We start from the raw sequence: 226,248 nt of genomic DNA on the forward strand, positions 1-226,248 counted from the left end.
GCGTGCCGTCCGGCGCCGCGGACCCGGCCGGGCCGGGCCGACGACGGACGGCTGGACTCCGTGCTTGGCCGGCCGATCCTCAGCATCGACGGCACCGGTTGGTACAGATACCGCAGCGGCGTCGGCGCTGCGGCGCGATGGAGCGCGAGCGCCAGGAGGACCGCGACGGCGGCGAGCACCGGAGGCACGATCCCGGCCACCGTCGCGATGGCCGGGAACAGCAGGGGTGTGGAAAGTAGGAACGAGATCATGATGATGATCGGGGTGTGCGCCAGGTAGATGGGCAGAGTGGTGCGGCCGATGAAGGCCAGCCGTGGGAGTCCTGCCAATGCCCGGCTGACGCCGACGCCGGCCGCGACTCCGACGAGGCAGTTGACGAAGTACACCCCGGGCACCACGCGCAGGTCGAAGACGGCGACACTGGCCGAGAGAACGGCCCAGCCGACGACGGTGCCGGCGGCCAGGGGTGTGGCGACGGTGCCCAGCCGGAGGATCACCGGACGCAGGTAGAGGCCGGCGAGGAAGAAGAAGTAATAGCGGGCCGAACCGCTCCAGCCGACGTTGGCGGTCTCCCAGCCGCTCAGGGCCAAGAGCGAGACCACACCGGCCACAGCCAGCTGGGCCCCGACCGGTATTCTCCTGGTGAGTTTCGCGAACACGAAGAAGAGCGTCAACGCCCAGATGAACCAGAGCTCGAACCGAGGCGCGACCGGCGAGACGAGCAGGGCGAGCAGGCTCTGCCGGGGGCTGAAGCCCTGGCCCTGCATACCCGTGCCGAGCACGAAGACCACGGAACCGATCACTTCCCAAATCACGAAAACCCAGACGTACAGGCGTAACTTCGAGTTCCACAGGGCCGACCACGGCACCGTCAGCCACTTGGGCGCGAAGAGCCCGGCGAGCGCGAAGAACAGCGGCATGCGCATCGAGGACAGCGCCTCGTTGATCTCGCGCCAGTACGGGATATCGAACCCGGCGCCGAGCAGCCAACTCGCCGAATGGTACAGCGCCACCAACAGGATGGCCACGCCCCGGCCGGTGTCGATCCAGCCGATGCGCACCGGCGCTTCGGTCCCGGTCACGGCCGTACGATCCCGGCCGCCATCGGCGCCAGCTCCGCCCGGGGTTCGCGCCGCAGCATCACCAGCCCCACGGTGATGATGATCAGCGTCGCCGAGCTGTAGAGCGGTCCGAACAGGAGCGCCCAGAGCAGTTTGATCCCGAGGTAGACGATGACCGCCGCGGCCGTGCCGGACGCCACCGACCGGGCGAGCCCGGCCAGGACGAGCACCACGATGAGTGCGGCCAGCGCGAGACCCGGAATTCCGAACCACGCCCACAGGTCGCCGACGACGGAGTGCAGTTCGATGTGGCCGCCGAACATGTAGACGTCGACATAGTTGTTGTTCGGGTCGTAGTTGATGGCGGCCATGCCCGACTTCGCCGCGAAGATGTCCGCGGAGTTCGCCACGGTGCCCGCACCGAAACCCAGCGGCTGATGCAGCATCAGCCCGGCCGTGGCCGCGAGCTCCGGCCGGCCGCCGAGAATCAGCGAGCCGGAGGTCTGCAACTGCGCGCTGCTGCGCAACTGGGTGTCCTCGCCGAGTGCCCCGTCGAGGATGAGGGCCTGGCCGAGGTTGTAGACCACAAGTGCCAGAATGCCCAGCGCCACCACGACCCGCACCGCTGAGCCCGAGCGGGTGCGCCGCCCCGGCCGGAGCTGCCAGAGCACCAGGAGCGCGGTGAAGAGCAGGATGGCGAAGGAAGACCGGGCGTCCGTCACCGCGGCGATGGCGGTGAACCCGGCGACGGCCAGGAACTCGAGCCAGCGGCGCCCGGTCTGCCTGGCGATCGCCAGCACGATGATGGTGAGCGCCACCGAGTAGCCGAAGCGCCAGGGATTGGCCTGGTACAGCTCGCTGGTCGGGGTGACGCCGAGCAGCAGGCCGACGCCGAACCAGAGCGCGACCTGAGCATCCGGCAGTACGGTACGGCACCAGAGCACGAAGCCGACCCCGCAGAGGATGCCCACCAGGCCCACAGACACCGTCACGGCCTGCCCGGGGCTGGTGGGGTGGGACGACGCCGAGAACAGGGTGAGCCAGATCCCGCTGACCAGCGCCACCGCAACCGTGCCGAGCAGCACAGTGGACCCGTGGAACCGCCGCAGCACGGGCAGCCAGAGCGGGACAAGGACGGCGGCGGCGAGGTAGCCGACGGTGAGTCCCTGCGACAGTTCGATCCGCATGGCCAGGACCACGAGCACGACGATGGCCAGGACGCGAACGACGACGAGCGACCGGAAGGCATCGCCGGACAGGGCAAGGCGGCGGGGTGACCGGGCCGGTGCCGTCAGCTCCTGTGCCGTCATGCGTCCCGCCGCCCCTGGCCGGCGCCCGCGAGTCCGGTGCTCGCCGTGCCCTGGCCATGTCGAGCACACCCTAGAGCGCGTTCGGGGTGTCAACAAGGGCAGGAGGGGCGCGAACGGCCCTGTGTCCCCCGAAGGTGGGAGGTATCCCCGGCACAGGCGCCCGAGTACTGTGTGCTGCCTCAGGGCCCGTCGATGGTCGACGCCCGGTCGCCGTGACGCGCATCCGGTGGTCAGACGGGAGGTGCATCGCCGTGAACGGCCGACTCCCCCAGGCGCTCCTCGCACTGCTGAGGGACCCCACCGCACTCTCGGCCCGGCTGCGCCTCGAACTGCGGTTACGCGGGCTGCGTGTGCGGTCGCGCTTCGGCACACGCCGGGTCACTGGCGACGCAGCCGCCGTGGTGAACCTCACGAGCTACGGCCACCGCACCGGGACGGTCTTCTACACGATCGAATCGATCGCCGCCGGCACCGTGCGCCCCCGGCGCCTGATCCTCTGGCTGGACGACGCCGAGGTCCTGGCCGACCCGCCGCCCGAACTGCGACGGCTACGCGCGCGCGGCCTCGAGCTTCTGCCCTGCCCGGACTACGGACCCCACAAGAAACAGTTCGCGTATGCGAACACCGTGCGCTCCCCCGACCTCCCTCTGGTGGCGGCCGACGACGATGTGCTCTATCCCCGAGCCTGGCTGGCCGACCTGCTCGCCGGGTACTCCCGGCATCCGGGCGACGTGCACGCCCACCGCACGCACCGGGTCGAGTTCGCCGGCACCGGCCTGGCCCCGTATGCGCGGTGGAGCGCGGGCACCGGCACCGCGGCCAGCTTCCGCACCTTCTGCACCGGGGTGTCCGGCATCCTCTACCCGCCGGCCCTGCTTCGAGCGCTCGCGGCGGAGGGTGACGCCTTCAGGCGCCTTGCGCCCTGGGCAGACGACGTTTGGGTGCATTCGGTCATGGTGCGGCACGGGTTCCGCGCGCGCCAGGTGGCGGCGCGGCAGGCCGAGTACCCGGCCGTGCCAGGCACCCAGCGCGGCACGCTGTACGGACGCAATGTGCGGGACGGCGGCAACGACGCCCAGATCCTCGCCTGCTTCGGCGAGGCCGAGCTGCGCCGGATGCTGGAGGATGCCGGCGGGCCCGGCGAGCGGACGCCCGCCGAGTCCGAGTCCGGGGCCCAGAGCCCCGACGCTCCCGGCAGCCATGTCCGATAGGCGCCGGCGGCAGCGCCCGGAGCCGCCCGGCCCGGCGGTCACCTCCGTATCGAGCGGCCCGGGCCGGCGCTCAGGCGCGCTGTCGCGCAATATGTCGATCGCGCTCGTCGGCAACGCCTTCCCGCCCCTCGTCGCGTTGTTCTCCGGCCCGATCCTCGCCCAGGCCCTCGGCGTCGCCGGGCGAGGCGAGGTCGCCGCCGCCACGGCACCGCTGGCCCTGGTGGTGACCCTGGCCACCTTCGGGGTGCCCGAGGCCGTGACCTGGGCGGTCGCCCGGTCGCCACAGCTGGCCAGGAACGCGGCGCGCCGGGGGCTGTTGCTGCTCACGGCCGCCGGCATCGTGGCGATGACCGCGGTCTTCGTGAGCGCGCCCTGGTTGAGCGGCGGCTCTCCGGCCGTGGCCCAGCTGATCCTCGTGGCCTCCCTCGCCATCGTGCCCAACCTGCTCGTAGGGGTGCTGCGCGGTGTGGCCGCCGCCACCCAGAGTTGGCGGCTGGTGGCGACCGAACGCATCCTCACCTCGTCACTGCGGCTGGTCGTGCTCATCCCGTTCTGGCTGACCGGCACGCTGACCCCGCTGGTGGCCACCCTCACGGTGGCCGTGATGCCCGTGGCCGGTGCCTTCGTCTACCTGGGCCGGATGCGCAGCCTGCCGCCGGCACTGGCCGAGGTGCCGCGGATGGCGCGCACGAGCGGACTGCTGGGCTACGGCGTGCGGGTGTGGGTGGGGTCGCTCTCCGGCATGCTGCTCTCCCGAATCGACCAGGTGCTGATGACCCCGCTGGCCGGCACCTATCAACTGGGGCTCTACGTGGTGGCGGTGAGCGTGAGCGAACTGCCTCTGATCATCAACCAGGCCGTGCGCGACGTGACCTTCGTCAGCGACGCCGCCGAATCGGTGGATGAGAGGCTGAGCTCCTCAGCCCGCATCTCCACATTCCTCTGCGGCGTGGCCGCCCTCGTGCTCGGCGTGAGCATGCTCTGGTGGCTGCCGTTCCTGTTCGGCGATGGCTTCAGGGACTCTCTGCCCGTTGCGGCGGTGCTGCTGGTCGCCGTCGTGCTCGGCACACCGGGCTCGATCGGCGGCTCCGGGCTCAGCGCGCGGGGCAGGCCGGGCCTCCGCAGCCTCAGCCTCACCATCGCCTGCCTGGTCAACATCGGGCTACTTGTGCTGTGGGCGCCGATCTGGGGAGCCATGGGGGCGGCCCTGGCGACCCTGGTGGGCAACCTGCTCTCCAGCAACCTCAACCTGGTGTTCCTGGCGCGGGCGTTCGGGATCAACCCGCTCAGCTTCTACGGCCTGCGCCGGCGCGACCTGGCCACCCTCGCGAGGTACGCCCGCCGTTCGGCCGACAGGCTGGCCCGCCGACAGCGTTGAGCGCCGCCGGCGGGGCCGGTCACCCGGCGAAGCGGTCGGTGGCGTCCAACAGGGCCGCGCGGATGCCGGGCTCCTCGAACGAGTGGCCGGCATCGGGGATCATCTGGAAGTCGGCCTCTGGCCAGGCCTTGTGCAGGGCCCAGGCGGTGAACGCCGGGGTGCACATGTCGTAGCGGCCCTGCACGATGGCCCCGGGGATGTCCCGCAGCTTGTGCGCGTCGCGGATCAGCTGCTCCGGCTCGAACCAGCCCTTGTTCATGAAGTAGTGGTTCTCGATGCGGGCGAACGCCACGGCGAAGGCCGGTTCGGTGAACCGTTCGATGGTCTCCGGGTGCTGGAGCAGGGTGATGGTGGAGGACTCCCAGGTGGACCAGGCGACGCCGGCCCGTTCCCGCACTGACTGGTCTGGATCGTGCAGCAGCCGGCTGTACGCCTCGATGAGGCGGCCGCGTTCGTCGACGGGAACCGGGGCGATGAAGCCCTCCCACAGGTCCGGGTAGATCGCCGCGGCGCCGCCCTCGTAGAACCAGTCCAGCTCGATGGGACGCAGGGTGAAGATGCCGCGCAGCACAAGCTCGGTGACCTTGTCCGGGTGGGTCTCGGCGTAGGCCAGGCCCAGCGAGCTGCCCCAGGATCCGCCGCAGACCAGCCAGCGCTCGATGCCGAGGTGTTCGCGGAGGCGCTCGATGTCGGCGACCAGGTGCCAGGTGGTGTTCGCGGTCAGGTCGGCATCCGGCGCGCTGGCGTGCGGGGTGCTCCGGCCGCAGCCGCGCTGGTCGAAGAGCACGATGCGGTACTTCTCCGGGTCGAACACCCGCCGCTGGGTGGGGCTGGACGCACCGCCCGGCCCGCCGTGCAGGTACACGGCGGGCTTGCCGTTCGGGTTGCCTGACACCTCGTAGTAGAGGGTGTGGCCGTCACCGACGTCGAGCATGCCGGTGTCGTACGGTTCGATCTCTGGGTAGAACTCTCTCATGCTTCGAGCCTACGGCCCGGCCCCGCTGCGGCGCCCGCGGCTCGCCATCAGCCGACTGCCGGCGCCCGCTACGCGTCGCGGCGCTTGAGCAGCACGGCCGCGCCGGCCAGGGACACGGCCACCCAGCCCAGCACGATGAGAACGTTCTGCCACACCTCGAACCCGGCCGAGCCGAGATCGAGGCCGAAGCTGGCCAGGCCGGCGTTGGAAAGCAGGTACGGCGACAGGTCGGTGGCCCACTGGGCCGGGATCATCGACAGCACGATCGGGAGCAGCAGGATGACGCCGAGGGCCGCGGCGATGCCGCCGGCGCTGCCGCGCAGGATGGCGCCGACACCGAGAGCGAAGACCGACACCAGGGCGAGGTAGAGGGCTCCGCCGAGCAGGGGCAGCAGCAGGTCCGGGTCGGTGAGTGCGGCACTGATGCCCTTGCCCGCCAGGATCGGCGCGGCCACGAAGAAGGACCCGACGGTGCTGATCAGGCCGACGACGAAGGTGCAGACGAAGATCACCACGGCCTTGGCGGCCAGCACCGGCAGCCGCTGCGGAGTGGCGGTGATGCTCGACCGGATCATGCCGGTGCTGTACTCGCCGCTGATGGCGAGCACACCGAGTACCGCGACGACGAGCTGGCCGAAGAAGACGCCGAAGGTGGCCGCCTGGGCGAGGAAGGTGGCCTGGGCGGCGGCGGGGACCTCGGTGCCGGCGAGGTCGAGGGAAGCCGACATGAGCGCGGCCATGCCGAACGAGATCACGATGACCGTGGCATACGACCAGATCGTGGAACGAACCGAGCGCAGCTTGATCCACTCGGAGCGCAGGATCCCGCCGAAACTCAGGCCGGATCCGGCCGGGACGAACTCGTGGACGGGGGCGGATACCGGGGCGATCGTGGTCATCGGACACTCTCCTGCAGGTCGGCGGCCGTGTGCGCGGCGGCGGGGTCTTCTGGGGCGCCGCCGGTGCGGTACTCCACGTCGTTCTGGGTGAGGGCCATGTAGGCCTCCTCGAGGGACGCGCTGATCGGCGTCAGTTCGTGCAGGGCGATGCCCGCCCTGGCAGCCTGGTTGCCGATCTCAGCGGCTGAGACCCCCACGATCTCGAGCAGGTCGGTCTCGGTGCGGGTGACGGTGACGTCGGGGCGCGCGAACAGCTCCGCGAGTTCGGGAGCGTACGGGGTGCGCACCCGCACGGTCTTGCGGGTGGCGGCGCCGATCAGTTCGGCCACAGGGGCATCCGCGATCACCCGGCCGCGGCCGAGCACGATGAGGTGGTCGGCAGTGACGGCCATCTCGCTCATCAGGTGCGAGGAGAGCATGATGGTGCGGCCCTCCCCGGCGAGCTGGCGGACGAGCTGGCGCACCCACTGCACGCCCTCGGGGTCGAGCCCGTTGACGGGTTCGTCGAGGATCAGAGTGGCGGGATCGCCGAGCAGGGCCGCGGCGATGCCGAGCCGTTGCCCCATGCCAAGCGAGAAGCCGCCGACGCGTTTGCGGGCCACCGATTCGAGGCCGGTCAGTTCGATGACCTCCTTGACCCGGCTGGCCGGGATGGCATGGGTCGCGGCCATGGCGAGCAAGTGGTTGTAGGCGCTGCGCCCGGTGTGGATGGCCTTGGCGTCGAGTAGCACGCCCACCTCCCGGAGGGGCGCCTTGTGCTCGCGGTACTGCTTGCCGTTGACGGTGACCGATCCGTGGCTGGGCCTGTCCAGGCCCACGATCATGCGCATGGTGGTGGACTTGCCCGCGCCGTTCGGGCCGAGGAACCCCGTCACCCGGCCGGGCTGCACCGTGAAGTCGATGCCGTCGACCGCGGTCTTGGTTCCGTAGCGTTTGGTCAGGGATTGTGCCTGGATCATCCGGTTCCTCTTCCCATCGGGTGGGGAGCGGACGCACGCCGCGTCGACCCCACAGACGAGACTAGGGCGGCCGGCCGGGCGCTCGCATCCGTCGAGCGGATGGTTACCGGCCGCTCCGTCTCATCCTCCGGTCCCCCCTCCCCCCAGTCCGGGTGCCGTGAGCACGCGGGCGAGGGCTCGGGTGCGAGGTGGGCGCCGGGGTCAGGGCCGGCCGGCGGGTTTTTCGGGGACGGGGGCGGTGCCGGCGGCGCGCTGGGCCCGGTAGTAGTCACGGGCTTCGATCTGGCGGTCGCGCTCGGCTCCGCTGGCGATGGGCGCCCGCAGGTGCTCGGGGGCGTAGCCGAACGCGTCGACGAGGTCGAGCGCGTGCGGGCGCAGCCGGGCGATGATGCGGTCGATGTACGCCGTGACGGCGAGCGCCCGCTTGGCGGAGAGCCGGCCGTTGATGAGGTACCAGGCGGCATGTTCCTCGATCAGGCGGAGCCCGAAGAGGTCGCGCAGCCAGGTGAGCACCTGGCGGGTGCCCACGTGCGTTGTGCTCTCCACAGCCCGGGTGAACGCCTCCCACTGCAGCAACTCGGCGTGCGCTCGGGCGGCCTCGATCAGCTCGTTCTGATGCGAGTTGAAGAGGTCGGCCGCCTGCTTCTTGGGCAACTTGCTGGCATGCCGCAGCGCCTGGGCGATGCCCGCGATCATGGTCTCGACCCTGTCGGTGAGGAGCGCCCGCTGGGTGCCGGTCTCGCGCAGCTGGCCGACACTGCGGGCCGTGGAACCGAAGTCGGCGACGGATTGGCCGAGGGTGCGCAGACCCGTGCCGTGGTACGCGCGCCCGGCGGTCTGCTGCACAACGTAGCGGGCGAGTGCCCCGGCGTCAGCGCCGGCGAACTTGCGGTTGTAGTCGGTGAGCAGGCGCTTGGCCACGAGCTGGAGCAGCACGTTGTTGTCGCCCTCGAAGGTGGCGTACACGTCGAGGTCGGCGCGCAACCCCACGAGCCGGTTCTCGGCGAGGAACCCGGCACCGCCGCAGGCCTCCCTGGCCTCCTGGAGGGTGTCAAGGGCGTTCCAGGTGGAGAGTGGTTTGAGGGCCGCGGCGAGGGTTTCCAGGTCTTGCCTGTCGATATCCGTGGCCGCGGCGCCGCTGAAGACCTGGTCGAACTTGACCAGGAACTCGTCGTGCGCGAAGGTCTGCGCGTAGGCGGTGGCCAGGCGCGGGATGAGCCGGCGCTGGTGCCGTTGGTAGTCGAGGATGACCTCTTCGTCGGTGGGGCTGCCGGCTGTGAACTGGCGGCGTTCGCTGCCGTAGCGGATGGCGATGGTGAGGGCGAGGGCGGACGCCTGGGTGGCGGCGCCGTCGAGGGAGACCCGGCCCTGCACGAGGGTACCGAGCATGGTGAAGAAGCGCCGGCCCGGGCTGCCGATCGGGCTGGTGTAGCTGCCGTCGACGGCGACGTCGCCGTACCGGTTGAGCAGGTTCTCGCGGGGAACGCGTACCGCATCGAAGTGGAGCCGGCCGTTGTCGATGCCGTTCAGGCCGCCCTTGAGGCCGTCGTCTTCGCCGCCGACGCCGGGCAGGAAAGCCCCGGTCTCATCGCGGAGCGGCACGTAGAAGGCGTGCACGCCGTGGTTGACGCCCAGGGTGATCAGCTGGGCGAACACGACGGCGGCGGTGCCGTCGATGGCCGCGTTGCCGAGATAGTCCTTCCAGGCGGCCCGGAACGGGGTGTGCAGCACGAAGTCGCCGGCCTCCACGTCGAAGGTGGCCGTGGTGCCGATGGCGGAGACGTCGGAGCCGTGCCCGGTCTCGGTCATCGCGAAGACGCCGGGGACCTCGAGGCTCATGATGCCGGGCAGCCACTTCTCGTGGTGCGCTGTGGTGCCCAGGTGCAGCACGGCCGCGCCGAAGAGGCCCCACTGTACGCCGGCCTTGATCTGCAGGCTCGGGTCGGCTGTGACGAGCTCTTCGAACCCGGCGATGTTGCCGCCATGATCGTCGGCGCCGCCGAGGGCCGTGGGGAACGCGCGGTGCACGTGGCCGTTGCCGGCGAGGATCTTGAGCTGCTCGAGCACGCGCAGGCGGTGGTCCACCATCGACTGCCCTTCGATGCGCTGCAGGTCGGGCCGGGCGGTGAGTTCGCGGGCCTTCAGGCGAACGTCGGCCCAGGTGCCGAGCAGCGTGTGGCTGAGCGCGGGCAGGTCGATGCGCGGGGCATCCGGGTCACCTGCGACCCGCACGGGGCCGGTGTTCGTGTCGACCGCGTCTGGGCGGGCGGGAGTGGGGCGCTGGGCAGTGTCAACCATCATTGGTCCTTACGTCTACGCGCGGCTGGGGAGTGTTCGACCACGTTAGGTCGAGCGGCTCCCGCGCGGAAATAGTGCGTGACGGGGCTACAAAGGTGGGTGCGACGCCGCGCCCTCGGACTGTAGCTCTTCTACAAGGACGCGGTGCCTGCACCTACCATGGGCGACAAAGACGATCCCCGCAGCATCGACGGGCGGCCCGGCCGGTCAGGCGTTTGCCGCGACGACCTCGAGCAGCGCCTCGCCGTAGGACTCGAGCTTCTTGGCGCCCACCCCGGTGATTCCGTCGAGGTCGGCCACGGTGCGCGGCTTGGCGGCCGCGACGGCGATCAGGGTGGCGTCGCCGAAGACGACGTAGGCGGGAACGCCCTGCTCCCTGGCGGTGGTGCTGCGCCAGGCACGGAGAGCCTGGAAGAGGGTCTCCTGCTCGGCGCTGAGCTCGGCGAGCCCGGCCTTGGCGGTGGCGGCGCGGGCGGCGGGGGTGCGCTTGACGGGCCGGTCGGGTTCGCTGCGCAGCTGAACGGTGCGGTTGCCGGCGAGCACCTCTGCGGCGGCCTCGGTGAGGATCAGGGTGCCGTACTCGCCGGAGGTGGCGATGAAACCCTGGGCGAGCAGCTGCCGCACCACGCCGCGCCACTGCTGGTCGGTGAGGTCGGCGCCGATGCCCCACGTGGCCAGCTGGTCATGGCTGTGCTGGGTGGTGCGCGGCGTGGTCTTGCCGCGCAGGATGTCGATGAGCTGGCCGGCACCGAAGCGCTGGTTGCGCTCCCGCAACAGCCGCACGATCGTGGAGAGCAGCTTCTGGGCGGGTACGGTGCCGTCCCAGGCCTCTGGCGGCGTGAGGCAGGTGTCGCAGTTGCCGCACGGCTCGCTGGCCTGGCCGAAGTAGCGCAGCAGGTTGACCCGCCGGCAGTGCACGGTCTCGCAGAGCGCGAGCATGGCGTCCAGGTGCGCGCTCATCTTGCGGCGGTGGGCGAGGTCACCGGGCGACTCGTCGATCATGCGGCGCTGCTGCACGACGTCTTGCAGCCCGTAGGCGAGCCAGCCGGTGGAGGGCAGGCCGTCGCGGCCGGCCCGGCCGGTCTCCTGGTAGTAGCCCTCGACGGACTTGGGCAGGTCGATGTGCGCGACGAAGCGCACATCCGGCTTGTCGATGCCCATGCCGAACGCGATCGTGGCGACGATGATGACGCCCTCTTCACGGAGGAACCGCGACTGGGTGCGGGCGCGCAGACCCTGGTCGAGGCCCGCGTGGTAGGGGTAGGCGTTGAGGCCGTTGGCGCGCAGGAAATCGGCGGTCTGCTCGACGGTCTTGCGGCTGAGCGCGTAGACGATGCCGGCGTCGGTGGGGTGCTCGGTCTTGATGAAGCTGAGCAGCTGCTTGCGGGGTTCGTTCTTGCCCACGATGCGGTACTGGATGTTGGGCCGGTCGAAGCTGGCGACGAAGTGCTGCGCCTCGCCCATCTGCAGGCGCTCGGTGAGCTCCTTGTGGGTGGCGTCGGTGGCCGTGGCGGTGAGCGCGATGCGCGGCACGTCGGGCCAGCGGTCGGCGAGCTCGGACAGTGCCAGGTAATCGGGGCGGAAGTCGTGCCCCCATTGGGAGACACAGTGTGCCTCGTCGATGGCGAACAGGGCGATGGTGCCGCGGTCGAGGAAACGTTTGGTGGCCTCGTTGCTCAACCGCTCGGGGGCGACGTAAAGCAGGTCGAGGTTGCCGGCGAGGTAGTCCCGTTCCACCTGGCTGCGGGCGGCGGAGTCCTGGCTGGAGTTGAGGAACGCGGCGCGCACGCCGACGAGGGTGAGCGCATCCACCTGGTCTTGCATGAGCGCGATCAGCGGGGAGATGACGATGCCGGTGCCCTCGCGCACGAGCGACGGGATCTGGTAGCAGAGGCTCTTACCGCCACCGGTGGGCATCAGCACGACGGCGTCGCCACCATTGATGAGCTGGTCGATGATCTGCGCCTGCTCGCCACGGAACGAGTCGTAGCCGAACACCGTGTGCAGAGCCTCGGCCGCGGTGGCGAATTTGGCTGTGGCGCGCTTGGGCGGCGGCGGGGCGAGGAGGGTGGCGCCGCCGGCGGGCGGGCCATAGTCGCCGAAGTCGACCGGTCCGGAACCGGCAGGGCCGGAGGCACCGGGCCTGGCGGCAGGCTGGCTGGAGCCGCCCTGACCGTAGGGGTCTGGGGGCGGTGGGGCATCGAAGTCGTCCGGTGGCTCGAACTCGTCAGGATCCCACGGTATCTCGGCGTTCCAACTCACCCGCCAACTCTACCCGCGCCCGCCGACGCCGCCGGGCTCGGAGGGAACTGTGGAACGAGCCCGCGGTCGGTCCGTCCCACGAAAGCGGTGGAGTGGTCACCTCGTTTCGGTGGGGCACCCATTGCACCGCTTTCGCGGACCGCACCTCTCGCGAAAGCGGTGAAGTGGTTGCTTCAGCGCGCTGAGGTAACCGTTGCACCGCTTTCGCGAGGTGGGTGCGAGGTGGTGAGGGGTGCCGGAGTCAGTGCGGGGCGCTCCGTGGAGGGCGAAGGGTGAGGAGGGCGTCGATCACGATGAAGACCAGCAGGCTGATGCCCACCAGCGGGAAGAGCAGACCGACCGCCAGTACTCCGACGATGACGGCCAGCACTCCCCACCAGGGTGCGCGGGCGAGCGCGCCGGCCGGGGCGGGCGTGCCCATCCGGGCGGTGCCGAGAGTGGGGCGGCGTTTCCACCACATCAGGTAGCCCCAGCTGACCATCGCTGCCAGGCCCAGGGCGGTCGCGATGAGGACCAGCTGGTTGGCCAGCCCGAACATGGTGCCCATGTGGGTGTCGATGCCCCAACGGCTGAGCTTGGCGGCCAGGTTGAAGTCGGCGAAATCGACCCGGTCGGTGACCTGGAGGGTGGTGCCGTCGACGGCGACGGAGTCGACCTCGGTGGGGAAGCTGCGCTGGATCTCCTGCACCACCCAGGCCTGGTCGGCGGCGGCTGGCGGGCGGATCTCGACGAGGCCGGTGTTCACGTTCACGGTCTGCGCCACGGCGAGGACAGCGTCGAAGGTGGCGGGGTCGATCGCGGCAGTGGACGCGGACGCAGTGCCGTGGCCGGCGTGCTCGTCGGCGGGTGCTGTCGCCGTCTCGGCGAGGTCGGTGGAGATCGACGGGGTACCGAGATTGAAGGCAGCGCGCAGGTCGGAGACGTTCTGGCCGGCGTACTGCGACCAGGTGATACCCGTCGCGGACAGGAACAGGGCACCCACCAGTAGCCATATTCCCGTGGAGGCATGCCAGCTGAACAGGCGCCGGTATCCCCTGGCCTTGGTGTTGGGACGCAGCAGATCCCTCTTGGCGCGAACTCGGCGGATGCGGATGACCCACATGGCAGCGCCGGCCAGGACCACGACGCCGAGCCAGCTCGCGGCGAGCTCGCTGTAGAGGCGGCCGATCTCACCCAGGTGCAGGTTGCGGTGGAATTGGTCGATCCAGGTGCGAAGCGGCAGGGTGCCGCTGGTGCCGTAGGTGGTGAGGTCACCGCGCACCTCGGCCGTGGCGCGGTCGATGAAGATGGCCCTGGTCTCGCTTTCGCCGAGGCCGTCGCCGGTGAACATGACCCGGGTGGTGTCGCCGTTGGTCGGTGCCGGACGCACGGCCGCGAGCGACCCCTCGTCGCCGACGACGGCCTGGGCGGCCTCGATCTGGTCGACCAGGGGCAGGGCGGTGGCGGATTCCGGGGCGTGCAGTTCGTGCGCGTAGATGACCTGTTCGAGTTGCGGGGTGGCCGCGTAGAGCGCTCCGCTGAGGGCGGCGACGAGGATGAACGGGCCGACCAGGATGCCGGCGTAGAAGTGCAGGCGCAGCAGGAACGCGCCGAACCAGGGTTGGCGGGTTGATGCCGGCGAGGTCGGCGGTGGGGTGTCTTCGGTGGTGAGGATGGTGGTCATGGAGAGGTCCTTAGAGGTGGGTGGCGCGGCGGCAGGTCGGGTCACGGGGTCTCGACGAGCTCGACCAGCGAGGTGGTTCGACGGCGGCGGCGGGCCCGGTCGCAGCTCTCCCGGTCTGTCGCTCTCGCGAGAGCGGTGCTGCGGTTGCTTCGGAGCGCCCGAGGTGACCGCCACACCGCTTTCGCGGGATGCAACTCTCGCGAAAGCGGTGCTGTGGTTGCTTCAGCGCACTGAGGTGACCGTTACACCGCTTTCGCGAGATTGTGGGCTCGGGAGAGAGCGGGGTGAGGCGCGGCGCGGGGGTGAGGTGGGTGGCGCTACTTGGGGGTGGCCCGGCGCGGGGGTGAGGTGAGTGGCGCCACGTGGGGGTGGCCCGGCGCGGGGGTGAGGTGAGTGGCGCCACGTGGGGGTGGGGCGGCGCGGGGGTGAGGCGCGGCGCGGGGGTGAGGCGGGTGGCGCTACTTGGGGGTGGGGCGGCGCAGGAGGAGGAGCGTGACACCGATCGCGGCCAGGATCGCCACGAGGGCTCCGCCGATCCAGAGCAGGTCGGTGCCGCTCACCGCTGCGCCGCCGGTGTTGCCGTCGGCCGCATCGGTGGCCGCGGCATCCGTATCGGCGGCATCCGTGCCGGACCCTGAACCCGCGCAGACGGGCGCCGTCGCGGACCCCTCATCAAGCACCTGGTTGGCGTCCGGCTGCCAGGTGAACGTGAAGGTATCCGAGATCGAATGCCCGTCGGTCGACACCGTCTGCCACACCACCGTATATTCCCCCGGTTGGCCGAGCTGCACGGTCGCCTCGAGCGTGGCACCGAAGACGGTGGCGCAGCCGTCGCCGTAGAAGCGCGGCGCATCCGTGGGCCCGCTCACCTGCATGGCGCTGCCCGCCCCCTCTCCCGAGAGGTCGAGCAGATTGTCGTTGGTGGTGACGCTGATGACGCCGGGCTGTTCGGTCACGACGGCCCCGGCCTCCGGTGTCGTGCTGACCACATAGTTGTGCGCGAACGCCGGGGCGGCCGACCAGCCCAGGGTGGCGACGACCAGCACGAGTGCGGCCACCACCGATCGCCGCAGCACCTGCGGGTGCCGGCGGCTATCGCGGATGCCTCCCATCGGTTCTACGCCGCGTTCTTGCGGCGGCTGGCGACGGCCACAACCAGGCCGACCGCACCGACGACGAGGCCGCCGATGCCGAGGACCCGGGCGAGGACGTCATCCGACGCCGCGGTCGTGGTGGCAGTGGCCTCGGCCTCCTCGGTGGTGCCGTGGCCGTGGCCGGCCTCGCCGGTGGCCTCCGTGACGGTGAGCGACGGTGCCGGGTGCGCCGGTTCGGCCTCACCCTCCACGGTGGCCTCCGACCAGCTGGTCTCGCCGACCTCGCAGGACTGCAGCACCGGGAAGGACAGCGTCTCGCCGACGGCGTCTTCGGGGATCTGCAGGCTCAGTACGAACGTCGTGCGCAGGCCGTCGACCAGCGGCGTCTGGGCCGTGTAGCTGACCTGGCCGACGCGGGTGGTGATCGTGTCGCCCTCGCCGTCCTCCAGCGGGGTGGCCAGGTCGACGGCCACCTTGGCGACGTCCCAACCGGGATTGACGGTGGGCGTGACACTCGTGATGGTCTCGGGAATGTCGACGGTGATGCCGGTGGTGGCGGAGCCGTCGCAGCCGTGGCTGACCGCGAAGGTGAGCAGGCTGTAAGAGCCGGCGGCGGTCGAGGACGGTTCGACCTCGACGTGCGCGCTGGCGGCCAGCGGCGCGGACAGGGCGAGCAGGCCGGCACCGAGGAGGGTGGTGGCGGCGAAAATTGGCGTGGAAAGCTTCATGGTGGGTCCTTGGGATCGTGGTCGGCCGAACCGGGGGCGGCCCGCGGCGCGGGCAGGCGGAAACCGGTTCGACACTGAGGTCGACAACTAGTGGGTGCGAAACGAGCGAGGCCGGAGGGTAAGCCTCAGGCGAAGACGCGCACCGGCGGCCCACGATGCCGCATGGGACTGAGCAGGACCAGGAGATCACGAGGCGGGCGGGCCGCCGAGAGGGCGGGGATGGAGCGGGGGATGCTGGGGATCGGCGTGAGCACGAGGGCCCGCACGAGGGCCGTCAGGGCCACCGACGCGGTGGCGAACAGACCCCAGAACGCCCGCTCGCCGTGCCGGAGCGCCACCACGGTGACCACGGCGGCGAGCACGTGGGCGAGGGTCATCATGAGGCCGTGGTCGCCGGCGGCCATGGTGTCTGCGGTGCCGGTGGCGGGCATCAGCATCACGGACTGGCCGGTGCCGTGCAGGTGACCCGCGGTGGCCTCGGAGGCGGCCAGGCGGCCGTTCGCGCCGCCGAAGGAGAACAGGCCGTGGAAGATCAGCTGGCTGAGCAGCACGGCGACGGTGAGCCGCCAGGTGGAGAGGGTGCGCCCGGAGAGGGCGATCGACACGATCCCGGCGAAGGCCAGGGAGACCACCACGGCGAGCGGACCGGGTACCGCGCCGCCGCCGAGGGTGTGGGACAGTGCGGCCACGAAGGTGGAAAAGCCCGCCACGATCCACCCACGGGCAAAGCGCGCCCAGCGTGTGGTCATGGTTCTCCCTCTTATACAGTGCATCGAATCTATCAGGAGGTGGCATTCGGGTGGTTCGCCGGAGAACTCCCCAGCGCCGGTCGGGCACAATGGGAAGCGTGATGGCAACAACTAGGCACCCGGCACTGTTCCTCGGCACGGGGGTCGCGCTCGCCGCCCTGCTCCTGTCCGGCTGCGCGGCCAACGAGTCCGGAGACGACACCAGCACACTCACCGGCACTCTCGACGGCGCCGGCTCTAGCGCCCAGGCCTCGGCCGAAGAGGTCTGGGTGTCGCAGTTCCAGCGCGCCAACGCGAGCGTGACCATCAACTACGACCCGACCGGGTCCGGCGCCGGTCGCGAGCAGTTCATCGGCGGCGGCGTCGACTTCGCCGGCTCCGACTCCGCACTCAGCGACGAGGAACTGGCCGGCGAGTTCGCCGCCTGCGCGCCGGGTTCGAAGGCCATCGACCTGCCCGTCTACGTCTCCCCGCTGGTCCTGGTTTACAACGTCGACGGGGTGGACTCCCTGCGCCTGGATCCGGAGACCATCGCGAACATCTTCTCCGGTGCCATCACGCGGTGGAACGACCCCGCGCTCGTGGCGCTCAACCCGGACGCCACGCTTCCCGACGAGCAGATCTCCGCTGTGCACCGCTCGGACGATTCCGGCACCACGAAGAACTTCGCCGACTACCTCTACCAGAACGTGCCGGAGATCTGGACGAACGAACCCGCGGATGCCTTCCCGTACCCGGGTGAGGGTGCCCAGGGCAATTCCGGCGTGGTGAGCGCCGTGGCCAACGGCAACAACACCATCGGCTATGCGGATGCGTCGCGGGTTGGCGACCTGTCGGTCGCCGCACTCCAGGTCGGCGCCGAGTTCGTCGACTACTCCACCGAGGCCGCGGCCGCGATCATCGACGAGTCGCCCCTCGTGACCCGGGACAACCCTGCCGACCTCGTCGTGGACGTCGACCGCACGTCGACGTCCGCCGGGGTGTACCCGCTCGTGCTGGTGAGTTACCTGATCGCCTGCGAGGAGTATCCGGACGCCGACCAGGGTGAGCTCGTCGCGGCCTACCTGGGCTACGTCGCCAGCGCGGAGGGTCAGGCCGCAGCCGCAGAGAGCGCCGGCTCTGCGCCGTTGTCTGCGGAGTTCTCGGCCCGGGTGCTCGAGGCGATCAGCAGTATCCGCTGATCTGACGCGGCCTCATTCGGCGGATATCTGTGGGGCACCGCGCGGATGCCCCACAGACGTCCCGTCGCTCGCCGGCGCTCTCACAAACCCGAATTGCAAGGTGCCCGCGAACGTGGAAACCGGGCCGCAGTGCGGCCGGTGACAGCGAAAGAATAGGGTCCCCGACCGTGCTGGGTAAAAACGACACGCCGTGCCGCACCCGCGATGTCCCCCGTTTTGGCGGTCTCTGACGCTTAAACGACAGCAGGGCACCCGCCGATCGGCGGGTGCCCTGCTGGTTCAGGCGAGTGTTACAGGTTCGCGAGAGCGGTGATCGACGCGTCACCCGGCGTGGCCGTGGTGAAGCTGGACTCGATCTCGGCCCGGTCGAGCAGGTCTTCCATGCGGCGGCGACGCTGCTTGGGGATCAGCGTGACGACGGTACCGGACTTGCCGGCGCGGCCGGTGCGGCCGGCGCGGTGCAGGTAGGTCTTGTACTCGTCGGGCATGTCGGCCTGGATGACCAGGTCGATGTCGTCCACGTGGATGCCGCGGGCGGCGACATCCGTGGCGACGAGGACGTTGACCCGACCGCTGGTGAGCATCTGCAGGTTGCGGGTACGACGGGCCTGGTTGAGGTCGCCGTGCAGGCTGGTGGCCTTGACGCCGGCGTCTTCGAGCTGCTCGGCGAGCTGCTCGGCGTAGGCGCGGGTGCGGCTGAAGATGAGCGTCTTGCCCTGGCGGTCGACGAGCTGGCCGATGATGGAGGCCTTGTCGCGGTGCTCGATGAGGAGAACCTTGTGGTCGATCGTGCTGGAGGCCTGGTCTTCACCGGCGACCTCGTGCACGGCCGGGTTGGTCAGGAATTCCTTGACCAGCGAGGCAACGCCCTTGTCGAGGGTGGCCGAGAACAGCAGACGCTGGCCGCCCTTCTTGGTGAGACGCAGAATGCGCTGAACCGGCTCGAGGAAGCCCAGGTCGCACATGTAGTCGGCCTCGTCGAGAACCGTGATGACAACCTCGGACAGGTCGAGACGACCCTGCTCGACGAGGTCCTCGATGCGGCCGGCGGTGCCGATGATGATGTCCACGCCGCGCTGGAGGGCGCTGACCTGGCGGTACTGCGGAACGCCGCCGTAGATCTGGGTGGTGAAGAGGCCGACGCTGCGGGCGATGGGCTGCACGGTGCGGTCGATCTGCAGGGCCAGCTCGCGGGTGGGAGCCAGGATGAGCGCGCGGGGCTTGCGGGCCATCTTGCGGTCCTTGGCGCCGTTGTTCTCCATGAGCTTCTCGATCATGGGAGCGGCGAAGGCGATGGTCTTGCCGGAACCGGTCTTGCCACGGCCGAGCACGTCGCGGCCGGCGAGCACATCGGGGATGGTCGCGGCCTGGATCGGGAACGGGGACGGAGCGCCCAGCAGGGCGAGCTCGCGCACGATGTTGCCACCGAGGCCGAGGTCGCCGAACGTCACGCCGACAACATCCGCTGCGGTCGTGGCGATGGCCTCGAGGCGCTCGAGCACCACGTCGTCGCCGGCGGCGAACTTGGGCTTGGAGTCTCGGTCGGGGTAGAAGTTGCTGGAGTGGCCGCCGTCGTGTGAACGGTCGTTGCGGGCCGCGCGGTCGTTGCTGTACGCGGGACGCTCGCCACGGGCCGGACGGTCGTTGCCGCGGTCGTTGTTGTAGGCCGGACGGTCGGTGCGGGCCGGGCGGTCGCCGTAGGACGGACGCTCTGTGCGGGCCGGACGGTCGTTGTTGTAGGCCGGGCGGTCGGTGCGCGGGGCACGGTCGCCGTAGGACGGGCGGTCGTTGTTGTAGGCCGGGCGGTCGGTGCGCGGGGCACGGTCACCGTAGGACGGGCGGTCGTTGTTGTACGCCGGACGGTCGGTGCGCGGGGCACGGTCACCGTAGGAGGGACGGTCGCCGCCACGGGCGGGACGGTCGTTGTTGTACGCCGGACGATCGGTGCGCGGGGCACGGTCGCCATAGGCGGGACGGTCGCCGCCACGGGCGGGACGGTCGTTGTTGTAGGAGGGACGGTCGTTGTTGTACGACGGGCGCTCGGTGCGCTGGCCGCGGTCACCGTAGGAGGGACGGTCGCCGCCACGGGCGGGACGGTCGTTGTTGTAGGCCGGACGGTCCGTGCGCGGGGCGCGGTCGCCGTAGGCAGGACGCTCGGAGCGCTGCCCGGTGGCCGGACGCTCGGTGCGGTTGCCGTACGCGGGACGGTCACCGTAGGCGGGACGGTCGGAGGAGGAGCGCTCACCGGAACGCGCGGCGCGCTCGTCGGCGTTCCAGCGCTGCTTCTTGGGGGCGCCCTCGTCTGCGCGGTATCCGCGGTGTCCGGGGCTCTTGCTGCCACCCTTGGGTGCGCCCTTGGGGCCGCCCTTGGAGTAGCTCGGGTCGTAGTTCTTGGCTGCGCGGCCGACGGCCGGCTTCTTGCTAGTAGGCATAGAAGTATTCCTGGGTTGTGTTGAGTACATGGCAGAACAACGCCGCACAGCGACGCAACCTGAGAACCCGGGCAGTCTATGGCCGGGGCCGTTCACATACAGTGATTTTTCACCAGCGGATTACTGGGAAACCGGCCCATCCTGACTTACAAACCCATCCGCGCACACAATAAAACACGCGGTGTCAAGAGCCGACTTGTCTACGTTACCTGATCGAGCCCCAAAAGTCACGGATGACTTTGTCCCCCAATCGACAGCGCCAGGTGGTGCCGGACCCCCTCCTGGGCCTCTGCGTTGAGCAGAACGGCCGTGCTCGTCACTGCATCACTGTTCCGGTGTCCTCTATATAGGCGCTGGTGGGCGCATCCATCGCCGAGTGCCGAGGTGGGATCGTGTCGCGATTCTCTTCCGCGGGCAGCCGACCGTATCGGCGGGACATTGATGAGGCGGGGCGCGTGGATTGGGCGGAGCGGCTTTGATCGTGCACAATCGGTCAATGCCTTCAGCCGACCTCTCCCTGCGCAAAACCGGCGGCCAGCTGAAGACGTTCGTCTGGCAGCCGCGTCTGCTGCAGGCCGTGAAGACCGCCGTCGCGGTGGCGATCGCCTGGAAGCTCGCCCCGCTGATGCCGGGTGTCGCAGACGCGTACCCCTATTACGCGCCGCTCGGGGTGATCGTCGCGAGCTTCCCGACCCTGATGGGGTCGATCACGAACGCCGTGCAGACCCTGGCCGGGCTCGTCATCGGTATATGCCTGGCGGCCGCGGTGATCATCTTCAGCGAACCGAGCCTGCTCACGGTCTCCCTCGTGGTGGGAATCGGCATACTGTTCGGCGGCATCCGCCAGCTCGGCGCCGGCCGGGAATACGTGCCGATCGCCGGACTCTTCGTGCTGATCGTCGGCGGTCCGAATGCGGACGGCTACTCGATCGGGTACGTCTCGCAGATGACCCTCGGCATCGTGGTGGGCCTCGCCGTCAATCTGCTGGTCGCGCCGCCGTTGCGAGTGACCGCCGCGGTGAAGGAGTTGTCCGGGCTGCGCGGTGCGCTCGGGCTGCATCTGGGCTCGCTGGCGGATGCGCTCGACGCGAGCTGGCCACCCGCGGAAGGTGAGTGGTCCACGCAGGGTCAGACCCTGGCGGGCACTACGGCGGCGGTGCGCCGCACGTTGGCCGACGCCGACGAGAGCCGTCGGATCAACCCGCGGGCACGCATCCGGCCACACGACCTGAGGACCGACTACGACGACCTGGCGGCGCTGGAAAACGTGACCTTCTATGTGCGCGACCTCACCGACGTGCTCGCCGGGGCAGCCTGGGGCACGCCGGTGCCCGTTGAGCTGCCTGACCTGCTGCGCCCGCCGCTGTGCGCCGCCGCGCGGGCGACGGCCGCCGTGGTGACCGAATGGGACACGGGCTCGACGAGCCTCGCCACACTGCAGACGGCCGAGGATGCCGTCGCCGCCGTGACCCAGGCGATCCACGACCACCGGGAGCTGGGCGCGGAAGCCATCGTTGCGGCCAGCGCGGCCACCCTGGACCTGACCCGGATGCTCGCAGCGCTGCGCCCGGGGATCGTGCGCGACGCCCCCGCGCCTGCCTGAGTCCTTCGCGCGACCTGGCCGGCGGCCTCAGGCGCTGGTCAGGGATTTTCCACGACGCGCCCGGGCTCACTCGGGAGCCCGCCGATTAGCGGGCCCGGCCCCGGCGATCTATTCTCGGGAGTACCCGCACCCAGCGCATTCAGGAGCATCAGTGAGCACCGGTCGCCGCACCATCGGACTAGGCTCCCGACGCTTTCGCCTATTCTTCGTCGCCTATGCCGTCGGCCTTGCCGTCGTGGCAACCACACTGCTGTCCGGATTCCACTGGAATCTGCGCCCCGTGGCCCCCGCGCAGGCCGGCGGCACCGCGAGCGAGGTCGATACAACGGCCGTGGTCGGCATCCGCACCTTCGTGGCGCCCGGTGATGCTGTCATCGACGAGGACGTGGTCTATGCCACCGAGCCGGACGGCACCCAGCTGACCCTGGACGTGTGCTCCCCCGCGGGCACCGTCACACCGGCCGCCGACGATGCGGCCACTGCGGACGGGGCTGTGGACGACGATCCCGCGGCGACGCCGTCGGCGGATGCGAGCGCGGACGGCTCCGGCGCGGACGCCAGCGCAAACCTGGAGGCGGGCACGGGCACGGCTGCCGATGCCGGCGCTCTCACCGAGACACCCGTCGAGCCCACGTTGCGTCCCGCTGTGATCTCTGTGCACGGCGGAAGCTGGGCGCGCGGGGACAAGGCCAACAGCGACTGGCGCAATGTCTGCGAGTGGCTGGCGTCCGAGGGATTCGTGGCCTACTCGGTGAACTATCGCCTGGTGCCGCAGGTCAGCTTCCCCGCCGCGATCGACGACGTCGGCCGCGCCGTGGAGTGGATGCGCGCCAACGCCGGGACCTACGGCATCGACCCTGACCGCATCGGCGCGTTCGGCGGCTCGGCCGGCGGCAACCTCGTGACGCTCCTCGGCACCCGCGGTCGCGGATCGCTCACGGAAGGCAGCAGGGTCGCGGCCGTCGCCGAACTCTCCGGGCCGGTCGACCTCAGCTATGAGGGCATCGTCGTCTCAGGCGGGTCGTCGGGCCTGGAGCAGATCGCGCTCGACTATCTCGATTGCTCCTCGCTGCTGGACTGTCCGGCCGTCGACGACGCGTCGGCCGTCGACTCGCTTGACCGCACCGACCCGCCGGTCTTCATCGGCACCTCGACCGAGGAGTTCATCCCCCTCAGCCAGTCGACAGGCTTCGCGGAGGATCTCAACCGACTGGGGATCAACAACCAGCTCGTGACCGTGCCCGGCAACCTGCACTCAATCGGAATCCTGGATGCCGCCATGCGCGGCGAGGTCGCGGCCTTCCTGCACGAGCATCTGGGAAGCTGACCGCACGAGTGGGCTCACCACCCGCACCGTCACCGAGCCGGCAAAACAGGTCAGAAATCTTCTCCACAACCTTGTTTCTGCCCAGACAAACGTTCGGTGTTGAGTTATTCTCAATGCATGTCCACCATCGCAGATCCCTTCACCTCCGGCCCGGTGCTTTCCAGCACCGGGCCCGGTGTGGTCGCGGCTGCGGATTCCCTGATGGCGGCGGTTTCCGCGGTCGACAAATTGGGCTCGTGCAGTGCAGACTACGACGCGCTGAGCGATGCGGAACTACTGGCCGGGCAACGGGATCTGGCGCGGTTGCGGGGCCTGGTGGAGACCCGGTCGGTGTGGCTGGCGAAGACCCTCGCGCACCGGTCGAGGCGGGAGCTGGGCCAGGAGGGCTTGGCAGCCCGGCAGGGTTTCCTCTCGCCGGATGAGTTGATTCAGGAGATGACCGGGTCGACCCGGCAGGATGCCCGCAAGCTCGTGGACGTGGGCCGGATGCTCGGCGATGCCGAGGCCGCGCAGGAAGCGCAGGCCGCGCGCGCGGCCCAGGCGGAGGACGAATCGGCCATCGCACCGGGTCTGTTCGATGAATTCACGCCGCTCGAGGAGCCGGTGGCCCTGCCGTGGCACGCACCGATCTCCGACGCCGTGAGCACCGGGGCCCTCTCGGTCGCGGCCGCGCACGCGATCCGAACCGGCCTGGGCGACATCGATTCCGTCGTCACCGGCCAGACCCTCGCCGACGCAGTGCGCACACTCCTGGAGGAGTCCCGGCGGATGAACGTGGACGCGCTGCTCAAGCGCTCCCGGCGGATGCGGGACTCACTCGACGAGGCCGGCATCGCCATCCGGGAGCAGAAGGCCTGGGACGACCGCTACCTGCGGGTCTGGAAGACCCCGGCCGGGCAGGTGCACATCCACGGCTTGTTCCCACCGGAGCAGGGCGAGTTCATCGTGTCGGTGTACGACAGCCTCACCGGCCCCCGCCGCGGCGGCGTGAGATTCGTCGACCCGGACCGGGCCGCGTGGGCCAAGGCCGTGCAGGACGACCCGCGCAGCACCGAACAGATCGCCGCCGACACCTTCATCGACCTCCTCAAGGCCGGCGCCGAGGTCAACCCCAACCGGATGCTCGGCGGCCGCACCCCCGCCGTGCGGGTGCTGACCACTGAACCCGACCAGCGCCCCGTCAGGCGCCCCGCGCCCGCACCCGTAGCAGCGAGTGCGCCGGAACCAGACGACATCCTCGTGGCGATCCCCGACGGCACCGGCCACGGCTACATCGAAGGCAACCCGGCGCCGGTGTCAAAGGAGAGCATCGACCGATTGATCTGCACCTCAGGCACGGTCGAGGTCGTCTTCGACACCGACGGCCAGCCGCTGAACCTGGGCCGGGAGGAGCGAATCTTCAGCCAGGCGCAACGGCTGGCCCTGGCCGCGCGCGACGGCGGCTGCAGGTGGGGCACCTGCGACCGGCCGCCCTCCCAAACCGAAGCCCATCACCTCGAACACTGGGCCCGCGACCACGGTCATACCGACATCCGCCTGGGCATCCTGCTCTGTCCACCACACCACCGCCTCCTGCACGCCCAGGGCTGGCAGATCTTCGAACATCACGGCCGATACTGGTCGCGGCCACCGGCATCCGTCGACCCCGGCCAGGTACTCATCGAACTACGCAGCAACAGCCCCACCGCACCCAGATAACGGGCAGGGGCGCGACACATGCAGGGCGGGTCGCCAGGGCGGGACAGCAGGTCGTAGCGGGCTCCGGCGGCTGGTGCGATACTGCCTCCACCTGCCGGATACCGGCTATCACTCATACCGAACCCGGGGTGCGAAACGGCATGAATCTGACGTCGAACGGTCGCACCGGACACCATGGTGGGTACGCACGCCGACTTCGTCAGCTCGGGATCGGGAGCCTGCTCGTCGCCGGCTCGGTCGTGCTCACGGCGGGTGCACCCGCAGGCACTCCCGGCCTGGCTCCGACAAGTGCGACCTCTCTAGTTGCCGGGCCCGCAGCCGCGCCCACACCAACGCCCACTCCCACTCCCACTCCCACTCCCACTCCCACTCCCACTCCCACTCCCACTGCAACGCCTCCGACCGCGGCTCCTGGGACACCGACACCGACGTCCTCGGCACCGGGGGCCTCCCCCACGCCCACGAGCCAACTCCCGTCCACGCCGACACCGCCGGCCTCCACTCCCTCACCCTCAGCCACGTCACTGCCGACAGCCCCCTCCTCGCCCACATCAACACCGACACCGACACCGACGCCGAAACCGACGCCGAATAGTCCGCCGACCCCGACCCCGACCCCGAAGCCGACGTCGCCATCGCCGTCGCCATCGCCGTCGCCGTCGCCGTCCACGGGGACACCGACGCCCACCGGCACGCCGACGCCCACTGCGACACCGACGCCATCACCCGCCGAAGGTTCTCCCACACCGTCACCGACCGAGGTTCCCGGCACCGTTGCGGGCGGGGAGGCGGTCACGCCGAGCGTGCCGACCGTGCCGGATCAGCGGCCCGCACCGGTTGGCCCGGTAGTGCCCGTGACGCCGGAGGACGAGGCCCCGTCGCTGGCCGCGTCGAGGGCGGCATCCGCCCTCGCGGCGGCGGAGACCACTCACGCCGACGCCCAAGCTGCCTACGACGCCGCCAGACTCGACCTGTCGGCGACCCTGGCCGACCATGACGCCGCCCTCACCCGGGTCGACGAGGTACGTGCCCTCGCCGACGCCGCCGTGGTCACGGCAGACGCGTCGACCAAGACCCTGGCCGCCCTGGTGCGGGCGATGGTGCAACAGAGCTCGGACACGACCGCCTTCGACGCGCTCCTCGGGGCTCAGGGCGAGGGCGACCTGCTGGCCCGGCTAGGCAGCGTGGATCGGCTGGCCTCCCTCACCGGCAACATCAGTGAGATCCGTGACCGGGTCGAGCTGGACACCGCACGCTCGAATGCCCTGCAAGCCGACTTCGCCGCCGCCCAGGAAGCCGCGGCCGCCTTTCCCGTGGCCGCCAAACAGGAGGCGCTCGCAGCCGCCGAGCTCACACTGAGCCAGGCCACCGCAGCCCTCGCCGCCGCGGCCGAGAACGCCCGGATCGCACTGGCGGAGTCGGCGGAGGCATCCGCTGACCGCTCAGCGGAGGCGACCAGCCAACTGGCCGGGGTGCTAGGCGCACGGCTGAGCAATCAGGGTTGGGCCACGCCGGCGGTCGGCATCATCAACGACGGCTTCGGTCCCCGCCCCGACCTTCCTCTGCCCGGCGTCGAACCGTTCCATTCGGGCACCGACCTCGGCGCGGCCTGCGGCACGCCGATCTACGCCGCCAGCGCCGGAACCGTGATCCAGACCGGACAGCTGGGCACCTACGGCAACTGGATCCTGATCGACCACGGCGACGGTGTCAACACCGGCTACGCCCACATCCGCGACGGTGCCACGCTGGTACAGGCCGGTGACACGGTGACGGCCGGCCAAGTGATCGCCGGGGTGGGCAGCACCGGAGCGTCAACCGGCTGCCACCTGCACATCGAGGTGCGGGTGGACGGCACCGCGATCGACCCGCAACCGTTCTTCGCCGCACACGGGATCGACCTCGGCGCCGGCTGAATCAGCGAGCGGCGCGGCGCAAGCGGCGGCGGTCCCGGCCGCCCTCCACCACCAGATACAACACGGGAAGCACCACCAGGGTGAGCACCGTCGACGAGACGAGGCCGCCGATGACCACCAGGGCCAGCGGCTGGGAGATGAACCCACCGTGCCCGGTGAGACCGACAGCCATGGGCAGCAACGCGAAGATCGTGGCCAGCGCGGTCATCAGGATCGGGCGCAACCGGCGAGACGCGCCGTGCATCAGGGCGTCGAAGACGGACTGTCCCCGGCGCCGGTACTGGTTGACCAGGTCGACGAGCACGATGGCGTTGGTCACGACGATGCCGATGAGCATCAACACCCCGATGAGCGATGCCACACCGAGCGGGATGCCGGTGATCACCTGCAGCGCGATGGCACCGGTGGCCGCGAACGGCACCGAGACGAGAAGCAGCAGCGGCTGCAACAGCGACCTGAACGTGGCGACCATGACGATGTAGACGATCAGGATGGCGACGAGCATCGCGATGCCGAGCTGCTGGAAGGCCTCGGTCTGGTCGGCCGAGACCCCGCCGAGAGACGCCGTGGCGCCCGTGGGCAGCTCGGTGTCGGCCAGCGCCGCCGTCACCTGGGCCGTCGCGGTGCCGAGGTCGTCGCTGTTCGGCGTGGCCGCGACCGTCGCCGTGCGGAGGCCCTTGGTGGTGGTGAGTGTCGACGGTCCGTCGACCTGCTCCACCGTGGCCAGGGTGTCCAGCGCGACCGTGCCGGAGAGGGTGGGAATCGGCAGGGCCGCGAGCTCGGCCGTGCTGGCCGGGGACGAGGCTGACTGCAGGTACACCGACAGGCTGGCTTCGTCGATCGTGATGGAGCCGATGCTGCTCGGCTGCATCGCCTGCGACACCAGGGTGCCCAGGGCGAGCTCGCTGAGCCCGGCCGCGGCGGCCGCGGTGCGATCGATGGTCACGGCGATATAGGGGCGCGATGCGGCCAGGTTGCTGCTCACCTGGGTGACGGAGTCGAGGTCGCCGACGGCGGCGAGGATGTCGTCTGACGCCGTCTGGAGGTCGGCTCCGGAGGCGGCCGTGATCTCGATCTCGATGTCGGAGGAACCGCCGAAGCCGCCGCCCGCCGAGACCGTGATCGCGCCCGCGTCGGTGATTCCGTCGAGCTGGTCACGGACCTCGGCCTGCACCGCGTCCGCGTCGGCGGAGTCGGCGGTGGTGACCGAGTAGGTGACGGTGCTCGACGACGAGCCACCACCGGCGAAAGCGGCGAAAGCGCTGCCGCCGCCGATGGACACCTGCACGATGCTGACGCCGTCGGTCGCGCGAATTGAATCCTCAACGGCGGTGGACGCCGCATCCTGGGCGTCCAGGCTGGTGCCTACCGGAAGCTCCTGGGTGACCTGGAAGGTGGACTGGCCGGTGGAGCCGAGGAAGTTGACCTTCATGAACGGCAGCAGCGCGAGCGTGCCGACAAGCACCAGAGCCGCGAGCGTGAGCGTGGCCACGTAGTGCTTGAGGGTCCAGCGGATGATGGGCAGGTAGCCCTTTTGCAGCCGGCTGGGCTGCTCGCGCGCGTCGCGCTCGTCGAACCCATCGGCATCCGGCGCGGCATGCCGGTTGCGGGTCAGCGGCGCGGTCCCGGTGGGCGCTGCGGCGGCGGATCCCGCGGGCAGTGCCTCGGCGGCGCCAGCCGTTTCCTCGACCGCGGGCACCTCGGCAGGAGCCATGTCGGCGGCGGTCACCTCGGCGGCGGGCTTGGGCGCGCGCAGGAACCAGTAGGCCAGCACGGGAACGATGGTGAGGGCCACGAGCAGGGACGCGAGCAGCGCGATGGTGACGGTGAGCGCGAACGGGCGGAAGAGCTCGCCGGTGGAGCCGCCGACGAACGAGATCGGCAGGAACACCGTGACGGTGGTGATGGTGGAGGCCGTGATCGCTCCGGCCACCTCGCGCACGGCGCGCACGATGGTCTCGGCGCGGTCGGCGCCCCAGACCAGGTGGCGCTTGATGTTCTCGATCACCACGATGGAGTCGTCGACGACCCGGCCGATGGCGATCGTGAGGGCGCCGAGGGTGAGGATGTTGAGCGAGTAGCCCACCGACTGCAGACCGATGAAGGTGATGAGCACCGAGGTGGGAATGGAGATGGCGGTCACCAGGGTGGCCCGCACCGACAGCAGGAAGACCAGGATCACCAGGACCGCGAAGACCAGTCCGAGGATGCCTTCCTGGGTGAGCGCGTCGATGGACTCCTGGATGAACGGGGCCTGGTCGAAGACCACGGTCATGGTGGTGCCCGGCACGGCGTCCTCGAGCTGCGGCAGGATGGCGCGCACCGCTGTGGAGACATCGACGGTGTTGGCGGCGGGCACCTTGGTGACCGAGATAGTGAGGGCGGGCTCGCCGTCCACCCGGGAGATGCTCGTGACGGGGTTGTCGACGACGGCCACCGAGGCGACGTCGCCGATCGTGACCGGCGTGGCTGCCGCGCGCGGCAGAGCGGCGGCCGTGCTGTTGCCGATCAGGGGCAGGGCGGCGATGTCTTCGGCGGAGCCGAGCTTGGTGCCGGCCTGCACCGAGAGGGTCTGGTCGTTCTCGGTGATCGAGCCGGCCGGGATGAGCGACCCGTTCTGCTGCAGGGCATCGCGGATGGAGGCCGCGCTGAGCCCGCGCGCGGCGAGTTTCGCGGCATCCGGCGTAATGGTGACGCGCTGGCCGATGTCGCCGACCAGGGCCGCGTCGCGCACGCCGTCGACGTCTCGGATGTCGCCGAGCACGCTGCGGGTGAGCTGATCGGCGACGGTGTCGGCGTCACCACCGGACACGGCCAGGGACAGCACGGGGAAGTCGTCGATGCTGCCGCTGATCACCTGGGGGTCGAGGTCGGCCGGCAGGGTGGTCTTGATGCGGTTGATCGCCTGGCTGATCTTGGACTCGGCTTTGACCAGGTCGGTGCCGTAGGTGAACGTGGCATTGACCAGTGAGGAGTTGGTGCTGCTCGTGGTCGAGGTGGTTTCCAGACCCTCGATGCCCTGGATGGCGGTCTCGATGGGGGTGGAGACATCGTCGTTGACGACCTCGGGTGACGCGCCGGGGTAGCTCGTGGAGATCAGCAGCGTGGGCAGCTGCAGCGACGGGATCAGCTCCTGCTTGAGGCTGGTCAGCGCCAGGCTGCCGAAAATCGCCGCGACGATGGTGATGAGCGCGATGAGCGCCCGGTTCTTCATGCTCAGGACAGAGAGGAAATACACCCGATCAGTATCTCAGTGCACGGTCTGCAGGTTTCAGAACTGGGCAGCGCAAATAGTGACGGTCTCGTTACGGTTACACGACGTCGGCGAGATAGCCGGTGTCGGGCAACGGATGCCGCAGCAGCGACTCCCAGGCCAGGGCGAGGGCATCGAGGGCGCGGGGCATCTCGTCCGGTCCGTAACAGAAGGGGATGCGCAGGAATCTCTCGAAGGCCCCGTCGATGCCGAACCGCGGGCCGGCTGGCAGCAACAGACCCTGGGCGCGGGCGGCCAGGGCGAGCTGGGAGCTGACCGGGCGGCCGAGGTTGACCCAGAGGGTGATGCCGCCGTCCACGTGCGGCACCTGCCACTCGGGGAATCGCTCGGCGAGGCCGGCGACGAGGCGGTCACGGCCGGCGCGGAGCAGCGTCCGGCGGGACTCGAGGATGCCGGGCAGTTCCTGCAGCAGGCGGGTGACTATGAGCTGCTCGAGCACCGGGGTGCCCAGGTCGTTGGCCAGCCGGGCGGCCGCGAGCTTGCGGATGAGGCCGGGGTCGGCGCGGATCCAGCCCACCCGCAGGCCGCCCCAGACCGTCTTGCCGACGGATCCGACCGTGACGGCGAGGTCGGGTCTAGCCGGGTCGGCCGACGCCGCGAACGGCGGGAACTCCCCGACCCGGTCGATGTCGAGCTCGCCGATGGTCTCGTCGTTGATCAGAACCGTGCCCTGCCGGGCCGCTGCGGCCAGTACCCGTTCGCGCTGCGCCAGCGGCATGGTCTGCCCGGTGGGGTTCTGGAAGTCCGGCATCAGGTAGCCGAGCACCGGATTGCTGCGCTCCAGGGTCTGCAGCAGCGCGGACTCGTCCCAGCCGGCGTCGGCGCCGGGCAGCGCGGCGGTCACCGACACGGGCATCAGCCGGCCGCCCGCCGCCCGCAATGCCTCGTAGGCGTGCGGGTAGGTGGGCGTCTCGATGAGCACCCTGTCGCCGCGATTGATCAGCACCCGGGCCAGCAGGGCGATCGCGTGCTGGGCGCCGACGGTCACCATGATCTGCTCGGGCTCGGTGGGCAGGCCCCTGGCCCGGTAGCGGTCGGCGATCGCCCGGCGCAGCTCGGGGATGCCCAGCGGGTCGAACCCCGAACCGGTGAGGTGCCTGGGCAGGTCGGCCGCGGCGAGCACAGCCACCTCGGCCAGCCCGGGCCAGGCCGGCAACACGGCCTGGCCGAGGTCGAGCACGGCGGTCGCGCCAGGCGCATCCGTGCCGGCCGGCGCGCCCGGCAGACGGGTCATACTGCCGGAGCCCTGCACGCTGTGCAGGAAGCCCGCTTCGCGCAGCTCGCGGTACGCGGCCGTGACCGTGGTGCGGCTGAGCCCGAGCCGGGCGCCGAGGTCACGTTCGGCGGGCAGCCGGCTGTCGGTGGGGATGCGGCCGTCGAGGGTGAGTAGGCGGATGCGGTCGGCCAGCGCCCCGTAGGCGGTGCCGCGGGTGCGCCACTCCCCCAGGAGCGTCTCGAGGGCGCGGGCGGTCAGCTGGTTCGGCGACATGAAGCCACTCTAGACAGATTGGCTACTTGAGAACAGCCTTTGGATGCAATTGGATTGGCTCTTATGACCCGTCGTCTCCTCCAACTCCTCATTGGCCTCTTCCTGTACGGAATCGGCATCGCCTTGATCCTGCGCGGGGCCATCGGCGTGGCCCCTTGGGACGTGCTGACGCAGGGCATCGACAGCCACGCCCATCTGGGCTTCGGACTGGTCACCACGATCATCAGCGGCTTCGTGCTGCTGCTTTGGATCCCCTTGCGCCAAAGGCTGGGCATCGGCACCGTCGCGAACGCCCTGTTGGTGGGGCCGTCGGCGGACGTGGGCCTCTGGCTCATTCCCGCCGATCTGGACCTCTGGGTGCGGGTGCTGCTGTTCGCCTCCGGGCTGCTGCTGTTGGCGGTGGCCTCCGGCATCTATATCGGGGCGAACCTGGGACCTGGACCGCGCGACGGCCTGATGACCGGCCTGCACGCTCGCACCGGTTGGCCGATCTGGGCGGTGCGCACCGGCATCGAGGGCTCGGTGTTGGCCATCGGTTGGGTGCTCGGCGGCAACGTGGGCGTGGGCACCGTGCTTTTCGCGCTGCTGGTGGGGCCGCTCTGCCAGTGGACGCTGCCGCTGTTCAATCCGCGGGTTCGCGAGAGCGGCCGGGTGGTCGCCTCACCCGTGTGAGGCAACCACGAGGCCGCTTTCGTGGGATGGGGCGGCGCGATCGAGGGCGCGTTTAGAGGTGGCGGGCGGCGTAGACCGCCAGGACGTCGCGCACAAAGGTGGCGCCGGCCGGGCCGCCGTAGTGGGCCGAGAACCTGTCGTCGGCCACGTACAATTCGCCGAGGCCGCGCACATAGTCGGCGGCCGGGCGCCCGCCGGCGCGCGGGATGCCGGGGATCGCGTCGAGCCACTCCACCTGCCGGCTGGCCAGCTTTTGCGCGTCGTCGCCGGCCGGATCGAGGTGCCGGACGGCGGCATCCGCCCACTCGGCCTGCAGCGCAGCCGATGCCGCCTGCCACTCGGTTCGCTCGGCGGCGGTCTTGCCGCGCCACCAGCTGTCGCCGGTCGCGTAGGCGCCGGCGCCCCAGCGCCGGGCGACTTCCTCTTTATAGTGCGTGTGGTCGAAGCCGTCGAACATTGTGTCTGCCATGAGCTCTCCCTCTCCTTCTAACGTGCTGATGGTGGTGCGCACCGACCCAATCTGGCGCTGCAATCGCAGCTGTTCCTGTTCGAGCCAGCCCAGGTGGGCCCGCAGGGCCGTGGTCTCGTCGACCTCGCGGTCGAGCACCTCGCGAATCACGGGGAGGCCGAGGCCGAGCTCGCGCAGCAACAGAATTCGTTGCAGCCGTACGAGCGCCCGGTCGTCGTAGTAGCGGTAGCCGTTCGGTGCGACCCGGCTGGGTGCGAGCAGTCCCTCGGCGTCGTAGTGGCGCAGGGTGCGGCTGGTCGTTCCGGCCAGCCGGGCGACGTCCTGGATGGAGCGGTCCATGGTCTCCCCTTCGAGGCGACTGGGGGGTGCGTGCCGGGCGGGGTGCCCGACCAGATCCACCATATTTCTTGACGTTACGTCAAGGTCAAGGGCGCGGGGCGGTCAGCCGCAGACAGCGACGATGGTGTCCTCGAGAATGTCGGCGACCTGGTGGATCGACGCCTCCGTCGCCCATTCGACCGGGGCGTGGGCGCCTCCGCCGTCTACACCGAAGAGCAGGCAGGGGATGCCCGCATCGAGCACCAGGCCGGCGTCGGTCCAGAAGGGCTCGCCGCGCCGCACGACGGGGCGGCCGAGCACGCGCTCGGCCTGTTCGGCCAGGAGCAGCACGACGGGCCAGTCCGGGTCGGCCTCGAACGCGCCACGGGCGACGAGCCGGGTGAGGTCGTAGTCAAAGCCGGCATTGTCTCGGACCAGGTCGTCGAGCAGGCGGCGCAGGTCGGCCTCGACGGCGTCGGGGGTCTCGCCGGGCAGCGTGCGCCGCTCGATGGTGAGGCTGCAGCTCGGCGCGACCGTGGCCGCATCCGTGCCGCCGGAGATGAGGGACACCCGCACCGACCCGTGGCCGAGCAACGGATGCGCTGGCTTCTGCTCGAGGCCCGTGCGGAGGTCGTCGAGGGCGCGCAGGACCAGGCCGGCGTGCCGGATGGCGTCGACACCCTGGTGTGGCATCGAGCCGTGCGCGGCCCGGCCGTGCAGAGTGAGCTCGAACCAGGCGAACCCCCGGTGGCAGACGGTGAGGCTGAGCTCACTGGGCTCGACGACGATCGCCGCGTCCGCGGTGAATCGCCGCAGCACCTCCTCGGTGCCCAGGCTGCCGAACTCCTCGTCGGCGACGAGCGTCACCAGCAGGTCACCGGCCAGCGGGGTGAGGGTTGCGCGGTGCGCGGCCACGAGCAGGGCGGCGAGACCGCCCTTGGTGTCGAAGGCGCCGCGCCCGTGCACCCGGCCGGAATGCAGTTCTCCCGAGAACGGGTCGCCCTCGTAGCCGTCGACGCCGACGGTGTCGAGGTGCGCGTTGAGCATGAGGGAGCGGCCACCGCCGGTGCCGCGTTTCACGCCGACGATGGAGGGCCGGCCGGCACGTTCCTCGAGCCGGTGCACCTCGAAGCCGCGCCCGACGAGCCACGCTGCGCACCAGTCGGCCATCTCGGTCTCGCCGGCGCCGCCGGGTGCGAGGTCGGGGTTGACCGAGTCGATCGTGACGAGGCGGGCGGCCAGTGCGACCGGGTCGAGGTGGCCGTCGCCGGCGGGCTCGAGGGAAGCGTGCCCGGCGGCGGAGGCGGCAGCTCGGTGTGTGTGGTTCGCCATTCCCCGAACCTACTGCCGGTTCGCCAGGCCCGGCAGGGCCCCTTGGCACTCCCGTGCGTAGAACTCCGGTAATTTTCGTCATCTTCGGCCAGACTTGGGCGATGGGAGAGGACGCGACCAGGGCGGCCCGGGCGGATCCGGAGCGAACTTCCGCCTCTGCGCCGCTGCGCCTACTGGCGGCGGTTCTGGTGGCGGCGTCTGCAGTGTTGCTCTTCGCCCTGCGGATGCCGCTACCCGGCTATGCGACGCTCGCGGCGGCGCTCGTGGTGGCCGCGCTGGTGGACCGGGCGCTGCTCAGGGACCTGTCCCTCATCGCCGTCGGGCTGCTCATCATCAGCAGCATCTCGGTCGAGGCCAACATCAGCTACCCCAATATGGCGCTGATGGGGGTGGTGCTCACCGCGGCCGTGGCCGTGCCGTACCTGCTCTCCCGGCGGGTGTTCAATGATCGCCAGGTGTGGTTTCCGATCAGGACCGGGCAGCTCTGGACAACACTCGAGCGCTGGTACCTGGTGGGTGTGCTGCTGCTGGGTTACCTGATTCTGCCGAGCTATTTCATCCGCTCCGGCGCCTATCTCAACTGGCCGAGCATCAGCGCTCCCGACGAGCTCGGCCGGCTGTTCGTGGGTGTGGGATTCGTGGGCATCTGGGATGAGCTCTTCTTCATCTGCACAGTCTTCGCCCTGTTCAGGAGGCATTTCTCGTTCTGGACCGCGAACATCCTGCAGATGGTGGTGTTCGTGTCGTTCCTCTGGGAACTGGGCTACCGCAGCTGGGGCCCGCTGCTGACGATCCCCTTCGCCCTGCTGCAGGGATACACCTTCTCGCTCACCAAATCACTCACCTATGTGGTCTGCGTGCACCTGCTTTTCGACCTGGTGGTGTTCCTCGTGCTCGTGCACGCCCACAACCGCGACTGGCTCGCGATCTTCCTCTACTGACGCCGTTGCGCTGACGCCGCGGCGGGGCTCTCCGCGCACCTTCGGGTTTGCCGTGAGGGCCTTGCGGGGCGTCCAAACGCGATATATCTTGAGATGCACAGGACGCGATATATCGCGAAGGAGAAGACTATGACGCAGGAAAAATGGCTGATCGCCCCCGGACAGACCAAGATCATCGACGTCGAGCTGGTTCGCTCGCTCAAAGTGAGCCTGATCGGCGGAAAAGTCGACGTGATCGGAAGTGATGAACCGGGCGCGCGCATCGAGGTGCACAGCGTCTCCGGCAAGGATCTCAAGGTGTCCGTGGTCGACGATGCCCTCGAGATCGACCACCCCCAGCTGCGCTGGGACAACTTCATCGACGTGTTCGCGTCGTTCCGCGGCAGCGCCAAGGCCGAGGTCAGCATCACCGTGCCCCGCGACGTCGCGATGAAGTTCGGTGTGGTCACGGCGGATGCGCTCGTCACCGGGCTCCGCCACGACGCCAAGCTCAGCACGGTCTCGGGCGACCTCGTCATCGACGACATCACCGGCGACCTCGAGCTCAACGGCGTGAACGGCGAGATGTCGGTGCGCAACCACACCGGGAACATCCTCGCCCATACGGTGTCCGGCGACATCACCGCGAGCGGGACCATCCGCCGCTTCACCGTGGACGGGGTCACGAGCGCGATCTTCCTCGACATCGAGGGCACCCCGGATGAGATCAGCACCAACCTCGTGAGCGGGAGCCTCACCGTGCGCCTCGGCGCCGACGTGCCGACCCGCTACAAGATCAACACGGTCTCCGGCACCCTGCAGCTCGACAACCAGACCATCCGCGGCACCCTCGGCAAGGGCTACGACGGCAGCACCGGCGCGCTCAACGGGGCCTGGCTGGACCTGCGGGCGAATTCGGTGTCCGGCAACATCTCGGTGGTGCGCCGGCACACCGCCGACGTGGGCGACACGGGCAGCAGCGCGGGTGCGGCGGGCGACACCGCGGGCGACGGAGCGTCGTCATGACCCCGATCTTCGCCCACGGCAGTCTGCGCCTGTACCTGCTGAGCCTGCTGGCCGAGCGGCCCCGGCACGGCTACGAGCTGATCCAGGCGCTGAGCGACCGGTTCGGCGGCACCTACAGCCCCAGCGCCGGCACCATCTACCCCCGTCTCGCCAAACTCGAGGAGGAGGGGTTGGTGACCAAGACGGCGGGTGACCGCAAGACCGTCTACGAGATCACCGACGCCGGCCGCGCCGAACTCGCCGCCCGCGCCGACGACCTACGCAACATCGAGGACGAGGTCACCGATTCGGTTCGTCGGCTCGCCGACGAGGTGCGAACGGGTGTCACCGAGGCCATGAAGAGCCTGCGGGCCGACCTGGCCTCGGCGGCGCGTCAGCCGACGCCGGACCCGGCACAGTCCGCACCGGATGCGCGCCCCGCCGGCGACTCCAACCGGGCGCTCAAGGAGGCCGATATGGTCCTCAACGAGTTCCGGCAGCAGGTGCGCGCCGACCTGCGCACGCAGGCCTACCGGTCGGCGATGCCCGACAACACGGTGTCCGAATTGCGTCGTCAGCTCGAGGGCGTGCGCGCCAGCATCCTCGCGTCACTGCAGCGCTAACCTGCGCGGCAGCTGGGAGTGGCCGGGGCAGGCCACCGGCCCCGGCCACTCCCCCGCGGATGCCGCCGAAGTGCGCGCCCATCAGGGCGAACAGGGTGATCGGCTTACCGCTCCCCCGCTGCGGAAACGCCGGGGCGATCCTGTCAATTCGCCGACAACTTGACAGTGAGGTGCAACGGAGTAGTGTCGTCCCTCGTGACACCAGAGGGGAACCCCCAGCACCTGAAGCCCGATCACCGAAACGGTGGATAATCGGCGAACCGCTCCCCAGCGAACACCTGGACGGGCAGCTGCTTCCAAAGCACCTGGCGCTCCCGATTTTCGCCAGCGACCCGCTCTCCAGTGTGGCCTACGCCCCGCAGGAATTGCTGATGATCCTGACCCTGGGCGGGCTCGCGTTCCTGAGCTTCGCCCCCTGGATCGCGGCCATGGTCGTACTACTCCTGGTGGTCGTCGTGGCCTCCTACCGCCAGCTCATCAAGGCCTACCCGAACGGCGGCGGCGACTACGAGGTCGCCTCCAAGAACCTCGGCGAGAAGGCCGGCCTCGTCGTAGCATCCGCGCTCCTCGTGGACTACGTGATGACCGTCGTCGTCTCCGTGGCCAGCGGGGTGGACAATATCATCTCCGCCCTGCCCGGTTTGGCGCCGTTCCGGGTGGAACTGGCCGTCATCTTCGTGATCCTGCTCGCCGCGGTCAACCTGCGCGGTGTGGCCGAGTCGAGCAAGGCCTTCGCGCTGCCCACCTATCTCTTCATCGGCAGCGTGCTGCTGATGATCATCGTCGGTCTCGGCCGCGTGGCCCTGGGCGACGCTCCGGTGGCCGAATCGGCCGGCTTCGACGTGCAGGCCCACAACCTGGCCCAGACGGCGTTCATCCTGCTGCTGCTGCGATCGTTCGCCAGCGGCTGTAGCGCCCTGACCGGCGTGGAGGCCATCGCCAACGGCGTGCCCGCCTTCAAGCGCCCGAAGATCAAGAACGCGCAGGTCACCCTGACCCTCATGGGCGGCATCGCGATCACCCTGTTCGTGGGTCTGACCGCCCTCGCGCTGTTCTCCAAGGTGCATTACGCGGAGAATCCCTGCGACCTGATCGGCTGGGCCGAGTGCGCCACCCAGCCCCAGCGCAGCCTGATCGCCCAGATCGCCGCAGCCACCTTCGGCAACAACTCGCTGATGTTCTTCGTGCTGCAGGCCGCCACGGCCATGGTGCTGCTGCTGGCAGCCAACACCGCGTTCAACGGGTTCCCGCTGCTCGGCAGCGTGCTCGCCCGCGACTCCTACGCCCCCAAGTCGCTGAGCACCCGCGGCGACCGCCTGATCTACTCGAACGGTGTGGTGCTGCTCGCGCTGGCCGCGATCCTGATCATCGTGGTCTACCAGGCCAACCTCACCGTGCTGATCCAGCTGTACATCATCGGCGTGTTCGTGTCGTTCACCATCGGCCAGACCGGCATGGTGAAGCACTGGCTCACCCTGCTGAAGACCAATCCGCCCAACCGGGGATCGATCATCCGGAGCCTCTCGATCAACGGTTTCGGCGCCCTGCTCACCGGTGTGGTGCTGATCGTCGTGACGATCACGAAGTTCACCCACGGCGCCTGGCTGGTCTTCCTGATGATGCCGATCCTGTTCATGCTGATGCTCGGCGTGAACCGGTACTACCGCGATGTGGCCAAGGAGGTCGAGGTCGACCCGATCACGACCTTCGGCTCACAGGGCGACCACGCCATCGTGCTCGTGGGCAAGATGCAGAAGCCCGTACTCAAGGCTCTCGACTATGCCATCGCCGCCCGGCATGTGAGCCTCGAGGCCGTGCACGTGTCGATCGACGAGGAGGAGACCGAGAACCTCATCATCGACTGGGCCAAGCAGAACATCCAGGTCCCGCTGAACATCGTGGCGTCGCCGTACCGCGACATCAGCTGGCCGTTGATCTGCTACATCAAGGACCGCCGCGAGGAATACGGCTCAGAGGTCGTCACCGTGTACACGCCGATCTACATCGTCGGGCACTGGTGGGAGTCGTTGCTGCACAACCACAAGGCCCGGCGCCTGCGCCAGAAGCTGATGCTCGTGCACGGCGTGACCATCGCGCTCGTGCCCTGGCTGCTGGACTCGTCGGAGCTCATCTACGGACGTCGGTCCCGGCCGATCCCCGGCCAGGAACGTCGCGGCGAGCCCGTGCGTTCGCACCCGATTCCGCGGAAGCCCCTCGAACCTGTGGCCGTTGACACGACCACGATCACGCTGCCCGCAGCGGATGCCGGCCCGAAGTCGAGCCCGGCCAGCCCGCCGCCGAAGCCGCGCACCCGCCCGGTGAACCCGAACCGGCGCAAGCGCAAGTAAGCAACAGTGCCCCGAGCCGTGACCTGAGCCCCGAAAAGTCCCACTTTTCGGGGCTCTTCTCACGGTTCGCGGGCTAGAGCAGCGCCATTAACTGGCGGGCGATTACCCGGCCGGCTCGGCGGGCTCCAATGGTGCTGGCTTGCGGGCCGTAGCCGGCCAGGAAGATGCGTGGGTCTGTCCAGGACGCCCCGGCTCCGACGACGAGGCCGCCGGCCTTGTCGCGCAGCTTGAGCGGCGCCAGGTGGCGCAATTCGGGGCGGAACCCGGTGGCCCAGATAATCGCGTCGGCCTCGGTGAACGATCCGTCCGACCAGCGAACGCCGGTCGGCTCCAGGGCCACGAACATCGGGCGCGCCACGAGGGTGCCGCGGTCGATGCCGGCCTGGATGCGGCGGCTGACCGGAACACCCGTGCCGCTGACGATGCTCGGCAGTGCACGACCATTGCGGGCCGCTTCGTCCTGCATGGCCACCGCCGCCGACGCCCCCTCCAGGTCGAGGTGTTCGGTGTGCACCCACTCGATCGGGCGGCGCGACGCCCAGGTCAGGCTCGCGGCGACGCCCTCCAGCTCGAGCATAAAGCCGATGGCGGAGGTTCCGCCGCCGACCACCACGACCCGTTGACCGGCGAACTCCGCCGCATCCCGGTACCCGCTGGTATGCACCTGGCGGCCGGTGAAGAGCGCGGCACCGGGATAGTGCGGCAGGAACGGGGCGCCCCAGGTGCCTGTCGCGTTGACGAGCAATCGTGCCACGGTCTCCCGTTCACCGAGGGTGGGCGAGCTGGTGCGCACGACCAGGTCGGCCCGCCGGTTGAACACCGACTGCACGGTCACCGGCCGCTCCACGTTGAGTTCGAAGTGCTCCTCGAAGCGGCGGTAGTACTCGGTGACGACATCCCGGGCGGAGCGGGAGCGGTCGGCGGTCTCGAAGCTCAGGCCGAGCTCACCGAGACCCGGAAGGTCGTTGACCCGGTGCGCGGCGCCGAGGCGCAGCGCCTCCCAGCGGTACTGCCAGGCCCCACCGGCCTCTGCGCCCCGATCGAAGATCACAAAGTCGCGGCCGGCAGAGAGCCCGAACCGGCGCAGATAGTAGGCCACCGACAGTCCGGCCTGCCCGGAACCGATGATCACCACCGGAACGGCCGTGGTGTTCACCATGACTCCTCATCCCTCGGGTTGCAGCTGCGAACCGCGTCATCGGGGCGACAGGCCCACCATGCTAAACTAGCGGCTAGATTTCACTATTCCGTTCGGCAACTCCCGGGTGACTCATGACTCATCCGGCCTGGCATCGTTAGGGGGTCACGCATGGGGCGCGGCCGTCAAAAAGCAAAGCACACCAAGGTCGCCCGTGAGCTGAAGTATTTCAGCCCGGACACCAACTACAACGCGCTCGAACGCGAGCTCACCGGGCATCCGGCGACCGACCCGCAACTCGACGAGGACCTGGCCAAGTGGCCGGAGTACGAAGCGAACAAGGCCACGTCTGACGAGCCCGACGAGTACATCGATCACTACGCCACCGAAGACGAGAAGAAGCGCGCGTAGCCTGACTTCTTTCCTGAGCCGTGCACGTTCGCGTGCGCGGCTCTCTTCGTGGCGCGCCCGTCCGCGGCTTCTCGGGCAACTCTCAGCGTGAGCATGCGCACTCCCCGCCGAGCCAGAGTGGCCCACTTTTGCTAGTGCAGCGGCCCGCTGACTAGCGAAACTGGGCCAGTCACAAGGGTGGGCGGCATCCGGTGCTGCGCTCCGACGATGAGTGGCCCGAATTCGCTAGTCGCACGGGGGTGCGCACTAGCGAAAGTGGGCCAGTCATCGGGAGGGCGTCAACGGGAGGGTCAGGACGCGTAGGCGCCGACCAGGCGCACGGCGCCGCCATTGACACCCTTGGCGCCCTGCTCGAATCCGGTGAGGTCGTGCGTGGCCATCGAAACTCGGCCGGCGACCCAGGAGGGGATGCCTTCAGACTTCAGGCGGGCGATGACGGATGACGCGGCGTTCGCCGCGACGACGGCGAACATGCCCACGCCGAGGTTCCAGGTACCCTCAGCGCTCTCCAGCGTGGTGCCCGCCATGTCACCGAGCACCCGGAAGACAGGGGCCGGCGACCAGGTGGACCTGTCGACCTCGACCCAGCTGCCGACGGGCAGCACGCGAGCCAGGTTGGCGGCGATGCCGCCCCCGGTGACGTGGCTGAGCGAGTGCACGACGCCGGCCAGTTCGGGGTCGGCGAGAACGCTGAGCAGCGGACCGGTGTACAGCCGGGTCGGTTCGAGGAGCGCCTCGCCGACGACGCCGCCGAGCTCGGCGGAAGTGTCGGTGTAACCGATGCCCTTCTGGGCGAGGATGTGCCGCACAAGCGAGAAGCCATTGGAGTGCAGGCCGGAGGAGGCCATCGCAATGACGACGTCGCCTGACACCACCCGTTCGGCGCCGAGGACCTGGTCGGCCTCGACCACACCGGTCGCCGCACCCGCCACGTCATAGTCATCCGGGCCGAGCAGGCCGGGGTGTTCGGCGGTCTCGCCGCCGACGAGGGCGGTGCCGGTGGCCGCACAGGCCTTGGCGATGCCCTCGACGATCGACGCGATGCGCTCGGGAACGACCTTGCCGCAGGCGATGTAATCGGTCATGAACAGCGGGCGCGCACCGACGACGATGATGTCGTCGACGACCATGCCCACCAGGTCTTGGCCGATGGTGTCGTGCTTGTCGATGGCCTGCGCGATAGCGACCTTGGTGCCCACGCCATCCGTGGAGGTGGCCAGCAGTGGGCGCTTGTAGTTCGTGAGGAACGACACGTCGTACAGCCCGGCGAAGCCGCCGAAGCCGCCGAGCACCTCCGGACCGTGGGTGGCCGAGACGGCCGACTTCATCAGGGACACCGCGAGGTCACCCGCGTGGGTGTCGACTCCGGCTGCGGCGTACGTTGCGTTGCTCATTCTGGTCTTCCGGGATCGCCGAACGGGACCTGACTGTGTTCGACGAGCACGGTGGCCCGCTCCGAGTCAGGGGTGAGCACACTCTCGAACTCGGCGTCTGGACCGGGGTCGCAGCCGTTCGAGGAGACGTCGCGCTCGAGGAGATTCTTACCCAGGTGCTGGGACTCGGGCAATTTGATCGGGTACACGCCGGTGAAGCAGGCTGTGCACAGGCTCTCGCGCGGCTGCTCGGTAGACGCGATCATGCCGTCCTCCGAGAGGTAGCCGAGCGAGTCGGCGCCGATGGCCTGGCGTACCTCGTCGACGCCGAGGCCGGTGGCGATCAGTTCGGCGCGGGAGGCGAAGTCGATGCCGTAGAAACACGGCCAGGTGATCGGCGGGCTGGAGATGCGCACGTGCACCTCGGCCGCGCCGGCCTCGCGCAGCATACTGACCAGGGCGCGCTGGGTGTTGCCGCGCACGATGGAGTCGTCGACGACGATCAGCCGCTTGCCCTTGATGACCTCTTTGAGCGGGTTGAGCTTGAGCTTGATACCGCGCTGGCGGATGGTCTCTGAGGGCTGGATGAAGGTGCGGCCGACATAGGTGTTCTTGACCAGACCCTGGCCGAACGGGATGCCGGATGCCTGGGCGTAGCCGATCGCCGCCGGCGTGCCGGACTCGGGGGTGGGGATGACGAGGTCGGCTTCGACGGGGTACTCGGCGGCGAGCTGACGGCCCATTTCGACCCGGGCCTCGTGCACGCCACGGCCGGCGATGGTGGTGTCGGGCCGGGCCAGGTAGACGTACTCGAACACGCATCCGGCGCGCTTGACCTCGGCGAAGCGCTGGGTGCGCAGGCCGTCTTCGTCGATGGTGATGAGCTCGCCGGGTTCGACCTCGCGCACGAAGCTGGCGCCGACGATGTCGAGGGCGGCGGTCTCGGAGGCGACGACCCAGCCGCGCTCGAGGCGGCCGAGCACCAGCGGGCGCACGCCCTGCGGGTCGCGGGCGGCGTAGAGGGTGGTCTCGTCCATAAAGACCAGGCAGAAGGCGCCGCGCAGACGCGGGAGCACCTCCATGGCGGTGGCTTCGAGGGTGTGGTCGAGGTCGCCGGTGAGCAGGGCGGTGATCACGGCGGTGTCGGTGGTGTTGCCGCGGGCGAGTTCTCCGTCGACCTTGGGGTAGCGCTCGCGCACCAGCTCGAGCAGCTCGGCGGTGTTGGTGAGGTTGCCGTTGTGGCCGAGGGCCACGGTGCCGCCGGCGGTACGGCCGAGGGTGGGCTGGGCGTTCTGCCAGCTCGATGACCCGGTGGTTGAGTAGCGGGTGTGCCCCACCGCGAGGTGGCCGAGCAGCGTGCTCAGCGAGGCCTCGTTGAAGACCTGGGAAACCAGGCCCATGTCTTTGTAGATGAGGATCTTCGAGCCGTCGCTCGTGGCGATACCCGCCGATTCCTGGCCGCGGTGCTGCAGGGCGTACAGCCCGAAGTAGCTGAGCTTGGCTACCTCTTCGCCCGGAGCCCAGACTCCGAAGACTCCGCAGGCATCCTGTGGACCCTTCTCGCCAGGAAGAAGATCATGATTCAGACGTCCGTCGCCACCGGCCAAGGCGCAGCCCCTTTACTAAGAATTCTCGTTGGAAGGTTGGGGGTCGGATCCAGGATCCGGAGCCTCGAAGGCGCGTGTGATGTTCGCGTCAAGTCTATCGACGACGACGGTGCTCACCGAGCGCCCCACGAATCGATCGAGCACGATGGCCACGAGACAGCTGAGGGCGATGCCGACCGTGACCCCGCCCAGCAGCAGGAAACCGAAGACCTGTGCCGGGTCGAACTCGGCATTGCGGGGGAAGAGCACGGTGAGCAGCAACGCCAGGATCGCACCAACGACGCCGCCGACGATCATGAAGTTGATGTACTTGGGCGAGCGGCGCACGACCAAGGTCTCCTCCGAGACGACGGTCTCGGTGGGTTCGACGGGCACCGGGGTTCCGGCGGCGACACCGACCTGGCCGGCCGGATCCGCGGCTGGCGGGACACTGCCGGACGCTCGCGTCTCGGCGTCACCGTGCTGTTCTGCAGAGCTCACGGTTCTATTGTCGCACGGCCCAACCGGATGCCGCCCTGCGCGTGAGCGAGGGCGGCATCCGGATTCTTGTCGCTGGGTTGCGATACGCGGGGTAGGCGCCGGTGCGCGGGTGGCACGCCACCCGCGGAGCGGCGCGGTGCCCGCGAATCGGCGTCCGTAGTGCTGGCCGGCGGTCACATTTTCGGGTGCGCAGCCGCGGCATCCGCCAGACTGGGCCGGTGAACGATTTCAGCAGCAGCAACCGGATCGCCGTGCTCGGCAGCGCCAATATGGACCTCGTGGTGCGGCAGCCCCGGCTGCCGAAGCCGGGCGAAACGATGTTCGGCACCGACTTCAGCACCGTGCCTGGCGGCAAGGGGCTCAACCAGGCGGTGGCTGCGGCCCGGCAGGGCGGCTCCGTGGAGTTCATCGGAGCGATCGGCGACGACACGTACGGCCGCGAGCTGCGGCACCTCGTGGCCGGCGAAGGGATCGGCGCGGCCGGCCTGGCCGAGGTGGCGGCGCCGACCGGCACCGCGCACATCTCCGTCGTGGACTCCGGCGAGAACTCGATCGTCGTGGTGTCCGGTGCGAACGCGACAGTGACCCAGCTCACCTCGGCGCAGGAAGCGACCATCCGCCAGGCGTCCTTCCTGGTGATGCAGTGCGAGCTGCCGGTGCCGGCCCTCGCCGCGGGCATCACCATCGCCCGGGCGAGCGGTGTCTTCACGGTACTCACCCCCGCCCCGGTGGTGCCGTTGCCCGATGGCTTCCTGGCCTCGGTCGACCTCGTCGTGCCCAACCAGATCGAGGCCGCCGAGCTCACCGGCGAGAGCGATCCGGCGCGCGCCGCCGAGGTGCTCAGCTCCGGCCGCACCTGGGCGATCGTGACGCTCGGCGCCGAGGGTTGCATCGTCGCCTATGACGGCACGGTGTTGGGCCTGGCGCCCGCCCGGCCGGTGACCGCGGTGGACACCACCGCGGCCGGCGACACCTTCGTGGGCGCCCTGGTGGCCCGGCTGGCTGCCGGAGACCTACCGGGTACGGCGTCTGCCGCCGGGATTGCGGCTGGGATCACCGACGAACGGATGATCGACGCCGTGCGGTGGGCCACCGTGGCGTCGTCGATCTCGGTGACGCGGGCCGGTGCCACGAGCTCGATGCCGTCGTTGGCCGACGTCGCCGCCGTCCTGGCCTGAGCAGCCGCGGCCGCTGCCGCGTCGCAACTGTTGCCACTTCGGACAACTGCACCCGGTGCGCCGGGACCATTTGTCCGCACGGGGCACAGTTGCGGCGGGTGCGACTAGGGGAAGAGGGGAAGCTCTGCGCTGAGGTCGGCGCGCTGACCGGAGGCGTGGATGCGCCCGGAGTTGATGCCGTCGGCCCAGGCGAGGGCGCCGGTGGCCAGGCCCAGCCAGGTCGCGACATCCGTCTCGACCACGTTGGGCGGGGTGCCGCGGGTGTGCCGGGGTCCGGCGATGCACTGGGTGGCGCCGAACGGCGGCACGCGCACCTCGACGGTGTTGCCCTCGGCCTGCTCGGCCAGCAGCTGCAGGGTGTACCGCACGGCGAGCGCCTGGGTGTCGCGGCTCGCACCCGCCTCGTCGGCCTGGTAGGCCCTCACCGCGGTGCGGCCCAATCCGTCGTCGATTCTCGCTCGTGCCATGCCTCCAGTCTGCCCTCCCGCGAGCGCGCGCGTCGCTCTGGCTGCCCTCTCGCGGGCGTGGGCGTGACGTGCGGTGTCGGTGGTGGATGCGCGTGACCGCGTTCGGCGGGTAGCCTGTTCCGGTGAGAATACTGGTCCTCGGTTCCGGCGCCCGCGAGCACGCCATCGTCACTGCCCTCCTGCGAGAGGAGCCGCGGCCCTATGTGATCGCCGCCCCCGGCAACGCCGGCATCGCCGCGGATGTGCCCGTCGTGGACCTGGATCCCACCGACTCCGACGTCGTGACGAACTTCGCCCAGGAGCACAACATCGACCTCGTCGTGGTGGGCCCAGAGGCCCCGCTGGTGGCCGGCGTCGCCGACGCCCTGCGCTCCCGCGGCATCCCGGTGTTCGGCCCGGGCCAGGCCGCCGCCGCCCTCGAGGGCAGCAAGACCTTCGCCAAGCGCATCATGGACGACGCCGGTGTGCCCACCGGCCGGGCCGTGCGGGCCGGCAACCTCGCCGAGGCGCAGGGCGCGCTCGACGAGTACGGCGCCCCCTACGTGGTCAAGGCCGACGGTCTGGCCGCCGGCAAGGGCGTGCTCGTGACCACCGACCGCGACGACGCCCTCGCGCACGCCGTGCGCTGGCTGCAGCACGGCGCCGTGCTCATCGAGGAGTTCCTCGACGGCCAGGAGGTTTCCCTCTTCCTGCTCAGTGACGGCCACAACGTGCTGCCGCTCTCCCCCGCCCAGGACTACAAGCGCCTCGCCGACAACGACGAGGGCCCCAACACCGGCGGCATGGGCGCCTACTCGCCGCTGCCCTGGCTCGACGCCGGCTTCGGCAGCGAGACCGCGTTCGTGGACGAGGTCATCGAGACCATCGCCCTGCCCACCGTGCGGCAGCTCGCCGACGAGGACACCCCGTTCATCGGGCTGCTCTACTGCGGGCTGATTCTCACGGATGCCGGCATCCGCGTGATCGAATTCAACGCGCGCTTCGGCGACCCCGAGACCCAGGTGGTGCTGCCGCGGCTCGTGACCCCGCTGTCCGGCCTGCTGCTGGCAGCCTCCACCGGCGAACTGGCCGGGCTGGCCCGCCCGGAGTTCTCGACCGACGCCGCGGTGACCGTGGTGATCGCCAGCGAGAACTACCCGGAGACGCCGGTGACGGGCCGCCCGATCACCGGGCTGGCCGAGGCCGCCCAGGTGACCGGAGTGACCATCGCGCACGCCGCGACCGCCCTCGAGGGCTCCGCGCTCGTGGCCACCGGCGGACGGGTTCTCAGCGTCGTGGCCGTGGGCGCCGACTTCACCGAGGCCCGCACGCGTGCCTATGAGGCCGTGGCCCTGATCGGCCTGGAGGGCTCCCAGCACCGAGGCGACATCGCCGCCAAGGTCGCGAGCTAGCGCGCGAACGAGCGCGCGAACCGTGAGAAGAGCCCCTTCCGGGGCGATTTTTCGGGGCTTAGCTCACGGCTCGCGGGAATGGGAGAATGAGCGGGTGACTTTCGACGACAAGAACCTCGCTCCCTCGTTCAACCCGACGACGCTGCAGCTGGACGGCTGGCGGCACGAGTACTCCGGCAAGGTGCGCGACCTCTACGTTCCGGTCGGCGCCACCAGCCTGGCCGATGCCGAGCGCGTGCTCGTGGTGGCCAGCGACCGGGTGAGCGCGTTCGACCACGTGCTCGAACCGGGCATCCCCGGCAAGGGCGAACTGCTCACCACCCTGAGCCTGTGGTGGTTCGACCAGCTCACCGACATCCCCAATCACCTCGTGCCGGACCACGGTGTCGACGCGGCCAGCGTGATCCCCGCTGCCGTCGCCGGCCGGGCGATGCTCTGCAAGACCCTGGACATGTACCCGATCGAGTGCGTCGTGCGCGGCTACCTCACCGGCTCCGGCTGGCTCGAATACGTCGCCAGCCAGACCGTCTGCGGCATCCCGCTGCCCGACGGCCTGCAGAACGGCGACAGGCTGCCCGAACCGATCTACACGCCGGCGTGGAAAGCGCCGATGGGCGAGCACGACGAGAACATCTCGTTCGAGCGCACCGTGGAGCTGGTGGGCCCGGATGTCGCCGCGGCGCTCCGCGACGCCTCGCTCGAGATCTTCCGGCGCGCATCGGTCATCGCCGAGACGCACGGCGTGATCCTGGCCGACACCAAGTTCGAGTTCGGCGCCGACCGCGCCACGGGTCTGCTCACCCTCGGCGACGAGGTGCTCACGAGCGACTCCAGCCGCTACTGGGATGCCGCCCGCTGGCTGGCCGGCAGCACCCCGGCCGAGCGCATGGCGAGCTTCGACAAGCAGATCGTGCGCGACTGGCTCTCCGCTCACTGGGACCAGACCGGCACCCCGCCGGAACTACCGGCCGAGATCGTGGAGCAGACCGCGGCCCGCTACCGCGAGCTGCTCGGCCGGCTCACCGCCGCCTAGCCGAGTCGGCGTTCGCCGAGTTGCCCCGCTGCGGACGAGTTGCCCCGCTACACCGGGGCAACTCGTCCGTGAGAGGGCATCTCGGCGAACGACCCCTAGTCTGGCGGGATGACCCGAGAGACCGCCTCAGGCCCGATCGACGCCACCGTCGACGGACCGCACGGCCCCGTACCCGTGCGCCGGTATGCGCCGACCGGGACCACCGCGCGGCCGCCGATCGTCTGGGTGCACGGCGGTGGGTTCTTCAAGGGCGACCTCGACCTGCCCGAAACCCACGAGGTGGCCCGCGCCCTGGCCGCGGCCGGCTTCCCGGTCGTCACGGTGGACTACCGGCTGGCCACCGTCGGGCCCGGACTGGGGCGACGCGGGATCCGCTACCCGGTGCCGGTCGACGACGTGGTGGCGGTGCTGCGAGCCGTTCAGCTGGAGTACCCGGACGGGGTGATCCTCGGCGGTGCCAGCGCGGGCGCCTGCCTGGCGGCCGGGGCTGTGCTGCGGCTGGCCGCCGACGGAGCTCCGCCGATCTGCGGGGTGTTCCTCGCGTACGGTTTCTTCCACGCCAGCCTGCCGCCGCGCTCCCTCGAGGTGCTCGGGCGCCTGCGCGGCCGACGCAAGTACACCCATCTCCCCACGCTGCTGAACCTGACGAACCGCAACTATGCCGGCACCGCGGCCGCTCTGGCCGAACCGTTCGCGTTCCCGGGCGGGCATCCGCTGCACGCGTTTCCGCCGGCGCTCCTGCTGGATGCCGAGAGTGACTCCATGCGCGCCTCCGGCGAGCAGTTCGCCCGCGAACTGACGGCTGCCGCCGTTCCGGTGGAGTACCACGTGCTGCCCGGCACCGTTCACGCGTTCCTCAACCGGCCGCATGACCCCGGCTTCGGGCGGGCGATCGACCTGATCGGGGTGTGGGCCGCGGGAATAGCCGCCTCGGCGCATCCGTTGACCCAGGCGTGACTCGATCAACTTCTGAACTGCTCGCCGCCGACACCGGAATGGGCGCGGTGACTCTGCGCGTGGGCGACCTCGACGGCATGATCGCCTACTACCGCGACGCGGTGACCCTGACGCTGCTCAGCCACGACGGTCCGGTGGCCGTGCTCGGCCGGGGCACCACGCCGATCGTGATCCTGCAGCACGCCCCCGAACTGGCCGCCGCCGAACCGCGCGCCGCCGGGCTGTTCCACACCGCGATCCTCTTCGACACCCAGGCACAGCTCGCCGCGGCGGTGTACTCGGTGGCCACCAAGCACCCGGGCACCTTCACCGGCAGCGCTGACCACCTGGTGAGCCAGGCGTTCTACTTCACCGACCCCGAGGGCAACGGCATCGAGCTGTACTGGGACCGCGACCGCTCCCAGTGGAGCTGGAAGCACGGCCAGATCGAGATGGCCACCCTGTACGTGGACCCCAACGCCTTCATCACCGAGCACCTCACCGACCAGGGCCTGAGCAACCCGTCGGCGGGCAACGCCGTGGTCGGCCATGTGCACCTGTCAGTGGGCGACGTCGCCACCGCGCGGGAGTTCTACGTGAACCGGCTCGGCTTCGAATCCACCGCCGAATTGGGCGACTCGGCCCTGTTCGTGTCGGCCGGCGGCTACCACCACCACATGGCCATGAACACCTGGAACAGCGCAGGCTCTGGCCGGCGTCGCCTGGCCCTGGGTCTCGGCCAGGTGGAGATCGTGCTGCCCGGCGCCGACGACCTCGGCCAGCTCGGCGAGCGGATGGCCCACTGCGGCGTGCAGACGCGCCACGACGGCCAGACGCTGGGCTTCGACGACCCCTGGGCGAACCAGATCCGGGTACGCACGGCGTAAGCGCGAGGCTGCCGGCCGGTCAGCCGGCGGAACGGGAGCCGCGTGCGGCGCGCTTGGCACGCCGGGTGAGGCCGTGCACCGTGGCCTGGAACTCCTTGACACTGAGGGGACGCCCCGGCAGTTTGGGCCGGGTCTTCTCCGGCATCCGCAGCCCGTCGAGTACAAGGGAGAGCTGCCGGCGCCACTGGCCGGTGTACCCGCCGCCGAGGGTGCCCAGCGACCCGATCATGGTGACGAGCACGGCCAGGTCCATCGAGTCGACGTCTGGACGCAGATCGCCGTCTTTCTTGGCCTGCAGCACGAGGGATGCGATGAAGCTCTCGAACTCCACCGACGGGCGTGCCGTGGGATCGATGGTCGCCATCCGTTTGAGAATGGGCGGCAGCGACGGATCGGCGACCAGCCATTCGGCGAGGCGTTCGGTGTAGAGCACCACACCAGCCCAGGCGGTCGGCGCCGCTTCGATCTCGCCGCGCACGGCGAACAGCTCGGCCAGGGCGATGTCGTACAGGGCGCGCACCAGGTCGTCGCGGGTGGGGAAGTTGCGGTAGAGGGTGGCCACCCCCACGTCGGCACGGCGGGCGATCTCCTCGAGGGACGCGTCGACACCGTGCTCGGCGATCAGGCTGCGGGCCTCGTCGATGAGTCGTTCGCGATTCTGCCGAGCATCTCGGCGGCGCGGTTGGGACGCGTCCTGCGGAGGCCGTGCAGAGGTAGTCATGGGGTTGATTCTAGATCCCCTTTCTCCGAGCCCGCGGAGGGAGGCCTCCTCGGCTGCTCAGGCCGGGCGAGACTGTCGGAGGCCCTGGCGTGTCGGGCCGCCGCGGGCGGGCGGTGTTGCGCGCCCGCCCCGCCAGCCCGCACAATTCAGGAACGGTTCGAGGCGCGACGAGCGCCCCGCCGGAAAGGAATCCCGCCGATGGAGAACAACACCCGCGATCTCGAAGCATCGATCGTCACCGACTTTCGGGAGCGGATGAGCTACGGCGGCTACCTGGACCTGAGCACCCTGCTCTCGGCGCAGAACCCCGTGAGCGCCCCGGAGCACCATGACGAATTGCTCTTCATCATCCAGCACCAGACCACGGAGCTCTGGCTCAAGCTCGTGCTGCACGAGCTGCGCTCCGCCGCGGAGCACCTGCGGGCGGATCGCCTGCCGCCTGCCCTCAAGGGCATCGCCAGGGTCAAGCACATCCAGCGCACCCTCACCGAGCAGTGGTCGGTGCTCGCCACCCTCACCCCCACCGAATACGCCCAGTTCCGGGATTTCCTCGGTAGCTCCTCCGGGTTCCAGTCCTACCAGTACCGGGCCGTGGAGTTCGTGCTCGGAAACAAGCATCCGCGCATGCTCCAGGTCTTCGCCGACGACCCCGCGGCGCTCGCCCTGCTCACCGAGGTCTACCAGGCGCCGAGCATCTACGACGAGTTCCTGCGCTACCTGCACCGGCAGGGCTTCGCCATCCCGGCTGAGGTGCTCGAGCGGGACGTGACCGAGGCCTGGGTGCTGCACCCCGAGCTCGTGCATACCTTCCGTGGCATATACGAGAACGAGACCGAGAACTGGAACGTCTACGAGGCCTGCGAGGAACTCGTCGACCTCGAGGACAACTTCCAGCTCTGGCGGTTCCGGCACCTCAAGACCGTGCAGCGCATCATCGGCATGAAGCCGGGCACCGGCGGGTCCAGCGGTGCCGGATTCCTGCAGAAGGCGCTCGACCTCACCTTCTTCCCCGAACTGTTCGCCGTGCGCACCGAGGTGGGCCGATGACGGTGCTGCCCGCGTTCCTCGACGCGCATGTGCACCTCGCGCTGATCGACCCGGCCGCCCTCGCGGCCGGCGGCATCGGCCGGGTGCTGGACCTCGGCGGTTGGACGCCGACCGGAGCCTCCGTTTCTGCGGCCGGTTCCTCGGCGAGCTTCCCGGAGGCGCACTTTGCCGGCCAGTTCCTCGGCGCACCAGGCGGGTACCCCAGCCGGCAGGCCTGGGCGCCGGACGGCAGCGCCTGTGCGGTCGGGTCGCCGGCGGAGGCGGCCGACGCCGTGGACCGGCAGGCCGCGGCCGGCGCATCCGTGATCAAGGTGACGCTCAACTCCGCGGCCGGTCCCGTGCTCGCCGCCGACACCCTCGCCGCCATCGTGGCGGCGGCGCACGAGCGGATGCTGCCCGTCGCCGCCCACACCGAGGGCGCCGGCCAGGCCGCGGCCGCGTTCACCGCTGGGGTGGACCTGCTCGCGCACACCCCGTTCAGCGAGGCCCTGCCGGCCGAGTTGTTGGGCGCCATGGCCGGCCGACTGACCTGGATCAGCACCCTGGACATCCACGGCTGGGGGCGCTCCACCGCGGCCTTCCACGTCGCGAGCGACAACCTGGCGCGGTTCCACGCCGTGGGCGGCCGCGTGCTCTACGGCACCGACCTGGGCAACGGTCCGCTGCCGGTGGGGCTCAACCGGCGCGAGATCGAGGCCCTGCTAGCCTGCGGGCTCTCCCCCGACGACGTGCTCGCCGCGCTCACGGCCGACGTGCCCGGCTATCCGGCCGGGCCGGCGCCCGCGACGCCCGCGACGGGCATCCGCCCCACCGGGCCGCACGGGGTTACCGTTATATCCGGTGACAGGCCCACCGACCCGCACGACCTGGCCGGCTTCACCGACTGGCTGCTCTCCGCCCAAATATTGCCCGCCACAGCACTGCCCGCGCACGTACTGCCCGCCCACTCACTCACCCGGCCCGACCCCGAGGACCTCAGATCATGACCCAGCACGACAGCAGCGTTGCCGACGGCCTCGACGCCCACCTCGCCTTCGCGCGGCGGATGGACCGCATCGACGGCCTCGGCCACTACCGGCGCCGGTTCGTCGGCCTCGACGAGACCTCAGCGGAGGCCGGCCCTGAGGCGCCGTCGATCGTCTACCTCGACGGCAATTCCCTCGGCCGACCCACCATCGCCAGCGTGGAGCGCATCACCGGATTCCTCGGCACCGCCTGGGGCACCCGGCTGATCCGCGGCTGGGACGACGAGTGGATGCAGCTGCCGCTGACCATCGGCGACGCCCTCGGCCGGGCCGCGCTCGGCGCCGCTCCCGGGCAGGTGTACATCGGCGATTCCACCACCGTCACCCTCTACAAGCTCGCCCGCGCCGCCGTGGACTCCCTGCCGGCTCGCAGTGAGATCGTGCTCGACACCGACAACTTCCCCACCGACCGCTACGTGCTCGCCGGCATCGCCGCCGAACGCGGCCTCACCCTGCGCTGGATCGAATCGAGCACCACCGGCGGCGTCACCGTCGACCAGGTGCGCGCCGTCGTGGGCCCGCAGACCGCGCTCGTGGTGCTCAGCCACGTGGCCTACCGTTCCGGCTTCCTCGCCGACGTGCCCGCGATCACCGCCGCGGTGCACGAGGCCGGCGCGCTGGCGCTCTGGGACCTCTGCCACTCGGCCGGATCGGTTCCGGTGAACCTCGACCTCGACGGCGTCGACCTCGCCGTCGGCTGCAGTTACAAGTACCTCAACGGCGGCCCGGGCGCCCCCGCGTTCGGCTACGTGCGCGCGGAGCTGCAGCCCGACCTCTCCCAGCCGATCCAGGGCTGGATGGGCGCCGCGGACGTGTTCGCGATGGGGCCGGAGTACGTGCCGGCCGCGGGCATCCGCAGGTTTTTGAGCGGAACCCCAGCGATCGTGGGCATGCTCGCCATGCAGGACACCATCGCCATGATCGACGAAGTGGGCATCGACCAGGTGCGTGCCAAGTCGGTGGCGCTCACCGAGTTCGCGCTCGAGCTGGTGGATGCTTGGCTGGTTCCGCTCGGCGTCACCGTGGCCTCCCCGCGCGAGCACACCCACCGCGGCGGCCACCTCACCGTGAACCACCCGGCCATGCGGCAGGTCACCCGGATCCTCTGGGAGCACGACGTGATCCCCGACTTCCGCGCGCCGGAGGGCCTGCGGATCGGGCTGTCACCGCTGAGCACGAGCTTCGTGGAGACCTACGAGGGTGTCGCGGCCGTACGCGACGTGCTGCGCGGCATCCTGCTCGGCCAGGCCGGACTCGCCCCGGCTGCGGGCCTGTAGAATCGTCAGCATCCGCCCCCGACGTCTTACGGAGTGAGCCATGCCAACCATCGTCGTAGAAGTTATGCCCAAGGCAGAACTGCTCGATCCCCAGGGCAAGGCCGTCGCCGGCGCCCTCCGCCGCCTCGGTAAGACCGAGATCACCGGCGTGCGCGTCGGCAAGCGGTTCGAACTCACCGTCGAGGGCCCCGCGGACGCCGCGCTGCTCGCCGAGGTGCAGGAACTCGCCGACACCGTTCTCTCCAACTCCGTGATCGAAGATGTCACTGGCATCTTCGTGCTCGAGGCCGCCGGGGAAACCCGCTGATGCGCATCGGCGTCGTCACCTTCCCGGGCTCGCTCGACGACCGCGACGCCCAGCGCGCCATCCGCCTGGCCGGCGCCACCCCGGTGGCCCTCTGGCACGGCGAGCACGACCTGCACGGCGTCGACGCGATCGTGCTGCCCGGCGGGTTCAGCTACGGCGACTACCTGCGCTGCGGCGCCATCGCCAGCCTCTCGCCGATCATGGCCGAGGTCATCGACGCCGCCAACAAGGGGATGCCCGTGCTCGGCATCTGCAACGGCTTCCAGATGCTCACCGAGGCGCACCTGCTCGAGGGCGGGCTCATCCGCAACGAGGCCGGTGCGTTCATCTGCCGCGACCAGCGCCTGCGCATCGAGAACAGCTCGACCGACTGGACGAACGGTTTCACCGCCAACCAGGAGATCACCATCCCGCTGAAGAACGGCGAGGGCGGCTTCATCGCCTCGACCGAGACCCTGGCCCGCCTCGAGGGTGAAGGCCGCGTCATCGCCCGCTACCTCGACGTGAACCCGAACGGCTCGCTCAACGACATCGCCGGCGTCACCAACGAGCGTGGCAACGTCGTGGGCCTGATGCCGCACCCCGAGCACGCCGTTGAGCCCGGCTTCGGCCCCGACACCGCTGCCGCCATGCGCAGCGGCATCGACGGGCTTGCGTTCTTCACCTCGGTGATCGAGCGTTCGCTGGTCAACGCGTAGGTTTTCCCCGGGCCGAGTTGCCCGGTTTCGGACGAGTTGCCCCGGTATGCCGGGGCAATTCGTCCGTCAAGGGGCACGTCGGCGTTCGGGGCTGCTCGGCCCAGCCTCAGCCCGCGAACGTACACTGCAGCATGACAACATCCCGGCCCGCCGAGCGCCCCACACCGCGCACGTGGCACCAGACCCACACCGACTCGCTCAGCACCGGCGAGCGGGCCGCCGACGGCATGCGCAACTTCATGGGCAGCTGGCGTTTTGTCGGCGGATTCGTGCTCGTCATGGTGCTCTGGGCGATCGCCAACTCGGTCACAACCGGGTGGGACCCGTACCCCTTCATCCTGCTCAACCTGTTCCTCAGCATGCTGGCCGGGTTGCAGGGCGCGATCCTGCTCATCGCCGCGAAACGCCAGGATGCGATCGCCGCCGCCCTCGCCCAGCACGACTTCGACACCGACACGTCGTCGAAGGCCGACCTCGAGGCGCTGCTGGAGATCAACCGGCACCAGGTGGTGATGATCGAGGAACTGCGGGAGATCATGGCCCGGCTCACCCCGGGGGTGCCGGACGCACCCGACGCCCTGCAGCCGGCTCCGCACCGGTAGCGCGCGCCGGGTTCCATCCTTCGACGGATGCTCCGCCCAGGAGGGCCTGACAGGCTGGAAGCTGACCTGCCCGCCGACCACGTCCAGGAGTTGTTCCCCGTGCCACCCCGTTTGCTCTACCGCACCCTCGCCATCGCCGAGTCCGTCACCTGGACCATCCTGATCGTGGGGATGCTGCTCAAGTACGTGTTCGCGCCCGGCGAGTTCGGTCACGGCGCCGTGCGGGTGGGCGGCTTCGTGCACGGGCTGGTGTTCCTGGCCTATGGGATCACCGCGGTGCTCGTGGGCGTGAACCAGCACTGGCGGCCCCGGCTGATGCTCGTTGCCGTGGCCACCGCCGTGGTGCCCTATGCCACGATCCCGTTCGACCGCTGGCTCGAGCGCCGCGACCTGCTCGACGGCGGCTGGCGCCGTGTGGCCACGGACGACCCCCGCGATCACACGCTGGTGAGCCGGCTGCTGCGGTTCGGGCTCGCGCGGCCGGTGCTGCTCGCATCCGTGCTGGTGGTGGGCCTGGTCGCCGTCTTCACGACCCTGCTCGTGATGGGCCCGCCCGGCGGCGGCGCCTGAGCGCTCCGCCCCGTCTCGTGACTGGCCCGTTTCTGCTAGTGCGGGACCCCCGTCCGCTAGCGAAAATGGGCCAGCCATATCGTTCGCCCCGAGGAGCACGCCGAGACTGGCCCACTTTTGCTAGTGCGGCAGCTGGTTCAACTAGCGAAAGTGGGCCAGTCAGGTTCTTCGGGGGCCCAGTGGCGGCAGCGGGATCGCCGCCGGAGTGCGGGGCCGCCGGGTAGACTTGCCCGGTCAAGCATCCGCTATCTCTGGGAGAACGCCACTCGTGACCGCTGTTTCCAACACATCCTCCCGCGGCGTCGCTGACACCGTGACCAATGCCATCGCCACTCCCGAGAAGGAGCAGCCGTACGGCGCCCTCGGGCTGACGGATGGCGAGTACGCCGAGATCCGCACCATCCTGGGCCGCCGGCCCACGAGCGGTGAACTCGCGATGTACTCCGTCATGTGGAGCGAGCACTGCTCCTACAAGAGCTCGAAGAAGTACCTGCGCCAGTTCGGCGACAAGGTCTCCCCCGCCATGAAGAAGAACCTGATGGTGGGCATGGGCGAGAACGCCGGCGTGCTCGACGTGGGCGAGGGCTGGGCCGTCACCTTCAAGATCGAGTCGCACAACCACCCCTCCTACATCGAACCGTTCCAGGGTGCCGCGACCGGCGTGGGCGGCATCGTGCGCGACATCATCTCGATGGGCGCCCGCCCCGTCGCCGTGATGGACGCCCTCCGCTTCGGCGACATCAACGACCCCGACACCGCCCGGGTCGTGCACGGCGTGGTCTCCGGCATCAGCTTCTACGGCAACTGCCTGGGCCTGCCCAACATCGGCGGCGAGACCTGGTTCGACTCCGTCTACCAGGGCAACCCGCTGGTCAACGCGCTGTCCGTCGGCGTGCTGCGCCACGAGGACCTGCACCTGGCCAACGCCTCCGGTGCCGGCAACAAGGTAGTGCTCTTCGGCGCCCGCACCGGCGGCGACGGCATCGGCGGCGCATCCATTCTGGCCTCCGACACCTTCAGCGAGGGCGGCCCGACCAAACGCCCCGCCGTGCAGGTGGGCGACCCGTTCGCCGAGAAGGTGCTCATCGAGTGCTGCCTCGAGCTGTACCGCGAGAAGCTCGTCGAGGGCATCCAGGACCTGGGCGCCGCGGGTATCTCCTGCGCCACCAGCGAGCTGGCCTCCAACGGCGACGGCGGCATGTACATCCAGCTGGAGAAGGTGCTGCTGCGCGACCCGTCGCTCACCGCCGAAGAGATCCTGATGAGCGAGAGCCAGGAACGCATGATGGCCGTCGTCACGCCGGAGAAGCTCGCCGGCTTCCTCGCCGTGGTGGAGAAGTGGGACGTGGAGACCAGCGTGCTCGGCGAGGTCACCGACTCCGGACGCCTGATCATCGACTTCCACGGTGAAGAGATCGTCAACGTCGACCCGCGCACCGTCGCCGTCGACGGCCCGGTCTACGACCGCCCGGTGGCCTACCCCACCTGGATCGACGCGCTGCAGGCCGACACCGCCTCCGCCCTGCCCCGGGCGACGGATGCCGCGACGCTGCAGGAGCAGTTCCTCGCGCTGCTCGGCTCGCCCAACCTGGCCGACCCGAGTTGGATCACCGACCAGTACGACCGCTACGTGATGGGCAACACCGCCCTCTCCTTCCCCGACGACGCCGGCATGATCCGCATCGACGAGGAGTCCGGCCTCGGCTTCGTCATCGCCACCGACGCGAACGGCCGCTACTGCCAGCTCGACCCGTACCGCGGCGCCCAGCTGGCCCTGGCCGAGGCGTACCGCAACGTGGCCGTCACCGGCGCCGTGCCGGTGGGCATCAGCGACTGCCTCAACTTCGGCTCCCCGGAGAACCCCGAGGTCATGTGGCAGTTCTCCCAGGCCGTTGAGGGCCTCGCGGATGGCTGCCTCGAGCTGGAGATCCCGGTCACGGGCGGCAACGTGTCGTTCTACAACCAGACCGGCGACCAGCCGATCCACCCGACCCCGGTCGTGGCCGTGCTCGGCGTGATCGACGACGTGGCCCGCCGCGTGCCCAGTGGGTGGCAGGACGACGGACACAACATCTACCTGCTCGGCATCACCCGCGAAGAGCTCGACGGCTCCGCGTGGAGCGCCGTGGTGCACGACCACCTCGGCGGCGTGCCGCCCGTGGTCGACCTCGGCCGTGAAGCCGACCTGGCCGGCCTGCTGCACGCCGCGTCGATCGAGGCGCTCATCGACAGCGCGCACGACCTCTCCACGGGCGGGCTCGCGCAGGCCCTCGCCGAGGCCGTGCTCCGGTTCGGTGTGGGCGCCCGGGTCTGGCTCGGCGACATCCTCGAGCGCGACGGCGTCGACGCATCCGTGGCCCTGTTCTCGGAGTCGACCGGCCGCGTGCTGGTCTCGGTGCCGCGCGAGGACGACGTCAAGTTCTTGGGCCTCTGCGAAGGCCGCGACTACCCGGTGCTGCGCATCGGCGTGACGGATGCGACCGCCCCGGTTCTGGAGATCCAGGACTACTTCACGGTGCCGCTGACCGAACTGCAGTCGCGTCACCGCAGCACGCTGCCGGCCGCGTTCGCGTAACCCCGCGCCGTTCGCTCGCGCGCTCGCGAGCGGCATCATCCGCGAAAGCGGCCAAGTGGCTGCCTCGGCGTAGCTGAAGCAACCACACGGCCGCTCTCGCGAGTGGTCGTATCCGCGAAAGCGGGGGAACGGTTGCTTCGGTGCTGCCGAAGCGACCACACGCCCGCTTTCGCAGGACAGCAGCGTGTGCGGAGGGTGGGCCCTTCACGAAGTGGTTCTGCTCGGCGGCGCTCGCTACCCGGCCCTCAGCGCGCGGCAAGCCCCGGGCGACGACGCAGCGGAGTGCGCGGCGGGTGCGCCGCTAGGGCGGCGTTGTAGCGCATCCGTGGTGGTTCAGCCGCGAGGGCGTCGAGCGACACCGGGGATGGGTTGGCCAGTGGAAAGACCGTGACCACGCGCATCCGGCCTCCGTCGTGCACACCGTAAACCAGAGCCGCCCCGGATCGGCCGGGTGTGCTCACCACCGTGGTGCGGAAGAACGTGGTCTCACCGGAAACCTCGTCGTCGAATACCAGAACGTCGCCGTGGGCACCCGCTGGATTCGCCAGGTGTGGCAGCGCCGCAGCCGTGACCCGCTGCAGCACAGTTTCGCCGGCCGCATCCGCCGCGTCGAGCAGGAACTCCGTGGGCGCCAGACCCAACTGGCCGGCCAGCTCGCCATTTCGCCACCGATCGCCCTTGAGACCGAAGGGCGTGACCACCCTCGAGAGCAGATACCCGTAGACGTGCAGCAGACCGGCGTTGCCGATCGGCCAAGTCACCGCGATGCCCGCCGCCGCATGCAACCTGAAGAACTCGGACTTGGAGATCACCGGCGACTGGACATTCTCGTCGATCACTGTGGACAACGCCCAGTCGTCGAAGCGGCCGGCGGCGGCGTCACGGGCGATCTGCTCGAACATCATCTGCCCATGTTAAGCACCTCCGCCAAACGGTCACGACGGAAGGTTTACATGCTGTTCACCTGACGCGGTCATTCCGTCCACGAAGCACTCCTAACATGAACCATGCGTCCATGAGGGGCGTCGGAACAGGAATGAGTGAGCGTGCCTTCTCGCGAACGGGTGTTGGTCTTTGACTTCGATGGGACCGTCTCCCTCGGACACGGGCCGATTCGCTCCTACGCGCGTTTCATCGCCGGTGCTCTGCCCACCGCCGCTGCCATCGAGTTCCTCGGCCGCTTCGAAACCGGCATCTCCGCGACATCCTCGGTGACCGGATGGGACGAGCGGCCGATCGACGGGTACGACCTGGTGCGCCTGCTGGCGGAGCAGTACGACGTGACCGCGAGCGCCCGCAGCGCGGCCTACCTGGCCAGCCGGCAGGAGCTTGCGACCAACGCCGCCCCGGTGACCTCGCCCGCCGGCCTCGCTGACTTCCTGGCCGAGGCTCGCCCGGTCGCTCACCTGGTGCTGGCCACCAATGCTCCCGCCATCCGCCTCGGGGAAGCCCTCGCAGCGCTCGGCCTGGCCGGGGCTTTCGACGCCGTGCACACCTCCGTGGGCAAGCCGGACGGCTTCGGCCCGCTGTTGGACAGCCTCCTCGCCCTGCTGCCCATCGGAGCGACCTCGGCCAACCTCGCCAGCATCGGCGATGTCTGGCAGAACGACCTCGTTCCCGCCCACCGTCTCGGTGCCACTACCGCCCTCGTCGGCGTCCTGTCCCCTCCCACCGCCACCCCGACTTACCGGGCCGACCACCTGCACGAGCTGTATCCGGCTCTGCGGGACTGGCTCGATTCCGCCACACCTCCCGCTCCAGGCACCACCTCGCTTGTTCCCACTTTCACCACCGCTCTCACCACAGAAAAGGCTGACCAGTGATCACCAAGAAAGCACTCTCCTTCGTTGCCGCGGCGTCCTTCGCCGCCCTCGCCCTCACCGGCTGCGCCACCAGCTCCGCAGCGGACGGCACGCCCACGCCGGCGGCCGACCCGGAGTCGTTGACCCTGGCCCTGGTGCCCTCGCAGGACCAGGCCGGCCTCGTCGACACCGCCAAGCCGCTCACCGACATGCTGACCGAGGCCCTGGGCATCCCCGTCACGGGCGTCGTCTCCAAGGACTACCAGGCGGCCGTCGAGGCCATGGGCGCCGACCAGGCTCAGATCGGTTTCCTGCCGTCGCTGCAGCTCTGGCAGGCCAGCGATATGTACGGCGCATCCGTCGTGCTGCAGACCGAACGCAACGGCAACATCACCTATCCGGCGCAGTTCATGACCAACAACCCGGACAAGTACTGCGACGACACCCCGGTGGAGCGGGACGGCAAGCTGTTCTGCAACGGCGCGGACGCCCTCGCCGGCCCGGCCGGTCTGGACTCGATCGAGAAGGTGAAGGGTGCCAAGGTGGCCGTGCTCGGCCCGGGTTCCCCCGCCGGCTACATCTACCCGATCCTCGCGCTGAAGAACGCGGGCCTGGACACCGACTCCGACATCGAGCAGATCCCGGTCACCGCCAACGACGCATCCGTGCTCGCCGTCTACAACGGCGACGCCGAGGTCGGCTTCAGCTTCTGGGATGCCCGCGACATCGTGGCCAAGGACAAGCCCGACGTGGGCCAGAAGGTCGTGGTTTTCGCGCTGACCGACGAGATCCCCAACGACGGCGTGGCGCTCACCAAGAGCCTCTCGCCCGAATTGCAGGACAAGATCACCACCGCCCTGGCCGACTACTCCAGCACCGAAGAGGGCTCGGCCGTGCTCACGTCGATCTACTCCATCACCAAGCTCGCGCCCGCCGACCCGTCGACGCTCTCCGTCGTCGCCGACGCGGCCACGAAGCTGGGCCTGCAGTAACCGATGACTGACCTTCACGACATCGCGGCGGCCGGGGTACAGACCCCGGCCGCCGCGCCGTGGTCGATCCGGATGCGTGACGTCACCGTGCGCTACCCCAACGGGGTCGTCGCGCTGAAGGGCGTGTCCCTCAACATCGATGCCGGCGAAATGGTCTCGGTCGTCGGGCTCTCCGGTTCGGGCAAAAGCAGCCTGATCCGCACGATCAACGGTCTCGTGCCGATCAGCTCAGGCACCCTCGAAGTGGGCGGGCGCCACCTCGAGACCGCCCGCGGCCGCGAGCTGCGCCAGCTGCGCGGCGAGATCGGCATGATCTTCCAGGGCTTCAACCTGGCCCGCCGGGCCAGCGTGCTGAACAATGTTCTGGTGGGCCGACTCGCCCACACACCCACCTGGCGCACCCTGCTCGGCCTGTGCCGGGCCGGGGACAAACAGATCGCATACGAGGCACTGCACAGCGTCGGCATTCTCGACAAGGCATATGACAGGGCCTCCACTCTCTCCGGCGGGCAACAGCAGCGCGTGGCCATCGCCCGCGCCCTGGCGCAACAGCCCAAGCTGGTGCTCGCCGACGAGCCCGTGGCCAGCCTCGACCCACCCACCGCGCACGGGGTGATGCGGGACCTGCGCCGGATCAACCAGGAGCTGGGCATCACCGTGCTCACCAACCTGCACCTGCTCGACCTGGCCCGCACCTACGGCACCCGGCTGATCGGGCTGCGCGCCGGCGAGGTCGTCTACGACGGCCCGGCGGCCACCGCGAGTGACGCCGTGTTCGAGACCATCTATGGCCGGTCCATCCAACACGAGGATGTGCTCGGCTGATGAGCACGCTGGCACCGTTCGTTCTGCCGCCGAAGCCGCGCGGACGCTGGAAACCCTGGCTGGGCCTGGCGGTGGTACTGGTGATCACAGCGGTCACGCTGAGTCCGCAGTGGGGCATCTCTTTCAGTTTCAACGCGATCGTGAAGAACTGGCAGAACGGTGCCGACAAGGTGCTCGCACTACTCCAGCCGGACTGGTCGTTCCTTCCCCGCACCATCCCACCGCTGGTGGAGACTCTGCAGATGGCGGTGATCGCCACCTTCGTGGGGGCTCTCGTGTCGCTGCCGCTCAGCCTCTGGGCGGCCCGGCTGACCAATCCGAACCGGTACACCCGCGGCGTGCTCAAGACGGTGCTGAACGCGGTGCGGTCCATTCCCGACCTGCTCTACGCATCCGTGCTGGTGGCGATGGTGGGGGTGGGCGCGCTGCCCGGCATCATCGCGCTGGTGCTGTTCAACGTGGGCATCATCGTGAAGATGGTGTCGGAGTCGATCGAGGTGAACGACGCAGGCCCGCTCGAGGCCGGGCGTGCCGCCGGCGGTACCCAGCTGCAGATCAACCGCGCGATCGCACTGACGGATGCCTGGCCGGCGTTCGTGAACCAGACCCTGTATGTGCTCGAACTCAACGTGCGCGCCTCCACAGTGCTCGGCCTCGTGGGCGCGGGCGGGCTCGGCCTGCTCATCGACGCCGTGCGCACCTTCTACCGCTACGACCAGTTGTCCCTGATCATCCTCGAGATCCTCGTGGTCGTCGTCGTCATCGACTCGGTCAGCGCCGCTATTCGACGGAGGCTGGTATGACCACCATCACCCCCATCCCGCCCGCCACCCGGGGCCGGCCCGCGCTGGTGCTTCCAGCCAAACCGAGCTCGTGGCGCCGGCTGACGGCCACCATCGTGGTCACGGTGATCGTGATCATCGCCTTCTGGTCGGTCGACATCAACTGGGCCAGGCTCGGCAGCCTGCCGGGCGAGATCGTTCGCTACCTCTGGCTGATGTTCGCCACTCCCAACTGGGACAAGATCGGCGAGGCCCTGTTGCAGACCTGGCGGTCGGTGGAGATGGCCTGGGTGGGAACTGTGATCGGCCTGGTGATCTCGCTGCCGCTCAGCTTTCTTGCCGCGCGAGGCTTCGCCCCGGCACCGGCCCGCGGTGCGCTGCGGTTGCTGTTCTCGGTCATCCGGGCGGTGCCGGAGATCATCATCGCCATCGCCATTCTCTCGGTGACCGGCCTCACCCCGCTCACCGGGGCGCTCGCCCTGGCGGTCAACAGCGTCGGCACGCTGGGCAAGTGGGGCTATGAGGCCATCGAGGGTGTCGACCCCGGCCCGATCGAAGCAGTGCGGGCGGCGGGCGGGTCGACACCCGAGGTCATCCGCTGGGGGGTCTGGCCGCAGGCGATGCCCGACTTCGTCTCGTTCTGGCTGTACAGGTTCGAGATCAACGTGCGGGCATCCGCGATTCTGGGCCTGATCGGTGTCGGCGGCATCGGCGACATGCTCACCTCGTACACTCAGTATCGTGAGTGGTCGACGGTGGGGATGCTGCTGCTCGTGGTGGTCGTCGTGACGATGAGCATCGACGCCGTGTCAGGGGCCCTGCGCCGCCGCATTACCGAGGGAGCATCCGTACGTGAACTGGACCGGTAACGACGACGCAACCGTGACGACTCGCATCGCCACGGTGCGGAACTCCCTGCAGCCGAGCGAGGTCAGCGTGGTCGCGTTGATCCTCGACGACGCGGAGGGAGTGGTCGAGATGACCGCCCAGGATCTCTCCGACCGAGCCGGCGTGGCCCGGTCGAGCGTCATTCGCACCTGCCAGAAGCTGGGCTACCGCGGGTTTGCCCAGTTGCGGGTGGCCCTCACCCGGGAGCTCGCTCAGACGCTGGTGAGCGAACGCGACTACGGCGAGTCCGCGCTGGGTGCCATCCGTGCTGATATCGACGCGCTGGCCGCGACGCTACCGCGCATCGCCAGCGTGCTCAGCGAGGATGCCGTCGAGCAGGCCGTGGGCGCCATCGTGGGCGCCGGCAGGTTACTGGCGTTGGCCAGCGGGCTGTCGTCGCCGCTCGCTCTAGACGTGGGCATGCGGCTGACCGCGATCGGTCGGCCCACCGAGTTCGTGGCAGATCCGATCGGGCAGCAGATCGCCGCCCGACAGCTGACGGCAGCGGATGCGGTACTGATCATCAGCGGCAGCGGAGCGAGCGAGGCCAGCCTCAAGGCCGCCCGAGCCGCCCGGCAGACCGGCGCCGCAGTGGTGGTCATCACCTCTTTCGCGACATCGCCGCTGGTGAGCTTGGCCGACATCAGCCTGGTCGTGGCTCCGGCGGGCGGCACCTTCCGGCACGAACTGGAGCACACCTCGCGGGTGCCGCACGTGATCCTGATCGAAGCTCTGGTCGATGTCGTCGCCGCCCGGCTCGGTGAGCATGCCCGCACCACCCGCTCGGCCGTGCTCGAGATACTCAGCGACAACCTCAGCGAGTAGGAGGGTCGCCACCGGGGCGGACCTGCGCCGGTTTCATCGCTCCCGCCCGGCTACTCGGTGGCGCGGGCGAACACGTAGTTCTCTATCACGTGCTCGGCGATCGCCATCGACGACGTGGCGGCCGGGGACGGCGCGTTGCGCAGCAGCGTGACCCGGCCGACCTGGTCGACCGCGAAGTCGTCGAGCAGGGTTCCATCGCGTCCCCAAGCCTGGGCGCGGACGCCGGCGGCGGTCTTCTCGGTGAGGTCGCTCATCCGCAGCTCGGGGATGAACCGGCGGGCCTTGCGGTAGTACAGCGGCTTCACCAGCGAGCCGCCGATCTCGTCGAGTCCCATCCGCCAGTGCTGCCTGGCCAGTGCGCCGGCGCCGGGCCAGCGCAGGATCTCCCAGGTGTCCCTGGGCGAGACGGCGCGCCAGGTGTACCCCTCACGGGCCAGCGCCGGCACCGCGTTCGGCCCCACGTGCACGTCGCCGTGCACGTCGCGGGTGAAGTGCACGCCGAGGAATGGGAACCGCGGGTCTGGAACCGGGTAGATCATGCCGCGCACCAGGTCGGTGCGGGCCGGGTCCAGCGCCCAGTACTCGCCGCGGAACGGCAGGATCTTGGGCGAGGGGTCCGCGCCGACCAGGCGCGCCACGACGTCGGACTGCAGTCCAGCGCAGGCGATGACCCGGTCGAAGACCTCCTCGGTCTCGTGCGTGCGCACCCGCACCGCGCTCCCGTCGATCTGCATGGCCACCACCTCCTGGCCGGTGTGGATGGTGCCGCCGTTGCTGCGGACATCCGCGGCCATCGCCTCGGTGATCGCGGTGTATTCCACGGCCGCGGTGTGCGGCGAGTGCACGGCGGCAATGCCCGCCACGTGCGGTTCGATCGCGCGGATGCGGTCGGTGCCGTTGAGCCGGACGAGGCCGGGGACCCCGTTGGCGATCGCCCGTCGTTCGATCTCGGCCAGGGCCGGCAGCTCGGATTCATCGACCGCGACGACCAGTTTGCCCATCTCCCGGTACGGGAGGCCCTTTTCGGCGCAATAGTCACGGATGCTGCGGCGGCCCTCGGCGCACAACCGCGCCTTGAGCGTGCCCGGCTGGTAGTACAGGCCGGCGTGCACGACCCCGGAGTTGCGCCCGGTCTGGTGCGCGGCGAGGCGGTTCTCCTTCTCGAACACGGTGACCTCGCCGAGTCCGCGCAGCAGCAGGGCGCGCGCACTGGCCACCCCCACGATGCCGCCACCGATGACCGCAATCCGCTCGCCCATGTCCGCCCGTCTCTCGATGTTCGCCGTGGCGGACCACCGGTTCGACGAACCCCGCACGGTGGCATCCTGCCCCCGGAGGGATGCGCGGGCAATGCCCGGCGCCCACCTTCCGCGAGAGCGGCGAAACGGCTGCCTCGGCCAGATGAAGCAGCACCACGACCGCTCTCGCGAGAACTTCCCACAGCTATGTTCCGCGAGAGCGGCGAAACGGCTGCCTCGGCCAGATGAAGCAGCACCACGACCGCTCTCGCGGGATGCCGGGACGCGGCCTGGGGATAAGTTCAGCACGACCCGGGAACCAAGGCGCATCCTCTGGGGATGAAACGGCGCACCGAGATACCGTCAGCTCTGCGAGGCCGCGCGTTCAGCCTCCACGAGGGACTGGCCGAGGGCGTCACCCGCGCCCGAATGCGTGGAGACGACCTGGCCAGACCCTACCGGGGCATCCGTTCTCAGCGCCTGGACCCGAGCGATCCGCTCGCTCGCATCCATGCCTATCTGCCGCATCTCAGCGGGGAGCACTTCTTCAGCCACACCAGCGCGGCCCTGCTGCACGGTTTGCCGCTGCCGTTGCGGCTCGCCCAGGACCCACGTGTGCACGTGTCGACGCATAGTGCCGGGTTGCGGCACGGTGGCCGCGGAGTGGTGGGGCATCACCTGCAACGAGACCGAGTTCGGGTCGTCGCCGTGGGCGGAGTGCCGGTGACAGCTCCGGTCGATACCTGGTGCCAGCTGTCCACCCTGGTGGCGTTGGACGCCCTGATCGAGGTGGGCGACGCGCTCGTGCGGCGAAAGCAACCGCTGGCGACGATGGAGGAGTTGCGTGCCGGCGTGTTACGTCACACTGGACAGCGGGGAGCGAAGAAGCTGCGGGAAGCGCTCGAGTCCGTGCGGCCGCGCACGGACTCAGCCAAGGAGACCGCGACCAGGCTGGTGATAGTGCGGGCCGGACTGCCCGAACCGGAGGTCAACGGGGAGATTGTCGATCGGATGGGCGGCAAGATCGCGACCGGAGATCTGGTCTTTCGCGGGTACCGGGTCTTGGTGGAGTATGACGGCGAGCAGCACCGAACCGATGAGGAGCAGTATCACTGGGACGTTGACCGTCTTGACGCGATCATGGAGGCGGGCTGGCGCGTCATCCGCATCAACAAATCGCACCTGCGGATGTCGCCCTCGCCGGCCCTGCGGAAAATCACCACGGCTCTCGCGGCGGCGGGGTGGCGCCCCTGACCCGCCGCGGCGGCCGCGGGAGCGGGAGCGGGGAAACGTCTACCTCACGCCGCCGAAGCAGCCACACGACCTCTTTCGCGGACACGGTGAGCTGCGAGAGCTGGAAGCGACGCCCTCGGGCAGCTGAAACAGCCGTGTGGCAGCTCCCGCGAGACCGCCCGGCGGCCGGTCGCGAAAGCGGGGAAGCGGCGACCTCACCGCGATGAGGCAGCCATAGGACCGCTCTCGCGAGAGCTAACGGAGCGAGAGCGGCGAAAGGGCGACCTCACCGCGATGAGGCAGCCACACAACCGCTTTCGTGAGATGTGGTGGTGGGAGCGGATGCCGGGGCGGCTCAGGCGGGGAGGGCGAAGGGGGCGCCGACGAGGGCCTCGGTGCGGGCGAAGAGCCGGGCGGCGACGCCGAGGTCGAGGGAGGTGCGGGTGGGCTTCTGCAGGGTCGGGGCGCCGCGGGTGAGCAAACGCGGGCCGTAGTACTGGCCGCCGTGCGCATCCGGGTCGGTCGCGGCCCGCACCGTGGACCAGGCGCCGGCGTTTTTGCCCTGGGCGCCGATGACGCCCTGCAGGGTGTCGACGAAGCGTTTGGCCCGGCTCACCTCGTTGACGCCGCGGATGCCGGGGGTGAGCCCCGAGATCGAGTAGCCGGGGTGCGACACCAGGCTCTGCACGCCGGCCGGGCCGCCGAGGCCGGCCGAGCGCAGCCGCCGGTCCAGCTCGAAGCCGAACACCTGCATGGCGATCTTGGACTGCGCGTACGCCTTCCAGCCGTTGTAGGTGATCTCCAGTTGCAGGTCGTCGAGCGAGGAATCCATCAGCCGGGAGATCATCGACCCGAGCGACACCACCCGGCTGCCGGGCGTGCGGAGGAGCAGGGGCAGCACCAGGCTGCTGAGCAGGAAGTGGCCGGTGTAGTTGGTGGCGAGCACCAGCTCGGTGCCGTCCAGGCTCACCGCACGGTCGACCGGCGGATGCACGATGCCGGCGTTGAGGACGAGGCCGTCCAACTGCGGGAGCTTGAGCATCCGCTCGGCGGCCCGGCGCACCGACGCGAGGTCGGCCACGTCGAGTTCGAGGGTCGAGACGGATGCGCCCGGCACCCGCCCGCGGATCGCGGCGACGGCCGCGGCCGCCTTGACCGGATTGCGGCAGGCCAGCACCACGTGGGCGCCGGCACCGGCAAGCTGTTCACTCGTGAAATAGCCCAGGCCCGCGTTGGCGCCCGTGACCACGACGGTGCGGCCGGACTGGTCAGGCAGCGCCCGCGGGTTCCAGCTCACGCGGTGGCGTCGGGGGCGGTCGGGTCGGCGGAGGTCGGCCCGGTGGCCGCGGCGCCGGTGCCGCCCGCCGCCGTGCCCGTCACGCGGCCGAGGTCGCCGCCGGCGATCTTCTCGTGGTGGTGGATGACCTCGGCGATGATGAAGTTGAGGAACTTCTCGGCGAATGCCGGGTCGAGCCTGGCGTCCTCGGCCAGGCCGCGCAGACGCTGTATCTGCAGGTACTCCCGGGCCGGGTCGGCCGGCGGCAAACCGTGCTTGGCCTTGAGCCGGCCCACGCTCTGGGTGAACTTGAAGCGCTCGGCGAGCAGGTGGATGAGTGCGGCGTCGATGTTGTCGATGCTCTGGCGGATGCCCTGCAACTCGTTGATCGCGTCCTGCCCCGCGTCTGCGGGCAATTCCTCGTGTACAGCCATGGCTCTTACGATATTGCACCCACCCGGATGCCCGCGCCGAGTTGCCCGGTTCCGGACGAGCTGCCCCGGTGCAGCGGGGCAACTCGTCCGCAGGTGGGCAACTCGCAGGTGGGTGATCCGGCCCTCGGGCTTAGGCCGGGCGGGGCACGGCGATGGGCAGACGGAGGCGTTTCTGGGTGAGCAGGATGCCCAGCAGCACCAGCAGTGCTCCGACCGGTTCGTGCCAGGAGAACGTCTCGGCCAACACCAGCACGCCGAGCACCACGCCCACCACTGGCGTGACGTAGGTGACCGTGGACGCCGTCGTCGGCCCCCAGGCGCGCAGCACGTTGATGTTCCAGATGTAGGCGAAACCGGTGCCCAACGCCCCGAGCGTGAGCAGGCTGAGCACGATCGGCAGCGACAGGGTCACCGGCTGCCAGGCGATCACCGGGGTGAGCAGCAGCATCAGGGCGCCGGCCAGGCCGATGTTGAGGAACGCGAACGTGGTTCCGGCGATCGGCCGGCCGCTGAGGTGCTTGCGGGTGTAACCGAATGTGAAGCCGTAGCAGAGGGCGGCGCCCAGGCAGGCGAGCTGGCCCCAGAGGTCGCCGGTGAGCTCGGAGTACTGCCAGGGCGCGATGATCACGATCACGCCGCCGATGCCGATCAGCACGCCGATCACCTGGTCGCGGGCGAGCTTCTCCACCCGGAAGACGGCGGTCACCATGAGCGCGGTCATGATGGGCGTGACCGCGTTGTAGATGCTGGCCAGGCTCGACGACACGTACTGCTCGGCCCAGGCGAACAGCAGGTGCGGCACGAAGCATCCGCTGATCGCGATGACCAGGAAGTGCAACCAGACGATGCCCTCGCGCGGCAGCACCGGCCCGTTGTTCACGCGCGGCCGGGTGGCCAGCACGATGAGACCGAGGGTGAGCCCGCCGAGCACGAGACGGGACCAGGCCACCTGGCCGAAGCTCACGCCGTCCAAGGCGATCTTCATGAACAGGAAACTGGCGCCCCAGACCACGCCCATGCCGAGGAATTGCAGGGCGACCAGGGGGCTCTTGGGGGTGGAAACGTCACTCACCTGCCGACCCTAGCCCACCGGGTGGACCGTCGGTGGCGGCCGGAGGCGGTGCCGACGGTGATGTCCGAAAATCGCGGGCGGATGGCCGGAATCAGTCGGGCGTGACCCGGCGGCGGGGTGCCCGCGGGTCGCGGTATTCCACGGGCTTGCCGGCGTGGCCGTCGAGGCGTTTGTGCAGGCCGGCCTGCACGACGGGCCACTCGTCGGCGAGGACCGAATAGACGGCGGTGTCGCGCCACGAGCCGTCCGCCCGGCGTTGCACCCGCCGGTTGATGCCCTCGAACTGGGCGCCGATGCCCAGGATCGCCGCGCGGGAGCGGGAGTTGAGCACGTCGGCCTGGATCTTCACCCGGCCGAAGCCGTGCTCGAAGGCGGCGCCGAGCATCAGGAGCTTGGTCTCGGGGTTCACCGCGGAGCCCCAGACCTGCGGGGCGTATGCGGTCCAGCCCAGGTGCAGGGACTCGTTGGGCAGGTCGATGTCGCCGAGGGTGGAGGTGCCGACCAGGTCGCCGGCGTGCGGGCCGGAGACGACGCGCACGGCGTACGGCATCGCATCCCACTGGTAGTACTTCGATGCGAAGACCACGAAGTCGTCGAGGTCGGCCGGCAGCCCGTGCGGGCCGCCGCCGTAGCCGCCGGCGAAGACGGCCGGATGCGCGATGGCGCGATGCAGCTCCGGCAGGTGGGCGCGGCTGAGCGGTTCCAGGCAGACGAAGCGACCGGTGAGAAGTCTCTCGTCAGGAAGGTGCGCGCTCACGTAGGTTCTCCATTCGCCGAGCCGTGAGTTGGGCCCCGAAAACTCCAGGTTTTCGGGGCTCAGGTCACGGTTCGCGGGCTGTGCGGGTTAGTCGATCAGGTCGTGGCGGGTGAGGATCGCCTCGCGGTCGGGGCCCACGCCGATGGCGGAGATGCGGGCGCCGCTCATGGCCTCGAGGGCGAGCACGTAGTCCTGCGCGTTCTTCGGCAGGTCTTCGAAGGTGCGCACGTGCGTGATGTCCTCGGTCCAGCCGGGGAACTCCTCGTAGACGGGCTTGGCGTGGTGGAAGTCGGACTGCGAGACCGGCACCTCGTCGTAGCGTACGCCGTCGACCTCGTAGGCGACGCAGACCGGGATGGTCTCCAGGCCCGTGAGCACGTCGAGCTTGGTGAGCACGAAGTCGGTGACACCGTTGATGCGGGCCGTGTAACGCGCGATCGGGGCGTCGTACCAGCCGCAGCGGCGCGGGCGCCCAGTGGTGGTGCCGAACTCGAAGCCCTTGGCGCGCAGGAACTCGCCGGACTCGTCGAACAGTTCGGTGGGGAACGGACCGGCGCCGACACGGGTGGTGTACGCCTTGACGACGGCGATGATGCGGTCGATGCGGTTCGGGCCGATGCCGGAGCCGGTCACCGCGCCACCCGAGGTGGCGTTCGACGACGTGACGAACGGGTAGGTGCCGTGGTCGACATCCAACATCGTGGCCTGGCCGCCCTCGAACAAAACGGTCTTGCCGTCGTTCAGGGCCTGGTGCAGCAGCAGCGCGGTGTCGGCGACCATGGGGCGCAGGCGTTCGGCGTAGCCGAGCAGGTCGTCGACGATCTCGTCGACCGTGATGGCGCGGCGGTTGTAGACCTTGACCAGCATGTGGTTCTTCTGGCCGAGCGCGCCTTCCACCTTCTGGCGCAGGATGTTCTCGTCGAACAGGTCCTGGATGCGGATGCCGACGCGGTTGATCTTGTCGGCGTAGGTGGGGCCGATGCCGCGCCCGGTGGTGCCGATCTGGCGCTTGCCCAGGAACCGCTCGGTGACCTTGTCCATGGTGCGGTGGTACTGGGTGATGACGTGGGCGTTGGCGCTGACGCGCAGCTTCGACACGTCGACACCGCGGGAGATCAGCGCGTCGAGCTCTTCGAAGAGCACCTCGATATCGACGACGACGCCGTTGGCGATGATCGGGGTGACGCCGGGGGTGAGGATGCCGGAGGGCAGCAGGTGCAACGCGTACTTCTCATTGCCGACGACCACGGTGTGGCCGGCGTTGTTGCCGCCGTTGAACTTGACGACGTAGTCGACACGGCTGCCGAGGAGGTCGGTGGCCTTGCCCTTACCCTCGTCGCCCCACTGGGCGCCGATCAGAACGATGGCTGGCATGGCTTAGTTTTCTCCTTGGATAAAGAAAGCGGCGGTCGGCGGGGCCGGGTCGACGCCGGGTGAGACGGCGGGCGGGATGGCCGGGAACATCTGGGTCTCGGTGTGCGCCGAGCGCAACCGGGTGATCACGGAGGGGTCTGCGCCGTCGAGGAACGCGGTGAGGCGTTCGAACTCGTCGGTCTCGCCGATCTCGGCCGCGGCGCGGCGGAGGGCGAAGAGCGCGCGCAGCACGCCCCGGTTGGGTTCGTGCGCCCACGGGATGGGACCCTGGCCACGCCAGCCGGCCTTGCGCAGGGCGTCGAGGCCGCGGTGGTAGCCCACCCGGGCATACGCGTACGCCTCGAGCAGACGACCCTGGGAGTGGGTGAAGTCGGCGAGCGTCGCCCAGGCCAGGGACGATGTCGGATGCGCCGCGACAACTGTCGCGATATCGGGCGTCGCGGTTCGGTTCAGCGCCTGGATCACCTCCGGTTCCGCGGGTAGGAGGGTCTCGGGCTGGTCGAGCAGATTTGCGCCGGTCACACTAGATCTTACCGCGACGCATAGAGATGGGCCGCCGAGCCGTGAGTTGAGCACGCATCCGGGGGCGTTTTCGGGGCTCAGGTCACGACTCGCGAGAGGGAGGTCAGGCGCGGGCGATGACTCCGCGGGCGAAGTTGGCCCGGTTCTGCAGTTCGTAGAGCTGGTTGGTGCGGTTGCCGCGGGAGAGTTCGGCGGACTGGTAGCTGAATGCGCCGTTGGTCACCGAGATCTGCATGAACCCGCTGGTGCGGGTCTCCTTGACGAGCAGGAAGAGCAGCCCGAGGAAAAAGAAGAAGAAGCCGATGATGGCGAACACGATGGCCCAGACCGGAATGAACCGTTCCTCGCGCGTCATATCGGTGACGAAGATCTGGGTGCCGCGGAGCGGCGCGCTGCCGGCCGGGGTGACCAGCCAGTGCTCGGTGATGGTGATGTCGCCGAACTGCACGAGAGGGGCTTCCTGGCTGGCGGGTGCCCAGCCGGCGGGCAGGGAGGCGTCGATCGGTCCGGACGGTTCGAGTGCGCTCATGACTCGGAGCCTAGTGGGTGGCGGGCGCCAGGCGTCCGGAAAAGGTGAGCAGCACGGCGGTGACCACGTCGCGCTGTGGGCGCTGTTCGTCGAAGATCAACCATTCGAGCCCGGCCATCAGCGTGGCGCCGAAGACACTGCTGGCCATCAGCGCGGTGGCTCCGGCGGTGGAGGCCTCCGGCAGGGCCTCGTCGATGGCGGTCGCGAACTCGGCGAGGGCCTCGTGCCGGAAGGCGAACGAGGTCTCCTTCCACGCCCGGTCGGTGCGGAAGATGTCGCCGGCGATTACCTTGGCCAGGGCGGTGTTGGCCGCGATCCGGCCGAGCAGGGTGGTGACGAGCGCTTCGATGGCGGTCCAGCCCGTGACCCCGGCACGCGCCTCACGCAGCGCCTCGGTGAGCGCGGACATGCCCTCGCAGAGCAGGCCCTCGAAGAGCTTGTCCTTCGACGCGAAGTTGTAATAGAGGCTGCCTTTGGCCACGCCGGCACGTTCGGCGACGTCGTCCATGGTCGTGCCGGTAATGCCGCGCTCGCCCGCGAGCTCGAGAGCAGCATCCAGAATCGCCCGCTTCGTGCCACCTACCCGTGCCATCTGCCTACCCCTTGTTATTTGTACTGACTAGTCAGTATAGTTGGAATCGGCCCCGCGCTGCAATGGAGCATGCCGCCCGGATGAGTCGTCCGGCTGCCGGGCGCCGTCCCACCGTCACAGAAGGCTTCAGCATGCGCATAGCTCTGACCAACGTCACCAAGGGGCCGAAGGATTCGGCCCTCCCCCTCACCTCCCTCGAATTCGAGTCCGGCGCCGTCACCCTTGCCCAGGCAGAGACCGAACGACGCCCCACCGTGCTCGGCCTCATCGCCTCCGGGCGGATGCGGCCGGACGCGGGCACGGTCACCCTCGACGGCCGCACCGACTACGCCGGCCTCCGCCGGCACGTGGCCCTCATCGACGCACTCGGCGTCTCCGAACCTGCCGCAGACGTCACCGTGGCCGAGGTCGTCTCCGAGGAGCTCATGTTCGCCGGCCGCGTCGGCCACCGCCGCGCCGTCGGAGTGCTGCTGGACGAGCTCGGTCTCGCCGACCAGGCCCGTGCCAATATGGCCGACCTCGCCCCCGACTCGCGCATCCACCTGCTCACCGAACTGGCCGTGCTCCGCGACGACGTGCGGGGCCTCGTGCTCACCTCGCCGGACCGGCACGGCGGCGACCCGCTGGGCTGGTGGAAACTCACCGGCGACCTCGCCGTACGCGGCTATGCCGTGCTCGTCATCGCCGGCGACGCGTCGGCCCACGCCATCAACATCCTCGACCGCTCCGGAGCCGCACTGTGAAGATCTTCGCCATGATCCGCGCCGAGCTGGCGCGGCTGACCGCCACCACCATGTCCCGCGTGGCCCTCGTCGCCCTGATGCTGGTGCCCGTGCTCTACGGCGGCCTCTACCTCTGGGCCAACCAGGACCCGTACGCCGGACTCGACAGGGTGCCCGTGGCCCTCGTCGTGGCCGATACCGGCTCGGAGCTGGACGGCACCGCCACCAATTACGGCGCCGACGTCGCCGAGCAACTCACCGATGACGGCACCTTCGACTGGCACACCGTGACGGCCGCCACCGCGAAGGCCGGCGTCGCCGACGCCACCTACGACTTCAGCGTCACCATTCCCGCCGACTTCTCCAGCTCGATCGCCTCCTCGTCGACCGACACGCCGCACCAGGCAACCATCACCCTCACCACCAACGACACCAACAGCTACCTCGCCTCCACGATCGGCAGCCAGGCCGCGCAGAGCATCAGGGACGCCATCGTCGCCCGGGTCAACGAGCAGGCCGCCGACACCCTCCTCATCGGCCTGTCCGACATCCGCTCGAGCCTGGTCGACGCCGCCGACGGCGCCAGCCAGCTCACGGATGGCGCCACGACGGCCGCCGACGGAAGCTCGACCCTCGCCGATGGCGCCAGCCAGCTCGCCGACGGTACCGGCCAACTGGCCGACGGCGCCGGCACCCTCGCGGACGGCACCGGTCAGCTCGCCGACGGCGCCAGCCAGGTCGCCGACGGCACCGGGCAGGTCGCGGCGGGCGCATCCGCCCTCGCCGACGGCACCGGGAAACTCGCCGACGGCGCCACCGCCCTCTCCGACGGCACCGGAACCCTCGCCACCGGCGCCGGAGCGGTGGCCGACGGCACCAGCCAGGTCTCCGCCGGAGCCACCGCGGTCGCGGACGGCACCGGTCAGCTCGCCGACGGAGCCGCCGCCCTGGCCGCGGGCGCCGACCACGTGTCCACCGGGGCTACCGCTCTGGCCGATGGCACGGCCCAGCTCGCCACCGGCACCGCCGCGGTCTCCACTGGCGCCGCGGACCTCTCCGCCGGCAGCACCAAGCTGTCGGCCGCCGCCGACCAGGTGGCCGCTGCCGCCCAGCAGGTAGCCGATGGCAACGCCGGCCTCGCCACCGCCGCCGAGGGCGCCGGCAGTGTGCTCACCGGGGCGTCCGCCGCGCTGGACACCGCCCGCACCAACCTGACCACCCAGCTCCGCACTGCAGGCCTCACCGGCGACCAGATCACGGCGGTCCTGGCTGCCCTCGACCCGCTGGACACGGCCGTACAAGACGCCACCACAGCATTCACCACCGCCAGCAGCGGCATCGGCGTACTTGCCGAAGTCAGCGCAGAACTCGCCACCGGTGCCACCGGAGTCGCCGACGGCGCACGGTCGGCAGTCACGGGCGCAGCCACCCTCGCCGCTGGAGCCGCGTCCGCCGCCGATGGAGCGGCCACCGCGTCCACCGGCGCGGCCACCCTCGCCGACGGCGCCAGCCAGACCGCCGCCGGCGCCAACACGCTCGCGGAGTCGCTGGCCACGGCCGCCGAGGGCACCCAGACCCTGGCCGCGGGCGCCAGCAGCGCCGCCGATGGGGCCGCCGCGGTCGCCGACGGAGCCAGTAAGACCGCCACAGGGGCATCCGCCCTCGCCGCCGGAGCCAGCGACGCCAACACCGGCGCCGGCACCCTGGCCGACGGGGCCGGACAGACCGCCGCCGGAGCCACCGCCCTGAGCACGGGCGCCGCCTCCGCCGCCGATGGCGCCGCGGCCCTGAGCACGGGTGCGGCCTCCGCCAAGACGGGCGCCGAGACCCTCGCCACGGGCGCATCCTCGCTCAGCGACGGCCTCGTCGGCCTCCAGGACGGCGCAGGCACCTTGCGCGACGGCCTGACCGACGGCGTCGACAGCATCCCGGACACGGATGCCGCGACCCGCGACCTGCAGGGCTCCACGATCGCCGACCCGGTCGATCTGCAGACCGCCGCGGTGACCTCCGCCGGTACCTACGGCGCCGGCCTCGCCCCGTTCTTCGCGAGCCTCGCCGGCTGGATCGGCATCTACGCGCTGTTCCTGATCGTGAAGCCGGTCTCCCGCCGCGCCATCACCGCGCTGCACTCCCCCTTGAAGATCACCCTGGCCGGCTGGCTCACACCCGGCATCCTGGGCCTGCTGCAGATGGCCGCACTGTTCGGGATCCTCACTGGCGTGCTGCACTTCGAGGTGCACAACCCGCTCGGCACCTACGGAATGATGGGGCTGGCCGCGATGACCTTCGCCGCGATCATCCTGACGCTGAACGTCTGGCTCGGCAGTGTGGGCCAGTTCGTCGGTCTCGTGCTGATGGTCATCCAGCTGGTCACCGCCGGCGGCACCTTCCCCTGGCAGACCCTGCCGGCACCGCTCGCGTTCCTGCACCACGTGATGCCGATGAGCTACGCCGTCGACGGCATCCGCCAGCTGATGTACGGCGGCAACCCCGCCACCGCGCTGAACGACGCCGGCGTGCTGCTGCTCTGGCTCACCGGAGCGCTCGTGCTCGCGGCGATCGGGGTGGTGCGGATGACGCACTTCCGCACCCTGCGCGACCTCAAGCCCAGCCTGATCGGCTAGTCCGGCAGCTTGCCGTTTCGGCAAGGTGGTTTGCGTGGTCGTGCGTTCGTTCGGCACTATCTACGGGAGACGCAGACGCGTGCAACCGAGGGGCCGCCATGACGCACAACTTTGACAAGGACTATTGGGAAGAGCACTGGGAGCAGGTGGGTCACTCCACCGCGGCGGCCGGGGAGGCCGGCGCGGCGAACCCGCACCTGATTCGCGAGGTCGCCGCGCTGGCGCCGGGCACCGCACTGGATGCCGGCTGCGGAACCGGCGCTGAGGCGATCTGGCTGGCCGGGCACGGCTGGCAGGTCACTGCGGCCGACATCTCCGCCACCGTGCTCGCCCGGGCCGCCGCGCTGGCCGACCGGGCGTCGGTGACCGACGCGGTGACCTGGGTGGAGGCCGACCTCACCGCCTGGGAGCCGGGCGGCCAGTTCGACCTGGTGGTGACCAACTACGCCCACCCGGCCATCCCGCAGCTGGCCTTCTACGACCGCATCGCCCGGTGGGTGGCCCCCGGCGGCACACTGCTGATCGTGGGGCACCTGCAGCATGGCGCCGGCCCGGCCCATGGGCACGAGGACGGGCACGCGCCCGGCGACCAGCACCAGCACCAGCACCAGCACCAGCACGGCGAGCACAGCCAGCAGCACGCCAGCACGCCGGATGTCGGCGACGAGCCGCCCGCGGAGGCCACGGTGACCCTCGCGGACATCACCGGGCGCCTCGACCCGCAGGTGTGGCGCATCCACACGGCTGAGGAACAGAGCCGTGAGCGTCCCGGTGGGCAGGGCCTCCCGCTGCACGACGTGATCGTGCGCGCCAGCCGGCTCCGCTGACCGCGGGACGCGACACGAACGCACCTCACGAGGTCTCGACAAGCTCGAGCAACGAGGTGGGGGTGTTAGACGGCGGCCATCACCGCGGCGGCGACCGCCGGAGCCACTCGCTCGTCGAAGGCACTGGGCACGATGAAGTCGGTGGCCAGGTCGTCGCCGACCAGACCCGCGATGGCCATCGCCGCGGCGATCTTCATGGCGGTGGTGATGCGGCGGGCGCCGGCATCCAGCGCGCCACGGAAGATGCCTGGGAACGCCAGCACGTTGTTGATCTGGTTGGGGTAGTCGCTGCGCCCGGTGGCCACGATCCTGGCGTAGCGGGCGGCCACGTCGGGGGCCACCTCCGGGTCGGGATTCGAGAGGGCGAAGATCATCGCGTCCTCCGACATTGTGGCGAGCAGGCTCTCCTCCACCGTGCTGGAGGAGACGCCGACGAACACATCGGCGCCGGCGAGCGCCTGGGCTGGGCCGCCGTCGATCTGGCGGGGGTTGGACGTCACGGCGAATCGAGCCTTGACGCCGGTCAGGTCGATGCGGTGGTGGCTGAGGATGCCGCGGGAGTCCAGCAGCACGACGTCCTCGATGCCCACCTCGAGCAGCAGCGCGGCGATAGCGATCCCCGCGGCGCCGGCGCCGGAGACGACCACCCGCAGGCCGGTCAGGTCGCGGCCGAGGACCTTGGCCGCGTTGGTGAGCGCGGCCAGCACCACGACGGCGGTGCCGTGCTGGTCATCGTGCATCACCGGCATGTCGAGCGCCTCGATGAGCTTGGCCTCGAGTTCGAAGCAGCGCGGCGCCGAGACGTCTTCGAGGTTCACGGCGCCGAAGCTGTGCTGCAGCCGCACCAGGGTCTCGACGATCTCGTCGACATCCGTCGTATCGAGCACCAGGGGGATGGAGTTCAGGCCGCCGAAGCGCTGGAAGAGCGCCGACTTGCCCTCCATCACGGGCAGCGCGGCGGCCGGGCCGATGTCGCCCAGGCCCAAGACGGCGGTGCCGTCGCTGACCACCGCGACCAGACGGCTCGCCCAGGTGTACGGGGCGGAGACGGCGGCATCGGTGTGGATCGCCCGGCTGACCTCGGCCACACCCGGCGTGTAGACGACGGCCAGGTCCCGCGGGGTGTCGATCGGCCGGGCCAGTTCGATGCGCAGCTTGCCGCCCTCGTGGGCGGCGAAGATCTCGTCTGTCGTGACGGCGGCGGACGGGGCGGGAACGGTGAGCGACATGGGCGGGCCTTCGCGGTCGAGACAACGGGAGCCGCGCACGCACTGAAGTATCTCGAGACCGGCCTCGCATCAGGCTACGGCCACCGAGAGGCCGGGCACCCGGGACCATAGGCCTATTTCCGCCGGATCGGGTGCGTTCCCCGCATGACGGCTCTGACTCGAGTTGCCGCAAACGCCCCCTTGGCGGGCATCGAAGGGGGCATATGGCCGATGTCGGCGAGGGACTCTCCGCCGACTTACGCCAAAATGCCCCTTCACGCGCAGTGAAGGGGCATTCTGACGTAACTCGGCGAACCCGCGGGCGCCCGCCGGACGAAGCCGCCGGGCGAACCCGCGCGCCGCCGCCGGGCGACCGGCGTCTAGCGCGGTTCGGGTTCCTTGAGCGCGTCGTCGGCACGATCGCCGGCGCCGGCGGGAGCGCCGACCTTGGTGCTCGTTGCGCCGTGATGCGCGGCCTCGAGCGCTTCGGCCTCCGTGCCGCCGATGGCTTCACCGCGGGCGACCATGCCGGCCACGTCGGACAGCGGGATCTGCTTGAGGAACAGGGAGAGCAGGAAGGCGATGCCGATGAACGGCAGCAGGAACCAGAACACGGGCGCCAACGCATCCGCGTAGGCGACGACAATGCCGTCGCGCACGGCGTCGGGCAGCGCGTCCAACGTCTGCGGGTCGATGCTCGCGGTGGCGTTGGCCGCATCCGTTGCGCTCGCCCCGGCGCCGGCGAAGACGGCGGTGAGGTTCTCGGTGAGGCGGGTCGTGAAGATCGTGCCGAACACGGCCACGCCGAGCGATGCGCCGACCTCGCGGAAGTAGTTGTTCGTGCTCGTCGCGGTGCCGATCATGGACGGGTTGACCGAGTTCTGGGCGACCAGGACGACAACCTGCATGATGAGGCCGAGGCCGGCACCGAAGACGAACAGGAACACGCAGATCAGCCAGATCGGGGTCTCGGCGCTCAGCGTCGTCATCGCGACCATGGCCAGCGCGGTGAGAATGGTGCCGAGGATCGGGAATATCTTGTACTTGCCGGTCTTGGTGATGGCGATACCCGACACGATCGAGGTACCGATGAGGCCGACCATCATCGGCAGCATGAGCAGACCGGATGCGGCGGCGGAGGTGCCGGAGGACATCTGCAGGAAGGTGGGCACGAAGCCGATCGCCGAGAACATGCCCAGGCCCAGGGTGAGCCCGATCAGGGTGGCGTTGACGAAGGTCGGGTTCTTGAACAGTGCCAGCGGGATGATCGGGTCCTTGGCGCGGGCCTCGACGATCACGAAGAGGATCGCGGCGAGCAGCATGCCGGCGCCGAAGAGCCAGGTCTCCAGCGAATCCCAGCCGTGCGCGGAGTCGCCACCGAAGTCGGTGAAGAAGATCAGGCAAGTCGTGAAGGCGGAGAGGAACACCACACCGAGGATGTCGATCGGCTGGGTGGCCTTCTTGCTGGGCAGCTTGAGGGTGAACCAGGCGATGGCGAAGGCGATGATGCCGACGGGGATGTTGATGTAGAACGCCCACTGCCAGGTGAGGTGGTCGACGAAGTAGCCACCGAGGAGGGGGCCGCCGACGGCGGAGAGGCCGAACACGGCACCGAGCGGGCCGAGGTACTTGCCGCGCTCCGAGGCCGGCACGATGTCGGCGATGATCGCCTGGGAGAGGATCATCAGTCCGCCGCCACCGAGACCCTGCACGGCGCGCCAGACGATGAGCTGGGTGAAGTCGCCGGCGAAGGCACAGCCGACCGAGGCGATGGTGAAGAGCGCGATCGCGATCAGGAACAGGTTGCGCCGGCCGAGCACGTCACCGAACTTGCCGTAGACGGGCATGACGATGGTGGTCGCGAGCAGGTAGGCGGTGGTGAGCCAGACCTGGTGCTCGACGCCGCCGAGCTGGCCGACGATGGTGGGCATCGCCGTGGACACGATGGTCTGGTCGAGACTCGACAGCAGCATGCCCGCGATCAGGGCGCCGAAGATGATCCAGATTCGCCGTTTGGTGAGGAGGAGCGGCGCCTCGGTGGTGATGGTCACTGTGGTGTTGCCTTTCAGGGGGTGGGGGCGGCCAGCACTGTGCGGAATGCCGCGAGCGAGGCCAACAGAATTGTGGAGAAATTTTGGGTGTTCGCCGGGTCGACGAAACGCTGCACGGATGACTGCATGAGCGTCGCCAGGACACTGACGACGGCGGCGGCGCGGGGGTCGTCCTCGCTCGCACCCTCGCGTTGAGCGATGAGGGCGCGGAGCTGGCGTTCACGCTCCCTGGTCACTCCGATGAAGCGTGTCATCAATCGGGGTTCCCGCTCCAGGGCCGCCATAAAGTCGGTGTGCGCGGTGGGGTCCATATCGCCGGACTCGATGTGGGTGATGGCGAACTCGATCAGGTCCTGCAGCACACGGGACCAGTCGCCGGGCGTTCCCGCCAGGAAGGCTTCAGCGAGGATCTCGAACTCGTTGTCGGAGTTTTCCCCGATGACGGCGTCTTCCTTGCAGGCGAAGTAGTTGAAGAAGGTGCGGCGGGACACGTCGACCTCGTCGCAGACCTCCTCGATGGTGAACCCGGCGAGGCCGCGTTCGGCGGTGAGCCGGCGCGAGACCGCGGTGAGGCTCGACGCCGTCTTGCGCATCCGCCGCTCAACGCGGGTGGTGGTTGCACTGTCGGTCATAAAGTGCAGTTTTGCACCATTTGTTAGAAAGTGCAAGCAATTCCCGCGCGGATACATCGCTCTCGCTCTGGTCTCAGGTCAGTCCGGGCTGTATGGTCAGTGTGTGCTGACCATTGCCTCTTCCCTCGACGTCGTCAACCGCCTCGGCCGCGCCATGGCCGACCCGAACCGGTCCCGCATTCTGCTGAGCCTGCTCGAGCAGCCCGGCTACCCCGCCCAGCTCGCCCTTTCGCTGGACCTCACCCGGTCGAACGTGTCGAACCACCTGAGCTGCCTGCGCGGTTGCGGCCTCGTGGCCGCGGTGCCGGAAGGCCGGCAGACCCGCTACGAGATCGCCGACCCGCATCTGACCCGGGCGCTCGCGTCGCTCGTCGAGGTGGTGCTGGCTGTCGACGACGGCGAGCCGTGCACCGACCCGGGCTGCGACGTTCCGCTCTGCTGCGGCACCGGAGCGTGACGGTCATGACGACCACCACGCTCGAGCCGGCCCGTCGCCTGGTGCTGCAGCGCCGCATCCGCCTGATCGTTGCCGGCACGATCGGCTACAACGTGGTCGAGGCGGTCATCGCCCTGGCGGCAGGCAGTATCGCGTCCTCCGCCGCCCTGGTGGGGTTCGGCCTCGATTCCATCGTGGAGGTGCTGTCGGCGGCGGCGATCGCCTGGCAGTTCGCGGCGCCGGACCCCGAGGCGCGCGAGCGGGCGGCGCTGCGGGTGATCGCGGTGTCGTTCTTCGCGCTGGCAGCGTACGTGAGTGTGGATGCAGCGCTCTCGCTGACCGGCGTGCGCTCGGCCGAGCACAGCCCGGTGGGCATCGTTCTCGCGGCGGTGAGTCTGGCCATCATGCCCGTGCTGAGCTGGGCCGAGCGGCGCACCGGCCGAGAACTGGGTTCGGCATCCGCTGTGGCCGATTCGAAGCAGACGCTGCTCTGCAGCTACCTGTCCGCTGCACTGCTCGCGGGACTGCTGCTGAACTCGCTGCTCGGCTGGGCCTGGGCAGACTCGATCGCGGCTCTCGTGATCGCAGGTTTTGCCGTGAAAGAAGGCCTCGAAGCGTGGAAGGGCGAGACCTGCACCGTGCCCGTCTCGGCGCTCACCGGTGAGCGGGAGGCCGAGACCGGCGTGCACGGTTAGACCGGGGACTCCTGGTGGGCGGCGATGGACCAGCCGCCGTTGTTCTCGTCGAAGAGATAGGTGGTGGACGTCTGCAGCTCGGTGACCACGTCGCCCCGCCAGGCGAGCGACCGGTAGACCAATACGCCGGCGTGCTCGCCGACCCGGATCACGGCCGGATCGTGCAGTTCGTAGCGGTCGAGCGGACCGGCGGCGGCCAGGGCGGCTCGCACGTGATCCCGGTCCACCACCTGGCCAGGGAGGATGAGCAGGGCGTCACAGGTCATGGTGCGTTGGAAGTAGTCGCCGCCCTTACCCGCGAGGATGGCGCGCCACCCGTCGTGGGCTTCGTGCAGGAGTCTGGCAGGGAGATCGTCGGTGATCGCAGTCATGACCCCACGCTAGACCCGGCGGGGTGCGGATGGTCAGAATCTGTGCTGGAGAATCCAGGAGTGCATGGTCACGGCCGCCGCCGCGGAGGCGTTGAGCGAGCGGGTCGAGCCGAACTGGCTGATCTCCACCATGGCGTCGCCGGCGGCGACGGCCTCCGGCGACAGGCCGGGGCCCTCCTGACCGAAGAGCAGCACGCAGCGCTCGGGGAAGCTGAAGGTCTCGATGATCACACTGCCGGGCAGGTTGTCGATGGCGATGATCGGCAGCTCCTCCCCGCGGGCCCACTCCACGAAGGTGGCGACATCCGGGTGGTGTAAAACGTGCTGGTAGCGGTCGGTCACCATCGCGCCGCGCTTGTTCCAGCGCTTGCGGCCGATGATGTGCACGGTGTCGGCGCCGAACGCGTTGGCGCTGCGCACGATGGAGCCGATGTTCATGTCGTGCTGCCAGTTCTCGATGGCCACATGGAACGGGTTGCGCTTCTCGTCGAGGTCGGCCACGATCGCTGCCATCGTCCAGTAGCGGTACCGGTCGATCACGTTGCGGGTGTCACCGCGCTCGAGCAGTTCGGGGTCGTAGTACGGCTCGTCCGGCCACTCCCCCACCCACGGGCCGACCCCGTTGGTGGACAGCTCTGGCGTGGGGTTCAACGGTTCTGGCACTGCACCACCGTATCCCGCCGGGCACCCAGCTTCCGTTCATATCGGGTTCGCTACCCTTGTGCCCAGGGTGCGCTTCAGCCGGCGCCCGGAGCGATGTCAACCTCGTCCACCTGCCGGCACCATCCGATCGAGACCGTAATCATGACCCCGACCGGAAGGTACCTCCATGCAACCCACACTCTTCGGAATCGACTTCCTCGACTCCGAGTGGCTGATCGGCTGGTTCGGATCCTTCGTGCTGCTCGGCGTCGCCGCCGTCGTGTTCGTCGAGACCGGCTTCATTGTGCTGTCGTTCCTGCCGGGCGACTCGCTGCTGTTCACGGTGGGCCTGCTCACCGCCACCGGGGACGTGCCGTTCCCGATCTTCGTGACCTGCCTGATCATCTTCGTCGCCGCCTTCGCTGGCGACCAGCTCGCCTACGGCATCGGCCGCAAGGCGGGCCCGGCCGTCTTCGCCCGCGAACAGAACCGGTTCTTCAACCCGAAGAACGTGGAGCGCACCAACGCGTTCTTCGCCAAGCACGGCGGCAAGGCCGTGATCATCGCCAGGTTCCTGCCCGTCTTCCGCGCGTTCGTGCCGCTCGCCGCCGGCGTCGGCAAGATGAGCTACCGCACCTTCGTGACCTTCAACCTCATCGGCGCGTTCGCCTGGGGCGTCGGCCTCACCATGGTCGGCTTCCTGCTCGGCCAGATCGACTTCGTCGCGCGCTACTCGGAGTACTTCATCATCGGAATCGTGCTGCTCTCCGGCGTCCCGATCCTCTCCGAGCTCTACAAGGCCGGACGTGAGACGCTGCGCACTCGCGGCCACGGGACAGTGCCCACCGTCGAATTGCCGGAGGACGTGCGCGAGTAACTCGTGGCCCGCGGATGCCCCGGATGGGGGCTGACCGGGTCAGAACGCCCTCGATAGATTGAGGATCCGATGCTCGGGGGGACCGCGCGGGCAGCAGACTGACACGACCCGGGGGGCGTCGCGATGCACGAGCAGATGTCGTACCGGTGCGCGTGGACACGCCACCCGGGTTCGAGGACCTGACCGGTGGGACGGTTCATCTATGACTCGACGTTGATCGTGATCCTGGACGATGAGGTCCTCGGGTACCTGCAGGCCGTGATCGGGGCCAAGTTTCGCCTGCAGCAGTCGTTCTACTTCAGCTGGGGCTACCCGGCCAACACCGGCGAGAGCCGAACCACCGTCTGGTTGACACCGGGCGTCGCGATGCAGTTCGTCTACCGCGGCGCACGCCCTCCGGCCCTCGACCGGGACCGGGTCAACACGCTGTTCGCGCAGGCGAATAGCCCAACGGGCCTCGTGCTCATCGTGGGCGCCTGAGCGCGGTGACGGCACATCGCGTGACTGAGGGTTTCGGGATGCCTAAATAATCTGTAGGATTTAGGCATGCCTCAAATTGATGCCCCGGGCGCCGCCGTTCAGCAGCCCGACCTGCCCACCGCGCGTGGCGTGGCATCCACCCGCCTGCTCTGGCTGCTGGGACCGGCCCTTGTGGCGGGGGTGGCGTACCTCGACCCCGGCAACGTGGCCAGCAATATGACCGCCGGCGCGCGGTACGGCTACCTGCTGGTGTGGGTGGTCGTGGCCGGCAACCTGATGGCCTGGCTGATCCAGTACCTCTCGGCCAAACTCGGCATCGTCACCGGCACCAGCCTGCCCGAGGTGCTCGGCGTGCGCCTGCGCCGGCCTACCTCCCGGCGGCTCTACTGGATTCAGGCCGAGCTGGTGGCGATGGCCACCGACCTGGCCGAGATCATCGGCGGCGCCGTGGCGCTGAACCTGCTCTTCGGCCTGCCGCTGCTGGCCGGCGGTGTGATCACCGGAGTCATCTCGATGATCGTGCTCACCGTGCAGACCCGCCGCGGCCCGCGGGTCTTCGAACGGGTCATCGTGGCGCTGCTGCTGATCATCACGGTGGGGTTCGCCGCCGGGGTGTTCTTTGCACCGCCGGATGCCGGAGGCGTCATCGACGGTCTCGTGCCGCGTTTCCAGGGTGCGGACTCCGTGCTGCTGGCGGCGTCCATCCTCGGTGCCACGATCATGCCGCACGCCATCTACGCGCACTCGGCGCTCACCAGGGACCGCTTCCCGATGCAGGAAGGACCGGCCGCCACCCGCCGCCTGCTCTGGGCCACCAAGTGGGATGTGACCATCGCGATGGCCATCGCCGGCACCGTCAATCTGGCCATCCTGCTGCTCGCGGCCTCTGCACTGCAGGGCGTGCCCGGCACCGACTCCCTCGAGGGCGCCTACGCGGCACTCGCGAGCACGCTCGGACCGGTGGTGGCCACAGTGTTCGCGATCGGCCTGCTGGCCTCCGGCCTCGCCTCCACCTCGGTGGGCGCCTACGCCGGCGCCGAGATCATGCACGGCTTGCTCAAGGTGCGTGTACCGCTGCTGCTGCGCCGGGTGGTCACACTCATTCCGGCCCTGCTGATCCTCGGCATCGGCTTCGACCCCACCCAGGCCCTCGTGCTGAGCCAGGTCGTGTTGTCCTTCGGCATCCCGTTCGCCCTCATCCCGCTGGTCTGGCTCACCGCGCAGAAGGGCCTGCTGGGCGACTTCGCCAACCGCTGGTTCACCACGGCGACCGGCGCACTCGCGGCGGTGCTCCTGGTGACCCTCAACGCCGTGCTGCTCGTGCTGGTCTTCACCGCACCGTGACCCGCCCGGTTACCCTGAGTAGGCCATGAAACCCACCACACCCGCCGCCGAGGACTACCTCAAGACGATCTACGCGCACACCGAGTGGCAGTCGGAGCCGATCACGCCCAAGGCCCTCGCCACCCGGCTGGGCATCGCGCCGTCGTCGGTGACGGAGATGGTGAAGAAATTGGCCGCCGGCGGCTTCATCGCCCACGTGCCGTACGGCCCGCTCACTCTCACCCCCGCAGGCCGGCTGCGTGCCACCGCCGTGGTGCGCCGGCATCGTCTGATCGAAACCTGGCTCGTCCGCGAGCTCGGCTACGCCTGGGACGAGGTGCACGACGAGGCCGAGGTGCTTGAGCACTCCATCTCCGACCGGCTGCTCGAGGCGATCGACACCCACCTGGGCCACCCGAAGGCCGATCCGCACGGCGATCTCATTCCCGCCGCCGACGGGTCCACCGACCAGGTGCCGTCGATCCTGCTCGCGGATGCGCCGCCCGGCCACGCCGGAACCGTGCTGAGGGTCAGCGACCGCGACCCGGCCGTGCTGCGCTCCCTTGCCGACGCTGGCATCGGCCCGGGCAGCCACCTCACGGTGCTCGACGCGGCTACCGTGCTGCTGCCCGCGGGGGCGCCGCATCCGTTCTCGCCCGACGTGGCGGTGGCGGTCTGGCTCACCAGCTGAGTGCTGCCCGAGCAGCGCAGATGAGTGCACCTCCCGGGTGCCGGTGGGAAACCTCGCCCCGATAGTCTGGGGGCGGCAGCGTGTTCCCTTAGCTGCCCACAACGGCGTCCCCCAAGAAGGAGCGTGTCATGAGAACCCGTGACGAGATCGAATGCTGGCTCACCGACATGGACGGCGTCCTGGTGCATGAGAACCAGGCACTGCCCGGAGCCGCCGAACTTCTGCAGCAGTGGACCGACGCGGGCACGCCGTTCCTGGTGCTGACCAACAACTCGATCTTCACGCCGCGCGACCTGTCGGCCCGCCTGCGCTCGTCGGGCCTCAACGTGCCCGAGGAGCGCATCTGGACCTCGGCGCTGGCCACGGCCGACTTCCTCAAGCAGCAAAGCCCCGGCGGCACGGCGTTCGTGATCGGCGAGGTGGGCCTCACGACCGCGCTGCACGAGGCCGGCTTCATCATGACCGAGACCAACCCGGACTACGTGGTGGTGGGCGAGACCCGCAACTACTCCTTCGAGGCCATCACCAAGGCCATCCGTCTGCTGCTCAAGGGCGCACGCTTCATCGTCACCAACCCGGATGCGACCGGCCCGAGCGCCGAGGGACCGATGCCGGCCACCGGCGCGATCGCCGCGCTCATCACCAAGGCCACCGGCATGGAGCCGTACGTGGTGGGCAAGCCCAACCCGATGATGTTCCGCTCGGCGATGAACCGCATCGGCGCGCACTCGGAGAACACCGGCATGATCGGCGACCGGATGGACACCGACATCGTGGCCGGCATCGAGGCCGGGTTGCACACCGTGCTCGTGCTCACGGGCATCAGCGACCCCGCAGAGGTCGCCCGCTACCCGTTCCGCCCCGACGAGATCCTGGACGGCGTGCACCAGCTGCTCCACGTCGGGCCCATCGAGTCCGACGAGATCTAGGCCCAACATCCTCGCGACCCGTGAGAAAAGCCCCGAAAACCGGAGTTTTTCGGGGCCCAACTCACGGCTCGCGGGTGGTGGTGGCTGATTAGGCGACTGGGGCGAGGCTCGCGGTGAGCGGCTCACCGGAGGAGCGGCTCGCGAAGCAGTAGAAGTACCGGTCGCCGGCGTCCCACTGCTCGGCCGTGACCGGGTAGCTACCCTGCAGCTGCACATCGTCGTAGGCTCCGGCGGCCGCGAAGTCGATCACTCCTGGGGCGCTGCAGAGCACGTTGATCTGGTCGGCGAAGGCCTGCTCGCCGGGGAACTCCGAGCCGCTCTCCCCCTCGAGAATGCCGCGGTAGACCAGCTGCGCGGTGTGCGGAGTGGCGCAGTCGACGACCGTGAACTCCTCGTCCCACGGTGACGTGTACGGCTCCAGGCATTCGGTGCCGAACATGGTGTCCCAGGCGTGCACACCAACGGGCTGCGGAGCGGTGGGAGCTGGCGTCGGCGTGGGCGTGGGAGTCGGTGTGGCGCTCTCGGCCGCCGACTCGGTGGCAGTCGGTGCGGCCACCGGCGTGCCGCCGAGGCCCTGGCCGAGGAAGAACAGTCCGATGATCACGAGCACGGCGAGGACGGCTCCGCCGGCCCAGGCGAGAGTGCGCCTCGACGGACGGCGGGGCGGGCCGCCGGCCGTGAAGGAGCTGCGCTTGGGTGCAGCGGCGTCAGCGTCGGCGGCGTCCTCCGGGATGAGCCCGGATGCGTGTGCGTCGGCTGCCGAGGTGGCACCGGCGGCAGCTGCGGGGCCGGCCACGGGAGGCAGAGCGGCAGGCACGGCCGAAGCGGGCGGGCGGGCGCCCTCGTCACCGGTCGATGGCGCGACATGCGCCGCGCGCGGCGCCACCACCGGTGCCGGTGCGCCAGCGGCTGCAGCGGCAGCGGCAGCGGCAGCGGCAGCGGAGCCGGCGGCGGAGCGGGGCGGGGTGCCCAGCGGGCTGGGCGCGGTGCGGCGCCGGACGGCGTCCGCCTCTTCTTCGTCTGTGGGCACGAGCCGGGACTGCGCCGGCGTCGTCCACCACGGGGCAGGCTCAGGGTCGGCCGCCAAACGGCGGGGTGCGGCCGGTGCCTTGGTGAGCGGCTCGACCGGTTCTGCGCCGGGGACCGACGCCGCGGCGACGGGCGACGGCACGGCCGGCTCGGGTGCCGTGGTCGGCTCCGCTGCCGCAGCCGGGACGGCGGTGGGCGGTGCCACGGCGGGCGGTACGGCGGCGGTTGGTGCGGGTGCCGACGGCACGACGGCGGCTTCATCGCTGGCCGGGGTGGTGTCTGCGGAGGCAGGTACGGCTGCGGCGGTTTCGGCAGCCTGCGCCCGACGGGCCTCAACAACCGGGTCGGGCTCGATCGTGGGCGTCAGGCCCCAACGGAAGCCGGTGGACGCAGGTTCGGGCGTGCTCGACTCGGCTTCCGGCTCGTCGGCGATCGGCACGGCAGCACGCTCTGCTTCGGCGCGGTCGGCGTCGGCACGGTCTGCGTCGGCACGTTCCGCCGCACTGCGGTCGGCTTCCGCACGCGCGAGTTCAGCCTGCTCGGCTGCACGACGGTCGGCTTCCCGCCGCTCGGTCTCGGCACGCTCGGCATCCGCACGCTCAGCATCCGCACGCTCAGCGGCAACACGGGCGGCCTCGGCACGCTCGGTCTCCGCGCGCTCGGCGGCAACCCGGGCGATCTCGGCCCGCTCGGCTTCGGCCCTGGCAGTCTCGGCTCGTTCAGCCTCAGCACGCACAGTCTCGGCGCGCTCGGCCTCGACACGTTCGGTCTCGACGCGCTCGGCCTCGGCACGCTCTGCGGCTACCCGGGCGGTCTCGGCGCGCTCGACTTCGGCCCGCTCGGCGGCGGCGCGGATGGCGATGGTGCGTTCCGCATCGGCCCGCTCGGCTTCGACGCGGTCGGCCTCGGCCCGCTCGGCTTCAACACGCTCGGCACGGGTGGGGTAGCTGTCGGCCGGTGCCGGCGGCGCCGGTTCGTCCTGGGGTGCAGCGGGGGGAACCACGGGCATCACGACGGTCGGGGCCGGCTCGACGCCGGCATCCGGTTCGACCGCGGTCGCGGGAGCGGCCGCCTCAGCGGGCTGCTCCGGCTCGTCGGTCTCGCCGTCGGTCTCATCGTCGTCGCTCAGCTGCGAAGCGAGCCAGTCGATGCCGAGGTCGTCCTCGTCGTGTCCGCCCTGCTGATCCGGCATCAGCTCAGTCCCAGGTCCTCGAGTCCGATGGCCGCGTAGTACGGGTAGCCCGCGCCTTCGATGACCTCGCGGGCGCCGGTGTTGCGGTCGACGACCACGGCCACGCCGGCGATGATCGCTCCGACCTTGAGCAGCGCCTCGATGGCCGCGAGCGGCGAGCCGCCGGTGGTCGAGGTGTCTTCGAGCACGATGACCCGCTTACCGACGAGGTCCGGGCCCTCGACCTGACGGCCGCGGCCGTGGTCCTTGGGCTCCTTGCGCACGACGAAAGCGTCGTAGGCCAGGCCGCGTGCGGCACCCTGGTGCAGGATCGCGGTGGCGACGGGGTCTGCGCCCATGGTCATGCCGCCGACGGCCACGACGTCCGGAATGTCTTTGATGAGGTCGAGCATGACCTGACCGATCAGCGGGGCGACCCGGTGGTCCAGGCTGACCTTGCGGAGATCCACATAATACGTGGCCTTCTTGCCGCTGGTGAGAGTGAAGTCACCGTGGAAGACGGCCTCGGCCGAGATGTGGTCGATGAGCTGCTTGCGTGTATCCGTCACAGAGCTACTTTAGGCCAATTGCCCGCCAGGAGTCCCGCGCGCGATACGGTCAGGCGCGGGACGGAGGGGATTAGAAGCTGCGAACGAACTTCTTCTCGGCGATGCGGCCGTAGCCGTCCTTGTTCACGGCGACGACGGTTCCGGCGATGGAGCCAGCAGCGACAAGGGAGATGAGGATCATGAAAACGAACACGGTCGTGCCTTTCGAAGGAAGTGGATGGCCGTGTCACAGCGGGCGTGTGCCCCGTAACCGACTCTCTTATCAGACCACCAACAACTTTTCAGCACAATCACATAGTTCTGCAGTGACTATGTAGTCTGGCTACATGGATGTGCAACGTCTCGAACTGCTCCGCGAACTGGCCGAACGCGGCAGCGTGACCGCCGTGGCGCTGGCCACGCACCGCACTCCTTCTGCGGTCTCGCAGCAGCTCAAAGTGCTCGAACGCGAGGCCGGTTTGCCCCTCACCGAACGCAGCGGGCGGGGTCTCGTCCTCACGGATGCAGGCCGCGCGTTGGCCGCGAGCGCCACCGATATCGCGGTTGCCCTGGAGCGCGCCACGGCGGTCTGGGACACCTTCCGCAACCGGGCCACCGGTGATGTGAGCCTGGTCACCTTCCCCACCGCCGGGCAGATGCTGCTGCCCGGCGCGCTGCAGGATCTCGCCGGCCACGACGGCCTCGCGGTGCACTGCACCGACATGGACCCGGAGCTCAGCGACTTCCCCGCGCTCACCTCCGAATACGACATCGTGCTCGCGCACAGTATGCGCGGCCAGCACACCTGGGGCGGGCGCGGGCTCACCTCGGTGCCGCTGATGACGGAACCGCTCGACGTAGGCCTCCCGGCCGACCACCGGCTGGCCGGCCGGGTTTCGCTCGGGGCGAGCGACGTGGTGGGCGAGACCTGGGTGGGTGTGCCGGTGGGCTATGCCTTCGAACGCGTCCTGCACGACATCGAACTGCAGACCGGCGGCCGGGCGCGAGTGACGCAGCGATTCGCCGACATCCGGCTGATCGAGTCGTTCATCATGGCCGGGCTCGGCATCGCACTCGTGCCCCGGTACACCTCCAGCGGCAACAAGCCCGGCCGCATGGTGCTCAAGCCGCTGCGCGGACTCGACGCCGAGCGGCAGATCGTGGCGCTGATGCGCCCCGACCGGGCCGAGCGCCTGGCGGTGCGCACCGTCGTTGAGGCTCTCCGCGCCCGGGCCACCCAGGTGCAGGCCGAGCACGCGGCCGCTGCGGGCTAGTTGGTCTGGTCGGCGTGCAGCAGGGGCAGGGCGCCCACCCGGGTCACCACGAGGTCGGTGAGCTCGGCGATGCGCAGCGAATCCCTCCGCAGCTCGTCGATGGCGTACTCGAGTTCGGCGAACTCGGCCACCCTGGCCTCGAGCCGCTCAGCCCTGGCAACGAGACCCGGCAGGCTCTCGCCCTGCCGGCGCAGGGTGGCCAGGTCTTCCAGGGAGCGCATCGTCTCCGGCGCGAGCCGACGGACGAGGGAGGCAACGAGTGTCTTCACGGTCACAACAGTGGTCCTCTTCTTACAACGATGGCGGTGGCCGGATTCCGGTCTGCCAGGGGGTCGACCCGGATCGATACGATCCGCAGGTCGGATTCGGTGGCCGCCAGAGCGCGGAACTGCTCCACGGTGAGGTGCCAGGTGGTGGGGTCGTCGACGCTGAACCCGTCGGCCATCACGGTGGGAAAGCTCACATGCCATTCGCCTGAGCGCCCGAGCAGGTGCCGCACCATGGTCACGAGGCCCGGACGGGCTTCGATCGTGAGCACATGCAACAGGTTGGCGGACAGGATCCGCACGGGCGATTTCGACTGAGCCTCTCGCAGGGCGAGGGCGAGGGTCTGGCGCCGGTCGCCCAGGTCGAGCCGGCAGAGTTCCACCCGCGGATGCGTGGAGCCCAACCGGGTGCCGGCGGCGACGGCGGCCGAGCGGGAGAAGTCGATGCCGACCACCCGATGTCCGCGGCTGGCCAGATGGGCCAGGTCGTCGCCCCGGCCGTGCCCGAGTTCGAAGATGGTGGCATCCGCCGGGGCGCCCGCCAGGAGCCCCTCGGCGAGCGCGGACGGCGCCGCAACGCGGTCGCCGCGGTCGGAGTAGTACTCGTCCCAGAAGTCCAGGTGCTGATTGAGGTTGCCGAACCAGTTGATGTACCGGCGTGCGGCGGAGGCCGGGGTGACGAACCGGTGCCCGGTGTCCGGCACCCGCCAGCCGGGGCCGTAGTTGGCCTCGAGCCAGGGCTCCGGCGGGTTGGGCGCGGGGAACTCCCACCCGGCCAGGCGAACAGGCCGCAGGTCGTCGAAGATCTCGGGCGGCAGGGCCGCGCGCACGTGGAACGGCTGCATGAACATGCCGTCGCGGTAGAAACCGCCGAACACGTCAACGTGGAACCCCGCTCCCTCCCCGCTGAGGAACAGGATCTGCAGTTGGGTGGCGCTGTACCTGATGACAGTGTGGCCGGCGGACTCGAGGAAGCGCTGCAGCGCGAAACTCTCCAGCGCCGCATCCACCGGGTTGGTGTGCGCGCTGACGTAGCCGAGGTCGGCGTCGTCGTCGTGCGGCATGAGCGCCCCCGAACGCACTGCGCCCAGCAGCGTGCCGCCCATCAGCCACGGCTTGAGGCCGAACTCGGTGATCTGCGCGATCACCTGGCGGGTGTGCCTGAGCAGGCTGGTGATCATCGCCTCCGAGGCGTCGCCGAAGGTGATCGACCGGTGGCCCCACTTGTTCAGCACCACCGGATGACCGGTGTCGTCCACAAAACGTAAGGCGCCGGAGTCCGGTTCCAGCTCCGCCGCCACGTGCGCGCGGGCGATCTCGGCGCCGGTGTCCGAATAGTGCAGCGACAGCTCGCCGGACCCGGCCAGGGTGGAGCCGAAGGCCGGCGGCAGCCGATAGCGCACGGGGACGGCGCGGGGCGAACGGTGCGACAGCGCGGCCGGGTCTGTGCTCGTGTCTGGGCTGAGGGTCGCGACCCGCCGATCGGACACCCGGATCTCGACGGCACGGGAGACGTCGACGTCTGTGTGGACATCGAGAAGTGCCTGAGCGAGATGGAGCTTCATCGTTGGTGCTCTCTGGCGTGTTGGAGCCGGGTGAAATGTTCACCCAATGTTGCCGCGCCAGCTTTCAACCAGTTACCTTAGCGTTTTCTGAGTGTGTTCACAGGCTTTTCTGGCCCGCCGCGAAGCAGGATTTACACGGCCGACTCACGGGCCGCCGGTTAGGCTGACCGGATGCCTGACATCGAGTGGACACTCTGCTGGGAGGCAGATCTGTCCGCGGAGCACCACACCGCGCTGGCCGCGCTGTTCGCACGGTATTACCCGAACGACCACGCCACCTTCACCGGCGCCCGCAGCTGGATGGGCGCTCGCCCTGAGGCCCGCGTGATCGGCTTCGACGACGGCCGCCCGGTCGCGCACCTCGGCTTCGTGCGGCGGATGCTGCGCCTCGAGTCCGGCGGTTCGCAGCTGGTCGGCGACGTGGGCCTGGTCGGTGTCGACCCCGACTACCAGGGCACCGGGCTCGGCCGCCGGCTCCTGGCCGAGGCGGCGGCGGCCCTGGGGTCTCAGGGCCTGCCGTTCGGTTTCCTCACCTGCGCGCCGGCCGTTGTGGGGTTTTACGCCACGGGTGGCTGGCAGCAGGCGCTGGGCCAGGTGACCCGCATGATCGATACCGAGCTGCGCCCGGAGACGTACACGGGCCCCGCCCTTGTACTGCCGGTGACGGCGCCCTTCAGCGCGTGGCCGACCGGGCAGACGATCATCCGTGACGGCCTCGAGGTCTAGCGAGTCTCGCGCCGGCGGGCGGCGGGCGGGAGGGCCGAGACGGCCGTGCGGTAGCGGTCGATGACGATGTCGACGAGTGCGGCGGGCGGCTCCTCGCCCTCCACCAGCAGGGCAGCGCTGACCACATCCGCGCCGGCCTCGCGGGCCAGACCGGCGAAGGTCCCTGGCGCCAGGAGGTAACTGGCCACGACCACCCGGGCCGCCGGGGATTCCCGGCGAACGGCGGCAACGGCATCCGCCAGTCTCGGCTGCGCGGCCGCGATGAACGCCACGGTCACCAGTCGCGCCAGGATCGCCGCGAGCTGTTCGCCCGCGGTGACGCAGTCGGCCACGGCATTCGCGTCGCTGGATCCCGCCGCGGCCAGCACCACGCGGTCGTCCGCGCCCAGGCCGCTCTGCACAAGCCGGTCGGCGAGGATGCGCGCCAGGCGCTCATCGGGGCCGAGGGCGTCGGTGACGACCACAGGTCGCGGTCGGGCGCCGGTCACCGCATCGGCCAGGTCGACCCGCACGTGATACCCGGCGGAGATCAGCAGCGGAACGATGACGGCGGCCCGGCCGGGCTCCGCGGCCGCCAGGCAGTGCGGCACGTCGGGCTGCTGCACGTCGACGAACGCGCCCACGACGGGCACGACCGACGTGGTTGCAGCCAGCCGCCGACTCACCGCGTCGACCAGAGCGAGCACGGCGTGTTGGGCAGGGGCGCTCCGGGAACCGTGAGAGGCGGCCAGCAGTACCGGTGCGGCCTCCGTCGCCGGCCCGGCGATCATCATGCTGCGGCGGTCGCGGCGGCCCGATCGTCGGCGCTGAGCCTCACCTGCACGACACCGGCCTCTACCCGCACGGCGAAGGTGGCGAGCGTGAAGTCGGGGGTACTGAAACACTCGCCGGTGCCGAGGTCGTAGACCTGCTTGTGCAGCGGTGACGTGAGCGTGTCCCTGTCGCCGTGCGAGCCGACGATTCCGCGGCACATCACGAACGATCCGGTGGCCGGATCCTGGTTGGACACGGCGTAGACGGTGCCGCTGGGCATCCGCACCAGGGCGAGCTGCTCACCGTCGACCAGCGCGGCTTCGGCCCAGAGCGGTTCCAGTTGGGTGAGCTCGCACACGCTCGCCCAGCCGGTGGCCGCGTCGACCCGGCGTGTGGCGGTGGTGCCTTCGGTGTTCAGCATGGTGCCCCTCGAGTTTTCGGCACCGGACCCGGGGGTCGGCGCCATCCAAGGGTACCCAGACCACCTCACCTTTCGATGGGACCAAGGACTCTCCTCAGCGGCGCCTGTACCTGACTGAATAGACAGACGCTACAAAGGTCGGCGCGATGCCGAATGCGGCGTCATGCGGCCGAACCCGATCTCGAGAGGTGCCGCGATGACACTGAACACCCCCCAGCAGCCCCGCCGCGTGCTCGTGATCGGCGGCGGCCCAGCTGCGCACCGGTTCGCCGAGGCGATGGATGCCCGCGCCCGCGCCGCCGGCGACGCCGCGCGCCCCGTTGACGTCACCGTCATCGGCGAAGAGGTGCACCTCCCGTACGACAGGGTCTCCCTCTCGCACCGCCTCGGCGGCCCCGAAGATCTCACCCTCGGCGACCCGGCCTTCTGGCAGTCCGAGACCATGCACTACCGCGGCGGCAGCCGCGTCACCGCCTTGGACGCCGCGGCCCAGACCGTCACCCTCGAGACCGGCGATGTTCTCGGCTACGACGACCTGGTCTTCGCCACCGGTTCGAGCGCCTTCGTGCCGCCGGTTCCCGGCGCCGGGAGCGGTGTGGTCTATCGCACGATCGAAGACGTTGACTACCTCGTCAGCGAGACCGCCCGACTGAAGGCCAAGTTCGGTCGCCCCGCGAATGTCACCGTGATCGGCGGCGGGCTGCTCGGCCTCGAGGCCGCCGGCGGTGTGCAGCGCCTCGGCGCGAACACCACAATCGTGGATGGCGCCACCTGGTTGATGCCCACCCAGCTGGACCAGGGCGCCGGCATGGCCCTCGGCCGACTCATCGACGCGCAGGGCATCCGGCTTGAGCTGGGCCACCGACCCACCGAAATCCTCGTAGCGGAGACCGGGCAGGTTCTCGGCCTCACCCTCGATGACGATCGTCAGATCAACGCCGACCTGATCGTCTGGTCCATCGGCATCCGAGCGCGCGACGAACTCGCCCGCGCTGCGGGTCTGGAGATCGGCCCGCGCGGCGGCATCGTGATCGGCGACGACTGTGCCAGCTCGGTGCCCGGCATCTGGGCGATCGGCGAGGTCGCCAGCGTCGACGGCCGTTGCATCGGTCTCGTCGCCCCGGCGAACGCCATGGCCGAGGTCGTCGCCGACAGGCTGAACGGCGGCCAGGCCGTGTTCCCCGGCATCGACGACGCCACCAAGCTCAAGCTCTCCGGTGTGGAGGTGGCCAGCTTCGGCGACGCCTTCGGCACCGGTGACCGGGCCCTCGAGGTGGTCTACGCCGACCCCGCCCGCGGGCTGTACCAGAAGGTCGTCGTCTCCAGCGATGCCAAGACCCTGCTCGGCGGCATCTTCGTCGGCGACGCGTCACCGTACCTGTCGCTGCGCCCGCTGCTCGGCCGCGAGCTGCCCACCGAACCCGGCGCCTACCTCTCCGCCTCCGGCGCCGAGCTTCCCTCCAGCTCGGACATGCCCGATGACGCCCAGTTGTGTTCCTGCAACGACGTGTCCTTCGGCACAGTGCGTGCGGCCATCCGCGGCGACCACGGCGACCCGGTCACCGAGCTGGGTGCGTTGAAGGCGTGCACGCGGGCCGGCACCCAGTGCGGCTCCTGCGTTCCGCTGCTCAAGAAGGTTCTCGAAACCGAACTCACCAATGCCGGCCTCGAGGTGTCGAAAGCGCTCTGCGAGCACATCTCGATCAGCCGCAGCGAACTCTTCGAGTCGGTGCGGGTGCTGCAGCTGAGCTCGTTCGACCAGATCATGGACCGCTTCGGCACCGGCCTCGGCTGCGACGTCTGCAAGCCCACCATCGCCTCCATCCTCGCCTCGCAGTCCTCGGCGTACATCCTGGATGCCGGCCGCGGCGGCCTGCAGGACACCAACGACCGGGCGCTCGCGAACATGCAGAAGGACGGCAGCTATTCGGTGGTCCCCCGCATCCCCGGCGGTGAGATCACCCCGGAGAAGCTCATCGCCATCGGCCAGGTGGCCGCCGAATTCAACCTGTACACCAAGATCACCGGCGGGCAGCGGATCGCCCTTTTCGGTGCCCGTCTCGACCAGCTGCCCGACATCTGGCGCACCCTGGTGGATGCCGGATTCGAATCCGGCCAGGCCTACGGCAAGAGCCTGCGCACCGCGAAGTCCTGCGTCGGCTCGGCTTGGTGCCGGTTCGGGGTGCAGGATTCCGTGGCGCTGGCGATCATGCTGGAGAACCGCTATCGCGGGCTGCGAGCGCCGCACAAGTTCAAGTTCGGGGTCTCCGGATGCGCCCGCGAGTGCGCGGAGGCCCGCGCCAAGGACATCGGCGTCATCGCCACCGAGCTCGGCTGGAACCTCTATGTCGGCGGCAACGGCGGTTTCCAGCCTGTGCACGCCGTGCTCCTCGCCAAGGACCTCGACGAGGACACCCTGGTGAAGTACATCGACCGCTACCTGATGTATTACATCCGCACCGCCGACCGGGTGCAGCGCACCGCGCGCTGGCAGGAAGACCTCGAGGGTGGCATCGACCACGTGTACGACGTGGTCGTGAACGACTCCCTGGGTATCGCCGCCGACCTCGAGGCCGCCATGGCCGCGCACATCGACGTCTTTGAAGACGAGTGGGCGGCCACCCTGGCCGATCCGGAGCGACTTCGTCGGTTCCGGCCGTTCGTGAACGCCGACACCCCCGACCCTTCGCTCCTCCAGGTGATCGACCGTGGACAGCCGCGACCCGCTCGGCCGGAGGAGCGCGACGGCTCCAGCGCCGCCGGACCGGTGCACCTGGCCGGACTCACGATCCCGGTGCGCCGGGATGGCGCCGAGGTTCCGGTGGCCGCGGCGACCGGCGCGGAGTAGCCCGTGGCGTTGGGCCTCGAGTACGCGGGAAAGCGAGTTCTCGTGGTGGGCGGTGCCCGGGCGGCCCGGCGCATTCTCGCGCGCTATCTGGCCGTCGGCGCAACCGTGCACCACGTGCCCGAGCCCAGCCCCGTTACCGGCGCCGTCGCTCCGGTCGCTCCGATCGCTACGGCGATGCCCGGGGTGCTCAGCCCGGTCTTTCCCCGGTCGATCGGCTCCTGGGGTGCGCTCATCGCCGCCGTGGACCTGGTCGTGGTCGTCGAGGCCAGCCCGCAGCTCGATGCCGTCATCGCCGCGGCCTGCGCCCGGCACCGCACCTGGTTGACCAGGGAGAGTGCGGCATCGACCTCCCCGATCGGGTCGGTCACGCTCGTCGGCGGCGGTCCCGGCCTGGAGAAGTTGCTCACGGTCGGCGCCCTGGCGGCGCTGAACGCCGCCGACATCGTCTACTACGACAGGCTCGGCCCCACCGACAGGCTCGATGTCTGGGCGCCGGGCGCCGAGCACGTCGATGTCGGCAAGGCTCCGGGGCACCACGCCATTCCCCAACGCGCCACCGAGCGGATGCTGGTGGCGTCGGCTCTGGCCGGCCTCACCGTTGTACGGCTCAAGGGCGGAGACCCGTTCGTGTTCGGCCGAGGCGGCGAAGAAGTGCTCGCCTGCCGTGCTGCCGGTGTACCGGTCTCCGTGATCTCGGGAGTGACGAGCGCGATCGCCGTGCCGGCCGCGGCGGGCATCCCGGTCACCCATCGCGACATCAGTCGTCTGTTCACCGTGATCTCCGGTCACGCCCCGATCAGCGACTCCGAGCTGACCCACCTGATCGGCCTCGACGGCACGATCGTGGTGCTGATGGGCATCGGTACCCTGCAGCAGTTGGTTGCGGGACTGGCCCGTCTCGGGATGCGGACGGACATGCCCGTGGCGATCGTGGAACGCGGCTTCGCGCACGACCAGCGCACCACGGTCGGCCGGCTGGACACGATCGGCGCCCTCGCCTCCACGGCCGGGGTGCGCTCCCCCGCAGTCGTGGTGATCGGCGAGGTGGTGGCCCTGGCCGGTCACGGCGACGACGCCGCCGCCGACATCATGCGTGAGGCCGCGACCCTGGCTTCCTAGGCCAGCACACCCAGCGGCCGAGCCGTCGACTTACCGCAAAACACCCCATCCCGGGCGCTGAAGCGGCACTTTGCGGCAAGTCAGCGCAGGGGTCAGCCGCCGTAGCTAGAGGTGATCGCCAGGCCGGAGCCGTTGTTGCTGCAGACGTCCGACACGATTGTGCCCGCCGCATCCAGCTCGGTCGGCGAGCGCTGCTCGAGGAAGTAGCCGGGCACCACGACCGGCGAGGAGATCCCCTCCACCAGGGCGGGCACCTGTAGGGCGATCAGCCCGGTGGCGGTGTCCTGCAACTGGGTGACAATGTCCGTGGCCTCGTCGATCTGCACGCGCCAATCCTCGGCGCTCACCTCACCGCGCTGGTACCCCTGATCGGCGTTCAGGTACAGGCTCATGAACTCCGACAGCTGCGCGCAGGCGTCGGTGATGAGCGGATCGGGGGTGAAAACATCGGTGCTGAACTCACCCGTCAGCGCGTAGTGCGCGTCGGCGGGCAGCAGGATCGACAGTTGCATCAGACTGCCGTCCTGCACCGGCAGCAAGTAGGTTCGCACTCCCTGACAGCCGCCGGACCGGTCATTCTCCATCGCCGAACTGGTGGTGAGGGTGAAGTTGCCGCCCAGGCAGGTGAACTGCACCCGAAGGGATGCGGCGCCGTCTGGCACCTCGATCCTCTTGTCGATGGGCCCGATGCCGGCAAACTCGATGGTCGTCCAGTCCGCGGTTTTCACAGTCTCGGCGCTCTCGGTGGGGGCGGCCGTCGGCGATGCAGTGGTGCACGCCGTCAGCGCGAGGGTCACACCGAGCAGGCCGGCCGCCACCGTGCCCCAGCCTGATTTCGAACGACGCATGTTTCCCCCATCCGGCGCCCGCACGGCGCCCGCACGACCCCCGTGCACGCCCGACTCTACCGAGTGCGCCGGGCGCGGGCACGCCCCACTGCGGGGAGCAGCAGTGTGGGGAGCCACATGCCAAAGACGGTGATTCCGCCACCGTCCGGCTGCGTGGCCGGGGTGAGCGAGAACCACGGTCTTCTCTGCCGCCTCCGCCCGGCCCCGGGCGGGAGGCGGTCAGGCTCTACCGTGCGATACCCGGGTGCGACGCGACAGGGAGTCGACGATGACCGCGAGCAGCAGCACCGCACCGGTGATCATGTACCGGATCGACGAGTCCAGGTTGAGCAGGGTGAGGCCGCTGGAGATCGACTGGATCACCAGGATGCCGAGTAGGGCGGAGAACGCGCTTCCGCGGCCGCCGAAGAGGCTGGCGCCGCCGATCACCGCTGCGGCGATGGCGTTGAGGTTGGTGTCGCCGCCGCCCGAGCCCTGGTTGGCCGCCGCCAGCCGGCCCGCGGCGAGGATGCCGCCGAGGGCCGCGAAGGTGGAGCAGAGCACGAACACGGTGAGATACACCCGGGTGACGTTGATGCCGGAGCGGCGGGCAGCCTCGACGTTGCCGCCGACCGCGTAGACCGACCGGCCCCAGCGGGTGCGGGTGAGGAAGAAGTTCATCACCACGACGAGCACCAGGAACAGCAGGAACATCGCGCCGACCCCACGGGTCTGGTTGAGGTACCAGGTGGGCACCCCAAGCACCAGGAGCAGGAACACGCTGCGCACGATGATCGACGAGGTCGGCACGGCCGACAGCTCGGCCGCGGCCCGGCGGTTGGCGGTGAGGAACAGTTGCGCGGCGTAGGCCAGCACGGTGAGCACCACGAGCAGGTACGACGCCCAGTCGGGCAGGAACCACTGCTGGCAGAACTGCACGATCCAGGAGTCGAACGGGATGTTGATCGACCCTGTCGAGCCGAGCACCCACAACTGCAGGCCCAGGAATCCCAGCAGGCCGGCCAGGGTGATCACGAAGCTCGGCACCCCGAACCGGGTGTAGAGGAAACCGTAAAGCAGTCCGACGGCCACACCCGCCAGCAGGGAGGCCAGCAGGGACACCGGCAGGGGCCAGCCCATGTTGACGAAGCTCACGGCGAGGATGGCGGCCGACAGACCGCTGACCGACCCGACCGACAGGTCGATCTCGCCGAGCAGCAGCACGAGCACGATGCCGATGGAGATGGTGCCGACGGCCGCGCACTGCAGGGTGAGGTTGACCAGGTTGGTGCTGGAGAGGAAGTTGGGGTTGAGCAGCGAGAAGGCCACCCAGATCACGATCAGGCCGATCACGACGGGCAGCGAACCGATGTCGCCGGAGCGCACGCGCTTGCCGAACGCGCGCACAGTACCGCCGATGCCGTGCGGCTGGATCAGGCGTTCGTCCTGCAGGTCGGCCGCCACGGCAGCCAACCGCACGGTCTCCGTGGGTGGGGCCGCGCCCTCGGGGCTGGCGGGCGGCGGGGTCGACGTCGGTGTGGTCATGGCCGTTCCTCCTTGCGCAGTGCGGTGTCGGGGGCGGCGCCTGCCGCGGTCACTGCGGCGGCGTCGGCGGTGTCCACCCGCGCCTGGGCCCGTCGGGTCACGGCGTTGTCGGTGGCGCCGGTGATGGCCGCGATGATGTCTTCGTAGGTGACGTCGGCCACGCGGAACTCGCCGTTGTTGCGACCCAGGCGCAGCACCACGATTCGGTCGGCGACGGCCTGCACATCCGCCATGTTGTGGCTGATGAGCACCACGGCCAGGCCGCGTTCACGCAACCGTTCGATCAGGTTGAGCACCTCGGCCGTCTGGGCGACGCCCAGGGCGGCGGTGGGTTCGTCGAGGATGACGATGCGCGGTTCGCCGATCAGCGACCGGGCGATCGCCACGGTCTGCCGTTGCCCGCCGGAGAGGGAAGCGACGGGGATGCGCACCGAGGGGATGCGAGCGGAGAGCTGACGGAGCAGGCCCCAGGAGCGTTTCTCCATCTCCACCTCGTTGATGGTGGCCCGCCCGAGCTCGTGACCCAGGAACAGGTTGGCTACAACGTCGAGGTTGTCGCAGAGCGCCAGATCCTGGTACACGGTCGCGATCCCCAGATTGTTGGAGTCGGCCGGATTGTTGATAGAGACGGCCTTCCCATCGTGGCTGATCGTGCCGCCGTCCTGCGGGTGCACACCCGCCAGGATCTTGATGAGGGTGGACTTGCCGGCACCGTTGTCGCCGACGAGGGCCACAACCTCTCCGCTGTAGATGTCGAGGTCGATGTCGGTGAGCGCCTGCACGGCGCCGAAGTTCTTGTCGATTCCGCGCAGCGACAGCACCAGGTCACTGGTGGGCGCATCCGGGGTGGAAAGCACAGCCATTGTGATTCCTCTGCTCGAGATGAGAGCCGGCCGGGTACCGAATCGTGGGTAGGGTGCCCCGGCCGGCCGTTTCGTAGCTATTCAGTTGTCGGCGCCTGCGGAGCCGTCCACCGTTTGCGATTACTGCAATCCGGCCGCAGCGCACGCGTCGGCGTACTGGGCGGTGCAGATCTCGTCGACGGTGTAGAAACCGTCGTCGATCACGGTTTCCTGGATGTTGTCGACGGTCACCACCACCGGCGTCAGCAGCGTGGACGGGATGTCCTGGAACGTGGTGTCAGGCTCCGGGGTGTTGCCCTGGGCCAGCTGGTCGGCGATTTCCGCCGCCTTCTCGGCCTCGAGCTTGATCGCCTTGTAGACGGTCATGAACTGGTCGCCGGCGACGATGCGCTGGATGGCGGCGAGTTCGGCGTCCTGACCGGTGACAGGAGGCCACGGTGACACTCCGGCGGCCTTCGCAGCGGCAATCGCACCGCCGGCCGTTCCGTCGTTCGCCGCGTACATGCCGGAGATCTCCGTGCCGAACTGAGTGATCTGACCGGCTGCCCACTCCTGGGCCTTGTCCGGACTCCAGTCCGGAGTGTCGTATTCGGCAAGGATCGGGATGCCGCTCGGATCGATCACCGAGTGTGCGCCCTTCTTGAATTCGGCCGCGTTGGCGTCGGTGGGCGAACCGTTGATCATGATCAGGCCCGTGGTGGTGTTGTCCTGCTTGAGTTTGTCGACCAGCGCCGTGCCCTGCAGCACACCCACCTGCTCATTGTCGAAGGAGATGTAGTAGCTGACCTTGTCGCTCTTGATCAGGCGGTCATAAGAGATCACCGGCACATCCTGCGCTGCCGCGGATTCGGCGATGCTGGCCGCTGCCGCGCCGTCGACCGGGTCGAGTACGAGAACCTCGACACCCTCGGTGAGGGCCGATTCCGCCTGTTGCTGCTGCTTGGCGGCATCCTGGTCGGCGTTGGCGTAGATCACCTCGTAGTTGCCCAGGGAGGTGAGCTTGTCTTCGAAGAGCGGCCGGTCGAAGCTTTCGTAGCGGGTGGTCTTGGATTCGGGAAGGAGCAGGCCGATCTTGATGGTGTCGCCGGAACTTCCTCCATCTGAGCTGGAGGAGTCGGAGCCGGACGATGTGCACGCGGTCAGAGCGCCTGTGGTTGCGATCAGTGCGATCGCCAGGAGCGCGAACCTCTTCCTGGGTTTTCTCATGATGTGCCTCCTACTGTGACCACCCTCGTTGGCGGTGTAACGAGCATGGCCCCGGTGCCAAATGCCGTCAAGGCTTGAACTCAAGAGGCCAAACCGCCCCTTTCGGGCGATATTTCGTCGCTCGGCGCGGGCGGCACGGTGCTGATTCCGGGCAGGATGTCGGGGGCAGGGCCGCCGGCCACCGAGCGGCCGATGTCGTCGGGGCGGCCCGCCACGATCTGCGCCCGATCGATGGCGAAGAGCACCGCGCCGAGCACCTCGGCCCGTTCGCCCAGCTCGCCCTTGACCACGTCGGGAACCCCGGAGGCGGTGGCCAGGGTGGAGCGTTCGAGCGCGTGCCGCAGCGGGCTGAGCAGCATCTCGCCGGCCTCGGCGAGCTCGCCGCCGACCACGATCCGGTGCGGGTCGACGAGGTTGCTCAGGCCAGCCAGCGCGATGCCCAGGTGTCGGCCGGCGTCGGCGATCACCCGGCGGGCCCTGGCCTCTCCCGCGTCGGCACGCAGCACGATGTCGCGCAGCTTCACGTCACCGTGACTGCCCGGGAATTTCGCGGCCAGCGCGGACGCCCCCACCAGGGTCTCCAGGCAGCCCCGGTTGCCGCACCGGCAGACCAGGCCCTGCTCGTCGAGGGTGAGGTGGCCGATCTCGCCGGCCTTGCCGCTGCCGCCCCGGTAGACCCGCCCGTCCACGATCAGCCCGGCGCCCACGCCGTGCGACACCCGCAGGTACGCGGCCTGGCGAATGCCCTGGGCGGCGCCCATGCGGTACTCGCCGAGGGCGCCGAGGTTGGCCTCGTTGTCGACGAACACCGGCCGGTGCAGCCGCGCCTCGAGTTCCTCGGCCACGGGCACCCCGTCCCAGCCGCGCAGCAGGCCGGGAGTGGCGATGATGCCGGTGCGCGGGTCGACCGGCGCGGCCAGCCCCACCCCCACCGCGAGCACCTCGTCGAGGCCGGCGCCCACCGATTCGGCCATGTCCTGGATGAGCAGCATCACCCTGTCGAGTTCACTGTCGGCGCGGTGGTCACGGGCCAGCGGCAGCATCCGCTCGGCCAGCACCTGATGGCCGGCGTCGGCAAGGGCCAGCCGCAGCTGCCGGTTGGATACGTGCAGGCCCACCACCAGGCCCATCTCCCTGGCCAGGGTCACCCGCACCGCCCGGCGGCCGCTGCGCGAGGTGGGGGTGGTGGCCAGCACGCCGGCGGCGGCCTGTTCCTTGACGATGTTGGAGACCGTGGCCGGCGACAACCCGGTGACCCCGGCCAGTTCCACCTGGGTGAGGGCGCCGTGGTGGGTGATCGCGTCGACGATGCGCGCGCGATTGGCCTCTCGCAGGGACGACTGCGACCCGGGATTGCGGCGACTGCTCACACCCCACACGATAGTGCCGTGCACGGCCGGGAAGTCAAACGGAAAACAGGTCAGCGGTGGAGCGCCCGCACCTGGCTGGTTTCATCGGCCACCCGCGCTCTCAGCGAGGGGCGACCTGACCGAGCCAGCCGGTCATGCGTTTCTGGGCGGCGCTGGTGCTGAGCTCGCCGCGGATCTCAGGGTGCTTCCAGTAGTAGGTGAGCGCAATCAGGATCAGGACCGGGGAGGCGCCAAGGATCTGGGCGTTCAGGTCGACGTGCGTCTCGGCATACCTCACCCGCACAACCGGGATCTGCGCCCTCCTGGGGTTCTCGGGGTTCGTGAACACGGCCCCGATCGACGTCACGGCCTCCCACGGAACGTCTGCGTCACCCCCGGTGAAGCGAAGCGCGATGCCGGAGGCCCCGATGCCCAACCCGTGCAGGTGCGGCCAGCCGGTGCGTGTGCCGTACGAGACGAGGGACATGAGGGCGGCCCAACCGAAGAACAGTGCGCCGACGCCCAGAACAATGAGCGGGAAGAGGACGTAGCCGACGTCGGCCCCGGCCACGCCGATCATCCCGAACAATCCCCAGAGGCAGATCGCGGTGATCACGACGTACGTGGCCACCAGCCGCCACGGCACCGGCCGGAGCTTGGCGAAATACAACCACTGATCCGGCGGTGGGGTGGACGACTTCGCGAACGCGAACGCGTTGACAAGCACCAACGGCTTCCGGGACGCGGTGCGGGGAAGCCAATCCCCGGGCAGGTCGTAGGTCTGGGTCACCCCTGTGACGCTAGCGAGTTATTCGTTCGCGCGTGCGGCGGCACCGCTTCCGGCGGCTCAGCGGCGGCCGCCCTTGGCGTCCCGCGCGTCCAGGCGCTCGTTCAACGTGATGGCCGCGTCGATGAGCGCGAGGTGGGTGAACGCTTGCGGGAAGTTGCCGATCTGGTCACCGGTCGGTGCGATCTCCTCCGCGTACAGCCCGAGGTGGTTGGCGTAGGTCAGCATCTTCTCGAACGTGAACCGCGCGTCGGCGAGCCGGTCGGCTCGGGCGAGCGCGTCGACGTAGAGGAAGCTGCAGAGGGAGAAGGTGCCCTCCGACCCCCGCAGCCCGTCGGGAGACGCCGCCGGGTCGTACCGATAGACCAGGCTGTCAGACACGAGTTCCCTCTCGATCGCCCGCATGGTGTCCAGCCACATCGGATCTTGCGGCGCGATGAAGCCAACCTGCGGCATCTTGAGCAGGGAGGTGTCGAGAACCGGCTCCCCGTACTGCTGAACAAACGCGCGACGCTCCTCGCTCCAGCCCTTCGCCATGATCTGGTTGTAGATCGCGTCGCGCTCCGCGATCCACCGGGTCAGCGGCGCGGGTCGGCCGTACGCGGTGGCGAGCCGGATGGCGCGGTCGAACGCGACCCAGCACATCAGGCGCCCGTAGGTGAAGTCCTTCCGCCCGCCGCGGGTCTCCCAGATGCCCTCCTCCGGTTGGTCCCAGTGGTCGGCGAGCCAGTCGAGCAACCGGCCGATGCCCAACCAGCCGGCCTGGCCGATCTGGATGCCGGCCCGGTCGGCGTTGTAGACGGCCTCCATCGCTTCCCCGTAGATATCGAGCTGGAGTTGTTCGGCGGCGCCGTTGCCGACCCGCACCGGATAAGAGCCGCGGTATCCCTCCCAGTCCGCGAGGATCTCCTCGGACAGGTTCGGGTCGCCGTCGATCCGGTACATGATGTTCAGCGGGCCGGAGTCGCTGCCCCGCGGTTCGGCCACCCGGTCGCGAAGCCATCGGCCGAACGCGGCGGCCTCGGTGGAGAAGCCCATCCGCACCAGCGTGTTCACGGAGAAGGACGCATCCCGCACCCAGGTGAAGCGGTAGTCCCAGTTGCGTTCCCCGCCGATCTGTTCCGGAAGGCCCGCGGTCGGCGCGGCGACGAGGCCACCGGTCGGTGCGTAGGTCAACAGTTTGAGGGTGATGGCCGACCGCTGCAGTTCCTCGCGCCAGCGACCCACGTAGGTCGACTGCCCAACCCAGTTCTGCCAGTAGCTGGCGGTGTCGTCGAACAGTCGCTGGGCCTCGGCCACGGGGACGGCCCGGGGAGTGGGGTCGCCGCCGGTTTCGAGGATGACGCCGCGCATCTCCCCCTCCGTCAGGCTCAGCGTGAACCGCAGGTCGCCCTCCTCCGACGGCTGCACCCGTCCGCGCCGCTCCTCGCCCTGGTCGCGGATGAGGCTGATCGTCAGCGTGGTGTCGCCGGCCACAAACGCGGCGCCGTCGTCGGTGACGGTCGTCTGGTGGGTCTGCCGGCCGTAGTCGAACCGGGGAGCGATCTCGACGTCGAACGTGATCGCACCCCGCACGCAGCGCATCCCCCGGAGGAGGCGATGATGGCCGCTGGGTGTTTCGGAGGTCACCGGCATGAAGTCGATCACCTCGCCCACTCCGTTCTCGGTGAGGAAGCGGGTGATCAGGATCGCCGTGTCGGGGAAGTAGAGCTGTTTCGTCTCGAACGCGTCGACCTGCGGATGCGCGCTGAAATGCCCACCCTTCGCGTGATCCAGCAGCGAGGCGAAGATGCTCGGGGAGTCGAACCGCGGGCTGCAGAACCAGTCGATGGTGCCGTCCGTCGACACCAACGCCGTGGTCTGCAAGTCTCCGATCAGGCCGTGGTCGGCGATCGAGGGGTAGCTCTTCATGGGGTCGTCCTCTCTTCTTCCACGGCTGCTCCCGCAGGCGTGATGATCATGGCTCAGGTCTCGGCGGCAGCCGGCGTGATGGTGGGCTTGGCGCGTCCGGGCAGGAGGATCGCGATGACGATTCCGACGGCCGCGATGGCGAGCAGGGGCACTATTGCCGCCAGGTATCCGCCTGCATTTGCGTCCGCGTTCAGCACGAGAAGGGTGCTCACGATCGCTGTCCCGAAGCTCGACCCGAGATTCGAGACACTGCGGGAGAGTCCGCTGATCTCCCCCTGTTGCTTTTCGGGGAAGGCTGACTGCACGATGTTGACGCTCGGGGTGAGCATCAGCCCAATCCCCAGCCCGATCGTGAGCAGGCCCGGCGCGAACGCCCATGCGCCCGGAACGGTCGCCACGATCAGCAGGAGGAGCAGGCCGATGCCGGTGACCAGGAAGCCGACCACGATCAGCGACCTTTGCGCGAACCGCCGCACCAGTGCCCCCGCGGACAGAGACGACACCAGGATGCCGGCGGTGGCGGCGCTGAAAATGATCCCGGTGTCTATCGCGTTGTAATTGCGGACGACCTGGAGGTAGCTCGCCACGAGCATCGAAATGCCCATCAGCAGCAGCCACTGGAAGTTCTGCGTGATCAGGCCCAGGTTGGAGACCCGGATCTTGAACAACGCGGTCGACAGCAGCGGATCACGCCCCTTCCGCTCCAGTCGCCGCACCCACCAGAAGAACAGCGCGATCACGCCGATGCCCACTGCCATCAGCGCGAGCGCCACGGGCAGGTTGTTGTCGGTGGCGAGGATGCCGATCACGAAGACGATCAACCCGAGTGCCGACAGCACCGCCCCGATGACGTCGAACGGCTTGTCTGGTTCGCGGGCGCGCGGATCCTTGAGCCGCACAGCGAGGATCAGGATGACCACGATGACGAGCGCCTGGAAGATGAACGCCGCCCGCCAGCTGATGGTCGCGGCGATCCACCCGCCGATCAGAGGCCCCGTAGCCGCGCCGACCCCGCCGGCAGCGCTGACCAGGCCGAACGCGCGGGCCCGCTCGGCCACGCCCGTCCAGTACATGGTGACCAGGATGTAGACCGGCGGGATGAGCAGAGCGGTGCCGGCCCCTTCCAGGATCGAGTTGCCCAGGATAAGCACGCCGAGGCCGGGCGACGCGGCACTGATGACGGCACCGACACCGTAGACGGCCAAACCGAGGACCAAGCAGGTCTTCCGCCCCAGCTGCTCCGTCAGCTTGCCGAACGGGATCATCAGGGCCGCCATCACGAGCAAGAACAGCGTGATCGACAACTGGATGCCCTGGATCGAGGTGTCGAGATCCTGGCTCATGTCAGTGAGCATGACGTTCATGTTCGAACCGGCGAAGGAACAAATGAACTGCGCCAGCGCGAGGGGCAGCAACGACCATAGCGTGGTGGTCCCGCTCCGCACCTCGGCTTGCGATGACATGATGCCCTCCAGGTGACTTCAGTAGACGCGTACTGAAGGTTGCCTTTGGTTGCCGGGCTCCGCCATCACCCGGTTCGGATGAGAGGCGCAGGGGTCAGCGGCCGATAGTGTCCAATTCAGCGACGTCGGCGGCGGAGAGCGAGAGTCCTGCGCCGAGCAGGTTCTCGCGCAGGTGCGCAACCGACGATGTCCCGGGGATCAGCAGGATGTTGGGCGAGCGCTGCAACAGCCAAGCCAGGGCCACCGCCATCGGTGTCGCGTTCAACCGGAAAGCTACAGCCACGAGCGCCTCGGACTGCAGCGGGCTGAAACCGCCCAGTGGGAAGAATGGCACGTAGGCCACGTCATTTCCCAGCAGCATGTCGATCAGGTCGTCGTCCTGGCGGAAGGCGAGGTTGTACATATTCTGCACGCACACGATCGGGGCGATCGCCATGGCCTCAACGACCTGATCCACCGTCGCGTTGCTGACGCCAAGGTGCCGGATCAGACCCTCGGCCTGCATCGCGACAAGCGCTTGGAACGACTCGGCGATCGAGCCGGCCACGGGTCCCTCGGCGTTCCCGATTCGCAGGTTGACGAGATCGAGTGTGTCCAGGCCGAGCACTGCAAGGTTCTCCTCGACCTGCGCTCGCAGCTGGTCTGGCTGCCGGGCCGTGGGCCAGCCGCCCTGGGCGTCACGGGCCGCTCCGACCTTGGTCACGATGTGCAGCGATTCCGGATACGGGTGCAGGGCTTCACGGATCAGCTCGTTGGTGAAGCGCGGGCCGTAGGCATCACTCGTGTCGATGTGGGTGATTCCGAGCTCCACGGCCTCGCGGAGCACGACGAGGGCCCCGTCGCGATCGGCGGGCGGACCCACCACCCACGGGCCGGCGAGCTGCATTGCGCCAAAACCGAAACGGGAGACGGAGAGGTCGCCGAGCGACCAGGTTCCGCCGGGAAGGGTCGCAGTGTGCATCATCATGGTGTTGCCTCTCAGATTGGGGGGTGGCGCGGAGTCGCGTCAGGGGTCCAGTCTGGGGAAGTAGCTTCCCGTTGGGAAGTAGGCACTTTCGAGTGCCTTAGTCACCCGCAGGGAAGAGGAGCAATCAATGGCGACCATGACGGCGGCCCAGTCGAAAGCGGCAAGCAAGGCGAACTACAACGCGTTCCTGGCAGTCTGTCCCAGCCAGAAACTGCTCGACCGGATCTCCGACAAGTGGGTGACACTGGTGCTCACCGCCCTGGGTAGCGGCCCCGACTGCGTCGACGAGCCCGGCTCGATGCGTTACTCGGAGCTGGCCCGCACCCTGGCCGGCGTCAGCCCGAAGATGCTCACCCAGACGCTGCGCGCCCTGGAGCGTGACGGCCTCGTGACCCGCACGGCCCTGGCAACGGTGCCCGTCACGGTCACGTACGAGCTCACCGACCTTGGACTCTCTCTGCAGCAGATGATCCGCGGCCTCAAATCCTGGGCCGAAACGCACATGGACGACGTTCTCGCCAATCGCGTCGCCCACGACGGCGGAGCTGAGGCGGGCTGATCAGGGGCGCGTGCGGGTGTCGTCACCGCGCCCCGTATTGCCGACCGCCCGCTGTAGCGCGATCGATCCGCCGTTCCGGGCGCGCTGAGCTGGTCGCAGCGGTGTGGTCTACATCCGCGTCAGGAGACGGCCTTCTTCAGCAGCTCGACCAGCTGCTTCTGGTCCGCGTCGGTGAGCGTGGTCACCGCGAACGAGGTGGGCCAGAAATTACCGTCGTCCAGGTTCGCGTCCGGCTGGAAGCCGATGGTGGCATAGCGCACCTTGAACTTGGCGGCGCTCTGGAAGAACACCACCACCTTGCCGTCTGCGTTGGCGTACGCCGGCATGCCGTACCAGGTCTTCGCGCCCAGGTCGGTGTGGTCCTTGACCAGTCGGTGCAGAATCTCGGCCAGCTCCTTGTCTGTGCCGCGCATCTCGTCGATGGCGGCCAGGCACGCTGCCTCCAGGTCGGCTCCCAGTTTCGCGGCCTTGGCTTCGGCTGCCGCCGCTCGCATGGCGGCCTTCTCCTCCTTGCTGAAGGTTGTGCTCATGGTCCGTTCCTCTCGCTGAATGCTTCGCTGCGCTGATTGCTTGTTGGCACTCACTCTAGGAGGAACCCGGGGAGCGTGCTTCTTGGATCCTGCTCAGCCGACCGTGGCGGGCACCTGCACCAGAGCGGTCCTAACCGGTAGCCGCCTGCACGACGGTGTAGCCGGCGAGCACGATTACCGCGGCTCCCACGATGAGGTCGGTCCAGGTGGCGAGTGTCTCTCTGGCGTTCTTGTTCGCCTTCGGCAGGTGCAGGAGGCCGGCAATCAGGAGGAAGGTTCCGCCGGCGACTCCGGCGGGAAGCGCCCACCCGGGCAGCAGCGCGAGAAGCCCAGCAAGCCCCATGCCGACATTCGCCATGCCCAGTTCGCGGGTGAGCTGCTGTGCCTGCGGGCTCGGGGCGGGCCCGCCGAGAATCGCGGCGGTCGGCCCCCGGCCAGAGACCTGAGCGATGCCGGCAACGAGCAGGCGGGTGCCGACTCCCCAGAACACCCACCATCTGCCGAAGACCAGCACCGGTTCGCCACCGACCACGGCAAGCTCGATGCCGCCGGCGATGAGTGGCAGCACGATCGTCTGCGCTATGACGAGGATGACGTAACCCATTGGTCCCTTCGACGTTCGACAGCGATCCACTACCGAGAAATTTGCTCCTCACCGGGCGCGCGTAACGATCGACGATGCGGCCATCGAGGAGATCAGCGGGACACTCCTTCGTTCTGGAGGCCAATCTGCCACGGCCGGGGCCCGATCGCGAGGGCTGTCGACGCGGCACGCCCGCCGTTCAGGGGCCGCCGAGCCAGCTGTCGATCCGGTGGTGGTCGGGTCTGAATCCGTGCCCGACACCCCAGAGAACCGCTTGGGTTCGGCTGGCGACACCGATCTTGCCGTACACACTGCGGATGTAGGACTTCACGGTATTGGGACTGAGGTAGGTGAGCGACGCCACTTCGGCGTTGCTCTTGCCTTGGGTGATCAGCGCGAGGATCTCGGACTCGCGATCAGTGATCCCCTCGCGGCGCCCCGGCCAGTCGAGTCCTGGAGCGCTTCCCGACCGCTGCGGTGGATCGCTCACCACGATGTCGCCGGCGTGGACCGATTCCAGAGCCGCGACCAGGTCGCGGGCCGGCAACGTCTTGGACAGGTAGCCGCTGACGCCCTGGTCGAGCGCCGCGGCGATCAGGTCGGGCTGGAAGTTCCAGGTGTACATGACGACGCGACCGGCCCGTGGGTTCCGGACGAGGGCGGAGAGCTCCGACAGATCGGATTCGGGCTGGGCGAAGGAGTCGTACAGCACGATGTCGGTGCTGTCGGAGAGACCCGTGTTCGCATCGATCTCCGCAACGAGCACCCGATCCCGGTAGTGATCGAACATGTGCGCCAGGCCTTTGAGCACAATGTCGTAGTCATCGACCAGGGCAACGGTGACGGGTTGCGACGGGGACATAGTAGGACGTTACTGCCAGAGCAGTTCGACCGGCTACACCCCTAGGGGTGTACCGCCGCCTCCCTCAGGGTGTTTGGCTGTTCACCGCCCAGCAACCGCTGGTCACATCGAAACCTCAGCCCCACCCAAACAGGAAGGAGACCACAATGCTTGGTCTCATCATCAGCCTCATCGTCGTCGGCATCATCGCCGGCGCCATCGCTCGCCTCGTCGTGCCCGGACGGCAGAACATCAGCATCCCGATGACCATCGTGCTCGGCATCGTCGGGTCCTTCGTCGGCGGATTCCTCGGCTTCCTGATCTTCCAGCACGACCCGATGGATGGCTTCTTCCAGCCGGCCGGAATCATCGGCTCCATCATCGGCGCGATCATCGTGCTCCTGGTCTACATCCGCTTCAGCGGCCGTCGCAGCGTTCAGCACTAGCCGGTCTCCCGGTGGCCGTGGTCCACGCGGTTACCGGGACCGCTCGCGGGGTCAGCATCCTGCCAGATCTTTCCACTCGCGACCAAGAGAGAGCAGACCATGATCCTTCTTTTTGGCACACGCGCCTCCGAGGCCGTGATCAATCTCGTCTTGTTCGTGTGCGGGTACTGCGGAGTACTGGCCCAGCAGCAGGTCATCAAGCGGGCGACACGATTCACGCTCTTCTTCCTCCCCCTGTTCCCGGTCTCGACGCGCTACGTCAACGTGTGCAGCCGCTGTCAGGGCAGCACCGAAGTGACCGCCGCCCAGGCCAGGCACTCGCTGGACTGGGCGAAAGCGCAAAGCGCACCCTGATTGGTGCGCCCGCACGCCTCGCGGCTCGTGAAAATGCTCGCAGCGTGCGATTTCTAGCGCATTTCCGCGCGCCGCGAGCATTTTCCCCCGCGGCGAGCACTAACGGACGCCGTTGGCACCCACGCACGCTGCGAGCCGCGTCAGGTGTTCTGGGAAGCCTGGGTTGATGCCGCCGTGGCTGAGGTCGAGCCAGCGAGCGGTTACGGCCTTCTCCCGGATGTAGAAGCTGATGCCAGCGGGGCCGTACGCGTTGGCGTCGCCGAACAGGCAGTCCTCTCAGCCGCCGAGCAACGGGTAAGCCACGGGCACCGGGATCGGCACGCTGATGCCATCCATGCCCACCTGCACCTCGTGCTGGAACCACCTGGCCCCGCCGCCGTCGTTGGTGAAGATGACCGTGCCGTTACCGGCCTCAAGTAATGACGCCTTGCATGAAGATGTCGCATGCGGATGGTTGCAGCAGTTCGCAGGGGATTCTGCGCTGGCTCAGTCGACACCATCTATCCCTCTGCGCGTTGCCGCGCGAAAGCGTCGCAGGCGTCACTGGCTCCTGACAAACTCCAGTAATGGACACGCCAGACGATCAACGACTTCTCTCCGGACTTATGCAGACCGGTTGGCTCAGCCAATTGGGCGACAGCAGCAGATCCGTGCACGACCTCATGAGCGTTTGGGATTCCATGGCCGAGGAAGTCGGCGCCGACAACCAAGACGGCCGAGCGGCACTTGAGCTACTCAGCCGAGTGTGCTCCATGTGGCCGCGGGATGGGAATTTCGAGGAACCATATGGGCCGATGGTTCAAATCGAGGGGAGGCGCAGTGCTGTCCCCGCTGATCTGACTGAGTACGAACTCGGCCTCCTCGCCGGAGCACTCAAACACTCACCGCACGCGCGTTTGAACGCCCGGCTGGCGGACATTCTCTGGATGCACTGGCCTGATACGAAACAGCGATATTCCTTCGCTCGCATCGCAGTCGAAAACTGGTTGTCGCAAGGCATTCAGGAAGATCAATGGTCCAGGGGCCTCGAGTCCGAGTTTGAGCGCTCGATCGAGCTTGCAAAACGACTTCGATTTTCCGACCTGCTCGATTCGATTCAAGAGGAGCTTTGCAAAGCCACGCTGATCTCGAAGTCGCCAGTATTTGTCTATGGGTGGGCCCGCGTCCTGACGAAACACCGTCTCTTGGGCACGTGGTTTGACGCAATGCGACGCCACTTGAACGAGCTTGCCTACCGGGACGATGTCAGTCCTGCGCTGGCGCGAGAGATTATGGAGTTACTCGCCACGTGGGCAATATCCGCGGGCGATCCTTCCGAAGCGAGCGCGCATTTTCTCGCTATAGCCGAATCATGGCTTGGTGACGCCGAGTTGCGCACCCAGGGCGCCGGTGCCTCCTACTTGGTCGCGTCGTCCTTTACAGAGAAAGCACTCCAACACCTCAAGAGGATCCCGCGCAAGCATCGACATGAGCGCGCGGAAAGCTTGCTCGCGTCGCTTCCAATGCGGATCCGCGATTATGGACTCCGGTCTCTCGAAGAAATGCACCGCTTCGAATCTGATCCGGTCGACCTCACGCAACCTGTCGAGTACACCCGCCAGTCCACATCTGGGCGGAGTACCAGCGACGCATTGGCATATCTCTGCGGTGCGATGCCCCTGGCATCCTTCGACGAGATGAAACGCCAGGGTGAGGAATCGCTTCTTGGCTCGATAAGCGCACTCTTCGGTCACGTCACCCTAACGGGCGACGGTCGAGTGACTAACGTGAGCGATGCAGACGGAATGAACCGTTACGGACAGAAGGAATCACTTTGGCGGGCAATGATTCAGGCGTACGAAATTCGGCTGCAACTTGTTTGCATGGCCCATATTCGGCCTGCACTTGACGTGGTCACTTCTGAGCACAAACTGAAGCGCGCAGACTTCGAGGTCATCGTTCGGGGTGCATCAGTGATTCCTCCGAAGTCGGTCGGCCTCGTCGCTCACGCGTTGTACGACGGGTACACCGGGAACTTCGCGAGCGCGCTGCACATCCTCACGCCACAAATCGAAGACATGGTTCGCTATCAATTCAGAGAAGGCGGGCTGCCGACTAGCAAGTTCTCATCTGAGGGAGCGGAGTCGGAGGTGGGGCTTTCAGCGCTAATGGAACTCGATGAGGCCGAAGAATTGTTTGGTGAGGACCTGACGTTCGAAATGCGCGCACTCTTCTGCGGGCCGACAGGTCCGAACTTGCGCAACAACGTTGCGCATGGCCTGATTTCTAGCGATGAAGCAAATGGCCACCATGCGCTCTATGTCTGGTGGCTATGCCTTCGGCTGGTCTATGTACCTTTTTTCAACGGTATGCGATCCGCCGAGAAAGAGAGTGGCGCCTAGTTCGCTCAGTTCCGGCAATGCAATTAACTATCGTCCTGGCTAGCGATGCTCCTATTCGACTTTTTCAATGCACCGGCTGCACACCCTCCGGCGGGCCAGCGCGGAGTCGCCGCAACGACCGTCAAGCTCAATGTTCTGCGATTGAAGGCGAAGCCAGCCGGACCGCGTGCCCTGGCATGTCCGGACATAGAGTCCTTCCGCGCACCGGACGGCACTCCGAGGGCACCACAATCGGCACGTTCATGCCGCTCATGCCCACCTGCACCTCGTGCTGGATCGATCCCGCGCTACCGGCTTCGGTGAAGATGGACTTGGTGGAATTGATGACGGCCATGCCGTCGCTGACGCCGGCCACCCCGCTCGACGAATAGCGAGGTCCCTGATGTCAAACGCGCGATTGTGTCCGCATTGACTCCACGGCGCGCTTCAAGTCTTCGGCATTGACGGGTCGAGTGGACCATTCGGTCCAGAAGTCCAAGGTTGCGCTCGCGGGTCTGATCTTGGGCTTGTCTAGTTTGATACGGGTGGGGAGAATGATGGCGTCGCCTAGGAGCAATGCCTCCCCCACGTCGAGCAGGGGCAGGCTAGCGGTGAGACTTTCCAAGCTATCCGGCATGAGTCTCCGGATGACCATCTGGTCTCTATCGTTCGTTAGTCGCAATACCAGAAAGTTATTGCACTGAGAAAGCACAGTGCGGCTCACGTCAGCTGGCCGCTGGCTAACAACCAGAAGTGAAACCCCGTATTTACGCCCTTCCTTTGCGATGCGCTCGAAAACGTCAAGTGCTCTGGCCTCAGCGGTGTCACGCGGGTCGGCTGGCATATACAGATGGGCCTCGTCGCAAACGAGCGTGACTGGGGTCCGAGATTCTACGTCGGTCCAAAAGTGGATCTCGTACAGGAGACGGGCCAGTACTCCGACAATTACTGGGAGCACATCGCTGGGGACTTCGCTGAAGTCAATAATCTTGATGCCGGGTTTAGTGCCGAGCAACTTGGCAGCAAAGCCTTCAAGCCATTCGTATTCATCGTGATCTTCCGGTGGCGCGAACATGAAGGAGTACCGACGATCCTCCAGGCGTGACTCTAACCGAGCTATGAAGCGCGTCAGCTTCCCGTGGAACGGGCCCTGTTTATCTGCCCGTGTTCCGGCGACCATCTCGGAGTCGTCTAGCCGGAGCCGCTCCGTCAATTGCGACAAGTCAAATGGGACTGGACTGTCAGCGGTGAAGCGCGCTAGTACTGCCTCATGCCCCTGACCCTCAAGCGCTTCGCGTTTCAGATCACGAACATGTTTTCCGAGACGGGCAGCCTGATTCGGTGCGTTCTCTTCGGATCGGTCGAGCAAGAGGGCCTGCATCTCTTCCTGGTTGAGTAGCCACGCAGGGAGAAACAATGCATCGTCTCCAGGAGTGTCAACGTCTCCGGGGCCGGCAATCCTTAGCCGCGTAGCGTAGGAGTCGGGGTCGTCAGCCAAAGGTGCATACTCGCCGTGCATGTCCAGAACCACCAAGTTGGGGTGCGCCAGACCACTAGCCTTTTCAAGAATCAGTGCCACCGCCCAGCTCTTGCCCGAGCCGGTGCTGCCTAGAAGCGCAGCATGTCGCTGGAATAATCGATTACCATCGGCGACAGCCTCCGCCGTCTTGTCTGCTACGAAGTGACCAAGCTTGAGCCGCTCCTCCGCGGGGACTTGTTTCGCTAGGATCCCCATGAGCTTTTGAAGGTTGGAGGACTCCAGCACCCAACACGGTGCGTCTATCCGCGGGTAGCAATCTGCGCCACGTTTGAATGTATCCGTCTTCGTTCCGTCCACCCGCCTGTAGGTGCCGAGCAGGACAACTCGGATCAGATCCCTCTGCCGGCTTTCGACCGGGACTTGACCGTCATCATCTATGTCGTCGAGCATCGCTTCATCGTGGAGATCGCGAGTGACACGGTCAAGTAGGCCGATTAGGAACTCAGAAGCACTGTCACCCTGAAGAGCGATCAAGCTGCCGACACCGATGCGTGTGAGGCGCTCATGGTCGTCAATCTCGACCCAGACGCTAGCTGTGTCCACGCGGAAGGTGCGTCCCAACGCTTTGTTTGGGTCTAGATCGAGTGACGAATCTGTCATGCGCGGAGCACTTCCTTCAATAAGACGTCGATTTCCCAGATGGCTACATCTAGATGGATGGTGGAGGTGCCGATGGTGACTCTAGATCCGGATCCGTCCGCCCCGCACTCAATTCCCACAGCAGCACTGTTCGCTGCCAAGTAATTCAAGGCGCTCGGTGTCAGAGTCCTAGCAAGAACAACGGCAGGAACACCCGAGAACTGACGCTGCAAGTGTGTCTGCAAATGGACGTCGTTGAAGCCATAACCGATGGTCAAGAAAGCGGTGGCGCCGTCGATGGCATCGTTCGCGCGCGCGCGTTGAGCGTCAAACGGAACGTCATACCCTTTTCTGTACTTCGAACCTCCCGGGGCAATGATCAGTTCCGCAGTGCTGAGGAGGTGCTCAGATCGAATTGTTCCCTCACCCGTGGAGTACCAATCAAGGCTTCCATGCGGCTTCGCGAGCCGTATGTGGGGGTGGTGCTGCAACTTGACGGTACCTTTCCCGACAGTTCCCGGAACCGCTCTGAGAAGTTCTTCTTTACTTGCTCGGGCATCGAGTCGACCGATAGTGTGCCCGCAAAACATGGTGTCAACGCGAATTCCTTCTTTCGCCGCGCACACTTCAACGAGTCGGTCGTAGTTCGTGGTGATCACATCTGCAACGGTGTTGTTGGTCAGGACGTGTCGGAACAGGCGGCCCAGGGCAGTTCGATCCTGGGACACCAGGATGCCATCGATCGCCGAGCTCTCCGCTGAGCGGACGTAGCTGGCGACCTTGTTCGTGACAATTGCATCCAGAGTCGCAGACAAATCGACAGACTTGAAGGCTTCTTCTATTTCGCCGGTCTCGACAAGGACACTTCGAACGATTCCCCATGCTTCAGCATCGTCTCCGACCAGACTGTCCGAATCGACCGGGATTTCGGCGATTAGGTGGTCACAAAGCGCTCGCATCGTCGGTAAACCGAATGGAACCGAAGCGCCCGAACCGATAATGGTGACCAGCCCGCGACGGAAAGTCTCCTGCACGGCTCGATAGATCGAGTCAAGATCAATTGCCGTTGAGGTGTCGATGATTTGAACAGTACTGCACCCAGGGCGTGCGAAGGCGCAAGGACAGCATGGTGGCCCACACTCTGGGGGCACCTTGCGTCGCCCGGCCAACGTTGACGATCGAGACGACCAGAAACCTCGTCAGGTGTTCTGCGGGAAGCCCAGGTTGATGCCGCCGTGGCTGGGGTCGAGCCAGCGGGCGGTGACGGCCTTCTCGCGGGTGTAGAAGCTGATGCCGGCGGGGCCGTAGGCCTTGGCGTCGCCGAAGAGGGAGTCCTTCCAGCCGCCGAACGAGTGGTACGCCACCGGCACCGGGATCGGCACGTTGATGCCGACCATGCCCACCTGTACCTCGTGCTGGAATCGCCGCGCCGCGCCGCCGTCGTTGGTGAAGATCGCGGTGCCGTTGCCGTACCTGCTGGCGTTGATGACCGCGACGCCGTCGGTGTAGCTGGCCACCCGCACCACGCTGAGCACCGGGCCGAAGATCTCGTCCGTGTAGACGGCGGAGTCGAGGCTGACCTTGTCGAACAGGGTGGGGCCGAGCCAGAAGCCGGATGCCTCGCCGTCGACCTCGATACCGCGACCGTCGATCACGACCTCCGCGCCATCCGCCTGGGCGATGTCGATGTAGCCGGCGACCTTGTCGCGGTGCGCCTCGGTGATGAGCGGGCCCATGTCGCAGCCGCGCATGCCGTCGCCGACCTTGAGTCCCTTCACCCGCTCGGCGATCTTGGCGATCAGCTCGTCGGCGACGGGCTCAACGGCCACGATCACGCTGATGGCCATGCAGCGCTCCCCCGCCGAACCGAAGCCGGCGTTGACCGCGGCGTCCGCGGCCAGGTCGAGGTCGGCATCCGGCAGCACCAGCATGTGGTTCTTCGCGCCGCCGAGGGCCTGCACCCGCTTGCCGTGGTGCGCGGCGGTCTCGTAGATGTACTTGGCGATCGGGGTGGAGCCGACAAAGGAGATGGCCTGCACATCGGGGTTGACGAGCAGAGCGTCCACGGCCTCCTTGTCGCCGTGCACGACGTTGAAAACGCCGTCGGGCAGACCCGCCTCGGTGAGCAGGGCGGCGAGCCAATTGGCGGCGGACGGGTCTTTCTCGCTGGGCTTGAGCACAACCGTGTTGCCGGCGGCGATGGCAATGGGGAAGAACCAGAGCGGCACCATGGCCGGGAAGTTGAACGGGCTGATGATGCCGACCACGCCGAGCGGCTGCCGCAGCGTGTAGACGTCCACGCCGGTGGAGACGTTCTCGGAGAACTCGCCCTTGGACAGGTGCGGCAGACCGAGCGCGAACTCGACCACCTCGAGGCCGCGGGCGATCTCGCCGAGGGCGTCGGAGGTGACCTTGCCGTGTTCGTTGGTGAGGATGTCGGCGAGCTCGCCCTTGCGGGCGTTGAGCAGCTCGCGGAAGGCGAACATGACACCCTGGCGTTTGGCGATGGAGGCATCGCGCCAGCCGGGGTAGGCGGCCTGCGCCGAGGTGACAACGGTGTCGACGTCGGCGGCGGAGCCCAGGGACACCAGGCGCTGCACTGCGCCGGTGGCCGGGTTGTAGACGGGGGCGGTTCGAGCGGAGCTTCCGGTTGCGGGAGCGCCGTCGATCCAGTGGGTGAGGACGGGAAGGTCGTTCATGTCATCCGATTCTGTTGGGGGTGAGAGCCGTTGATCGAGCTTGTCGAGCGTTGTACTGAGCCTGTCGAAGTGATCCGACCGTGTCTATGTTCGCGAAATCGGGTCGCGGGGTCTCGACAAGCTCGACCAGCGGGATGGTCGCGACCCACCGCTGGTCGAGCTTGTCGAGACCTGGTGAGTGAGATCGGCTAGAGGAGGTCGAGAGCGAGGACTTCGTCGTAGATGGCCAGGGCCTCGGCCACCTCGGAGTCGGTGACCACGCAGGGCGGCACCACGTGGATGCGGTTGTCCTGCACGAAGGGCAGCAGGTTGCGGGCCAGCAGCTCGGTCTTGATGCGGGCCATCACGGCCGGGGCCACCGGCTCCCGGGTCTCCGGGTCGGCCACGAGCTCGATCGCCCAGAAGACACCCTCGCCGCGCACTTCCCCGATGATCGGGTGCTTGGCCTTCAGCGCCTCCAGCCCAGGTCCGATCGCGTCGGTGCCGATCCGGGCGGCGTTCTCCACGATGCCCTCGGCCGCCATGGCGTCCAGCGCGGCCACGATCGAGGCCATCGCCAGCGGATGCCCGCTGTAGGTGAGCCCGCCGGGGAAGACCGTCGTGTCGAAGTCCGCGGCGATGGCGTCGGAGATGATGACGCCGCCCACTGGAACGTAGCCGGAGTTGACGCCCTTGGCAAAGGTGATCAGGTCGGGAACGACTCCGGAGCCCTCGAATGCGAACCAGCGTCCGGTGCGGCCGAAGCCCACCATCACCTCGTCGAGAATGAGCATGATGCCGTAGCGGTCGCAGAGCTCGCGCACCCCGGCGAGGTAACCGGGCGGCGGCATCAGCACGCCGGCGGTGCCCGGGATGGATTCGAGCAGCACGGCCGCGATCGAGGTGGCGCCCTCGCTCTGGATGACCCGCTCCAGGTGACGCAGCGCCCGCTCGCATTCCTGCTCGGGCGTCGTCGCCCAGAACTCGCTGCGGTAGAGGTAGGGGCCGAAGAAGTGCACGTGCCCGCGGGCGAACTCATTGGGGATGCGGCGCCAGTCGCCGGTGGCGACGATGGCCGCGCCGGTGTTGCCGTGGTATGAGCGGTAGGTGGAGAGCACGGTGTCGCGCCCGGTGTGCAGGCGGGCCATCCGGATGGCGTTCTCGTTGGCATCCGCACCGCCGTTGGTGAAGAAGACCTTGTTGAAGCCGGCCGGTGCCCGGTCGACGATGCGTGTGGCGGCCTCGCCGCGGGCCAGGTTGGCGGTGGAGGGCGCGATGGTGGTGAGCAGCTGGGCCTGGTCGATGATGCCCTTGATCACGGCCGGATGCTGGTGGCCGATGTTCACGTTGACCAGCTGGCTGGAGAAGTCGAGGTAGCTGCGGCCGTCGTGGTCCCAGACCCGGCAGCCGAGGCCGCCGGCGATGACGAGGGGCTTCAGCGCCCCCTGGGCGGACCAGGAGTGGAAGACGTGGGCCTTGTCGAGCTGGGTGGTGAGCTCGTTGAGCCCGAGCTCGGTGGTTGTGCCGGTGTCGATGTCGGTCACGATGATCGTTCCTTCTCTTCTACTTTTGCCCCGCAGAATGTGGGGCGGTGGTGCACCGGGCGGCCGCAAGAGCGGCCGCCCGGTGCAGGGTGCTCTACTCGCCGCCCTCCTTGAGGGTGACGTCGATCGGGGTCCAGTCGGCGCCCATGACGTCGACTCCATCCGCGGTCAGCTCATCCAGGGCCTTCTGCACGTACTCGTTGGAGTACGCGGTTTCGGGCGGGTCTGTGGTGATGATGGTGCCACCGGTTTCGTTCTTCGTGTTCATGGCGATGTCGACGGTGTTGGCCCAGGCGGCCTCGTCGATCAGGCCGACGCCGTTGGTGGACGGGAAGATCAGCTTGCTGACCTCGTTGGTCATCCACAGCTGGTGGCCGGCCGGGAGGGCCGATCCGGCGTCGGCCACGATGGTCGCGGCGTCTTCCGGGTTCTGTGCGGCGTAGATCCAGCCCTTGATGGAGGCCTTGATGAAGGCCACGGTCTGGTCAGCGTAGGCCTCATCGTCGGCGAGCTTGTCGGTGTTGGCCCAGATGGCGTCCTGGAGCATCGCCGTGCCCTCGTCGTTCCAGTCGATGACGTTGAGGTCCTCCGGCTGGTAGAGCTCGCCGGTGTCGGGGTTGATGGTCTCGAGCACCTGCGCGTACTCGTTGTAGGTCATCGCCTGCGCCGCGTCGATGTCGCCGGCGAGGAACGCGTTCATGTCGAAGGCCTGCTGCACGAGACTGATGTCGCCCACCTCGACACCTGCCTTCTGCATACCGGCGAAGAGCTCCCACTCGTTGCCGTAGCCCCAGCTGCCCACGTTCTTGCCGGCCAGGTCGGCCGGGCTGGTGATGTTCTTGTCCTTGAACGAGATCTGGGTGGTGGCGCTGCGCTCGAAGATCTGCGCGACGTCGGTGATGTTGGCCCCCTGCTCGATCGAACCGAGCACCTTGGGCACCCAGGAGATGGCGTAGTCAACGTCGCCGGAGGCGAGCACGTCCTGCGGCACGATGTCGGCGCCGCCCTCGGCGATGGTCACGTCGAGGCCTTCGTCTTCGTAGTAGCCCTGGTCCACGGCGGCGTAGTAGCCGGCGAACTGGGCCTGGGCCACCCACTGCAACTGCAGGGTGACCGGGGTGAGGTCTCCGCTGGCGGAGTCATCGGACGGTGCGCTGTCGCCGGAGGCGCTGCATCCGGTGAGGACGAGTGCGCTGGCCGCGGCAACGGCGCCAGCCGTCGTGAGCCATCGAGTGCTGTGTTTCATGTATTCCTCCTTTTGGGTACTGCACGGGTGCTGCGGGATGCTGTGGTGCGGGAATGGTCAGGCGGTGGGGGCGCGGCGGCTGACCAGTTTTTCCAGGCCGAGCGCTGCGCAATAGAAGAGGAGTCCGAGAATGATGGAGCCGAGCACATACGCCCAGGCCAGGCCGTAGTTGCTGCTGGAGGCGGCCGACGTGATCGACTTGCCGAGGCCGCCGACCGGGCCGCCGAAGTACTCGGCGATGAGGGCGGAGATCACGGCGAGCGATGACGCGATGCGCAGGCCCGTGAACACGAACGGCACCGCGGTGGGCAGAGTGACGGTCTTGGTGGCCTGCCAGCTGGAGGCGGCGTAGGAGCGCATCAGGTCGCGGTGCACGGGACGCACCATGCGCAGGCCCTTCAGGGTGTTGAAGTACACCGGCACGAACACGGCCAGCGCGGCCACCAGCTGCCGGGCGGTCTCGGCGTTGGCGCCGAACATCGTGTAGAGCACGGGCGCCAGGGCCACGATCGGCACCACCGCGAACGCGGCCACGATGGGTGCCGCCATCTCGTCGAAGATGCGCACCAGCGCCGAGAGGATGGCCAGCAGCACACCGACGATCGCGCCGAGCACCAGCCCGATCAGGGCGTTGCGGCCGGTGACGACCATGCCATTGACCACATTCTGCAGGTTGGCCGTGAACTGCTCGCCGATATTGAACGGGCCGGGCAGGATGAACGGCTTGACCGCCAGCACGGTGACGAAACCCTGCCAGAGCAGGATCACGATCAGGCCGAGCAACACCGGCGGCAGCACGGTGCGGGCCAGGCCCCCGGCACGCCCGCCACGCCCGCTGCCTGACGCGCTCGCGGCGCTGCTCATCGCGTCTCGACCCCGCGCGCCCCGGTGGGGGTGCTGCCGTGCAGAAGCTCCCGCACCCGGCTGACCGAGTGGAAGAACTCCTCGTCTTCACGCAGGTTCTCGCCACGGTCGCTCATGCGGCCGAGGTTCACGCTGAGCACGTCACGGATGCGGCCGGGCCGCGGCGACATCACCACCACACGGTTGGAGAGGAACACGGCCTCGGGGATGGAGTGGGTGACGAAGACCACGGCGGCGCTGGTCTCGGCACAGATGCGCACGAGCTCGTTCTGCATGCGCTCACGGGTCATCTCGTCGAGGGCGCCGAACGGTTCGTCCATCAGCAGCAGGCTGGGGCTCTCGGCCAGGGAGCGGGCGATCGCCACCCGCTGCTGCATGCCGCCGGAGAGCTGGTCTGGGTAGTGCCCGGCGAAGTCGCTCAGGCCCACCAGCTCGATCAGTTCGGCGGCCCGCTCGCGGCGGGCGGCCTTGCCGGTGCCGTGCAGTTCGAGCGGCAGTTCGATGTTGCCGGCCACCGTGCGCCAGGGCAGCAGGCCGGCCTGCTGGAACGCGATGCCGTAGTCCTGGTCGATGCGCGCCTGTCTGGCGGTCTTGCCGAACACCTCGATCGACCCGCTGGTGGGAGTGTCGAGGTCGGCGATCAGCCGCAGCAGGGTGCTCTTGCCGCAGCCGGAGGGCCCGATCAGCGAGACGAACTCGCCGGGGGCGACGGTGAGGCTCACCGCATCCAGTGCTGTGACGGATGCGCCCTTGCGGCCGGCGAAGACGCGGCTGACGGTCTTCACCTCCACGGCGTGCTGTACCGGTAGTGCTGCCGTGGTCATGCGGCCACCTCTCCCCTGCGGAATCGACGTAGGAACAGTGAGATCAGGCCGACGAAGCCGGCGGCCACGAGGCCCACCAGCACCGACCCGAAGATGGGGGCCCAGGGTTTGCCCGGGTCGCTGCCGGCGGCGCCGGCGTATTCGACGATCAGCCGGCCGATGCCGCCGCGCAGGCCGATGGAGACCTCGGCGACGACGCTGCCGATCACGGCGCTGGCCGCCGCGAGGCGGAGGGCGGGAAGCAGGTAGCCCACGCTCGCGGGCAGCCGCAGACGCCAGAGGGTTTTCCACCAGCCGACCGCGTAGCAGTGCATGAGGTCCACATGGTTGGCGTCGGGTGAGCCGAGGCCCTTGAGCGCGCCGATCGAGACCGGGAAGAAGGCGAGGTAGGAGGCGATCAGCGCCACCGACATCCAGTTCTCCCAGGTGAAGGCGCCGAACTCGATCTGTGTGCCCCAGCGCCGCACCAGCGGGGCAAGGGCGATCAGCGGCACCGTCTGGCTGAGGATGATCCAGGGCAGGATGGCGGACTCGGCGAGCCTGAAGCGCTGCATGAGCAGGGCGAGGGCCAGGCCCACGGTGACGCCCACGATCCAGCCGACCGCGGCTATGCCGAGGGTGAACAGCGAGGCTTCCAGCACGGCCTGCCACACGGGCACGGCGTTGGCGCCGCCGGTGACAGGTTCCAGTGCCCGCTCGAGCATCACCCAGAGATGCGGCATCGCCATCTCACTGGCGCGGGGCAGCACGGTGACGCCGCCCACGATCACACCGTCGGCGGGGCCGATGACGATGTACAGCTCCCAGAGCAGCGCGAGAGCGAGCACACCGAGCGCGCCCACCAGGACGCGCCGCGGCATACCCTGGCCCAGCCAGGACCGGCCACGCACCGCAGCAGTCGCTCCCGCCGGGGCGGTGCGCACGGAGCCGGCCTGGGTCATGCCTTGGCCGTGATGTGGTTGGCGAGCGCGGGGATCACGGTCTCGCCGTAGACGCGCAGGGTCTCCTCTTTATTGTCGTGCTGCAGGTAGCCCGCGAACTGGTCGACGCCGAGCTCCTTGAGGGCCTTGAGCTTCTCGATGTGCGCCTCGGCCGGCCCCAGCAGGCAGAACCTGTCGACGATCTCGTCTGGCACGAAGTCGGTGTGGGTGTTGCCGGCGCGGCCGTGCTCGTTGTAGTCGTAGCCCTCGCGGCCCTTGATGTAGTCGGTGAGGGCCTTCGGCACCGCTGAGCCCTCGCCGTACTTGGCGACGATGTCGGCCACGTGGTTGCCGACCATGCCGCCGAACCAGCGGTTCTGGTCGCGCATGTGCGGCATATCGGTGCCGATGTGCATGGGCGCTGCCACGCAGAACTTGATTGCGTCGGGGTCGCGGCCCACGTTCTTGGCGGCGGTGCGCACGGTCTTGATCATCCACTCGGCCACGTCGAGGTCGGCCATCTGCAGAATGAAACCGTCGCCGACCTCGCCGGTGAGCTTGAGTGCTAGCGGGCCGTAGGCGGCCACCCAGATGTCGAGGGTCGAACCCGTGCTCCAGGGAAACTGCAGGGTGGCGCCGTTGTACTCCACCGACCGGGAGTTGGCGAGCTCGCGGATGACGTGGATCGATTCCCGCAGGGTCTTCAGTGTGCTGGGACGGCCGTTGGTGACCCGCACCGCCGAGTCGCCGCGGCCGATGCCGCAGATGGTGCGGTTGCCGTACATCTCGTTGAGGGTGGCGTAGGTGGAGGCCGTGACGGTCCAGTCCCGGGTAGCCGGGTTGGTGACCATGGGCCCCACGATCACCTTGCGGGTCTCGCTCAAGATCTTGCTGTAGATCACATAGGGTTCCTGCCAGAGCAGGTGCGAGTCGAAGGTCCACACGTGGCTGAAGCCGTGGTTCTCGGCCAACACGGCCAACTGCACGGTGCGCGCCGAGGGCGGATTGGTCTGGAGTACTGCGCCGAAGTCCATGGTGTCCCCTAGATCAGGTACTGGCTGAGGCCGCGTTTGATGTACTTGCCATCACCCTTGGCGCCGAGGTACTGGTTGTTGTCGATGACGACCTTGCCGCGGGAGAGCACGGTGTCGACGTGGCCGTCGATCTCGTAGCCTTCCCAGGCGGAGTAGTCCATGTTCATGTGGTGGGTCTTCTCCACACCGATGGAGGTGTGCCCGTTCGGGTCGTAGATCACCACGTCGCCGTCGGCGCCGGGCTGGATCACGCCCTTCTGGCCGTACATGCCGAACATGCGCGCCGGGGTGGTGGAGGTGACCTCCACCCAGCGTTCGAGGGAGATCTGCTTGTCGACCACGCCCTGGTAGAGCAGGTCCATCCGGTGTTCGACCGAGCCGATGCCGTTGGGGATATTGGAGAAGTCGGTCAGGCCCATGTCCTTCTGGCCCTTCATGCAGAACGGGCAGTGGTCGGTGGAGACCATCTGGATGTCGTTCGTGCGCAGGCTCTGCCACATGTGGTGCTGGTGGCCCTCGGCCTTGGAGCGAAGCGGAGTGCTGCACACCCACTTGGCGCCCTCGAAGGTGCCCCACTCGTCGCTCTGGGCGCCGAGCTGGTCCTCGAGCGAGAGGTAGAGGTACTGCGGGCAGGTCTCGCCGAACACGTTCTGGCCGCGGTCGCGGGCTATGGCGATCTGCTCCACCGCCTGCTTGGCCGACACGTGCACGACGTAGAGCGGGGCGCCGGTGAGGTTCGCGAGCATGATGGCCCGGTGGGTGGCTTCTTCCTCGGCCTGCCACGGCCGGGTGAGGCCGTGATAGTAGGGCGTGGTGTTGCCGGCGGCGATGGCCTGCTGCACGAGCAGGTCGATGACGCTGCCGTTCTCGGCGTGCATCATGATCATGCTGCCGTTGCTGGCTGCCTTCTGCATGGCCTTGACGATCTGGCCGTCGTCGGAGAGGAACACTCCCTTGTAGGCCATGAACAGCTTGAAGCTGGAGACGCCCTCGTTGACGAGTTCGTCCATCGCGACGAGGGACGAGTCCTGCACGTCGGAGAGAATCTGGTGGAAGCCGTAGTCGATGGCGCACTCGCCGCGGGCCTTGTCTTGCCAGGCCGCGTACTGGTCGAGCACATTCTCGCCGGCGTACTGCACCACGAAGTCGACGATGCTCGTGGTGCCGCCCCAGGCCGCGGCCCGGGTGCCGGTCTCGAAGGTGTCGCTGGCCTCGGTGCCGCCGAACGGCATCTGCATGTGGGTGTGCGCGTCGATGCCGCCGGGGATGACGTACTTACCGCCGGCGTCGATCACGGTGTCGACGTTCCGCTCGATGTCGAAGCCGAGCAGGGTGGAACCGGGGGCGAGCACCGCGGCGATGGTGTCGCCGTCGATCAGCACATCCGCTCTGGCCGTGCCCGTGGAATTGACCACGGTGCCGTTCTTGATCAGGGTCTTCATCGGGTTCTCCTGTTCGGTATTGCGTCGCTAGTTCGTCTGCGGTCGTCACCACGTCGCTGGTCGAGCCTGTCGAGACCTCGTGAGCCGTCTTCGGTACATAGGCACGGTCATGGGGTCTCGACAAGCTCGACCAGCGGGTCGTGCGTCGCTGAGATTCCTTACGGCTTGGGGATCGAGGTGTACGACTCCGGGCGGCGGTCCCGGTAGAACTGCCAGTTGTTGCGCACCTCGCGGATCATGCCGAGGTCGAGGTCGCGGATCACGACTTCCTCGTGCTCGCCACTGCCCAGCTCGCCCACATAGTTGCCCTGCGGGTCGACGAACTGGCTGGTGCCGTAGAACGTCACGGCGAGGTCGCCGTACTCGTTGTCCTCCCGGCCCACGCGGTTGGGCGCGGCCACGAAGTATCCGTTCGCGGCGGCGGCGGCCGGCTGCTCGATCTCCCAGAGCCGGTTCGAGAGCCCGGGCTTGGTGGCGTTGGGGTTGAAGACGATCTGCGCGCCGTTCAGGCCCAGCTCGCGCCAGCCCTCCGGGAAGTGCCGGTCGTAGCAGATGTACACGCCGATCGGTCCGACAGCGGTGTTGAAGACCGGGTAGCCGAGGTTGCCCGGGCGGAAGTAGAACTTCTCCCAGAACTTCTCGAGGTGCGGGATGTGGTGCTTGCGGTACTTGCCGAGGATCGTGCCGTCGGCATCCACCACCACCGCGGTGTTGTAGTACACGCCGGGCTGCTCTTCTTCGTAGATGGGGAGCACCATCACCAGGTTCAGTTCCTTGGCCAGGGCGGCGAAGCGCTGCACGATCGGGCCGTCGGCGGGCTCCGCGTAGTCGTAGTACTTGGCGTCTTCGGTGATGCCGAAGTAAGGCCCGTAGAAAAGCTCCTGGAAGCAGATGACCTGAGCGCCGTCGGCCGCCGCGTCGCGCGCGAACTGCTCGTGCTTGTCGAGCATCGACTCGATATCCCCCGTCCACGTGGTCTGGGTGATCGCCGCGCGCACGATGCTGGATGTGCCGGTGCTGGTTGGGTCGGTGCTCATACTCTTGCCTCCACTGGGTCTCACACGGTGGAACCTCGCCAGCAGGGAAGAGCATGGACATCGCATTGTGTGCGAGTCACACGGGAAAAAGCCTGTCGAGATCGAGCCACATTACGGTGTCCGGTTTTGTTATTATTCGACGTAAACATTTCTGTTCTGTTTCTTCATATGACGCATGCGTAAATCATCATCCTGTCGGCCTGATGGCCCTCTGGCAAGCATTCGGCCAGGAAGGCGTGCACAATGCAGCTTTACCTCGACGAGATCGAGCACACTACTCCCGCCGGGATCGCCGCTGCGTTGGGCCGCCTGATCGGCTCGGGCCGGATCGCCCCCGGCGAGCGCCTGCCTACCGTGCGCGATCTGGCCGGTGTGCTCGGCGTGAGCCCGGCCACGGTGAGCCACGCCTGGCAGGCGCTCTCGTCGGCGGGGCTCATCGTCTCGCGCGGTCGCAGCGGAACGTTCGTGCGGGAGCCCGCCAGGCACTGGCTACCCGCGCGCACGCAGTCGCTGGCCGGGCACCTCAGCGACGCCCGGATCGACCTCTCCCGCGGCACGCCGGACCCCGCCCTGCTGCCCGCTCTCGGGCCCGCGCTCTCCCGGGTCTCGCAGCGAGCGATGATCCCCAGCTACCAGGCGCTACCGGTGATTCCCGAGCTGCTCGCCGTGCTCGCCGATTCCTGGCCCTACCCGGCCGAATCGATCACCGTCGTGGACGGCGCTCTCGACGCCATCTCGCGCAGCCTCGAGCAGGTCGCCAGGTTCGGCGACCGCGTCATCGTGGAGGACCCCGGCTTCCCGCCCTTCTTCGACCTGCTCGACCAGATGGGCATCGAGCGGCTGCCCGTTGCCGTTGACGCGGAGGGCATCGTGCCCGAAGCCTTCCAGGCGGCGCTGGCCCTGTCGCCGGCCGCGGTCATCCTGCAGCCGCGAGCGCACAACCCGACGGGGGCATCGATGTCGATCGAGCGAGCCGAAGAACTGGCCCGGCTGCTGGCCGCGAGCACACGTGCCCAGCACACCGTGGTGATCGAAGACGACCACTCCGGGGCGATCAGCACCGCCCCGGACGTGTCGCTCGGCCGTTGGCTGCCGGAGCGGGTGCTGCACGTGCGCAGCTACTCCAAGTCGCACGGCCCCGACCTACGCATCGCCGCCCTCGGCGGGCCGGCCGCGCTGGTGGACCGCATCGTGGCCAGGCGCATGCTCGGCCCGGGTTGGACCAGCCGGATGCTGCAGACCATCCTGCACGAGCTACTCACCGACAGTGCGAGCATGGCGCTGGTGTTCGAAGCCCGGCACGTGTACTTCGCCCGGCAGAAGGCGCTGGCGGATGCCCTCACCGGGTTCGGCCTGCCCCTGGCGCGAGCCGACGGCATCAACGCCTGGGTGCCGGTGGCCGACGAGCGCGACGCCATCGTGCGCCTGGCGGCGTCGGGGATCCGGGTGGCCGGCGGCACCCCCTTCATCGCGGTGGACCGACCGGACGCGTTCATCAGGGTCACGGCCGGCGCCCTGCCCGACGACGTGCTGCCGATCGCCCAGGCGATCGCGGCGGCCGCCGGGGTGCTCGCCACCTGAAGCATCCGCACCGAAAGTCGGAGATTCTCGCGAAACGCCGTGTCGGGCGGTCGGTTTTCGCGGCGTGTGACGAAAATCTCGGCCTGTGTTGCAGGAGGTATCACGTGTCGGCGCTGGATTGCCCGCGACTTCCTGCGGCGGGGTCGCGGGCCCAGCGACCGAGGAGCATGCTGGGCGCAGAGAACAACTCACCAGTGCGGTCCGGCGGATACGACTCGGGGACGGTCGACGCCGCACACGACAGGTGCGGGAGGAACGATGATCGAGGGATTTGCAGGTGCAATTCTCCTACCCGGTTCGGCCGAATACCTCATGGCGGCCACCGCCTATGGCAAGGTCGGCACTCCCCTGCTGGCGGTGCGGCCGACCGATGCGGCGGATGTCGCGGTGGCGATCGCGTACGCCAGGGCCGAGGGCCTGGTGCTGTCGGTGCGGAGCGGCGGGCACAGCCCGATGAACACCAATGACGGCGGCATGGTGCTCGACCTGTCCCGCATCCGTGGCGTGGAGGTGCAGGCCGACAACCGGGTGCGCCTGGGCAGCGGCGCCGTCTGGGGCAATGTGGCCCAGGAGTTACAGCGGTACGACCTGGCCGTGTCCAGCGGCGACACCTACACCGTTGGCGTGGGCGGCCTCACCCTCGGCGGCGGCATCGGCTGGCTGGTGCGCCAATACGGCCTGGCAATCGACAGCCTGCGGGAGGCCGAGGTGGTGCTGCCCAACGGCGCCATCGTGACGGCCAGCGACACCAGCGAGCCCGAGCTGTTCTGGGCGCTGCGCGGCGGCGGCGGCAACTTCGGTGTGGTGACCCGGTTCACCTTCGAGGCGCATCCGCTGCGGGGCGTGGTGGCCGGCGCCATCACTGTGCAGCCGTCGCACTTCGCCGAAACGCTGCGCGGCTGGCGGGACGTGATGCGGGACTCGCCGGAGCTGCTCAACTCGACGGTGTTCGTGACGCCGGAGTTCGGTCCGGAGATGCCGGCCCAGACGAAGCTGCTGGTCTGTTACGGCGGCGCCGACCTCGACGAGGCCATGACGGCGATCCGGCCGTTGCTGGCACTGCCCGGGGTGACCGGCAACGATGTGGAACTCAAGCTTTTCGTGGAGGTCTTCGACGAGCCGTCGGCACCGCCAGGGTCGATCCGGATTGTCGACCGCAACGGCTTCGCCCGTGACTTCGACGACGCGCTCATCGACAGGCTCTCGAACGCCTCCTTCAGTTCGGCGGTACTGATGGTGCGGTACCTGCGCGGGGCGCTGAATCGGGTGCCCGTAGATGCCACCGCTTTCGCCTATCGCGATGCGGAGGTCTTCGTCTCGTACGCCGCTTTCCTGCCGCCGGATGCCCCCGTCGAGGCCGAGCGGCGCATCTTGGACGACTGGGCTGTCGTGGCCGAGTCGTTGACGGGCACGTACGGCAACTTCAATCTGGGGATCTATCCCGACGTGCTCAGCCTGATGTACCCGCCGGCCACCGCGGAGCGGCTGCGGGCGGCGAAACGTCGATACGACCCCGAGAACGTGCTGGCCCACAACCTCAACATCGTGCCCTAGTGTCCCGGTCGCGGGTGGGGCCGCCCGGGTAGTGTTCGCAGGAAGGCACGACGTGCCGCGACGGGGGCGAACCATGAACATCGAGCTGTCCAGATTCCGGGTGAAGCCCGGCTGCGCACTGCTCGTCGAGGAGTGGCTTGCCTTTCTCGGTGACAACCTCGACGCCGTGCTCGAGACCCTCGACGGCGAGCGGATGCTCGTGGAGTCGATTTTCAGCGAGCACCTCGACGGCGTCGACTACCTCTACTGGTACACGATCCAGGGCGAGGGCGGTAGCGCGGTGACCGACTCCCAACACTGGATCGACCTCAAACACCTGGAGTACTGGCGGCTGTGCATCGACGACGGCTACCCCGGCGTGGACCTGCCCAGCCGGGTGACCATGATCCCCGAGCGCATCCGGCAACTGCTGGTTTAGGTGGGCGCCTGGGTAGCGGATGCCCAGCGGCGGCGGCGGCGGGCCGCTACTCGCGGTGCGCGGTATAGGCGCCGCTTCGCGGGTGGCACGCCGCCCGCGTAACGGCGCGTGACCCGCGCAGCTGCCGCGCGACGGCGTGATGCCCGCGCAACGGCCTGCGGGCCGGGCAGCACCGCGCGCATCCGCTCGAAACTGGATGGGTTTAGGCTGGATGCGACCCCCGGTTCGATCTGACCGGTTGCGCTGGCCCGGATTTGGGCGGCAGGTCGGGGCTTCGCCTCCGTTTCACTCCCCACCTCGTTCGAGCCCTGCTCCGTCGATGCGTGCGCTGCACGCCGTTCGGCGATGTCGACCGGCCCCGGTGTTCCCGCACCGAATCCTCGGCCGGCAACCCGACACGACATCAGCGCCACGGATGCCCGGCTCCCGCCTCAGATTGGCCCCATGAAGACTCGCTACCCCGCCATCGCCGCTACCGCGGCCGTGCTGCTGCTCGCCGGCTGCGCCTCCGGCTCGACCGCCGCGGCGCCGGCCCCAACTGCCTCGCCCGGAGCGTCAAACGCCTTCCCCGTGTTGTTCACTAACTGCGACACCACACTCACCCTCGAGGCCGCGCCAGAGCGCATCGTCACGATCAAGTCCACCACCACCGAGCTGTTGCTGGCGCTCGGGCTCGGCGACCGCATCGTCGGCTCGGCGTTCCTCGACGGCCCGCTGCCGGCATCCCTCGAAGACGCGGGCGCAGATCTCAACGTGATCAGCGACTTCGTGCCCGGCCAGGAGGCCGTTCTGGCGCTGACCCCTGACTTCGTCTACGGCGGCTGGGAGTCCAACTTCTCCGCCGAGGGCGTGGGCGAACGCGCCGCACTGGCCGACCTGGGCATCGGCAGCTACGTGTCGCCGGCCGCCTGCAAGGGCGACGCCATGCCCGACCCGCTCACCTTCGACACGGTCTTCGCCGAGATCGACGAGGCCGGCGCCCTGTTCGGCGTGCCGGATGCCGCCGCCGCGCTGGTCGCCGAGCAGAAGGCCGACCTCTCCGCGCTCGAGCCCGCGACCGGCAAGACCACCGCGCTCTGGTATTCCAGCGGCTCCGACACCCCCTACGTGGGCGCCGGCATCGGCGCGCCGCAGATGATCATGGACGCCGCTGGCCTGACCAACATCTTCGCCGACGTGCACGACACCTGGACCTCGGCCGGCTGGGAGTCCGTCGTGGCGGCGAACCCCAGCGTGATCGTGCTCGTGGACGCCACCTGGAACACCGCGGACTCCAAGATCGCGCTGCTCGAGGGCAACCCGGCAACGGCCGGGCTCGACGCCGTGGTGAACCACCGGTACATCACGGTGCCGTTCGCCGCCGGCGAGGCGGGCATCCGTAACGTGGAGGCGGCCGGGTCGATCATCGACCAGCTCGCCGCCCTCGACACCAAGTAGACATACCCGGCCGGGCATATACGCGAATCGGCCCCGACCAGAGGACACCATGACGGGCAGCACGACGACTCGGAGCACGGGCATCACCGCGCCCCGCGCCGTGCTGCCCGCGAGCAGCCGGCCCGGCCGCGACCTGTTCTGGCTGATCACCGCGGTGGTCGCGTTGGTTCTCGGCAGCGCCGTGGCCGTCACCATCGGCCCGGCCGACGTGAGCCTGGCGCAGGTGTGGAGCAGTGTGGCCGGCCACCTCGGCCTGCCCGGCCTGGCGGGTGGCTCCCCGGTGCCGCCGCTCACCGACGCCATCGTGTGGCAACTGCGGATGCCGCGCGTGCTCACCGCCGCCATGGTGGGTGCGGGCCTCGCGCTCAGCGGCGCTGTCATGCAGAGCGTCACCCGCAACCCGCTCGCCGACCCGTACCTGCTCGGGCTGTCGTCGGGCGCATCGCTCGGCGCGGTCTGCGTGGTCATCCTCGGCGTGGGCTTCGCGCTGCCGGCGGCGGCGTTCGCCGGGGCGCTGATCGCCCTGTTCGCCACCCTCAACATCGCCCGCGTCGGCGGCGCCATCACCCCGGGCCGGGCCGTGCTGGCCGGGCTCGCGATCGCCCAACTGGGCTCGGCCGGCACCTCGTTCATCATCTTCTGGGCGGCCAAGGGCGACTCCTACCGGGAGATCCTCAACTGGCTGCTCGGCTCCCTGGCCGGCAGCTCGTGGAGCAGCGTGCTGACCTCCGCGGTCGCCCTCGTCGTGGTGGGCACCGGCATCCTGCTCGCCGCCAGCCGCCTGGATGCGTTCACCTTCGGCGACACGAACGCCGCGTCGCTGGGCATCAACGTCAATGCCACCCGCTGGGGATTCCTCGTGGCGGTGGCGCTGCTCACCGGCGCGATGGTGGCGGTGAGCGGGGCGATCGGCTTCGTGGGGCTAATCCTGCCGCACTTGGTGCGCGGCCTGAGCGGGCCGGGCCATCGCCGCCTGCTGCCGCTCGTCGCCGTGGTGGGCGCCCTGTTCCTGGTGCTCGCCGACACCCTCGCCCGCACGGTCTTCGACCCGCGCGAGCTGCCGGTCGGCATCATCACGGCGTTCATCGGGGTGCCCGTGTTCATCCTGCTGATCAAGGGCAAGCGAAGCGCGGCCTGGGCATGAGCGCCGAGCGCGGCCCCGCCGCAGCCGCCCGACTTGCCGCAAAAGCCCCCATCGAGCGCTCTGAAGGGGAACTTTCCCGCAACTCGACAGGGTCTCTCCCGCGAGTTGCCGCAAATACCCCCTTCGTGCGCGCTGAAGGGGCATTTTCCAGCAACTCGGCGACGACAAGTGACGGCGTGGTGCTCGACGGGGTGTCTCTCAGCATCGAGGGCACGCGCATCCTGCACGGCATCTCGGCGAGCCTGCCCACGGGCACGGTGACCGGGCTGCTCGGCCCCAACGGCGCGGGCAAGTCCACCCTGCTGCGCATCATCGCCGGCATCGACCGGGCGGATGCGGGGACTGTCGCGCTCGACGGCGCTGTCGTGGGCCAGCTGCGACGGCGGGAGGCGGCCCGGCGCATCGCCCTGCTCGAGCAGAACGTGGCGCCCAGCGTCGACCTGTCCGTGCGCGAGGTGGTGCTGCTCGGCCGCATCCCGCACCGCAGCAAGCTGCTGGGCAGCTTCGGCGGCGAGGACGACCTCGGCGTGGCGCTCGAGGCCCTCGCCATGGTGAGCGCCGGCGATCTCGTCGACCGGCGCTGGCACACCCTGAGCGGCGGGCAACAGCAGCGGGTGCAGATCGCCAGGGCCCTCGCCCAACGGCCCAGCCTGTTGCTGCTCGACGAACCCACCAACCACCTCGACGTGAGCGCGCAACTGTCACTGCTGCACCAGGTGCGCGGGCTCGGCCTCACCTCGGTGCTCGCCCTGCACGACCTCAACCTCGCGGCCGCCTACTGCGACCGCATCGTGTTGCTGCAGGCAGGCCGGGTGGCCGCGTTCGGCACCCCGGACGAGGTGCTGCGCCCGGAAATCATCCGGGCGGTCTACGGCGTCGACTGCGACATCGTGCCGCACCCCCGCACGGGGCGCCCGGTGATCGTGTTCTCCGGCCCCGACGAGCAGCCCGACCCGCAGCCATCCGCACCGCCGAACACCCCAGCCGGCGACCGGCACAACGACTTTGGAGAAGGAACCCCATGACCCGAGTGACAGTTCTCGCCGGCGGCGTCGGTGGCGCCCGGTTCATACGCGGGTTGCTGCAGCAGCTGGCCTCCGTCGACGCTGGCAGCGAGGTGACCGTGATCGTCAACACCGGCGACGACATGTGGCTCGACGGGCTGCGCATCTGCCCCGACCTCGACACCGTGATGTACACCCTCGGCGGCGGCATCAGCGAGGAGCAGGGCTGGGGCCGGCCCGACGAGTCCCGGCGCACCTCCAGCGAGATCGCCGCCTACGGGCGCGGCTGGTCGTGGTTCACCCTCGGCGACCTCGACCTGGCCACCCACATCGTGCGCACCGACCTGCTCAGGAACGGCGCCACGCTGAGCGCCGCCACCGAGTTCCTCTGCCGCCGCTGGCAGCCGGGCGCCCGACTGCTGCCGATGAGCGACCAGTTCGTGGAGACCCACGTGCGCCTGGCCGAGGACGCCGACGAGCACCGCGCCAGCGAGCTCATCCACTTCGAGGAATGGTGGGTGCGGTACCGCGCCGGCAAGGCCGTCACCGAGTTCGTGCAGGTGGGCCTGGCCGATGCCGTCGCTGCCCCCGGCGTGATCGAGGCGATCCTCACCGCCGACCTGGTGATCCTGCCGCCGTCGAACCCCGTCGTGTCGGTCGGCACGATCCTGGCGATCCCGGGCATCCGCGACGCCCTGCGGGCCACAACCGCCCGCGTGGTGGGCATCGCGCCGATCATCGCCGGCTCGGCGGTGCGCGGCATGGCCGACGCCTGCCTGACCACCATCGGCGTCGAGACCTCCGCCCTAGCGGTGGGCTTGCACTACGGCTCCCGCCAGGGCGACGGGGTGCTCGACGCCTGGCTCGTCGACGAGACGGACGCCGCGGCCGTGCCCGCACTGGAGGCCGCCGGCATCCGCGCTGTCGCCGTGCCGCTCTGGATGACCGATGTGCCCGCGACCGCCCGGATCGCCGCCGAGGCCCTGCGGATCTCCGCAGAGTTGACGGCCGCACCCGACCTGCCTGTCGCGGAGTTCGGTTACTCAGGGAGGGCTTCGACTCCGTGACGGCCTGGCGGGGGGCCACGAGAAGTTCTGGCACGGCGCCGAGACCCGCGCGTTCCTCGGTGATCCCGCCTTCACCGTCACCGACGACACCGAGGTCGTGCTCGAGCGGCTGCGGGTTGTCGAGGTGCTGCCCGGGGCCTAGCTCGCGGCCCGGGCGCCTCAGGCGAGGCCTGCCGGGGAACGCCGGACGGCGCTACTCTCGGCTACGTCGATGCGCCACGCGCAGACCTGTCCCCCGAGCGAAGGGCCAGCCCCATGTCTCCTGCTCCCCCGCCGCCCCGCGTCTACGGCACCTGGCCGGGCGGGATGCCGTACCTCGCCGTCGGCTCCGGCCCACCGCTGGTCTTCCTGCCCGGCACCACCCCGAACCACGAGCCGCCCACCGGCCGCGACCGCCGCTTCCAAGCCCAGCAGCTGCTGCCGTTCGCCGCGTCGCGCCGGGTGTGGTGGGTGAACCGGCGGCCGCAGCTCGACCCCGCAGCCACCATGGCCGACATCGCCGCCGACTACGCCCAGGCCATGCTGCGGCGCTTTGACGAACCCGTCGACGTGATCGGACAGTCCACCGGCGGGGGTGTGGCCCTGCAGCTCGCCGCCGACCATCCGGCCGTGGTGAACCGGCTGGTCATAGTGTCCGCGGCATACAAGCTGGGCGAGGAGGGCCGGGACTCACAACTGCGGGTCGCCGACGACGTTCTCGATGGTCGCCCGCGCGCCGCCTTCGCCGAAATGATGCGCATACTGGGCGGCGGTCGCCGGTCCAGCCGGATGCTGGCGGGCATCGGCTGGCTGCTCGGCACCAGGTACTTCGCCCACGTCTCCGCCGACCTGGTGACCACCATCCGGGCCGAGGACGCCTTCGACCTGCACGCCCGGCTGGCCGAGATCCTGGCGCCCACCCTCGTGATCGGCGGGGAGCTGGATGCTCTGTATTCGGCCGAGCTGTTCCGGCAGACGGCGGAGGGCATCCCCCGCGGCCGGCTCTCCCTCTACCCAGGTCGGGGCCACCTGGGCACGACTTTCGATCCTCGGTTCGTGTCCGATGTGCGCTCGTTCCTCGATCTGCCCGACGAGAGCGGCACCCGGGCCGGACGGGCCGAGCCGGGTGCCGGGCGGGATGACGTCACGCGCTGACCGGGCCTCGCCCGCGTCGGCCCGGGCCGAGGCCGAGTGGCATCCGCTCTACCGGATCGGCGGCCTGGCCGCGCTGGTGATGACGCTGGACGTGTTGGGGCCGCGCCGCGCGCCGGAAGCGGGCCCGTCTCAGTACAGTGAGTGAGACATCCGTCCCACATCGAGGTGAGCACGTGGAAAAATCCCGTATCGCGGTTCGGCCACCATCGTCGATCGTGCCGTTCCTGCCGATTCTCGTGGTCGGCGTGATCCACCTGGGCGCCATCCTGCTGTCGTTACCCGAGGTCGTGGAGTGGACGAAGCCGCTCCTGATGCCGGCCCTGGTGGTCGGGCTGGTCTGGGGTGCACCGCAGCGTCGTTCCCCGGTGATCGTGCTCGGGGTTCTCGCCCTGACTCTCTCCTGGCTGGGGGATGTCACGCTGCGCTGGTTCGTCGTCGGGCTGGTCTTCTTCCTACTGGCGCACATTGCCTACCTCGTGTTGTTCGCCACCCGGCTCGCCGTGCGCCGGGTGCGCTGGTGGGCCATCGCCTACGCGCTCTGGCTCGTCATCCTGCTCACGATCCTGGGCCCGCAGACCGGGTCGCTGCTGATTCCGGTCATCGCCTACGGCACAGTGCTCTGCTCGATGGCGGCGGTCGCCTCCCGGTGCAACGGCTGGGTCGCGTGGGGCGGCGCGGTCTTCGTCGTCTCCGACTCGATCCTGGCCGCAAACAAGTTCCTGCCCGGTGCCGGCATCCCCGCGGCGGACTTCCTGATCATGCTCACGTATCTCGCGGCGCAGACGCTCATCGTGGGGGGACTCCTGCGGCATGAGCGGGCCCGCGTGGCTAGGCAGTAAAACTGGGCAGTACAGCTAGGGCAGTACCTCGATGATGCCGCGGGCGCCCTTCTCGGCATCCGACATGACGTGGCTCACAAAGGGATAATGGCCGGCCTGGCTGAAGCTGAGCTCCACGAAACCGCCCTGTGCGGCGGCGAGGTCGAGCACCTGGGCGCCACCGGTACCGGTGCTGCCGCCGTCTTTCAGCGAGTAGTCGCCCTCCTTGTAAACGGTGTGGAACTGGCCGCCGACAACGTGGAAGGCGCTGCCCACGTTCGGGCCGGCATCCAGCACCCACACGCGCACGGTCTCGCCGACACGGGCCTCGAGCGGCCGGGCGGCGTACTGGTTGGCGTAACCGTTGAACACCATCAGGTCGGGGGTCTGCGCCTCCACCTTGACGGCGTCCACCTCGCTGCCCTGCGCGCCGAGGTAGAGCTCGGACTGCACCACGAGGTACTCGCGGTCCACCGCGGCCAGGCCGGGCGGGTCGATGATGACGGCGCCGAACATGCCGTTGGCGATATGCACGGACATGGGCATGGTGGAGCAGTGGTAGAGCCAGATGCCCGACCGGGTGGCGGTGAACGTGTAGACCAGGCTCCCGCCGGGCTGGATGGTGCGCATCACCTCATCGGGGGCGACGCCGCCGGCGTGGAAGTCGATGGAGTGCGCGACGGTGCCCTTGTTCACCAGGGTGATCTCGAACACATCGCCCACGGTGCCGCGCAGGGTGGGGCCGGGCGCGGTGCCGTTGAAGGTCCACAGCATCTGGGTGATGCCGGGCGCGACCTCGCTTTCCACATTGCGCACGATCAGGGTGCGGCGATGCACCGTGGCGACCGTGGCGGGAGGGAGGGTGGCGTCGCGCGCCTCGAAGTCGGCGTCGGGTTCGGCCATCGGGTCGATATCGGCGGCGGCAGAGGTCGTAGTCCCTGTGGCGGCCTCGTCGTGGCCGGTATGGCTGCCATCCGCGGACATCCCTGCCATGCCGTCCATAACGGCGGTGTCGCCGTCAGCGGCGGCACTATCGCTGCCATCGGCGCTGTCCACCGTCTCATCGGCACCCACGGCCACGATGCTGATCTCCATGCCCAGCAGCCGGTGGCCGGCGATCGAGCACCAGCCGTCCAGACTCGCGCCGATCACGCCCACCCGCACGGTCTCGGCTGCGCCCGGGTCGAGTGACCCAGACACCAGCCCGGACTCCAGCACCAGGTTGTGCACCATGTCATCGCTGTTGGTGAGGGTGATCACGAGCTCGTCGCCAACCGGCACCTCGATGCGGTCGGGCACGAACCGGGTGTTGACCATGTCCACCGCCACCGTGGTGGTGTGCCCGGTCGCGGTCGCGGCGGCGGACGAACCGGCGGCCTGGGTCGACACCGTCGACAGCCCCACCGAGACCGGGTCCACGGCGATGCCCACGGTCACCGTGAGCAGCAGCACGCTCGCGGCCGCGAGCATCCGCCCGGTGTGGCGCGGTCGGATGCGCGGCACCGGCCGGTCGCCGGGCACCACCCGCACGAGCGGCAGGGCGCGCACCCGCCGGTTGGTGCGGAGGGCCCGGGTGAACAGCACCAGGAAGCTGGCCAGGGTGGCCACGATCAGAACCGACAGCGCCACAGTGAGGGTGCTGGAGACCGGCAACAGCGACAGGGCGAGGCCGCCGTTGACGACCACGACCCGGAACAGGCCGCCGCGGTCGAGCTCGGCCGCGGTGGCTTTGAGGGCGCCCGGGCCGCCGCCAAGCACCACGGGCACCAGGTGACTGAGGGCGCCGAGCAGGATCTGCGCGGCGAAGCCGATCGCGAAGTACGGCACCAGGGCCTCGACACCGGCGGCCGCGGCCGTCCAGCTGGGTGCGAGCGCCACCTGCAGGCCGAACCCGAGGGTGCAGAGCGCGAACCAGACCTGCGCGGCGCCCAGGCTCCAGGCGGCGAAGGTCACCGCGGGCGCCCGCCGCAGGTGCCCGACGCCCTCCCAGAGCACCCGACCCAGGGCCACCAGGTAGATCAGAATGCCGAGCGCAACGACCAGGCGCAGGTCGGCCAGGCAGCCGAGCGCGACGAGGCCGAGGCCTCCCACCAGCACCGTCAGGGTGCTGCCGGCCGCTACCGTGGCACCCTCGACGCGGGTGTGCAGCACTGTAGGCCAGAGCAGCGCGATGGTGCCGATCACGGTGAGGCCCACCCAGCCGAGCAGGTTGAGGGCCAGGTGGCCGATGAACAGGCGTTCGTAGTCCTCGCCGCCGCCGTCGAGTCGGGCCATCAGGATGCCCAGGGTCACGCCGGCGGCGAGCGTCACGCCACTGGCCACGTAGTAGCGCACCAACGGGGCGAACCGGCCCGGCATCGCCCCACGGGTCTGACCCACGATCACGGCGGCGTGCGCCAGAGCGTTCAGCCCCACCAGGATGCCGCCGGCCAGCACCAGCGGGTACCAGCCGATGACCATGCCCGTCATCACCGCGATGGCGCCGACGGTGTGTGCCGTCAGCCGCAGGCCGAGCGAGACGCGGTGGCCGAGGGCCTTGCGCCGCAGCAGCGTGTCGGCGAAGTGCTGGCTCCAGATCAGGATGGCCGTGCTCACCGCGCCAAGAAGCAGCAGGTGCACCAGCAGCCAGCCCGACGACGGCAGTTGGCGGTGCAGCACGGTGAGGATCACCGCGGCTGCGAGCCAGGCGGGCACCAGGCTTCCCGAGACGATGTGCCAGAGCTTGTCTTTCACAGCAGCGATCCCCGCAGGGGTGTGGCGGCCGGTTCGGCGGCCGACGCTGTGGCTCCGCGCGGTACGACGGTTCGACGCGGCACCGCCGGGCCCGGCAGCGCGCTGGTTCCGCGCACGACCGACACCACAGCCACAGCCACGAAGAGCAGCACCGCGACAATGTTGAACATCCCGCCCCACTGCACCAGCACCGGCCAGCCATAGGCGTCGCCGAGCAGCACCCGGGCCAACAGCGAGCCATGCAGCAGCGCCGCCGGCAGGTACATCACCGGTCGGTAGGGCAGCGGGCGGCGCAGCACGGCGGGCAGGATGGTGGGCGCATGCGCCATGATCATCGACATCACGAAGCCGAGGAACACGGCGTGCATCATTGCGTCGTAGGCCGGGCCGGAGTAGACCGGGCCCCGCAGCAGCCAGATGCCACCGACCACAAGGAGCCAGCCGTAGCCGGCCAACAGGCAGCAGGCCATGTAACGGGGCAGCCCATCGGAGCGCACCATGCGGGTGGCGATGTCGTGCCGGAACAGCCAGGCCACCAGGGCGAGCATCCCCGCACCCAGCAGCGGGTAGCCGGCGACCGGCCAGACCAGGGCCGCGACGGCGCCGAAGCTGAGTGTGAGGCTGATGCCGAGCATCCACGCCTCGGCGTGACGGTTGACGGTGGGCGAGATGCGGGACAGCTCGAGGCGCTCGCCGGCGATGGTGAGCACCAGATAGAGGATGAGCAGCGGCGCGAGCTGCGGGATGCCGATGCCGCGCAGCCAGAAGATCGTGGCCATCAACCCGGCCAGGGCACCGAGCACCTGCACGGCGGTGGAGACCGAGCCCTGCTTCCGCCAGATCTCGGCGTAGATGGCCAGCAGAATGGCGCTGCCGGCGACGAGGGCCGCCTGGCCCACGACCACGGGCAGCGGCGAGATGAGCGCGACACCGCCGGCGCCGAGCAGGCCGGGCGCGAGGTAGGCCCAGCCGCGGCGCACGGCAACGGCCCGCTCGAGCACCACCACGGTGCCGACGAAACCGAACACCATCAGCGGGCCGTGCACCTCGGTAAGTCGGGTGCTCCCGACGGGGGCGGCCAGGCCAAGCAGGAGCAGAGCGCCGTCGAGGCCGGCGAGCAGGGCGATACCACCGAGGAGGAGGAAGACCAGCCGTCCGGTCACCCGGGGCCGCGCGGCCGAGCCGGTGCCGCGCGCTGCGCTGCCGGTGCGGCGAATGGGGCTCAGGGTGGTCATCGGCGGCGGCTTCAGGTCAGGCTGGCGCCGGGGTCAGTTGGCGCGGGTGAGGCGGATGGTCCAGGTGTCTGGTCCGTTTTCGAGGTACGAGACGAGGAACTCGCCCGGGCGGGTGCTCTCGAGCTGGCCGAGCAGCGGCAGCGGGTTGTGCGAGGCGATCAGGTCGAGCGCGAAGCCGGGCTTGATGGCGCCGAGGGCGCCGAAGATCGTGGCGTGCCGGATGGCGTGCGGGACGGTGCGGGAGTCCAGAACGATCTTCTCGGTGTCCTCGTGGCCGCAGGCACAGGCGTGCGCCTCGGCAGGTGCTTCATGCGCGGCAGGTACGGCACCGGGGCGGCTGGATGACAGGACGATCGGTTCGACGGTCATAAGAATTCTCCTTCGCCGGGTCGAATGACCCTGTTCAGTCACTTTAGAGGATGTCTATCCTTTTAATCGGGACGTTCGTCCCATGAGGCGATCCACTATCGGCAGGGAATGAGGAGCAGGTGGCAACCAGGGTGTGCGCGGAATCCGAGCTGGAGCTCGGCGAAGCGATCAAGGTGATGGTCGACGGCGTGGCAGTGGCCCTGGTGAAGGACAGCGCGGGCAACTGCTACGCGCTGGGCGACATGTGCTCACACGCCGACATCTCGCTCTCGGACGGCTTCGTCGAGGGCGACGACCTCGAGTGCTGGGCACACGGCGGCCGGTTCGAGCTGTCCACCGGACGCGCCCGCACCCTGCCGGCCTCCGAACCGGTGCCGGTCTACCCCCTCACCATCATCGACGGCGACGTCTACGTAGACGTATCGACGCAAGTAGACGTGTCGTCGTACGTGGCCTAATCCCCCCGCGAACTGTGAGTCACAGCCCCAGAATTCTGCCAATTCTGGGGCTTTTCTCTCAGCTCGCGAGGGTGGTGGGCAGATGGACGAGGCAGAGCTGCGGCTGCACGAAGGGCTCGAGGCGGATGCCCTCACCGTCGCGACCGAGCGAACGCGCGACGCCCTTCATGAGACCCAGGTGCACCGAGCAGACCACATCGGGGTTGGCCCGTGCCTCAGCCCGGAACGGGCAGGCGGTGAGTGCGATCACGGACTCGTCAGCGCGCAGTTCGGGCTCGAAGCCGATCTCGGTGAGCACCCGCAGCAGCGGGGGCACCAGGTCGGTGGCGGGCGCGTCGGCGGGAGGCACGTCGGCGGATGTCCCATCCGCCACGGCCGCGTACTGCGCCGACCAGCGTTCGCCGGCCCGCACCGAGCGGGCGCGGCCACCGTCGGCGTCTTCGCCGATCACCGCGGCGAGGGCCTGGGTCAGCTGTTGTTGGGCGTCTTCGACCGGCACCGGTGCCGCAACCGCGCTGAACAGCACGTGCGGGCGCCCACGCTGCCCGGCCCTGGCGATCCGGCGCTCGACGAGCCCGGCCGCCTCGAGGTGTTCGAGGTGGAACCGGGCGGTGGTGATGTGCAGCCCGAGCGCCGCGGCGACGGCGGCCACGTCCAGAGGTGCGACGGACCCGGCGAGCAGGGCCAGGGCTCGGCGGCGCGGCTCACTGGCCAGTGCCGCGTGCCGGCGGTCGCTCTGATCGGTCGAAACCATGATTTTAGAGTAGCAGCGTGCGGTTTAACCGGGCCGGACAGCGGTCATCCGCCGATGTAGGACATCTCGATCTTCTTGCGGCCGGAGGAGCGCACCGCGCCGGTCTGGGCGCTGCGCAGTTGGGAGGCCCGGTCGGTGCGCTGGCGCCAGATGGCACCCATGGCGGCGGAGAGCTGCTCGTCGGTGCTGCCGTCGCGCAACAGCGCGCGCAGGTCGTGGCCCTCGCTGGCGAACAGGCAGGTGAACAGCTTGCCGTCGGTGGAGACGCGGGCGCGGGAGCAGGTGTGGCAGAACGACTGGGTGACGCTGGAGATCAGGCCGATCTCGCCCTCGCCGTCAAGGTACCGCCAGCGCCGGCTGGTCTCGCCTGTGTAGTTGGGGGCCACTTCTTCCAGCGGCAGTTCGGCGTGGATGCGATCGCGCACCTCGCTGGACGGCAGCACGGCGGCCATGTCCCAGCCGTTGCTCGTGCCCACGTCCATGAACTCGATGAAGCGCAGGATGTAGGGAGTGCCCTTGAAATGCCGGGCCATGTTGACGATGTCGTGGTCGTTCTGGCCGCGCTTGACCACCATGTTGATCTTGATCGGGCCCAGGCCCACGGCGTGGGCGGCGTCGAGGCCGGCCAGGATGCGCGCGACCGGGAAGTTGACGTCGTTCATGGCCCGGAAAGTGGTGTCGTCGAGGGAGTCGAGCGACACCGTGACGCGCTTGAGGCCGGCGTCCTTGAGCGCCTGGGCCTTCACAGCCAGGGCCGAGCCGTTGGTGGTGAGGGCGATGTCGACCGGGCGACCGGCCGGGGTACGCAGGGCGGCGAGCATCTCGATGAGCTCCTCGAGGCCCTTGCGCAGCAGCGGTTCGCCGCCGGTGAGCCGGATCTTCTCCACCCCGTGCGCCACCGAAATGCGGGCTAGCCTGGTCATCTCCTCGAAGGAAAGCATGTCGTCGCGGGGCATGAAGGCGAAGTCCTTGCCGAAGACCTCCTTGGGCATGCAGTACACGCAGCGAAAGTTGCACCGGTCGGTGACCGACAGTCGCAGGTCGTGCAACGGCCGGTTGAGGGTGTCGACGAGGGGCGGCGCATCCGTGGCCGGAACAGGCCGGCTGACCGCGGCCGGCTCGGAGTGCGCGGCGACGTGCGCGGAGAAGGGTGCGCCGGACATACACCGACCCTAACCCCGAACGGCTGCGGCTTGCCTCACGATGCCCGAATAAAGGCGTCCGAAAAGTTCTCCACAGGCTGAGTATTCCTCACACAAACCTTCGCAATCGGGCTACATTCGTGGCATGACAATCCAGTCGAGCATCGCAGACACGTTCGCCGCTTCCGGCGACGATGCGCTGCTGGGTGCCGCGGGCGAGGTGGCCCGGTTGGGCTCGTGCAGCGCCGACTACGACCGCTTGTCGGATGCTGCGGCGCTGGCCGGTCAGCGGATTTTGGCGCAGGCGCAGCATGAGTTGGATACCCGTAAGGCATGGATGGCGAAGACTCTCGCGCAGCGCTCCCGGTGGGAGTTGGGCCAGGACGGGCTCGCTCAGCAGCAGGGTTTCCGCTCGCCTGAGGACCTGATCCAGAAGTTGACCGGCAGTACCCGGGTCGAGTCCCGCAAGCTCGTGGGCGTGGGCCGGATGCTCGCCGAAACCGAGGAAGCCGATGCCCGGCAGGCCGACGCCGGGGACACCCTCGACCTGGTCGCTCCCCTGCTTCCGCCGGCGCCGTGGCACGCGCCGATCTCCCGGGCCGTGAACGACGGCACCCTCTCGATCGATGCCGCCCACGCCCTCCGCACCGGCCTGGGCGACATCGACACCGTCGTCACCGGCCCGGTCCTCGCGACCGCGGTAGCCGACCTGCTCGCCGAAGCCCCATCACTGAACGCCGACCAACTCCTCAAACGAGCCCGACAGACACGCGACAGCCTCGACGAGGCCGGCATCCGGGTGCGCGAACAGAAAGCCTGGGACGACCGCTACCTGCACATCTGGATCCTCGACACCGGCCAGGTCCGCATCGACGGCCTCTTCCCCCCGGAACAGGGCGAATTCATCAAAGCCACCTTCGACAGCCTCACCAGCCCCCGCCGCGGCGGCGTGCGCTTCGTCGACACCGACCGCGCAGCCTGGGCCACACGAGTCCAGAACGACCCGCGCACCACCACCCAGATCACCTGCGACGGCTTCGTCGACCTCCTCACCGCCGGCACCACCGTCAACCCGAACGAAATGCTCGGCGGTCGCCGCCCCGCAGTGCAAATCCTCACCACCCACACCCCGGCCGGCCACGGTTACATCGAGGGCAACAACGCGCCCGTCTCCCCCGAAACCATCGAACGCCACATCTGCGACTCCGGCACCATCGACCTCACCTTCGACCAACTCGGCCGGCCCCTGAACGTCGGTCACGAACAACGCCTCTTCAACCGAGCCCAACGCCGCGCCCTCGCCGCCCGCGACGGCGGCTGCCGATGGCCCGGCTGCGACCGCCCACCCGCCTTCACCGAAGCCCACCACATCGAACACTGGCAGAGAGACAACGGCAGAACCGACATCGACCAGGGCATCCTGCTCTGCCGCGCACACCACCTGCTACTCCACAACCAGCACTGGCAAATCTTCGAGAACACCGGCCACTACTGGCTGCGACCACCCACCACTATCGACCCCGGCCAGAAGCTCATCGAGATGCCCAGCCACACCCAGCCACGACTCACCTAAACCCCAGCCGCTGATCGAGCTTGTCGAGATCCACCGAAATGGTGCACGTTCGCGAGCAAGGTCGCCGGGTCTCGACAAGCTCGACCAACGAGCGGGAACCTCCCGAAGGCACCTCACGAGGTCTCGACAAGCTCGACCAACGTCGGGGGTCGCCACCATCCGCTGATCGAGCTTGTCGAGATCCCGCTAGATGGGGCACGTTCGCGAGCAAGGTCGCCGGGTCTCGACAAGCTCGACCAACGAGCGGGGTACCTTCCGCAGGCACCTCACGAGGTCTCGACAAGCTCGACCAACGTCGGGGTCGCCACCATCCGCTGATCGAGCTTGTCGAGATCCCGGGAGGCAGCCGGACGGGGTGGCCGGCGGGTGAGGGGCGCGGTAGGGTCTGCGCGTGACCACGGAGGACCACGGCTGCTGCGCACCCACCCACGAGGCGATGACCGGCGCCCGAGCATCCGACCTGACGATGGGAAAGGTGGAGCCGGCGGGCCATGCCTCCACCGCCGGGCGCACCGCCAGCCGACACAACCTCGCTCAGGCGGCGGTGCCCGGCCAGCTGTTCCGCATGGGCGACGCCGACGGCGCGGGCAACCCCGGCGACGGCGAGACGCCCGTGCACGAGGTGTGGGTGGACGCATTCTCGATCGACGCGACGACGGTCACAAACACCGCGTTCGCCCGGTTCGTGGCCGACACCGGCTACCGCACCGAATCGGAGCTGTTCGGTTACTCCGCGGTGTTCCACCTGGCGTTGCAGGCCGACCTCGACGACGTGGTCGGGCAACCGCCGCAGACCCCGTGGTGGCTGGGGGTGCGCGGTGCCGACTGGGCGCATCCAGCCGGCCCGCGGTCGTCACTCGGCGGCCTGGCCGAGCATCCCGTGGTGCAGGTGAGCTGGAACGACGCGGTGGCCTATTGCGCCTGGGCCGGCCGGAGACTGCCGGCCGAGGCCGAGTGGGAGTGCGCCGCGCGCGGCGGGCTGGCCGGCCGCCGGTACCCGTGGGGCGACGAGTGGACCGAGGGACAGCGCTGCAACATCTGGCAGGGCCGGTTTCCCGCGGTGAATACCCTGGCGGATGGCTGGTTGACCACGGCACCGGTGCGCGAGTTCGAGCCGAACGGCTACGGGCTGTGGCAGAGCGTCGGCAACGTCTGGGAATGGTGCGCGGACTGGTGGGCGGAGGGGTACTACGCGGCGTCCCCGGCCCGGAATCCCGGTGGTCCGGCGACTGGGGAGCAACGATCGATGCGGGGCGGTTCGTACCTCTGCCACGACTCCTACTGCAACCGGTACCGCAACTCCGCCCGGGCCTCGAACACGGCCGACTCTGCAGCGGCCAACGTCGGTTTTCGCACCGTCGCGCTGGTCTGAGGACCCGAACGCGGCGCCTCGCCCTTGACACCCCAAGGAGGGGTAATACAGTCACTCGGGTCAGCGTCCGTTGACCCAGAGGCTGTTCGTGGACGGCCGGATTCCATCGTCGTGATCGGAGAACCCCAATGCCCGCACCATTCACAGGCACCATCAACGTCGACATTCGCGACTCGGAACCGGACTGGGCTCCGTTCGAACCGCCCAAGGCCAAGGCCGGGTCGCCCAATGTGGTCTACATCGTGCTCGACGACGTGGGCTTCTCGGCGATGTCCAGCTACGGCGGCCCGATCCAGACCCCCAACATCGACAGGGTGGCGGATGCCGGGGTCAAGTACACCCAGTGGCACACGACGGCGCTATGCTCGCCTACCCGCTCCTGCCTGCTCACCGGGCGCAATCACACCCGCAACAGCATGGCGTGCATCACCGAGGCCGCGATCGGGTTCCCCAACGCGAGCGGCACCATCCCGCCGGAGAACGGCATGCTGTCCGAGATCCTCGGCGAGCTGGGCTGGAACACCTACATGGTGGGCAAGTGGCACCTCTGCCCCGACGACGAGATGAACGTGGCCTCCACTCGGCGCAACTGGCCAACCGGCCGCGGCTTCGAACGCTGGTACGGCTTCCTCGGCGCCGAGACCAACCAGTGGTACCCCGAGCTCGTCTACGACAACCACCCGGTGGACCAGCCCGCGCTGCCCGAAGACGGCTACCACTTCTCGGTGGACATCACCGACAAAGCCATCGAGTTCATCAAGGACTCGAAGGTGATCGCGCCGGAGAAGCCGTTCTTCCTGTACTACGCGCCCGGTGCCGCCCACGCCCCGCACCAGGCGCCCCGGGAGTGGGCCGACAAGTACAAGGGTCAGTTCGACATGGGCTACGAGGCGATCCGCGAGGAGACCCTCGCCCGGCAGAAGAAGATGGGCATCGTGCCGGCCGACACCGAACTGCCGCCGATGAACCCGCTCGGCACTCCAGACACCCGCTCGGGGCCCGACGGCCAACCCTTCCCGCTGATGGACATGACCCGGCCCTGGGACTCCCTCAACGCCGACGAACAGCGCCTGTTCGCCCGCATGGCCGAGGTCTACGCCGGGTTCCTCTCGCACGCCGACCACCAGATCGGCCGGCTGCTGGACTACCTCGACGAGCTCGGTGAACGCGAGAACACCATGGTCATCGTGGTCTCCGACAACGGCGCCAGCGGCGAGGGCGGCCCGAACGGGTCGGTGAACGAGATGAAGTTCGCCAACGGTATCCCCGACGAGATGGCCGATAACCTCAAGATGCTCGATCAGCTCGGAGGCACCTCCACCTACAACCACTACCCGAACGGCTGGGCGATGGCATTCAACACCCCGTTCAAGATGTGGAAGCGCTACGAGTTCAACGGCGGGACCTGTGACCCGTGCATCATGTCGTGGCCGGCCGGGATGCCCGCCCGCGGCGAGCTGCGCGAGCAGTACCACCATGCCGTGGACATCACGCCGACCATCCTCGACGTGCTCGGCGTGCAACCGCCCGAACGCATCAAGGGACACGTGCAGAGCCGCTTCGACGGGGTGAGCATGCGGTACGCCTTCGCGGATGCCGATGCGCCGACCACCCGTCGCACCCAGTTCTACTCGATGCTGGGTTCCCGCGCGGTCTGGCACGACGGCTGGAAGGCCATCACGACGCACCCGACCCTGAGCGGCTGGAGCCACTTCAACGACGACGAGTGGGAGCTGTACCACACCGATGTGGACCGCGGTGAGCTGCACAACCTGGCGGCCGAGTATCCGGAGAAGGTGCGCGAGCTGGAGAACCTGTGGTTCGCCGAGGCCGGCGCGAACCAGGCGTTCCCGCTGGACGACAGGTCGGCGTTCGAGATCTTCGTCACGCCCCGGCCGGTGCTCTCGCCACCGCGGAACCGCTACGTGTACTACCCGAACACGTCAGAGGTGCCGGAGTCGCAGGCGGTGAACACCCGCAACCGGTCGTTCGTGATCGGCGCACTGGTGGACCTGCCCGCCGCCGGCGCCGAGGGGGTGCTCTTCGCGCAGGGCTCCAGGTTCGGCGGCCACGCCCTCTATGTGGCGAACAACCGGCTGCACTACGTGAACAACTTCGTCGGACTGTTCGAGCAGAAGATCGACGCGGACAGGGACCTGCCGGTAGGTGAGAATCTGCTCCTCTCAGCCTCTTTCGAGAAGGACGGCGAGGACCCGCCGCACGTGTCCACGGGCCTGCTCAGCCTCTACTACGGCGACACGAAGGTGGGCGAGGGCCGCATCAAGACCCAGCCGGCCAAGTTCTCGATCGCGGGCGAGGGCCTGAGCGTCGGCCGCGACAGCGGTGAAGCGGTGACCGACTACGCCGGCACCGCGCCGTGGGCGTTCACGGGCGGCACGATCAACCGGGTCGCCGTCGACGTGAGCGGCGAACCGTATGTTGACCTCGAGCGGGAGGCCCAGGCCATGCTGATGCGCGAATGACCCTCGGTCTGCGCGGGGATTCGTAGCGCGCGAGCAGGGTCGAAAGCCCCTCGGCCCGCTCAGGTGCGGACTGTACGCTGGGCATCCAGCAGCATCAGTCGTCGGGTGGCTCCCACGATGACGTGGTCGGCGCCCTGCCTGCTGCGATGTCCTGGAAGGACTTGTCACTCATGCCAGATACCCCCGCATCCGCGAACTCCCCGGCACGCCAGGGGTGGGGGCTGGCACAGCGGTGGGCAGCCCGGCTCATGCCCGGGCGCCCGCCCGCACCTGCGCGCCCCGTGACCGGCCCGCCGGCGCCCACGCCCACGTCTGCGCCCAAAACCGTGCTCGACTACATCGACGAACGCACCATCGTGCTCGACATCGACGAAACCGACCGGGACGCAGTCATCCGTCGGCTGGCCGGCCTGATGGCCAGCACTGGGATCGTCGTCGACGAGGATGCCGTGGTGCGAGCGGCCCTGGAACGCGAGTGCACGAGTACAACCGGCATCGGCGAGGGCATCGCGATCCCGCACGCCCAGTGCGACGGGGCGACGGCACCGGTGCTGGCATTCGCCCGCAGCACGACCGGTGTGGACTGGCACTCGCTCGACGACGCTCCGGCCCACCTGATCTTCATGATCGCCGTGCCGGTGGCTGCGGCCGACACCGAGCACCTCAAGGTGCTCGCCCAGCTGAGCCGCAGCTTGATGAAGCCGTCGTTCCGAGCGTCGATCGAGATGGCCGCCACCCCGGCCGACGTGCTCGCCGCCCTGGCCTCTTCGGTGCGCCCCGCGGTAAGCCCGGATCGCTAACCGAGGGCTGGCTGCCCGGCTGCGGCGGGAACAGTCCCGAAGTAGTACCCCGCTTCCAGGTCGTCGGCCAGGGTCGGTCCGGTCGGTGTCCAGCCGAACCGTTCCTGGGTGAGGCGGCTGGATGTGGGGATGTCGAGGCCGAAGAAGGCGCCGATCCAACCGAAGTGCGCGCTCGCATCCTTGGGCGCGACCGAGACCACCGGCAGGTCCAGGTGCCGCCCGATGACCTCGGCGATGTCCCGGGTGGCGATGCCCTCCTCGCTTACCGCGTGTACCACGGAGCCGGCCGGAGCCTCTTCCAGCGCCAGCCGCACCAGGCGCGCGGCATCGAGCCTGTGCACCGCCGGCCACCGGTTGGCGCCGTCGCCCACATAGCCGGAGACGCCCGTCGCCCGCGCGATGCCGACGATGGTGGACATGAAGCCGTGGTCACCGGCACCGTGCACGGTCGGGGCGAACCGCAGGCCCACCGCGCGCACGCCGCTCCCGGCATACTCCAACGCGAGGTTCTCGCTGCCGCCGCGCGGCGCATCCGGCCCGCTCAGCATGGAGACATCCAGCTCCGTCGCCACCCGGCCAGGGGTAAGTCCGGCCACACCGGCCGCGAGCAGGAAGGGCCGGTCGGAGCCCGCCAGCGTGGTGGCCATCGCCTCCACGACGGCGCGCTCGGTGCGGCCGGCACCGGCGTAGTCGGAGAAGTCGTGCTTGAAGGCGAGGTGGATGACGCCGTCGGCCGCCGCGGCGCCCGCCCGCAAGCTGTCGAGGTCGTCGAGGCTGCCGCGATGCGCCGTGGCCCCCGCGGCGACGAGAGCGGCGGCCGACTGGTCGGAGCGGGCGAGGCCGACGACCTCGTGGCCGTTCTGGAGAAGTTCGGGAACAACGGCGGAGCCGATCCAACCGGATGCACCGGTAACGAATACACGCATGAGAGTGATCTCCTTCTGGCCGGCGGCGAGGCCGGACCCTTGATGTCAGTTACTGCCATCGACGGTAGCACACCATGTCAGTCACCGACATCACTAGACTGAACCCGTGGGACGATGGAAACCGGATGCGCGCGGGCGCCTGACCTTGAGCGCGCTCGAGCTCTTCGCCGAGCGCGGCTACGAGCAGACGACGGCGGCGGAGATCGCCGAGCGGGCCGGCGTGACCGAACGCACCTTCTTCCGCTACTTTCCCGACAAACGGGAAGTGCTCTTCATGGGCTCGAAGCACTTGCAGGACCTGGTCGTGGCCGCGATCGCGGCCGCCCCGGCTTCGACAGGACCGATCGACGTGGTGGGAGTCGCCATGGAGAGTGCTGCGGCTCTTCTCGAGGAGGACCGCGACTACGCCCGGCAGCGCTGGGCAGTCATCGCGGCCAACCCGAGCCTGCAGGAGCGTGAACTGCTCAAGTTGGCGACCCTGGGCGGCGAGGTCGCGGCGGCCCTTCGCGAGCGTGGCATCGCGGAGCTGCCCGCGAACCTGGCCGCCGAGTCCGGCGTCACCCTCTTCAAGATCGCCTTCGAGACCTGGGTCGGCGACGCCCCCTCCGGCACCTTCACCGAGTGCATCCGCGACGCCCTCGCGCAGCTGAAAGAGCTGGCCGCGGGCGCCTGACCGGCTCCGCAGGGCGTTCGTCTAGTCCGGGATCGCCTGCGAGCGGGCGATGAGTGCGCTGGTATGCGCTCCGACACCTCGGCGCAGCACCTCGGCGAGGTTGTCGACGGTGTCGACGTCGCGCCGGATCGACGCGGTGGCAGGCAGGTCGAGCGGCCGGTGGCCGGCGGCCTCGTGCGCGGCCCGCGATCCGATCCCGAATTGCGGGGTCAGGGGCACGCCGGCCCTGGCGAGCAGGGCGGTGGTGCCGGCGCCCTCCTCGTCGGCGACCATGGCCCGGTCGTGAGCGGATGCGATGCTCAGGGTCGTCTCCACGTCCGCCACGGTGAGGGCGGGCAGGTCCCCGGTGAGCACCGCGATGTGGCTCAGCGGGTAGCGCTCCTGCGCCACCCGGATGCCCTCGGTGATGGCCGCATTGAGCGGGTCGCGAGGTGCCGCATCCGGCCCGCTCGGGGCATCCAAAACGGATGTCTGCGGCAGCTCGGGCACGATCTGGGCGCCCAGGGCGGCCAGAGGCGCGGCCGCACCGGGGTCGTTGGTGACCACGAGCACCTGCCGCACCATCTCGGCGGCGAGCAGGGCCGCGACAGTGTCGAGCGCGAACGCTTCGGCGAGCGCGCCGCGCGCCGGGAAGGTCTCGGGCAGGTCCCCCAGCCGGCTCTTCGCCGTGGCGCTGCCCTTGACCGGCACCACGCACACCCAACTCACGCCGGTGCGGTTCCGCGAGAAGCCACTTCACGCCCAGTTGTCCCGCGAGTTGCTTCAAAATCCCCCTTGGGGAGCGCTGAAAGGGCACTTTGCGGCAAGTCGGCAACAGAATTTTCGCGAGTTGCTTCAAAATCCCCCTTGGGGAGTGCTGAAGGGGCACTTTGCGGCAAGTCGGCGGAAGAAATCTGAGCCGGCGCAGCTGCAGCACCAGCCGCCGCCACCCCCGCCGTATACCCCTCCGCATACGCCTCAGCGCTGCCGACCCGGAACATGTCGTTCGCGCTGTCGCGGAGCAACCGCCGCGCGCCCCGGTCCCCCGCGTCAACCGGCCCGACCAGCTGCCCCAGACCGCGCAGCACGGCCACCGGGTTGCCGCTGGTCTTGCCCTTGATCAGGTCGGCGGCGCCGGCGATCTCGTCCGCGACTGCGGCGACGGTCACGTCGAGGCGACGACCGTGCGCATCCGTACTGCCCCGCAGGTCGTCGAGCACGGCCAGCCCGGCGGCGCCGATGGCAATGTCGGTCTGGCCGTCACGCCACGGGCGACCAACGGTGTCGGTGATCAGCACCCCGAGGTGCAGCCCGGTGGCCTCGCGCAGGGCTGTGCAGAGGGCGCGGGCGGAGGCATCCGGGTCGACGGGCAGCAGCAGCACTGTGCCCTGCTCCACGTTGCTGGCGTCCACACCCGCGGCGGCCATCACCAGGCCCTGCCGGTTCTCGACGATGCGGGTGACCCCGCCCGGATGCGCGCGGGTCGCCACGACTCGCACCGTCTCGTCGGTGATGGCCTGCTCGCGGTCGGTCGCGGCAACCTGGCGGCCCTCGGCCTTGGAGACGATCTTGCTCGTGACGGCCAGGATGTCGCCGTCGGCCAGGCGGGACGCCGCCGGTCCGGCGGCGGCGAGGATGATCGCGGCGAGGTCGTCGCCGGCGCGGATCTCGCCGATGCCGGGCAGCACGAACACCTCGAGCCGGGGGCGTGCTCCGTCAGCCGTGACAGGCATCGCTACCGGGCGAGCTTCGGCAGCACGTCGCGGCCGAAGACGTCGATCCACTGGCGCTGGTTGCGGCCCACGTTGTGCAGGTAGATCTTGTCGAAGCCGAGGTCGACGAACTTCTGGATGTAAGCGCGGTGGTCGTCGGGATCGGCGGAGATGATCATCCGGCCCTCGAAGTCCTCCGGGCGCACCAGCTTGGCCATCTGCTCGAACTCGAACGGTGAGCGGATGTCGCCCTTGGGGAATTTCATGCCGCCGTTGGGCCACTCGTGCAGAGCGTTGGCCATGGCCTCCTCGTCGGTCTCAGCCCAGCTCATGTGCAGCTGCAGCACCTTGGGCATGGTCGACGGGTCCTTGCCGGCTTCGCGGGCGCCGTCGTCGAACTTGCCGAACAGCATGGAGATCTTCTCCAGCGGGGCACCCACGGTGATGAGGCCGTCGGCGTGCCGGCCGGCGCGCTTGGCGGTGACCGGACCGGCGGTGGCCACGAGGATCTCCGGCGCGACCTCGGGCATGGTCCACAGCCGGGTGGACTCGAGCTTGAAGAACTGGCCGGAATGCTTGACGTCCTTACCGGCGATGGATGCGGCGAACAGCTTCGAGATGATCTCGATGGCCTCGAACATGCGGTTGATGCGCTCGGGCGCCTCGGGCCAGTAGCCACCGACGATGTGCTCGTTGAGCGCCTCGCCGGACCCGAGGCCCAGCCAGTGCCGGCCGGGGTACATCGAAGCGAGTGTGGCGGAGGCCTGCGCCACCATCGCGGGGTGCCAGCGGAAGGTGGGCGCGGTGACGCCCGGGCCCATGTCGCCCTTGGTGCGCTCACCGATCGCGGCGAGCACGCTCCACACGAACGAGGACTCGCCCTGGGCGGGCACCCAGGGCTGGAAGTGGTCGGCCGCCATCACGCCGGAGAAGCCGTGCTCTTCCGCATAGACCGACAGTGCCACCGCCTCGGCGGGGGCGAACTGCTCCAACATGGCCGCGTAACCGATCTGCAATTCCGACATACAGCCATCCTGCCACTCACGTGTGTCGGCGAGGTTTCTGGGGCGGCCACGCCAAATAGGCTTAGGCACATGCGCATCGCCACCTGGAACGTCAACTCCATCCGTGCCCGCGTCGACCGGGTGGTCGACTGGATGGTGCGGGAGGACATCGACGTGCTCGCCATGCAGGAGATCAAGTGCAAGCCGGAGCAGTTCCCCGCGCAGGCCTTCGAGGACGCCGGCTACGAGCTGGCCATCCACGGACTCAGCCAGTGGAACGGCGTGGCGTTCGCCAGCCGGCACGAGATGACGGATGTGGTCACCGCGTTCCCCGAGATGCCCGGCTTCCTCAAGGGTGAAGAGGGCCCCGGGCTGCCGCTGGAGGCCCGTGCGCTCGGTGTGACCGTGGACGACATGCGGCTGTGGAGCCTCTACGTGCCCAACGGCCGTTCGCTCGACGACCCGCACTACGTGTACAAGCTGGACTGGCTGGCACGGCTGAAGACCCACGCCGCTGACGAGCTGGCCCGCAACCCCCGCCTCGCGATGGCGCTGATGGGCGACTGGAACGTGGCCCCGCTGGACTCCGACGTAGGTGACCCCAACCTGGTGCCCGGCGTCTCCACCCACATCTCACCGGCAGAGCGCAGCGCCTTCGAGGCGTTCGAGGCGGCGGGCTTCACCGATGTGGTGCGCCCGATCGTGCCGGACGGCTTCACCTACTGGGACTACAAGGCGCTGCGCTTCCCGCGCAACGAGGGCCTGCGCATCGACTTCATCCTCGGCTCCCCCGCGTTCGGCGAGCTGGTGACGGATGCGAGCATCCACCGCGACGAGCGCAAGGGCGACGCCCCGAGCGACCACGTGCCCGTGCTGGTGGACCTCGAGACCGACGACGAGGACGACGACCGCCCGATGATCTTCTAGCGGTCTCGCCCACCCCCGGCGGGTGCCCGCAGGCCGTCGAGCACGATCGCGAGAAGATGACGGGATCGTTCGTCCCAATCGGCCTCCTCGAGTCGCGTGAGGAAGCCGATCAGGCTGATCACGTCGTGGGCATCGACATCCGCTCGAATCACGCTGGCAGCGCGACCGGAGTCGAGCAGCAGCGTGATGGCCTCGCCGATGGGGCCGAGGCTGCGCGCGCTGAGATCTTTCCAGACCGAGGCCTCTAGGGCCGCGAAGACTCCGCGCTTGACACGGGCGTAGTCGGCAACGCGGTCGAACCAGAGTGCGAGCGCATCGAGCGGCGCTTCGGTCTGAAGGAGGCTGCGGGCCAGGGCAACGAGTTCGTCGACATCGTGCCGGTACACCTCGACGAGCAGGTCGGCGCGAGTCGGAAAGTGCCGGTAGAGAGTGCCCTGGCCCACGCCGGCCTGCTGGGCGATCGCGTTCAGCCGCAACTCGCCGTCTGGCCCGGCGGCCGCAATCGCGTCGCGGGCCGCCGCGACGATGCGAGCGCGGTTGTTTCGGGCGTCTGCCCGGGGCGTTGACGGGTTCATTGGCTTCCACGGAGACATCGGTTGCTTAAACGGACAGGTGTCCGTATCGTTGAGCAAAGCGGACACGTGTCCACTCTAACGAAACGAACGATGGGCCATGAAAATGAACGACATCACCGGCACGGTAGTTGCCATCACGGGAGCAAGCAGCGGCATCGGCGAGGCAACGGCACGACTTCTTGCGGAGCATGGTGCCCTCGTCGCGCTCGGGGCCCGTCGCACCGACCGACTGGACAGCCTCGTGGCGGAGATTGTCGCGGGAGGCGGGCGGGCCATCGCGTGCGAGGTCGACGTCACGTCAGCATCGACGGTCGTGGACTTCGTCGCTCGCACCGTCGATGCGTTCGGCCGGCTGGATGTCTTCGTCGGAAACGCCGGGGTCTCCTCTCTGTCGCCGATCAGTGAACTCGACACCGCTGGCTGGTCGTCGATGATCGACGTGAACCTCCGCGGCGTCCTGAACGGCATCGCTGCAGCGATGCCGGTGTTCCAGACGCAGGGCCGCGGGCATTTCGTGACCACGGTCTCCACGTCGGGAATCAAGATCGTGCCGACCCAGGCCGTCTATGCGGCCACGAAGAACGCCGTCAGAACCCTGATGGAAGGCCTGCGACAGGAGTCGACGGATGGTGTCCTGCGCACAACATCGATCTCACCCGGCTACGTGCAGACGGAACTCGTCGACGCAATCGCGGACGTTCGCATCCGCGAGGCTGCGCAGGCGTCGATGGCGACCATGGGCATCCCCGCGGCAGCCGTGGCCCGGGCGATAGCGTTCGCGATCGAGCAGCCCCACGACGTCGAAATCGGCGACCTCACGATCAGGCCGACGCGTCAAGGCTGAGGCTCGACCGGTGGGAGCGGGGTCGCCCATACTTAACGCATGTCTCCTGCCGCATCCGCGAACGAGAGCGCGCCACAAGCCGCCGACGTTCCCGTCACCGTGTCCATCCGCCGCCGGGTCGACCCCGACCGGTTCGACGAGGCCACCCACTGGGTGCAGACCGGGATGGACCTCGCCAACGAGTACCCGGGCTTCCTCGGCTCCGGCTGGGTGCGCGCGCACGCCGGCTCCGGCCACTGGCACATGCTCTACAAGTTCCAGGATGCCGCCTCCCTGGATGCCTGGGAGAACTCGATTGCCCGCACCAGCTGGTTGCACGAGGGCGAGGGCCTGGTGCTCGAGTCGCACGTGGTCAAGCGCACCGGCATCGAGGGCTGGTTCGACGAGTCCCAGGCCAATGCCGGTCCGTCCTCGCCGATCCAACCGCCGCGGTGGAAGCAGGCCGTAGCCATCGGGCTTGGCTTCTTCCCGCTGAACGTGATCTTTACCTACCTGGTCACCGGCGTCGACCCGCAGTGGAACGACATCCCGACGGTGCTGCGCATCCTGCTGACCACCTTCGTGATGGCGCCAACGATGACCTACCTGGTGATGCCGTTCATCACCCGCAGGCTGCGGCCGTGGCTGCAGAAGGCCCCGCGACAGAAGGCCTGACCTGGCCAGGGAGCGCTCTTAGGCGAGCAGCGCCGCCACGATCACCAGCGCCGGGATCGCGGCGATGGTCGTGACGAGCACGGTGTCGCGAGTCACCACCTCACCGCGGCCGTAACGGGAGGCGAAGTTGAAGATGTTCTGCGCCGTGGGCAGGGCGCTCACCGTGACCACCGCGAACAGCTCGGTGCCGGCGAGCCCGAACACGAACCGGCCGATCAGGTAGGCGAGCACGGGCATCAGCACCACCTTGATCAGCGCGGCTACGGCCACCTGCTTGCGCCCGGTGCCGGCCTGCAGCAGCCGCTGGCCGTGCAGCGACATGCCGAACGACATCAGGACGAGCGGGATGGCGGCGCCGCCGATGATCTCCAGCGGCGCGATCACGGCGTCGGGCACCGGGATGCCGATGGCTGCGACGATCACGCCCAGGACCGAGGCGATGATCATGGGGTTGCGCAGCGGCTGGGTGAGGATGCCCCGCACCGACACCCGGCCGCGGGTGGAGGCGTCCAGGATGGTGAGTGTGATGGGAGCCAGCACGAGCAGCTGCAACAACAGCACGGGAGCCACGTACTGGGCGCTGCCGAGCACGTAGATCGCCACGGGCAGGCCGATGTTGTTGGCGTTCACGTAGGTGGCGCTCGTGGCGCCGAGCACGGTCTCGGCTACGGGCGCGCGGAAGAACAGCCGGGCCAACAGCAGGTAGAGCAGCATGCCGATGACCACGGCGCACAGCACCGTGGCGAGGAACGCGGAGAACAGCACGCGCACATCCGCGTGGGCGAGCACCGTGAACAGCAGCGCCGGGGTGGCCACGAAGAACGCGATGCGGTTGAGCACCCGGCCGGCGCTCTCGCCGGCCACGCCGGTGCGCTCCACGATGTACCCCACCAGGATCACAAACCCGATGATGGAGAACCCGACCAGCACACCGCCCATCCTTCGAGCCTAGGGCCCCCGGAACCAGGGGCCCGTCGGCTGCCGGGTCAGCCCACGAACTCTTCGGCGGACGATCCCGAGGTGCCGGACTCGGTCTCGAGGAGCACCTCGTCCGTGCTGTGGTGCGCGACAGGGTTGCGCACGAACACGGCCGCGGCGACGGCGATCAGGATGGCGACGCATCCGGCCACGACGAACGCGCTCGACAGCCCGCCCGCGAAGGCGTCCTGGGCGAGGGCGGTGGTGGCCGAGTCGACCCCGGTGGGGATGAGGCCCTGGGCCACGGCGTCGGAGCCGGCGAAGTCGGTGGCGCCGAGCCGGGCCGCGGTGCCGGCCGAGACGACGGCCGCGAGCACGGCGGTACCGAGCGCCCCGCCGAGCTGCAGCGCCGTGGCCTGCAGGCCACCGGCCACGCCGGCGAGCTGCACGGGCGCGCTGCCCACGATGGCCTCGGCGCCCGAGGTCATCACCAGGCCCACGCCGAGGGCGAGCACGACGAACGGCACGGCCAGGGCCAGGTAGGGCGTGTCCAGGCTGATCGGGGTGAGGCCGAACAGGGCCGCGCCCACCAGGACCAGTCCCAGCGACATGGTGAGACGGATGCCGAGCTTGCTCACCATGGCCGCGCCGATGGGCGACGCGATGATCGACACGGCGCTGAGCGGCAGCAGCATCACGCCGGCCGTGATGCCCTCTTCACCGCGGAAGTTGAGCAGGTATAGCGCCAGGAAGAAGGTCACCCCGAAGAGGGCGAAGAAGTTGGCGCCCACGGCAAGGGCGCCCACAGTGATGGTGGGATTGCGGAACAGGCCCATGGGCAGCAGCGGAGCGGCAACCCGGTTCTCCACCAGCACGAAGGCCACGACCAACAGCAGGCCGGCGGCGAGGACGCCCAGGGTGAGCGGGCTCGTCCAGCCCCACGACTCAGACTGAACAACGGCCAGCACGATGCCGAACAGGCCCAGGGCCAGCAACACGACGCCCGCGACGTCGAACCGGGCGCGACCGGTCGCGGAGCTTTCCCGAAGAACCAGGCCGCCGAGGATCAGGCCGATCACGGCGATCGGGGCGTTGATGTAGAACACCGACTCCCAGCCGAGGATGCCCACGAGGGCGCCGCCCACGATCGGCCCGGCGGCGATGGCCACGGATGACGCGCCGCCCCAGATACCGATGGCCATGCCGAACTTCTCCCGCGGGAAGGTCGCCCGCAGCAGGGCGAGAGTCTGCGGCATCAACAGCGCCGCGCTCAGCCCCTGCAGCGCCCGGAAGACGATGACGCCCTCGGTCGTGCCGACGAGGCCGATCGCCACCGAGGTGATCGCGAAGGCCGCGACGCCGATGAGGTACATCTTCTTGCGCCCGAACCTGTCGCCCAGCTTGCCGCCGAGGATGAGGAAGACCGCCAGGGCGAGCAGGTAGGAGTTGGTGATCCACTGCAGCTCAGTGAACGAGGTGCCGAGGGATTCGGAGATGGCGGGGTTGGCGACCGAGACGACGGTGCCGTCGAGGCCGACCATGAACAGGCCGAAGCAGACCGCGGCCAGGGACAGGCCAGAGTTGCCGCGGAGGGACCGGCGGCCCTCCGTCTGTCGGGTGGGGGTGGATGTGGACATGGTGGTGCTCCAAACGGTGGTGCGGGTGGGAAGGTCGTGCGTCGGCGCACAGGAGAGACGCTCGGCGGTGTGCTCGAGCGTGTGAGGGTGACGCGGGGCCGGGGCTCTAGCCGGGGCCGGCGGTGGGCCCGGGGGTGCGGGTGCCGAGGCGCTGCGGCTCCAGCACGGGCACGAGCCATTCGCGCACGATGCTCTGAAGTTCGGTGGGCGACACGACGTCGCCGCGGGCAAGAGCGCGATCCACGATCACCGAGAGGATCATGCGGGCGGCGAGGGTGGTGTCGGCCCGGTCGTCGATCCGGCTCTCCTGCTTGAGCACGTCGAGCGCCGCGCCGACAGCCAGGTGCAGCGGTTCCGCGAGGTGCTCCCGCACCGCGGTCATGATGGCGGGGTCGGAGCGGCCGGCGGCGTCCAGGGCGAGCACCAGCTGGCCGAAGCGCCCCACGGTGAGACTCCGCACGGCGGCGGTGATCGCCGTGAGCGCCTGAGTGAGGGTGTGTGAGGTATCCAGCACCGGGATGTCGATGGGGCCGAGCTTGGCCGCGACGGCCACGACCAGCGCGGTCTTGGTGGGCCAGCGCTTGTAGATGGTGGCCTTGGAGGAATGCGCCCGCGCGGCGACCGCATCGATCGTGAGAGCCGAGTAGCCCACCTCGGCCAGGAGGTCGGTCGTGGCCTGCAGAACGGCATCCGCCCGCTCGGCACTGCGCTTGCTCATCTCCCCGATCACATGTGTACTCTACCGTACACTTAGGCCTGTTCGTAAGCCGTGCCCTTTCGCGAGAGGACGCCGCTCCCCTACGCTCGAATCATGCCTCACCTCGATGTTCCCGGCGCGCGCCTGTACTACGAAACCGACGGACACGTCTCGAAGCCGGCGCTGCTGCTGATCCACGCCGGCATCGCGAACCTGCGGATGTGGGATCCACAGATCTCCGCGCTGGCTGCCGAGCACTACGTCATCCGCTTCGACACGCGCGGCTTCGGGCAGACCAGCACCGACGACGTCGCCTTCTCCAACCGGGCGGACGCCCTCGCGCTGCTCGACCACCTCGGCGTGGCCCGGGCGACGGTCATCGGCTGCTCGCGCGGCGGCACCATCGCGATCGACCTCGCCGTGGAGCACCCGGACCGGGTGGCCGGACTGGTCACCATCGGGTCGGGCCCGAGCGGGTTTCCCGACACCGAGCTGACCGAGGTGGAGGACGCCAGGTTCGATGAGATCGACCAGGCCTTCGCGGCAGAGGACTGGCACAAGCTGGCCCGGCTCGAGGCCGCGATCTGGGACTTCGGGCCGCTCCGCCGCGAGGAGGACCTCGACCCCGAGTTCGTCTCCACCGCCTACGCGCTCAACCGGGTGAACGTCGTGCACGCCGAGGAGAAACCTGTCTCGATCCCGCTCGAGCCGCCCGCCTACGACAGGGTCGTCGACATCGAGGTGCCCACCCTCATCACCGTGGGCGAGTACGACATGTCCGAGGTGCTCGCGGCCTACGAGTACCTGGTGGCCACCGTGCCCGATGCGAGCGGATGCATCTTCCGTGACGCCGCGCACCTGCCCAACGTGGAACGCCCCGCCGATGTGGAGCGGGTGCTGCTCACCTGGCTCACCGACAACTCCCTCTAGCCGCTCCCGAACTCCCCGCGCTGCTGCTCGCGAAAGCGGGTGTGTGGCTACCTCGCGATGGCCGTGGCAGCCGTTTCGCCGCTTTCGCGGGTCGTGAAAGTGGGGACAGCGGGAAACGACGACGGGCCCCGGTTTCCCGGGGCCCGTCGCAGGTGACGCGATGCTACGAGTGCTGCTTACGCGGCGTCGTGGTCCGTCTCGAGGATCTCGACGAGCCCGGCGAGGGCCTCATCGGCGCCCGCGCCCTCTGCGCGCAGCACGACGACCTGGCCGTTGCCGGCACCGAGGCTCATCAGCGACAGGATGCTGGACGCGTCCATGGCGTCTTCGATGGGGTCGCCCTCGAGGCCGATGGTGACCTCGAGGTCGAGGGCGCCGACGGCCCCGGCGAAGATCGCCGCGGGACGGGCGTGCAGGCCGACGCGGCTGGCGATGGTGGCGGTACGTTCTGACATGGTTCCTCCTGGAACGATTGGTGCGGGGGTGGCGCGAACGGGGCAAAAAAAAGACCCGATCAGCAGCCGAAGCTGTGATCAGGTCTTGCCCACTGACGCGGTCACAATCCTGTGAGTGCACTCTTCACAGTGCATCGAAACTGTACCTGCCCAGACGGCGGCGTCAAAATCGCGCCGCCCCGGCCTGAGCCGGCTCCTGTGGGTAACTCCCGTCGCGCCGACGACGACCCACTAGCCTGTGGGGGCCGCACCATTCATCAGGGGGATTGATGTCACCGAGCAGCTCCATTCGCGACTTCGCGCAGTACGCCGGGCGTTTCCTCTGGCCGCGCAGCACGGCCGACCTCACCGACACCACCCTCTGCCCGGCCTGCCGCACCGCCCTCACCTCGGTGGTCTGCCCGGCTTGCGGGCTCGACCTGCGCCATCCGGCGGCCCGCGATCTGCTCGCCGCGTCGACGGATGCCGCCACCGCCCTCGACAAGCGGGTGCAGTTGATCGGCCAGATCCGCTACGAGGTGGCCGAGGCCCAGGCCTCCGCCCAGAGCATGGCCCGGCGGCACGCCGAGGAACAGGTCGCGGCGCATGCCAAGGCGGCAGAACAGGCGGCGCGGGCGGCCGAAATACAGCGGCAGGAGCTGGCGCAACGCGCCGCCGCGCACGCCGAAGGCCAGCGCGCCGCCGCTCTCGCTGCCGCGGCAGCCGCGGCCCAGACCCGGCTCGCCCTGGCGTCTGCAGCCCCCGTGTCCTCAACCGTGGCCGCGCCGCCGCTCGCGCCGGCGGCGGATGTGCCCACCGGTCCAGCCCCGCACAAGCGGTCGAGCGTGCAGATCGTGCTGCTGCTCGTGGGTGTCACTCTCGTGTCGATCGCCGCGATCGTCTTTGTGACGGTCGCCTTCATCTTCACCGGGCTCGCCTTCCGCGCCGGCGTTGTGGCGGTTCTCACTCTCGGCACCCTGATCACGGCGGCACTGCTGCGCCGCAAGGGCCTCGTCGCCACGGCGGAGGGCATCGGAGCGCTCGCCGTGGTACTGGTGCTGCTGGATGCCTGGGCGCTGCGCCAGCTCAACCTGTTCGGCCTCGGCGAGGGTGACGGGCTGCTCTACTGGGGAGCCGCCCTCTCGGTGTGCACAGTGCTGTTCCTCGGCTGGCACGCCGCCTCGTCGTTGCGGGTGGCCAGCGTGGCCGGATTCGCCGCCGCGGTGCCGGCCGCCGGCCTGCTCGCTGCAGGGATCGCGGCGGATGCCGCCCCGATCACCCGGGTGTTCGTGGCCGGGGCCGCAGCTGCCGCCGGCGCGCTGCTGCACAGGTTCACCCTGCCGGGCTCGGCCGGGATGTGGCCGTCGCTGAACCGCCGTGCCGAACGAGGCGCCCTGCTCACGATCGCCGGGCTGGCCCTGCTCACCGCCGCGAGCCTGGCGGGTGTCGTCGTACCCGGCACCGACTGGGCTCCCCTGCTCAGCTTCGGCGTCGTGGCCGTCCTGGCCGCCGCGCACGCCCTCACCGTGCTCAGCCGGCCCCGGCCGGGGATCGCCTCCCGCGTCGCCGCGCACACCTTCGTGGCGCTGGCCGCGCTGGCCGGTGTGCTCGGAGTGCTTGTGAGCACCGGGCGCAGCGACACCCTCACCCTGGTGGTAGCGGTGCCGCTGCCGGTGGCCGTGCTGATCGCGCTGGGCTTCGAATGGGCCTGGCGACGCACGCCGGTCGGCGCCGTGCGCTGGACCATCCTCACCGGCGGCCTCACGGCTGTCGTCCTGATGGGCCTGCTCGGCATCGTCGTGGCGGTGGCCGCCGCGGCCCCGCTGGTGCAGGCCCTGATCGGCGCCTCCACCGATCCGATCGCCCGGCCCGTCAGCGAGTCCGTCGCGGCCCTGGTCACCCTCGCCGGGGTCGCCGTGCTTGTGGCCGTCATCTGGCGCGTCGGCGGGGTCCTCGCCGCCCGCCGGCACGTGCTCGTCTGGTTCGGTGTTGTCCTCGTGTTGCTGGCGGTGCCGTTCACGCAGTGGCTCTGGCTGATCCTGCCCCTCTACCTGCTGCTGGGCGCCGTCGCCCTCGCCGCCGTGATCCTGGCCAGGTCCGCACGCCCGCAGCTCGGCCCCTTCCGGCCGCAGCTGCTCACGCTGTTCGCCCTGGCCGAAGCCCTGGGCTACGCACTCGGCTGGAGCGACAGCTCGAGCTGGTGGCTCGGCAGCCTCTCCGCAGTGCTGGCTCTCGTTATAGTCCGGCTGCTCCTGAACCGGGACAGCGCCGCCGGTGGCCGGGGCGCCCTGCTCTCGGGCGCCGTCGTGCTGACCCTGATCGGGGTTGCCGTGGCACCGCGAGCGCTCACACTCGCGGCACCGCCCACAGACGCCGTGCTCCGGGTACACGTGCTGATCGCCCTGGCCGTGGCCACCGGGGTGCTGGCACTGTTCGTGGCCCAGAGCCGCGTCGGCGGCCTGGTTCCGCTCGAGCGCCGCTGGCTGTTCTGGACCCTGCTCGCGCCCACGCTGTACGTCGTGGCCGCCCCGACCGGGCGTCTGCTCGAGGCGCTGCCTTCCGCGGAGCGCACCACGGTGGCGCTGCTCGCGCCGGCCGCCGGCATCCTGGCCACCGCCCTCGTGGCCGTGGCCGCCCTGCTCTGGACCCTACTGCCGTCGCCGCAGCCGGATAGGGCGCCGTTGCGCTGGGAGCGGCTCACCGGGGCGCTTCTGGTGGCGCCGGCCCTGCTCGCTTTGGCCGTGAACCTCGTGCTCGTCACGGATGCCCCCGCCACGGTGTCGGTGCTCGCCGCGCCCACCGCGGCTCTGCTCACGGCCGCGCTCGCCCTGGCCCTGCGTGTGACCGGTCGCGCTTCACGGGTCGGGCTCGGCCTCGAGATCGGCGCCGCCGTGGTGCTCGGGTCGGCGTTCGGGCGGCTCGACCTCAATGACCTGGGCTGGTTGGTGCTGCTGCTCACCGGTGTGGCCGTGCTGCTCACCGCCGTCGACGCCGACGGCCTGTTCGCCTCCGGCTCCTGGCGCCGGCACCTGGGCTGGATCTCGCTCGGTCTGGCCACGGCCGGGTTGTGGTGGGGATTGGGCGCCAGTGGCACCACGCCGCTCGAGGCGTATGTGCTTCCCGTGGCTGGAACCGTGCTGGCCGTGGCCGCCCTGCTCTGGCGGTACGGCACTGTCGACCGTGCCGTGCGGGCCAGCCCGGGTGCCGCGCTGCTCACCGCGGCCGGCCTCAGCCTGGCCCTGCTCCCGCTGGCCGTGACCGGGCAGACCGGTTCGGTCGTGCGCCCGATCCTGGTGGCTGCGGCGTCGGCCGTGCTGCTGCTCGGCGCGACGCTCGTGCGGTGGACCTCGCCGCGGTGGGTGTTCCTGGCCGCCGCCGGCCTCGCCGGTGCCGCCGGCCTGCTCACCACCGGTGTCGCCCGGTCGCTCACGGTGCTCAGCGCCGGCGGGCCGGCGGGCCCGGTCCTGGAGGCCTGGCTGCTTCCGGCCACGGCGATCCTCATCGCAGCGGCCCTGCTGCTTGTGCGGCAGGACCATGCCGAGTCCCGGTCGGCCCGCCACCGAACGAGCCTGGTGCTGCTGCTCGTCGCCTTGACCACCCTCATGACCTTGGAGGCCCCGGCCTTCGACACGACCGGTCTCGGCGCGGGCCGGGCCATCGGCCTCGTGCTGCTGCTGGGCGCGCTGCACGTTCTGGCCCTCCGCCTGCCCCGGGTTCCGCTGGGCAGGGTCACGGCGTGGTGGAGCGCCGGCCTGGCCGGTGTCGCGGTTGTCGCGGCCCTCGCCGTGGGCGCCGTGGACCCGTTCGAGGCCGTGGTGGTGCCCCTCGGCCTGGCCCTGGTGGCCGGGCAGCTCCTGCTCAACCGGCCGTGGTCCCCCGGCGCGGGCCGCTCGGCTGCCGCCGCGCACTACTGGATCGGCGCAAGCCTCGCCCTGGCGCTGCTGCCCAGCGCCACCGTCGCCGCCGGGCCGGGCGCCACCACCCTGGGCGTCGCCGGCCTCACCGACGACGCGGTCCGCCAGCTGGTCACCCTCGCCCTCGGCGGGGTGCTCGCGCTCATCGGAGCCCGGCTGGTCGGCCGCCCGCGCTGGACCCTGGTGGCCTGGCCGGGTGTGCTCGTGGGAGCCGCGGCCGTCCTCGTCACCGCGGCGGGACGCATCCTGCCGCTGCTCGGCGCCGACCCGGCCGGGCCGGACTGGCGCCTCGAAGCATGGCTGGCGCCCGCCGCCCTGCTGCTCGTGGTCACGGGCGGTCTGGTCATCCGGGCTATCCCGGCCACGCCCGGCACGTCGACCGATGCCGGCACGTCGGTGCCTCGCGGCGTCGGTTACGGTCTGGTGCTCCTGGCCCTGCTGGGCGTTCTCGGCACCGAAACGGCCGCGCTGTCCTACCCGCCGTATGCGATAGGCCGGGTGCTCGGCCTCATCGCACTCTTCGCCGCGCTGCACGTCGTGCTGCGCTGGTTCGACCGCAGCCGGGCGGGCGGCCTGCTGGCCTGGTTCACGATCGCCGCCGGCGCGCTGGCGCTCGTCGCGGGCCTGGGCCGCGACCTGGTCAGCCCGATCGAACTGGGCACGGTCACGCTGGGCGTCTCCCTCGTGGCAGGTCAGCTCATCGCCGCCCGGATGCTCGGCCGCACGCCCGCTGCCGGCTCTCCCGCATCGGCGGCCGGACCGGCACTGCCGGCCTGGCTCGGGGTTGGCCTGGCCGTCGCTGTGCTGCCCAGCGTGGTCGAGGGTTGGACCGGCGACCTGCTCCGCCCGATCCTCACCCTCGTGGCCGGCGGCCTGCTCGGCGTCGGCGGGGCCCTGCTGGCGCCCCGGCCGCGCTGGAGCGCCCTGGTCTGGCCCGGCATCACCGTGGGGGCCGCGGCCCTCGTGCTCACCGCGGCCGGCCGCATCCAGACGCTCCTCGCCGAGACACCCGCCGGACCCGACTGGTGCCTCGAGGTCTGGCTGCTGCCCGCGGCCCTGCTGTTGATAGCCGTCGGCGCCCTCGTTATCGCGGCGTCCCCGATTTCCTCGCCGCGCACCGCTCCAGTGCCGACCGGCACGGGCCTCACCGCGGCACCTGAGGCGTGGCCCGGCGAGCCGCGCCGGGCGCTCGGCTACGGGCTCGTTCTCCTGGCGCTGTTCGGCATCCTCGCGGCCGAGACCGCTGCGCTGGCGTACCCGTCATACGCCGAGGGCCGGATGATCGGGCTCATCGCGCTCTTCACGGTGCTGCACGTGGTGGTGCGCTGGTTCGACCGCAGCGCCGCCGGCGCGGTGCTCGCGTGGTGCACGATTGCCGCCGGGCTGCTCGCCGTGCTGCTCGGCCGACGCCTGGGGCTGCCGGGCCCGCTCGAGATCGGCACCGTGCCCCTCGGGCTCGCCCTCGTCGCCGGTCAGCTCATCGCCATCGGCCTGCTCGGTGGGGCGGTTCGCCCCGGTGCGGGCAGCGGCTCCGCTGTGGCGCCGGCCTCCTCCCGGCTGGTCGGCCAGGTCTGGTTGGCCATCGGGTTGGCCGTCGCCGTGCTGCCGAGCGTTCTCGAGGGAGCCGACGGTGCCGGGGGTGCACAGGGCGCCCTGCTGCGCCCGGTGCTCGGCCTGTGTGTCGGCGGCGCCCTCGGCATCCTGGGCGCGCTGATGCTCACCCGCGCCCGCTGGAACGTGCTCGCCTGGCCGGCCTGCCTCGTGGGCATCCTGGCCGTGCTGCTCACCGGCGCCCTGCAGATCGTGCCGCTGTATGCCGGTCCGACCGGCCCCAGCGGGGAACTGGAGGCCTGGCTGATCCCCGCCGCCCTGCTGCTGGTGGCCACGGGCGCCGGCCTGGTCTGGACGACCTGGGTGTCGGCATCCGCCGCGGGCGCGCCCACCGGCCCGGACCGGGCCGTGTGGGCCGGCTACGGCCTGGTGATCGTCGCCCTCGCCGGGGTGGTGCTCGCCGAGCTGCCGGCACTGGACTGGGCACCGCTGGCCACGATCCGGGTGGTGCTGGTGGTGTGGCTGTTCTCGGCTCTGTACCTGGGCCTGTTCTGGGCCGATGAGAGCCGACTCGGCCGCATCGTCGCCTGGGTCGCCATCGGCGGCGCCGCGGTCATGGTTGTGGCCGGCTGGGCTCACGACGTGCCCGACCCCGTCGAGATCGTCAGCGTTCCGCTGGCCCTTGCCCTGCTGGCGAGCGGCCTGCTGCAGCTGGACCGCATCCCGGCCGCCCGCAGCTGGATCACCCTGGCGCCCGGGCTGCTCGTGCTGCTGCTGCCGTCGCTGGTGCTCGACCTGACCTCCAGCCCGATCTGGCGCGTGGTGGGCCTGGGCGTCGTGGCCATCGCGGTGCTGATCCTCGGCACGGTGCGACGACTGCAGGCCCCGTTCCTGATCGGGGCTGCCGTGCTGCTCGTGCATGCGCTCGCCCAGCTCTGGCCGTGGATCTCGGTGGCCTACCAGGTGGTGCCCTGGTGGCTGTGGCTCGGCGTCGGCGGCGTGCTGCTGATCGTGCTGGCCGCCCGCTACGAGCAGCGCATCCAGAACCTCAAGACCGTGGCGCTGCGCATCTCGGCCCTCCGCTAACCCCGCAGCGAGGGTCGGCTGCGCGGCCGGCGGCCTCGGACCGGCGTGGAACGATGGGATGTGCCCGATTCCGCCGCCCCCGACGTCCTCCGCACGGCACGGCTGCGGCTGGACCCGCTCGCCCCGGCTGACCTCGCGGCCGTGCACGCCATCTACGCCGACCCCGTCACCTGGCGGCACCTGCCGGCGGGCCGGCACACGACGCTCGCCCAGACCGAGCGGATGCTCGACGAGAGCGAGCAGAGCTGGTCGGCATCCGGGCTGGGCCGCTGGGCGATCCGGCTGCGGGCGCCTGTGCCGGGAGTGGGGCTAGCCGCCGGCGCCCTGATCGGGGTGGCGTCGGCGACGCTGACGGACTGCGGAGCGCGCAACGTCGGCTACCGGCTCACTCCCGCCAGCTGGGGAGTCGGGCTGGCCACCGAGGCCGCCACGGCGGTGCTCGCCGTCGCCCAAACCTCCGATTACCCGGTCACCGCGCGGGCGCTCGCGAGCAACCCGGCGTCGGTGCGGGTGCTCGAGCGAATCGGCCTCACCCGCGTGTGGAGCGGGCGAGGGCTGCCCGGGGCCACGATTGCGCCGGTATCCGGAGACGCCGGGGCCACGCCCGCGCCGGGGCATCCGGACAGCACCGCGCTCGAGCGGGTGATCTTCGCCGATCGCCCCCTCGCGCCCGAGCTGCTGGCCGCCATCATCCGTCTCGGCTGACGGCACTGACGGAGCGCCCGGTCAGAGGTGCTCGCCGAGCTCGGTCACCTGTTCCCGGTACTGCTCGGTGGTGAGCTCGCCGCGCGCGTAACGCTCATCCAGGATGCGCCGGGCGTCACTGCGACGCGGGCCCGCCTGGTCTTCGCCGCCGCGGAACACGCGCACCGCCCACACGATGAGCACCACGACAGCGGCCAGCGACAGCAGCCCGTACAACCAGAGCCAGCCCGGATTCATGCCGTATCCCCACATCATCGCCGGTCGCCTCTCTCATCGTGACCCCTAGGGGGTCTGCTGTCTCCACGGTAGTCCCGATTCCGGAATCGGTACCCCTAGGGGGTATAAGGTGGGGGTATGGCTTCCTCAGAGCACGATGTCCAGCACGACGAGATGAACCAGCACGGCATGCAGCACGGCGGTATGGACCACGGCGGCATGGACCACGCGGCGGCGGGCCACGGCGGCATGGACCACGCGGCGGCGGGCCACGGCGCCATGGACCACTCCGCGATGGGCCACTCCGGCCACGGCGACCACGTCGGCCAGTTCCGCCGGCTGTTCTGGCTGATGCTGGTGCTGGCCGTGCCGGTGGTGGCATTCAGCGGCATGTTCGCCGGCCTGCTGGGCTACTCCCTGCCCGACGCCGCCTGGGCGGCCTGGATCTCGCCGCTGCTGGGTACCGTGATGTACGTCTGGGGCGGCCGCCCGTTCCTCACCGGCGCGGTGGGCGAGCTCAAGACCCGCTCCCCCGGCATGATGCTGCTGATCGCCCTGGCGATCACCGTCGCCTTCCTGTCTTCCTGGGGCGCGAGCCTGGGCATCCTCAGCATGGAGCTCGACTTCTGGTGGGAGCTTGCCCTGCTCATCGTGATCATGCTGCTCGGTCATTGGATCGAGATGCGGTCGCTGGCGCAGTCGTCGTCGGCGCTCGAGTCGCTGGCGGCGCTGCTGCCCGATACCGCCGAGCGGGTGGATGCCAGCGAGGTCACGATCGTCGCTCCCGCCGACCTGCACACCGGCGACCTCGTGATCGTGCGACCGGGCGGCCGGATCCCCGCCGACGGTCAGGTCACCGAGGGCACGGCAGACGTGGACGAGTCGATGATCACGGGCGAGTCCCGGCCGGTGAGCCGGGGGCCGGGCGACCAGGTGGTGGCCGGCACCGTCGCCACCGACACGGCGCTGCGGATGCGGGTGACCGCCGTCGGCGACGACACCGCGCTGGCGGGCATCCGCCGGCTCGTGGCCGAGGCGCAGGGCTCGTCGTCGCGGGCGCAGCGACTCGCCGACAGGGCCGCGGGGTGGCTGTTCTGGTTCGCGCTCGGGGTGGGCGTGCTCACGGCGATCGCCTGGACGCTGCTGGGCAGCCCGGAGGACGCCGTCGTGCGCACCATCACGGTGCTCGTCATCGCCTGCCCGCACGCCCTGGGCCTGGCGATTCCGCTGGTGGTGGCGATCAGCACCGAACGCGCCGCGCGCGGCGGGGTGCTCGTGACCGACCGGCTCGCGCTGGAGAGCATGCGCACCATCGACACCGTGCTCTTCGACAAGACCGGCACTCTCACCCGCGGCGAACCCGTGCTGAGCCACGTGCACGCCGCCGCCGGGCACACCGAGGCCGAGGTGCTCGCGCTGGCCGCCGCCGTTGAAGCCGACAGCGAGCATCCGCTGGCCAGGGCCATTCTCATGGCGGCCCGCACCCGCGCCGTGACCGTGCCGGCGGCCACGGGGTTTCAGGCGGCCACGGCCGTGGGCGTGACCGCCACCGTCGACAACCACGAGGTCGCCGTGGGCGGGCCGAGCCTGCTCGGCAGCCACGCTGCCCGGCCGCTCGAGATCAGCGAGACCTGGGCGGCCGAGGGCGCCATCGTGCTGCACGTGCTGCAGGACGGCCGGGTGATCGGGGCTCTGGGCCTCGCCGACGAGGTGCGCCCGGAGTCGCGCGAGGCCGTGGACGCCCTGCACGCACTGGGTGTGACCGTGGTGATGATCACCGGCGACGCCGAGGCCGTTGCGCACTCGGTGGCCGCCCAGCTCGGCATCGACAGGGTCTTCGCCGGCGTGCACCCCGCCCGCAAGGCCGAGGCCGTGTCGGCCCTTCAAGCCGAGGGCCACCGGGTGGCCATGGTGGGCGACGGCGTCAATGACGCCCCGGCCCTGGCCCAGGCCGATGTGGGTATCGCGATCGGCGCCGGCACGGATGTGGCGATCGCCTCCGCCGGGGTGATCCTGGCCAGCGACGACCCACGTTCGGTGCTCTCGGTGATCGAACTCTCGCGCGCCGGCTACCGCAAGATGACCCAGAACCTCTGGTGGGCCGCCGGGTATAACCTGCTCGCCGTGCCGCTGGCCGCGGGGGTGCTCGCGCCGATCGGTTTCGTACTGCCGATGGAGGTGGGCGCGCTGCTGATGAGCGCGTCCACCGTTGTCGTGGCCGTGAACGCGCAGCTGCTGCGCCGCCTCGACCTGCGGCCGGAGGTGAGCTGCGCCCGGGTTCTGGGCGCCGGCGCCCGGTAGGGATCTGGCATTCAGCCCCCGCCCGGGGTCTTCTCCCCTGGGCGTGGTGGCCGCTAGTGTCTGACCAACACCCAACAGGCACCACCTCGAGACGAGGACCCCTCCAGTGATCCCTGCGCCAGCGGCCGAGACCCTCACCCCCGCACTGCCGGGCGCCGCGCAGCCGGTGCGGTTCACCGGCATCCTGCGCGGCGAGTGGATCAAGCTGCGCTCGCTGCGGTCGACGGCCTGGACCGTCGTGATCATCGTCGTGGTGCAACTCGCGTTCGCCATCCTGATGGCGCTCACCATGACGGAGCCGGCCGACGGCACCGCCACCCGGGACGCGGCGACCAATGTCGCGGTGATCTCCGCGACCCTCGGCCTGGTGGCCGCGCAGCTCGCGATCGCCGTGCAGGGGGTGCTGCTCACCGGCGGCGAATACTCGACCGGCCAGATCCGCTCGACGCTCACCGCCGTGCCCACCCGGTTGCCGGTGCTCTGGGCCAAGGCGATCGTGTTCTTCGTGCTCACCTTCACCGTGGGCTTCGCGGCGATCCTGATCGCCTACCTGGCTGCGCTCCCGATCCTGTCCGGGGTCGGCATCCGTCCCGACGCCGGCGATCCCACTCTCTGGCTGCGGATGGCCGGCGGCGCACTCTACCTCGCGCTGACCGGGGTGATCGCGATGGCAATCGGTGCCATCACCCGGTCGGTGCCCGGCGGCCTCGCGGCGACGCTGGGGCTGATCCTCGTGCTCCCCTCCGTGCTGCAGCTCATTCCGGCCGAGTGGGCGACCGACCTGATGAGCTGGCTGCCGGGCGTGGCCGGCCAGGAGCTGTTCTTCTGGGGTAACAGCGTGCTCGCCAGCCCGTTCGAACCGTGGCAGGCGCTGCTCGTAATGCTCGGAGCCGTTGGCGTGGTGGTGGCCGGGGCCGCTGTTCAGCTCGTGCGCCGGGACGCCTGAGCCCAACTACCCCCAGAAAGGGACCCAACGGTCACTCAACACGACTAGCCTCCATGGATGGTCGAAATACGCACGCGCGCCCTGCCCCGCGAGGTGGGACTGCATCACCCCGTCGCGGACGACTGGGCCGGGTTGCGTGATATCCGCCTCCGGTCGATCGCGAACTTCCCGCTGGGCTTCTTCGAATCCTTCGCCGCCGCCCTCGCCCTCACCGAAGCGGACTGGCGTGAGCGCGGTGCCCGGAACGCCGAGCCGACCAGTTTCCAGGTGGTCGCCCGCACCCCCCTCGAACAGCAGTGGGTGGGCACCATGGCCGCCTTCCTCTCAACCGGACCGCCACAGTACGATCTCAACAGGCCCGCCACCATCACCGGCCCGGTGCGGGCGAACCTCGTCGGCGTCTGGGTCGATCCCAGCTTTCGCGGTCGCACCGGCGTCGCCGCGCGGTTGCTGGGTGCGGTCTGCGCCTGGGTCACCGAGGAGCAGCACCTCGACAGGCTGTACCTGCACGTGCACGAGAGCAATCACCGCGCCATCCGCTTCTACGAGAAGAACGGGGCCGCGGCCACCGGCGAGTACATCAACGACCCGCGCCGCGCCTCGGAGCGGCACGTCGAGATGGTGCTCAGCACGGCTCGCTGACATGGACCTGATCCTCGAATTCTGGACCCGCGTCTCTGCGGTCAACGCCCCGCCGCCGCTGCTGACAGTGTGGCTGACCATCGCCGCTGCCGCCCTGCTGGTGCTCGTTCCGCCGGTCTGGAGACTAACCAGGCACGGCATCACGATCGTGCACGAGGGCGGGCACGGGCTCGTCGCGGCGCTGGGCGGCCGTCGGCTGCAGGGCATCCGGCTGCACTCTGACACCTCGGGCCTCACCGTGAGCCGCGGCAAACCACGCGGGCCGGGCATGGTGCTCACACTGCTCGCCGGCTATACGGCGCCGGCCCTGCTCGGGCTCGGGGCGGCGTGGATGCTCAGCCGCGGCCACGATGTCGGCCTGCTCTGGGCGCTGCTCGCGGCGCTCGCGCTGCTGCTCGTGCAGATCCGCAACTGGTTCGGGCTCTGGTCGGTGGCCGTCACCGGGGCGCTGGTCTTCGGCGTGACCTGGTTCGGCTCCCCCGCCGTGCAGGGCATCTTCGCGCTGCTGGTCACGGCGTTCCTGCTTCTCGGGGCGCTCCGCACCGTCGTCGAGCTGCAGGTCACTCGGTCGCGCCGCGGTGGCACCGCCTCCGACGCCGACCAGCTCGCCCGGCTCAGCCACCTGCCCGGATTGCTCTGGGTGGTCGTCTTCTCCGCGGTGGCCGGAGCCTGCCTGGTGGGAGCAGCGCGCCTGCTCGGCCTGGTCTAGCGGCGCACCTCGGCGCTGGGCAACCGTGGCGAACTAGAAGACGGCCACTCCGAGCAGGGTGCCGACCAGCCAGGTCACGGCGAGCGCGGCCGCGCCGCCGGTGACCACGCGCACGGTGGCGCGCAGGATGCGGCTGCCACCCAACCGCGCACCGAGCGCGCCCGTGAGGGCCAGCGCCACGAGCACGGCCAGGAAGGTGACCGGCACCCGGACGGCCTCCGGCGGCAACAGGATCGCCAGCACCGGCAGGATGGCGCCGAGGAGGAACGCCAGCGCAGAGGCCCCGGCGGCGTGCCACGGGTTGGCCACCTCTTCTTCGGTGATGTTCAGCTCGAGGGAGAGGTGCGCCTTGAGGGCATCCTTCTCGGTGAGTTCCACGGCCACCTGGCGGGCGGTGGCCGGCGCCAGACCACGCGCCTCGTAGAGCCCGGTGAGCACGTCGAGTTCGCCGGCCGGGTCGTCCCGCAGCTCGCGCTTCTGCTTCTCGATCATGGCGCGCTGGCTGTCGCTCTGGCTGCTCACCGAGACGTACTCGCCGAGCGCCATGGAGATCGCACCGCCGACGAGGCCGGCCGCTCCGGCGGCGACGATGGCCGGGGTGGATCCGCCGGCGCCGGCGACGCCGACCACGATGGCCGCAACGGAGACGATGCCGTCGTTGGCGCCGAGCACCCCGGCCCGCAGCCAGTTGAGCCGGGTCGCCAGGCTGGTCGAGAGCGCCGTGGGCGCGATCGCGGAGTGGGTGGCGGCATCCGCCGGGAGGGTCACGGCGGGACCGAAGAAGGGGGTCGAGAGGATGGCCATAGAGTCACCATAGGCACCTCTCGCGGCGTCCGCCAGCGTGGAAAGCCTTGCCTAATCCCCTGGTCAGAGCAGGGAAGGCTTACCTAATCTGCCTCAGCGACGGCCGACGAAGGTGTCCATCGACCTGTACACACCGAAGACCCGGCCGGCCACGGCATCCCAGGCCGCGAGGGGCAACACGCCGCGCACCTTCTTGGAAAACCCGACGGTCCACGGCATCAGCAGCTGCGGCGACCCGGCGAGCATGGCCCGCCAGACCCGGTTCACCACGTACTCCGGCGTCATCACGTGCGTGAACAGGGGCCCGCGGGCCCCGTCGAACATGCCGGTGGAGATGTAGCTGGGCGCGATGGTGCTCACCCGCACGTGCTCGAAGCCCTGTTGCTCGAGCTCCAGCCGCAGCGAGTCGCTCCACGCGATCACGGCGGCCTTCGACGCGGCGTACACGCTCATCCGCGGGTTGGAGAGCATGCCGGCCGCGGACGCGATGTTGACGATGCGCGATTCGCGGTAGGGATTGCGCATCATGGCGGGCAGGAATTCGCGGGTGATGTACATCGGCGCGAGGGCGTTCACTTGCATGGTGGAGCGGGTGTCATCGCCGTTGTCGTGCTCCCAGAAGAACGAGCCGCGCACGATGCCGGCGTTGTTGATCACGATGTCGGGGTTGCCCACTTCGGTGCGCACTCGCTGCGCGGTCTGCGCGATCGCGCCGAGGTCGGCGATGTCCACGACGTAGGCGGCGATCTGGGTGCGTCCCTGCGCGCGTTCGGTGAGGATCGCGGCGGTGTTCGAGAGGCCGGCGGCGTCGCGGTCCCAGAGGATCACGGCACGGGCGCCCTCGGCGACGGCGCGTTCGGCGTAGAGGCGGCCCATGCCCATGGCGGCACCGGTGATCAGCACGCGGGCTCCGGAAACGGTTCGAGTCATACCCCCATCATCCCAACTCTCGGCTGGGAGCGGTGCCTGAGCCCGGTCTGACCCGCATCCCAATTGCTACGAAGAGTTTCAGTCCGGGGTGCGCCTGCCCGCCCGGCTGGGTAGCGTCGAGGCACGTTCGACCCCCTACCGATCGGCCCACCATGTCTGCCAGCACCGCAACGCGCACCGCAGCCCGCCTCGCTGCAGCCGTCGGCGGCGCTCCGGGGCGCGACCGGGCCGCCGGACCAGCAGGCACGAACGCGGCCTTCGCCGTGGAGTTCGCCGGGCTGGGCCGCACCTTCGCCTCGCCGCTCGGCACCGCCGCATCCGCTGCACCCGCCCGGCCGGTGCTGCGCGACGTGTCGCTGTCGGTGCGACCCGGCGAGGTCCTCGCCATTCTCGGCACGAGCGGCTGTGGCAAGTCCACCCTGCTGCGCATCGCCGGCGGGTTGGACTCCCCCACCGCCGGCTCGGTGCGCATCGACGGGTCGCCGGCCACCGACTTCGATACCCGCTGCGCCGTGGGCTTCCAGGAGCCCCGCCTGCTGCCCTGGCGCACCGTGGCCGCCAATGTGGCCCTCGGCCTGCCGCGCGGTACCGCCCGTGAGGCCGGCCGCGCCCGCGTCGCCGAACTTCTCGAACTCGTGGGCCTCACGGCCTTCGCCGGGCACCGGCCCGCCGCGATCTCCGGCGGCATGGCCCAACGCGCCTCGCTCGCCCGCGCCCTGGCCCGCAACCCCGGCGTGCTCCTGCTCGACGAACCGTTCGGGGCACTGGATGCCCTGACCCGGCTCAAAATGCAGGACCTGCTTCTCGACGTGCACGCCGCCGCCCCCACCACGGTGCTGCTCGTCACCCACGACGTCGACGAGGCGCTGCAACTGGCCGACCGCATCATCCTGCTCGGCCAGGAGCTGGCCACCGGGTCTGCCGCAGCGGGCACGCCCGGCGCCACCATCGTGCAGGAACTCACGGTGCCCGGCGCCAGGCCGCGCGACCGCGGCTCCGCTGAGCTCGCCGAGCTGCGCGGGCGACTGCTCGCGGGCCTGGGCATCAACCGGCACGGCGATGCCCGCGGCGTGGCCACGGGCACGAGCATCCCGCACTTCCCCTACTGATCAGACCGATCCCCCGACGTTCGCACAGCCCGATCGTGCGCCGGTTCCACCGCGTGACCGTTACACATCCACAGCATGGATACCCGCACCACCTCCCGCACCCGCAGCCAGCATCCAACGAGAGACTTGTCATGAAGAATCGCTTCACCGCCACCGCCCTGATCGCGTCAGCCGCGGCCGCAGCCCTGCTGCTCACCGGCTGCGTCGCCGGCGAGAACCAGCCCGCCGCCGACGCCGCTTCGACCGCCGACGAGGAGGGCGGCATCGTCACCGAGGGCGGCACGCTCAATATCGACTTCGCCACCTACAACCCGCTCAGCCTGGTGATCAAAGACCAGGGCTGGCTCGAAGAGGCCCTCGCCGACCAGGACATCACCGTGAACTGGGTGCAGTCCGCCGGCTCGAACAAGGCCAACGAGGCCCTGCGCGCCAACGCCATCGACGTGGGCTCCACCGCCGGCTCGGCCGCGCTGCTGGCCCGGTCCAACGGCTCGCCCATCCAGGTGATCGACATCTTCTCCCAGCCCGAGTGGGCCGCTCTCGTCGTGCCGGAGGGCTCGGACATCACCTCGGTGGAAGACCTCAAGGGCAAGCAGGTCGCCGCCACCAAGGGCACCGACCCTTACTTCTTCCTGCTGCAGGCGCTCGACGAGGCCGGCCTGAGCCAGGATGACGTCACCGTGCAGAACCTGCAACACGCCGACGGCTGGGCCGCCCTGCAGAACGGGTCCGTCGATGCCTGGGCCGGACTCGACCCGATCATGGCCGGTGCCGAAGCCGCCGGTGCTGAGCTCGTCTACCGCAACGTCGACTTCAACAGCTACGGCTTCCTGAACGCCACCGAGTCCTTCATCGCCGAGAAGCCGGATGTGGCCCAGACCGTCGTCGACGTCTACGAGCACGCCCGCGCCTGGGCGCTCGACAACGAGGAGGAGACCGCCCAGATTCTCTCCGACGTCGCCGGCCTCGACCTGGCCGTAGCCACGAAGGTCTTCACCGAACGCTCCAACCTCGGCGTGGACAACGTTCCCGGCGACGCCCAGATCGACGTGCTCACCACCATCGGCCCGATCTTCGTCGAGACCGGCGACGTGCTCGAGCAGAAGCAGGTCGACGACGCGCTGGACACCATCGTGAACGACACCTTCGCCACGAAGGCCGACCCGACGATCGTCGAGTAGCCCAGCGGATGCCGGGGCGGTCGCAGACGCGCCGCCCCGGCATCCGCTTCACCCGCGCAGCCACCTGGACGGAAGGACCACCGATGACAGAGCTCCTCGCGCCGAATGCGGCGCCGATCGTGCGCCGTCCTCTCACCTCCCGCCGCGGGGTGCGCATCGCAGGTGGGCTGCTGCTGCCGGCACTCATCCTGCTCGCCTGGCAGCTCAGCAGCACCCTCGGGCTGGTGACGGTGTCGCAGCTGCCTCCTCCGGCGTCGGTCTGGGTCGCCGCCGTGGACCTCTTCGACCGCGGCGAGCTCACCCTGCACGTAGCGATTTCCACTCAGCGGGTGCTGATCGGGTTTGCGATCGGCGCAACCCTCGGGCTCACCACTGGGGCGCTCGTGGGGCTCTCCCGCGCCGCCGACATCTTCTTCGCGCCGACACTCGGCGCCATCCGCGCGGTGCCGTCGCTCGCCTGGGTGCCGCTGCTGATCATCTGGCTCAAGATCGGCGAGGAGTCGAAGATCACCCTGATCGCCATCGGCGCGTTCTTCCCGGTCTACACGACGGTGGCTCAGGCCCTGAGGCACGTGGACCGGCAGCTGGTGGAGGCCGGGCGCGCCTTCGGCCTGCGCGGAGTGCAGCTCTTCACCGCCGTGCAGCTGCCCGCCGTGATCCCGTCCGTCATCTCGGGACTGCGCCTGGCGCTCGCCCAGGCCTGGCTCTTCCTCGTGGCCGCGGAGTTGATCGCCGCATCGATGGGCCTCGGCTTCCTGCTCTCAGACTCGGGGAATAACGGCCGGATCGACCGCATCCTGCTCGCCATCATCCTGCTCGCCCTGCTCGGCAAACTCACCGACGCCATCCTGGGTGTCTTCGAAAAGTGGGCCATCAAGAAATGGGCCTGAGTCGCGTCTCGCGGCACTAGGTAGTCCCCGCGGCACGTGTTTGTCCCGGCGGCACGTGGTGCAACACGTGCCGCCGGGACAAACTAGTGCCGCGACACCTGCGGGGCGCCCCGCGCGCGCAGCGCAGGTTACGCCGCGTTGCGCCGCTCCCTGCGACGGATGCCCGGGCTGCGTAGCGTCGAACGTGACCACCAGCCCCATCCTGAACCACAGCCGGAGTGTGCCATGCCGAACACCGACACCAGCACCTACACGCACACCCCGGCCACCCGCGCCGCCACCGCCGACTGGTCCGACACCAGCGCCACCATCCGCAACCTCTCCACCGAGCACCGCCGCTACCCGGCCCCGGCCGACTTCGCCGCGCAGGCCAACGTCGACGCGTCCTGGTACGACAAGGCCGCCGCGGACCCGGTCGCGTTCTGGACCGAGCAGGCCAAGCGGCTCGACTGGGCCGAACCCTGGCACACCGACCACAGCTGGCAGCCCACCACTCCGGATGCCGACGGCGTGCTGAGCGTGCCGCACGCGGAGTGGTTCGCCGGCGGCAAGCTCAACGTGGCGGTGAACTGCGTCGACCGGCACGTGGCCGCCGGCCGCGGCGACAAGGTCGCGTTCCACTTCGAGGGCGAACCCGGCGACCGCCGCACCCTCACCTACGCCGACCTCGAGAAGGAGGTCGCCCGGGCCGCGAACGCGCTCACCGACCTCGGCATCGTGCAGGGCGACCGGGTGGTCATCTACCTGCCGGTGATCCCCGAGACGATCATCATCACCCTCGCCGTCGCCCGCATCGGTGCCATCCACTCGCTCGTGTTCGGCGGCTTCTCGGCCGAGGCGCTGCGCTTCCGGGTGGAGGACACCGGCGCGAAGCTGCTCGTCACCACCGACGGTCAGTTCCGCCGCGGCCAGGCTGTTCCGGTGAAGGAAGCCGCCGACGAGGCCGTGGCCGGCGTGGACTCGATCGAGCACGTGCTCGTGGTGCGCCGCACCGGCGCGCGAACCCCGGACATCCCCTGGACCAGCGGGCGTGACGTGTGGTGGCACGACACCGTCGGGCTCGCTCCCGACACCCACGAGCCGGAATTCTTCGACGCCGAGACGCCGCTGTTCATCATCTACACCTCGGGCACCACCGGCAAGCCCAAGGGCCTGGTGCACACCAGCGGCGGCTACCTCACCCACGCATCCTGGAGCCACTGGGCCGTGTTCGACGCCAAGGACGACGATGTGCACTGGTGCACCGCCGACCTCGCCTGGGTCACCGCGCACAGCTACGTGCACTACGGCCCGCTCTCCAACGGCACCACCTCGGTGATCTACGAGGGCACCCCGAACACCCCGCACCCCGGCCGGCATTTCGAGATCATCGAGCGCTACGGCGTCACCACCTATTACACGGCGCCCACGCTCATCCGCACCTTCATGACCTGGTTCCCGGATGGATTGCCCGCGGAACATGACCTCTCCAGCATCCGCCTGCTCGGCTCGGTCGGCGAGGCGATCAACCCCGAGGCCTGGGTGTGGTTCCGCGAGAACGTCGGCGCAGGCACCGCCCCGATCGTGGACACCTGGTGGCAGTCCGAGACCGGCGCCGCCGTGATGGCGCCGCTGCCCGGGGTGAGCACGCTCAAGCCGGGCTCGGCCCTCCGCGCCCTGCCGGGGCTGACCACCCTGGTAGTGGATGACGCGGGCCAGCCGGTTCCGCACGGCACCGGCGGCTACCTGGTGCTGGCCGGCACCTGGCCGGGCATGGCCCGCACGGTGTGGGGCAACCCGGAACGCTACCGCGACTCCTACTGGGCGCGGTTTAGTGAGCAGGGCTACTTCTTCTCCGGCGACGGCGCCAAGTACGACGACGACGGCGACATCTGGCTGCTCGGCCGGGTCGACGACGTGATCAACGTCTCCGGGCACCGGCTCTCCACCATCGAGATCGAGTCGGCGCTGGTGTCGCATCCGGCCGTCGGCGAGTCCGGGGTGGTGGGTGTGGCGGATGCGACCACGGGCGAGGGCATCGCCGCATTCGTGATCCCCGCGGTGGCCCCGGCCTCGGATGACCCGGCCGCCTGGCTGGCCCTGGCGACCGAACTGGCCCCGCAGCTGCGGGCGCACATCACCCACGAGATCGGCGCGGTGGCCAAGCCCCGCGACGTGTTCCTGGTGCCCGACCTGCCCAAGACCCGCTCGGGCAAGATCATGCGCCGCCTGCTCGGCGACATCGTGGACGGCCGCCCCCTCGGCGATGTCACCTCACTGCAGGACGACACCGTGCCCGCCCGCATCCAGGCCATCGTCGAGGCCGCCCGCGCGTAAACCAATGGCAACTGTTCCCGAAGCGGACAATTGCACCCGGTGCGCCGGGCGCAATTGTCCGCACGGGGAACAGTTAGGCGGATGCGTGGCCGCGCCCTCGCCCAGGCCCCGGCGGGCTACTCCTGGGGAACCCGCACGCGCAGGCCGCCGGCATCCACCCGGGCCTTGAACGCCGTGGCGGTACCGAAGCCGTCGCCGTCGAGTTCGATCTCCTCAGGGTGGCTGAGCTTGACGACCACCTCGGTGCCCTTCACGTAGTTCAGGGCGTCGACCTCCTTGGACATCATCCGGCGGCCGAGCGGGGTGCGGCGCAGCACGCCGTTCTCCCAGAGCACCTTCACCAGGATCTGCACCCAGCTGAGGAACCCCTCCGGGCGCAGCATCACGATCTCGAACTGGCCGTCGTCGATCACGGCTTCGGGCAGCAGCAGCACGTTCGCGGTGAGCAGGCCGGTGTTGCCCACGATCATGGTGTGCGCGCGCACCGACTTAGTGCTGCCGCCGTCGAGGCTGTACCGCATCCGCAGCTGGTTCTTGTCGCGCAGGGCGGTGAGGATCGCGCCCACATAGGCCAGCCAGCCGATCTTGGCCTTGAGCTCATCGTTGGTGCTGGCGAGCATCTTGGCATCCAGGCCCAGCCCGGCCATCACCAGGAACGCGTGCTTGCTCACGCTGTTGTCCTCGTGCCGGATGTCGATCCGGGCGATGTCGATCGACCGGTCGACCCCGGTGAAGGCGGTGTTGATCGAGTGCTCGAGGTTGTCGAGGGTGAGGTTGAGGTTGCGGGCGAGCAGGTTGCCGGTGCCGGACGGCAGCAGGGCCAGCGCCGCGCTGCTGCCGTGCACGACCTCCGCCACGGCACGCACGGTGCCGTCGCCGCCGGCCGCGATCACGACGGTGGCGCCGGCGTCGATGGCCCGCTGGGCGGCACCCTGACCCGGGTCCTCCTTCGAGGTCTCGAACCACAGGGTCTCGCCCCAGCCGGCCCGGGCCTCTTCGGCGGCCACAACACGCTTGATCGCGTCGAGGTCCACCTTGATCGGGTTGTAGACCACGGCGGCCACTCCGGCGTCGGCCTTCGGGGTGGGTGCGGCATCCGCGGTGTTGGGCGTGGCCTCGTCGTCGGTCGGGACGTCGGTCGGTGTCGACATGCGCGGTCTCCTCAGGCAGGTGAGCGGATGATCACGCTCGGTCGGTCCCGCTGCGGCCGGCCGGCTCAGCGTTCAGGTGCATCAACGCTACACGGATCGCTCTGTAAGGGTTCTTACAGCCGCGCCGGTGGGAGCGCCGGGCTGAGATGATGGAGTGGTGACTTCTGCCTCCCAGACTCCGCCGCCGGCCCCGACCCGCTCCCGGCGGGCTTCCCGGCTGGCCTGGCCTGCCTTCGCCATCGCCCTGGTCGTGATCCTCGTCGACCAGCTCAGCAAGTGGTGGGCGGTGGCCCAGCTCGGCGACGGGCAGGTCATCCCGGTGATCGGTGACGTGATCCGCTTTGTCCTCGTCTACAACCCGGGTGCCGCATTCTCGATCGGCTCCGACTTCACCTGGGTGTTCGCGGTCGCTGCGGCCGCCGCCGTCGTGTGGATCACCACGCTCGCCTGGCGGGTCGAGTCCCGCGGCTGGATGGTCGCCCTCGGCCTGCTCCTCGGCGGCGCCGTCACCCACCTCGGCGACCGGCTCTTCCGCGAGCCCGGCTTCGCCCGCGGCCACGTCGTGGACTTCATCGGCTACGGCAACCTCTTCATCGGCAACGTCGCCGACATCGCGATCTTCGCCGGGGCCATCATGCTGGCGATCCTCACCGTGATGGGCGTGCACATGCGCCGCCCGGCGGCCGAGCCGGCGGATGACGCCTCCTCCGCACCGGAGGACCCCGGCACCAGGGCCTGAGCCAGCCCGATCCGACCGGGCTGCTGCTACCGTCTGACTCATGGATGCGATGGTGCTCGAGGGTGTGACGTTGCTGGCCGACGACGTGGCCGGCATGGCCCACTTCTACGAGCATGCGCTCGGGTTCGAGGTGGCGGTGCGGGAGCCGGACTACGTGGCCCTGGGCGGCCCCGTCGGAGTGCGGCTCGCCATCTTCCGGCGCGCCGGGATGGGAGCGCACACCCACGGCCATCCGTCGTTCACGGCGCCGCGAAGCGGGCAGGCGGTGGAACTGAACTTCCAGTGCGGCACCCCCGAGCAGGTGCACACCCGGTTTGCCGAGCTCATCGAGCGCGGAGCCATTGAGATCGCCGCGCCCGTTGAACGCGATTGGGGTCACCTGACCGGCTTCTTCGCCGACCCGGAGGGCAACATCCATTCACTCTTCGCGGTCCTGCCCGCCTGACGCCCGCCTGACGGCCGCCGCCGTGCCGGATCGCCGCCCGTAGGCTGGGCCCATGCGATTCGGACTCTTCATTCCCCAGGGCTGGCGTCACGATCTGGTCGGCATCGACACTGCCGACCAGTGGGCGGCCATGAGCGGCCTCGCCGCGCACGCGGATGCCGGCGCCTGGGAATCCATCTGGGTGTATGACCACTTCCACACGGTTCCGGTGCCCAGCGAGGAGGCCACCCACGAGGCCTGGACCCTGATGAGTGCCTTCGCGGCCACCACCAGCCGGGTGCGGCTCGGCCAGATGTGCACCTGCATGAGCTACCGCAATCCGGCCTACCTGGCCAAGGTGGCGTCCACGATCGACATCATCTCCGGCGGCCGCGTCGAGATGGGCATCGGCGCCGGCTGGTATGAAAACGAATGGCGGGCTTACGGCTACGGCTTCCCGCGCGCCGGCGAGCGGCTCGCCCGCCTCGACGAGGGCGTGCAGATCATGCGGCAGGCCTGGACCACCGGCAGCGCCACCCTCGCCGGCGAGCACTATCAGGTGGACGGCGCCATCGTGCGGCCGTTGCCGCTGCAGGAGGGTGGCATCCCGATCTGGATCGCCGGTGGCGGCGAGAAGGTGACCCTGCGGATCGCGGCGCAGTATGCGAACTACACCAACTTCGACGGCACGCCGGAGGGCTTCACCCACAAGAGCGACCTGCTGCGCGAGCACTGCGCAGCGCTCGGCACCGACTTCGAGGCCATCACCCGTTCGGCCAACTACAACACCGTGATCGCGCCCACCGAGGCCGAGGTCGCGGACCGGCTCGACGCCATCCAGGACCGCGTCACCCCCTACCTCGGTGCGGAGGGAGCGGCCGCCTTCCTGGCCGAGTACCGCAGCGGTACCGCGCAGGCCGTTGGCACTCCAGCGCAGATCGTGGAGCGCCTGAACGGGATGAAGGCGCGCGGCCTGGGCTACGCGATCCACTACTTCCCCGAGGCGGCCTACGACCGGTCGGGCATTGAGCTGTTCGAGCGCGAGGTCATGCCGGCGCTGCTCTAACGGGCGGATGCGATAATCGAACAGGTCGCGCGAGCCTTCTGCCAGAGCTGGTTGCGACCGAGCGCCCCGGGGCCACGAACCCGGGAGCCCGAACCCCAGCGGCACAAGATCGGACACCATGTCCAGCACCGACACCACCGACGTTCGCTGGAGCACCGGCGACACCGAGCACAGCGCCCGCTGGCACTCCGAGGGCGGCTGGCCTGCCCCCAAGCGCGTGGTCGTCGTCGACGACACCCTCACCGCGGATGCGGCGTACCGGTTGGCGAAGTCCGGCACCGGCCTGCTCTGGCAGGGTGACTTCCAGAACGCCCGCCAGCTGCTCACCGCGATGGCCCGCCGGGTGGACCGGCACCGGCGCACTCCCACGACCGATATGAAGGCCGCGTTCGAGGTGGGCCGCACCGAGGCCCTCCGCCGCGCGCGCCTGCTGGGCCTGGTGCTCGTACAGCTCGACGCCGACCACACCCTGAAACTGCGCCGTGCGCCCGACGTACGACAGGCCTGCGCCGAGGCGTACGGCCAGGGCACCGGCCCGGTGCTGCTCTCGCTGCGCGAGCTGCTCGGCGTGGTCGGCGCGCACGAATGGCGCGTGAAGGGCGTGCCGGTCCCGGCGCTCGGCGACAGCATCCACCCGCACTACGGCGTCTTCTCGCCGGTGCGCGGCGAGTACCTCGACCTCATCGCCACCGCGCCGCTGCCGGCTACCGGGCTGGCTTTCGACATCGGCACCGGCTCAGGCGTGATCGCCGCGATGCTCGCCCAGCGCGGCTTCGATCGCGTCGTGGCCACCGACCTGGAACCGCGCGCGCTGGCCTGCGCCCGGGAGAACCTCGACCGCCTGGGCTTCTCCGGCCAGGTCGACGTGATCGAGGCCGATCTGTTCCCCCCCGGGCGCGCCGACCTGGTGGTCTGCAACCCGCCCTGGCTGCCGGCCTCCGCCGCCACGAGCACCGACGCCGCCGTCTACGACCCGGACAGCCGCATGCTGCGCGGTTTCCTGGCCGCGCTCCCCGCGCACCTCGCCGACCACGGTGAGGGCTGGCTGATCCTGTCCAACCTGGCCGAACTGCTCGGGCTGCGCTCCCGCGGCGAACTCCTCGACCTGATCGACGACTCCGGCCTGGTCGTGATCGCGCGCCTGGACATCCGCCCCACCCATCGCAAGGCCGCCGACGCGACCGATCCGCTGCACGCCGCGCGGGCGGCCGAGGTCACCTCGCTCTGGCGGCTCGGTCGGGTGGCGGCACCCTAGTCCGACGCGCTGGGCGCGCTCGGCGCCCCTGCCTTGCCCGCCATCCTCCACCGGGCCCACGGCCAGACGCCGTCCATCTCCACCTCGAGCGAGAAGCTCAGCAGCACCCGAATGATCACGATCGCGCCGAGCACCAGCACGCTCTCCACCGTGGGTTCCACCACGATGGTGCGGATGATGTCCGCCACGATCAGCACCTCCAGGCCCAGCAGGATGGCCCGGCCGAGTTCCCGCCGCATGGCCTGGTAGGCCGTCGGCCGGGTGTCGGCGTGCAGCATCCGCGGAATACCGGCCACCAGTGCCGCCAACCCGCCGAACACCATGATGGCCGCACCGACCACCTCGACCACCCGCACGGCGGCTTCGACCACTTGCTCGAACGTCATCCGATTGCTCCCGCTCGTCACACTGCCCTGGCCAGAAGATACTCCCCCACAGGCCCTCGCCCCTAGGCTGATCGATACCGCACACCCCACCGAGCAGGGATTCCGATGACCACGCCCCGCCGACCCGCCTCTCCATCGGATGCGACCGCGCGCCTGCAGCGCAAGGTCGTGCGGGTGCTCATCCTCGGCCAGATCCTCGGCGGCATCGGCATGGGCGCCACGCTCTCGCTCGGCGCGCTGCTCGCGGCCCAGCTCTCCGGTTCGAACGCCTGGTCGGGCATGGCCGCCACCATGAGCACCCTGGGCGCCGCGCTCGTGGCCGTGCCGCTGGCCCGTCTCGCCCAGGCCAACGGACGCCGCCGGTCGCTCGCCACTGGCGCGGGCATCGCCGGGGTCGGCGCCATCCTGGCGATCATGTCGGTCGCCATCGACACCTTCCCGCTGCTGCTCCTCAGCCTCATGCTGCTGGGGGCAGGCTCGGCCACCAACCTGCAGGCCCGGTTCGCCGCGACCGACCTGGCCGGCCCCACCACCCGGGCCCGGGATCTCTCGATCGTGGTGTGGTCCACCACCATCGGCGCCGTGCTCGGGCCCAACCTGTTCGGCCCCGGCGAGGTCGTCGGCGCGCAGCTCGGCCTGCCGCCGCTCACCGGGGCGTTCGCCTTCTCCCTGGCCGCGCAGGTCGGCGCCGCCTTGGTTTACACGATCGGGCTGCGGCCCGACCCGCTGCTCACCGCGCTGTCGGTACGCGACGCGCGGCCGGCATCCACCCGGCAGCACGGCGGGCTGGCCATCGTGCGGGTCAACCCGCTCGCCCGTTACGCCGTCGCGGTCATCGCCCTCAGCCACGCCACCATGGTCGCGCTCATGTCGATGGCGCCGGTACACCTCTCCGAGCACGGCGCATCGCTCACCATCGTGGGCCTCACCATCAGCCTGCACGTGGCCGGCATGTACGCGCTGTCGCCGGTGTTCGGCGCCCTGGCCGACAGGGTGGGGCGGATGCCGGTGATCCTCACTGGCCAGGCGCTGCTGCTGGCCGCACTGGTGCTGTTCTGGCTTGCCGGCGAGAGCGCCACGGCCATGACGGTCGGGCTGATCCTGCTCGGGCTGGGCTGGTCGGCCTCCGTCGTGGCCGGCTCGGCGTTGATCGCCGAGGCCGTCGACGTGCACGACAGGTCGGCCCTGCAGGGTTTCTCCGACCTGTCGATGAACGCCGCCGGCGCTCTCGGCGGGGCCCTGGCCGGCCCGGTCCTGTTGCTGGTGGGCTACTCGGGCCTCGGTCTCGCCGCGATGGCGCTGGTGGCCGTGGTCGTGGCCTGGACGCTGCTCCGCCGCCCACCGACCCGGGCCTCCGCCGCCCTCGGCTGAGGCTGGTGCGGCCTCCCTACACGCTGGTGACGTCCTCCACCTCACCCACGAGCTCCTCGATGATGTCCTCGAGGAACAGCACCCCGGTGGCCACGCCGTTCGCATCGAACGAGCTGGCCACGTGCGACCCGGTGCGGCGCATGGCCGCGAGGGCGTCCTCGAGGTCGCTGTCGCGGAGCACGCTGGCGAGCTTGCGCACCCGCTTGGGCGGCACCGGTTGGGCGAAGGCCTCGGTGCCGGTGAGGTCCATGACGTCCTTGAGGTGCAGGTAGCCGGCGGGCGCCCCGGCCGCATCGGTGAGGATGTACCGGGAGAACCCGTGCGCGGCCACGGCCCGCTGCAGGTCGGCCGGCGACGCATGCACCGGCAGGAATACGATTCCCGCCAGCGGCACCTCCACGTCGGACACCCGCTTGGTGGTGAACTCGAATGCCGCCGACAGCGTGCCGGAGGCATCCGCCAGCATGCCCTCGCGGGTGGACTGCCGCACGATGCCGGCCACCTCGTCGAGGGTGAACGCGCTCGTCGCCTCATCCTTGGGCGTCACCCGGAACAGCCGCAGCACGCTGTTCGCCAGCCAGTTCAGGCTCACGATCACGGGCCGGAACACCCGGGCCACGAAGACCAGCGGCGGCGCGAGGATCAGCGCGGCGCGGTCGGGCACCGAGAACGAGATGTTCTTGGGCACCATCTCGCCCAGCACCACGTGCAGGAAGGTGACCAGGCCCAGCGCCACCGCGAAGGCGATCACGCTGATCGCCTCGGCCGAGAGCGCGGTGAGCCCGAGCGGGATCTCGAGCAGGTGGTGGATGGCCGGCTCGGACACGTTGAGGATCAGCAGCGAGCACACCGTGATGCCCAGCTGCGACGTGGCGAGCATGAGAGTGGCGTGCTCCATGGCCCACAGCGTGGTCTTGGCGGCCTTGTTGCCCTGCGCGGCGAGAGGTTCGATCTGCGAGCGCCTGGCCGAGATCACGGCGAATTCAGCGCCGACGAAGAAGGCGTTGACCGCCAGCAGCACGACGAGCCAGAGCAGCCCGGGAAGATACTCACTCATGGGTCAGCCTCCCTTCGATGATGGACGTGACCGGGTCGAGGTCGGCCGCGGTGTTGGTGGGGGTGAGGCGGATGCGCGAGACGCGCGCGCCATCCATCCGCTCCACCCGCAGGGTGCCCACGTCGATGGGCACGGTGTCGCCCACCTCGGGGATGCGGTCGAGCCGGTCGGTGACGTAGCCCGCGACGGTCTCGTAGTCGCCGTCGTCCGGCACGGTGACGCCCGCGCGTTCGAGCAGTTCGTCTGGGCGCAGGCCGCCGTCGAACACGATCGAGCGGCCGGTGCGCACGATGCCGGTTTTGGCCCGGTCGTGTTCGTCTTCGAGTTCGCCGACGAGTTCCTCCACGAGGTCTTCCAGGGTCACGATGCCGGCGGTGCCGCCGTATTCGTCGGACACCACGGCGATCTGCAGGCCCTGCTGGCGCAGGGTACCGAGCAGCCTGTCGACGCCCATCGACTCCGGCACCCGCAGGGCGGGCAGCATCAGCTCGCCGGCGGTCACCAGCGTGCGCCGGCCGAGGTCCACGGCGAAGGCCTGCTTCACGTGCAGAACGCCCAGGATGTCGTCGGTGTCACGGCCGATCACGGGGAAGCGGGAGTAGCCGGTGGCGCTGGCCAGGGTCACGACGCTCTCGGCGGTGTCGCCGGCGCGCACCGACGCCATCTGCACCCGCGGGGTCATCACGTCGGCGGCCGAGTGATCGGAGAACCGCAGGGTGCGGTTGAGCATCTCAGCGTGGTCGGCGTCGAGCAGGCCTTCCAGCGCAGACCGGCGCACCAGGAAGCCGAGTTCCTCGGCGCTGCGGGCGCCGGAGAGCTCCTCCTTGGGCTCGATGCCGACCAGCCGGATGAGGGCGTTGGCGGTGTTGTTGAACAGCAGGATCACGGGCTTGAAGACCGCGGTGAAGGCCGCCTGCAGCGGCACGACGACCTTGGCGGTGGCCAGGGGCACGGCGAGCGCGAAGTTCTTGGGCACGAGCTCGCCGATCACCATGGAGAACAGGGTGGCCAGCGCGATGCCGATCACCGCGCCCAACACGGGCACGACGCCCTCGGCCAGGCCGAGGCCGAGCAACGGGCCGCGCAGCAGCGAGCTGATGGCCGGTTCGAAGGTGTAGCCGGTGAGCAGGGTCGTCAGCGTGATGCCCAGCTGGGCGCTGGACAGGTGCGTCGAGGTGATCCGCAGCGCCTTGATGGTGGGGCCGAGGCGTTTCTCACCGCGGGCCTGGCGAGCTTCGAGCTCATTGCGGTCGAGGGTGACGAGGGCGAACTCGGCGGCGACGAACACGCCGGTTCCGGCCGTCAGGATGAGCCCGAGGCCCACCATGATCCATTCGTTCACGAGGTGGCTCCCTGTGCCCGGAAGTCGTGTGCCCGAAGAGCTTCGGGGCGGGCAGGGAGCAAGGGTTTATGCGTGGGAGGGTCATCCATAGTCCGACGAGCCTACCGACCGATCCTGTACAAACCCACAGGATTCCGACCCGCAGAATTGTCTTGCCATTTAAAACCGAACGTTGTTAGGTTTGTTGCGCGGATGATTCCTGTTCGCCATCACTTCCAAAGGAGCAAGTATGTCCAGCACACCCTCTGTCCAGCTCTATACGGTGCGGGACGCCATCTCCGCCGACCTCCAGGGCGCCGTTGCCCGGATCGCCGAGATCGGCTTCACCCAGGTCGAGCCCTACGCGTTCGTGGAGCGCGCCGACGAGTATCAGCGCGCGTTCGCGGCCGCCGGTGTGACGGCGCCGTCCGGCCATGCCCCGGTCATCGACTCCGACGACCCGGCGCGCACCTTCGACGCCGCGGCCCAGCTGGGCATCGGCACCGTCATCGACCCGTTCATCCCGAGCGACCGTTGGCAGACAGCGGATGACGCCGCCCGTCTGGCCGAGCGGGTCAACGTTCTCCAGACGCTCGCGGCGGCGGCCGGCCTGGGGTTCGGTTACCACAACCACAATTGGGAGTTCGCGAACCACGTCGATGGCCGGCCCATCTACGAGCTGTTCATCGAGGCGCTGTCGCCCGAGGTCGCCCTCGAGGTCGACACCTACTGGTCCACCGTCGGCGGCACCGACACCCCCGCGCTGCTCCGCCGCCTCGGCGACCGGGTCAAATTCCTGCACATCAAGGACGGCCCGGTGCGCGGCGACATCGCCACGAGCCTGCCGAGCAGCGAGAGCGCCCTCACCGTGCCGGAGGCCCTCGCAGCGGCCTTCGCCAGCCAGCTGCCGGCCGGCAGCGGCGATGTCGGCGTCGCCGCCGTGCTCGCGGCCGCGCCGCACGCCCTGCGGGTTGTGGAGTTCGACGGCTACACGGGCGACGTCTTCGACGGCATCGCGGCCTCGTTCGCCTGGCTCGCGGAGAACGACAAATGAGCCGCACCGGACGCGTGGGCGTCGGCGTCATCGGCGCCGGGGTCATCAGCGGCACCTACCTCGAGAACATGACGGTCTTCGCCGACCTCGACGTACTCTTCGTCGCGGACCTCGACCTCGAACGCGCCCAAGCGCAGGCCGAGGCCTACGGGGTGCCCGACCACGGCTCGGTCGACGAGCTGCTGGCCAGGGACGACATCGAGATCGTCGTGAATCTCACCATCCCGGCCGTGCACACCGAGGTCGGGCGCCGCATCATCGCCGCCGGCAAGCACGTCTGGAGCGAGAAGCCCCTCGCCCTGGACCACGAGTCGGGCGCGGCGCTACTTGCTGCCGCCGAGGCCGCCGGGCTGCGGGTGGCATGCGCGCCGGACACCGTGCTCGGCGCGGGCATCCAGACCGCCATGCGCGCAATCAAACGCGGCGACATCGGTGAACCCCTCACGGCCACGACGATGTTCCACGTTCCCGGCCCGGACGCCTGGCACCCCAACCCCGAGTTCCTCTTCGCGCTCGGCGCCGGTCCGCTTTTCGACATGGGGCCGTACTACATCACGACCCTCGTGCACGCCTTCGGCTCCGCCAGCCGGGTCGGCGCGGTGTCGTCGCAGTCCAGCGCGGTGCGCACCATCGGCAGCGGCCCCCGGGCCGGCACCGAATTCAGGGTCGAGGTGCCCACCCACCACGCCGCCGTCATCTCGTTCGAGGGCGGCCAGTCCGCGCAGTCCACGTTCAGCTTCCAGAACGCCCTGCCCCGGATGGGCTTCGTGGAGATCAGCGGCACCGAGGGCACCCTCGTGCTGCCCGACCCGAACACGTTCGAGGGCGACTCCACGCTGTGGCAGTTCGGCCACGACGCGCCGACGGTTCTGCCGGCGGCCGGGTCCACCTACGGTCGCGGCTCCGGAGTGCTCGATCTGGCCCGCTCGATCCGGGCCGGTGTGCCCGAACGCGCCAGCGGTGCTGTGGCTGCGCACGTGCTCGATGTGCTGCTGGCCGTCTCCGACGCCGCCGCGACCGGCGAGGTGGTCACCGTGGCCTCGAGCATCCAGCAGCCCACGCCGCTGGCCGAAGACTGGGATCCGGCCGCGGCAACGCTGTAGCCCTCCGCCCGGTATCAGTCCGGGCTCAGGCCGGAGAGCCGTCCGCCATGCTCGGCGGACGGCTCCCCGCGCGCGCCAGCGCGATCACGGCCTCGACGTGCGCCCCCATGTCGCGGGTCTCGTCGAACATCCACTGCACCTGCATGCCGTCGCTGACCGCCATCAGAATCGACGCGAACACCTCCGGGTCGATCGACGTGTCGAGCCGGCCGGATGCCTGCATCCGGCTCAGCCCGGCCGCGATCGTCCTCCGCGAGTGCGCGTAGCGTTCCCGAAAGTAGTCGTGCGCCGGATGCTCCGGGTCGGTCGCCGCGGCGGCGGACAGGTTCGCGAACATCTGCACGAGCCCGGGCACTTCGGCGTTGTGGCGGATCAGTGCCGCGTAGGTGGCCGCCGGGTCCGGGTCCTCCGGATCCTTGGCCGCATCCATCTCATCGCGCGTGCGCAGGATGGCGACCCAGAGATCGTCCTTGGACTCGAAGTAGTGCAGCAGGCCCGCCGAGGTGAGACCGACGGCCTCGGCGATGTCCCGCACCGAGGTCTGGTGGAAGCCGCGGCGGGCGACGAGGGCGAGGGCGGCCTGCAGGATCTCGGCGCGTTTCGCCACGCCTTTCGGGTATCTGCCCAGGGTCGCCATGGTGCAAGGCTAGACCAGCGCTGCGGTCAGCGCGGCACGGTCAGTGCGGCGCGGCCGGCTCGGGTGTGGGGGCCGTGAGCGACGCCACGCACCGGGCCAGCAGCAGCCGCAGTTGCTCGCGCTCGCTCCCGTCCAGGTCCGACCGCATCCGGTCCTCTACGCCTCGCACCGCCGCGCTGGCCACGGCCAGTCGGCTGCGGCCCAGGTCGGTGAGCCGGGTGGGCAGCACCCGGCCCTCGGATGCCTGCTCCGGCCGGGTGACGAAGCCATCCCGCTCCAGCGCCTGCAGCAGCACGTTCATCGCTTGACGGGAGACGAAGGCCCCGCGAGCCAGCTCCGAGTTGGACAACCCCGGCCGCTGGGCGAGCAACTCCAGGCAGGAGTAGTGCGTGACGCTCATCTCCAGGGGTCGCAGCACGGCTTCCATGGCCGAACGCAGGGCGCTTGCGGCCTCCTTGAGCAGGTACCCGACCGACGTGTCCAGTTCGATTTGCGCATCACCGTCACTCATGTCAACATTCTGACATACTGGATCTATGTCAACTTACTGACACGAACTAAGGAGAACCATCATGACGACTTCCGGCCCCGGCTTCATCTCACTGCAGGTGCGCGACATCGAGGCCTCCGCGGCCTTCTACGAGCAGCACCTCGGCCTCACCCGGCAGGCAGGCCCTCCGCACGCCGTGGTCTTCGGCACCACGCCGGCCGCGTTCGCCGTGCGGTCGCCCCTCCCGGGCGTCGACCTCGATTCGGTCGGCCAGCTCGGCCTCGGCGTGGGCATCTGGCTGCATGCCCCGGACGCCCAGGACATCCACGACGCCCTGGTCGCCGCCGAAGTCCCCATCGTCTCGGCCCCCGTCGACGGCCCCTTCGGCCGCACCTTCACCTTCGCAGACCCCGACGGCTACCACATCACCCTCCACACCCGCGCCTAACCCGCCCTCCGACCCTCCCCTTCCCCCTTCCGCGAGCCGTGAGTTAAGCCCCAAAAATCTCGGGTTTTCGGGGCTTAACTCACGGCTCGCGAAGGCGGTGCGGCCCGCTAGTGTTGGCTCCACTCATGTGGAACTGAAAGGGTGCGCTGTGACTCAGTACCGGGCCGTGTTTGATGCCGAGATCTCCTTCTCCAATGACGGCGGCCTGCAGGCGCAGGGCTTCCGCGTGGATGTGCCGGGGCCAGACGTGACCGAGGACGAGATCGGCCGCCTCTTCGTCACCTCGCTGGACTTGCTGATGACGCAGACTGTCGCCCTCCGCAATGTGCGCATCATCGAGGAGGCGCACAAGGGCACCCGGGGCGGCCCGAGCGACCCCGGCCAGTAACAGCGGGAGTCAGGACGGTCTAGAGGCTCGTCGCGAGGGTGTCCATGGTGCGTTGGATGGCGATGGCCGCGGCGCCCTGCGCCCAGGAGATGAACCCGCTGGCGTCGAGGAGCACATCCACCTCGGCGGCCTCCGGGTCACGGTCGGCCGCGATCGCGGCATCCATCTCGGCGCGGACGATCTCCAGGAAACCCAGGCCCTCGCCGGCGAGCACCACGTGTTCGACCATGGCGAGGTTGGCGACGGCGGCGATGAGCCGGCCGAGGGCGGTTCCGGCCGCGCGCAGCACGGTGAGAGCCACAGGGTGGCCGGCCGCCGCCATGTCGAGCACGGCGGCGTAGCTCACCGGCTCGCCCAGGGCCACCTCCACCTGTGCCCGGATGCTGGGGATGGTGAGCATCGCCGTGGAGCAGCCGCGGTGCCCCAGGAAGCAGAGCGGGCCGGTGGGGTCGAGCGGGAAGTGCCCGCCCAGGCCGAGACCGGCCTCGGAGGTACTGACAACCTGGTCGTGCATGACGAGGCCATAGCCGACGCCCGCGCCGACGGTGAGCACCGCGAAATTGGAGAACCCGCGGCCGAGGCCGAACCAGTGCTCGGCCGCGGCGAGCGCCACGACGTCGTTCTCGACCATGACCGGCACATCCAGCTCGGCCTCAACGGCGGCCGCCAGCGGCACGCCGCGCCAGCCCAGGAACGGGGCGCGGTCGACGACGCGGTTGTCGGCGACCTGGCCGCCGACGCTGATGCCGATGGCCGAGAACTCCTGGTCATTGGCGAGCTCGCGGGCCAACTCCACGATCACTGCGACAACATCCGCCAATTCGTGGCTCGGCAGCGGGCGTTCGGCGCGCCGGCCCTCGGTGGCTCGCAGGTCGGTGGTGACCGCCACGGCGGTGTCACCGGTGAGCTTCACGCCCAGGAACTGGCGCGCCTCCGCCCGCACATCGAGCGGCTTGGCCGGGCGGCCCATGGCCCCGTCGAGCTGTTCGGTCACTTCCACGAGCAGGCCGCCGTCGAGCAGTGGGCGGGCCAGCCGGGTGAGGGTGGCCAACGACAGACCCAGCCGCTGGGCGAGGACGCTGCGCAGGATGGGCCCGTGAATCAGGACCTCGCGCGCCAGCTCGCTGGACGGGGTGCGGTACCGGCGCTCGGCGGCCTCGAGGGATGACATGGGCTGGGCAACTTTCTTCAGTCAGCGCCGACACTGTAACCGTCGAGCCGTCTGGCTGCCGGGTTCGATCAGGATACCGCTCGCCCGCGCTGCGCCGGGGAACGTCCGGATCAGACCCAGTTTATTGCATGATGGACTAAACGACTGGCGTATAGCGCGGATTTAGCGTGGCAAACTCGATATTCCCGGTGCTTGACAACCGAGTTCCTTGCAATATAGAAATAAGACATGCACCACGACAGCACCGTCACCCACCTCCGCAACGGCGGAACCAGTGTCATCGTCGACCTGACCGGCGACGGGATGCCCGAAATTCTCTTCTGGGGCGCTGACCAGGGCGACCTGTCCGCCGCGGAGCTCGCCGACCTCACGCTCGCCACCCGGGCCCAGCGGGTCTCCGGCGGCCTTGACCAGCCGGCCCGGCTCACCGTACTGCCGCAGGAGGCCAACGGCTGGCAGGGCACCCCCGGTCTCACCGGTAGCCGGCAGGGCCGGTTCTTCTCCCCCGCCCTGCGCGCCACCGAGTTCGTCACCACCCCGGCAACGCTCGTCATCGAAGCGATCGACGAGATCAGCCGCCTCTCCCTGCGCGCCGAACTCGCCCTCGATGCCGCCGGCGTGTTCAGCCAGCGCCTCACCGTGACCAACACGGGCGATGACGTCTACGAGCTCAGCGACCTCTGCGTCACCCTGCCGCTGCCGGCCAGCGCCACCGAGATCCTCGACACCACCGGCCGGCACCTGCGCGAACGCAGCCCGCAGCGGCACGCCTTCACCCAGGGCCGGCACCAGCGCGACAGCCGCAAGGGTCGCCCCGGCGCCGACGCCACCCTGTTGTTGGCGGCCGGCACTCCCGGCTTCGGTTTCGAACGCGGCCTCGTCCAGGCCGTGCACCTGGCCTTCAGCGGCAACCACCGCCTGGCCGCCGAGAGGCTCGTCACCGGGTCGGCATTCCTGCAGGCCGGCGAACTGCTCGCCCCCGGCGAGATCCGCCTCGCCCCCGGCGCCAGCTACAGCACCCCCACCGTGATCGGTTCCTGGGGCGACGGCCTCAACGAACTCTCTGCCCGCATCCACACCCGCTTGCGCGCGCGGCCCACCCACCCCGCAACGCCCCGCCCGGTGACCCTCAACACCTGGGAGGCCGTCTACTTCGACCACGACTTGGCCCGGCTGACCGCACTCGCGGATGCCGCCGCCCGCGTGGGCGTCGAACGCTACGTGCTCGACGACGGCTGGTTTCACGGCCGCCGCGACGACACCGCGGGCCTGGGCGACTGGTGGGTAGACGCCGACGTCTGGCCGGACGGCCTGAGCCCGCTGATCGACACCGTCACGGGCCTCGGCATGCAATTCGGCCTCTGGGTGGAACCCGAGATGGTCAACCCCGACTCCGACCTGGCGCGCGCCCACCCGGACTGGCTGCTGCAGGCCGACGGCCGCTTGCCGGTTGAGGGCCGCCAGCAGCAGGTGCTCGACCTCTCCCACCCGGATGCCTACGCGTACATCCTCGAACGGCTCGACGCCCTGCTGGTGGAGTACCCGATCGGCTACCTCAAGTGGGACCACAACCGCGACCTCGTCGACGCCGGCAGCACCCGCACCGGCGCCGCGGCCGTGCATGACAACGTCGTGGCCCTCTACGCCCTGCTCGACGAGCTCAAGGCCCGCCACCCGGGCCTGGAGATCGAGAGCTGCGCCTCCGGCGGCGCCCGCGTCGACCTCGGCATCCTCGACCACACCGACCGCATCTGGACCAGCGACTGCATCGACCCGATCGAGCGCCTCACCATCCAGAAGTACACCGGCCTGCTGGTGCCCTACGAGCTGTTGGGCGCGCACATCAGCGGTCCGGAGTCGCACTCCACCGGCCGCCGGCACGACCTGTCGCTGCGCGCGGGCGTGGCCCTGTTCGGCCACCTCGGCATCGAGTGGGACATCAGCGCCCTGTCCGCGGCCGACGAGACCGAACTGGTCAGCTGGATCGAGCTCTACAAGGCCAACCGCGGCCTCTTCCACACCGGCACCTCGGTGCATGTCGACCACCCCGACCCGGCCGTCGACCTGCGCGGCGTTGTCGCCGCCGACCGAAGCGAGGCGATGTTCGTCTTCAGCCTGGTCGCCACCAGCGCCGCGTACCCGGTCGGGCCGTTGCGCTTCACCGGGCTGGATGACGACACCCGCTACCGGGTGAGCCTGGTCAACCGGGAGTTCACCGGCATCGGCAACGGCCAGTCCCCGCTGGTCTGGGCCGAGCAGCCGCTCACCCTCACCGGCAGGGCCCTTCGCACCATCGGCCTGCAGGGGCCGGTGCTCTTTCCCGAACACCCCGCAGTTTTCTCAATCACGTCAGTCTGAGTCCGCTCAAGCGGACCGAGCGCAAGGAGGCGCCATGAAATCCCCCCGCACCATGCCCCACCCACCCGGCCGCAGACGCCGGCGGGCCACCGCCATGGTCGTCGCGGCCGCGACCCTCGTCGCGCTCAGCGGATGCGCGACATCCGCCGGCACCGACGTGGTCACGCTGAACTTCTTCCAGTTCAAGCCCGAAGCGGTGGGGAACTTCACCGCCATCATCAAGGACTTCGAGGCCGAGAACCCCGGCATCAAGGTCATCCAGAACTCCGTGCCAGACCCGGACACCGCCATCCGCACCCTGCTGGTGAAAGACAAGGTGCCCGACGTTCTCACGCTCAACGTCAACGGAAACTACGGCGAGCTGGCCCGGGCCTGCATCTTCGCCGACCTCAGCGCCGACCCGGTCGCCGAAACCGTGAACCCGGCCGTGCAAGACATCGTGCAGTCACTGGGCACCTGCTCCGCGGACGGCGCCGACGAGGTGAACGCGTTGCCGTTCGCCAGCAACGCCAGCGGCATCCTCTACAACCCCGATATCTTCGCGGCCAACGGCGTGGAGGTGCCCACCACCTGGGACGAGCTCATCGCCGCCGCCGACACCTTCCAGGCCAACGGGGTCTCACCGTTCTATTGCACCCTGAAGGACTCCTGGACCGCGTCGCCCGCGTTCGTCAACCTCGGTGGCACGCTGATGCCCGACGGTTTCTTCGACACCCTCCGCGACGAAGACCCGGCCGACGCCACGGTCTCGTTCCAGAAGGACTTCGCCGACGCCGCCGACAAGGAGGTGTCCCTGTTCAGCTACTGCCAGGACAACTTCGCCAGCCGCGACTACAACGCCGGCAACAAGGCCTTCGCCGATGGTGAATCGGCCATGTACCTGCAGGGCTCCTACGCGATCCCGGCGATCCGGGCCAACAACACTGACGCCGCCATCGGCTCGTTCCCCTATCCGGTCACCGACGACGCCGACAGCCGCGTCGTGGTCTCCGGCGTGGACGTGGGCATCATGGTGGGCCGGAACACCCCGCATGCCGCCGAGGCACAGAAGTTCGTCGACTACCTGATGTCGCCCGAGGTTGTGACTGCCTACTCCGAAGCACAGAGCACCTTCTCGCCGCTGAAGGATGCCGCGCCCAACAACGACCCCGCCCTGGCCGGTCTCGAACCGTATTTCAGTGCGGGAAAGATCATCGGCTTCATCGACCACCAGATTCCCGCGGCCGTGCCGCTGGTGAACCTGCTCCAGACGCTGGTGATCACCGGCGACACGGAGACCTTCCTGGCCGACCTGGATTCCGAATGGGACAAGGTCGCCGCCCGCACCACCACACAGAGACAGGGGAAGTGAGCATGAGCAGCCCACGCATCCGCTCCTCCATCGCCCGCACACCGCGCACCTTCTACTGGATGGTGGTGCCGGCCGTCGTGATCTTCTTCGCCCTGCACACCATCCCGGTGCTCTCCGGCATGTTCTTCAGCCTGACCAACTACGCCGGCTACGGCACCTGGGACCTGGTCGGGTTCTCGAACTACATCAACCTGTTCCAGGACGACCGGGTGCTCAACTCCTACGGCTTCACCTTCGGGTTCTCCATCGTGTCCACCCTCCTGGTGAACGTCATCGCCCTGGCCATCGCGCTGGGCCTGAACTCCAAGATCAAGTTCCAGGCCGCGTTCCGCGGTGTGTTCTTCATCCCCTACGTGCTCGCGATCCTCATCATCGGCTACGTGTTCAACTACCTGTTCGCCAACTCGTTCCCTGCCATCTTCACCGCGCTGGGCCTGCCGGGGCTCTCGGGCAACCTGCTGGCCAGCCCGGACTTCGCCTGGGTCGGCATCGTCATCACCACGGTCTGGCAGGCGGCGGCGTTCAACGTCATCCTCTACCTGGCCGGGCTGCAGACCATCTCCGCCGACCTCTACGAAGCGGCCGCCATCGACGGAGCCAGCGGCTGGCGCCGGTTCCGGTCGATTACCTTCCCACTGATCGGCGCGTACTTCACCATCAACATGGTGCTCTCGTTCAAGTCGTTCCTGCAGGTCTTCGACCAGATTGTGGCCCTCACCGCGGGCGGCCCAGGCACGTCCACCGAATCCATCGCCCTCGTGATCTTCCGCGGCGGCTTCCAGGGTGGTGAGTACGGGTACCAGATGGCGAACGCCGTGGTCTACCTGTTCGTCATCATCATCGTTTCATTTCTGCAGCTGCGCATCCTGCAGCGCCGGGAGGCGAGCTTCTCATGACCGACACCCTCACCAACACGACCGCGCCACTGCCCGCCGACTCGGATGCGTCCGCTCGCGCCCCGCGCACCCGCCGACGCCTCGACGGCGGCAACGGCGGCACCAACTGGTGGCTCACCGCCCTCATCGCGGTGTGCTCGCTCACGGTGCTGATCCCGCTGTACTTCACCGTGGTCACCGCGCTGAAGACGCCAGACCAGCTCGGCGGCACCGGGTTCGAACTGCCCACCAGCATCCGCTGGGAGAACTTCGCGGATGCCTACCAGCTGACGAACTTCCCCCGCGCGCTCATGAACACGGCCCTGATCACGGTGGGCGCGGTGTTCCTCACCCTGCTCACCAACTCGCTGGTGGCCTACGCGATCGCCCGCAACATGCACAAGAAGTTCTTCAAGGGGCTGTACTTCTACTTCCTCGCGGCGATCTTCGTGCCGTTCCCGATCATCATGCTGCCGGTGGTGAAGGAGACCGCGCTGCTGGGCATCGACACCCCGGTGGGCCTGATCCTGCTGTACACGGTCTACGGGCTCTCGTTCAACATCTTCATCTTCGTCGCCTACATCAACTCCATCCCGGTGGAGCTGGAGGAGGCCGCCAGGCTGGACGGCGCGAGCACCTGGATGGTGTTCTGGAAGGTGATCTTCCCGCTGCTCTCGCCGATGAACGCCACTGTCGGCATCCTCACCTGTGTCTGGGCGTGGAACGACTTCCTGCTGCCGCTGGTGGTGCTCTCCGACCCGTCGGCGCAGACCCTGCCGCTGGCGCAGTTCATCTTCCAGGGCCAGTTCAACACCAACTACCCGGTGGCGTTCGCCTCCTACCTGATGGCCCTTGCACCGCTGCTGGTGGTCTACGTGATCGCCCAGAAGTGGGTGGTGAGCGGCGTCACCCGCGGCTCGGTGAAGTAGCCGGCGCATCCGCAACCCGCATGGCCCGCGTCTCCTCGGAGCGCGGGCCATCGTCGGTGCTCCAGATTACGATGGAACCAAACGAGGGGGATGGATGTCGCGGAAGAAGCGCGCCGCGCAGCTGAAGGCTATCGCTGCACACGTGGCGACCGCACCCATTCTTCTCGAGGGGGATGCGGATGAGTTGTTGAGCGCGTTGCGCTCGGGAACACTCGACGCGAATAGTTTTCAGTCTGACCAGACGTCGGCGGCGCAACCGGCTCGCGTCGTGGTCCTGGCCATCGAGAGGGACGCCCGGCGGTCGTCCCTCGTCAAGGCCGCCACGATGCTCCGGGCGCTGGACGACCGGATTGCGCCGGACGCCGTGCGCATCGTCGTGGTGCAGAGCTCCCGGTCCAAGCTCGCTCCCCCCAAGCTCCGGCGCCTGGTGGCGTCCGAGGTGCTGTTCCACGTGGCCCTCGCGCTGGAGGAAATCGCTCCCGGCCAGGGCGATCGCACCTACGGGCAACGGCTGGGCCTGGCCAGCCTGGACGCAGCTGGCTTTCGCATCCTGCGCTTCGGCTAGGACACTCCTGGTTCGCGCTCCCGATCGGAGCCTGACTACGTCGTCGGCGCCACCGTGATCGCCGCGATCATTCTGGCCAGACCGAACTCCCACGCGCGCTCGACGTCCCCGCCGAGGTTGAAGCCCCCGTTCAGCTCCATGCTGATGAAGCCCGCGGCCCAGGCCGTCAGCGTGCGAGCCGCCTCGAGGGCGTGCTCCTCACCGGCAAGCTCGCCGGCGACGCGGAGAACAGCCGCACTCGCCGCGGCCCGATACTCGTCGCCGACGGCCGGAGTCCCCGTGCCCGGCGTCATGACCAGCTGGAACGCGGCGGGCCGCTCGTGGCCGAACGCGCGCACGCCATTCGCGAGTTCCTCAGCGCCGGCTGCGGCGTCGAGGCGCTCCGCGAACGCGGTCATCGTCGCTTCCGCCACCAGCTGGATCAGCTTCTCGCGACTGCGCACGCGCTTGTAGAGCGACGGCGCGCGCACCCCGACGCGCTGGGCGACCGCCTGCATCGTGACCCCCGCGAGCCCTTCCTGTTCGAGCAGGTCGGTCGCGGCGAGCACGATCGCGTCGAGAGAGGTACGTTCCGGGGTGGGCATGATCCCAGTATAGCTATTGACGATAGCCATCATGGCTATGTAGCATAGCCATCATGAAACTCGGACCCTCCCTCCACCGCATCGGCAACGACATCGTGGCCGTCTACCTCGTCGACACCCCGGAGGGGGTGACCATCATCGACGCCGGCCTCGCCGGCCAGTGGCGCGAGCTTCTCACCGAGCTCAGCGCCATGGGGCGCACCCTCGACGACGTGAAGGGCCTGATCCTCACGCACGGCGATTCCGACCACATCGGTTTCGCCGAGCGCCTGCGCCGTGACCACGGCGTGCCGGTCTACGTTCATCCGGCGGATGCCGACCGCGCGAAGGGCGGAAAGAAACCGACTACCACGAAACAGCAGATGAAGCCGGGCCCGGTCCTGGGGTTCGCGACCTACTCCCTGCGCAAGGGCGGCCTGCGCACCACCTACCTCACCGAGGTGGTGGAGGCCCACGACGGTGAGGTTCTCGACCTGCCCGGCCGGCCCCGGATCATCGCCCTGCCCGGGCATTCGGCGGGCAGCATCGCGATCCACGTTCCCGTCGCCGACGCCGTGTTCGTGGGCGACGGCCTCACCACCCGCCATGTGCTCACCGGTCAGGTGGGCCCGCAGCCGGCGCCGTTCACCGACGAGCCTGAGCAGGCAATCGCCTCACTGCGCGCGCTCCGCGCCACGGGTGCGACCTGGGTGCTGCCCGGCCACGGCGCCCCGTGGAACGGCGGCGTCGAGGCGGCCGTCACCGCGGTCGAGGAGGCGGCCAAGGCCTGATGTCAGGATTGCTGCGTCAGCTGGACGTCTGCTGCGGCTGCGCGACGCTCGTGGCGGCCCAGCTGGCCAGCAGCCTGAGTCGCTCGGCGCTGGCGGAACCAGGTTCGGCGGTGTAGATCATCAGCACGGAGCCGGGGTCGGCGGTGATGGCGAGCTCTTCATAGGCCAGCACGAGCTCCCCCACCACTGGATGGTTGAACCGCTTCGTGCCTGAGCCGTGGCTGCGCACGTCGTGAGCACCCCAGAGCTTCCGGAAGGTGTCGCTCAGGGTGGACAGCTCGCCCACGAGGTCCTGCAGGCCCTTGTCGTTGGGGTCCCGGCCGGCCTCGGCACGCATGATCGCCACACACATCCCGGCGAACACGTCCCAGTCCGGGTAGAAGTCGCGCGACGCCGGGTCGAGGAACTGGAACCTGGCGAGATTGGGCGTTCGCCCGCCATCGCCGATGAGGGGCGAGTAGAAGGCGCGCCCGAGCTCGTTGGTGGCCAGCAGGTCCTGGTGCTGATCACGCACGAACGCGATGCCCTCGGTGATCGAGCCGAGCACCCAGTGCAGGCTCGGCCGGCTCACCACGTTCTTCGTCGCGCGTCCGCGCGTGCGGCCCGAGAGGGGAATGCCATCCGCGGCGCGGGCGAGGGCGAACAGGTGCCCGCGTTCGGTGTCGTCGAGCTGCAGCGCCCGGGAGACGGCGTCCAGGACCGAGGAGGATGCGCCCGCGATGGCGCCCCGTTCGAGTTTCGCGTAGTACTCCACGCTGACGCCGGCGAGCGTGGCCACCTCGGTGCGGCGCAACCCCGGCACACGCCGGTTGGGCCCGGCAGGCAGGCCAGCCAGCTCCGGGGTGATTTTCGCCCGGCGCGACATGAGGAACTGACGCACTTCGGCTTGATTGTCCATAGCGACGAGCGTACGTCTCCCCGCCGCGGCGTGGGGTCCCCTACCGGTACACCCCTCGCCAGGGACTCCCCCCGCGGATGACGCGCCGGTGTACTGGATGACGAAGCAATCGCAGCTGTGAAATTGTGAAACCGTGAAGGAGTATCCACATGCGTGGAGTCATCATGTACGCCCCCGGCGACGTCCGGGTCGAAGAGCGTCAGAGCCCGACCATCATCAAACCGACGGATGCGATCATCCGGCTCACGGCGAGCTGCATCTGCGGGTCGGACCTCTGGCCCTACCGGGGCGTCGAGCCCGTCGACCACTCGGCCATGGGCCACGAGTACGTCGGCGTCGTCGAGGAGATCGGCGACGACGTGCGCACCGTCACGGTCGGCGACTTCGTCGTGGGGTCCTTCGTGCTCTCCGACAACACCTGCGAGATCTGCCAGGCCGGGTTCCAGTCCCGGTGCGTGCACGCCGAATTCGCCACCGGAATGCAGGCCGAGATGGCCAGGATCCCCCTCGCCGACGGCACCCTCGTCGCCACCCCCGGCATGCCCGACGCCGACCTGATCCCCTCGCTGCTCGCAGCCTCGGATGTGCTCGGCACCGGCTGGTTCGCCGCCGTCGCCGCAGAGGCCGGCCCCGGCAAGACCGTCGCGGTGGTCGGTGACGGCGCCGTCGGCCTGATGGCCATCCTGGCCGCGAAGGAACTCGGCGCCGAACGCATCATCGCCATGTCGCGTCACCCCGAACGGCAGAAGCTCGCCCGCTTCTATGGCGCGACCGACATCGTCGAGGAACGCGGCGACGCGGGCGTGGCGAAGATCAAGGAACTCACCGGCGGGCTCGGCGCGCACTCCGTGATCGAAGCCGTCGGCACCCAGGAGTCTTTCATGCAGGCCGTCGGCGCCACCCGCGGCGGCGGGCACCTGGGCTACGTCGGGGTCAACTACGACGTGCAGATCCCCGGCATCCAGCTGTTCTTCGCCGGAATCCACACCCTCGGCGGCCCCGCTCCGGTGCGCAGGTTCCTGCCAGACCTGATCCAGCGGATCTGGGACCGGTCGATCGACCCCGGCAAGGTCTTCGATCTCACCCTGCCGATCGAGCAGGCCGCAGAGGGCTACAAGGCCATGGACGAGCGCCGCGCCACCAAGGTGCTGCTCACCTTCTGACCTGCGTCAGACCGCCAACCGCCCGCCCTCACCGACGTCTTCAGGAGCACCAGTGCACACCACCACAACTGCGCCAGTGCGCGGTCAAGCTGGGACGACCCAGCGCCTGCCCGTTGTCACCCTGATCGTCCTGGCGGTGATCGGTTTCATCCTCGTGGCCATGGAGACCATGCCGGCCGGTCTCCTCCCGGTTATCTCCGCGGGCATGGGAATCGGTGAGGGCACAGTGGGCCTGTTCATCAGCGCGTACGCGCTCGGCACTGTCATCGCCACCGTGCCGGCCATCACACTGACTCGTGGCCTGCGCCGCAAACCGCTGCTGCTCTGCGCCCTGCTCGGTCTCATCGTGGCGAACAGCGCCACGGCACTCTCGAGCGACCTGGCGCTTTCGCTGGTGTCACGGTTCGTCGCCGGCTCGTTCTCGGGCATCATCTGGGGGATGCTCGCGGCCTACGGCCGCACGATCAGCCCCGCACGGTACGCGGGCCTGTCATTGGCGATCGTCTCCGCCGGGGCGCCCGTCGGCTTCGCCCTCGGCACGCCACTCGGGTCCTGGCTGGGAACCGCCTTCGACTGGCGATGGTCCTTCGGCGGTCTCACCGTGGTGGCGCTCGTCGCCGGCGCCCTGATTGCGCTGATCGCCCCGGATGCCGACGGGCAGACGGGCCGCTCGCGGCTTCCTGTTGCGCGCGTGTTCCGGCTTCCGGGAATTGCCGTGATCCTGGCAGTGATCTTCGCCTGGATGATCGCGCACAACACCATCTACACCTACATCGCCCCCTATCTACGAGCGACCAGCACCGGCCTCAGCGTTGACGTGTTGCTCTTCATTTTCGGCGTCGCGTCGATCGTTGGGATCGCCCTCACCGGGGCAATCCTCGACAGGCACCCGCGTGCGCTTCTGCACATCAGCGTCGCCCTGTTCGTTGCGGCCGCCCTCACACTCTGGGCCGCGCACGCGTCCACACCAGCGGTCGTCGCCGCGACCGTTCTGTGGGGCATGAGCTTCGGCGGCGCGTCCGCGCAACTCCAGTCGGCCCTCACCACAACGGCCGGCGCGGACGCGGATGTCGCGAACGCGTTCCTGCCCGTGGCATTCAACCTGGCGATCTTCGCCGCCGGGATTCTCGGCGCGGCACTCCTCACCGGATTCGACGGCCTGGTGCTGCCGGTTGTCATGATCGTCTTCGGCCTGATCGCGCTGCTCTTGACGTTCTACGGGCGGCGCTCGGCTTTCCAGGTGTCCCGCACTTTCAAAATCGGGGCGCGGGACACCTGACACTGCGGGTCTGATCAGTCGCGAGTCGTTTCGGCGGTGGTGTGGTGCGTGAGCGGGTGCAGCACGCTGACCTCGTCGGCCTCATCGGGGAAGTCCTGCACACCGAGGGCGAGGGCCTGCTGGCGACGCCTGCGCATGGACGGTGCGGCTACCGCGCCGACGATCGCGAGTGCGGCCACGCCGGTGCAGACCCAGAACCCGATGCTGAAGGCGTCATCGGTCGGCATCCCCTGGGGCGTGCTGTTCGAGGTGATCAGCGCCGCGATCACGGCCGTGCCCACGCTGCTGCCGATGGTGCGGGCGATGGTGTTGACGCCGATCGCCTCACCCGTCTGCGCGGCGGGGACGCTTTCGATGATGGCATTGGACGCCGTGGCCAGGGCCAGGCCGATGCCGGCGCCGGTGAACAGGCCGGAGACGACGACCTGCCAGATCTGGTCGTGCGCGATCGCGGGGATGATGAACGCGATGGTGACGAAGACACCGCCGAGGATCATCGGCGGCTTCGGACCGACCTTGCGCACCAGCATGCCCGCGAGGGGCCCGAAGACCACCATCATGAGCACGGTGGGCAGCAGGAACAGGCCGGCCTCGGACACCGATTTGCCGAAGCCGTAACCGGTCGCGGCCGGCAGCTGCAGCAGGGTGGGCACGAGCACGAAGGTGCCGAACATCGCGAAGCCGAAGATGAGGGCCACGATGTGCGCGGTCCACACGCCGCGCACCTTCATCAGGCGCATGTCGATGAGGGGTTCCTTCACCCGAAGTTCCACGAAGACGAACACCACCAGCGCCACGACTCCGAGGACGAGCAGCCCGATGGTCTCGGCCGAGTCCCAGCCCCAGTTGGCGCCCTCGCTGATGGCGAGGAGCAGTGCGATCAGGGCCACGGTGAGGATGAACGCGCCGAGCACGTCGAGGCGGCCCGGCGTCTTCACGGGTGACTCCGGCATGCCGAAGATCACGCCGAGCAGCGCGATGACGATGAGAACGAGCGGCAGCCAGAACAACCAGTGCCAGGACAGGTTCTCCACGATGGGTCCGGCGGCCACGATGCCGACGCCGGCGCCAACGCCGAAGATCGCCGACAGCAGGCCGATGGTCACGCCCACCTTCTCCCGGGGAAGTTCGTCTCGCACGATGCCGATCGACAGCGGCATGATGGCGCCGGCGGCGCCCTGCAGGGCGCGGGCGACGATCAGCACACCGAGGTTGGGTGCCAGGGCGGCGAGCAGGGTTCCTACGAGCAGGAGCGCGAGAACGATGATGAGGATCCGGCGCTTGCCGACCATGTCGCCCAGCCGTCCGAGGATCGGCGTGAGGACGGCGGCAGACAGCAGGTAGGCGGTGAGCACCCACGCGGCGTCGCCGGTGGTGACGCCCAGGTCGGCGCCGATCGTGGCCAGTGCGGGGGCCACGAGGGACTGCAGCACGGCGAATGACAGTCCGCCCAGGGACAGGAAGAGAACCAGGAGGGTGCTGTTGATCGTGCGGCCGGTGGCCGCGGGAACGGAGCCCGTGGCGGGTTCTCGAAGTGTTTGTGACATGAGTCTCCGGAGTAGATGTAAACAACTGCTGACTTAGGCACTGTAGGCGACGGGACCGGCCAAGTCAACATCTGTTTACATCGAGGAAACATACCTGTACCGTGGAAGGCAACCGGAGGGAATCCCCACACCATGCGCACACTGCCCGACGCTGATGCCGAGCACACCCCGGAGACCGAACCGACCGAGCAGACCGGCAGGTCTCGCGACGCCGGCGAGACCCGTCGCCTGTTGCTCAACGCCGCCCGCCGCCGATTCGCCCACGACGGCTACACCACCACCACTGTGCGCGACATCGCCGCGGATGCCGGCGTGAACGTGGCACTCATCAACCGGTACTTCGTTTCCAAGGAAGGCCTCTTCGAGGCCTGCCTCCGTCGGGTCGGCGAGGATCTGGGCCGCCCGGCCAACCAGGGTTCGACGGTGGAGCAGATCCTGGACAGCATGGTCCTCCGGCTCACCGACCTGCCCGGCGGCGACTACACCCTGCATCTGCTCCTACTGCTGCGCTCGTCCGGAGACGAACGGGCCGACCAGATTCGGCTCAGCACCCTGCGCTCGTTCACCGAAGGTATCGCCGCCGCCGCCGGCTGGCGCCCGGACACCCCCGACGACGGCCTCTTCCTCCGCGCCCAGCTCGCGCTGGCCGCCACCCTGGGAATCGTGCTGCTGCGCTCGTCCACCCGGCTCGAGCCCCTGGCCTCAGCGAGCGCCGACGACCTCCGAGCTCCCCTGGCCGGCGTCCTGGACGCGCTCCTCTCCCCCCGCGAGCCGTGACCTGAGCCCCGAAAACTCGCGCTTTTCGGGGTTCAACTCACGGGTCGCGGATGGGGGCCTACCGGAGTACGGGGTCTTCTGTCACTCTGTGCGCCATGAGCATCCGAACCCGTGTGGTGGTAGGCGTCTATCCCGGTCAGGCCGACGGGGTCGTGCTGCAGGCGGCGGTCTTCGCTGCGCGTTTTCACGCCGAACTGGTGTGCGCCTGGGTGGACCCCGGCCGGCACCCGCGGGCGGACCACGCCGACGCCCCGGCGGTCGGCCCGGTTGCCGATCCGCCCACGGACTCGCCCACGATCGGCACCCCGGCCACCCCGCGCGTCGCCCAGTTCAGCCCCTACCTCGCCGCCCACCTGGAACGAATCCTGGGCGGTCACGACATCGCCTGGAGCACCCACCAGCTCACCGGCGATCCCGCGAGGGCGCTCGGGCAGCTCGCCGAATCGCTCCGGGCGGCGATGATCGTGGTGGGCACGCGCGACGGCACCGTGCGCGGCAGCCTGCAGGAGTTCTTCGCCGGCTCGATCGCGATGAATCTGGCCCACCGGCAGAATCGGCCGGTCGTGGTGATCCCGTTGTCGCCGGTGTCGTTCGACGACGATCTGCCCTGGGAGTCCGACTGACCGGTGTACCCTTTTGCGTGGTGATGGATCCCACCTGAGCACCCGCTCGAACCGCCGATTGCGCTGATGGTTCCTACCGACTTCTTGGTCGCGCCGACGCCGGCCGACAAGACTGGTGGGTACGACTGGTGGGTGAGTGGTGACGAGCAGGCCGAGCGGCGGGTCCCTCGTTCTGCTGCGCCACGGCCAGAGCACCGCGAACGCCGCCGGCCTCTTCACGGGCATCCTCGACCCCGACCTGTCCGCATCGGGCGCCGACGAGGCTCGCGCCGCCGCCGCTCTGCTGCAGACCCACGACCTGGTGCCGGATGCCGTGCTCGTGTCCGAGCTGCGGCGCGCCGGCCGCACCGCGGCGATCGTCGCTGCCGCGCTGGGCCTGCCCGCGAGCACCGTGGCCACCGACTGGCGCCTGAACGAACGCAACTACGGCGCCCTCACCGGTCGGCACAAAGACGACGTGCGTGCCGAGGCCGGCGAGGCGCAGTTCCTTGCCTGGCGCCGCTCGGTCGATACCGCGCCGCCCGCCATGTCCGACGAGCAGTACGCCGGGTTCGCCGCAGCCGCCTTGTTCCGCGGCCTGCCCGCGCGGGCACTCACCCGCACCGAGTCACTGCGCGATGTGATGGCGCGGGTCGCCGAGTTCCACGCCGAGAGGGTGCTGCCGCTTCTCGCCGACGACCGCACGGTGCTCGTCGTCGCGCACGGCAACTCCCTGCGCGCGTACTGCGCCGTGCTCGAGCACCTCGACAAGACGGCCATCCACCGGCTCAACCTGCCCACCGGTCATCCGCTGGTGTACCAGGCCGGCGGCCGGCGCTACCTCGACGCCCCGCGCGCCGAGGCTGCAGCGCTCGCGCTCACGCTGGACGGCGGCACCTGATGGGCGCGCCCACCCGACCGGTGCACCTGCGCTGGCGCGCCCTCGCCCTCGTCTTCGCGGGCGGCACCGTGGGCACCGCGCTGCGGGAGATCTTGGCGATCTCGGTGCCTCCCGTGGCGGGGGTCGCCGTGGTCATCGTGGCCATCAACATCGTCGGAGCGTTCTTGCTCGGCCTGTTGCTGGAAACCCTGGCCCGCCGCGGCCCCGATGAGGGTCGGCGCCGGCAGCTGCGCCTGCTGCTGGGCACCGGGGTGCTCGGCGGCTTCACGACCTACAGCGCCCTGGCCACCGACACCAGCCTGCTGCTGGCCGACAACCGGCTGGGCACGGCCCTGCTGTATGCCCTGGGCACCGTCATCGTCGGCGCGGCCGCCTCCTGGGCCGGCATCGGCGCGGCCGGCGCCCTGCACCGTCGGCGACCGCGCCGCGGCGGGGCGGCCGCCTCGTGACCCCTCTGCTTTTCGTGGCCGTCGCCCTGGCCGGCGGCCTCGGCGCCGCGCTGCGCCTCCTGATCGACGGCCTCGTGCGCGCCCGCGTGCGCACCACCCTGCCCGTCGGCACCCTGCTCATCAACGTAGTCGGCTCCCTGCTGCTGGGCCTGATCACGGGGCTCACGCTGGCCCTGTGGTTGCCTGAGGCCTGGCATCTGGTTCTCGGCGGCGGCCTGATGGGCGGCTTCACGACCTTCAGCACCGCCAGCGTCGAGACCGTGCGCCTGGCGCAGGACCGCCGCTCACTCTCGGCCCTGGTCAACGGGTTGGGGATGCTCGTCCTCGCGGTGGGCTGCGCGTTCCTCGGCCTCTGGCTGGGTCTTCGCGCCTAGGCTCCTCGGGGCGAGCGCTGTTCCCGCGCCGCCCGCTCGAGCGCGCGCACCAGGGCGCTCGCGGCGGGCGAGCCGAGGCCGGCCTCGCGTTGCGCGGTGAAGATGGTGCGCCGCGGATTCCCGGGCAGGTCGATCAGGCGGCACGAGGTCTCCCGCCCGGTCCAGACCAGGTCGGGCATGAGCCCCACGGCGTTGCCTGATTCGATCAACCGGATCTGCGACTGCAGGTCGGCGGCCTCGTACCGCACATCGGGTTCGAACCCCGCCGAGCGGCAGGCCTGCTCAGCGAAGTGCCGGGAGGCGCTGCCGCGGGGCTCCATCACCCAGGCCCGTTCGCGCATGTCGGCCAGCGCCAGCCCGGCCGAGGCGTTCGGCACCGCGAGACGGATGGCGTCGGTCGTGAGATCCTGCCGGTCGAGGCCGGGCAGCCACGGCGCGGAGTGCGCCGGGTACTGCTCGGCGATGACCATGTCGAAGTCCCGGGCCCAGGTCTCGTGCAGCGCCTCCTCAGGTTCCTTCTGCACCATCTCGACCCGCACATCCGGGTAGTCCACCGACATCGCCTTGAGCGCGGACGGCATCAGCGCCAGGGCGGCGGACTGGAACACGGCCACGCGCACCCGGCCGCGCACGCTCGTGTGCGACGCCAGCAGTTCCGCCTCGGCACGTTCCAGGATGTTGGACAGCTCGTTCGCCGCCTTCACCAGGATCTCCGCCTGCGGGGTCAGCTGCACCCGGCGCCCGGACTTCCGCAGCAGAACGCTGCCGGTCTCCTTCTCGAGCAGACTCAGCTGCTGCGACACCGCGGACGGGCTGTAGGCCAGCGACTCGGCGACGGCGGCCATGGTGCCGCGGATCGCGAGTTCCCGCAGCAGGAGCAGTCGGTGCACGTCCAACACGGGGTCCGCCTCCCATCAGCACAACTTACGAATACAGGTTAGAAACGATCGCTTTTCTTGACGCTTCTTTCTCCGAATACTAGGTGAAGACCCACGGTCCTCGTCGCCGTCCGCCCCCGCGCACACCGAAAGATCGCCATGACCCTCCTCGCTGCAGCATCCGCTTCCGGTGCGTCCTCCCCTTCCACCGATTCCGTCGATCCCGATCTGAGCCAGGAGGCGATCGCCCTCGTGCGCCGGTGGCTGCGCGAGGCGTCGTCCGTCCCGGTCGACGCCTCCGGCGCCCAGCTGGCCGGAGTACTGAGGGACCCGCAGGGGCTCGATTTCACCGTCGGGTTCGTCGACGGCGTCGTGCGCCCCGAGGACCTCGCGGTGGCGGCCAGGACCCTGAAGTCGATCGCGCCGCGGGTGCCGGGCTTCCTCCCCGCCGCGCTGCGCGGAGCCGTCAAGGTCGGCGGCAGCATGGCACCGATCCTGCCCGGCGTGGTGGTGCCGATCGCCCGCGCGGTGCTGCGCAACATGGTCGGGCATCTGATCATCGACGCCACCGAGACCAAGCTCGGCCCGGCGATCGCGAAGATCAAGAAGGACGGCGTGCGGCTGAACGTCAACCTGCTCGGCGAGGCGGTGCTCGGCGCAGGCGAGGCCGGGCGCCGGCTCGAGGGCACGCACCGGCTGCTCGCTCGCGACGACATCGACTACGTCTCGATCAAGGTCTCCGCCACCGTCGCCCCGCACAACCCCTGGGCCTTCGACCGTGCTGTCGCCGACATCGCCCTGGAGCTCACCCCGCTCTTCGCCCGGGCGGCCGCCGCCCCTGTGCCGAAGTTCATCAACCTCGACATGGAGGAGTACAAGGACCTCGACCTCACCATCGCGGTCTTCACCAGCATCCTCGACCGGCCGGAGTTCCTCCACCTCGAGGCCGGCATCGTGCTGCAGGCCTACCTCCCCGACGCGCTGGCGGCGATGATCCGGCTGCAGGACTGGAGCGCCGCCCGGCGCGCCCGCGGCGGAGCCGGCATCAAGGTGCGGCTCGTGAAAGGCGCCAACCTGCCGATGGAGCAGGTCGAGGCGTCTGTGCACGGCTGGCCCCTGGCCACCTGGAACACCAAGCAGGACTCGGACACCAACTACAAGCGCGTGGTCGACTACGCCCTGCACCCCGAACGCATCCGCAATGTGCGCCTGGGCGTCGCCGGTCACAACCTCTTCGACGTCGCCTACTCCTGGCTGCTCGCGGGCCGCCGCGGCGTGCGCGCCGGCATCGAGTACGAGATGCTGCTCGGCATGGCGCAGGGCCAGGCCGAGGCCGTTCGCCGCGAGGTCGGTGCGCTGTTGCTCTATACGCCCGTCGTCTCGCCGACCGAATTCGATGTGGCGATCGCGTACCTCATCCGCCGCCTGGAGGAGGGCGCCTCCAGCGACAACTTCATGTCGGCGGTCTTCGAGCTGGACGAGAACGAGGCCCTGTTCGCGCGCGAGCAGGCGCGCTTCCTCGCCTCCATCGCCGCCCTCGACGGCCGGGTGCCGGCCACGCACCGGGTTGCCGACCGGTTCGCGGCCTCGCCGCGGCCCACGGATGGCGCGTTCGCGAACACTCCGGACACCGACCCGTCGGTCGCGGCGAACCGGGAGTGGGCGCAGGCGATCCTCGAACGGGTGCCCGCCTCCCGGCTCGGTCTGGCCACCGTCGAAGACGCCGGGGTGAACGACCCCGCCGAGCTCGACCGGATCGTGGCCGCCACCGCCGCGGCCGGCACCGCCTGGGGGCGGCTGCCCGGCGCCGAACGTGCCCGGCTGCTGCACCGCGTTGGCGAAGAACTCGAATTGCGTCGCGCCGACTTCCTCGAAGTGATGGCCGCCGAAGCGGGCAAAACCATCGACCAGGGCGACCCCGAGGTCTCGGAGGCCGTGGACTTCGCGCACTACTACGCCGACCTTGCCCGCGAACTCGACGACGTGGATGGCGCCACCTTCACCCCGGCCGCGCTCACCCTGATCACCCCGCCGTGGAACTTTCCCGTTGCCATCCCCGCCGGCGGCGCGCTCGCCGCCCTCGCCGCCGGGTCGAGCGTGATCCTCAAGCCGGCCGCGCTCACCGCCCGCTGCGGTGCGATCATCGCAGAGGCCATCTGGGCGGCCGGGGTGCCCGCCGATGTGCTGCGCTTCATCCAGCTGGACGAAGACGACCTCGGCGCCCGGCTCGTGGCGCACCCGCAGGTCGACAGGGTGATCCTCACCGGCGCCTACGAGACTGCCGAGCTGTTCCGCTCCTTCCGGCCCGACCTGCCGTTGCTCGCCGAGACCAGCGGTAAGAACGCGATCATCGTGACGCCGTCGGCCGACCTCGACCTCGCGGTCAAGGACGTGGTCTCCTCGGCGTTCGGTCACGCCGGGCAGAAGTGCTCTGCGGCTTCCCTCGTGGTTCTGGTCGGGTCGGTCGCAACCTCGACCCGGTTCCGCACCCAGCTGCTCGACGCGGTCTCCTCGCTCACGGTCGGCTACCCGGAGGACCCGGCCACCCAGATGGGCCCGATCATCGAACCGGCCGCCGGCAAGCTCCTCGCCGGCCTCACCACCCTGGGTGCCGGCGAACGGTGGCTGCTGCAGCCGCGTCGGCTCGACGACACCGGCCGCTCGTGGACGCCGGGCGTGCGCGACGGGGTCACCCGCGGCTCCGACTGCCACCGCACCGAGTACTTCGGCCCGATCCTGGGCATCATGACCGCCGCCACCCTCACCGAGGCGATCGCGATCGTCAACGACGTCGACTACGGGCTCACCTCGGGCCTGCACTCCCTCGACCCGGGCGAGATCGGCCAGTGGCTCGGCAGCATCCAGGCGGGCAACCTCTATGTGAACCGGGGCATCACCGGTGCCATCGTGCGCCGCCAGCCCTTCGGCGGTTGGAAGAAGTCCGCTGTGGGCCCCGGAACCAAGGCCGGCGGTCCGAACTACCTCATCGGCTTGGGCTCCTGGTCACCGGCCACGGCCGAGACGGGCGCGGACGTCACCGACCCGCGCGTCGCCCGGCTGCTCGCCGCGGCCCGTGCGGAGCTGCCCGCCGCCAACGCCGCCAGTATCGAGCGCGCCGCCCGCAGCGACGCGGCCGCCTGGGCCGCCAGGTTCGGATGCGCGGACGACGTCTCGCGACTGAGTATCGAGCGCAATGTGTTCCGCTACCTGCCCGTGGACAAGCCGATGCTGGTGCGCCTCGCCGCCGGCGGCACGGTCGGCGCGTTGGCCCGCACTGTCGCAGCAGCCGCGCTCACCGGCACGCACATCACGGTCTCGAGCAGCACGCCTCTCACGGCCAGGTTGGCGTCCGCCATCGGCGCGATCGCCGACGAGGTCGCCGTGGAAGACGACGAGGCCTGGAACCGGCGGGTGGTCGACGTCGGCGGCGGCCGGCTGCGGTTGCTCGGCGCGAGCGCCACCGCCGTCACGGCCATCACGGCCGTCACCGGCGGGCGGCCCGACCTCGCGATCTACGCCAATCCGGCCACGGAGTCCGGGCGGATCGACCTGCTGCCGTTCCTGCGCGAGCAGGCCGTGGCCATCACCGCGCACCGATTCGGCACGCCCAACCACCTCACCGACGACCTCATCTGAGTAACAGCGGTGGGCGCAGCCGGAATCTGCTTGAATTTCTTTCACGAGATTGTCGATCAGACGAGGCCCCGTTCGACGCGATAGTGAGGGGACGCATCCGGCGCCCCAGGAGTGAGGAGAATCCGATGAAGTACATGCTGATCATGCGAGCAACAGACGCCGCCCGCCAGGACTACGAGAAGGCGGACTTCACCGAGATCATCGAGAAGATGGGCGCATACAACGAGGCCCTGTTGAAGGCCGGCGTGATGCTCGCCGGTGACGGCCTCGCCGACTCGATGGCCGACAACTTCGTTGTGGACTTCTCCGCGGAGACCCCCATCGTGACCGACGGCCCCTACGGCGAAACCCACGAGCTCTTCAGCGGCTTCTGGATGATCCAGGTCGCCTCGAAGGAGGAGGCGGTGGAGTGGGCCAGCCGCTGCCCGCTCGGCCCCGGGTCGAAGCTCGAGGTGCGCCGGGTCACCGAGATGAGCGACTTCGGCGAGTTCGCCGACAACCCGGTTCTGCAGCAGCAGGAGACCTGGCGCGCGGAGAGCGGCCAGGTCTAGCGCGGCCACGGCGGGCGGGCCGGGGCCATGGCCGACGTGCGGAGGACCGTTGAGGCGGTCTGGCGCATCGAGAGCGCCCGGATCGTCGCCACGCTCGCCAAGATGACCGGCGACGTGGCTCTGGCCGAGGACCTCGCCCAGGAGGCCGTCGTGGACGCGCTCCGGCAGTGGCCGGAGTCCGGCATCCCCGAGAACCCGGGTGCCTGGCTCACGGCCGTGGCCAAGCGCAAGGCGATCGACACCTGGCGGCGGCGCGAGCGCCTCGATGACAGGTACCAGGCGATCGCCCACGACCTGGCGGCGAGCCCGAGCGTGGATCCGGCTGCCTGGCAGCCGATCGACGACGATGTGCTGCGCCTGGTCTTCATCGCCTGCCACCCCGTCATCGCCCGCGAAGCCCAGGTGGCGTTGACGCTGCGCATGATCGGCGGCCTCAGCACCGAGGAGATCGCGCGGTTGTTCCTGGTGCCGGTCGCCACCATCCAGCAGCGCATCGTGCGGGCCAAGAAGACCCTTACCGCCGCGAAGGTGCCGTTCGAGGTGCCGGACCCGAGCGAGTGGCGGGCCCGGATCGGCTCGGTGCTCGGCGTGGTCTACCTCATCTTCACCGAGGGCTACGCGGCCACATCCGGCGACACCTGGATGCGCACCGATCTCGCGAATGAGGCGCTCCGGCTGGGCCGGGTGCTGGCCGGTCTCACCCCGCGGGAGCCGGAGGTGCACGCGCTCGTGGCCCTGATGGAGCTGCAGGCATCCAGGTTCGCCGCCCGCGTGCGCCCGGATGGCACCCCCATCCTGCTGGCCGACCAGGACCGCGCCCGCTGGGATCGCGCGCAGATCGGTCGTGGCCGGGCGGCCCTCGCGCGGGCGGATGCGCTGGGCCGCGGTCGGGGCAGCTACGCGCTGCAGGCCGCGATCGCCGAGTGCCACGCCATCGCCCCGACCATCGACGACACCGACTGGGCCCGGATCGTGCTGCTCTACGAGGCCCTCGGCCGCCTCGCGCCGAACCCGGTCGTCGACCTCAACCGGGCCGTCGCGGTGTCGATGGCGACCGGGCCGGCATCCGCCCTGCGCATCGTGGAGGGCCTGGCCGCCGACGGCGCCCTGCGCGGCTCGCCGTTGCTGCCCAGCGTGCGGGGTGAGCTGCTGGCGCGGCTCGGCCGCGCCGAGGAGGCGCGCTCGGAGTTCGTCACGGCCGCGGGTCTCACCGCGAACACGCGGGAGCGCGGCGTCCTCCTCGCGAAGGCCGCCGCGCTCTGAGGCACCGTCTGTGCCGGTGGGCTCAGCGCACCGATTTGCGCTCGTACAGGGCCATCGACCAGACAAACCCACCCACCGCGATCACGATGCACCAGGCGATCGCGAACACCGGGCTCCAGCCGAGCGGGGTACCGAGCAGCAGCCCCCGGATAGTTTCGATGAACGGGGTGAACGGCTGGTAGTCCGCAAACCACTGCATCCACTGCGGCATCGAGTCGGTCGGCACGAATCCACTGCCGAGCAGCGGCAGGAGGGTGAGCAAGAGCGGCAGGTTGCTCGCCGTCTCAACCGATTTCGATTGCATGCCCATGCCCACCGCCAGCCAACTGATCGAATAGGAGATGAAAACGATCAACCCGGCGAAGGCGAGCCACTGGATCGGGCCGGCGGTGGGACGGAAGCCGATCAACAGGCCTACCGCGAGAACGAGGACGACCGCGATGATCGCCTGGATGGTGTTGCCGATCACGTGCCCGGCCAGCACCGCCGTGCGGGAGATGGCCATGGTGCGGAACCGGGCGGTGATGCCCTCGGTCATGTCCATCGAGACCGTGGTCGCCGTGCCGCCGGCGGTGCCCGCGATGGTGATGGCCAGGATGCCGGGCATGACGTAGGCGAGGTAGGCGTTCCGTCCGGCCGCCGGGTCCACACCGGGCAGCCCGGCACCGAGGGTGCCGCCGAAGACGTACACGAACAGCAGCAGGGCAACCACCGGTCCCACGATGGTGAACATCGACAGGCCCGGATAGCGCACCATGTGCAGCAGATTGCGGCGCAGCATGGTGATCGAGTCGGCCAGGACGTGCGACTGACGGCGGGCAACCGGCACACTCTGGCGCTGGGGGGCGATGGTGGTCATGACGGGGATCCTTTCGTGTCGGTCGGGCCGGATGGCTCCGTCACGCCGGTCAGGGCGAAGAACACGTCATCGAGGTCCGGGGTGTGGATGCTGAGATCGTCGATCTCGAGGTTGGCCGCATCAAGGCGATCGAGTACGGCGCGCAGCGTTCCGACGCCGCCGCCGCTGGGCACGGTGAGCTCGAGGGCGGCGTTGTCGCGCGCTGACTCGTCGAGCAGGCGGGCCGCGGAGTCGAGCGCCGCGGCATCGCGAAAGCGAAGCCGGATGTGGCCACCGGGCACGAGCCGCTTGAGCTCGTCGGGGGTGCCCTCGGCCACGATCCGGCCACCGTCGAGCACGGCGATGCGGTCGGCGAGCCGGTCCGCCTCCTCGAGGTGTTGTGTGGTGAGCAGCACGGTGCTGCCGTCTGCGACCAGGCCACGCACGATGTCCCACATCGTGTGGCGGCTGCGCGGATCCAGGCCCGTAGTGGGCTCGTCGAGGAAGATCACGCTCGGGGTGGCGACCAGGGTCATCGCGAGGTCGAGGCGGCGGCGCATGCCGCCGGAGTAGGTGGCGAGGGGCTTGCGGGCCGCTTCGACGAGGTCGAACTGCTCGAGCAGCTCGGCCGTGCGCGCCTTGGCGCGCTTCGGCGCGAAGTGGCGCAGCCGGGCCATCAGCAGCAGGTTCTCCTCGCCCGAGAGCAGGCCGTCGACGGCGGAGAACTGGCCGGTGAGGCCGATGGCGGCGCGCACGTCGTCGTGGTCGCGCACGACATCGCATCCGTTCACGAGTGCGGTGCCGCCGTCTGGCCGCAGGAGCGTGGACAGGATGTGTACGGTTGTGGTCTTGCCGGCGCCGTTCGGCCCGAGCAGCGCCGTGACGGTGCCCGCGCTCACGGAGAGGTCGATGCCGTCGAGCACGAGTGTGGAGCCGTAGGACTTGCGCAGCCCGTGGAGTTGGATCGCTGGGGTGTTCATGTTCGCCGTTCCCTTCTGGTGGATGACTGGATGGTGCGGGAGGTGTCAGTGCGGGAGGTGTCAGTGCGCGCGCTGCACGGTGATGTCGCCCCACTGGGTGCGGGCGCGCACGACGACGGTCTGTTCGGACGGGTCAGGGGCGCTGTCGGCGCCGAGCTGGTTGCGCACGTGGCCGTCTTTCGAGGCCAGGTCGAGCCAGGCGGGCACGCCTTGCCGCACCCCGATGGTGACCTGTCCGAAACCGCTCTCGACCTGGATGGAGCCGCTCGAGACGTCACGCAGTTGCATGCTGCCGTACGCGGTCTTGGCTGAGACGGAGGCGAGGGCCGTGGTGATCTCGAGGTCGCCGTAGGACAGCTTGGCGTCGAGGTCACCGCCGGATTCGCCGACCTGGATGCTGCCGTGCGAGGCCTTGAGGATCGAGTCTCCGGTCACGGTGCCGACCCGGATCTGACCGTGGTCGGCTGTGATCTCGATCGAGCCGTCGGCCGTGCCCAGGGTCACGTTGCCGTGGCCGGCCCGCAGCCAGAGGTCGCCTGTGGCGTCGACCTCGACGGGGCCGGTCGAGCTCTTGATACGGGTGGCGCCGAGGGCGCCGAGGGAGCGCATGCTGCCGGCGGCGATCTCGGCGGTGAGCCGCGAGCCCGTCGGCAGCTCAATGGTCACATCCACCGACTCGGTCGGCCCGATCCAGCTGAAGCGCGGCTTCGGTCCGGTGATGGTGAGCCGCCGGCCGTCGAACTCGACTCTGGTCTCCTCGGCGCCGCGGCGGTCGACGGGCTTCGCCGGGTTGGTCGGTAAGACAGTCACGACGGTGTCGGCCCGGTCACTGGCGATGACGTCGATGGCACCGACCGGCAGGTTGATGGCCAGGTCGATGGGGGCGGGGGTGGGGTAAGTAGGCATGCTGACGCTTCCCTTTCTGTGGGCTCGTTCGGTCAGCCCTGCGGGTGCGCGGGGCCGGTGGTGCCGGGATGGGTGCCTTAGCGCGCCCAGCCTGCGAAGTTGTCGCCGGTACGGAGCGTGCGCTGCGCCGACCGTCTCTGTTTGGGCTGCAGGGCGGCGGCGACCGCGCGCACCAGCCAGGTGTTCACCGAGAGTCCGTCGGCGGCGGCCGCGTCGTCCACCCGCGCTTTGAGGGCATCCGGCAAGCGAAGGGTGGTACGCGAGGTGCTCGCGTCGTCGAGATCGACGGATGCGGCGGGCCGTTCGTCGGTGTCCGGCTCGGTGTTGGGCAGGGTGACCACGAATTCGATCTCGCGCCCGCGCAGTCGCAGGTCGACCGATCCCGGTGCGAGGTCGCGGGTGATCTCGCCGGCCGCGGCAGACAAGACGTCGAGCAGCACGAGCCGGGTCGCAGAATCCAGGCCGGCGGCCAGCCGCTCGGCGGCGGCGCGGGTGTCGTCGGTGCCGTTCTCGGCGGCATCCACCAGCTGACGCTGCAGGTCGGTCACGTACTGTCCAAGTTCCATATCATCATCATGACACCACAGTGGTGTCACGTCAACGCCAAATGGTGTCATTTTTGCTGAATCGTGGTGTCAAGTCGGCGTGCCAGGCCGACTGCAAGACTGAGGGCATGACCGCCCGCGAACCCGACCGTCTCGCAGACCTGCCCACCCCGTCGCTCGTTCTCGACGAGACGCGGCTGGATCGCAACATCGCCACGATGGCCGCCTTCGCGGCCGAGCGCGGACTCGCCCTGCGACCACACGTGAAGACGCACAAGTCGGTGGAGATCGCCCGTCGGCAGGTCGCCGCCGGTGCCGCGGGCATCACGGTGGCCACGATCTCCGAGGCCGAGATCTTCGCCGCCGCCGGGTTCACCGACATCTTCATCGCCTACCCGCTCTGGCTCGACGCCGACAAGACCGCCCGGCTGCGGCGCTTGCTCGAAGCCCACCAGCACGGGGCCGATCCGCTGCTGATCGGGGTCGACTCGATCGAGGGTGCGGAGCGTGCCGCCCAGGCCGCCGCCGGGCTCCTGCACCGGCTTGCGGTGCTCGTCGAGGTGGACTCCGGGCACCATCGCAGCGGCGTCGAGGCCGACCAGGCGGGCACCGTCGCGGCCGCTGCGGTGAGCGTCGGCCTCGATGTGGCCGGGGTGTTCACCTTTCCCGGCCACAGCTATTCGCCGGAGGGACGCCGGTCGGCCGCGGGCGACGAGGGCCGCGAGCTGGCCTCAGCGGTCGCCGCTCTGGCCGCGGCCGGCGTGACCGCGCGCATTGTGAGCGGCGGCTCGACGCCATCCGCCGAATTCGCCGATGCCGGCGTGCTCACCGAGCTGCGACCCGGCGTGTACGTGTTTCGCGACGCCCAACAGTGGGAGCTCGGCATGTCCGGCCCCGACGACATCGCGCTCACCGTGCACGCCACGGTGGTCTCGCAACGGCGCGATCACCTCATCACCGATGCCGGCAGCAAGGTGCTCGGCGTTGACCGCGGATCGTTCTCGACCGGCTTCGGCCGCCTGCTCGACCATCCGGATGCGCGCATCACCGCGCTGTCGGAACACCACGCCACGATCACCCAGGTGGACCTGCCCGCCGGCAGCCGGATCACCGTCGTGCCCAACCATGTCTGCATCGCCGTCAACCTGGCCGACGAATACACGGTCGTGCGTGACGGCGCCGTCATCGGGCGCTGGCCCGTGGATGCCCGCGGCGCGAACACCTGAGCAGGGAAGCCGGATCAGGCGGGCTGCCACAGCTCGATGCGGTTGCCCTCAGGGTCGGTCACCCAGGCGAACCGGCCGATGCCGGGCATGTCCTCTGTCTCGTTCGCCACGTCCGCCCCGGCGGCGCGCAACTGGGCCACCATGGCGTCCAGGTCACGCACCCGGAAGTTGAGCATGGTCTGCTGGGTGCGCGAGCCGAAATAGTCCGTCTCCGACTCGAACGGCGCGAACACCGTCGGCCCGGCCTCCGACTCCCACAGCTCGCCGCCGGCGTCCAGGCCCAGGCAGTCCCGGTACCAGGCGATCAACGTCGCCGGGTCCGCGGCCCGCAGAAAGTACCCACCGATTCCCAGTACACGCTCCATGCCGACAGCATGGCATGCCAGAGGTGGACATCTCCAGGGCCGCCACAAGAAAATAAGCAACTTAAGTTGACTAATCGGGTGAAGCAACCTAAGTTGCTTATATGCCACCGATTACACCACCACCCACCGGAGGCCCGGCCGATGGCCTCGCCGCCGTGGTCGCCCTGCGTGAACTCGCCGACCGCATGGAAGACGCCGAAGTCGAGCGCGCCATGCGGGAGGGCTGGTCGTGGACCGAAGTCGCCCAGGCCCTGGGCGTGTCCCGCCAGGCCGTACACAAAAAACACTTGCGTCGGCTCATCGACGCCGGCATCGAATTGAGGAGACGAAATGGATGAGGACACCCTGCCGGTCGGCATGCGCGAACTCATGAACAGGGCCATCGACGAAGCCACCCGCAATGGGTCGGGCGCCGTGGAGGGTGAGCACGTGCTGCTCGCATTGCTCTCGGAACCCCGCAGCCCCGCGGCCCGCATCGCCGCTGACGGCGGGCTCGACCACGACGGGCTCCTGGAGGCGCTGCGCGCCGAACGGGTGCACAGTCTCAAGTCCGCCGGCATCACGGCGATCGACGCCAGCCGCCTGCAGTCCACGCCGCGCACCCGCCAACGCCCCACCTGGGGAGCCTCAATCCGCACCCTGATGACGGAGGCCCGCACGGCCAACCGCGGCCCCCGTCACCGCATGACCGACCAAGACATG

Annotated in this window: 210 protein-coding genes, 1 pseudogene and 1 riboswitch (2 of these 212 only partly in view); of the genes and pseudogenes, 110 read left to right on the forward strand and 101 right to left on the reverse strand. The window is 69.4% G+C overall.

What is annotated here, in order from left to right:
• Both BJQ94_RS16595 and BJQ94_RS16600 read right to left on the reverse strand, forming a co-directional pair.
• Positions 1-1,082, reverse strand: the 5' portion of a protein-coding gene (locus tag BJQ94_RS16595) for an acyltransferase family protein (protein ID WP_265398505.1). Its footprint begins 16 nt before the window's first position; the window shows 1,082 of its 1,098 coding nt (coding positions 1-1,082); the start codon lies at positions 1,080-1,082; its stop codon lies off the left edge, out of view.
• Positions 1,079-2,371, reverse strand: coding sequence for a hypothetical protein (locus BJQ94_RS16600; RefSeq protein WP_265398504.1), 1,293 nt, complete (start codon positions 2,369-2,371; stop codon positions 1,079-1,081). The genes BJQ94_RS16595 and BJQ94_RS16600 overlap by 4 nt, the downstream gene beginning before the upstream one ends.
• 251 nt (positions 2,372-2,622) lie before the next feature.
• Here BJQ94_RS16600 and BJQ94_RS16605 point away from each other — a divergent pair, with 251 nt between their 5' ends.
• Complete coding sequence (locus BJQ94_RS16605) at positions 2,623-3,582, forward strand: hypothetical protein (RefSeq protein ID WP_265398503.1); 960 nt, start codon at positions 2,623-2,625, stop codon at positions 3,580-3,582.
• Positions 3,572-4,960 (forward strand): oligosaccharide flippase family protein, encoded by a 1,389-nt coding sequence (locus tag BJQ94_RS16610; protein ID WP_265398502.1) that lies wholly within the window; start codon positions 3,572-3,574, stop codon positions 4,958-4,960. Before BJQ94_RS16605 ends, BJQ94_RS16610 begins: the two co-directional genes overlap by 11 nt.
• Positions 4,961-4,979: 19 nt before the next feature.
• Here the strand turns inward: BJQ94_RS16610 and pip are convergent, their stop codons facing one another.
• From pip to BJQ94_RS16655, 9 genes are all read right to left on the reverse strand, one after another.
• Complete coding sequence (pip, locus tag BJQ94_RS16615; RefSeq protein WP_265398501.1) at positions 4,980-5,936, reverse strand: prolyl aminopeptidase; 957 nt, start codon at positions 5,934-5,936, stop codon at positions 4,980-4,982.
• A gap of 68 nt (positions 5,937-6,004) precedes the next feature.
• Positions 6,005-6,835, reverse strand: a complete 831-nt coding sequence (locus BJQ94_RS16620) for an ABC transporter permease subunit (protein ID WP_265398500.1) — start codon at positions 6,833-6,835, stop codon at positions 6,005-6,007.
• Positions 6,832-7,794 (reverse strand): ATP-binding cassette domain-containing protein, encoded by a 963-nt coding sequence (locus tag BJQ94_RS16625; RefSeq protein ID WP_265398499.1) that lies wholly within the window; start codon positions 7,792-7,794, stop codon positions 6,832-6,834. Before BJQ94_RS16625 ends, BJQ94_RS16620 begins: the two co-directional genes overlap by 4 nt.
• A gap of 201 nt (positions 7,795-7,995) precedes the next feature.
• The gene (locus BJQ94_RS16630) at positions 7,996-10,095 is read right to left on the reverse strand and encodes an acyl-CoA dehydrogenase (RefSeq protein WP_265398498.1); all 2,100 of its coding nucleotides are present in this window, start codon (positions 10,093-10,095) and stop codon (positions 7,996-7,998) included.
• Positions 10,096-10,299: 204 nt separating this feature from the next.
• Entirely contained in the window at positions 10,300-12,354 is a 2,055-nt protein-coding gene (gene recQ, locus BJQ94_RS16635; RefSeq protein WP_265398497.1) for a DNA helicase RecQ, read from the reverse strand.
• Between the two features lie 241 nt (positions 12,355-12,595).
• Complete coding sequence (locus BJQ94_RS16640; RefSeq protein WP_265398496.1) at positions 12,596-14,017, reverse strand: PepSY domain-containing protein; 1,422 nt, start codon at positions 14,015-14,017, stop codon at positions 12,596-12,598.
• A 458-nt stretch (positions 14,018-14,475) separates the two neighbouring features.
• Positions 14,476-15,129: a copper resistance CopC family protein gene (locus tag BJQ94_RS16645; protein ID WP_265398874.1), complete on the reverse strand. Its 654-nt coding sequence runs from the start codon at positions 15,127-15,129 to the stop codon at positions 14,476-14,478.
• A gap of 5 nt (positions 15,130-15,134) precedes the next feature.
• Positions 15,135-15,839 carry a YcnI family protein gene (locus BJQ94_RS16650; protein ID WP_265398875.1) on the reverse strand — a complete coding sequence of 235 codons (705 nt, stop codon included), beginning with the start codon at positions 15,837-15,839 and terminating at the stop codon, positions 15,135-15,137.
• A 125-nt stretch (positions 15,840-15,964) separates the two neighbouring features.
• Entirely contained in the window at positions 15,965-16,588 is a 624-nt protein-coding gene (locus tag BJQ94_RS16655) for a hypothetical protein (RefSeq protein WP_265398876.1), read from the reverse strand.
• A 101-nt stretch (positions 16,589-16,689) separates the two neighbouring features.
• Here BJQ94_RS16655 and pstS point away from each other — a divergent pair, with 101 nt between their 5' ends.
• Positions 16,690-17,769, forward strand: coding sequence for a phosphate ABC transporter substrate-binding protein PstS (gene pstS / locus BJQ94_RS16660; RefSeq protein WP_265398880.1), 1,080 nt, complete (start codon positions 16,690-16,692; stop codon positions 17,767-17,769).
• 290 nt (positions 17,770-18,059) lie between these two features.
• On the opposite strand, the gene BJQ94_RS16665 is transcribed toward pstS, so the two are convergent.
• Positions 18,060-20,201 carry a DEAD/DEAH box helicase gene (locus tag BJQ94_RS16665; RefSeq protein WP_265398877.1) on the reverse strand — a complete coding sequence of 714 codons (2,142 nt, stop codon included), beginning with the start codon at positions 20,199-20,201 and terminating at the stop codon, positions 18,060-18,062.
• A 496-nt stretch (positions 20,202-20,697) separates the two neighbouring features.
• Here BJQ94_RS16665 and BJQ94_RS16670 point away from each other — a divergent pair, with 496 nt between their 5' ends.
• From BJQ94_RS16670 to BJQ94_RS16680, 3 genes are all read left to right on the forward strand, one after another.
• Positions 20,698-21,804: an FUSC family protein gene (locus tag BJQ94_RS16670; RefSeq protein ID WP_265398878.1), complete on the forward strand. Its 1,107-nt coding sequence runs from the start codon at positions 20,698-20,700 to the stop codon at positions 21,802-21,804.
• A gap of 151 nt (positions 21,805-21,955) precedes the next feature.
• Positions 21,956-23,131: an alpha/beta hydrolase gene (locus BJQ94_RS16675; RefSeq protein ID WP_265398879.1), complete on the forward strand. Its 1,176-nt coding sequence runs from the start codon at positions 21,956-21,958 to the stop codon at positions 23,129-23,131.
• A 117-nt stretch (positions 23,132-23,248) separates the two neighbouring features.
• Positions 23,249-24,829 (forward strand): HNH endonuclease signature motif containing protein, encoded by a 1,581-nt coding sequence (locus BJQ94_RS16680; protein WP_275875516.1) that lies wholly within the window; start codon positions 23,249-23,251, stop codon positions 24,827-24,829.
• Positions 24,830-25,028: 199 nt separating this feature from the next.
• Here BJQ94_RS16680 and BJQ94_RS16685 read toward each other — a convergent pair whose 3' ends face one another.
• Positions 25,029-25,625 carry a hypothetical protein gene (locus BJQ94_RS16685; RefSeq protein WP_265399749.1) on the reverse strand — a complete coding sequence of 199 codons (597 nt, stop codon included), beginning with the start codon at positions 25,623-25,625 and terminating at the stop codon, positions 25,029-25,031.
• Between the two features lie 16 nt (positions 25,626-25,641).
• On the opposite strand from BJQ94_RS16685, the gene BJQ94_RS16690 reads away from it, so the two are divergent.
• The gene (locus tag BJQ94_RS16690; protein ID WP_275875517.1) at positions 25,642-26,745 is read left to right on the forward strand and encodes a M23 family metallopeptidase; all 1,104 of its coding nucleotides are present in this window, start codon (positions 25,642-25,644) and stop codon (positions 26,743-26,745) included.
• Between the two features lies 1 nt (position 26,746).
• Here BJQ94_RS16690 and BJQ94_RS16695 read toward each other — a convergent pair whose 3' ends face one another.
• Both BJQ94_RS16695 and BJQ94_RS16700 read right to left on the reverse strand, forming a co-directional pair.
• The gene (locus BJQ94_RS16695; protein WP_265399747.1) at positions 26,747-29,983 is read right to left on the reverse strand and encodes an efflux RND transporter permease subunit; all 3,237 of its coding nucleotides are present in this window, start codon (positions 29,981-29,983) and stop codon (positions 26,747-26,749) included.
• 73 nt (positions 29,984-30,056) lie between these two features.
• On the reverse strand, positions 30,057-31,508 hold the full coding sequence (locus BJQ94_RS16700; RefSeq protein ID WP_265399746.1) for a PLP-dependent aminotransferase family protein: 1,452 nt from the start codon (positions 31,506-31,508) through the stop codon (positions 30,057-30,059).
• A 63-nt stretch (positions 31,509-31,571) separates the two neighbouring features.
• On the opposite strand from BJQ94_RS16700, the gene BJQ94_RS16705 reads away from it, so the two are divergent.
• Positions 31,572-32,180, forward strand: a complete 609-nt coding sequence (locus BJQ94_RS16705; protein ID WP_265399745.1) for a hypothetical protein — start codon at positions 31,572-31,574, stop codon at positions 32,178-32,180.
• Between the two features lie 52 nt (positions 32,181-32,232).
• Here BJQ94_RS16705 and BJQ94_RS16710 read toward each other — a convergent pair whose 3' ends face one another.
• Positions 32,233-32,988: a MerR family transcriptional regulator gene (locus tag BJQ94_RS16710; protein WP_265399744.1), complete on the reverse strand. Its 756-nt coding sequence runs from the start codon at positions 32,986-32,988 to the stop codon at positions 32,233-32,235.
• Between the two features lie 102 nt (positions 32,989-33,090).
• Complete coding sequence (locus BJQ94_RS16715; RefSeq protein WP_265399743.1) at positions 33,091-34,299, reverse strand: M20/M25/M40 family metallo-hydrolase; 1,209 nt, start codon at positions 34,297-34,299, stop codon at positions 33,091-33,093.
• Positions 34,300-34,400: 101 nt separating this feature from the next.
• On the opposite strand from BJQ94_RS16715, the gene BJQ94_RS16720 reads away from it, so the two are divergent.
• From BJQ94_RS16720 to BJQ94_RS16735, 4 genes are all read left to right on the forward strand, one after another.
• Entirely contained in the window at positions 34,401-35,240 is an 840-nt protein-coding gene (locus BJQ94_RS16720) for a CPBP family intramembrane glutamic endopeptidase (protein WP_265399742.1), read from the forward strand.
• Between the two features lie 129 nt (positions 35,241-35,369).
• Positions 35,370-36,245 (forward strand): DUF4097 family beta strand repeat-containing protein, encoded by an 876-nt coding sequence (locus BJQ94_RS16725; RefSeq protein ID WP_265399741.1) that lies wholly within the window; start codon positions 35,370-35,372, stop codon positions 36,243-36,245.
• Positions 36,242-36,847, forward strand: coding sequence for a PadR family transcriptional regulator (locus BJQ94_RS16730; RefSeq protein WP_265399740.1), 606 nt, complete (start codon positions 36,242-36,244; stop codon positions 36,845-36,847). The genes BJQ94_RS16725 and BJQ94_RS16730 overlap by 4 nt, the downstream gene beginning before the upstream one ends.
• A 371-nt stretch (positions 36,848-37,218) precedes the next feature.
• Positions 37,219-39,195 carry an APC family permease gene (locus BJQ94_RS16735; protein WP_275875518.1) on the forward strand — a complete coding sequence of 659 codons (1,977 nt, stop codon included), beginning with the start codon at positions 37,219-37,221 and terminating at the stop codon, positions 39,193-39,195.
• Between the two features lie 73 nt (positions 39,196-39,268).
• Here the strand turns inward: BJQ94_RS16735 and BJQ94_RS16740 are convergent, their stop codons facing one another.
• Positions 39,269-40,354 carry an NAD(P)-binding domain-containing protein gene (locus BJQ94_RS16740; RefSeq protein ID WP_265399738.1) on the reverse strand — a complete coding sequence of 362 codons (1,086 nt, stop codon included), beginning with the start codon at positions 40,352-40,354 and terminating at the stop codon, positions 39,269-39,271.
• A 150-nt stretch (positions 40,355-40,504) separates the two neighbouring features.
• Here BJQ94_RS16740 and BJQ94_RS16745 point away from each other — a divergent pair, with 150 nt between their 5' ends.
• A complete protein-coding gene (locus BJQ94_RS16745) occupies positions 40,505-40,744 on the forward strand; it encodes a DUF3073 domain-containing protein (protein ID WP_265399737.1) in 240 nt (79 codons plus the stop codon).
• Positions 40,745-41,034: 290 nt separating this feature from the next.
• Here BJQ94_RS16745 and purM read toward each other — a convergent pair whose 3' ends face one another.
• From purM to BJQ94_RS16760, 3 genes are read right to left on the reverse strand one after another with little or no spacing between them, the layout of a single operon-like run.
• A complete protein-coding gene (gene purM, locus BJQ94_RS16750) occupies positions 41,035-42,138 on the reverse strand; it encodes a phosphoribosylformylglycinamidine cyclo-ligase (protein ID WP_265399736.1) in 1,104 nt (367 codons plus the stop codon).
• Positions 42,135-43,724 (reverse strand): amidophosphoribosyltransferase, encoded by a 1,590-nt coding sequence (purF, locus tag BJQ94_RS16755; protein ID WP_265399735.1) that lies wholly within the window; start codon positions 43,722-43,724, stop codon positions 42,135-42,137. Before purF ends, purM begins: the two co-directional genes overlap by 4 nt.
• Positions 43,725-43,739: 15 nt before the next feature.
• The gene (locus BJQ94_RS16760) at positions 43,740-44,204 is read right to left on the reverse strand and encodes a hypothetical protein (protein ID WP_265399734.1); all 465 of its coding nucleotides are present in this window, start codon (positions 44,202-44,204) and stop codon (positions 43,740-43,742) included.
• Positions 44,205-44,422: 218 nt separating this feature from the next.
• Here BJQ94_RS16760 and BJQ94_RS16765 point away from each other — a divergent pair, with 218 nt between their 5' ends.
• The gene (locus tag BJQ94_RS16765) at positions 44,423-45,382 is read left to right on the forward strand and encodes a ribokinase (RefSeq protein ID WP_265399733.1); all 960 of its coding nucleotides are present in this window, start codon (positions 44,423-44,425) and stop codon (positions 45,380-45,382) included.
• Positions 45,383-45,486: 104 nt separating this feature from the next.
• Here the strand turns inward: BJQ94_RS16765 and BJQ94_RS16770 are convergent, their stop codons facing one another.
• Positions 45,487-45,849, reverse strand: coding sequence for a sterol carrier family protein (locus BJQ94_RS16770; protein ID WP_265399732.1), 363 nt, complete (start codon positions 45,847-45,849; stop codon positions 45,487-45,489).
• Between the two features lie 122 nt (positions 45,850-45,971).
• Here BJQ94_RS16770 and purD point away from each other — a divergent pair, with 122 nt between their 5' ends.
• The 4 genes from purD (at position 45,972) to BJQ94_RS16790 (ending at position 50,096) form a co-directional block, all read left to right on the forward strand.
• Complete coding sequence (gene purD, locus BJQ94_RS16775) at positions 45,972-47,240, forward strand: phosphoribosylamine--glycine ligase (protein WP_265399731.1); 1,269 nt, start codon at positions 45,972-45,974, stop codon at positions 47,238-47,240.
• A gap of 94 nt (positions 47,241-47,334) precedes the next feature.
• Positions 47,335-48,273, forward strand: coding sequence for a phosphoribosylaminoimidazolesuccinocarboxamide synthase (locus BJQ94_RS16780; protein WP_265399730.1), 939 nt, complete (start codon positions 47,335-47,337; stop codon positions 48,271-48,273).
• Between the two features lie 108 nt (positions 48,274-48,381).
• Positions 48,382-49,230 carry an alpha/beta hydrolase gene (locus tag BJQ94_RS16785; protein WP_265399729.1) on the forward strand — a complete coding sequence of 283 codons (849 nt, stop codon included), beginning with the start codon at positions 48,382-48,384 and terminating at the stop codon, positions 49,228-49,230.
• A 38-nt stretch (positions 49,231-49,268) separates the two neighbouring features.
• A complete protein-coding gene (locus BJQ94_RS16790) occupies positions 49,269-50,096 on the forward strand; it encodes a VOC family protein (protein ID WP_265399756.1) in 828 nt (275 codons plus the stop codon).
• A 19-nt stretch (positions 50,097-50,115) separates the two neighbouring features.
• On the opposite strand, the gene BJQ94_RS16795 is transcribed toward BJQ94_RS16790, so the two are convergent.
• Complete coding sequence (locus BJQ94_RS16795; protein WP_265399728.1) at positions 50,116-50,817, reverse strand: TetR/AcrR family transcriptional regulator; 702 nt, start codon at positions 50,815-50,817, stop codon at positions 50,116-50,118.
• 198 nt (positions 50,818-51,015) lie between these two features.
• Between BJQ94_RS16795 and kynA the strand changes: the two genes are divergently transcribed.
• The 8 genes from kynA (at position 51,016) to purL (ending at position 58,918) form a co-directional block, all read left to right on the forward strand.
• A complete protein-coding gene (gene kynA / locus BJQ94_RS16800; protein WP_265399727.1) occupies positions 51,016-51,864 on the forward strand; it encodes a tryptophan 2,3-dioxygenase in 849 nt (282 codons plus the stop codon).
• The gene (locus BJQ94_RS16805; RefSeq protein ID WP_265399726.1) at positions 51,861-52,850 is read left to right on the forward strand and encodes an amidohydrolase family protein; all 990 of its coding nucleotides are present in this window, start codon (positions 51,861-51,863) and stop codon (positions 52,848-52,850) included. The genes kynA and BJQ94_RS16805 overlap by 4 nt, the downstream gene beginning before the upstream one ends.
• A complete protein-coding gene (locus BJQ94_RS16810) occupies positions 52,847-54,166 on the forward strand; it encodes an aminotransferase class V-fold PLP-dependent enzyme (RefSeq protein ID WP_265399725.1) in 1,320 nt (439 codons plus the stop codon). The genes BJQ94_RS16805 and BJQ94_RS16810 overlap by 4 nt, the downstream gene beginning before the upstream one ends.
• A 40-nt stretch (positions 54,167-54,206) precedes the next feature.
• A complete protein-coding gene (purS, locus tag BJQ94_RS16815) occupies positions 54,207-54,473 on the forward strand; it encodes a phosphoribosylformylglycinamidine synthase subunit PurS (protein WP_265399724.1) in 267 nt (88 codons plus the stop codon).
• Positions 54,473-55,171, forward strand: coding sequence for a phosphoribosylformylglycinamidine synthase subunit PurQ (purQ, locus tag BJQ94_RS16820; protein WP_265399723.1), 699 nt, complete (start codon positions 54,473-54,475; stop codon positions 55,169-55,171). Before purS ends, purQ begins: the two co-directional genes overlap by 1 nt.
• A gap of 131 nt (positions 55,172-55,302) precedes the next feature.
• Positions 55,303-55,773, forward strand: a complete 471-nt coding sequence (locus BJQ94_RS16825) for a DUF1003 domain-containing protein (RefSeq protein ID WP_345893455.1) — start codon at positions 55,303-55,305, stop codon at positions 55,771-55,773.
• Positions 55,774-55,800: 27 nt separating this feature from the next.
• Complete coding sequence (locus BJQ94_RS16830; RefSeq protein WP_275875519.1) at positions 55,801-56,343, forward strand: DUF3817 domain-containing protein; 543 nt, start codon at positions 55,801-55,803, stop codon at positions 56,341-56,343.
• A gap of 268 nt (positions 56,344-56,611) precedes the next feature.
• Complete coding sequence (gene purL, locus BJQ94_RS16835; RefSeq protein ID WP_265399721.1) at positions 56,612-58,918, forward strand: phosphoribosylformylglycinamidine synthase subunit PurL; 2,307 nt, start codon at positions 56,612-56,614, stop codon at positions 58,916-58,918.
• Between the two features lie 245 nt (positions 58,919-59,163).
• Here purL and BJQ94_RS16840 read toward each other — a convergent pair whose 3' ends face one another.
• A complete protein-coding gene (locus BJQ94_RS16840) occupies positions 59,164-59,823 on the reverse strand; it encodes an amino acid deaminase (protein ID WP_265399720.1) in 660 nt (219 codons plus the stop codon).
• 141 nt (positions 59,824-59,964) lie between these two features.
• On the opposite strand from BJQ94_RS16840, the gene BJQ94_RS16845 reads away from it, so the two are divergent.
• Genes BJQ94_RS16845 through BJQ94_RS16870 form a run of 6 tightly spaced genes read left to right on the forward strand, consistent with a single transcriptional unit; the run spans position 59,965 to position 65,032 of the window.
• Positions 59,965-60,741, forward strand: coding sequence for a hydrolase (locus BJQ94_RS16845; protein WP_265399719.1), 777 nt, complete (start codon positions 59,965-59,967; stop codon positions 60,739-60,741).
• Positions 60,741-61,712: a phosphate/phosphite/phosphonate ABC transporter substrate-binding protein gene (gene phnD, locus BJQ94_RS16850; protein WP_265399754.1), complete on the forward strand. Its 972-nt coding sequence runs from the start codon at positions 60,741-60,743 to the stop codon at positions 61,710-61,712. The genes BJQ94_RS16845 and phnD overlap by 1 nt, the downstream gene beginning before the upstream one ends.
• Positions 61,713-61,715: 3 nt before the next feature.
• Positions 61,716-62,537 carry a phosphonate ABC transporter ATP-binding protein gene (phnC, locus tag BJQ94_RS16855; protein WP_265399718.1) on the forward strand — a complete coding sequence of 274 codons (822 nt, stop codon included), beginning with the start codon at positions 61,716-61,718 and terminating at the stop codon, positions 62,535-62,537.
• Positions 62,537-63,340, forward strand: a complete 804-nt coding sequence (gene phnE, locus BJQ94_RS16860; RefSeq protein WP_265399717.1) for a phosphonate ABC transporter, permease protein PhnE — start codon at positions 62,537-62,539, stop codon at positions 63,338-63,340. Before phnC ends, phnE (BJQ94_RS16860) begins: the two co-directional genes overlap by 1 nt.
• On the forward strand, positions 63,337-64,188 hold the full coding sequence (phnE, locus tag BJQ94_RS16865) for a phosphonate ABC transporter, permease protein PhnE (protein WP_265399716.1): 852 nt from the start codon (positions 63,337-63,339) through the stop codon (positions 64,186-64,188). The genes phnE (BJQ94_RS16860) and phnE (BJQ94_RS16865) overlap by 4 nt, the downstream gene beginning before the upstream one ends.
• Positions 64,172-65,032 carry a MurR/RpiR family transcriptional regulator gene (locus BJQ94_RS16870; protein ID WP_265399715.1) on the forward strand — a complete coding sequence of 287 codons (861 nt, stop codon included), beginning with the start codon at positions 64,172-64,174 and terminating at the stop codon, positions 65,030-65,032. Before phnE (BJQ94_RS16865) ends, BJQ94_RS16870 begins: the two co-directional genes overlap by 17 nt.
• A 50-nt stretch (positions 65,033-65,082) precedes the next feature.
• Here the strand turns inward: BJQ94_RS16870 and lhgO are convergent, their stop codons facing one another.
• A complete protein-coding gene (gene lhgO, locus BJQ94_RS16875; protein ID WP_265399714.1) occupies positions 65,083-66,291 on the reverse strand; it encodes an L-2-hydroxyglutarate oxidase in 1,209 nt (402 codons plus the stop codon).
• Positions 66,292-66,609: 318 nt separating this feature from the next.
• Here lhgO and BJQ94_RS16880 point away from each other — a divergent pair, with 318 nt between their 5' ends.
• On the forward strand, positions 66,610-67,524 hold the full coding sequence (locus BJQ94_RS16880; RefSeq protein WP_265399713.1) for a DUF559 domain-containing protein: 915 nt from the start codon (positions 66,610-66,612) through the stop codon (positions 67,522-67,524).
• 334 nt (positions 67,525-67,858) lie between these two features.
• On the opposite strand, the gene BJQ94_RS16885 is transcribed toward BJQ94_RS16880, so the two are convergent.
• The 8 genes from BJQ94_RS16885 to BJQ94_RS16920 form a co-directional block, all read right to left on the reverse strand.
• Entirely contained in the window at positions 67,859-68,800 is a 942-nt protein-coding gene (locus BJQ94_RS16885) for an SDR family NAD(P)-dependent oxidoreductase (protein ID WP_265399712.1), read from the reverse strand.
• Complete coding sequence (locus BJQ94_RS16890) at positions 68,797-69,213, reverse strand: chorismate mutase (protein WP_265399711.1); 417 nt, start codon at positions 69,211-69,213, stop codon at positions 68,797-68,799. Before BJQ94_RS16890 ends, BJQ94_RS16885 begins: the two co-directional genes overlap by 4 nt.
• A gap of 130 nt (positions 69,214-69,343) precedes the next feature.
• Positions 69,344-70,285, reverse strand: a complete 942-nt coding sequence (locus BJQ94_RS16895) for a DMT family transporter (RefSeq protein ID WP_265399710.1) — start codon at positions 70,283-70,285, stop codon at positions 69,344-69,346.
• Positions 70,286-70,376: 91 nt separating this feature from the next.
• The gene (locus BJQ94_RS16900) at positions 70,377-71,042 is read right to left on the reverse strand and encodes a GNAT family protein (RefSeq protein ID WP_265399709.1); all 666 of its coding nucleotides are present in this window, start codon (positions 71,040-71,042) and stop codon (positions 70,377-70,379) included.
• Between the two features lie 87 nt (positions 71,043-71,129).
• Positions 71,130-72,416 (reverse strand): adenylosuccinate synthase, encoded by a 1,287-nt coding sequence (locus BJQ94_RS16905; RefSeq protein WP_265399708.1) that lies wholly within the window; start codon positions 72,414-72,416, stop codon positions 71,130-71,132.
• A gap of 3 nt (positions 72,417-72,419) precedes the next feature.
• Positions 72,420-72,938: a DUF3151 domain-containing protein gene (locus tag BJQ94_RS16910; RefSeq protein WP_265399707.1), complete on the reverse strand. Its 519-nt coding sequence runs from the start codon at positions 72,936-72,938 to the stop codon at positions 72,420-72,422.
• A gap of 103 nt (positions 72,939-73,041) precedes the next feature.
• Positions 73,042-73,467 (reverse strand): hypothetical protein, encoded by a 426-nt coding sequence (locus tag BJQ94_RS16915; protein WP_265399706.1) that lies wholly within the window; start codon positions 73,465-73,467, stop codon positions 73,042-73,044.
• Positions 73,468-73,477: 10 nt separating this feature from the next.
• Positions 73,478-74,059, reverse strand: a complete 582-nt coding sequence (locus BJQ94_RS16920) for a TetR/AcrR family transcriptional regulator (protein ID WP_265399705.1) — start codon at positions 74,057-74,059, stop codon at positions 73,478-73,480.
• A 131-nt stretch (positions 74,060-74,190) separates the two neighbouring features.
• Between BJQ94_RS16920 and BJQ94_RS16925 the strand changes: the two genes are divergently transcribed.
• The 3 genes from BJQ94_RS16925 (at position 74,191) to BJQ94_RS16935 (ending at position 78,235) form a co-directional block, all read left to right on the forward strand.
• Positions 74,191-74,802, forward strand: coding sequence for a hypothetical protein (locus BJQ94_RS16925; protein WP_265399704.1), 612 nt, complete (start codon positions 74,191-74,193; stop codon positions 74,800-74,802).
• Positions 74,799-77,408 carry a YhgE/Pip domain-containing protein gene (locus tag BJQ94_RS16930; RefSeq protein WP_265399703.1) on the forward strand — a complete coding sequence of 870 codons (2,610 nt, stop codon included), beginning with the start codon at positions 74,799-74,801 and terminating at the stop codon, positions 77,406-77,408. Before BJQ94_RS16925 ends, BJQ94_RS16930 begins: the two co-directional genes overlap by 4 nt.
• A 98-nt stretch (positions 77,409-77,506) precedes the next feature.
• Positions 77,507-78,235, forward strand: a complete 729-nt coding sequence (locus BJQ94_RS16935) for a class I SAM-dependent methyltransferase (protein WP_265399702.1) — start codon at positions 77,507-77,509, stop codon at positions 78,233-78,235.
• 65 nt (positions 78,236-78,300) lie between these two features.
• On the opposite strand, the gene BJQ94_RS16940 is transcribed toward BJQ94_RS16935, so the two are convergent.
• The 3 genes from BJQ94_RS16940 to BJQ94_RS16950 all read right to left on the reverse strand — a co-directional run bounded on the left by BJQ94_RS16940 (position 78,301) and on the right by BJQ94_RS16950 (position 82,126).
• Positions 78,301-79,464: a malic enzyme-like NAD(P)-binding protein gene (locus BJQ94_RS16940; protein WP_265399701.1), complete on the reverse strand. Its 1,164-nt coding sequence runs from the start codon at positions 79,462-79,464 to the stop codon at positions 78,301-78,303.
• Positions 79,465-79,823: 359 nt separating this feature from the next.
• Positions 79,824-81,494, reverse strand: a complete 1,671-nt coding sequence (locus tag BJQ94_RS16945) for an MDR family MFS transporter (protein WP_265399700.1) — start codon at positions 81,492-81,494, stop codon at positions 79,824-79,826.
• A 14-nt stretch (positions 81,495-81,508) separates the two neighbouring features.
• Positions 81,509-82,126, reverse strand: coding sequence for a TetR/AcrR family transcriptional regulator (locus tag BJQ94_RS16950; RefSeq protein ID WP_265399699.1), 618 nt, complete (start codon positions 82,124-82,126; stop codon positions 81,509-81,511).
• Between the two features lie 103 nt (positions 82,127-82,229).
• On the opposite strand from BJQ94_RS16950, the gene BJQ94_RS16955 reads away from it, so the two are divergent.
• Complete coding sequence (locus BJQ94_RS16955; protein WP_265399698.1) at positions 82,230-82,583, forward strand: metalloregulator ArsR/SmtB family transcription factor; 354 nt, start codon at positions 82,230-82,232, stop codon at positions 82,581-82,583.
• A gap of 5 nt (positions 82,584-82,588) precedes the next feature.
• On the forward strand, positions 82,589-83,257 hold the full coding sequence (locus tag BJQ94_RS16960; protein ID WP_265399697.1) for a cation transporter: 669 nt from the start codon (positions 82,589-82,591) through the stop codon (positions 83,255-83,257).
• Here BJQ94_RS16960 and BJQ94_RS16965 read toward each other — a convergent pair.
• Together BJQ94_RS16965 and BJQ94_RS16970 are read right to left on the reverse strand one after the other, a co-directional pair.
• A complete protein-coding gene (locus BJQ94_RS16965; RefSeq protein WP_265399696.1) occupies positions 83,254-83,628 on the reverse strand; it encodes a DUF4440 domain-containing protein in 375 nt (124 codons plus the stop codon). The two genes, BJQ94_RS16960 and BJQ94_RS16965, sit on opposite strands and share 4 nt — an antisense overlap.
• 33 nt (positions 83,629-83,661) lie before the next feature.
• Positions 83,662-84,291 carry an RNA methyltransferase gene (locus BJQ94_RS16970; RefSeq protein ID WP_265399695.1) on the reverse strand — a complete coding sequence of 210 codons (630 nt, stop codon included), beginning with the start codon at positions 84,289-84,291 and terminating at the stop codon, positions 83,662-83,664.
• A 166-nt stretch (positions 84,292-84,457) separates the two neighbouring features.
• Between BJQ94_RS16970 and BJQ94_RS16975 the strand changes: the two genes are divergently transcribed.
• From BJQ94_RS16975 to BJQ94_RS16995, 5 genes are all read left to right on the forward strand, one after another.
• Complete coding sequence (locus tag BJQ94_RS16975) at positions 84,458-85,147, forward strand: VTT domain-containing protein (protein WP_265399694.1); 690 nt, start codon at positions 84,458-84,460, stop codon at positions 85,145-85,147.
• 186 nt (positions 85,148-85,333) lie between these two features.
• Positions 85,334-85,627 (forward strand): ATP-dependent DNA ligase, encoded by a 294-nt coding sequence (locus tag BJQ94_RS16980; protein WP_265399693.1) that lies wholly within the window; start codon positions 85,334-85,336, stop codon positions 85,625-85,627.
• A 66-nt stretch (positions 85,628-85,693) separates the two neighbouring features.
• Positions 85,694-86,971 (forward strand): Nramp family divalent metal transporter, encoded by a 1,278-nt coding sequence (locus BJQ94_RS16985; RefSeq protein WP_265399692.1) that lies wholly within the window; start codon positions 85,694-85,696, stop codon positions 86,969-86,971.
• Between the two features lie 25 nt (positions 86,972-86,996).
• Entirely contained in the window at positions 86,997-87,641 is a 645-nt protein-coding gene (locus BJQ94_RS16990) for a metal-dependent transcriptional regulator (protein WP_265399691.1), read from the forward strand.
• Between the two features lie 128 nt (positions 87,642-87,769).
• Positions 87,770-88,570, forward strand: coding sequence for an HAD-IIA family hydrolase (locus BJQ94_RS16995; protein WP_265399690.1), 801 nt, complete (start codon positions 87,770-87,772; stop codon positions 88,568-88,570).
• An 88-nt stretch (positions 88,571-88,658) separates the two neighbouring features.
• Here the strand turns inward: BJQ94_RS16995 and BJQ94_RS17000 are convergent, their stop codons facing one another.
• Together BJQ94_RS17000 and pyrE are read right to left on the reverse strand one after the other, a co-directional pair.
• On the reverse strand, positions 88,659-90,791 hold the full coding sequence (locus BJQ94_RS17000) for a hypothetical protein (protein WP_265399689.1): 2,133 nt from the start codon (positions 90,789-90,791) through the stop codon (positions 88,659-88,661).
• On the reverse strand, positions 90,791-91,339 hold the full coding sequence (gene pyrE / locus BJQ94_RS17005; RefSeq protein WP_265399688.1) for an orotate phosphoribosyltransferase: 549 nt from the start codon (positions 91,337-91,339) through the stop codon (positions 90,791-90,793). Before pyrE ends, BJQ94_RS17000 begins: the two co-directional genes overlap by 1 nt.
• Before the next feature lie 326 nt (positions 91,340-91,665).
• Here pyrE and BJQ94_RS17010 point away from each other — a divergent pair, with 326 nt between their 5' ends.
• A complete protein-coding gene (locus BJQ94_RS17010) occupies positions 91,666-92,592 on the forward strand; it encodes a LysR family transcriptional regulator (RefSeq protein ID WP_265399687.1) in 927 nt (308 codons plus the stop codon).
• Here the strand turns inward: BJQ94_RS17010 and BJQ94_RS17015 are convergent.
• Entirely contained in the window at positions 92,589-92,861 is a 273-nt protein-coding gene (locus BJQ94_RS17015; RefSeq protein ID WP_265399686.1) for a hypothetical protein, read from the reverse strand. The genes BJQ94_RS17010 and BJQ94_RS17015 overlap by 4 nt on opposite strands.
• A gap of 2 nt (positions 92,862-92,863) precedes the next feature.
• Positions 92,864-94,423, reverse strand: coding sequence for a LicD family protein (locus BJQ94_RS17020; RefSeq protein WP_265399685.1), 1,560 nt, complete (start codon positions 94,421-94,423; stop codon positions 92,864-92,866).
• Positions 94,424-94,594: 171 nt separating this feature from the next.
• Here BJQ94_RS17020 and BJQ94_RS17025 point away from each other — a divergent pair, with 171 nt between their 5' ends.
• Entirely contained in the window at positions 94,595-95,149 is a 555-nt protein-coding gene (locus tag BJQ94_RS17025; RefSeq protein ID WP_265399684.1) for a GNAT family N-acetyltransferase, read from the forward strand.
• Here the strand turns inward: BJQ94_RS17025 and BJQ94_RS17030 are convergent.
• Entirely contained in the window at positions 95,146-95,922 is a 777-nt protein-coding gene (locus BJQ94_RS17030; protein ID WP_265399683.1) for a CbiX/SirB N-terminal domain-containing protein, read from the reverse strand. The genes BJQ94_RS17025 and BJQ94_RS17030 overlap by 4 nt on opposite strands.
• The gene (nirD, locus tag BJQ94_RS17035; protein WP_265399682.1) at positions 95,919-96,323 is read right to left on the reverse strand and encodes a nitrite reductase small subunit NirD; all 405 of its coding nucleotides are present in this window, start codon (positions 96,321-96,323) and stop codon (positions 95,919-95,921) included. Before nirD ends, BJQ94_RS17030 begins: the two co-directional genes overlap by 4 nt.
• Before the next feature lie 196 nt (positions 96,324-96,519).
• Between nirD and nirB the strand changes: the two genes are divergently transcribed.
• Together nirB and cobA are read left to right on the forward strand one after the other, a co-directional pair.
• Positions 96,520-99,171, forward strand: a complete 2,652-nt coding sequence (gene nirB / locus BJQ94_RS17040) for a nitrite reductase large subunit NirB (RefSeq protein ID WP_265399681.1) — start codon at positions 96,520-96,522, stop codon at positions 99,169-99,171.
• Between the two features lie 3 nt (positions 99,172-99,174).
• Positions 99,175-100,290, forward strand: coding sequence for a uroporphyrinogen-III C-methyltransferase (cobA, locus tag BJQ94_RS17045; protein ID WP_265399680.1), 1,116 nt, complete (start codon positions 99,175-99,177; stop codon positions 100,288-100,290).
• A gap of 92 nt (positions 100,291-100,382) precedes the next feature.
• Here the strand turns inward: cobA and BJQ94_RS17050 are convergent, their stop codons facing one another.
• The 9 genes from BJQ94_RS17050 to BJQ94_RS17090 all read right to left on the reverse strand — a co-directional run bounded on the left by BJQ94_RS17050 (position 100,383) and on the right by BJQ94_RS17090 (position 111,202).
• Positions 100,383-101,138, reverse strand: a complete 756-nt coding sequence (locus BJQ94_RS17050; protein ID WP_265399679.1) for a hypothetical protein — start codon at positions 101,136-101,138, stop codon at positions 100,383-100,385.
• Between the two features lie 219 nt (positions 101,139-101,357).
• Positions 101,358-102,662, reverse strand: coding sequence for a sugar ABC transporter permease (locus BJQ94_RS17055; RefSeq protein ID WP_265399678.1), 1,305 nt, complete (start codon positions 102,660-102,662; stop codon positions 101,358-101,360).
• Positions 102,659-103,525, reverse strand: a complete 867-nt coding sequence (locus BJQ94_RS17060) for an ATP-binding cassette domain-containing protein (protein ID WP_265399677.1) — start codon at positions 103,523-103,525, stop codon at positions 102,659-102,661. Before BJQ94_RS17060 ends, BJQ94_RS17055 begins: the two co-directional genes overlap by 4 nt.
• Positions 103,526-103,645: 120 nt before the next feature.
• Positions 103,646-104,731 carry a substrate-binding domain-containing protein gene (locus tag BJQ94_RS17065; RefSeq protein WP_265399676.1) on the reverse strand — a complete coding sequence of 362 codons (1,086 nt, stop codon included), beginning with the start codon at positions 104,729-104,731 and terminating at the stop codon, positions 103,646-103,648.
• An 80-nt stretch (positions 104,732-104,811) separates the two neighbouring features.
• Positions 104,812-106,101 (reverse strand): ROK family transcriptional regulator, encoded by a 1,290-nt coding sequence (locus BJQ94_RS17070; RefSeq protein ID WP_265399675.1) that lies wholly within the window; start codon positions 106,099-106,101, stop codon positions 104,812-104,814.
• Between the two features lie 100 nt (positions 106,102-106,201).
• Positions 106,202-106,870 (reverse strand): hypothetical protein, encoded by a 669-nt coding sequence (locus tag BJQ94_RS17075; protein ID WP_265399674.1) that lies wholly within the window; start codon positions 106,868-106,870, stop codon positions 106,202-106,204.
• Between the two features lie 57 nt (positions 106,871-106,927).
• Positions 106,928-108,778: a glycoside hydrolase family 15 protein gene (locus tag BJQ94_RS17080; RefSeq protein WP_265399673.1), complete on the reverse strand. Its 1,851-nt coding sequence runs from the start codon at positions 108,776-108,778 to the stop codon at positions 106,928-106,930.
• 53 nt (positions 108,779-108,831) lie between these two features.
• Positions 108,832-110,241 (reverse strand): MFS transporter, encoded by a 1,410-nt coding sequence (locus BJQ94_RS17085; protein WP_265399672.1) that lies wholly within the window; start codon positions 110,239-110,241, stop codon positions 108,832-108,834.
• 94 nt (positions 110,242-110,335) lie between these two features.
• Entirely contained in the window at positions 110,336-111,202 is an 867-nt protein-coding gene (locus BJQ94_RS17090) for an oxidoreductase (protein WP_265399753.1), read from the reverse strand.
• A 133-nt stretch (positions 111,203-111,335) separates the two neighbouring features.
• Here BJQ94_RS17090 and BJQ94_RS17095 point away from each other — a divergent pair, with 133 nt between their 5' ends.
• Positions 111,336-111,767, forward strand: a complete 432-nt coding sequence (locus BJQ94_RS17095; RefSeq protein WP_265399671.1) for a helix-turn-helix domain-containing protein — start codon at positions 111,336-111,338, stop codon at positions 111,765-111,767.
• A 119-nt stretch (positions 111,768-111,886) separates the two neighbouring features.
• Here BJQ94_RS17095 and BJQ94_RS17100 read toward each other — a convergent pair whose 3' ends face one another.
• The 3 genes from BJQ94_RS17100 to BJQ94_RS17110 form a co-directional block, all read right to left on the reverse strand.
• A complete protein-coding gene (locus BJQ94_RS17100; RefSeq protein ID WP_265399670.1) occupies positions 111,887-112,297 on the reverse strand; it encodes a hypothetical protein in 411 nt (136 codons plus the stop codon).
• Positions 112,298-112,427: 130 nt separating this feature from the next.
• Positions 112,428-112,901, reverse strand: a complete 474-nt coding sequence (locus BJQ94_RS17105; protein ID WP_265399669.1) for a hypothetical protein — start codon at positions 112,899-112,901, stop codon at positions 112,428-112,430.
• Positions 112,902-113,079: 178 nt separating this feature from the next.
• Positions 113,080-113,742, reverse strand: a complete 663-nt coding sequence (locus BJQ94_RS17110) for a response regulator transcription factor (protein WP_265399668.1) — start codon at positions 113,740-113,742, stop codon at positions 113,080-113,082.
• A gap of 146 nt (positions 113,743-113,888) precedes the next feature.
• Between BJQ94_RS17110 and BJQ94_RS17115 the strand changes: the two genes are divergently transcribed.
• Positions 113,889-114,167 (forward strand): GlsB/YeaQ/YmgE family stress response membrane protein, encoded by a 279-nt coding sequence (locus BJQ94_RS17115; protein WP_265399667.1) that lies wholly within the window; start codon positions 113,889-113,891, stop codon positions 114,165-114,167.
• A gap of 99 nt (positions 114,168-114,266) precedes the next feature.
• The gene (locus BJQ94_RS17120) at positions 114,267-114,521 is read left to right on the forward strand and encodes a zinc-ribbon domain-containing protein (protein WP_265399666.1); all 255 of its coding nucleotides are present in this window, start codon (positions 114,267-114,269) and stop codon (positions 114,519-114,521) included.
• Between the two features lie 99 nt (positions 114,522-114,620).
• Here the strand turns inward: BJQ94_RS17120 and BJQ94_RS17125 are convergent.
• Positions 114,621-114,929: pseudogene (locus BJQ94_RS17125) on the reverse strand (hypothetical protein); the annotation flags it as partial.
• A 158-nt stretch (positions 114,930-115,087) separates the two neighbouring features.
• On the opposite strand from BJQ94_RS17125, the gene BJQ94_RS17130 reads away from it, so the two are divergent.
• Positions 115,088-116,902 (forward strand): DUF4209 domain-containing protein, encoded by a 1,815-nt coding sequence (locus BJQ94_RS17130; protein WP_265399665.1) that lies wholly within the window; start codon positions 115,088-115,090, stop codon positions 116,900-116,902.
• A 242-nt stretch (positions 116,903-117,144) separates the two neighbouring features.
• A complete protein-coding gene (locus BJQ94_RS17135) occupies positions 117,145-117,273 on the forward strand; it encodes a hypothetical protein (protein ID WP_265399664.1) in 129 nt (42 codons plus the stop codon).
• A gap of 14 nt (positions 117,274-117,287) precedes the next feature.
• Here BJQ94_RS17135 and BJQ94_RS17140 read toward each other — a convergent pair whose 3' ends face one another.
• From BJQ94_RS17140 to BJQ94_RS17190, 11 genes are all read right to left on the reverse strand, one after another.
• Entirely contained in the window at positions 117,288-119,021 is a 1,734-nt protein-coding gene (locus BJQ94_RS17140; RefSeq protein ID WP_265399663.1) for an ATP-binding protein, read from the reverse strand.
• A complete protein-coding gene (locus BJQ94_RS17145; protein WP_265399662.1) occupies positions 119,018-120,034 on the reverse strand; it encodes an SIR2 family protein in 1,017 nt (338 codons plus the stop codon). Before BJQ94_RS17145 ends, BJQ94_RS17140 begins: the two co-directional genes overlap by 4 nt.
• 165 nt (positions 120,035-120,199) lie before the next feature.
• A complete protein-coding gene (locus BJQ94_RS17150) occupies positions 120,200-121,699 on the reverse strand; it encodes a CoA-acylating methylmalonate-semialdehyde dehydrogenase (RefSeq protein WP_265399661.1) in 1,500 nt (499 codons plus the stop codon).
• A 188-nt stretch (positions 121,700-121,887) separates the two neighbouring features.
• A complete protein-coding gene (locus tag BJQ94_RS17155) occupies positions 121,888-123,213 on the reverse strand; it encodes an aspartate aminotransferase family protein (protein ID WP_265399752.1) in 1,326 nt (441 codons plus the stop codon).
• A 103-nt stretch (positions 123,214-123,316) separates the two neighbouring features.
• Positions 123,317-124,468, reverse strand: a complete 1,152-nt coding sequence (locus BJQ94_RS17160) for an ABC transporter substrate-binding protein (protein WP_265399660.1) — start codon at positions 124,466-124,468, stop codon at positions 123,317-123,319.
• 57 nt (positions 124,469-124,525) lie between these two features.
• Complete coding sequence (locus BJQ94_RS17165) at positions 124,526-125,332, reverse strand: ABC transporter permease subunit (RefSeq protein ID WP_265399659.1); 807 nt, start codon at positions 125,330-125,332, stop codon at positions 124,526-124,528.
• Positions 125,329-126,156 (reverse strand): ABC transporter ATP-binding protein, encoded by an 828-nt coding sequence (locus tag BJQ94_RS17170; RefSeq protein ID WP_265399658.1) that lies wholly within the window; start codon positions 126,154-126,156, stop codon positions 125,329-125,331. Before BJQ94_RS17170 ends, BJQ94_RS17165 begins: the two co-directional genes overlap by 4 nt.
• Entirely contained in the window at positions 126,153-127,097 is a 945-nt protein-coding gene (locus tag BJQ94_RS17175; RefSeq protein ID WP_345893456.1) for an ABC transporter permease subunit, read from the reverse strand. The genes BJQ94_RS17170 and BJQ94_RS17175 overlap by 4 nt, the downstream gene beginning before the upstream one ends.
• Positions 127,094-128,110 carry a TIGR03842 family LLM class F420-dependent oxidoreductase gene (locus BJQ94_RS17180; RefSeq protein ID WP_265399657.1) on the reverse strand — a complete coding sequence of 339 codons (1,017 nt, stop codon included), beginning with the start codon at positions 128,108-128,110 and terminating at the stop codon, positions 127,094-127,096. Before BJQ94_RS17180 ends, BJQ94_RS17175 begins: the two co-directional genes overlap by 4 nt.
• Positions 128,111-128,118: 8 nt before the next feature.
• A complete protein-coding gene (hydA, locus tag BJQ94_RS17185; protein WP_265399656.1) occupies positions 128,119-129,552 on the reverse strand; it encodes a dihydropyrimidinase in 1,434 nt (477 codons plus the stop codon).
• A 158-nt stretch (positions 129,553-129,710) separates the two neighbouring features.
• Complete coding sequence (locus BJQ94_RS17190) at positions 129,711-130,589, reverse strand: nitrilase-related carbon-nitrogen hydrolase (RefSeq protein WP_265399655.1); 879 nt, start codon at positions 130,587-130,589, stop codon at positions 129,711-129,713.
• A 243-nt stretch (positions 130,590-130,832) separates the two neighbouring features.
• On the opposite strand from BJQ94_RS17190, the gene BJQ94_RS17195 reads away from it, so the two are divergent.
• From BJQ94_RS17195 to BJQ94_RS17240, 10 genes are all read left to right on the forward strand, one after another.
• A complete protein-coding gene (locus tag BJQ94_RS17195; RefSeq protein WP_265399654.1) occupies positions 130,833-132,170 on the forward strand; it encodes an aminotransferase class I/II-fold pyridoxal phosphate-dependent enzyme in 1,338 nt (445 codons plus the stop codon).
• A gap of 258 nt (positions 132,171-132,428) precedes the next feature.
• Positions 132,429-133,724 carry an FAD-binding oxidoreductase gene (locus tag BJQ94_RS17200; RefSeq protein ID WP_265399653.1) on the forward strand — a complete coding sequence of 432 codons (1,296 nt, stop codon included), beginning with the start codon at positions 132,429-132,431 and terminating at the stop codon, positions 133,722-133,724.
• A 73-nt stretch (positions 133,725-133,797) separates the two neighbouring features.
• Positions 133,798-134,142, forward strand: coding sequence for a DUF6176 family protein (locus tag BJQ94_RS17205; protein WP_265399652.1), 345 nt, complete (start codon positions 133,798-133,800; stop codon positions 134,140-134,142).
• A 444-nt stretch (positions 134,143-134,586) separates the two neighbouring features.
• Positions 134,587-135,579: a putative F420-0 ABC transporter substrate-binding protein gene (locus BJQ94_RS17210; protein WP_265399651.1), complete on the forward strand. Its 993-nt coding sequence runs from the start codon at positions 134,587-134,589 to the stop codon at positions 135,577-135,579.
• 49 nt (positions 135,580-135,628) lie between these two features.
• On the forward strand, positions 135,629-136,723 hold the full coding sequence (locus BJQ94_RS17215) for a putative F420-0 ABC transporter permease subunit (RefSeq protein ID WP_265399650.1): 1,095 nt from the start codon (positions 135,629-135,631) through the stop codon (positions 136,721-136,723).
• A gap of 125 nt (positions 136,724-136,848) precedes the next feature.
• Positions 136,849-137,748, forward strand: coding sequence for an ABC transporter ATP-binding protein (locus BJQ94_RS17220; protein ID WP_265399649.1), 900 nt, complete (start codon positions 136,849-136,851; stop codon positions 137,746-137,748).
• Entirely contained in the window at positions 137,745-138,794 is a 1,050-nt protein-coding gene (cofD, locus tag BJQ94_RS17225; protein WP_265399648.1) for a 2-phospho-L-lactate transferase, read from the forward strand. Before BJQ94_RS17220 ends, cofD begins: the two co-directional genes overlap by 4 nt.
• Before the next feature lie 255 nt (positions 138,795-139,049).
• Positions 139,050-139,928, forward strand: coding sequence for an alpha/beta hydrolase (locus BJQ94_RS17230; protein WP_265399647.1), 879 nt, complete (start codon positions 139,050-139,052; stop codon positions 139,926-139,928).
• On the forward strand, positions 139,912-140,073 hold the full coding sequence (locus BJQ94_RS17235; RefSeq protein WP_265399646.1) for a hypothetical protein: 162 nt from the start codon (positions 139,912-139,914) through the stop codon (positions 140,071-140,073). Before BJQ94_RS17230 ends, BJQ94_RS17235 begins: the two co-directional genes overlap by 17 nt.
• A 28-nt stretch (positions 140,074-140,101) precedes the next feature.
• On the forward strand, positions 140,102-140,767 hold the full coding sequence (locus tag BJQ94_RS17240; RefSeq protein WP_265399645.1) for a lysoplasmalogenase: 666 nt from the start codon (positions 140,102-140,104) through the stop codon (positions 140,765-140,767).
• A 15-nt stretch (positions 140,768-140,782) separates the two neighbouring features.
• Here BJQ94_RS17240 and BJQ94_RS17245 read toward each other — a convergent pair whose 3' ends face one another.
• From BJQ94_RS17245 to BJQ94_RS17255, 3 genes are read right to left on the reverse strand one after another with little or no spacing between them, the layout of a single operon-like run.
• Entirely contained in the window at positions 140,783-143,479 is a 2,697-nt protein-coding gene (locus BJQ94_RS17245) for a multicopper oxidase domain-containing protein (RefSeq protein WP_265399644.1), read from the reverse strand.
• Positions 143,476-144,714 (reverse strand): hypothetical protein, encoded by a 1,239-nt coding sequence (locus BJQ94_RS17250; RefSeq protein WP_265399643.1) that lies wholly within the window; start codon positions 144,712-144,714, stop codon positions 143,476-143,478. The genes BJQ94_RS17245 and BJQ94_RS17250 overlap by 4 nt, the downstream gene beginning before the upstream one ends.
• 33 nt (positions 144,715-144,747) lie before the next feature.
• Positions 144,748-145,083: a DUF2249 domain-containing protein gene (locus BJQ94_RS17255; protein WP_265399642.1), complete on the reverse strand. Its 336-nt coding sequence runs from the start codon at positions 145,081-145,083 to the stop codon at positions 144,748-144,750.
• 119 nt (positions 145,084-145,202) lie between these two features.
• Here BJQ94_RS17255 and BJQ94_RS17260 point away from each other — a divergent pair, with 119 nt between their 5' ends.
• Positions 145,203-145,541 carry a non-heme iron oxygenase ferredoxin subunit gene (locus tag BJQ94_RS17260; RefSeq protein WP_265399641.1) on the forward strand — a complete coding sequence of 113 codons (339 nt, stop codon included), beginning with the start codon at positions 145,203-145,205 and terminating at the stop codon, positions 145,539-145,541.
• Between the two features lie 58 nt (positions 145,542-145,599).
• On the opposite strand, the gene BJQ94_RS17265 is transcribed toward BJQ94_RS17260, so the two are convergent.
• Complete coding sequence (locus BJQ94_RS17265) at positions 145,600-146,295, reverse strand: hypothetical protein (protein ID WP_265399640.1); 696 nt, start codon at positions 146,293-146,295, stop codon at positions 145,600-145,602.
• A gap of 44 nt (positions 146,296-146,339) precedes the next feature.
• Positions 146,340-147,458 carry a GTP 3',8-cyclase MoaA gene (gene moaA / locus BJQ94_RS17270; protein ID WP_265399639.1) on the reverse strand — a complete coding sequence of 373 codons (1,119 nt, stop codon included), beginning with the start codon at positions 147,456-147,458 and terminating at the stop codon, positions 146,340-146,342.
• Between the two features lie 124 nt (positions 147,459-147,582).
• On the opposite strand from moaA, the gene BJQ94_RS17275 reads away from it, so the two are divergent.
• The 4 genes from BJQ94_RS17275 to BJQ94_RS17290 all read left to right on the forward strand — a co-directional run bounded on the left by BJQ94_RS17275 (position 147,583) and on the right by BJQ94_RS17290 (position 153,665).
• Positions 147,583-149,010 (forward strand): HNH endonuclease signature motif containing protein, encoded by a 1,428-nt coding sequence (locus BJQ94_RS17275; protein ID WP_275875520.1) that lies wholly within the window; start codon positions 147,583-147,585, stop codon positions 149,008-149,010.
• 391 nt (positions 149,011-149,401) lie between these two features.
• A complete protein-coding gene (locus tag BJQ94_RS17280) occupies positions 149,402-150,382 on the forward strand; it encodes a formylglycine-generating enzyme family protein (RefSeq protein WP_265399996.1) in 981 nt (326 codons plus the stop codon).
• A 128-nt stretch (positions 150,383-150,510) separates the two neighbouring features.
• Entirely contained in the window at positions 150,511-152,865 is a 2,355-nt protein-coding gene (locus tag BJQ94_RS17285; RefSeq protein ID WP_265399997.1) for an arylsulfatase, read from the forward strand.
• A gap of 170 nt (positions 152,866-153,035) precedes the next feature.
• Entirely contained in the window at positions 153,036-153,665 is a 630-nt protein-coding gene (locus BJQ94_RS17290; RefSeq protein ID WP_265399998.1) for a fructose PTS transporter subunit IIA, read from the forward strand.
• On the opposite strand, the gene BJQ94_RS17295 is transcribed toward BJQ94_RS17290, so the two are convergent.
• Complete coding sequence (locus BJQ94_RS17295) at positions 153,662-154,591, reverse strand: SDR family oxidoreductase (RefSeq protein WP_265399999.1); 930 nt, start codon at positions 154,589-154,591, stop codon at positions 153,662-153,664. The two genes, BJQ94_RS17290 and BJQ94_RS17295, sit on opposite strands and share 4 nt — an antisense overlap.
• A gap of 106 nt (positions 154,592-154,697) precedes the next feature.
• Here BJQ94_RS17295 and BJQ94_RS17300 point away from each other — a divergent pair, with 106 nt between their 5' ends.
• Positions 154,698-155,264: a TetR family transcriptional regulator gene (locus BJQ94_RS17300; protein WP_265400000.1), complete on the forward strand. Its 567-nt coding sequence runs from the start codon at positions 154,698-154,700 to the stop codon at positions 155,262-155,264.
• Positions 155,265-155,285: 21 nt separating this feature from the next.
• On the opposite strand, the gene cofC is transcribed toward BJQ94_RS17300, so the two are convergent.
• The 3 genes from cofC to BJQ94_RS17315 are packed head-to-tail and all read right to left on the reverse strand — an operon-like array spanning position 155,286 to position 157,980.
• Positions 155,286-155,972, reverse strand: coding sequence for a 2-phospho-L-lactate guanylyltransferase (gene cofC, locus BJQ94_RS17305; RefSeq protein ID WP_265400001.1), 687 nt, complete (start codon positions 155,970-155,972; stop codon positions 155,286-155,288).
• Positions 155,969-156,976 carry a coenzyme F420-0:L-glutamate ligase gene (locus BJQ94_RS17310; protein WP_345893457.1) on the reverse strand — a complete coding sequence of 336 codons (1,008 nt, stop codon included), beginning with the start codon at positions 156,974-156,976 and terminating at the stop codon, positions 155,969-155,971. The genes cofC and BJQ94_RS17310 overlap by 4 nt, the downstream gene beginning before the upstream one ends.
• Positions 156,977-156,978: 2 nt before the next feature.
• Positions 156,979-157,980, reverse strand: coding sequence for a TIGR03557 family F420-dependent LLM class oxidoreductase (locus BJQ94_RS17315; protein WP_265400002.1), 1,002 nt, complete (start codon positions 157,978-157,980; stop codon positions 156,979-156,981).
• A 69-nt stretch (positions 157,981-158,049) separates the two neighbouring features.
• Between BJQ94_RS17315 and BJQ94_RS17320 the strand changes: the two genes are divergently transcribed.
• Entirely contained in the window at positions 158,050-158,886 is an 837-nt protein-coding gene (locus tag BJQ94_RS17320) for an exodeoxyribonuclease III (protein ID WP_265400003.1), read from the forward strand.
• Here BJQ94_RS17320 and BJQ94_RS17325 read toward each other — a convergent pair.
• On the reverse strand, positions 158,883-159,461 hold the full coding sequence (locus tag BJQ94_RS17325) for a TetR/AcrR family transcriptional regulator (RefSeq protein WP_265400004.1): 579 nt from the start codon (positions 159,459-159,461) through the stop codon (positions 158,883-158,885). The two genes, BJQ94_RS17320 and BJQ94_RS17325, sit on opposite strands and share 4 nt — an antisense overlap.
• 97 nt (positions 159,462-159,558) lie before the next feature.
• Here BJQ94_RS17325 and BJQ94_RS17330 point away from each other — a divergent pair, with 97 nt between their 5' ends.
• Complete coding sequence (locus BJQ94_RS17330; RefSeq protein ID WP_265400005.1) at positions 159,559-160,305, forward strand: SDR family oxidoreductase; 747 nt, start codon at positions 159,559-159,561, stop codon at positions 160,303-160,305.
• Positions 160,306-160,344: 39 nt separating this feature from the next.
• A complete protein-coding gene (locus tag BJQ94_RS17335) occupies positions 160,345-160,959 on the forward strand; it encodes an antibiotic biosynthesis monooxygenase (protein ID WP_265400006.1) in 615 nt (204 codons plus the stop codon).
• An 18-nt stretch (positions 160,960-160,977) separates the two neighbouring features.
• Here the strand turns inward: BJQ94_RS17335 and BJQ94_RS17340 are convergent, their stop codons facing one another.
• The 3 genes from BJQ94_RS17340 to BJQ94_RS17350 form a co-directional block, all read right to left on the reverse strand.
• Positions 160,978-161,898: an AEC family transporter gene (locus BJQ94_RS17340; protein ID WP_265400007.1), complete on the reverse strand. Its 921-nt coding sequence runs from the start codon at positions 161,896-161,898 to the stop codon at positions 160,978-160,980.
• 47 nt (positions 161,899-161,945) lie between these two features.
• Positions 161,946-163,514, reverse strand: a complete 1,569-nt coding sequence (locus BJQ94_RS17345; protein WP_265400009.1) for an MFS transporter — start codon at positions 163,512-163,514, stop codon at positions 161,946-161,948.
• A gap of 106 nt (positions 163,515-163,620) precedes the next feature.
• On the reverse strand, positions 163,621-164,232 hold the full coding sequence (locus BJQ94_RS17350) for a helix-turn-helix domain-containing protein (protein WP_265400010.1): 612 nt from the start codon (positions 164,230-164,232) through the stop codon (positions 163,621-163,623).
• Positions 164,233-164,325: 93 nt separating this feature from the next.
• Here BJQ94_RS17350 and BJQ94_RS17355 point away from each other — a divergent pair, with 93 nt between their 5' ends.
• Complete coding sequence (locus tag BJQ94_RS17355) at positions 164,326-165,141, forward strand: alpha/beta fold hydrolase (RefSeq protein ID WP_265400011.1); 816 nt, start codon at positions 164,326-164,328, stop codon at positions 165,139-165,141.
• A gap of 176 nt (positions 165,142-165,317) precedes the next feature.
• Here the strand turns inward: BJQ94_RS17355 and BJQ94_RS17360 are convergent, their stop codons facing one another.
• Complete coding sequence (locus BJQ94_RS17360; RefSeq protein WP_265400012.1) at positions 165,318-165,596, reverse strand: HPr family phosphocarrier protein; 279 nt, start codon at positions 165,594-165,596, stop codon at positions 165,318-165,320.
• 269 nt (positions 165,597-165,865) lie between these two features.
• On the opposite strand from BJQ94_RS17360, the gene BJQ94_RS17365 reads away from it, so the two are divergent.
• Both BJQ94_RS17365 and BJQ94_RS17370 read left to right on the forward strand, forming a co-directional pair.
• The gene (locus BJQ94_RS17365; RefSeq protein ID WP_265400013.1) at positions 165,866-172,126 is read left to right on the forward strand and encodes a hypothetical protein; all 6,261 of its coding nucleotides are present in this window, start codon (positions 165,866-165,868) and stop codon (positions 172,124-172,126) included.
• Between the two features lie 60 nt (positions 172,127-172,186).
• Positions 172,187-172,831: a GNAT family N-acetyltransferase gene (locus tag BJQ94_RS17370; RefSeq protein ID WP_265400014.1), complete on the forward strand. Its 645-nt coding sequence runs from the start codon at positions 172,187-172,189 to the stop codon at positions 172,829-172,831.
• 21 nt (positions 172,832-172,852) lie between these two features.
• On the opposite strand, the gene BJQ94_RS17375 is transcribed toward BJQ94_RS17370, so the two are convergent.
• Complete coding sequence (locus BJQ94_RS17375) at positions 172,853-173,086, reverse strand: SHOCT domain-containing protein (protein WP_265400015.1); 234 nt, start codon at positions 173,084-173,086, stop codon at positions 172,853-172,855.
• Between the two features lie 99 nt (positions 173,087-173,185).
• On the opposite strand from BJQ94_RS17375, the gene BJQ94_RS17380 reads away from it, so the two are divergent.
• The 4 genes from BJQ94_RS17380 (at position 173,186) to BJQ94_RS17395 (ending at position 177,645) form a co-directional block, all read left to right on the forward strand.
• Positions 173,186-175,348 (forward strand): heavy metal translocating P-type ATPase, encoded by a 2,163-nt coding sequence (locus BJQ94_RS17380; RefSeq protein ID WP_265400016.1) that lies wholly within the window; start codon positions 173,186-173,188, stop codon positions 175,346-175,348.
• Positions 175,349-175,454: 106 nt separating this feature from the next.
• Entirely contained in the window at positions 175,455-176,294 is an 840-nt protein-coding gene (locus BJQ94_RS17385; protein ID WP_265400017.1) for an ABC transporter permease, read from the forward strand.
• 57 nt (positions 176,295-176,351) lie between these two features.
• Complete coding sequence (locus BJQ94_RS17390; RefSeq protein ID WP_265400018.1) at positions 176,352-176,936, forward strand: GNAT family N-acetyltransferase; 585 nt, start codon at positions 176,352-176,354, stop codon at positions 176,934-176,936.
• 1 nt (position 176,937) lies between these two features.
• A complete protein-coding gene (locus BJQ94_RS17395) occupies positions 176,938-177,645 on the forward strand; it encodes a M50 family metallopeptidase (RefSeq protein ID WP_265400019.1) in 708 nt (235 codons plus the stop codon).
• 33 nt (positions 177,646-177,678) lie between these two features.
• Here BJQ94_RS17395 and BJQ94_RS17400 read toward each other — a convergent pair whose 3' ends face one another.
• A complete protein-coding gene (locus BJQ94_RS17400; RefSeq protein ID WP_265400020.1) occupies positions 177,679-178,449 on the reverse strand; it encodes a VIT family protein in 771 nt (256 codons plus the stop codon).
• 93 nt (positions 178,450-178,542) lie between these two features.
• The gene (locus BJQ94_RS17405; protein ID WP_265400021.1) at positions 178,543-179,379 is read right to left on the reverse strand and encodes an SDR family NAD(P)-dependent oxidoreductase; all 837 of its coding nucleotides are present in this window, start codon (positions 179,377-179,379) and stop codon (positions 178,543-178,545) included.
• A 152-nt stretch (positions 179,380-179,531) separates the two neighbouring features.
• Here BJQ94_RS17405 and BJQ94_RS17410 point away from each other — a divergent pair, with 152 nt between their 5' ends.
• From BJQ94_RS17410 to acs, 4 genes are all read left to right on the forward strand, one after another.
• Positions 179,532-180,488: an ABC transporter ATP-binding protein gene (locus tag BJQ94_RS17410; RefSeq protein WP_265400022.1), complete on the forward strand. Its 957-nt coding sequence runs from the start codon at positions 179,532-179,534 to the stop codon at positions 180,486-180,488.
• A gap of 131 nt (positions 180,489-180,619) precedes the next feature.
• Entirely contained in the window at positions 180,620-181,669 is a 1,050-nt protein-coding gene (locus BJQ94_RS17415) for an aliphatic sulfonate ABC transporter substrate-binding protein (protein ID WP_265400023.1), read from the forward strand.
• A gap of 83 nt (positions 181,670-181,752) precedes the next feature.
• Entirely contained in the window at positions 181,753-182,559 is an 807-nt protein-coding gene (locus tag BJQ94_RS17420; protein WP_265400024.1) for an ABC transporter permease, read from the forward strand.
• A gap of 225 nt (positions 182,560-182,784) precedes the next feature.
• Complete coding sequence (acs, locus tag BJQ94_RS17425; RefSeq protein WP_265400025.1) at positions 182,785-184,875, forward strand: acetate--CoA ligase; 2,091 nt, start codon at positions 182,785-182,787, stop codon at positions 184,873-184,875.
• Between the two features lie 116 nt (positions 184,876-184,991).
• Here acs and BJQ94_RS17430 read toward each other — a convergent pair whose 3' ends face one another.
• On the reverse strand, positions 184,992-186,026 hold the full coding sequence (locus BJQ94_RS17430) for a diacylglycerol kinase family protein (RefSeq protein WP_265400026.1): 1,035 nt from the start codon (positions 186,024-186,026) through the stop codon (positions 184,992-184,994).
• 157 nt (positions 186,027-186,183) lie between these two features.
• Here BJQ94_RS17430 and BJQ94_RS17435 point away from each other — a divergent pair, with 157 nt between their 5' ends.
• The 4 genes from BJQ94_RS17435 (at position 186,184) to BJQ94_RS17450 (ending at position 189,510) form a co-directional block, all read left to right on the forward strand.
• Positions 186,184-186,765, forward strand: a complete 582-nt coding sequence (locus BJQ94_RS17435) for a signal peptidase II (protein WP_265400027.1) — start codon at positions 186,184-186,186, stop codon at positions 186,763-186,765.
• A gap of 40 nt (positions 186,766-186,805) precedes the next feature.
• Positions 186,806-187,210, forward strand: coding sequence for a VOC family protein (locus tag BJQ94_RS17440; RefSeq protein WP_265400028.1), 405 nt, complete (start codon positions 186,806-186,808; stop codon positions 187,208-187,210).
• Between the two features lie 52 nt (positions 187,211-187,262).
• A complete protein-coding gene (locus BJQ94_RS17445) occupies positions 187,263-188,255 on the forward strand; it encodes an LLM class F420-dependent oxidoreductase (protein WP_265400029.1) in 993 nt (330 codons plus the stop codon).
• Positions 188,256-188,373: 118 nt separating this feature from the next.
• Positions 188,374-189,510: a methyltransferase gene (locus tag BJQ94_RS17450; protein WP_265400030.1), complete on the forward strand. Its 1,137-nt coding sequence runs from the start codon at positions 188,374-188,376 to the stop codon at positions 189,508-189,510.
• On the opposite strand, the gene BJQ94_RS17455 is transcribed toward BJQ94_RS17450, so the two are convergent.
• Entirely contained in the window at positions 189,507-189,896 is a 390-nt protein-coding gene (locus tag BJQ94_RS17455) for a DUF1622 domain-containing protein (protein ID WP_265400031.1), read from the reverse strand. The genes BJQ94_RS17450 and BJQ94_RS17455 overlap by 4 nt on opposite strands.
• Before the next feature lie 105 nt (positions 189,897-190,001).
• Here BJQ94_RS17455 and BJQ94_RS17460 point away from each other — a divergent pair, with 105 nt between their 5' ends.
• On the forward strand, positions 190,002-191,267 hold the full coding sequence (locus tag BJQ94_RS17460; protein ID WP_265400032.1) for an MFS transporter: 1,266 nt from the start codon (positions 190,002-190,004) through the stop codon (positions 191,265-191,267).
• A 16-nt stretch (positions 191,268-191,283) separates the two neighbouring features.
• Here the strand turns inward: BJQ94_RS17460 and BJQ94_RS17465 are convergent, their stop codons facing one another.
• Both BJQ94_RS17465 and BJQ94_RS17470 read right to left on the reverse strand, forming a co-directional pair.
• Complete coding sequence (locus BJQ94_RS17465) at positions 191,284-192,324, reverse strand: hemolysin family protein (RefSeq protein ID WP_265400033.1); 1,041 nt, start codon at positions 192,322-192,324, stop codon at positions 191,284-191,286.
• A complete protein-coding gene (locus tag BJQ94_RS17470; RefSeq protein WP_265400034.1) occupies positions 192,317-193,666 on the reverse strand; it encodes a hemolysin family protein in 1,350 nt (449 codons plus the stop codon). Before BJQ94_RS17470 ends, BJQ94_RS17465 begins: the two co-directional genes overlap by 8 nt.
• 229 nt (positions 193,667-193,895) lie before the next feature.
• Here BJQ94_RS17470 and BJQ94_RS17475 point away from each other — a divergent pair, with 229 nt between their 5' ends.
• Together BJQ94_RS17475 and BJQ94_RS17480 are read left to right on the forward strand one after the other, a co-directional pair.
• The gene (locus BJQ94_RS17475; protein ID WP_265400035.1) at positions 193,896-194,699 is read left to right on the forward strand and encodes a sugar phosphate isomerase/epimerase; all 804 of its coding nucleotides are present in this window, start codon (positions 193,896-193,898) and stop codon (positions 194,697-194,699) included.
• On the forward strand, positions 194,696-195,802 hold the full coding sequence (locus BJQ94_RS17480; RefSeq protein WP_265400036.1) for a Gfo/Idh/MocA family oxidoreductase: 1,107 nt from the start codon (positions 194,696-194,698) through the stop codon (positions 195,800-195,802). Before BJQ94_RS17475 ends, BJQ94_RS17480 begins: the two co-directional genes overlap by 4 nt.
• A gap of 25 nt (positions 195,803-195,827) precedes the next feature.
• On the opposite strand, the gene BJQ94_RS17485 is transcribed toward BJQ94_RS17480, so the two are convergent.
• A complete protein-coding gene (locus tag BJQ94_RS17485) occupies positions 195,828-196,439 on the reverse strand; it encodes a TetR/AcrR family transcriptional regulator (protein WP_265400037.1) in 612 nt (203 codons plus the stop codon).
• A gap of 40 nt (positions 196,440-196,479) precedes the next feature.
• The gene (locus tag BJQ94_RS17490; protein WP_265400038.1) at positions 196,480-196,950 is read right to left on the reverse strand and encodes a MarR family transcriptional regulator; all 471 of its coding nucleotides are present in this window, start codon (positions 196,948-196,950) and stop codon (positions 196,480-196,482) included.
• Positions 196,951-197,011: 61 nt separating this feature from the next.
• Between BJQ94_RS17490 and BJQ94_RS17495 the strand changes: the two genes are divergently transcribed.
• Together BJQ94_RS17495 and BJQ94_RS17500 are read left to right on the forward strand one after the other, a co-directional pair.
• A complete protein-coding gene (locus tag BJQ94_RS17495) occupies positions 197,012-197,377 on the forward strand; it encodes a VOC family protein (RefSeq protein ID WP_265400039.1) in 366 nt (121 codons plus the stop codon).
• 148 nt (positions 197,378-197,525) lie between these two features.
• Complete coding sequence (locus tag BJQ94_RS17500; protein WP_265400040.1) at positions 197,526-197,765, forward strand: hypothetical protein; 240 nt, start codon at positions 197,526-197,528, stop codon at positions 197,763-197,765.
• Positions 197,766-197,784: 19 nt separating this feature from the next.
• On the opposite strand, the gene BJQ94_RS17505 is transcribed toward BJQ94_RS17500, so the two are convergent.
• A complete protein-coding gene (locus tag BJQ94_RS17505; protein WP_265400041.1) occupies positions 197,785-198,936 on the reverse strand; it encodes an ROK family protein in 1,152 nt (383 codons plus the stop codon).
• 228 nt (positions 198,937-199,164) lie between these two features.
• Here BJQ94_RS17505 and BJQ94_RS17510 point away from each other — a divergent pair, with 228 nt between their 5' ends.
• The 5 genes from BJQ94_RS17510 (at position 199,165) to BJQ94_RS17530 (ending at position 205,014) form a co-directional block, all read left to right on the forward strand.
• The gene (locus BJQ94_RS17510; RefSeq protein ID WP_275875521.1) at positions 199,165-201,294 is read left to right on the forward strand and encodes an alpha-galactosidase; all 2,130 of its coding nucleotides are present in this window, start codon (positions 199,165-199,167) and stop codon (positions 201,292-201,294) included.
• A gap of 34 nt (positions 201,295-201,328) precedes the next feature.
• A complete protein-coding gene (locus BJQ94_RS17515) occupies positions 201,329-202,645 on the forward strand; it encodes an extracellular solute-binding protein (protein ID WP_265398296.1) in 1,317 nt (438 codons plus the stop codon).
• 2 nt (positions 202,646-202,647) lie between these two features.
• Positions 202,648-203,541, forward strand: a complete 894-nt coding sequence (locus tag BJQ94_RS17520; RefSeq protein WP_265398297.1) for a sugar ABC transporter permease — start codon at positions 202,648-202,650, stop codon at positions 203,539-203,541.
• Positions 203,538-204,449 carry a carbohydrate ABC transporter permease gene (locus BJQ94_RS17525; RefSeq protein ID WP_265398298.1) on the forward strand — a complete coding sequence of 304 codons (912 nt, stop codon included), beginning with the start codon at positions 203,538-203,540 and terminating at the stop codon, positions 204,447-204,449. Before BJQ94_RS17520 ends, BJQ94_RS17525 begins: the two co-directional genes overlap by 4 nt.
• 94 nt (positions 204,450-204,543) lie before the next feature.
• On the forward strand, positions 204,544-205,014 hold the full coding sequence (locus tag BJQ94_RS17530; RefSeq protein ID WP_265398299.1) for a hypothetical protein: 471 nt from the start codon (positions 204,544-204,546) through the stop codon (positions 205,012-205,014).
• A gap of 35 nt (positions 205,015-205,049) precedes the next feature.
• On the opposite strand, the gene BJQ94_RS17535 is transcribed toward BJQ94_RS17530, so the two are convergent.
• Positions 205,050-205,598: a TetR/AcrR family transcriptional regulator gene (locus BJQ94_RS17535; protein ID WP_265398300.1), complete on the reverse strand. Its 549-nt coding sequence runs from the start codon at positions 205,596-205,598 to the stop codon at positions 205,050-205,052.
• 53 nt (positions 205,599-205,651) lie between these two features.
• On the opposite strand from BJQ94_RS17535, the gene BJQ94_RS17540 reads away from it, so the two are divergent.
• Positions 205,652-206,368, forward strand: a complete 717-nt coding sequence (locus tag BJQ94_RS17540) for an MBL fold metallo-hydrolase (RefSeq protein WP_265398301.1) — start codon at positions 205,652-205,654, stop codon at positions 206,366-206,368.
• Positions 206,369-206,384: 16 nt separating this feature from the next.
• Here BJQ94_RS17540 and BJQ94_RS17545 read toward each other — a convergent pair whose 3' ends face one another.
• Positions 206,385-207,266 carry a helix-turn-helix transcriptional regulator gene (locus BJQ94_RS17545; RefSeq protein ID WP_265398302.1) on the reverse strand — a complete coding sequence of 294 codons (882 nt, stop codon included), beginning with the start codon at positions 207,264-207,266 and terminating at the stop codon, positions 206,385-206,387.
• Positions 207,267-207,415: 149 nt separating this feature from the next.
• Between BJQ94_RS17545 and BJQ94_RS17550 the strand changes: the two genes are divergently transcribed.
• On the forward strand, positions 207,416-208,429 hold the full coding sequence (locus BJQ94_RS17550; RefSeq protein WP_265398303.1) for a zinc-dependent alcohol dehydrogenase family protein: 1,014 nt from the start codon (positions 207,416-207,418) through the stop codon (positions 208,427-208,429).
• Positions 208,430-208,481: 52 nt separating this feature from the next.
• Entirely contained in the window at positions 208,482-209,708 is a 1,227-nt protein-coding gene (locus BJQ94_RS17555) for an MFS transporter (protein WP_265398304.1), read from the forward strand.
• A 14-nt stretch (positions 209,709-209,722) separates the two neighbouring features.
• Here BJQ94_RS17555 and BJQ94_RS17560 read toward each other — a convergent pair whose 3' ends face one another.
• Positions 209,723-211,255 carry an MFS transporter gene (locus tag BJQ94_RS17560; RefSeq protein WP_265398305.1) on the reverse strand — a complete coding sequence of 511 codons (1,533 nt, stop codon included), beginning with the start codon at positions 211,253-211,255 and terminating at the stop codon, positions 209,723-209,725.
• Positions 211,256-211,387: 132 nt separating this feature from the next.
• Here BJQ94_RS17560 and BJQ94_RS17565 point away from each other — a divergent pair, with 132 nt between their 5' ends.
• From BJQ94_RS17565 to crcB, 5 genes are all read left to right on the forward strand, one after another.
• The gene (locus BJQ94_RS17565; protein ID WP_265398306.1) at positions 211,388-212,032 is read left to right on the forward strand and encodes a TetR/AcrR family transcriptional regulator; all 645 of its coding nucleotides are present in this window, start codon (positions 211,388-211,390) and stop codon (positions 212,030-212,032) included.
• Between the two features lie 95 nt (positions 212,033-212,127).
• Entirely contained in the window at positions 212,128-212,655 is a 528-nt protein-coding gene (locus BJQ94_RS17570; RefSeq protein WP_265398307.1) for a universal stress protein, read from the forward strand.
• 10 nt (positions 212,656-212,665) lie between these two features.
• A riboswitch (Fluoride riboswitch) is annotated at positions 212,666-212,738 on the forward strand.
• Positions 212,739-212,794: 56 nt separating this feature from the next.
• A complete protein-coding gene (locus tag BJQ94_RS17575) occupies positions 212,795-213,535 on the forward strand; it encodes a 2,3-bisphosphoglycerate-dependent phosphoglycerate mutase (protein ID WP_265398308.1) in 741 nt (246 codons plus the stop codon).
• Positions 213,535-213,984: a CrcB family protein gene (locus tag BJQ94_RS17580; protein ID WP_265398309.1), complete on the forward strand. Its 450-nt coding sequence runs from the start codon at positions 213,535-213,537 to the stop codon at positions 213,982-213,984. The genes BJQ94_RS17575 and BJQ94_RS17580 overlap by 1 nt, the downstream gene beginning before the upstream one ends.
• On the forward strand, positions 213,981-214,358 hold the full coding sequence (gene crcB / locus BJQ94_RS17585; protein ID WP_265398310.1) for a fluoride efflux transporter CrcB: 378 nt from the start codon (positions 213,981-213,983) through the stop codon (positions 214,356-214,358). The genes BJQ94_RS17580 and crcB overlap by 4 nt, the downstream gene beginning before the upstream one ends.
• Here the strand turns inward: crcB and BJQ94_RS17590 are convergent.
• Positions 214,355-215,257 (reverse strand): LysR substrate-binding domain-containing protein, encoded by a 903-nt coding sequence (locus BJQ94_RS17590; protein ID WP_265398311.1) that lies wholly within the window; start codon positions 215,255-215,257, stop codon positions 214,355-214,357. The genes crcB and BJQ94_RS17590 overlap by 4 nt on opposite strands.
• Positions 215,258-215,395: 138 nt before the next feature.
• On the opposite strand from BJQ94_RS17590, the gene BJQ94_RS17595 reads away from it, so the two are divergent.
• The 3 genes from BJQ94_RS17595 to BJQ94_RS17605 all read left to right on the forward strand — a co-directional run bounded on the left by BJQ94_RS17595 (position 215,396) and on the right by BJQ94_RS17605 (position 220,686).
• On the forward strand, positions 215,396-218,872 hold the full coding sequence (locus BJQ94_RS17595; protein WP_265398312.1) for a bifunctional proline dehydrogenase/L-glutamate gamma-semialdehyde dehydrogenase: 3,477 nt from the start codon (positions 215,396-215,398) through the stop codon (positions 218,870-218,872).
• A gap of 125 nt (positions 218,873-218,997) precedes the next feature.
• A complete protein-coding gene (locus BJQ94_RS17600; RefSeq protein WP_265398313.1) occupies positions 218,998-219,423 on the forward strand; it encodes a YciI family protein in 426 nt (141 codons plus the stop codon).
• Between the two features lie 27 nt (positions 219,424-219,450).
• Positions 219,451-220,686: an RNA polymerase sigma factor gene (locus tag BJQ94_RS17605; protein ID WP_265398314.1), complete on the forward strand. Its 1,236-nt coding sequence runs from the start codon at positions 219,451-219,453 to the stop codon at positions 220,684-220,686.
• Between the two features lie 22 nt (positions 220,687-220,708).
• On the opposite strand, the gene BJQ94_RS17610 is transcribed toward BJQ94_RS17605, so the two are convergent.
• The 4 genes from BJQ94_RS17610 to BJQ94_RS17625 form a co-directional block, all read right to left on the reverse strand.
• Positions 220,709-221,545 carry an ABC transporter permease gene (locus BJQ94_RS17610; RefSeq protein WP_265398315.1) on the reverse strand — a complete coding sequence of 279 codons (837 nt, stop codon included), beginning with the start codon at positions 221,543-221,545 and terminating at the stop codon, positions 220,709-220,711.
• Positions 221,542-222,504: an ATP-binding cassette domain-containing protein gene (locus BJQ94_RS17615; RefSeq protein WP_265398316.1), complete on the reverse strand. Its 963-nt coding sequence runs from the start codon at positions 222,502-222,504 to the stop codon at positions 221,542-221,544. Before BJQ94_RS17615 ends, BJQ94_RS17610 begins: the two co-directional genes overlap by 4 nt.
• A gap of 60 nt (positions 222,505-222,564) precedes the next feature.
• Positions 222,565-223,410, reverse strand: a complete 846-nt coding sequence (locus tag BJQ94_RS17620) for a DUF4097 family beta strand repeat-containing protein (RefSeq protein ID WP_265398317.1) — start codon at positions 223,408-223,410, stop codon at positions 222,565-222,567.
• A gap of 77 nt (positions 223,411-223,487) precedes the next feature.
• Entirely contained in the window at positions 223,488-223,976 is a 489-nt protein-coding gene (locus BJQ94_RS17625; RefSeq protein ID WP_265398318.1) for a histidine kinase, read from the reverse strand.
• 107 nt (positions 223,977-224,083) lie between these two features.
• Here BJQ94_RS17625 and BJQ94_RS17630 point away from each other — a divergent pair, with 107 nt between their 5' ends.
• A complete protein-coding gene (locus BJQ94_RS17630) occupies positions 224,084-225,181 on the forward strand; it encodes an alanine racemase (protein ID WP_265398319.1) in 1,098 nt (365 codons plus the stop codon).
• 14 nt (positions 225,182-225,195) lie between these two features.
• On the opposite strand, the gene BJQ94_RS17635 is transcribed toward BJQ94_RS17630, so the two are convergent.
• Complete coding sequence (locus BJQ94_RS17635) at positions 225,196-225,546, reverse strand: VOC family protein (protein ID WP_265398320.1); 351 nt, start codon at positions 225,544-225,546, stop codon at positions 225,196-225,198.
• Between the two features lie 101 nt (positions 225,547-225,647).
• Between BJQ94_RS17635 and BJQ94_RS17640 the strand changes: the two genes are divergently transcribed.
• Positions 225,648-225,884 (forward strand): helix-turn-helix domain-containing protein, encoded by a 237-nt coding sequence (locus BJQ94_RS17640; protein WP_110125328.1) that lies wholly within the window; start codon positions 225,648-225,650, stop codon positions 225,882-225,884.
• Positions 225,877-226,248, forward strand: partial view of a Clp protease N-terminal domain-containing protein gene (locus BJQ94_RS17645; protein ID WP_265398321.1) — the 5' portion only. It continues 102 nt past the right edge of the window; the window shows 372 of its 474 coding nt (coding positions 1-372); the start codon lies at positions 225,877-225,879; its stop codon lies off the right edge, out of view. The genes BJQ94_RS17640 and BJQ94_RS17645 overlap by 8 nt, the downstream gene beginning before the upstream one ends.

This window comes from Cryobacterium sp. SO2 (genome assembly GCF_026151165.2).
In the GTDB taxonomy this organism is placed as follows: domain Bacteria; phylum Actinomycetota; class Actinomycetes; order Actinomycetales; family Microbacteriaceae; genus Cryobacterium.

What these genes read in the sequence shown, in the direction of transcription:
- BJQ94_RS16960 (WP_265399697.1), top strand. Translation starts at nt 82,589, where the DNA reads ATGACGACCACCACGCTCGAGCCGGCCCGTCGCCTGGTGCTGCAGCGC.
- BJQ94_RS17465 (WP_265400033.1), bottom strand. Translation starts at nt 192,324, where the DNA reads ATGAGTGAGTATCTTCCCGGGCTGCTCTGGCTCGTCGTGCTGCTGGCG.
- BJQ94_RS17380 (WP_265400016.1), top strand. Translation starts at nt 173,186, where the DNA reads ATGGCTTCCTCAGAGCACGATGTCCAGCACGACGAGATGAACCAGCAC.
- BJQ94_RS17510 (WP_275875521.1), top strand. Translation starts at nt 199,165, where the DNA reads ATGCACCACGACAGCACCGTCACCCACCTCCGCAACGGCGGAACCAGT.
- BJQ94_RS17460 (WP_265400032.1), top strand. Translation starts at nt 190,002, where the DNA reads ATGACCACGCCCCGCCGACCCGCCTCTCCATCGGATGCGACCGCGCGC.
- nirB (WP_265399681.1), top strand. Translation starts at nt 96,520, where the DNA reads ATGACACTGAACACCCCCCAGCAGCCCCGCCGCGTGCTCGTGATCGGC.
- BJQ94_RS17360 (WP_265400012.1), bottom strand. Translation starts at nt 165,596, where the DNA reads ATGTCAGAACGTACCGCCACCATCGCCAGCCGCGTCGGCCTGCACGCC.
- BJQ94_RS17405 (WP_265400021.1), bottom strand. Translation starts at nt 179,379, where the DNA reads ATGACTCGAACCGTTTCCGGAGCCCGCGTGCTGATCACCGGTGCCGCC.
- BJQ94_RS17530 (WP_265398299.1), top strand. Translation starts at nt 204,544, where the DNA reads ATGTCGCGGAAGAAGCGCGCCGCGCAGCTGAAGGCTATCGCTGCACAC.
- BJQ94_RS17630 (WP_265398319.1), top strand. Translation starts at nt 224,084, where the DNA reads ATGACCGCCCGCGAACCCGACCGTCTCGCAGACCTGCCCACCCCGTCG.
- BJQ94_RS17565 (WP_265398306.1), top strand. Translation starts at nt 211,388, where the DNA reads ATGCGCACACTGCCCGACGCTGATGCCGAGCACACCCCGGAGACCGAA.
- BJQ94_RS16785 (WP_265399729.1), top strand. Translation starts at nt 48,382, where the DNA reads ATGACCCGAGAGACCGCCTCAGGCCCGATCGACGCCACCGTCGACGGA.
- nirD (WP_265399682.1), bottom strand. Translation starts at nt 96,323, where the DNA reads ATGCTGAACACCGAAGGCACCACCGCCACACGCCGGGTCGACGCGGCC.
- BJQ94_RS17065 (WP_265399676.1), bottom strand. Translation starts at nt 104,731, where the DNA reads ATGAGAAAACCCAGGAAGAGGTTCGCGCTCCTGGCGATCGCACTGATC.
- BJQ94_RS17515 (WP_265398296.1), top strand. Translation starts at nt 201,329, where the DNA reads ATGAAATCCCCCCGCACCATGCCCCACCCACCCGGCCGCAGACGCCGG.
- BJQ94_RS16620 (WP_265398500.1), bottom strand. Translation starts at nt 6,835, where the DNA reads ATGACCACGATCGCCCCGGTATCCGCCCCCGTCCACGAGTTCGTCCCG.
- BJQ94_RS17180 (WP_265399657.1), bottom strand. Translation starts at nt 128,110, where the DNA reads ATGGACTTCGGCGCAGTACTCCAGACCAATCCGCCCTCGGCGCGCACC.
- BJQ94_RS16740 (WP_265399738.1), bottom strand. Translation starts at nt 40,354, where the DNA reads ATGGTGAACACCACGGCCGTTCCGGTGGTGATCATCGGTTCCGGGCAG.
- BJQ94_RS16710 (WP_265399744.1), bottom strand. Translation starts at nt 32,988, where the DNA reads ATGGACCGCTCCATCCAGGACGTCGCCCGGCTGGCCGGAACGACCAGC.
- BJQ94_RS17235 (WP_265399646.1), top strand. Translation starts at nt 139,912, where the DNA reads ATGACGTCACGCGCTGACCGGGCCTCGCCCGCGTCGGCCCGGGCCGAG.
- BJQ94_RS16990 (WP_265399691.1), top strand. Translation starts at nt 86,997, where the DNA reads ATGAAACCCACCACACCCGCCGCCGAGGACTACCTCAAGACGATCTAC.
- BJQ94_RS17335 (WP_265400006.1), top strand. Translation starts at nt 160,345, where the DNA reads ATGTCTCCTGCCGCATCCGCGAACGAGAGCGCGCCACAAGCCGCCGAC.
- BJQ94_RS16715 (WP_265399743.1), bottom strand. Translation starts at nt 34,299, where the DNA reads ATGGCGAACCACACACACCGAGCTGCCGCCTCCGCCGCCGGGCACGCT.
- BJQ94_RS16940 (WP_265399701.1), bottom strand. Translation starts at nt 79,464, where the DNA reads ATGTCGCTCACCGTTCCCGCCCCGTCCGCCGCCGTCACGACAGACGAG.
- BJQ94_RS17445 (WP_265400029.1), top strand. Translation starts at nt 187,263, where the DNA reads ATGCGATTCGGACTCTTCATTCCCCAGGGCTGGCGTCACGATCTGGTC.
- BJQ94_RS17205 (WP_265399652.1), top strand. Translation starts at nt 133,798, where the DNA reads ATGAACATCGAGCTGTCCAGATTCCGGGTGAAGCCCGGCTGCGCACTG.
- BJQ94_RS16810 (WP_265399725.1), top strand. Translation starts at nt 52,847, where the DNA reads ATGACCCAGCACGACAGCAGCGTTGCCGACGGCCTCGACGCCCACCTC.
- BJQ94_RS16735 (WP_275875518.1), top strand. Translation starts at nt 37,219, where the DNA reads ATGATCCTGACCCTGGGCGGGCTCGCGTTCCTGAGCTTCGCCCCCTGG.
- BJQ94_RS17255 (WP_265399642.1), bottom strand. Translation starts at nt 145,083, where the DNA reads ATGACCGTCGAACCGATCGTCCTGTCATCCAGCCGCCCCGGTGCCGTA.
- BJQ94_RS17485 (WP_265400037.1), bottom strand. Translation starts at nt 196,439, where the DNA reads ATGGCGACCCTGGGCAGATACCCGAAAGGCGTGGCGAAACGCGCCGAG.
- BJQ94_RS17330 (WP_265400005.1), top strand. Translation starts at nt 159,559, where the DNA reads ATGAAAATGAACGACATCACCGGCACGGTAGTTGCCATCACGGGAGCA.
- BJQ94_RS17595 (WP_265398312.1), top strand. Translation starts at nt 215,396, where the DNA reads ATGACCCTCCTCGCTGCAGCATCCGCTTCCGGTGCGTCCTCCCCTTCC.
- BJQ94_RS17525 (WP_265398298.1), top strand. Translation starts at nt 203,538, where the DNA reads ATGACCGACACCCTCACCAACACGACCGCGCCACTGCCCGCCGACTCG.
- BJQ94_RS17085 (WP_265399672.1), bottom strand. Translation starts at nt 110,241, where the DNA reads ATGTCATCGCAAGCCGAGGTGCGGAGCGGGACCACCACGCTATGGTCG.
- BJQ94_RS17115 (WP_265399667.1), top strand. Translation starts at nt 113,889, where the DNA reads ATGCTTGGTCTCATCATCAGCCTCATCGTCGTCGGCATCATCGCCGGC.
- BJQ94_RS17010 (WP_265399687.1), top strand. Translation starts at nt 91,666, where the DNA reads ATGGATGTGCAACGTCTCGAACTGCTCCGCGAACTGGCCGAACGCGGC.
- BJQ94_RS16975 (WP_265399694.1), top strand. Translation starts at nt 84,458, where the DNA reads ATGCAACCCACACTCTTCGGAATCGACTTCCTCGACTCCGAGTGGCTG.
- BJQ94_RS17410 (WP_265400022.1), top strand. Translation starts at nt 179,532, where the DNA reads ATGTCTGCCAGCACCGCAACGCGCACCGCAGCCCGCCTCGCTGCAGCC.
- BJQ94_RS16625 (WP_265398499.1), bottom strand. Translation starts at nt 7,794, where the DNA reads ATGATCCAGGCACAATCCCTGACCAAACGCTACGGAACCAAGACCGCG.
- BJQ94_RS17150 (WP_265399661.1), bottom strand. Translation starts at nt 121,699, where the DNA reads ATGAACGACCTTCCCGTCCTCACCCACTGGATCGACGGCGCTCCCGCA.
- BJQ94_RS17135 (WP_265399664.1), top strand. Translation starts at nt 117,145, where the DNA reads ATGCCGCTCATGCCCACCTGCACCTCGTGCTGGATCGATCCCGCGCTA.
- BJQ94_RS17295 (WP_265399999.1), bottom strand. Translation starts at nt 154,591, where the DNA reads ATGCGTGTATTCGTTACCGGTGCATCCGGTTGGATCGGCTCCGCCGTT.
- BJQ94_RS17560 (WP_265398305.1), bottom strand. Translation starts at nt 211,255, where the DNA reads ATGTCACAAACACTTCGAGAACCCGCCACGGGCTCCGTTCCCGCGGCC.
- BJQ94_RS17615 (WP_265398316.1), bottom strand. Translation starts at nt 222,504, where the DNA reads ATGAACACCCCAGCGATCCAACTCCACGGGCTGCGCAAGTCCTACGGC.
- BJQ94_RS17190 (WP_265399655.1), bottom strand. Translation starts at nt 130,589, where the DNA reads ATGAGCACCGACCCAACCAGCACCGGCACATCCAGCATCGTGCGCGCG.
- BJQ94_RS17285 (WP_265399997.1), top strand. Translation starts at nt 150,511, where the DNA reads ATGCCCGCACCATTCACAGGCACCATCAACGTCGACATTCGCGACTCG.
- BJQ94_RS17200 (WP_265399653.1), top strand. Translation starts at nt 132,429, where the DNA reads ATGATCGAGGGATTTGCAGGTGCAATTCTCCTACCCGGTTCGGCCGAA.
- kynA (WP_265399727.1), top strand. Translation starts at nt 51,016, where the DNA reads ATGGAGAACAACACCCGCGATCTCGAAGCATCGATCGTCACCGACTTT.
- BJQ94_RS16745 (WP_265399737.1), top strand. Translation starts at nt 40,505, where the DNA reads ATGGGGCGCGGCCGTCAAAAAGCAAAGCACACCAAGGTCGCCCGTGAG.
- BJQ94_RS17000 (WP_265399689.1), bottom strand. Translation starts at nt 90,791, where the DNA reads ATGCCGGATCAGCAGGGCGGACACGACGAGGACGACCTCGGCATCGAC.
- BJQ94_RS17345 (WP_265400009.1), bottom strand. Translation starts at nt 163,514, where the DNA reads ATGTCCACATCCACCCCCACCCGACAGACGGAGGGCCGCCGGTCCCTC.
- BJQ94_RS17520 (WP_265398297.1), top strand. Translation starts at nt 202,648, where the DNA reads ATGAGCAGCCCACGCATCCGCTCCTCCATCGCCCGCACACCGCGCACC.
- BJQ94_RS16610 (WP_265398502.1), top strand. Translation starts at nt 3,572, where the DNA reads ATGTCCGATAGGCGCCGGCGGCAGCGCCCGGAGCCGCCCGGCCCGGCG.
- BJQ94_RS17030 (WP_265399683.1), bottom strand. Translation starts at nt 95,922, where the DNA reads ATGATGATCGCCGGGCCGGCGACGGAGGCCGCACCGGTACTGCTGGCC.
- BJQ94_RS17610 (WP_265398315.1), bottom strand. Translation starts at nt 221,545, where the DNA reads ATGACCACCATCGCCCCCCAGCGCCAGAGTGTGCCGGTTGCCCGCCGT.
- phnE (WP_265399716.1), top strand. Translation starts at nt 63,337, where the DNA reads ATGACCACCATCACCCCCATCCCGCCCGCCACCCGGGGCCGGCCCGCG.
- BJQ94_RS16670 (WP_265398878.1), top strand. Translation starts at nt 20,698, where the DNA reads ATGCCTTCAGCCGACCTCTCCCTGCGCAAAACCGGCGGCCAGCTGAAG.
- BJQ94_RS17140 (WP_265399663.1), bottom strand. Translation starts at nt 119,021, where the DNA reads ATGACAGATTCGTCACTCGATCTAGACCCAAACAAAGCGTTGGGACGC.
- BJQ94_RS16890 (WP_265399711.1), bottom strand. Translation starts at nt 69,213, where the DNA reads ATGGCTGTACACGAGGAATTGCCCGCAGACGCGGGGCAGGACGCGATC.
- BJQ94_RS17355 (WP_265400011.1), top strand. Translation starts at nt 164,326, where the DNA reads ATGCCTCACCTCGATGTTCCCGGCGCGCGCCTGTACTACGAAACCGAC.
- BJQ94_RS16840 (WP_265399720.1), bottom strand. Translation starts at nt 59,823, where the DNA reads ATGATGTTCGAGCAGATCGCCCGTGACGCCGCCGCCGGCCGCTTCGAC.
- acs (WP_265400025.1), top strand. Translation starts at nt 182,785, where the DNA reads ATGCCGAACACCGACACCAGCACCTACACGCACACCCCGGCCACCCGC.
- BJQ94_RS17395 (WP_265400019.1), top strand. Translation starts at nt 176,938, where the DNA reads ATGGACCTGATCCTCGAATTCTGGACCCGCGTCTCTGCGGTCAACGCC.
- BJQ94_RS16730 (WP_265399740.1), top strand. Translation starts at nt 36,242, where the DNA reads ATGACCCCGATCTTCGCCCACGGCAGTCTGCGCCTGTACCTGCTGAGC.
- BJQ94_RS17450 (WP_265400030.1), top strand. Translation starts at nt 188,374, where the DNA reads ATGTCCAGCACCGACACCACCGACGTTCGCTGGAGCACCGGCGACACC.
- BJQ94_RS16720 (WP_265399742.1), top strand. Translation starts at nt 34,401, where the DNA reads ATGGGAGAGGACGCGACCAGGGCGGCCCGGGCGGATCCGGAGCGAACT.
- pstS (WP_265398880.1), top strand. Translation starts at nt 16,690, where the DNA reads ATGGCAACAACTAGGCACCCGGCACTGTTCCTCGGCACGGGGGTCGCG.
- BJQ94_RS16915 (WP_265399706.1), bottom strand. Translation starts at nt 73,467, where the DNA reads ATGAGCGCACTCGAACCGTCCGGACCGATCGACGCCTCCCTGCCCGCC.
- BJQ94_RS17540 (WP_265398301.1), top strand. Translation starts at nt 205,652, where the DNA reads ATGAAACTCGGACCCTCCCTCCACCGCATCGGCAACGACATCGTGGCC.
- BJQ94_RS17250 (WP_265399643.1), bottom strand. Translation starts at nt 144,714, where the DNA reads ATGACCACCCTGAGCCCCATTCGCCGCACCGGCAGCGCAGCGCGCGGC.
- BJQ94_RS17325 (WP_265400004.1), bottom strand. Translation starts at nt 159,461, where the DNA reads ATGAACCCGTCAACGCCCCGGGCAGACGCCCGAAACAACCGCGCTCGC.
- BJQ94_RS17340 (WP_265400007.1), bottom strand. Translation starts at nt 161,898, where the DNA reads ATGGGCGGTGTGCTGGTCGGGTTCTCCATCATCGGGTTTGTGATCCTG.
- BJQ94_RS17400 (WP_265400020.1), bottom strand. Translation starts at nt 178,449, where the DNA reads ATGGCCATCCTCTCGACCCCCTTCTTCGGTCCCGCCGTGACCCTCCCG.
- BJQ94_RS17415 (WP_265400023.1), top strand. Translation starts at nt 180,620, where the DNA reads ATGAAGAATCGCTTCACCGCCACCGCCCTGATCGCGTCAGCCGCGGCC.
- BJQ94_RS16790 (WP_265399756.1), top strand. Translation starts at nt 49,269, where the DNA reads ATGGGCGCGGTGACTCTGCGCGTGGGCGACCTCGACGGCATGATCGCC.
- BJQ94_RS17095 (WP_265399671.1), top strand. Translation starts at nt 111,336, where the DNA reads ATGGCGACCATGACGGCGGCCCAGTCGAAAGCGGCAAGCAAGGCGAAC.
- BJQ94_RS16965 (WP_265399696.1), bottom strand. Translation starts at nt 83,628, where the DNA reads ATGACTGCGATCACCGACGATCTCCCTGCCAGACTCCTGCACGAAGCC.
- moaA (WP_265399639.1), bottom strand. Translation starts at nt 147,458, where the DNA reads ATGTCCGGCGCACCCTTCTCCGCGCACGTCGCCGCGCACTCCGAGCCG.
- BJQ94_RS17480 (WP_265400036.1), top strand. Translation starts at nt 194,696, where the DNA reads ATGAGCCGCACCGGACGCGTGGGCGTCGGCGTCATCGGCGCCGGGGTC.
- BJQ94_RS17170 (WP_265399658.1), bottom strand. Translation starts at nt 126,156, where the DNA reads ATGACCACGGCAGCACTACCGGTACAGCACGCCGTGGAGGTGAAGACC.
- BJQ94_RS16880 (WP_265399713.1), top strand. Translation starts at nt 66,610, where the DNA reads ATGAAACGGCGCACCGAGATACCGTCAGCTCTGCGAGGCCGCGCGTTC.
- cofD (WP_265399648.1), top strand. Translation starts at nt 137,745, where the DNA reads ATGACCCGAGTGACAGTTCTCGCCGGCGGCGTCGGTGGCGCCCGGTTC.
- phnE (WP_265399717.1), top strand. Translation starts at nt 62,537, where the DNA reads ATGAGCACGCTGGCACCGTTCGTTCTGCCGCCGAAGCCGCGCGGACGC.
- BJQ94_RS17535 (WP_265398300.1), bottom strand. Translation starts at nt 205,598, where the DNA reads ATGCCCACCCCGGAACGTACCTCTCTCGACGCGATCGTGCTCGCCGCG.
- BJQ94_RS16650 (WP_265398875.1), bottom strand. Translation starts at nt 15,839, where the DNA reads ATGAAGCTTTCCACGCCAATTTTCGCCGCCACCACCCTCCTCGGTGCC.
- BJQ94_RS17100 (WP_265399670.1), bottom strand. Translation starts at nt 112,297, where the DNA reads ATGAGCACAACCTTCAGCAAGGAGGAGAAGGCCGCCATGCGAGCGGCG.
- hydA (WP_265399656.1), bottom strand. Translation starts at nt 129,552, where the DNA reads ATGAAGACCCTGATCAAGAACGGCACCGTGGTCAATTCCACGGGCACG.
- BJQ94_RS17375 (WP_265400015.1), bottom strand. Translation starts at nt 173,086, where the DNA reads ATGATGTGGGGATACGGCATGAATCCGGGCTGGCTCTGGTTGTACGGG.
- BJQ94_RS17495 (WP_265400039.1), top strand. Translation starts at nt 197,012, where the DNA reads ATGACGACTTCCGGCCCCGGCTTCATCTCACTGCAGGTGCGCGACATC.
- BJQ94_RS17310 (WP_345893457.1), bottom strand. Translation starts at nt 156,976, where the DNA reads ATGCCTGTCACGGCTGACGGAGCACGCCCCCGGCTCGAGGTGTTCGTG.
- BJQ94_RS17165 (WP_265399659.1), bottom strand. Translation starts at nt 125,332, where the DNA reads ATGAGCAGCGCCGCGAGCGCGTCAGGCAGCGGGCGTGGCGGGCGTGCC.
- BJQ94_RS17440 (WP_265400028.1), top strand. Translation starts at nt 186,806, where the DNA reads ATGGATGCGATGGTGCTCGAGGGTGTGACGTTGCTGGCCGACGACGTG.
- purS (WP_265399724.1), top strand. Translation starts at nt 54,207, where the DNA reads ATGCCAACCATCGTCGTAGAAGTTATGCCCAAGGCAGAACTGCTCGAT.
- BJQ94_RS17420 (WP_265400024.1), top strand. Translation starts at nt 181,753, where the DNA reads ATGACAGAGCTCCTCGCGCCGAATGCGGCGCCGATCGTGCGCCGTCCT.
- BJQ94_RS17265 (WP_265399640.1), bottom strand. Translation starts at nt 146,295, where the DNA reads ATGGTTTCGACCGATCAGAGCGACCGCCGGCACGCGGCACTGGCCAGT.
- BJQ94_RS17625 (WP_265398318.1), bottom strand. Translation starts at nt 223,976, where the DNA reads ATGGAACTTGGACAGTACGTGACCGACCTGCAGCGTCAGCTGGTGGAT.
- BJQ94_RS17275 (WP_275875520.1), top strand. Translation starts at nt 147,583, where the DNA reads ATGACAATCCAGTCGAGCATCGCAGACACGTTCGCCGCTTCCGGCGAC.
- BJQ94_RS16665 (WP_265398877.1), bottom strand. Translation starts at nt 20,201, where the DNA reads ATGCCTACTAGCAAGAAGCCGGCCGTCGGCCGCGCAGCCAAGAACTAC.
- BJQ94_RS17350 (WP_265400010.1), bottom strand. Translation starts at nt 164,232, where the DNA reads ATGAGCAAGCGCAGTGCCGAGCGGGCGGATGCCGTTCTGCAGGCCACG.
- BJQ94_RS16995 (WP_265399690.1), top strand. Translation starts at nt 87,770, where the DNA reads ATGAGAACCCGTGACGAGATCGAATGCTGGCTCACCGACATGGACGGC.
- BJQ94_RS17025 (WP_265399684.1), top strand. Translation starts at nt 94,595, where the DNA reads ATGCCTGACATCGAGTGGACACTCTGCTGGGAGGCAGATCTGTCCGCG.
- BJQ94_RS16655 (WP_265398876.1), bottom strand. Translation starts at nt 16,588, where the DNA reads ATGACCACACGCTGGGCGCGCTTTGCCCGTGGGTGGATCGTGGCGGGC.
- BJQ94_RS16700 (WP_265399746.1), bottom strand. Translation starts at nt 31,508, where the DNA reads ATGTCGCCGAACCAGCTGACCGCCCGCGCCCTCGAGACGCTCCTGGGG.
- BJQ94_RS16680 (WP_275875516.1), top strand. Translation starts at nt 23,249, where the DNA reads ATGTCCACCATCGCAGATCCCTTCACCTCCGGCCCGGTGCTTTCCAGC.
- BJQ94_RS17315 (WP_265400002.1), bottom strand. Translation starts at nt 157,980, where the DNA reads ATGTCGGAATTGCAGATCGGTTACGCGGCCATGTTGGAGCAGTTCGCC.
- BJQ94_RS17120 (WP_265399666.1), top strand. Translation starts at nt 114,267, where the DNA reads ATGATCCTTCTTTTTGGCACACGCGCCTCCGAGGCCGTGATCAATCTC.
- BJQ94_RS17640 (WP_110125328.1), top strand. Translation starts at nt 225,648, where the DNA reads ATGCCACCGATTACACCACCACCCACCGGAGGCCCGGCCGATGGCCTC.
- BJQ94_RS17600 (WP_265398313.1), top strand. Translation starts at nt 218,998, where the DNA reads ATGAAGTACATGCTGATCATGCGAGCAACAGACGCCGCCCGCCAGGAC.
- BJQ94_RS17230 (WP_265399647.1), top strand. Translation starts at nt 139,050, where the DNA reads ATGTCTCCTGCTCCCCCGCCGCCCCGCGTCTACGGCACCTGGCCGGGC.
- pip (WP_265398501.1), bottom strand. Translation starts at nt 5,936, where the DNA reads ATGAGAGAGTTCTACCCAGAGATCGAACCGTACGACACCGGCATGCTC.
- BJQ94_RS17455 (WP_265400031.1), bottom strand. Translation starts at nt 189,896, where the DNA reads ATGACGTTCGAGCAAGTGGTCGAAGCCGCCGTGCGGGTGGTCGAGGTG.
- BJQ94_RS16795 (WP_265399728.1), bottom strand. Translation starts at nt 50,817, where the DNA reads ATGACTACCTCTGCACGGCCTCCGCAGGACGCGTCCCAACCGCGCCGC.
- BJQ94_RS16805 (WP_265399726.1), top strand. Translation starts at nt 51,861, where the DNA reads ATGACGGTGCTGCCCGCGTTCCTCGACGCGCATGTGCACCTCGCGCTG.
- phnC (WP_265399718.1), top strand. Translation starts at nt 61,716, where the DNA reads ATGACTGACCTTCACGACATCGCGGCGGCCGGGGTACAGACCCCGGCC.
- BJQ94_RS17080 (WP_265399673.1), bottom strand. Translation starts at nt 108,778, where the DNA reads ATGAAGAGCTACCCCTCGATCGCCGACCACGGCCTGATCGGAGACTTG.
- BJQ94_RS17490 (WP_265400038.1), bottom strand. Translation starts at nt 196,950, where the DNA reads ATGAGTGACGGTGATGCGCAAATCGAACTGGACACGTCGGTCGGGTAC.
- BJQ94_RS17215 (WP_265399650.1), top strand. Translation starts at nt 135,629, where the DNA reads ATGACGGGCAGCACGACGACTCGGAGCACGGGCATCACCGCGCCCCGC.
- BJQ94_RS17390 (WP_265400018.1), top strand. Translation starts at nt 176,352, where the DNA reads ATGGTCGAAATACGCACGCGCGCCCTGCCCCGCGAGGTGGGACTGCAT.
- BJQ94_RS16630 (WP_265398498.1), bottom strand. Translation starts at nt 10,095, where the DNA reads ATGATGGTTGACACTGCCCAGCGCCCCACTCCCGCCCGCCCAGACGCG.
- BJQ94_RS17055 (WP_265399678.1), bottom strand. Translation starts at nt 102,662, where the DNA reads ATGACCACACCGACGTCGACCCCGCCGCCCGCCAGCCCCGAGGGCGCG.
- BJQ94_RS17545 (WP_265398302.1), bottom strand. Translation starts at nt 207,266, where the DNA reads ATGGACAATCAAGCCGAAGTGCGTCAGTTCCTCATGTCGCGCCGGGCG.
- BJQ94_RS17195 (WP_265399654.1), top strand. Translation starts at nt 130,833, where the DNA reads ATGCAGCTTTACCTCGACGAGATCGAGCACACTACTCCCGCCGGGATC.
- BJQ94_RS17290 (WP_265399998.1), top strand. Translation starts at nt 153,036, where the DNA reads ATGCCAGATACCCCCGCATCCGCGAACTCCCCGGCACGCCAGGGGTGG.
- BJQ94_RS16600 (WP_265398504.1), bottom strand. Translation starts at nt 2,371, where the DNA reads ATGACGGCACAGGAGCTGACGGCACCGGCCCGGTCACCCCGCCGCCTT.
- BJQ94_RS16935 (WP_265399702.1), top strand. Translation starts at nt 77,507, where the DNA reads ATGACGCACAACTTTGACAAGGACTATTGGGAAGAGCACTGGGAGCAG.
- BJQ94_RS17160 (WP_265399660.1), bottom strand. Translation starts at nt 124,468, where the DNA reads ATGAAACACAGCACTCGATGGCTCACGACGGCTGGCGCCGTTGCCGCG.
- BJQ94_RS17090 (WP_265399753.1), bottom strand. Translation starts at nt 111,202, where the DNA reads ATGCACACTGCGACCCTTCCCGGCGGAACCTGGTCGCTCGGCGACCTC.
- BJQ94_RS16705 (WP_265399745.1), top strand. Translation starts at nt 31,572, where the DNA reads ATGACCCGTCGTCTCCTCCAACTCCTCATTGGCCTCTTCCTGTACGGA.
- BJQ94_RS17320 (WP_265400003.1), top strand. Translation starts at nt 158,050, where the DNA reads ATGCGCATCGCCACCTGGAACGTCAACTCCATCCGTGCCCGCGTCGAC.
- BJQ94_RS16925 (WP_265399704.1), top strand. Translation starts at nt 74,191, where the DNA reads ATGCGCATAGCTCTGACCAACGTCACCAAGGGGCCGAAGGATTCGGCC.
- BJQ94_RS17105 (WP_265399669.1), bottom strand. Translation starts at nt 112,901, where the DNA reads ATGGGTTACGTCATCCTCGTCATAGCGCAGACGATCGTGCTGCCACTC.
- BJQ94_RS17175 (WP_345893456.1), bottom strand. Translation starts at nt 127,097, where the DNA reads ATGACCCAGGCCGGCTCCGTGCGCACCGCCCCGGCGGGAGCGACTGCT.
- purM (WP_265399736.1), bottom strand. Translation starts at nt 42,138, where the DNA reads ATGAGCAACGCAACGTACGCCGCAGCCGGAGTCGACACCCACGCGGGT.
- BJQ94_RS16950 (WP_265399699.1), bottom strand. Translation starts at nt 82,126, where the DNA reads ATGACCGACAGTGCAACCACCACCCGCGTTGAGCGGCGGATGCGCAAG.
- BJQ94_RS16920 (WP_265399705.1), bottom strand. Translation starts at nt 74,059, where the DNA reads ATGGCACGGGTAGGTGGCACGAAGCGGGCGATTCTGGATGCTGCTCTC.
- BJQ94_RS17050 (WP_265399679.1), bottom strand. Translation starts at nt 101,138, where the DNA reads ATGCGTCGTTCGAAATCAGGCTGGGGCACGGTGGCGGCCGGCCTGCTC.
- lhgO (WP_265399714.1), bottom strand. Translation starts at nt 66,291, where the DNA reads ATGGGCGAGCGGATTGCGGTCATCGGTGGCGGCATCGTGGGGGTGGCC.
- BJQ94_RS16985 (WP_265399692.1), top strand. Translation starts at nt 85,694, where the DNA reads ATGCCTCAAATTGATGCCCCGGGCGCCGCCGTTCAGCAGCCCGACCTG.
- BJQ94_RS17475 (WP_265400035.1), top strand. Translation starts at nt 193,896, where the DNA reads ATGTCCAGCACACCCTCTGTCCAGCTCTATACGGTGCGGGACGCCATC.
- BJQ94_RS16640 (WP_265398496.1), bottom strand. Translation starts at nt 14,017, where the DNA reads ATGACCACCATCCTCACCACCGAAGACACCCCACCGCCGACCTCGCCG.
- BJQ94_RS17060 (WP_265399677.1), bottom strand. Translation starts at nt 103,525, where the DNA reads ATGGCTGTGCTTTCCACCCCGGATGCGCCCACCAGTGACCTGGTGCTG.
- purQ (WP_265399723.1), top strand. Translation starts at nt 54,473, where the DNA reads ATGCGCATCGGCGTCGTCACCTTCCCGGGCTCGCTCGACGACCGCGAC.
- BJQ94_RS16905 (WP_265399708.1), bottom strand. Translation starts at nt 72,416, where the DNA reads ATGCCAGCCATCGTTCTGATCGGCGCCCAGTGGGGCGACGAGGGTAAG.
- BJQ94_RS17580 (WP_265398309.1), top strand. Translation starts at nt 213,535, where the DNA reads ATGGGCGCGCCCACCCGACCGGTGCACCTGCGCTGGCGCGCCCTCGCC.
- BJQ94_RS17020 (WP_265399685.1), bottom strand. Translation starts at nt 94,423, where the DNA reads ATGAAGCTCCATCTCGCTCAGGCACTTCTCGATGTCCACACAGACGTC.
- BJQ94_RS17210 (WP_265399651.1), top strand. Translation starts at nt 134,587, where the DNA reads ATGAAGACTCGCTACCCCGCCATCGCCGCTACCGCGGCCGTGCTGCTG.
- BJQ94_RS16830 (WP_275875519.1), top strand. Translation starts at nt 55,801, where the DNA reads ATGCTCCGCCCAGGAGGGCCTGACAGGCTGGAAGCTGACCTGCCCGCC.
- BJQ94_RS17505 (WP_265400041.1), bottom strand. Translation starts at nt 198,936, where the DNA reads ATGTCATCCCTCGAGGCCGCCGAGCGCCGGTACCGCACCCCGTCCAGC.
- BJQ94_RS17570 (WP_265398307.1), top strand. Translation starts at nt 212,128, where the DNA reads ATGAGCATCCGAACCCGTGTGGTGGTAGGCGTCTATCCCGGTCAGGCC.
- BJQ94_RS16645 (WP_265398874.1), bottom strand. Translation starts at nt 15,129, where the DNA reads ATGGGAGGCATCCGCGATAGCCGCCGGCACCCGCAGGTGCTGCGGCGA.
- BJQ94_RS17550 (WP_265398303.1), top strand. Translation starts at nt 207,416, where the DNA reads ATGCGTGGAGTCATCATGTACGCCCCCGGCGACGTCCGGGTCGAAGAG.
- BJQ94_RS16770 (WP_265399732.1), bottom strand. Translation starts at nt 45,849, where the DNA reads ATGGCACGAGCGAGAATCGACGACGGATTGGGCCGCACCGCGGTGAGG.
- BJQ94_RS16825 (WP_345893455.1), top strand. Translation starts at nt 55,303, where the DNA reads ATGACAACATCCCGGCCCGCCGAGCGCCCCACACCGCGCACGTGGCAC.
- BJQ94_RS16725 (WP_265399741.1), top strand. Translation starts at nt 35,370, where the DNA reads ATGACGCAGGAAAAATGGCTGATCGCCCCCGGACAGACCAAGATCATC.
- BJQ94_RS17110 (WP_265399668.1), bottom strand. Translation starts at nt 113,742, where the DNA reads ATGTCCCCGTCGCAACCCGTCACCGTTGCCCTGGTCGATGACTACGAC.
- BJQ94_RS17620 (WP_265398317.1), bottom strand. Translation starts at nt 223,410, where the DNA reads ATGCCTACTTACCCCACCCCCGCCCCCATCGACCTGGCCATCAACCTG.
- BJQ94_RS17635 (WP_265398320.1), bottom strand. Translation starts at nt 225,546, where the DNA reads ATGGAGCGTGTACTGGGAATCGGTGGGTACTTTCTGCGGGCCGCGGAC.
- BJQ94_RS17365 (WP_265400013.1), top strand. Translation starts at nt 165,866, where the DNA reads ATGTCACCGAGCAGCTCCATTCGCGACTTCGCGCAGTACGCCGGGCGT.
- BJQ94_RS17130 (WP_265399665.1), top strand. Translation starts at nt 115,088, where the DNA reads ATGGACACGCCAGACGATCAACGACTTCTCTCCGGACTTATGCAGACC.
- BJQ94_RS17430 (WP_265400026.1), bottom strand. Translation starts at nt 186,026, where the DNA reads ATGTCGACACCGACCGACGTCCCGACCGACGACGAGGCCACGCCCAAC.
- BJQ94_RS17605 (WP_265398314.1), top strand. Translation starts at nt 219,451, where the DNA reads ATGGCCGACGTGCGGAGGACCGTTGAGGCGGTCTGGCGCATCGAGAGC.